Source organism: Furfurilactobacillus rossiae DSM 15814 (assembly GCF_000428925.1).
GTDB classification, from domain to species: Bacteria; Bacillota; Bacilli; order Lactobacillales; family Lactobacillaceae; genus Furfurilactobacillus; species Furfurilactobacillus rossiae.
This window is the reverse complement of record NZ_AUAW01000006.1, coordinates 1-183,105: the sequence shown is the minus strand read 5'-3', so window position 1 is coordinate 183,105 and position 183,105 is coordinate 1. Positions and strand designations below refer to the sequence as shown.

Genomic DNA, 183,105 nt, shown 5'->3' with positions numbered 1-183,105 from the left:
AAACGTAGGTGGTTGGTAATTAAAATTGTCAATGATGGCGTTAGAATCGAATGGCGACCACAAGCCCGCCTTTTATGATCTGCGTCTTGTTGCGCTAATTCGGGATCATAGGGATTGACCCGATCTAATTCATAGCTAATAGTTGATTTGGCAACGCCTAAGGCGTCAGCCATATCTTGGTAAGTATGATGGCCTTCACTGACCAGTTGAGCTAGCGCACCACGTTGAAAACGTGATAAAGTAGCAGTACCCAAAGTAATCACTCCTTATAGCTGGTTGGAATTAACTACTACCATTGTAAGAGATTGCTTTGGGCCTTTTTTTATTTTTGTTCGGATTAATTATAGAATTTGCCATATCAATAACTTCTTGGTGAATATTCAACTTGGTAAACAAATTATCGAAAAAAGCTTTTGCTTTCTTTATCTCGGCAATTGGGTTTTCAGCCGTTTCCGTCCACATTTCGACCGTGTAGCTTCCTGAATAATTTAATCGCTTTAGTGTTTTGAGACAGCCTTCAAAGTCAACATCGCCTTCCCCAAAGGGCACATTCTTGAATTGTCCTTTAAATGTCGGAGTGACTCTTTTGGTGTCTTTCAGATGGACAGCAACAACATCATCCATATTATTTTCCAAGTCTTCTGCAACGTTATTTTCAGGCCATGCAGAAATATTTCCGAGGTCTGGATATCCTTGAAGCCAAGGGCTTGGAATTTGCTTTTTGATATGTGCAATTTTACTAAGCGAGTTTAAAAACGGATCATCCATTGTTTCAATCGATAACATTACAAGTTTCTTAGCCGCCATTTCTACACATTTCGTTAAGTCTTCAATGAACCATTCACGACTTTGAACCGTTTTTTGCTCATAATAAACATCGTATCCTGCCATCTGAATATTACGAATTCCAAGATCGACAGCCAAGTCAATCGCTTTCGACATCATTGATAACGATTTTTCTCTGACCGCTGGATCTGCTGACCCGAGTGGAAAACGTCGATGGCCAGATAGCATCATCGTATTAATTCGACTATTTGTGCGCCACATTGCCTGACGAAATTGTTGCCGTTGTTGACGTGACCAATCAAGACGTGACAGCCGTTCATCGCTTTCATCAATCGAAAACTCTAAAAAATTAAAGCCCAACTGGTGCACAAGATTGAATTTTTCTTCCCAACTTAAATTTTGTGGTAGTGCCTTTTCATATATTCCAAGTGCATTAGTCGTCAATTGTATTCATCTTCCTTTGCATAAGGTCCAACTGTTCCCACTGATTATCCATTGCCCGTCCAAATGTCTGATAGGTCTCGTACTTAGTGGCATACAAATCAACTTGCCGTGGGTCCGGTTCAATGCGTTTGATAACATGTGTCATTTGGTTAACCGCTTCACCAAAATCGTTAAAAATATTGGCCCCGACGCCAATTGCCATTGCGCCACCAAGACCACCTAATTCACTCACATCCGTTAATTCAATTGGCAAGTTTAGAACATTCGCAAACATTTGTACCCAACTGGGCGAGTTAACAGCTCCACCTGACATTCGAATAGCTTTAGGTCGATGTCCCAAAACTGCCAATAACTGTTCAAAATGTTGTCGGTGTGCGAAGCAAATACCTTCATATACAGATTTTATTAGCTCTGATTTTGTCGTGCCACTACGTAAACCAATGAAACTTCCCTCAGCATCTGGACTAAGATTGCTACCATACAAAAATGGGTAAAACAAAACCTTAGTGAATGTTGCATCAGTGGATTCCAGAAAACTCTCCAACGTATCATAAATCGATTTTCCACTGGCTTGTGCATCACGTATTTCCGCAGTCATTAACATCTTTATTATGATGTTCAAGTTCCCAGCAGAGGTCGGGCTAGAAGCTTCGATCAAGTATTGATTAGTCGGTAACAATGAGTTCATAAGTCCTGAACTATCGGGAGCCAAAGTTCGACTTGGAAAAATATTCATATTCCATGTACCGGCAATAATACTAAATAGACTATCGTCTAAAACTCCGGTTGCGATTGCACAAGCATCGATGTCAAACATCCCTGCATACACCGATAATCCTTCTGGCAATCCACTTTGTCTTGCGACATCTTTAGAAATTTGTCCACAACAATCGGTTGCGTTTACCAAACTGGGTAATGCTTCATATATTTCAGAAATCCCAAAGAAATGAGTTAATCTGCTGTCATACTCGCCAGTTTTTAAATTGATTAAGTTATTACCCGATGCGTCACCACGCTCTTGAACGACCTTGCCAGTTAACAAATACCTGATAAAATCTTTGTTCGACAACACCGCTCCTATTTGATCGTAGTCGGCTCTTCGATTGTCTTTAAGCCACTTTAAAATGACAGGTGCTTGACTTGGCATTACATGTTGGTGACTAATTTCAAAAATCTGATTAACATTACTTTCATATTTTTCTGCTAAGGATTCTGCTCGACTATCTGCCGATAAGATCCCATTCATAAATGGTCGATTGTCTTTATTTAATACATAAAGTCCTTTTCCGTGGCCGACAGTTGTTATGCCCACAATCTCACTAATTGGAACTTTCATTCTGTTAATTAAGGTCTTGATTGCGTGCATTAGGTTTTTAAACAATTCGTCCAACTGAATTTCATGAAAGCCTGGGCTGGGTTCAATATCTTTGGTCGGAAACGAGAAAACATCAACTTGCGCCCCATGTTCATCAATAAGCACAACCTTTGTGTTAGTACCACCATTATCGATGGTTAAAAAATAATGCATGTAAATTCACCATCCGTTATTCAGCATTTCTGACTGCATAAACCGCAACCTCATTTGCCTCCCGGTTTGCCGAAAGCAGATATTGTTGTCCATTTTTCTCATACACAGTTACATTACTTGGACCCACCTGCTTGTCAATCACCGTAGCACTGAGCTGGTCATCACTAATTAACTCTAGGTTTTGTGCTCCATCACGCCAACCAAATATGAAATAGTTCTTTGATCCGAGCTGACCACCCCAGATTGCGTGTCCAAAAGGCGTATCAGGCTCACTTCGTTCAATTGTCTGAAAACTAGCATTTGACATTCTTAAATATGGACCATGAAATCCCTCAATTGTTAAATACTCATTTTCCCCATCATTATTTATATCGGTGCTGTAAATGTCTGATGTCTCAATGCTAGAAAGCTGAGTTAGTTTCCATTTAGTGCTGTCAGTTGATGGTGGAACCAATTTAAAAATACCCTCGACACCTGTAACCAGAGAATATCCGTCCATCCGCTTATAACCGTGATTTTTCGTAATTCGGACAGAAAGAGGTGTTTTATCAACAATTCGGTCATTTACATCATCATAAGTACCAACCCAGATTTTTCCCGGATCACTCCAATCATCGGTATTCCGTTTTGAATTAGCTATACTGCACCCGACATACCAGAATCCCTCGTTGTCTTTTTTTGGAATAATATCAAAACGGTGGACATAAGGAAAACTGCCAATGACTTTCTGATCCCAATCAGTTCCATTAAATGTTTCTTTAACAATTCGACATGCTGCGGAATTGAATCCTGGATAAAAACGCTGTGTTGCTAAAAAGTTTAGTGTTCCAGGAATATTTACCATTGTCATAGTTCCGCCTACATCAGGCCATACAGTGGTTCTAGAAAAATGGTTATCTAGATCATATGCGTAACAAGGCCGATTCTCCTCAGAAGCAACGATAACAAAGTCTCGATTTTCAGCAGTCATTCGCATAATTGCATAACAATGATCTAGTTCATCACTGAATATTTTTTCAAATTCCATCTACTTGTACCTTCAATCATTTTCTCAGTTGTTTTCAGGTTAACCGCTTAACTTGTGGACGTCAAGACATCTTCGTCTAAATTTTATTTTATACTGCCCATCAAATAGAAATCTCCTAATGGAGAAACACACATTAGGAGATTCAAAATCACTTGTTAACTTGATTAATAGCCGTACCATCACGAAGGAATGAAATCAAGTTTTGTGAAGCTTCTTTGGCAATTGCCGTACGTGCCTCTAATGTACCTGTACCTGCATGAGGACTTAAAATCACATTATCCAACGCACGCAAAGATTCAGGAATATTCGGTTCTGTTTCAAAAACATCTAAGCCAGCTCCAGCAATCTGACCGTCCTGTAATGCTTTAATTAAGTCATTCTGTTTTACTAGAATACCACGAGCCGCGTTAACCAAGTACGCAGTATTCTTCATCTTGTCAAATACATTTTCATTAAAGATACCAACAGTGGATGGTAATGCAGGAGCATGCAACGTAATAACATCTGATGTAGAGACAAGAGTATCAAAATCGACAAACTTTACAGCTAATTTTTCTTCTAAATCTTTATCGAGGCGACGAGCATCATTGTAAATCACGTTCATTCCAAGAACTTGACAAAATTTGGCAACTTCAGATCCAATGCGGCCCATGCCATACACTCCAAGTGTTTTTCCTTGCAAACTCATGCCCATATACTTTTGCTCAGAAACATCCATCCAATTTCCACTCCGAACAACTTTATCATAGAAATACAAACGGCGGACTGTTGCAAGTATTAAGGCGAAAGTCATTTCTGCAGTGGGTACACGGACACCCATTGGACAGTTAGAAACGACAATTCCTTTAGATTTTGCATATTCGATATCAATGTGGTCAAAGCCAACTCCGTTAGCCGTAATAATTTTTAGGTTACTGCCGGCATCAATTAATTCGCGATCCCCTTTTGTTCCCATCAAAAGCAAACCGTCAAAATTTTTAACGTTAGCTAAAATCCATTCTCGCGTTTCTTTTTCAGGTTCATAGGTCACGTCAAAAACTTCACGTAATTCTGTTAAACCTTGTTCTGGAATTATACCTGTAACTAAAATTTTTGCTTTAATCATTTTATTAAACCCCTTCGTTACGATTTTTAGTAAATCACTTCATAACTGGATCGTCCGCATCTAACATCGCTTTTACATTTTGCGACTTGAAATAGATACGATTGGCGTTGTTGTACATAACGTTTTCAAGCTCATCGGGCGTAAAAATATCGGTATGCTCCAGCCATGTGGCCAAGTTATGATATGAATTAAAAGTTGAGGACCATGGAGAATCCGTCCCCCAAATAATTCGTTTGGATCCTAAAATCTTCTTAGCTAGACTGACGTCTTTCTGGCATCGTGGAAATGGAAAATCAGTTTCGCCTTCAATATCTTGAATGGCTGAAATATCAGTATAGATATTGTCTAAGGGCTTCCATTGATTTAATGCATTAGCTAGTCGATCTAAATGATCTGCATTTGGAAATGAAAGATGACAAACAACAAAATCAAGTTTGGGATATCGCCGCGCCAAATTAAAGATTGCCTCCGGTTCATAACTAAACTGAGAATAGTCACCATAATCTGTTGTTACAACAAATCCTGGGTAATCGGCTAGATAGTGAAAAATTCTTCCAATGTTTGGATCTGAATCCAATCGAAATGGCTTATGGTATCCGTGTAAACCGCCACCCTGACTAATTTCAAATTTAATTGCTCTAAACCCTAAATCTTCGACATGACGCCGAACAATTTTCATTGCGGAATCTGTAAAAGGGTCCACAGAAAAGGCAGCCACGAAACGATTGGGATATTTTTTAACCGTTTGATATGAATAATAATTTTGATAACCATTCAAACTGCCTTGCAATAGAACAGCTTTTTCAATCTTGTTATCATCCATGACCTTTAAGGCTGATTCCGCCAAAAAATCGTCATCACCCCACCCATCAGGAATGAGCTTTATCAAAGTTCCGTCATCCCAAATTGTTTGACCATTACCTAATGGCGTCATCCGACCTTTGCCATTAAAGCCCGCTACTGATCGAACAAGGTGTAAATGTCCTTCAATTTTTTTCATGATTTTTCCTCCATTTCCAAATGATTTAAATTTAATAATTTATTTTTTGATTGCTGCCCGAATAACCAGCATTCTTATCTGACATACGCTTCAAATATTGCCAAATAGTAGGACGATAGCGCCGCAATGCGTAGAGTAGAATCAAATATACGAGAACGGCCAGGCCAATCCACAATGGATTTTGTGAAATAAAGGCGGCAAAAATTAAGGCATTAAGGGGGCGCGCCATTAAATTAAAGCTGGTGATCAAAACGATTCCTGCCGGAATAGCGACACCATAATGTGAAACTGCACCAGTATAAACACTACCCAGCCAGCTCGCCGCATATAATCCAAGACTAAACCAAACAATTCCATTGGCAATTACCTTTAGTATATTTCCCTTCGTGATTGCAACAATAGACTCCACCATAAACGGTAAAGAAATCAAATCAACAATTGGTAATGATTTATTCCCAGGGAGGATGAATGCAATGATGACCATGATGGGAATTAAGATCACTCCGGAAATAATTGTTGCAGGTTCGCCATAACCAACACCATCATCGACTCCTAGGAACCATCGTTTCTTATCCTGAATTAAATCTTCAAAGGTGCTTTCTGCATCCCCGTCATTTTCTCGATGTTTGTCAATTTCTTCTGCTAATGGTGTAAATGCCTTGGCAAAAACTCCTGTCACCAATGGAAAAATGGTCATAACGGCTGCAAGTTGAATAGCGAATGATAAAATCTGACCCCAAGCATGCAGGGTTCCTAAGGCCCTGATGTTTCCTAAGACGCCTATAATTATGCCTAGTAAGGCACCTAATGTTGTTGGTTCGCCAAACACGCCCAACTTTCGTTTAAAATAATCCGGTGTCATTTTAACCTTGTTAAATCCAAGTAAGTTCCACAAAGGATCTAGTATTATTGCCGGTACGGTTTGTTCGATGTTGTGAAGCGAAGAAACAGATGCATTCTTGACACCGTAATAATCTGACCATCGATCTGCTTGTATTTCCGCTAATGCTAATGCATAGAGTAACATGAAAAATGAAAGTCCTAGCGAGAGCCAAAAATTGTGTGTTACATAAAAGCAAAGTGTGCCCCAAATCATAAATCCAAAATTATTCCACAAATTTGAAGCCATAAAAATTTTAGTAATACCTAGTGCGAACAAAATTAACTCTGCAATTAAACCAAATACGAAAAAACTAAGCCCAACGCTAGATCCAAATGATGCAAGCGAGCCTGCCTGCCAGCCAATATCAACGACAGGCAACTTAATCCCAGTATTGTTGACCATTTGCTTAATGATCTTTGTAACTACGGGCGTAAACATTGTAATAATCCAACCAAAGCCAGTTAATCCAACCCCTGCATAAAAAGCACTCATCATCGCAGTTTTGGGTTTAACTCGCAGGAACAAAGCAACAACAAAAATCATTATCGGAACAAGAACGCTTGCACCAAATGTTTGAAAAACCTTATTTACAGTTTCCAACATGTTAATTTTCCCCTTCCACCTTACTTAGACGATAAGAACGACTTTACTTTTTCTAAATCTTCGGCAATAACTTCAGGCGTGCTGGCATACTCAAACCCCAAATATCTCGCCATTGGTAAAAGCTTAATTAGCGAACGCCAATCTAGGTCACCTTTTTCCAAACTATCAGTCACCTGTCGGCGCTGGTCAATCAACATTTCATTCTTTAAATGAACGTAATCAGTAACATTTGCTAAAGCCACAGCCGCCTCATTCGCAGTGGCCGACAACCAGCTCCAATTTGCAATATCGAAGCAATAGCTAATATGAGGAATAGCCGCCCCCTCTATAAGTCTAAAAAAACGTTGTGTCGCAACCAGATCACTTTCAGCCAGTGTTTGATTGTTTTCAATTTTTAAACTAAATGTTCCATCAAGTAACCGAACTAAACCAGCCGAGTTTAAATAACCGCATTTGCCTAAATTCAACTTAATGTTTGAGGCGCCCATTTGATGCATTTGTTTAACATAGTGTGGCAATTTCGAATTCAACTGGCCATTCTTGTACAAAACGTCATTCACACTATAAAAAACACCAATATTTTTTCTCTCGCTAACCTTTTTAATTCTTTCCAACTCTTCTGGGCGACCATTTAAAAATTCGCTACGAACTTCAATAACGTCAAAGCCCATTTTCTTTGACTCTTCAATAATGTCAGCTTGTGAAATACCCTTTTTCAACTTGTCTTTAAATGCAATTGTGTTAATAACATAACTACACATCATTACTGCTCCCTTCATAGCTAAAACGGCTACCACACAGATAGAAAGTTTAAAATAGCTTTCGAGTTAAGCGGTTAACAAAAAGAATAAAAAAATCCAATTAGTCTAATGCGATTTTCACACACAGTTTGTGATTATGATTAACTTTACCATCGACAATACCATGAGCTGCGTGTAAATCTGACGGATCAAAAATGGCGTAATGACGATCAGTTAACAATGCTTTACTGTGAAAGGCTGGGTGCTTAAAGTACTGAATTTCAACATCGGGATCGTAATCGCTTGCTGCTTCTGAGGTTCCTGCATCCGCCCATCTAACCCATTCCGCACCTTGAATCATATAATGAATGTCAATGTGTTTACGATGTGTTTCATAGTTCATCGTGGCATACTCACGTGTGTCATATTCTTGAAAACGCAATTCTACGCCATCGGCAATTTCTTTGTTACCGATTGGTTCAGCAAGTAATTCTTCCGTTGAATGTGCATCTAACCAATCTAAAGCTGTTTGAATGCGTTTTTGAATTTTTTCATCCCGACGATGTGCCTTACTAAGTCCAAATTCCATAATTAATTTTTCTCCTTTTATCTTATCTATTTTTTACTCATTCTTTTGAGCGTCTGATTCTCTAACGAACAACAATGCTACAACAGCAATTATTGGGAATACCGAAATAATTAAATACGAAGCCACATAACTACCACTGGATGCCAAAATCTGTCCAAGCAGAATTGGTGCAAGAAATGATCCCACCTGATTGAAGACGTTGATAAAACCAGAAACCGTACCTCGCTGATCTGCTGGTGCAACTTCAACTGAAAGGTTGTTCGTAATAGTACTAAACATAAACGCACCGACACCCATTGCGCCTGTCCAGAAATACAATAATGCAGTATTCCCATGTGGCGTTAACGCAAAGCCAATAATTGTTGGTGTGAAAATCGCCATAAATATCGCCGCCCATACGTGTCGAGACCACTTGGAGTGATCCGAGATCCATCCCGCCACAACCATTGAGATAACGGAGGTGATTCCAAAAATTGCCATTGCAGAACCGGCAGTAACCAAACTAAACTTCAAGTTTTTAACCATAAATAAGTTTGCCCAGTTGGTCACTCCCCATTTGGCGCCTGTCGCAAACAGTCCCGTAATTGCTAACATCCAAACACTGCGATTGTTAATTGCTTTGCGTAACCGCTGCATCGATGATTCAGTTTCAACTTTGCCATCACTTTCCTTCACACCAAACTGTTGTGGAAAAGGTGGTGTTCCTTTAAGCGCGAACCATGCAAAAATCAATGCCGCAAGTGGAAACAGTGCTGTGACCCCTAGGGCTGCCCGCCAACCATAATGAACCATTACTGATGGTGCATACAGGTTGATAACCGTCAGACCAAAAGACGTACAGGTGTTAAATATTCCAGTAGCAGTCGCACGTTTTTTACCGTCAAACCATTCTGTGATAATCCCTAAACAGGCGGATAAGTCAGGTCCACTCACCAGCCCAAGCACAAACCTTAGAACCAGACCGTCCCAATAGCCTTGCATGAAAACCATTGCACCCATAACAACTAAATTGCCTAGAACAGCTGCTAATAAAAGTTTTTTGTATCCAAACTTATCGGCTAGCATTCCTCCTGGCAACACAGTAATCGCATAACCAATATAAAATGCAGTTAAATAATTGCTACCCTGTTGCACTGTGAAATGAAGTGAATCAATTGCCGAGGGCATAATCGTTGCCCACGATAAACGCGTTATAAAACTGATTAAAAATGCAAACCATATTCCCGCAAGAACCACGAACTGTTTGCCAGTCCATCGACCATGCGAGGCTAAATTGTTTTCCATCTTTGTTGCCCCTATCTACCTAATTTCAAGACTAATTTTCGTACGTGAGTTGATTTTCCAATTGCACCATTTGTTCTATGCGGTTCGTGCATGCCGATCAAAATAAAATCATCCTGATGGAGCATAATTCGGTTGAAATGATCTGGTTGTTCTACATACTGAATATCTCGATCATCGTTATAATCTGTCATCGCTACAAAATTTGTATTAGGTGAAACATCTATTTCTTCTTCACCTGCACAGATGTAGTGCAGGTCCAATCGTTTTTGATGAATTTCAAAATTGAAATTTTCAATTGATTCCGTTTCATATTCCAAGCACTGAACATAAAACCTTTCGCCATCCTGGTGGCTTCTTCCTAGTGGAATAGTATCCAAATCAGTCTTTTTTAAAAAATTTACTGCCTCAAGCACTCGCGCATAATCACTCAATTCAAATCCGTCTATATTTACAAAAAGCATCTTAATATCACCCCCTTTCTACAGAAATAAGTTAATCGTTTAACTAAAAACATGAGATTTCATAGATAGGCTTCGTCTTTTTTAAAAGTCGACTTTATTATGATTTCTATGGTTAATCGCTTAACTAAAACAGTAAAAATAAATAGATTCGATAAGATCCCATCCTATGGGCTACCAATTCTATAAGAAAAATCGTTTTAGTTTGTCCTTGGTTAATCGCTTAACTTTCAAAGCAACATCATTGTAAACGATTACATTTTCGAATGCAACTATTTGCTGCTAAATTCACAAAGTTTATCACTCTTTCAAATCATTTAAAGAATCCTGAATGTATACTTACCGAACTTATTCACACTTATTTGCAAATTACTCACCTATTTTTTTACATTAAGCCTCACAAACTTTTGTAGTAAGTAAAAATAGCTTTTCAAACAATTTCATTTTTGATAGGCTAATCAGGTCGATCATTTTGCACTTCAACCCAACTATATAAGTTAAGCCTTATTAAGCCGGCTACATGATATAATCAGTGTTGAGAAGGATATATTCTTTGCACTACGACCACAATGGAGGGTCATTTTGAATAAATTCACGATAAAAGATATTGCCAAGTTAGCTAATGTCTCCACAGCAACTGTTTCTTATTTTTTAAACGGTAACTACGCGAAGATGTCTATCAATACAAGAAGAAAACTGGCAGATATCATTTCAAAAACAAATTATTTGCCAAGTACAACAGCTCGTAATTTAGCCAAAAACGAAAATAAAACAATTGGCGTTTCTGTAGCAGATATTACAAACCCCTTCACTTCGCCTGTGATTTCGGGAATTTCCGAGAGGTGCGAACAGTATGGGTACAAAATGGTCTTTACCAACTCCAATAATGACGAACGGCGAGAAATTGAAAATATTAATCGCTTGCGCCAAGAAGAAGTAGCTGGCTTGATCATTGATCCAGTTAATCCAGATGGCGACATTTATAACCAGCTATCAAACCTTTACACGGTCATTGTGGATCGTCAATCCAAACGTAATTTGATTGACACGATTGTGACTGATAATACGAAATCAGTGTCCGAAATGACCGCAAAAATGGTTCAGAAAGACTATGATGATCTTTACTTTATATCATGGCCTTTAGATGAAGTAAGTACCAGAATCCACCGTTACACTGGGTTTCAACAAGCGACTCATTATGCAGGTGATGATCACTTATTGATAGTTCCCTATAACTATGACTTAACAACAGATACTAGTTTTAAAGATGAAGTATCACAAATACTTGGTCAAACTAATAAAAAGATCGGTTTTTTCACCATGAATTCGCGTGTTTTGCAGGAACTATTAAAGGTCACTCAATCTTTGGCCTATAACTATGCAAGCGACTTTGGTGTAGCCACTTATGAAGAATTTGAATGGATGCAATTGATGCGTCCAGGGATTAGCTGCATTAGGCAAGATTCGTTTGCCATCGGTTACTCAGCAATGGAAATGCTGAAAAATAAAATTGAATCTAAGTTAACAAGCGAACCAAAAGCAAAAATTAAGGTTATTCCAACTAAAGAAATCATTCGTGAAAGTTTCTGAAACACAATTAAGGCTACCAATTACGTCATAGCTAGGACCGTAATTGGTAGCCTTAATTGTGTTTTTATTGTTTTTTATCAAGAATACGTTTTCTCATATCCACGCGCATGATGCAAGGAAAAATTAACAATGCACTGAACATGCTTTGTGTAACAATTGAAATATACATTGACACGTCAAATATATTCAAAACTCCTGCCGACTAAAAAGCCCCGCCAAAGTGAAACTTTTATTTTAGTACTTATTCAAATATTCAATAGCCTATTTGCTACCCTTGAAAATCGGTATCTTCGTTTCGACAACTTTTGAAACATCCATTGGTTCAATGCCATTCCGTAAAATAGTGTGCCACTGATCCCCAGGCGTACGCACTACATCATCTAAATAAAGTTCCATGTGCCAGCTTTCCGAGGCAACTGAACGATAACCGGCGTCTTGAATGAATTTTTGCAATTTGATGTTTGCTGGCCCAATGCGGGTCAGTACCCCATTATTGCCAATTTGGGCTTCAAGTCCTTCAGAGAAATGAAGCATTCGGATATCCCATAAATATTGTTGATCAACGTTAGTAATGTCAAATTCAGCCGTTTGTAAAATTTCCTTGGTGATAAATGCTGGTTGACGAATCATCAGTTGATAACGCCACTCTGCATCACGACCAGGTGTGACTCTTTCCCACATTGCCTGTAATGGATATCGTTTAAAGGGTGTATACCCTTCTATCTCCAAATTATTATCAGGTGCGTTTGCCAAATAATCAGCTACTTTGTACAGAGCGTCTGCCTTCGCTGTGAAATCACGGTTATTCGGATCGGCTTTACCAACACCTGATAAAACAATATATGAACGGGTTGGCAAATCAATAATTGAACCTTTGTCGATATCATGGGTATATTCTTCCGGATCATCTGCTTGCCAATTAATTTCTTTATTTATCATTATTATCACTCCCAACAACAGCGTAGCATATTACCAGCTTCAATGAAAACGCTTTCTTGACTTCGAGAAATATTTGTTAAACTTATACAAAGCCCCATAATTGTTAGCAATCTTGTCTAACAGTTATGGGGTAATATATTTTTTAAATTCTGCTACATTTCACTTGGCGCCTGAACACCCAGCAAACGTAACGCTTCGGTTAACACTACACTAACACTTTTCACTAAGGCTAACCGATTGTCTAATTCAGCATCCTTAACTAGGATCTTAGTATTGCCATAATACTTATTAAAGGCCTGTGCCAAATGCAGCGTGTACTTAGCAACTACTGATGGTTCATGCTTATCATTAGCTTCCTTGACGATATTTGGAAATTCATCGAGTAATTTAATGGTATTCCACGCCTTTTCATCAGTCAAAGCATAATTTTCTTGTTGAAGTTCAACGCCAGCCTTAGCTAATAGACTTTGAGCCCGCGCATTTGTGTACTGAACGTAAGGACCTGTATCACCTTCAAACTTCAAGACATCTTCCAGATTAAAGTCAATGTTCAAAATACGTTCGTTTTTCAAATCATTAAAGACAACGGCACCAACACCAACCTGACGAGCGACCTCATCCTTATTTTTCAAATCCGGATTTTTGCTCTCAATCTGCTTCTTTGCTAAAGCGATTGAATCATTTAAAACTTCCTCAAGTAAAATAATGCGCCCGGAACGCGTCGACAATTTCTTACCGTTCACTGTGATAAGACCAAATGGAATGTGCTCCATATGCTCGGCCGACTTAAATCCCATCTTTAACAACACTGCTTTAACCTGTTTGAAATAATACGTTTGTTCACTACCAACAACATAGAGATTTTGAGCAAAGTTAAATTCACGTTCACGATAAATTGCGGTCGCCAGATCACGAGTAATATAAAGAGTCGCGCCATCACTTTTTAAAATCAAAGCTGGATTAAGCTTGTATTCATCCAAGTTAACAATTTCGGCACCACGAGATTCCACCAATAAGTTTTTTTCTTTTAAAATGTCGATGACTTCCTGCATTTTATCGTTATAAAAGGCTTCACCATTATAAAGATCGAATTTCACACCGAGTAAATCATAGACTTTTTGGAATTCTTTGAGGGAAACTTCACTAAACCATTTCCATAAGCGATTAGCTTCTTCGTCTCCATCTTCTAATTTTTTAAACCATTCACGGGCCTCATCGTCTAACTCGGGATGTTCAACATCCTCTTGATGAAACTTAACGTAATAAGCAACCAAATTCGTTATAGGATCCTTTCGAACGTCATCCTCATTACCCCATTTTTTATATGCAGTAATGAGCTTTCCAAATTGCGTGCCCCAGTCTCCGAGATGATTATCCTTAATTGGATGATAGCCACGTTTACTCAGCAAATTGGCTATTGAGTTACCAATCACAGTCGAGCGTAAGTGCCCCATTGACATCGGCTTCGCAATGTTCGGCGATGACATATCAATTGGCACATTTCCACCGTGTCCTTCATCAAAGTCTCCGTAATGAGAACCTTGCTGCAAGATTGTACCCAGTACTTCATTGGCATATTGACCCTTGTTCAAGAAAAAGTTAATGTACGGACCAGCTTGAACGACCTTTTCAAAATTACTCTGATCAATTTTGGATAAAACATCTGCAGCAATATCATTAGGCGCGCGATGCATCGATTTTGCCAATGTAAAGGTTGGAAAAGCTAAATCACCCATCATTGACGTTTTCGGCGTCTCAATTAATTTCTTTATTTGTTCTGTACTGAGCACATCCGTTAGCGGTGTCGACAATGCCTCCGCAATTTGTTGTTTATAATCCATATTCTTCTTCCTTTCAAAAAAAACTCGTCTTTCTCCATGTCTAATAGCCATGAAAAGAGACGAGTTTGCCCGCGGTACCACTCTAATTGATAAAATCCACTCATTTAAATATTTAAATGTCGTTCTAAAGAACACGCCTTCAGGTAGCATCAACACTGGGCTCTCATCATCCCCAATTTGCTGTCGTCAATATCGACCCTACTACTTTCTTATCATCAAACATTACACCTGCATGGTAACAAACAGTAACTCCGAAAAGCAACTCGTTATTCAATTCATGCCTTATTTTGTTTTAATTCATCGTCACGAATAGTCGACTTTAGATCTACCTTAGACAATGGAATTAATGTAGTTCTATAACGCAATTTATAATACAGGAACAAAACCAAAAATAGCGGAATACTCATATACGTTACACCAATTGATATCCAATCAAAATCTGCAAGGGATTTCAAGTTTTGTCCGATAATAACCAAAATACAAAGTACAAGTGCTAGCAGTGGTCCGAAAGGAAACAACTGAGCATGATACCGCAACTCCGATAACTTATGTCCCTGTTTGATAAAAGCGCGCCGAAAGCGATAGTGTGAAATAGCTATTCCTATCCACGCAATAAACCCTGTCAGACCACTGGCTGAAACCAAGAAAAGGTACAGTTTTGGACCAAAAAAACTCGTCAAAAACGTTAATGCCGAAATTAAAGTTGTTAGCAATAGCGAAAAAATTGGAATACCTCGCTTGTTAGCTAACCCAAACGACTTAGCCGCATATCCTTGAAGTGACATTGAATACAACATTCTGGTAGACGCATACATACCTGAATTAGCGCTTGAAATGACAGAAGTCAGAATCACAGCATTCATAATGCTTGCAGCTCCTGCCAATCCGGCACGTTGAAATACAACAGTAAATGGACTAATAGCAATATCCTTTGCGGATGAGCCAAGTAACGTCGGACTGGTATAAGGAATTATCAGTGAAATAACTAGGATTGAAAAAATGTAGAAAATTAAAATTCTCCAAAACACCTGATGAATTGCTTTCGGAATGCTTTTTTCTGGAGTGGCTGACTCTCCTGCCGTAATACCAATTAATTCAGTACCCTGAAATGAGAAACCTGCAACTACAAACACGCCTAAAATTCCGGGAATGCCATTCACAAATGGTCCACTTCGATAATTCCAATATCTTAAACCAGTTCCCTGTCTGCCCATAATGCCAATAATACTCATCAGCCCAATCACTAGAAAGATTAGTACAGTTACGACTTTAATAATGGCCAACCAATACTCAGTTTCCCAAAATGATGAAACGGATATCGCATTAATAGTGAAAATAAGAATTAACGCAATAATACTGAATATCCATCCGGGTACATTCGGTAACCAGAAATGCATGATAAGTGAAACTGTACTGATATCAACGGCAACTGTGATTGCCCAATTAAACCAGTAATTCCATCCCATGGCAAAGCCAAGCGCTGGATCGACAAAACGTGTTGCATAAGCAGCAAAAGATCCTGAAACAGGTAAATAAGTCGCCATTTCACCTAGACTTGTCATTAAAAAGTACACCATAATTCCGATCGCAGTGTAAGCAACTAATGCACCGCCTGGCCCAGCAGTTGAGATAGCCGAGCCGCTTGCGACAAATAATCCAGTGCCAATGCTGCCACCCAATGCAATCATCGATAAATGGCGGGTCTTTAACGAACGTTTCATCCTATTTTTGCTATCCTCAACAGGATCTTCCATACTCACCCTTCCTCACTCATCGATGTCATATTGTGCGATTTCCACTAATTGATTCAACTTGCAATTCATAATTTATCTTTTCACCAGTTTCTCAGATTTGTTGTCATTTATCCCATTAAGGCACGAATGCGATTAGCAAACCGAGTCGCATCTTGATTTCCTTTAGTCAATACCCACATATTGTCGTAGCCAGCTAGAGTACTGACCACTTCAGGAAAATCTGAACGATCAATTAAATCAGAAATAGAATCAGTCCAATACGGTACGGTCCTAATAACAACGATAAAATCGTTCACAATCACATCCGTCACTTCATCACGAACCTCTACTAGTAATTCATCACTAGGGTCTTTTTCTATCGATTGTTGTGCAAAATATCGCACTTTTGTTTCCGAATCCATAATTTTTCCAACTCGTAACGACTGCAAATCTCGTGACAATGTTGCCATTGCTACGTTTATTTCACGCTCGGCCAGCACACCGCGTAATTCAGTAATGCTACTTATTTTTTGTGATCGAATAATCTTTAAAATCTCTGTTTGACGATCTTCACGTTTCATGTCTCAACATCCTCAATTTTTAGTTCAAAAAAGTGATTTTTTTGTGCACGTACGCAATTTTGTGGTCTGCTATCAACTCACTGACAACTGCACTGGCCGTCTCACGAGTTGTTGCACTCACTTGGGCCAACTCAATTAAAGTCACGGGATAATCTACATGTATTTGCCCGTTCTCATCTTTTTGTCCAAGTCGATACCCGAAAATTTCTAACGCATGACGCACGCGATCACTGGCTGATGAGGTAACCATGTTCTGTAACTGGTCTTCATTTTGACTAATGATTTGACCCATTTCCTGAATGACAAGTTCCATCATCGCGTTATTCTGTCTGAGAATAATTTCAATTGTCGACATCGAGAACACTGCGATTGTTATTTTTGTCATTGCCCGGGCGGTGTATGAATATTCCCGGTCGTGGAATAAACCACGGTATGGAAAACCGTGATTCTTGTTAACATATTCGTAATAGTTAAATTCGCCGTTTTCATCAAATCGTTCAGTTCTGATAATTCCATCAATCAAAAAATAAAATTTGTCACGCTTATCGCCTTGATCATATAGGGCTTGGCCCTTCGAATATTTTTTAAACACAACATCCTGAGAAAAAATTTGCATTTCATTCTCTGTAAATTTAGAAAATTCTGGTTTTGTCTGCAGCAAGGCCATGTATTTTGGATAGTCAGAGTGTGGAACCATAGGCACCTCCCAAAATTCATAAATTGAAATAACGACTTAAGACATCAGTTCATCGTTAATTTTTACTAATTGTTTTAAACATTATTTGAATTACTGTTCATAAAAAGTACACGGCATGAATAATTCTATCACTCAGTCGATGTCACTTTTTTATTTAGTAATCATCGTTCCGCTACCATCATTTAAATAATTGGCAACGTTCTGCAATGATGTCACCACTGCGGTTCCGCCACTTTTTTCAACAAACTCAATAGCGGCCTGCACCTTTGGTAACATTGAACCCTTTGCAAATTGATTTTCGTCCATGTATCGTTTCAATTCAGCAACAGTTACATGTTCTAATTTTTTCTGATCCGGCTTATTGAAATTGACATAAATATTATCAACCGCTGTCAGAATAATAAGTTGATCTGCATGAACGAGTTCTGCCAACTTTTCCGAAGCAAAGTCTTTATCAATCACAGCTTCACGGCCTACCAACTGATTGCCTTCTTTAACGACAGGCACGCCACCGCCACCTACAGATATCGGCACAATATCATTCGCTACCATGGTATTGATTGTTCTATACTCCTGAACGCCGACAGGTCTTGGTGACGGAACCACTCGACGATACCCACGACCTGCATCTTCAACAAAAGTGAAATCTGAATTAGCGGCTTTGGCCTTTTTCATACCAGCTTCATCATAAAATGGTCCGACTGGTTTTGAGGGATTGATAAAAGCCTGATCATTTGCATCAACTAATACTTGGGTAACAACAGTTGCGACATCTCTATCGATGCCTTTTTCACGCAGGACACGTCCCAAAGCATTTTGAAGCCAGTAACCAATCGATCCCTGTGTCATTGCAACATCTGTATCTAGTGGCATTGCTGGATTCTTATCGGTCGATCCACCCGCCATTTGTAATAACAAGTTACCAACTTGCGGACCATTACCATGCGAAACAATTAACTGATTCCCTTGGATTATGAACTCTGCCAAATATTGAGCAGTTTCAAGCAATGCTTTCTGTTGCGCCGTTGCAGACGCATCGTCCGTCAGAATGGCATTGCCTCCCAGTGCAACAACAATTTTTTTACTCATTTTATTTACCTCTTTTTAAATCAATTTGCGTATTTACTATTGTGAAGAAACAACGACAACCGTTTTAATCCTTCCTGTAACGTTGCAGTATCAGTACAGTAGCCAAGCCGTGCATGACTAGGCGTATCAAAACGGTTACCAGGTACCAACAACACACCTTCATCTTTAAGCAGATCAATGCAAAACTGCTCTGTCTGTTCAGGTTGGATATCTAACTTCACAAAGGATGTTGATACCGCGCGTGGAAAAATCATGCTAACTTTAGGTTCTTGAGCCACCCACTCTTTCAAGATGGACAAGTTATGCAACACAATTTTGGAATTTCGAGCCAAAACACGTGCACGATTTTTCAGTACATAAGTTCCCAATAAATCATTGAAAACCCCAGCACAAATCATGGTGTAATCTCTATATTTGCGAAATATATCAGCGACCTCTTTGTTTGACGCGGTCCATCCCAAGCGGATTCCCGGGACAGAATATGTCTTGGATAACGAGTTGGTCGCAATGCCTTTGTCATACAAATCGGCAATTGAAACAAAACTGTCTGGATCGTCAAGCGGCAGGTAAACTTCATCGACCAAAACATAAGCACCAACCTCTTTGGCCAGTTCAACAATCTGTTGAAGTAAATTACGATCCAAAATGGTTCCTGTCGGATTATTGGCGTTATTCAAACAAATCATTTTTGTGTTTGGTTTAATTAACTGCTTCAACTCGTCAATGTCTGGATTCCAATTATTGTCTTCACGAATGTGCCAGTAATCTACTGTTGCCCCCAAAGACTTCGGAATATCGTACAGTTGTTGATAACTTGGATATTCCGCAATGACATGATCTCCGGACTCAATCAGGGAATACAAAGCTAGATGATTAGCGCCAGTAGCGCCATTTGTCTGTAAAATATTTTCGGCAGGTACATGTTGATATAATTTTGCTGCCTCTTTTTTAAATTCAGGTGATCCTTCAATCCATCCGTAATTCATTTTTTCTTTGTTTAACGATGCATAAAATGTCTGGCCATTCACACCGTCCAGACTCAGCAATTCAGCCATAGTCATGGATGAAATCGTGCTCTGTGAAATATCGTAAGTAGCAGATTTTTCCCACTTATTTAGCCATTCTTCAACACCGAAACCTGCAATCTTCATATCTGCCTCCACTTAAACGGCAATCAATCCTTTACTCAGCAATATAATTCCGACAATGGCCGCAATTGTGATTACTATTGAAGCAACCCATTCCATCTTCGATAGATAGTGGCCTGCCCCATTGTCCTTATTTGCTTTGGCGTAGAAGAAAATTCCTGGCACATAAACGATTAAGCATAGTAGTAAGTACTGCCAACCAGCCATCAAGATACCGAAAACCTGGAACGCAGTAGCAAATACACCAATCCACATCTGACCCATCGAACCTTTTTCACTGCGATGTTGCCACGAATACTTAACTTGATACATTCCGACGAAGATGTAGCAGATAACAATTGCTGCCGTACAAAGTGACAGCGCAAAAGTATAGGCATTTTTAGCAAACAACAGTGACAATAAGAACAACTGAATTAGTACACCTGTCATAATCAACGAGAACGTGGGTGCATTATGTTTGTTCTCACGTCCAAAGATTGGTGGCAACAATTTACTCTTCTTCATGAGCAACATGGTCTCTGCCGGTAGCATCGTCCAAGAAAGCCATGAACCTAAAATGGAAATAATAAGTCCAACACTAATGAACGCACCACCCCAAGTTCCCAACATATCTTTGAAGATATAAACCATAGCCGGTTGCTGAATTGTTGCTAATTTTTCTTGGCTCATATAGCCATATGGCAGCATTGATCCAAGAACATAAATAATTAATAGTGAAATCAAACCAATAATCGTTGCCTTACTGGCATCGGACTTTTTACGCGCTCGTGACGACATCATCGTGGCGCCTTCGACACCGACAAATACCCACATCAGAACTAAAATAGTACTTTTGACTTGGGTCCAAATACTGTCAGTACGACCGGCGTGGCTGGCCACATTCGTCCAGAAATCTGTGGTAAAAATGTGTCCTTTAAACAAAACTATTCCAACAACGATAAACGCAAATAATGGGATAATCTTGCAAATCGTCACGATCGCATTAATAGCAGCAGCACTCTCAACTCCGCGATTGACAACCCACGTTAAAATCCAGGAAACGATACTAGCAACGATGATTGACGGTATGTTTTGTCCGCCCTTAAACGCTGGGAAAAAGTAGCCTAGCGAACTCATTAGCACAGTGGCAAAAGCCACGTTTCCTAGCCAAGCGGATAGCCAATAACCCCAGCCGCTGACAAAGCCAGCAAAATGACCAAAGCCATCCTCGGCGTACGTAAATATTCCTTCCAAATCAGGGCGTTTGTTACCCAAGTTACTAAGTGATAGTGCAAGCATTAAAATACCAAAGCCAACGATTACCCATGCAATTAGAGCTGGACCAGCAGCTGCACCGCTTGACAAGTTTGATGTCAGAGCAAAGATTCCTGCCCCAATGGAAGAACTTACAACCAGCGCAACTAAGGCTGGCAGGCCAATCCCCTTTTTTTCAGGTTCCATCTTTTCGACCTCCGTTTAAAATAAAAACGAGCGTATAGAACTCAATCTATACACTCGTCATGCAGCATCAGTTACATCTTTGGAATGAACAAGTCACCAAGTGTAGCTGCCATCATTGCTTTAATGGAGTGCATACGATTTTCCGCTTCTTCGAATTGACGCGCGTACTTAGAACGGAATACTTCGTCAGTAACTTCCATTTCAGTAATGCCATATTTCTTCGCAACATCTTGTCCATATGACGTCTTGGTGTCGTGGAAGGCTGGCAGACAGTGCATAAAGATCAATTGATCATCAGGTGTTCCTGTCTTTTTCATCATGTCCATGTTGACTTGATAAGGTGTTAGCAACTTAACCCGTTCTTCCCAGTTAGTTTCGCCCATTGAAACCCAGACATCAGTGTAAATAACGTTCGATCCCTTAACACCTTCGTCGATATCGTCAGTAATCAGTAGTTTTGAGCCACTTTCATTGGCAAACTTTTGGGCAATGTCAACGACATCTTGAGTTGGATGTAACTCTTTAGGAGCCAGAATATGAATGTTAACGCCAAGCATTGCACCTGCAACTAATAGACTGTTAGCCATGTTATTTCTGCCATCTCCGACAAATGTCAGCGTCAGGCCTTTCAGATGGCCAAAGTTTTCCTTAACCGTCATAAAGTCAGCAATCATCTGAGTTGGGTGCCATTCATCCGTTAAGCCATTCCAAACTGGCACACCTGCATATTTAGCTAGTTCCTCAACATCTTTGTGAGCAAAGCCACGGAATTCAATCCCGTCAAACATACTGCCGAGCACCTTAGCGGTATCCTCAATTGATTCCTTCTTGCCCAATTGAATATCACCGGCGCCCATAAATTCTGGGTGAGCGCCTAAATCAATTGCAGCAGTGGTAAATGCGGACCGTGTCCGTGTCGAAGTTTTTTCAAAAAGCAAAGCAATATTCTTGCCTTCCAAATAGTGATGTGGAATATTCCGCTTCTTTAAGTGCTTCAAGTGGAGCGCAAAGTCAACCAGGTACTGAACCTCTGCTGGGGTAAAGTCCTTATCAGCTAAATAACTACGTCCTTGTAATTCGGACACATCAAATTGATCTTTTTCTGTCATTTTTAAAACCTTCCCTATCTCTATTTATGATCTACAGATCTTCACGAACTAATGGCATACTCATGCAACGTGGCCCTCCACGGCCTCTTGATAGTTCACTTGAGAGAATGTCAATAACTTTCAAACCGTGCTTACGCAACAATTCATTTGAAACGTAGTTACGGTTATACGTCACAACAACACCTGGTGCGATTGCCAGTGTGTTTGAACCATCGTTCCATTGTTCACGGCCCGCAATGATTGGATCACCATTACCAGTTGGAATTAAATCAAGTTCAGATAGCTTGAGCTCTTTTTTCAGTACGGCCTGTAAATCCTGATTGTGTTCAATGGTGAAACCATCTTCGTTATCTGATGGATGCAACGTCCAAGTGTCAATTTTTCCACCATCACCCAAGATTCCTGGATGAACGGTAAACTGATCTTTGTTAATCATGGTGAACACGGTATCCAAGTGCATCATTGCATGGTTATGTGGAATATGAATGGCAATAATCGTGTCAAAGCCGCTGTCCTCTGTAAATAAGTTGCGGGCAATGTCTTGGATGGCATCGGCCGATGTCCGTTGAGAAACACCGATGGCCATAACGTGATTGTTCAGGATCAGTTCATCCCCACCTTCAATCCGCGTATCGTGATTGCGATCACGCCATACATGAACGCCTTGGTTAGCAAAACGTGGATGATATTTAATAATCGTTTCCATAAACAGAGACTCACGTCTGCGTGCGGTAAAGGTCATATGGTTGATACTTAACCCATCACCGATTGAAGCCGCTGGATCACGAGTAAAGTACAAGTTTGGCATTGGATCCATATAGAATGGATATGTTGAATCCTCGGCTGCACTGACAAGATCGGTTGGTTTAAAATCAATCTCATTTTTTCTGATTCCAGCCATAATTTTGTCAACCATTTGCTGCGTGCTCATACTGAGCAAATATTCATAAAGTGCATCATGAGTTGAACCGGCAGCATATCCAGATTCAGCTAACATTTGTTCAAGAAACGGCTTCTTTACATCTCCAGCATCAATGGCTTCTGCCGACAGTTTTTCGAGGTATAAAACCTCAGCACCATTTTCTTCAAGAACATGAGCAAAGTTGTCGTGTTCCTTTTGAGCAATTGGTAAGTACGGAATGTCATCAAACAACAAACGTTCCATCATATCTGGCGTAAAATTCTCAATTTCCTCGCCAGGTCGTTTTAGCAACACAGCCTTCAGCTTGCCAATCTCAGAACGAACATGAATTGGTGATGTCATCTTTGTAGCCTCCTGTTTGTTTTTTATTACACATGAAGTGTATTGCTGAAAGCGGTTTCAAAGTTTTGCCTATTTATCATCAAAAATGCGAAGCAGTTCGCATTGTATATAAAATATGCAATGCGTGAAAGCGTATACATTTTGGACTGCGATTTATAAAGAAAAACTGAAAACTTATGAAAATAATCAAAATATTACAAAACTGTTACACCATTCTGAAAATTTATTAGTTTACACTTACTAGATTTGGGCCACCTCACATGCAGCCCCGCCATTTCAAAGTTAAGCGATAATAATTAATTACACTGGGTTTGCAAACAAGATTAATTATTTGATTGTCTAATTAGTTCGTCCCCACTGACTGCATATTCTTTCAAGTCAAATCATATTTTCATTGCAACCATCCATCCTTGACCGTTAATTATTTTCCCTGCCAGCTTTAAAAACGCTGCCCACTTCGCATTTACGCCGGAAAAACAAAAAGGCAAAGCATGGTACTCTAAGTACCTCATGCCTTACCTTTTGTTGACTTTGTTAATTGTTTTTCAAATCACAATTCCTAATTAAATTGTGTGCTCGATTTTGCTATGGACACAAAAGTTATAGTACAGGTTGTGTTCAAGTAGTGTTTAAGACGGCTTTCAAGACAAGCAATTGCATTTCTATATTGCACCTGCCATTCCGGCTTTAAACACTCCATGTACATCACAACATTTTTTGTAGTCTCAGTTACTTCTGTTCGAGAACTATCACGCCATGCCCATTGACGGCTAGTCACATCAGTATCGTCACGATAGATCACCTCACCAAGCAATGCTATTTCGGCATCATTTTCCCCAATTGCGGAGAAATGTTCAGTCCCGTTTGCTACCGTTAACTCAAGTTGACCATTAACTTTATCTAAGTCTAAGCAGCCAACTGGAAACCCATATTCTAAGGAGACTGAATTATATATGTCCACCAAAGGGTTAATCGAACGAACTGGGTTGCCATTTTTTGCCCTCTTTAATAGATTTTCAATTGCACTACGTGCACCTTTATCCGTTTTAAATTTTCTAAAAGCATCACGCCATACTTGAACAATCCCATTGTTGCTAATTGGTTCATCTGGAATCAGTGTAGGTGCAATCTCATTTGCATGTTGCAGCACGCTGTCTGGAACCTGCGTTCTATCCTGATTGTTAATGTTATGCACCGTGATGATTGCAATCTTAACCTCCGGGAACATTTTCCAAAATGCCGGGCTAACAGAAAACATGTGCATACTTCTCGCCTCGATTTATGCATGATTTCTCTTGAATGTACTCATCTGTCTTCATAACCAGGGAATCACTTAGTTCGTTAATTGCCATTTATCCCGAATTAGTAGCACAGTGTCAGGACAACAATACTTCCGCCACTAATAAGCCACCACCGAAGACCAGTACAAACACTACGACAGGCCAAACAAAGCGAATCCAATGCGAATATTTCATATCCAACATCTGCAATGTCGCCATAACCAAACCTGTCGGCGCTAGAAATAACATCGCATACTGTCCAAATTGATAGGCCGTTACCACCGTGTAACGTGGAATGTTTACCGTATCTGCAAGTGGTGCCAAAATTGGCATGGCCAACACAGCCAATCCAGATGAAGATGGCACGATAAAACCAAGAACAAAGAAGACAAACATCATGACAACGATAAATAACGGACCACTCATATGAGAAACAACTTGCGTAGAGGCATGCAGGATAGTATCGGAAATGTATCCATTATTGAGTACTAAGTTAATACCTCGGGCCAAACCAATAATTAAAGAAACTCCTACCAGACTTGAAGAACCACTAACGAATGCATCAACAACACCCTTTTCGCCCAGTCCATGTTTTCCAAAACACGTAATAAACATAATGATCACTGCAATTATCAGAAATGACGAAGCCATGTCGGGAAATGCCCACCCCTCTGCCATCACTCCCCAAATCATAATTGGAAAAGCCAATGCAAACAGTATCAAAATCAGTTTTTTCTTTGCATCAAAAGTTAAGTCTGTTGCATTTTCTGAGGAAACGGACCACATTTTATTAAATGAATCATGATCGTCATATGAATAGGAAAACTTAGGATTCTGCTGCACCTTTCGAGCATAGCGGTACAAATACCAAAGAACAAAACATCCCGCAATGATTAACCCGACAACACGACCAGCTAGACCTTGAGTAAAATTCGTGCCCGCCGCGTTTGAAGCAATAACGACTGAAAACGGATTAATTGTTGAAAATGTGGTGCCCACAGAACTTGCCAAAAATATTGCTCCAACACAAACAATCGAATCATATCCCATGGCAATAAAAACTGGTACCAAAATTGGATAAAATGCAACGGCCTCTTCTTCAATTCCACAAAGTGTACCGCCAAGAAGTAGCAAAACTGCCACTAAAAATACGAGAGCAAATTCATGACCTTTTGTTTTTTTCGTTAAAGTCATTAAACCCGCTTCAAAGGAACCACTTGCTTTAACAATTCCGATCAAACCACCCAAAACTAGAATGAAAATCATAATGTCAACGGCTTCAATAGTGCCATTAACCATACTGGTAAAAATACTGAGAACACTTGCCGGATGTTGTTTTAACCGTTTATATGTATTCGGAATCGAAACTGGTTTACTAATTGCACCTGACTTGAACTGCGCGATATCAATTTTCACATGTAATTTGTTCAACGTCTCCTGCGTTGCAGGCAAAGAACTTTTAATGCCGGTCGGTGACGTAACTTGTAAATGATTGCTACTATACTGCATTTTCGCGTAACTGCCAGCCGGTACAAACCACGTAAGCATCACTGCAACAATCGTAAGGAAAAATAAAATCGTGAATGCACCTGGCATTTTAATGTGAAACCTTTTCTTGATCGTACTGGTCATTATGAACTCCCCCAACAACTAAATTTTTGTCAATAAACGTAGCTAACACAAATTTGAATAACGTTTCTTTTTAGGCATGGAAAGCGCTTTCAAAAGCAGTTACGAAACATTGAATAAATTCAGTATGCCAAAGGAACTAACGAATTCAATACATTAGAGATAACTGATAGAAACATCTCACGGCAGTGTCAGTAAATTTTGCATTATGTTTGCGACAAATCTGCCATTTAGGCATTTGGAAAAAATATCCTCGCAGTGACGCCACTTTTTTAAAATCCACAAAAGACCACTCACTATATAGACTTGAGTGAGTGGCCCTTTGTGAATTGTTTGTACGATGTAAAATTTCATCGAATAACACTATTTTTGACTTTCCCAATCTGCAGGATACGTAATATAAATAAACCTAGCCGATTGTGGTGCAGAAAATTTAATTTTACTCTCCTTAGGAATCAAAATTAGCTGTCCAGGAGTAGCCGTGACTTTGCCTCGGCTTCCAATAACACTCAATGAACCTTCAATAACATAATCAACTTCATCATAATGTAACGTCCAGTCAAAGGTACTTTCCTTCATGGTCATCAGACCTGCACCAAGACGACCACTTTCATCCAGATCAAAAAAGTCCTTTGTGTAAACACGGTCTCGAGGATTCCCTGTATCCATTCGGTCGTCTTCACTCACTTCCCATGATGGAATGTCGACCATAATTAATCCGTCTGGGCTTGTGGTTTTCTGTTCGCCTATTTGTTGTGCAAGCACTTGGCGGACAACTTTTTCTATTTCCATTCGATCAATGTTCATCAACGTTCACCTTCTGTTTATTGTCCAACTCATTTTGAGATTTATGATCATTATTCCCAAGTACTCGATTAGCCATAAACATGGCAACTGCGATAGCGGTCACACCTGCAACTAACTTACTGACAATCATTGGGAAAATCATGCCTTTCGCAACACCAGCAGTAAATCCTAAATGATCACCAAATACAAATGCCGCTGACACTGAGAATGCAACATTAATAATTTTTCCTCGATCATCCATGTCCTTCATCATTTCAAACATCGGAATGTTATTAGCGAGCGTTGCAACAAGACCCGCTGCTGCAGTTTCATTCATTCCTAGTGCCTTGCCGAGACGAACCAATGGCTTATTAAATACCTTCGTAATGACATAAACTAAAGTAAAGGCACCAGACAATGTTAATGCGATACTACCGACCGTTTGAATCCCAGCACGAACTGAACCAATTCCAGGGATTAATGTGACGCCAACCATTGATTGAACGGCCCCAAGTGCCAGCCCAAAAGTCCCAATAATAACAATAATTTGGCCAAACACTGAAAATCCTTTAATCATTGCCTCTGGTTTGAACCACATGCCTAGTGCGATCAGTACTGCAAATAGAATAATTGGAACAAGGTTCTTCAAAATAATAATCAATGGCATTCCCATAATTAAACCACCAACAAAACAGCCGATAGGAATAGTAACCATTCCCGACAAGATTCCTGTCGCCAAAAAGCGGTGATCCTTTTTATCAATTATTCCCAAAGCAACAGGAATTGAAAATACAATCGTCGGTCCCATCATTGAACCCAGAATAACACCAGCAAACAGACCGGCCTGAGTATTTAATGCCATTTGTTGTGCTAGCTGAAAGCCACCCATATCAATAGCAATTAAACTCGTCGCAAACATTGAAGGGTCTGCCCCCAACATGCGATAAAAAGGAACTACCACTGGTGACAATAACTTAGCCAAAATTGGCGCTAGAATAATGATTCCAACCATTGACATCGCCAATGATCCCATTGCCATAATTCCTTCTTCAAATTTGGCACCGAGTCCAAAACGATTGCCCAGCATCTTATCAATTGCACCCAAGGCCATAAAAATGACCATGATATACATAATTATTTCATTGATACCCATACCACTTGCCCCTTCCAATGGCAGCACTAAGAATGTCTGCATCAATTAGACTAGATGAGAAACATTCATTGTTTTCTACTGACTACTATTTTCCAGGCAAAGTTGGCAATAACGCATCAACTTCACTGTGTGGCCGCGGAATTACGTGAACAGAGACTAATTCCCCGACTTGTTCACAAGCAGCTGCCCCAGCTTCCGTCGCCGCTTTTACTGCGCCAACATCGCCGCGAACCATCACAGTAACTAATCCGGCACCAATTTCTCTTTGACCAATTAGTTTAACGTTTGCCGCTTTTACCATAGCATCTGCAGCATCAATTGCACCTACAAGACCCTTTGTTTCAATCATTCCTAATGCATCTGAGTCAGCCATAATCATAATCTCCTTTGGAATTACTGATTAAAGTATTTAAACGTTCAGAATTACTTTTTAATTAGCGCAGGGATTCGCCGCAATGTCTTTTACCGCGCTAGCAAATGCCGTGCAGGCAGCTTCACAAGCAGACTGACTGCCTGTTAACAGTCCACCACCAAAGTTAGTTTCCGACGGTGGTCCATACAACACTCCCATCTTGACATCAGCAGACTTCATTGCCGCATCCAGTGCGTAAATAGATTCAAGTGGTGGTGCAATTAAATATGCAATCGCCCCGCCTTCGCTCGCACCAGCAACTTTTGAAAGATATGTTCCCGTTCTAGAAATCGTATGAGCAAAGTAGACGACACTATCTTCATCATTTGCGCTGACGAAATGGGCTTCGTTTTCAATAACGTTCACACAGATGTCAAGACCACTACGAACTTCATCTGGATTTGGTCCACCAAGTATGCCAATAACTTCACCAGCCAATTTAGTTGATGCATTGCCGGCGCCAGCGTACATGCTTTTACCGTAGACAACTTCAACATCAGCGGCTTTTGTAGCAGCATCCAGCGCCACATAGGTGACATCATCACAATCGACAGTAATTAATCCCAAACTTTTTATGTGTGCTGGTAACTTTAACGACTTTGCTAAGTGCTCATCAACGTTAGGAATTAACCGTGTACTCAGTACATTGGACTTCAATAAATCATCTTTCATTTTTAATTTTTGCCTCCTCTCTAAATAACACAAAACTTATTTTTCCGCGTTTTCGGCAGCCTTTAATTCAATACCTGATTTTTTCAAGCGCAACATTTTATCCAACATTTCAGCAATGTAAGCCCCCGCTTCAACGGCCGGCAACCCACCATCGTGAATGTTAGATACAACGGTTCGCTTTGATTCTGCCATCCCAATCGTTGGCTTGTAGGCAATATAAGCACTCATAGATTTCGCTGTAACAAGTCCAGGGCGTTCACCAACTAGCATACACACAACATCCGCATCCGTAATTTCACCAATGTGATCTTCTGCACCAACACGGGCATATTTAACAAAGATGACATCCTTTGTTTCAAAACTTAGACCGTAAACTTTGAGCCCCTGCTGAATCGCCGGGATAATATCTGGAATATTTGCTTCAATAGCTGCCGAGCTTAAGCCATCCCCAACAACCATCTGAATTTTCGGATGAGAAGTCACACTGTCCTTTATTTTTTTGATCATTTCGTCATCAAACTTACGTCCGCGATCAGGCCTAGTTAAGTATTCATCTTTTGATTCGCATGTTGTTTGCGTTTCAAGAAAACCCATTTTCTTAGGCAACTCAGGATCAACATCACTAAATACAGCATCCTGGGCAGCAGCGTGATCTGCTCTAAATCGTAAGATAGAAGCTGTTTTATATCTTGTTCCTGTACGCCACATCCCTAACCTAGCAGGTGTGAATGATTTAATTTTTAAATAGCCTGCCTTATCATGTGGGTTTGGCACTAAAAATTGTTTCTTAAGGTCAATCTCACTAATATCGGATAATACTTCATCTGAAACGTCGTTAGTATCCGTTGAATTACTAGATACAGTCTTGCCTTGTTCATCGGTTATTTCTGCTAAAATATCTTGAATCATGCTCTTTAATTCTGGTTCATTCATATTTAATCACCTTCTTCTTAATCTAAGAAAATTGATGCATCACCTGCGCGTTCAGTCAGATGACCGTTTTTACTAATTCCCATTTCTTCCATCCAGTCTTCGAATTCTTTAATTGGATGATAGCCAAAAATATCACGAATTGTTGCTGTTTCCTGGAACCCAGTGGATTGATAATTCAACATGACATCGTCGGCATGGGGAACGCCCATGATGTAATTACAACCGGCTGCACCAAGCAATACGGCCAGATTTTCGGCGTCGTTTTGATCAGCTTTCATATGGTTGGTGTAACAAACGTCACATCCCATTGAAATTCCCTGCAGTTTACCCATGAAATGATCTTCCAAACCAGCTCTAATGACTTGCTTTGAATTATACAAATATTCTGGTCCAATAAAGCCAACCACTGTATTTACGATAAAGGGATCATATTTTTTGGCGAATCCATAACAGCGTGCTTCCATAGTTAATTCATCGGCACCAAAGTTGGCCTCTGACGATAGTTCGGAACCTTCACCAGTTTCGAAGTACATCACATTCGGACCAGCAGCCTGCCCTTGATGTAGACCCAGATCATAGGCTTCACTGATCATATTGGCGTTAATCCCAAAAGCCGTATTGCCCTTTTCCGATCCAGCAATCGACTGAAAGATCAAACCAGCTGGTGCACCACGGCGAATAGCTTCCATTTGTGTCGTCACATGTGCCAATACAGAACACTGTGTCGGCACGTGCCACTGAGCACGAAATTCTTCAAACTTATTCAAAATTTTTGTCACACTATCAACTGAATCGTCATTCGGATTTAATCCAATAACAGCATCCCCAATTCCCATACTTAAACCTTCCATAACACCAGCCATAATGCCATCGATATTATCAGTTGGGTGATTGGTTTGCAGACGAGAAGAAAAGGTTCCTGGACGACCAATTGTCGTGTTTGCAGTTTTTTCAACATGGATTTTCTTTGCAGCAACGACTAGGTCCATGTTCGTCATTAATTTTGTGACCGCCGCAGCCATCTCGGAGGTTAGGCCACGTCGAATCCGTTTGATGTCGATATCAGTGGTATGGTCATCTAATAACCATTCCCGCAAATCTGAAACAGTCCAGTTTTTAATTTCTTCAAAGATTCGTTGGTTAACACCATCAATAATGATTCGTGTAACCTCATCGTCCTCATATGGAACAGCTGGGTTGTTATAAATATCATTTAGAGTTAACTGGGCCAATACAATTTTTGCGGCTACCCTTTCAGTAGCATCTTTTGCAGCTACGCCAGCTAATTCGTCCCCAGACTTTAATTCGTTGGCTTTCGCCATGACTTCTTTAACTGAACTAAAGCTGTACAATTGACCCGATAGTTTTGTTTTCAAAATCATTCCGTTCCCTCCTCGTAATTTCAAAGTCTCTGTTCATTTGTCACTGTGCTAGCCAAACACTAACGTTTTAACAATAACCGGAAGTACTTCGCCATTAGCGATTGGAGCTCCTAAATCAATATAGTCACCGTTTTCAACTTTTACACTGTCAATACATACAAACGGATATTTAGATGGCAAAAGTGCAAACAGGCTTTGTCCTAATGCTTTCGCCATATCTTCATGAACCATCACAATTAATGGTTCATGTTTCACAAGTAAAATTTGTGCGCCTTTAACAATTCCAGCAGCGTAACGTTGAATATCAGCGAATGATGGACTTCGCCTACCCACTAACGCTAATGCCACATTGCTAAGCTCATTTTGAACTTTGTACCAGTTGATTTTTTCACTAATACTTGTTGCTAGAGCATCCGCTGCTAAACTTTCGTCACTTTTGGCAATTTTCAATATCGGCAAATTTCTAATCGGCAAAATGTCCGCTGTATATGCAATCGTGCTCCCAGTTACGTCAGTTGTATGTGAACCGGCGCCGACCACAGTGGCTCTAATTGTTTCTACCGACGGATAAACTGTCTTTTCTTTGAAAATGGCAGAATGACGAACTGCTTGACCTAGTAACAATCCAATGTCGCCAAAACGAAATTCATCTCTCGGAAGCTCCTCGTTAAGACAATCTGCTACACCGCCTGAAAATGTAACCCCGTCAATCTTTTTTTCAGGATGAAGTGCATGATTGGTGATAAATAAATCGAAATAAGGACTGCGGTTACCTAAACCGATGCTATTTTCAAGAATCTGGGTTAGAACATCAACAACGGGTTGGAGCTGTTCCGCCGTGACACGCATACCGACTCGGATATCAATTTTTAATGACTTGATTAGTTGCTCTACCTTTGGCGAAATGTACGTAATTTGATGATTCTCTTTAGAAATACGAATTAATCGCCCACCAACATCAAAGCAGGCCGTATCAATCACTTCACCATCATCATTGAATAAACCAAGATTGCTTGTGCCACCGCCAACATCAATATTCACCACTGACCTTCGCTGACGTTTTGCTACGATGTTAGTTCCAGCGCCTTTACCAGCAATAATGCTTTCAAGATCTGGTCCGGCAGTTGCTACCACGAAGTCACCAGCATAGCCACTCAATGCTTCTGTAACAGAACTAGAATTTTCTTTTCTAGCCGTTTCTCCGGTAATAATAACAGCGCCCATTTGAATAGCTTGTTTATCAATATTGGCCTTTTTATATTGCTCAGTCACAAACTTCTTTATGGCCTCAGCATCTATTTTCGTCGGTGATGACAACGGGGTAAAAATAATGTCACTTTGAAAAATAATTTCTTTTTTTGAAATGTTAATTCTTGGTACAGAAAATGCCGACGCAAAGTTTTTTACCGTTAATCTCGACAAAATAAGCTGTGTCGTGGATGTCCCCAGATCAATTCCGACACTTAAAATCTGGTCATCCTCCATGTCGTTCACCTCTTTTCAAAAAATGGGACTCAAAATCAAATCAGCTTCAACACTAAAAACAATTGGTGTTAAGTTGACTTGATCTTGAGCCCCATTGCTCTCCCACAACTTCATTGTTGCGGCGTATGATCAAACGAAAATGTGACATCCGTTCCCACAGATGATGTTTCAATATTTAGTTTTCCTGACAACTTGTCTGATACGTAGCTTCGAATAATCATCAACCCTAAACTCCCGGACCGTGTCCGATGAGGGTCAAACCCAATCCCATTGTCTTTAACTTGAAGCGTTATCACGTTATTGCTAACTGTTCCCTGAATCAGAACATGATTTTGAGGCGTGCTAGCGGTGAACGCATGCGCAAAAGCATTTTGAAGTAACTCATTCACAATGATAGAAATTGTCACCACCTGATCACTGTTGACAGTAATTGTTTCGTCAACTTGCAAATCAATGGTGATTTGCTGGGTATTATCATCAAGCTGAATAAAGTGTGAGACCAACAATTGTAAGGCGGCTTTTAAGTTCGTTTCATCCTCAATTTGTTTAGACATCAACTCGTAAGTGGAAGCAATAGCCGTTATTCGACTAATGCTCTCAGTTAAAGCCTGTTTCGCCGTTTCATCATCAAGTCGACGCTGTTGAATTCTCAACAGCGAAATCACGGACTGAAGATTGTTTTTTACTCGATGGTTTATCTCACGAATGGCCACTGATTTTGAAATAATCTCAGCTTCTTTTGCTTTGACATCGGTTTTATCTTCAAGCAGAACAACCAATTGTCGAGATTCACGATTCCAAAATTTGCGAGATGAAAAAAAGTAATTCAAGTAATTAAATGTTGATTTAAGTGGCTGATCCCGCTCGTCGACCTGAGATAGCACTTTCAGATTCTCTTGAAATCGGGTACCATCTAAAGACAAATTTTCGAAGTCCAGACCAATAATTTTGCCAATGTAACCAACCTTCTGATATAGATTAATGGCTGTTTGGTTGGCAAGAACCAGAGTGCCCGAATGATCAAAAACCAATATTGCATCGGCCAGTTGATCCGTAATGGTCGTACTTTCTTGGCGGTTAAACATTTTCACCGTAGCAGAAATGTCATTAAATCGAGATTGACCATCCTTTGGGCTCTGAAAATCATTTAGAACATTTTCTGATTCATCAGATTCGATAATTGTCGCACCAAGCGTTCGATTTCCTCTAATAATTGGGTAGATTCGTTGATGAATTAACCGCTGCTCTTGAGTTTCGGCCAACAAATCCACTGATTTCAATTGTGTTTCCAATGTAGGCATAACACCTGGTTCGTTTGTGCGTAACGCTTGCTGCCCGACCACTTGCCGATGATACAAAGATTGTTTTGTTAATGGTGGTTTGTGGAAAACGACAACAGCTTGATCAGAAAATTCATTACGTACGTCAATGAATACATCAAAATCTTGATAACTTTCCGTTTGGCTAATCTTTTCTGCCGTTTCGACAAGTAGCTTTACGTCCAATGAATCAAGTGTGGTATAACGTTGACACAATTTTTCAATTTCATTCATCATGCATCCATCACAATTAGTTCAGCAATATCTTTCATGCATCCATCACAATTAGTTCAGCAATATCTTTCATGGAACGACGCTTGCTCATACTTAGATTTCTGAGCATTTTGTAAGCTGCATCCTCAGATAAATTATTCTCGGACATTAAGATGCCCTTCGCGCGGTCAATCAATTTGCGTTCCTTCAATTTAATCGTTAAATCGTCTACTTCATCAGACAATTCTTGAGTTCGTTTGCCATGAACAAGACCGACTCGAATCGTGGTTAACAATGAGCGTTCTGATAATGGCTTCACCAAATAACCTACTGCGCCTATCTGACTCGCTGTTTCAGTATCTTCGTCATCACTGTACGCAGATAAATACACAATAGATTGGCTCAAATGGTCGGCTAAAATTTTTTTGCCTGCTTTGAGACCATCCAACAATGGCATTCGAATATCCATAATGATTAAATCAGGCTTTTCTTTCTGGCAGATATCGATTGCTTCAAAACCATCGCTACCTTCACCGACAACCTGATAGCCAGCATTTTCTACAATATCGCGAATATCCATTCTCGTGATGGGTTCATCGTCCACGATTGCGATTCGTTCGTTCATGATCTTTACCCCTTATTGCTAATTTGTTCCGATACAATTACTTATATAAATAAATTATAAAGTGACCGTCTTAGTGACGTCAATCACATAAAACTGCGATTCAAGATATCGGTTACATCAGCAACAGTCGGTTTTCTCGGATTTGCAACTGTCGTTCCGTCTTTAAGTGCTGCAGCTGAGATTTCGGCTTTAGTCGATTCAAATAAATCTTTGCTAATCCCATACTCTGAAAAACTAGCAGGCATTTTCAATACCTTTCTTAAACAAATAATATTGTCAATTAGGCTCTGTACAGCAAGCTTCGGATTAGCCGCATTAATGTTGATAAGACGAGCCAAATTTGCATACTTAGTAGCTGCCCGATTTGGTTCCTCCCAGAATCCATCATTCATTTCCGCATTATAAGCAATAATATTAGGCATCAAAATTGTATTTAAACGTCCATGAGGAATGTGATAACGCGCCCCAGCGGCATGAGCAATCCCGTGATTTAATCCAAGATTGACCATGTTAAACGCCATCCCTGCAATGCAAGATGCATCATGCATCTTCTGGCGAGCTTCCACGTCGTTACCGTCTTCACTAACACGTGGTAGATATTCAAAAACCATTTGGAAGCCCTTTTCCGCCAACGCGTCAGAAAAGTCATTCGCATTGATTGAAACATAAGCTTCCAAGCAGTGCGTCAAAACATCCATCCCGGTATCTACTGTGATATTTTGGGGTGCCGACAAAACCAAGTTGGCATCCAGTACCGCAACCTTTGGCAAAATATCATCAGTGACTAGTGGGTACTTAACCCCTTTTTCTGCATTAGTAATAACCGCAAAATTGGTGACTTCTGAACCAGTACCACTCGTTGTAGGAATGGCAATCAGATCCAACTGCGGACTATCTTCGGCCACCTTCTGAGCAAAATATTTCATTGCCTTTGCGGCATCAATCGCTGAACCACCGCCAACAGCGACCAAGAGTGTTGCCTTAAATGACTGAAGTGCTTTAATGCCCTCAACCACTTTTGTAATTGGTGGGTCCGGCTGAATGTCAGAAAAAATGCTCAATTCATTCTTGACATTCAAATGCATGGTTATCTGATCAAGTGCACCGGATTTCACCATAAATGGATCAGTAACAAGAAAAATGCGCTGACTATCAATCTTCTCCAGTCCAGCTAATGCATCATCACCGGTCCAAATTTGTGTACCAAATTGAATTGTTTCCAATGATGTTACCTCCTTCATTATTCTTCCAAATTAATGCAAATAAAAAATGAAAAAAGAGGCTTTTGAGCACACTTAAAAAGTATGTTCTAAAGCCTCTTTGCTTAACTGTACGCCATTGTACAAGATATTTAGTTTTATTTACCCTTTAATGATAGCGCTTACAGAAGCTACGGTCAATATCATTGTTAATAAATACACAAAAATGCCGCAGTTTTCTGCGGCATCCCATAAACACCATTGTTTATGTTAAAAAGCACGTCATTGTGCCTGTTCGTCGAATTTATGGATACCCTACCTACTCCACGAGATAGCGTACCCGCCCAAGCATCCTACTAAAAAGACCTGGCTTATAGTACTAAACACTAATCACAGTGGCGGGACCGTGCCGGATTCTCACCGGACTTCCATTTAGTAAGCGCTTCTATTCAATTCACAAGCAGAGTATAACAAATTATTTTCCAATTTACCATTATGCAAACTGAACTGATAATCAGATAAACTCTCTTTTAACATTGAAAACTAGGCTATGTGGGCCTACATCTATAAAAATAATTTTTCGATTTAACACTAAATAATAAACCACGACTAAATCATTACTTAAGTGAAAATCTCGAACTCCCTTATTCTGATGTTTTAACTGATGATCATCAAATCTTAGTGGCATCCTTGTGCCTTCTGACAAAATCCGTACCGCCAGTTTAAAATTAGCTCGGTTTGTCTGAGAAAGAACGTACTTTTTAAAATGTTTTCTAAAGGTCGACTTGGTGATAATCTCCATAAAATTTAAATACCCAAATCCTTATATAATTCATCAATGTTTGAAAACTTTTTATCTCCAGTTGTTTGTCCTTTAACCGCCTCGTTGATCAATTTTTGAACAGAAGGAGATACTTCTTCATTATCCACTGCATGGGCAATCCTTTTTGTTAGTAAGGCAATTAAGTTTGGGTAAGAAATACCATACTGAGACTGTGAATACGCTTCTGCTTTTAAGCGATCCTCTTTTTCAACTTTAACTTGCATTCTCATAGTATCTACCTCTTTCATAGACTTTATACACTAATAATACACTTTTTAGTGTACCCACACATAATAAAAGCAATCAATCAGAATTAGATAATCCCCCTTTGAATTTTTGTTAATTGTTTGCCCCGCATATTTATAACATACGTATTTTGTTCTTCATCTGTTTTTTAAAACCAAATCACATTTGCCTAAAAGGAATGAGCCCTTCTTGCATCAAAATCTTCTCAGCAAAATAAATAGGTCCAGTATGTTGAATATATGGTAAATCAGTATCAATGCGTTCTCGAAATGGATCAACAAGTTTTTGTGCATCTGCTCTAGACAAATGTCCTTCTTCGCTTATGAAATCAATCATTTCGTTAAAGAAATCTCGATTAACCTCTTCTTTAATTGTTAAACTCATTTTCATTTTCCTCCTTCGTTAACTGTTTAATAGTTACTGTTTTTATTTGATTACAAATATGTTGCGAAATGAGTGCCAGTTGATCGTACCGACGTTCAAATTTTGAATTAGAAATTAAGTCTTTAAAACCCTCAATACTCATTGTTCTTTGATATTTCTTTAATGCATCGGTAATCTTACCATCTGCAACAGGTCCGTATTCAACTTCAATCGTTCGCTTCATGTTAGACATAGTCCTATTCTTTAAAATCTCCTGCGCCCATTCTTCATTACAGAGCGCAAACTCTTTTGAAATGGTCTCATCTAATAGACCCTCATCAAATCTAACGGTGACTAAAGCAGGCAAAGTACCTTTTCCTGTTATTCCCAATCTAAATTGTCGAGAAGCCGATAATCTTGCCCAACGAACTGCCTGATCCCTATTAGAGTTCAAATAGAAAGCAAGGCCAAAATCTTCTTTAGCTTTCTTATTCCAATTAGACACGACACCATTTTTCTGAGTACTCAGTGCGTTGTCCCATGTTGTGCCGTGATACCAGATCTGATGTCTCTTATAATAATTTTCCGAATGTGGGTCAACTGATAGCAATCATTCGTACCCGCAATATTCTGATGATAGAAATTACGCCCTTTGATATATTTAACGGGCTCATCTATCAGGCCCATCATATCATCTACATACGCAATTCACCCCCGATAAAAACGTTTAACCAGTCAATACTTTTGGTTTAAGCACAAACAAATTTTTGAAGCTTATTAATCTTCCCAAATACAAAAAAGCCGTTCAAATAAATGAACAGCTCCAAATAACTAAAACACGTTAAGCACTATGCATATGCAAGTTTTCTAAATGTCTTCATCGCATTTGGCGTCATTACCACATAATCCGCCGGCCGCAACAGCGACAACCGATACCCCGACACACTGCCAGTTTCAAATCCCAATGCTTCAGCCAAAATTGACCCAGCCGCGAAATCCCACGGATTCAATGTTGAAACATAACCAACATGTCGTCCATTCAACAATTGAACGAATTCAAGACCCGCACTACCAAGAATACGAACTCCTGACGCATGATAACCAATTGTCCCAAGATTAAAACGATTGGTGAATAACTGACGCCAGGACGCGCCGATTAATCCATCGGCTAACGGACAGTCAGCCACTGCGTCAAGCTTAACGTCATTACGATAAACACCTAGCAACGAGCCACCCCAGTATAAATCCTTATTCATCACATCCAAAATTCCACCAAAGACCGGTTCGCCATCATAATAAACGCCAATCATGGAAGCAAAACAATCATGTTTACGAACAAAATTTAGCGTTCCATCGATGGGATCAACAAAGAAAACGAGTCCATGTAAATTTTGCGGTCGTTCAGCCTTGTTTTCCTCACCCATTATCTGTGCGTCAGGATATGTTTGTCGGATATGACCATCCAATAATTTTTCAATACTGACATCTTCATTAGTGACCAAGTCATTACGAGATGATTTAGTGTCCACCTTTGAAATATGATTAACTCCGGGACGCAGTTTATCGCCGGCCTCAATCAACCAGCTCGTTACGTTACCAGCAATTTCTAACACTTCTGTCTTACTCATCATAAGCGTCGACTTCCTATTTCATTTCTAATACGTGTTCAACATTAAGCGTGCCAATGTCCTTAACTGCAGAACTTAAAATCACGGTTTTAGCACCAGCACTTCGTAGATACTTGGCACTCGCTTCAATTTGTGTCACGCTGTCCGCTAAATCCACCTTAGTCACAATACCAACAACTGGTTTATTAAACATTGTGGCAAACCCTGGAGCAAAGATCTGTCGTCGATCTAAAACACTTTGCAACATTAGAATCAGATCAACATCCGCAGCCGTCACAGACAAGGCACTGTAAAAACGATGATGTTCAACAAATTCTCCTGGTGTATCAATCGCATCTTTAAAAAATTCCACTGACTGTGTTTTATCGTACTTGATCAGTGCGCCAGTCAAACGTTGGTGTAGTGTCGTTTTACCACATCCGACCGCACCAACCAACAGTGGCCTTTTCATACTTTCACCCCATTAGTGAATTTTTTTAAAATGGCCAATTCGGATCATCGGCATCAAATAATTCTTCCTGAACGCCCATCTCAACATAAACATAGCGTGCAATCACAAAGAAGTAATTTGATAACGTGTCCAAAAACTGTGCCATTTCCATGTGCTTGTCATTTAAGGCAATTCTCACCAACCTAAAAGACTTTAGTGCCATGGTCCTTGCGACTTGTAACTCGCTGGCCTGAATGCTGCCACCGGGCACAACAAATTGATGAATCTCAGGCAACGTGACTGAATACTGCGTTGTTAAACCCTTTAACCAGTCATTTGCACCATCTGGAAATACACGGCGAACATTTGGATCGTCATCGTCAACGGAAAGATCTGTGCCAATACAGAATAGCAATCGTTGAATTGTCTTAAACTCAGCATCGAATGGACGCAATCCATTATTGACCGCACGCACACGGCATAGACCCAGCCAAGCGTTTAATTCATCTAAAGCTCCATAGGCTTCAACTTGTTCTGGATTATAATCTTTGAACACGCGATCTTGATTTTCTTCGTTGTTTCCACTCATTTTAGCAACCCCGTTTTATTGTAATTATAAAAGTTTCAGATTATCCGTTCACGTCATAAAATAACATGACGGTTGTCCACAAACAAGGTTTGAATCGTGAATCAGTTCACGTAATGATGAAAACCCTTACGATTGTGTAATCGTTGTGATCGTAAAATCAAGAATTTTTGACAACGTGTCCTCTGCTGCTTCGATGGCCGCTCGCACGTCATCCACTTGTCCTGCCAACAAAACAGAACCACTGAAGCGATCAATGAACACGACATCAACATTGCCTGCTTTACCTGAAACATCCGAAGCAATGGCTGCCGCCTCACCTGGTGTGATTGTTAACAAACCTAACGCTGTTGAAGTATCCTCAATTCCAAGTTTGTCAAAAATCTCCTTGTCGGGATGTAAAATAATATGTGCTAGTGTAACTTGTTTACCAGGAACTGACTCCTGAATAACCCGTTCTAGATTTTCTGCATGGTCAAATGTGTTCTCGCTCATGGCTTAACTCTCCAAATGTAATAGTCGTGCAACATCTCTAGCAATGACAACTTCCTCATCCGTTCGAACCACTAATACCTTAACGTTACTATCGGATGTTTGAATAAACTGAGCATTTTCGTCATTTTTTTGCTCATCCAACTGAATGCCTAAATATCCTAAATGTGCGACTACCATCCTTCGAATAGTAGAAGAATGTTCACCAACACCAGCCGTGAAGGTAATGGCATCAACACCGTTCATATCAGCAACATAAGAACCAATATACATAACAATCTGATGAACAAACATATCTAGTGCTAACTGTGCTCGTTTATTACCCTCAGCAGCGTCGTCCTCAATTTCACGTAAATCATTAGAAATTCCGGAAATCCCCAACACGCCAGACTTTTCATTTAACATATCTTTGATCTGTTCGGAATCCATATGTTCATGTTCTTCCAGAAAAGGAATGATTTGAGGATCAATATCCCCAGAGCGAGTCCCCATCATCAGCCCTGCCAATGGCGTGAAACCCATTGAGTTGTTAACCGTCTTACCATCAACAATGGCTGAAATACTTGCCCCATTGCCAATATGACAGCTAATCAAACGATGCAAACCTGGTACTAATTTTGCTGTTTCCTCAGCAATATATTGATGACTTGGTCCATGAAATCCAAATCGTTTGATTCCATACTTTTCATAATATTCATACGGAATCGGATATAAGGCGCTTGCTAACGGAATTGTGGCATTGAATGACGTATCAAACACCGCAACCTGTTTAGTATGTGGTAGTTTTTGCGCAAATGCTTTTATGCCCAGTAAATTAACTGGATTATGTAAAGGCGACAGCGAACTTAATTCATCAATTCGCTGTTCGACCTCATCATCCACAATCACAGATTTAAGATAATACGATCCACCATTTGAAACACGGTGACCCACACCCTCGATTTCATCTAAACTACTAATGATTTTGTTCTCTAGTAGCTGGTTCATCACGAGTTCAACAGCTGCTTGATGATCAACAATCGGTCGTTGTGCTGTTTTCTTCTGTTGCGTCTGTGTTCCTTCCGGCGTGTATCTGAGTGTTAGTTTTGCGTCAGGATCCCCAATTCGTTCGATTTGACCATCCGCCATCACTGTTTCACTTGGCATTTGATAAAGCTTAAACTTCAAGGACGAACTCCCTGAATTAATCGCTAACACTTTATGAGTCATATTTTTAGTTTCCTTCCTAAATCTGTCATTACAGAACTATTAATTACAAGATCTTAAACAAACCTGTTGCAATAACTGCACCAACAATTGGTCCAACCATTGGCACCCAAGCGTAGTTCCAGTTCGTGGTGCCTTTGTTTGGTACAGGGAAAAGCGTGTAAGCCAAACGTGGACCCCAGTCACGCGCTGGGTTAATGGCATAACCTGTGGTCTCGCCAAGGCTCATCCCAATTGAAACAATCAGAAAGCCAACAATAAATGGTTTCATACCAGTCGTGAAATTGCCTAAGTTCAGCAAAATATACATAAATGCAAACGTTGCAATAACTTCACTCAGAAAGTTAAAGACCGGGTTGTTAATTGCCGGAATTGTCGCAAAGTTGCCTACCGTGTTACCCTCTTCGGGCTTTGTAACCTTAAAGTGTGGGTAGTACTGAATGATAACAACAGCGGCACCAAGGAAAGCACCGATAAACTGACCAAGTAGATATGGCACAACTTGCGACCATGGGAACAATCCAAAGATTGCACTTCCTAGGGTAACTGCTGGATTCAAGTGACCAAGTGAGCCAAGGTGGCCCGCCACATAAACACCCATAGTGACGCCCATACCCCAACCTAAGTTGATTAACAGCCAAGTACTGTTATTTTTACCGTAGGTTTTATTAAGGTTGACACCGCAGCAGACACCTGCCCCGAGTACAATCAGGATAAACGTGCCTAATAATTCACCAAGAAAGCCGTCCATTTTCTCCACCCCATCATTATTCGATTACTTTTTGATAAATCTCGGCCAATTGCTCATCAGTTGGAACAATTGGGTTACCAGGAAATGTTCCATCTTTTCTAGCAGCCTTAACGATTGTTTCGCAGGCAGCCTTAGCGTCTTCTGGCTTGATTCCAAAAGCAGCTAATGTGCGAGGGCACTTCATCTGACGCATCATGGCTTGTAATTTGCGAATTAATTCGCGAACAGCCATTCTGTCTGAACTATCAGCACCGGCCAAACGTGCTTTACGAGCAGCTTCTGCGTACTTAGCTTCACACTTTTTATCCTGTGCATTAAACGCAACAACGTGTGGCAATACCATGGCACAGGCCAAGCCATGCGGAACATGGAACTGGGCACCAAGTTGGTGAGCAATTGAATGTGTAATCCCAAGTCCAGCCGTGTTGAATGCCAGACCTGCTGCAGTAGCGGCTTCATGTACGATGTGGCGTAATTCAATATTGGTTGGGTTGCGATAAGCTTCAACCAAGTGATTACCGATCACATCAATCGCCTTTTCTGCTAATGCTTCTGTAAACAAGTTAGCGTCGTTAGCAACCAGTGATTCCAACGAATGAGTCATAACATCCATGCCAGAGTATGCAGTAACTGAAGCTGGTGCACTGACAACAAGTTGTGGATACAAAATTGCAATATCAGGAATCAAATGATCATCCATAATGGGGAACTTTGCATGATTTTCTTCATCTGAAACAACAGCTGTATTGGTTACTTCTGACCCAGTCCCGCTAGTGGTTGGAATCGCAACGAAACAGCTCAACTGTTTACCACTAATCTTTTCGCCAAAATTACGAATTGCTTTAGCAGTATCAATGGCTGAACCACCACCAAGCGTTACGATAACGGATGGATCAAATTCCTGATAAACTTTGACTCCAGCAGTAATACTGGTCAATGGTGGATTTGGTTTAACATCGGCAAATACTTTGACCTCTGCACTACTTGGTAAGTGTGATTCGATCATTTTTAACGTGTCACTACCGTTCAGAAATGGATCACAAACGAACATAACCTTTTGTGATTCAAATGCCTGAAGGACATCCAAACTATCTGAACCGGCAATGATTTTTGTGGGAATCGTAAATTTTTCCATGTTTGACGCCCTTTCAACTAATCATTCCAACTGCGCAAAGAGAATGCCTGAGGCGAATTCAATCGACGACGACGGGTAAATGATTTTGCAGTTGTTGTACCTTCACCAGTTGGTGTGGCAATCGTTAAAGCGGATGCCCCAGTGAAGCCAACACCAGTACCGGCATAGGTCGGACCGTTAACAACGAAAATTGATGTGTTCATTCGATGAGCAGCTTTATTGATATGAATGAGGTCACGTGAATGAATTGATGCTGTGTGATGGAATCCCTGTTCAACTTCAACCGCAGTCTTCAAGACACTGTCAAAGTCTGGGCAGTTAACAATTGGCAAGATAGGCATCAGATTTTCAGTCATAACTAACGGATGATCTTTAGCTGCTTCAAGAATGATTTCCTTAGGACGACCTTCATAACGGATGCCTGCTTGAGCCAGAATGTAATTTGCATCCTTACCAACAAACTTTCTGTCGGGAGCACCATTATCTTGAATCGTCATGTCAGCTAATTTTTGAATGTCTTCAGGCTTAGTAACTAAGAAGGCCCCTTCATCCTGCATGTCTTTGATCAGTTCATCTTTAACAGACGACTCAACCACAACTTCTTTTTCAGCTGTACATAAAATATCGTTATCGAATGAAGCTGAATCAATGATATTATGTGCTGCCAACTTAATATCAGCAGTAGCATCAACCATTGCAGGTGGATTACCAGCACCGGCACCAATGGCCTTCTTACCACTCGTCATGGCTTGATGAACCACGGCCGGACCACCAGTAACGGCCAAACAAGCGATGTCAGGATGTGCCATCATCTTTTGTACGGCTTCAATACTTGGGTTTTCAATCCCAACAACCAAGTTTTGCCAACCAGTTGCATCGTAAACAAACTGGTTTAACTTTTCGATTGTCCAACGAGTAATGTTCTTAGCACCAGGATGGGCACCAAAGAATAACGTATTTCCACCCGCTAACATCATGATTGCGTTGGCAATCACCGTTTCAGATGGATTTGTGCTTGGACCAACAGCACCAATAACACCGTAAGGCGCATATTCGTACATAATTAGTCCGCCATCACCAGTTTCGGCTTCTGGTTGAAGAATTTCAGGACCGGGTGTGTTGTACAAAGCATTGTTCAACTTAGCGATTTTTGCTTCGACCGTACCCATGCCAGTTTCTTCACGAATGGCCTTGGCCATCTGTTCGATGTATGGTTTAAAACCCTTCTTGATTGCATCGATGACTTGAGTTCTCGTTTCAATACTTGCGTCAACAAACTGATCTTCTGCTGCCTTGGCAGCGGCAATCGCAGAATCAACATCTGGGAAAATTCCCAGCTTACCCTGACCACTTGTTAAGGGTGCTGATGTGGCCGTAGTTGATGCAGCCGCATTGCTTGAGGCAGTTGCAGGGGTTGTATCGCCAGAACTCTGCTGATTCAGTTCATCTTGAATAATTTTGCGAATTTGATCTTCTAGTTCTGCCATAAACTAATTAATCCCTTCTAGAAATTGTTTAACGCCAGCTTCACAAATTGCCTGATCCTCTTCGACAGCACCACCACTGCAACCAAGTGCACCGATAATTTGATCATTGACAATCAGTGGAATTCCACCAGCGAATGAAACGAGTTTGCCATCCAACATAGTTTCCATTTCATATAATGGTGCCCCAGGTTGAATTTGATCACTAACTTCTTTTGTCGGCTGTTTCATGGCCAATGCGGACCACGCCTTTTTAGGAGCCAGTGTGATGCTGACCAAATTAGCATTAGTCATGTGATACTGCATCAATGGGTTTCCAGCTGCATCCATGAAGCACATGGATACGCCAACACCAAGTTCATTAGCCTTGTTTTCACAGGCATCAAATACTTTTTGGAAATTGGCCCGTGTAAATGCGCCGGAACCATCTTTGTTCTTAAATGCTGCCTGAACGCTGGACAAAATGTTTTCAACTGCCATTTAGATGACCTCCTTTTAAATATTTTATTTTTAACTTACAAGATTGAAATTCTTTAATAAGCTAATTCAGTAGTTCGTTCGTTACGCCGACCAGCAACGCCGTTCCATGGGACCGGTCTTAGCTCGCTTTGCGATCTTCGACCTCGACTTTGAACCCGTAGCCCAGGTTTCAAAGCTCGTCCTGCATGACTAAGTGACCGAAAACCGTTCACTAAGTCATGCTTTCACTGAACTCTGTTTCTGGTCGACTTCACTAACCTACAAAGTAACTAAAATAGCTACTGAAAATAATGTTGCAGTCTCAATCAATAAATTATTGAAAATGCAATATGAGCTGGAGGGCGTCAAATATGAATGTAAGTCGTGAAAGTGTTGTTGGTTCGGCGATTTGTGCCAGAGTTACAACACGGACGGTCGCAAAGACTCCGATTTTCAGGAGGCTTGGCGGCGAGGTGAAAGACTCCGGATTTCAGGAGGCTTAAACCGGTCCCACGGCGGCGTTCATATTTGACAACCGTAAGCGTCATTTGGCTACTATTACCAGCAACAAACAATGTCTCTAGTTTCAATATTCAGTTAGTGTTTTGATACTGCTTGTTGGTAGCGACGAACGACTTCATCACAAATCTTCTTTTGACGATCCGCTTCATCTTCGTCGCGTGCCAGAATGTACAAAAAGTCTGACAAGCGGTTAGCATATTGGAGCACTTGTGGTCGGAAGGTGATGTCCTCACTGATTTTTGTCAGTAAACGCTCTGCACGCCGACATACCGTTCTAGCTAAATGTAAATGTGCACCCGCTAAACTTGATCCCGGTAAAATAAATTCATGTAATTCAGGTAATTTGGCAATGTACTTATCGATGACATCTTCCATTTTCTTGACGTCAGGTTCTTCAATTCGATCGCTCTTGCCATAAAACTTATCTGGATCCGATGAAGCAATTTCACCGTCTAGAATAAACATCCGGTTTTGAACCCACCGCAATAACTCACGGTTTTCCTCACGCAGACAGTACTTTTCTGCAACGCTGATTTGCGCATTGCACTCATCAAACGTGCCATATGTTTCAACCCGCGTATTGTATTTTTTAACACGTTCACCCGTGAAAAGAGATGTTGTCCCTTTATCACCGGTTTTTGTATAAATGGCCACCTCGTGTCACCTCACTTGTCGAATCGATCAATAATGCCCACAATTGCTGAATCAACGACATCCTTGTTACGGACCCCTTCACGCTGTGTTTTTCGAGCACCTGCACCGCGGACTAACAGAACTAACTCGCCAACACCGGCACCAACTGTATCTGCAGCAACCTCTTCCGTCCGAATAGGTTTACGATCACTGTCAATTGGTTGAACGATCATTAGCTTGCGACCAATTAACGAATCATCTTTCTGTGTGGCAACAACACTTCCAACTACTTTTGCCATATACATAATTGATCCGTCCTTTCTAATATCTCAATTTGTTGATCGCGAAGATATTCCTGTGCACTCGCAGTCATTTGCTGATCATTTCGTTTAATAAACACACTTTGTTTAGTCAAATTAACAACATCCCGTCGTGAAATCATGTGTGATTTACTGACATGTAATTGACGTTCATCCGCCAGAGAAAAATTAAGTGACCAGTCAACCAACAATGACCAAGGGATGAAATTCACATTGGTGAACGCGATTTGTAACCGTACTTCATCACCATCAGCTTGTGCAAGTTGAATGAATTTAACCAACGGGGCTGTCTGCGATAAAGATAGTAGCAGTGCCAAATCAGTTGGATAAATATCAGTGATAATGATTTTTCGGGCTCCTAAAGCGGTCTTTTCCGTCAGTTGATCTGTATCGTGAACAGAAACGCGGGTTGTTGTTTGTTCGCGTCGTTCAATTTTTTGTTGAACTAAACGAACAATTTCACTAATGTCACCCATCACTGGCCGCCCCCTTGTCACTCATTGCAATGCCAATGGGAGTTACAAAGTCGGGATTAGGCATCCCCATCACTGGCACACCAAGTTGTTTTGAAAATGTGCTAGCGAATGCGTCAAAGTTTGTCGCACCGCCAACAACCACGACTGGCTGGACTAAGTGATGATTAGTCACCCGATCGGTAATGTGTGCCATGTTCTCCACGACCGGTTTAACAACCATAAAGACATTGTTCTGTTGAGTCGGGTCTCTTTTTAATTGTTCGGCTGCATCATGATCCAACTGACGATTACCTGCTAAGACTAGGGTCATGTGATAACCACCAGTTGGCTCGTCACCCACGCGTAACAGGTGTCCATCTTGAAATAAACTAATGCCAGTCGTACCACCGCCAACATCCACAATAGTGCCATCGGTAATGCCTAACATCGTTGCCGCGGCCGTGGGTTCATCAACAACATCACTGCAATGCATCCCACTGTCCTCAATAACGTTTGCAACCGCCTTGCTATTAGCTGCGCTTACACCTGGAGGGATAGCACCAGCAGCGGATTTTAACGTTACGTTCAACTGTGATTGTGCACGTTCACGCATGTGAGTCACAATATCTACTGCCTCACGATAATTGACCACAATACCATCCCGAACAGCATGATCACGAATTGATTCACCATAAATGGGGACATTATTTTCATTTAATACAACGAACACAATCGTTGAGGTTCCAAGGTCAACACCGACCCTTAAATGTTGATCTGGTGTGACCTCAGTGTTGACATGAGGTTCCTGATCAACTAATTGGCTAAACTTTTTCAGTAACGCCGTTTGTTTTTCAAACATATCAGGATCCCCTTTTTACTTACTTTTTGGGTAAGATCCTCGCAACAGTGTCCTTAGTCAAACCTGCTGCATTGGCTTCATCGGTATCAATATGCATTTCCAGCACAAAGTCTTTGCGTGGACGTGCCATGACGTCATTGAAGACCAAACGACGGGATCCTGTTGTGATTTCAACAGACACTTCATCACCGTACTTAACACCATAACGTTTGCCATCTTCAAGACTCATGTGAATGTGACGTTTGGCAGCAATAGCACCGTATACAGGAATCCGCGCATCCTTTGTTTGTAAGATAACCTTTGGTGCACCGTCCAAATCACCGGATAGACGGACTGGTAAATCGACACCAATCTGGAAACCATCTGTTAATGACAGTTCAACTTGTGATTCTTTCCGGCACGGTCCTAAAACTCGCACATTGTCAATTTGACCATGAGGCCCGATGACTGTGACCTTCTGATTCGTTGCAAAGTCAGCTGGTTGTTTCAGGTTATGAAACTTGGTCATTTTTTGACCAGGGAACAACTGTGCAAAGTCTTCTTCAGAAAGATGAACATGGTGATTGGAAACACCAATCGGAATTCCTGGTTGGGTTTCTTCTTGAACAATTTGTTTAACTAATTCACGTAATTCACTATCAGTCATAAACTTACCCCGTTGTTAAAATTTATTACTTGTTGCTTGAAGGTAAAATGCTTTCAACATCTGTATGTGGACGAGGAATTACATAAGAAGCGTAAACTTCACCAACATTTTCTGCTGAAGCAGTACCTGCATCAACGGCTGCTTTAACGGCACCAACATCACCACGAACCATAACAGTAACTAATCCAGAACCAATTTTTTCGTAACCAGTAAGGTCAACGTTGGCTGCTTTAACCATTGAATCTGCTGCTTCAATAGCGGCAACTAAACCCTTTGTTTCGATCATTCCTAAAGCGTTGTTCATAATAATTTCCTCCTAATTTTTAAAGGCCTTTTAAATGCGCTTACATTTTTAAAATTACTTCTTGCGGCCAGCACTTCTTGGTCCCCGACGACTTGAAGACGTTGGTTTCTTAGCAGCCCCTGACTGACTAGTAGCTTGACTCGTTGCTGCAGAAGTAGCTGATGTAGCAGTAGCCGGCGTGGCTGACTTAGCACTGGCTGGCTTAGCCGCAACTGAGTCTGGTTCTGTTTCCGGCGCAATTTGATCAACATTCACCGAACGTTCAACAAGTGGCGTTAACCCTTCTGCAGGACGTGCAATCACTTGTTTTGCAACAAAGTGATCAACTTCATTTGCCATGCTTTCACCAGCGGCAACCGCTGCGTTAACAGCACCAACATCTCCGGTGACAAAGACCGTCATCTGGCCGGCACCCCGAGCCCGTTCTACCTTTTCAATGTGAACGTTAGCAGTCTTAACCATGACATCAGCCACTTTAATGACTGTTGAATAACCGCCAACTTCGACCATTCCTAAAGCATCACTCATAGGATTTTCCCTCCCTTCTCGAATTTTTTAAACGGTACCTGTTTTACTAACCTTGCAGCATTGGCGCCAAGTCTTCGCAGATCTTCTTGATCCGTTAATGGCACCTCAGCCAGTGGTTTATCTTCATCCAAACTGTTGAAGTGTAAATAAGCCATCCGATTATCAAAACTGATACCCACGCGCAATTGGGATGCTAATGCAGCCTCATGTGCCAATCCGATTATGGTTGGTGAAGAGACTTCCGTCGTAAAAGTATACGGAATTTCCTCTTCTTCAATCCCATAAAGCAATGGCAAAATCGCCTCATTTTTTTCACCGGCAATTAAAATTGTAGGTTCAGCAGCCATTACGACATCCCCTTCTTCAGCTCGTTTGCATAAGACAAGATCAATCCAGTTGCGACCGCATTACGTGGTCCTTCAATCGCCCGAACATTTCCTCGTCCAGCAACCAAGTTGTAGTGGGATAAAGCATCCGTAACCAACTGAGGAATTTCAAAGTCTAACGCTGAGCCACCAACAATGACAACAAACGGAATGTCACGAATGTTCCCAGTTGGGCTAACTTTAGCCAGTGCGCGTAACGCGTTCGTTACGAAGACTCGTTTCTTAGCTGATTGTCGAATCGCTTTAATTCGTTCAATGGAAAGGTCCCCTGGAACCGGTAAATACCCATCCGGCTTGACAACAACCGTTCGAGCAAACAAAGTTCCCGGCAACGCTTTCTTAAAGAATTGAACACTGCCATCCTCATGGCGGATGTAGAACAAACTTTCAACCTTCGCTAACGGATAACGTTTGATATCCTCAGCCAAGTACGGATCATCTAACCCTAACTCTGAATTAATAATCATCGTTGTCATATCACCAGCACCAGCTAAGTGAATCGCAACAATATGACCATTTTTGTCAATGATTGAGGCATCTGATGAGCCAGCACCTAAGTCAAGAATGGCCAGTGGTGCCTGAGTCCCTGGTGTAGTCAACGCACCACGGATAGCAGCCTCTGCTTCTGCACCACCAACTTCAACATCCACACCCAACTCGTCTTTGATAGCATCCGCAATCGCCTGCATCTGCAAGTGATCTGTTCGAACCATCGAGGCAATTCCGACCGCTTGTTCCATGGAGAATTCGCCTGCCAGACCACCTTTAACGTTATTGGGTACTGATGTGTTCACGGCAAGCAAATCTTGAATAAAGATATCCTGCATCTGCTTATCTGTTAGATCCGCCATCGTCTGACGAACTCGTTCCAGCATGCCGCCGATATTAGTTCCTGATTCACCGGTTACGTTATCAATGTTCTTGAAGTCGGACACCGTCTTCATAATCTTTTCAGCACCATCAGAAATGCCAACTTCTTCTTCATGACCATCACCGGTGATTTTAATCGATCCAGCCGGAATGACACGCGCTTTAACATCACCCGTTGGCGTTTTGATAACCACCGCTGAACGGTTACCAATCAAGGCCCTGGCTACCGGTACAACATTTTTGGTTTGTTCCGGTGTCAGATTAAAGACAGTCGCAATTCCGTATGGGTTAGACAACTGTTTGATGACACTGCCCTTATCGGCTACCTCTACGGCAGCTAACATGCGTTGCGGCACCTTGTCCAACAATGAAACTTCGTCAACAATTGGAATTTTAAAATTCAAACGATTATCAACAAGCACACCATCGTCACCTTGTAAGATGGCACCAGTAACTTTAAACCCAGCGTCATGATACAAATTCAGTAATTTTGCGGCATCACCAAAATCAACTTCTTTTGGAATTAAGACAATATACGTTTGCGCCTTGTCAGTCTCGTTGGCTAAATCGGTTAGCAAGATAGTTTGACCGATTCCCAACCCAAGACCACCAGGCGTTCGTGGATTATGTCCAATCATCGTTGATTCTGTGATGATAGTTTCCGTAATGGTTTCCATCGCAACGTCACCAATAACGGGTGTGGCTTCGTTAATTCTAATTAAATCAATATCGCTAATTTCAAGGCCACTTTTATGCAGCACGCCGTTAATAGCGGTACGAATCCCAATCAGATTTCGTTTGGTGCCTTTAATCCCGGTTGTTGCCGTGATATCGGAGTTGATAAAATCAACGGTGCCATCACTAGCAACGTTAGCTAACGCAACTTCGGTGGAAGAGTTACCTATATCAACGCCAATAACCTTTTGCACCATAAATTGCCTCCACTAATTGTCGCCCTTCAACTTCTTACGAATCTTGTAATTCTTAGCAGCCTCACGAACCCAATCGGCAGTGATTTTGGCGTTGTACTTATTTTCAAGTTCGTCGGCCATGTCTAATAACTCCTGTTCAGTTGAACGGTATGGACGTAATGAACCGTACATTTCCAACAGACGTTTGTCAGGAATGGCAGTTAATTCAGCGGCCCGATCGAAATTACTCTTAATAGCCGCACGACCTGCACTTTTGGCGATTTCGCCTTGTGCCTTTAAGGTTGCCGGTGTGATTCGTAGATCGTCAGGCGTGATTTTATCATTAATAACATTATCCAATGTAATGTCACTGACACTCTTACCTGTTGGTGATTTAATCATGTCTGGATGCTTACGGAAAAGTGGATAATCGTCACGACCCAATTCCTTACCAGTTGAAGTGGATGCGGTACTTTGAGTGCTAGTCTGATTTTCAGCTGGTTTACTCTTTGTATCGGAATCCTTCATGTCTGCCATTACTTTGGCAACAAGATCTTCCATTTCACTCATGATGAAATTCCTTTCTAATCAAAATTTACCTGAATTTCGTCAGGACCCTTACCTTGCACTACGTACTTTGTTTCTTTAATGTGCATTAAAGCGGACTTAGCTTGGTATTGAACTCGCGCCATCTGGTCATTGACCGTTGGCACAGGAGTCGGTGATTCACCCTTCGCGTACTTAGCCGCGTTAATACCAATTGCACGGTAAGTGTCAAGCGTAATAACAGGTGCTTGAGGGAATAATTCCAAATTCGTTAATGGATCTTCATCACGTTGATGGATAACAGTTGTTCCCTTTGACTGAATGGCAATCGCAATTCCAGAACCACATAATTTGTCACCTTCTGCAGCAGCAAATGAAACATCGGCAGTCCGATAAACTTTGATAACACGTGCACGGAGACCTTCTTCTTCAATTCCGGCGGTAACCTGACGCAAAATATCTTTGTGTGAAACGCCGGTAATATTTTCGGTCATATGTTCAGCAAAACCTGGTAAAACAGCAACAACAACTTCGTCCACTGCGGTACCCTGTTTAGCAGGACCTTCGTGTTTGAACCAATCGAGTTGCAAAGGTGCATCCTTTGCTTCTGGTTGATTTTTATTCGTCACAGTAGCAGTTGCAGTGTTCGAACTTGCCCCGCTATTGTTGGAAAAATCAACTTTCTTATTTGCAGCACTTGTTTCAGAAATTACTTCTTTAACAATTTTTCTTAGCAGATCAACATCTATGTCAGCCATTTTGACTTCCTCCTTTCTGTTAGCCGATTATTAAACGTTCGAAGGATCGATTGCCATTGGGATATTCTTAATCTTGTCCCAAGTTTCACCGGAAACCCGGTAACCAGTGCCTGGTCCTTCATAATCGTTCTTATCGTTAACAGCAGAGATAACATTCCAGTCTTTGTCAAAGATGGCTGATGTTTGTAAGAAGTCACCTGCAATACGTTGTTGTAACAGACTCAACACGGCTTGGGCAACGTCCCGGAAACCACCGTTATAAAGTCCTTTAACAATATCGATCCCAGTAATGCCACGGTTCATCATGTCTTGGGCAGCTTTCATGTCTTCAACCATGTTACGTTCAGGCATGTCGGCTGAAGTGTTGGCATAGGTTGCGGCTTCAACTTCTTCATCCGTAATCTTTGGCAGTCCGAGTGCTTCAAAGACAGTTTGTAATGCGCGGGCAGCTTTATTACGAACTTTAATGACGTCCTCTTCCTTTACAGGAACGATCCCACCATTAACTTTCAGATCCCGTTGCATAACGTAGTAGTCATCGTAGTCCATGGCATCCGTGTTAGAACCGGCAAACATGTTGTCTGAGTTAGGTACTGACGAATAACCTGATGAGATGTAATCTGTGCCGGCTAAGAATTGACCCAGCAAACGTTCAGTCCGACGCATGTCAGAGTGTGAAAATGCTTGGTCATTAGCTGAAGCACATTCGAGGTCAAGCATCATGCAGATCAAATTTTCACCCAATACTGAACGAATACCTGATGGTACTGACCCTGGGATACCGATACAACTAACACCACCGTTTTGTAGACCCTGAACACCACTTGCTTTAGTGATATAGATACAACGTGCTTCCAAATAAAGCATTGATTTTCCTTCGGCATAGCCCATCATAACTTCTGAGCCAGAACCCGAAGTGAACCGCATCTTTAAACCACGTGACGCATAACATGATGCCAAGAAACCCTTTGACCATGGTGTATCATCACCATCAGTAAAGACTTGCTCAGTCCCATAAACGGAAATGGTTTCAGCGTATGCAGTAAACCCACGCATTCCCAAACTTAATTCCAAAGCTTCTTCAACAGAACATTGTGTCAGTACACCGGGACGTCCCGTCTGAGCACCAATCATAATTGAAATCGCGTTTAGCGGTGCATAACGCGCAACAGCTGTCGTAGTTTCTTGTTCTGGGAATCCACGTAAAGCTGCATCAGCTGCATCAGCTGCAATTTGTACAGGATCATCACGCAAGTTGGTTACGTGACACTGCGTTGCGGGTGTCCGACGTGGGCGCATCTTCTGTGTAGCCATCATCATTTCAACAAAGTTCATTTTGCTGATGACATCCACTGCTTTTGCTGGAGTCATCCCAGTTGTCAGAGGAATGATTTTCTCACGAGGAACGTTAGGATCACAAAGCATATTTGCCAACTTGTTAGAATCCATACTCATAACATGTTCAGCATTGCTCTTGTCAATCCCGTGGTCAGCAATATACATATCGATCAGATCAAAGTCTTCACGTTTTTTGCTGTCCAGTTCAGTTACAACACCATTTTCAATTTTAATGCTTGGCTTTGGATCGTTAGGTCCTTCAAGGGCAACGAATCCTTCTTCAGGCCATTCCTTAACAAATCCGTCCAAGTGAATTGGACGCTTTTCCAAAGCTTCAAACCTTTTTTGACGCTTCATTGGTGTATCTCCTCTCACCTAAATGTATGAAGGAAAGTCATTCTTTGGTTTCCCAGCAAGTGTTCCCAGCAGATCCAAGCCCACTTCACGGGCTGCAATAACTGCTTGACGGACTGCTCCAGAATCACCAGAGATATGCAGAATCCCTTCGTTTGAAAAACTTGTTCCATACGCAGGTGACGCGAATGAAAGCACATCGACATTAGCTGCCTTCAAAGCAGTATCACCCATCACGACACCAATTCCGGCTGGAGCACCGGCAATCAAGCCGTACGCCTTACCAATTGGTGCATTAAATGCGAAGTGAGCTGCTTCACTAGCCCGAGCGGTGTATTGTAATTCCAAGTGTCCTGCTGGGCTGTTGTAAACATCTCCGAAGTGAGTTGGAACAGCAGCCAAAGCCACTTCAATCGCACGACGAACATCAGAAACATCGTCACCACCGACAATAATCAAAGACCCGTGTCCAGCACCGCCCTTTGTATCACGAGGCATTTGAATGCTTACTACTTGCGTATTGGTTGCCTTAACGGCTTCATCCATAGACATGATCTGTGGACCACCACCGGTACGTGCCGAAAGAATTCCGAGTGAACGGAATTGCTTTTGTAAATGAAGGTTTTCGGACAAACCACTATCAACGTTTGCAATTACCATCCCAATCGTGTCACCGACTGGGGCAGTACCTACAAATTCAGTCAATCCTGATTGTGTTGGTTTCGTGTCAACAGTTGTGCCAGCATTGGCCTTGTTGAGCAACTTTCCCATTACCTGATTGACTAATTCATCAGTATCAGCCATAACTTATTCACCCACCTATTTATTTGATTGTGGCAACAAAGTTTCAACATCTTGATGAGGCCGTGGAATAACATAATTCGAAACAACTTCACCGATGTCTTCTGCCGCTGCAACACCTGCATCAACAGCCGCTTTAACCGCGCCAACATCACCACGAACCATCACCGTGATCAATCCTTTACCGATTTTTTCCTGTCCAACGAGTTTTACGTTGGCAGCTTTAACCATGGCGTCAGCCGCTTCAATCGACGCGATTAAACCACGCGTTTCGATTAAACCAAGTGCTTCTCTGTCCATAAATGTTTCCTCCTTCATGCGAATCACGCATGTAATATGGTTACTTGGTACACATTTACAGTAACGAAGATTTGTTATACTTTAATGCCATGTCTAAAAAATCACACATGGTGAAGCATTAAATTCCTTGATATAATCAGTGTGGCAACAAGAACAGCACAGTAGCAGCAATGAAATCCCTTACACAAAAACTGATTATCATTGTTCAACTATTTACAAAGCTGTAACTGCCCATGCACCAAATTTATGGAATTTGCACGTTTCACTTATTTGACAAGAGATAAAAAGTAGGGCGGATATATATGAATAACTTTCTTGCACAAGTATTAACTGCTGATCGAACGCATCAGCTTAATAAGTTACTGGCCAATTTTTCACAGGCAACCGGCAGCATCGCCACCGTAACGGATTTACAAGGGAATGCTTTAACAAATCTGCATGGTTTTTCGCTTTTTTCTACCTTTAAGGGTGATGAAGCAACCTGTAATGATGTGCCACAAAATAAAGCCGTTCATATTGACGAACACTTCTCAGTCAGTCGTCTCTCGATCATGTATGACAAACAAGCTATCGGTTTTGTTTGTTGTGGCTATCCGGCTGCCCAACAAAACGCCCGGCCCAACTTTGGCCCCGCCGGCAACGCAGAAGGTGAACGTTCTCAGGCCTCGGTTACATTATTACGGTTGATTGTGCAACGTGAGATTGATCGATATATGATCAACGCAGACGTTGTTCAGAGTGCCGAAGTTAAACCTAAAGTCCCTGTTATTAACGTCGTCAAGCCTCAAAAACAAGAAGCGTTAGCTGATTCATTAAACAGAATTAACAACATTAAAACGAAAAATAAAGAAATAAATGACGCATTAATTTACATCGAACAGCATTTAAATCAAAACATTTCATTAGAAGAAGTTGCACAACGCGTCTATCTGTCGAGTTTTTACTTTTCAAAGTTGTTCAAAAAATCAACACATATGAATTTTTCTGACTATTTGGCCGCCAAAAAGATCAAACGTGCCATGGTTTTGTTGCAAGATACGACTACGCCGGTCAAGCAAATATCGCAACGGCTTGGCTTTTCTCAAACTAGTTATTTCAGTAAGACATTCAAAAAGTACACAAATACAACCCCATCCGAGTTCAGAAAATCCGTTCAATAATTTACTAATCCTTTGTGGATAAGTGAAGCTGACCTGAAACATAGTTCCGTGATAGCAATACTTGGTGGGTGTTTTTAGCCCACTTAGTATTGCAGGACGAGCTTTGAAACCTGGTTTATGGGTTCAAAGTCGAGGTCGAAGACTGCAAAGCAGGCTAAGACCGGTCCCATGGAACGGCGTTTCAGGTCAGCGTACCGGATCATGTTGCTGAATTGGACTAATTATTGAACATGCTCAGTGCTTACGCTTAGACTGATACGGCAGAATAGCGCAGTATTTATCAAGAAATAAAAAGGACCTTTCACTGTTGAAAGATCCTTTTTTGATTTAAAATAATATTTTTTTGACAGTTAAAGTGTGAACTATTTGGCATTATACAATAGCAATATATTGTCTAGTTTTGCGTAATCTTGCCCACGGAAAAATGTAGCAATTCTGTCATTTTATGTTCGACTTGTTCAAACGCAGCCTGTAATGCAGAACTTTGACCATGGAAGATGACTGTTCCACTAAAACGATCCAAAAAGCCAATTTCCACACCGCCAGATTTAATCGCCATATCCCCTGCAATGATCGCCGCTTCAGCAGGTGTGACAGTTAGGATGCCAATACTATCGTGTGTGTTATCAATCCCTAATTTGACGTAAACATCATCTGTTGGGCTGGCAATAATGTGGGTCAAAGTGATCTGTTTTCCGGGTACATATTCCTGAATGATTCGTTTAACTGCTTTTTGTTCTGCCATTTTTCACACTTCAATCATTTGAATTAGTTTATGCATTGCTTCATCAATCAAGCTCAATGTTTGATGATCCATCAGATTACCTTGATCATCAAACTTGGTATTGGCATGCCCCAGTAGTATTTCCGGTGGATTTACCAAACGAGGGCTTAGCATTGCTGATTGTAGAATTTCACGAACATTTTGTTGAGCGCGAACCGTCCCCAACGTTCCCGTTGAAGCTCCCATTAGCAGAGTTGGTTTATCACTCAATGGATAAGGCGCAAACGAGCACCAATCGAGTGCGTTTTTAATACCAGCAGTCGTCGCATTATTATACTCAGGCGTAGCAATAACAACTGCGTCAGCACTCGCAACCGTTTTCAAAAAATCAGTCACCGCAACACTCTGATTATTATCGCCATTAGCCAAGATCAAAGGTAACGCCATAATGTCCGGCTCCGACCACTCAATGGTCGTGCTATAACGAGACGCAATATAACGGGTCAGCAACTTATTATATGAATCAGTTGCTGTACCACCGTTAATACAAACGACACTCTTCATCCTAGATTCACCTCTACAATTAGAATAACAGTGATAATGAGTAACATGTTGTTAACTACTTTCAATTATTTGACGACTTTGTTAACTATTTTTGTGTTTGCTGAGTATCCTGAATAATTTGGTTTACCGCACGTGCCAGAACAGCATTTCTAGTCGTCGGCATCCAAACGTTTGCTGTATCTTTACGGATAACAGATGCCGTTTTTTGACCTAATGCATAATATTTTGCGTTTTTAAATGATTGTGGTGAAGTGGCGATTAGCGTTTTTAATCGACTATAGGCAGACGGACTTGTCACTAATACTGATTCAAAATGATCTGTTGCGATAATCATTTCTGCTCTTTTCTGATCCTCAGTCGACCATCGGTTAACATAAACAATCAGTGTACTTTCATTTACATTTAATTGACGTTTGAAATTCGTTAGATTGCCTATTAACCACACTAATGAATCGGTTGAATGATAAGTTCTACACAATGCGGTCAAACCTTGCTGATTTTCCTCCTTAGCATACCGAATGTTAACTGGATTATTTTCTGATAGATGCTGACGCAGATTAACGGCCATTTTGCGGCTCAAGACACAAATATCCATTGGATTAATCAGCTTTTGCAACCTCTCTTTATAGACGTTGAGCGCATACCAACTGCTAATAACGATTACTTTTGCGTCACGAATCTTGTTAAGATCATCAGAAGATAAATGACGTGCCTCCAAATGTCGTAATGGCAGATACTCTGGTTTAGTAACTGCCTCCAACTCACTGACAAATCCTGATTCAATTTTTGATTTTGGATACAAAATTAATGTCGCCATAATTACTCCTACAAATTGCGTTGAACGTTTACTACCTTGCCCTGTTTCAAATCATATTCTGTATAAGATCCGGCCCTGAAATCTGGTGTCCAATAATCATCGACAGGAATCAGAATTTGATTGATTAATCTAGCGACTCCCTGGTGAGACACAACCATAATCGAGTCACTGTTCTGCGCCTGATTCAGTAAAGATGTTATTGCGTTTGTCACTCGCAATCTAAAGACTGCAAACGACTCCGCATCCGGTGGTGTCACATTAAGCGGATCATCCAACCATCGTTGCCAGAACACTGGATCCCTCGCTTGAATTTCATCAGCATTAAGGCCTTCCCATTGCCCGCACCCTTTTTCGTTAAAGCGTTGATCTACAGACAATGCCAGTCGGCTAAGTTCGGAAATCACGGTTGCTGTTTGACGGGAACGTTTGAGACCACTAGACACAATTTTGGTCAGCGGTACAGTCATTATTTTTTGGGCCAATTGTTCAGCCTGTTTTTTGCCCACTGCATCCAAAGCAACATCCAACGATCCATAAAACTTGTGCTCAGCATTCAGCAACGTTTCACCGTGTCTTGCCAGCAATAATTTCATAGGTGACTCACCAACCCGGTATAATTTAAAATCATTTCACTTAAAAGAAAAACCAATTGTGCCACACATGTAAATGCACCAATCGTGTCACCCGTTAGGCCGCCAAATAAATGAACAAAGTGCTGACGATACGGCCAAGCCAACACTAGAACAATAACTGCACTGATAAACCCACTGATACCGGCCAGAAATACACTCAGGATCAAATAAATGACTTCGCCGATCACAATCTGCCAAGTTTTGACCCCTTGCCACATCTCAGCCAGACCACCCTGTTCACCTGCGTAATGCATGTGCCAGGTTAAAATTGTCAGACCAGCCTTTGCAGTAGTGGTGAGTAGAACAATCAGGCCGGCTAGTTGCCAGTGATTTAACGTCTTGCCTAGGACTGCAATACTATTTAGCATTACGGCATAATATGTAATTAATGCCAAAACACCCATTGTGCCTAGACGACTGTCTTTCATGATGGCACGCATTTTGTCTGGTGTTCTTGATGAAAATATTGCATCGGCTGTGTCCGCAAATGCATCTAGGTGAAAGCCACCGGTAAGCAATGCATCGGCTAAAATTGCTAAAATCCAAGCGAATGATGAAGGCAGAATAAATGTCAATCCAAAGTAAATGGCACCTTCAAGTAAACCTAGCAGTAGACCAAAAACCGTCAAATATTGCACACTATGATTAAATTTTGCCATTGGATTAGGAATCGCAACTGGCACTGTAATGCGTGTAAAAAATTGGGTAAACAGAATTATCGCACCAAACATCATTGACCTCTCTTATTTAACTGAAACTGGAATGCCACTGACAACAAAAACAACATGAGCGGCGAATGCGGCAATAAGCTGATTAATTTCACCGTATAAATCACGCAGAATCCGCCCTTCTTTAGTTGCCGGCACTAATCCTAAACCAACTTCATTAGTCACAATAAAAACTTGTCCGGCTGCCTGCTCAATGGCTACCAAAATTCGTTTCCATTCTGCCGTAATTTGTTTATCTAGATTCTCAACCTCGTTCGTAGACAGCACATTGATTACTTTATCCCAGTCTTCTTCGTGTAACTCGGCTGCCCGTTCCCCAACCTTTTTAAAGAATAAATTGGTTGTGAGCATCGTTGCATCATCCAACAGGTACCCATCAAGATGTGAGTCGCCAAACAACTGGTCGACATGTTCATACTGCTCACGAGTTGTCCACTGGCTTGAACGCCGTTCCTGATGATGCTTAATCCGACGAGCCATTTCAACATCATCTTGAAACATCACGCCAGTTGCAATATAGCAAATATGCTGATTTGGATCGAGTTGTTGCTCTGCATAAACGGACTTACCACTTTTCGAACCACCCGTGACCATTGTTAGCTGTGCCATCTCTACTGCCTACTTCCTTAGAATTGCGATCTTTTTTATCGACTTAAATGCATGATCACTACTAATTAATTGATCAAAAACACTCTGCTGATCAACTGTCACACCAATTAGTGCTACTGTTGACGGCCCCGCTGTTCGATGCATTTCATCCGATTCGAAATCAACAAGCGGTGCTGTCAAGGCACACTGGTTTGTACGTGCCATTTCTGATAATTCATACAGAATTCCTTTTGAACCCACGGGTAATATATCCTGCACCATTGGCAATTGACGCAAATGCCTAATAACGCCATAGCCAAACACGTCATCATTGTGCGTTTTTAGCGTTTCACCCGAATACGGTCTGCCTAATTGATAAACAATCAAGTCTGTCGAACTTGCTAAACCAATTAAAGATGACGACGGCGCCATGGCAATAACCGTGACCCCAATCGAAGTCGTTACGGTAACCATATTTTCTTCAGTGCTACCGTTAATAGGTAAATTGGGATAACCCGCTTTAATCAGCTCTGCCTTAATCCCAGCAATCATATTATGACCGGTTGGTTGCATTTCGTTTCCTACCGTATCAATAACTGCCAGTGGTGACGCACCGATACAAAGTGTTTCAAGCAATGGTACCCGTAAAGAATAAGCAGCCATAGTTGCCGTTGCTAGGCTCACCATGTCTGCTTTTTTCTCGCCAATGGCGGCACTGCTATCACACGCAATAACCAGCGTTTGGGTCTCACTTATTGGTAACAGCGTAAGATCGCGAAATTGTCGCATCACTGTCATCTCCACTACTACGCCTTGAGCGTCTTTGTCAAAGCGTCATCAAATGCAGCAATGGTTGTGTCGATATCTTCATCAGTATGTTTGACAGACAAGAAGTTTGTCTCATATTGGGAAGGTGCCGTGTAAATACCATTTTGAAGCAACTGCTTAAAGAACTTCGCAAAGAACTTCACGTCGCTCTTTTGAACATCATCAAAATTATTGACTGGTCCTTCGTTAAAGAAGTAGCTCCACATTGTCCCAACATGATGAACGACCAATGGCACCTTGTGTGCATCAGCACTCCTCTTGAACCCTTCTAACATATGTGTCACTTTGGCGTCCATTGCCGTGTACATTTCTTCATTAAGTTGCGACAGTGTTGCAATTCCTGCTGTCATTGCCAGCGGATTACCTGACAATGTACCGGCATGATAAACTTTACCAGCTGGTGTGATATCAGACATGATGTCCTTACGGCCGCCAAACACACCAACTGGTAGCCCACCACCGACAACCTTACCTAACGTCGTCAGGTCTGGTGTAATTCCTGTCAACCCTTGTACACCATGTAGACCAGCTCGGAATCCTGTCATAACCTCATCAAAAATCAACAATGAACCATGTGCTTTAGTGATGTCGCGCAAGGCTGTTAGAAACTCTTTGGTACCTGGAATAACACCCATGTTACCAGCTACTGGTTCAACAATGACACAGGCGATTTCATCACCCTGCTCAGCAAACAATTTTTTAATTGCGGCTGTGTCATTATAAGCAACAGTTAATGTGTCATAGGCCAATGGATCTGGTACACCAGGCGATGTGTTAATACCAAACGTGGCCATGCCAGAACCTGCATCAACTAACAGTGAGTCACTGTGCCCATGATAGTTCCCAATAAACTTCACAATCTTATCGCGCCCAGTCCAGCCACGTGCTAAACGAATGGCACTCATTGTCGCTTCAGTCCCAGACGAAACCATCCGCATCATTTCCATGGATGGAACCAGCTTTTGGACCATTTCAGCCAACGTCGTTTCCAGCGGGGTTGGTGCGCCATAACTAGTGCCTTTTTCAACTGCTTTTTGTAAAGCCGACACAACGTTATCTTCTGCATGGCCTAAAATAAGTGGTCCCCAGGATAGAACATAATCGATGTATTTATTACCATCGATATCATAAATATGGTCGCCTTTTGCGTGATCGATAAATAATGGGTCCCCACCAACGTTTTTAAACGCACGAACCGGACTGTTTACACCACCGGGCATGATTTTTGAGGCTTCAACAAACGCGGCCTTTGATTTTGTATAATCTTTCATACTGTCACTCCTACCATTCAATTTATTTAACTAAAAAACATCTGACAGTGCCGTTGTAACTGTGATCAACATTCAATCTAATCATTAACCGTTACGCCGACCAGCAACGCCATTCCATGGGGACCGTTTCAGCCCGCTTAAAACCGCGGTCTTCAAACTCGACTTTGAACCCAAAGTACAGGTTTCAAAGCTCGTCCCACAGTACTAAATGGCTAAGCCCCTGCCATTAAGTACTGTCGACACGGAACTCTGTTGCCGGTCGACTCCACTTACCTATAAAGTGATTGGAAACGGTCGGTACTTGTCAGTAGAGCATTAATAGTTTTTGCTAGCGTAATATTAGTTAGCCTGTGCTTTGCATGTAACTACTATGTGAGCTGAAGGGCGGCATTCAATTTTGACAACCGCAAGCACTATAGTTTTGCAGCAACATCCTTAGCAAAGTAAGTAATGATTAAGTCGGCACCGGCACGTTTCATGCCAACCAAAATTTCATTCACGATTTTATCTTCATCGATCCAGCCATTTGCTGCTGCGGCCTTAACCATGGCGTATTCACCGGAAACATTGTAAGCAACCAGTGGCAAGATGGTGTGATCACGAACCTCACGCATAACATCCAAAAATGCCATTGACGGCTTTACCATGACGAAATCTGCGCCTTCTTTTTCGTCACTTTCAACTTCACGTAAGGCATCTAAGCGGTTAGCTGGGTCCATTTGATAAGTCTTACGATCACCAAAGGCAGGCGCGCTATCAGCGGCCTCACGGAATGGACCGTAAAATGATGAAGCGTATTTAACAGCGTATGACATGATTGGCGTATTCTTGTAGCCGGCGTTATCTAAGCCTTCACGAATTGCCGCAACATAACCATCCATGGCGTTTGATGGTGCAATAATGTCAGCACCGGCCTCGACCTGGCTGACCGCCGTTTTAGTAATGTACTCAAGTGACTCGTCATTCAATACGACACCATCTTTGACAATGCCACAATGTCCAGTAGACGTATATTCACACAAACAAGTATCTGCGATGACAATTAAATCTGGATAACTTTTCTTAATGAGTCGGGTTGCCTCTTGGACAATGCCATCATGTTCCCAAGCACCGGTACCAACTTCATCCTTATGGTCTGGCAAACCAAATAAAATGATGGCTTTAATGCCCAAGTCCACAATAGATTTGATTTCTGTCATGATTGTGTCCAAGCCAAAGTGATAAACGCCTGGCATTGATGAAATTTCAGTTTTCCCTTTTAATCCAGCTTCAATAAATACTGGCATGATGAGGTCATCTTTTTGAATGTGGGACTCACGAACCAAATCCCGCATTGCTGCGCTACTTCTTAAACGACGGTGCCGATCAAATTTTTGCATATTAATTTTCTTCTCCCTGTCCAAATGTATTTTCTAATGCGCCTTCACTAATCAGCTTCTTAGCTGATGTGTAACCTAAACGATCCGTTAAGTCCCCGTCACGTTTATCTTCAAATACATGAACGCCATCAACGGATGTGATCATGCCCTTGAAGTGAAATTGATCCCCTGACTGAGTAGCAAAACCACCAATTGGATTAGTGCAATCCCCACCGACTGTGCGCAGAAAATCACGCTCAATCGTGACGCAATCGTTCGTTTCCTGATCATTAATAGCTGCAATGATTTCTTGAGTGTCAGTATCCTCACGACGACACTCAATCGCCATTGCACCCTGACCAACAGCAGGTAACATCACGTCGGCCAAACTCAACCGATACAAATCACCCAAATCCAACTTGAGTCGATTTAAACCAGCCTCAGCAATCACAATCGCGTCAATATCGTCATCGTGAACTCGATTAACTCGCGTTTCGACGTTTCCACGCAAGGTTACGGGTTTTAAATCCGGACGTAGATGGAGTAACTGCCCCATTCGCCGACTACTACCAGTGCCGACTCGGGCCCCCTGCGGCAAATCATCTAATGACTTCATGGGTGTGCTTGTAATCAAACAATCATATGGCGACTCACGCGGAGGGATGCAACCAATCATTAATTGTTCAGGCAAACGTGGCATAACGTCTTTCAAACTGTGCACAGCAAAATCTATATCACCGTTTAACAGTTCATATTCCAGCTCTTTGACAAACACGCCCTTGCCACCAATTTTTTCCAAACTGCTGGTTCGATCAACGTCGCCTTGCGTCGTGACTTCCTTAATACTGAAGTTAATTTCTGGCCAACGGTCCGATAACGCATCCTTCACTATATTTGATTGAATCATGGCTAAACGACTTTTTCGACTACCAATAATGACATTACTTTTCATGAGTCATCTGCTCCCGTTGTTGATATGCCCGGTCGAAACCAAAGATACGACAGAAGAAATCGAGGTGTTCTGCGGCGTCCGGTTCACTGGATGAATCTTTTATTTGAACAATTGGTCCTTTAATCATTTGATTCACAATGCTTTTCATGTGCTTGCTGATAACCTTACGTTCATGTGAATCTAATTGCGGTAATTTGCGCATCAAACTATTATAAGTATTGCTCTCAATTTCTAATGAGGATTCGCGTAGTTCACGAATAATTGGAACTACCGGCAATGATCGTTGCCAATCGTCAAACTCTGCAACCGCTGCTGGAACTTCTGCAGCCATTTGATCAATCATGTGGTGCTTAGCCAACTGATTATCATCCAGAATATCGGACAAATCATCGATATTGTCGTAACAACTCAATTTGGCGACAGCCTCTGTATCAACATTCTGAGGCACGCCAAGATCAATTACGATACCATCGCTAACTACATCCGAAGTGGTTAACATTTTTCCGCTAATAATCGGCATCGTTGCGCCAACAGCGGTTACAATCGCATCTGCACGATTAACTTCGTCGGTCATTTGTGACCAATCTGAGGCTCGCACGACGCCACCAATTTCATCAGCCAATGCATCCGCAGTCTCTTTGGTTCGATTCATTAAAATAATCTGTCCGAATCCCATTGTACTGGCGTTACGGGCTACTTGAGCGCCAATCATGCCAGTTCCAATAATCAGTAATCGCTGACCACTCAACTGTCCAAAATGCTGTTTGATCTGATGCAATCCTGCCTGGCTAGTCGATTTAGATAACTCGCTTACACGATATTTAGTATGCATACGCTTGGCAAAAGTCGTGGCCTCTTTAAATAGTTCGTTAAAGATTAACCCAGTCGTCTGTGCCTTTTGAGCAATCGCAAAAGCCTGTTTCATTTGGCCTAAAATTTGTGGCTCGCCAACAATCATGGAATCTAGACCAGTCGTAACCCGCATCAAATGCGTGACTGTATCAGTTTCGCTACCTGTATCCACTAATTCATCAATACGGGCCATATCAACATGGAACCAGTTGGCCAAAAAGCGACGCAAATAATAACGACCAGTATGTAATTGATCCACAACTGCATAAAGTTCGGTTCGATTGCATGTTGATAAAATAACATTTTCCAAAATGCTTTTTTCTTGATTCAACATAACATCCGCATCAGCCAACTCATCCTTGTTAAATACAAATTGACTTCGCTCTTCAATCGGCAAATCGTGGTAATTCAAGCTAGCGTGCATTAAATACATTTCATTCTGCCTCCTTTCCAATCCAATCCTGCAATTGCTTTTTTAAACGTTTAGCCTTCGAAGGTGATTGTCCAAACGTAGAAATACCAATCAAGACCTTTTTGGTTCTTACTTGTGCAACGTTGAAGAAATCAGAAGTGCGATGATTGCTAACATCATTCACCCACTGAGTTTGACCAGCTGATCGCCAAATCTGGTGGTTCAAATTTTCATCATCGGTCGCAGCAAAGATGATGGTCTCGCCCCTCAAATCGGCTGCTTCATAATTTCGTTGATACCAGGTGATTTTAGTTGTATCAATCTGATCAACCAACTTTGGCGCAATCACGGTCACAATAGCGCCGGCTGTTAACAGCCCATTTATTTTACGAGCAGCAATTTTGCCACCGCCAACGACTAAAACGTGACGATCAGTCAAGTTCAGCAAAATCGGATATCCCGCATCCATCACGTCACATCTCCTTCGGTTCATTAGTTTTCACAAATATTTGAGGTTGCCGTTCCGCCGAACTGAAACGCCGTTCATGGGGTCGCTTCAGCCTGCTTAAAATCGCAGTCTTTCACTCGATTATGATCCGCAGCCCACGTCTCATAACTCGTCCCACATTACTAAATGGGCAAAACCTCCCCACTAAGTAATGTTGACATAGGCTCTGCTTCTGTTCAGCTTCACTACTTTAGTAACGTAATCCGACATTGTTGAAAGCTGGATGCTATGCCAGCTGGAGGGCGTCGACATTGAAGCCGAGCAGTGAAAGTGGTGTTGATCAGGCGGGTTTGAGCCTGATTTACAGCACGGACGGTCGTCAAGACGTGGTTTCCGGCTTGGCGGCGAGATGAAAGACTGTGGTTTTCAGGCTTGAACCGGTCCCACGGCGAGCGCTTCAATGTTGACAACCGTAAGCGACGGTCACCCAACTTTAATCAGTGGCATCGAGAATCTTGTCGATGGCGGTCATATCAATGTTTTTTTCAAAGAGATCGGCCAGTTTTTCGTACTGATCGTCCTTGTATTTGGCAAATGACAAGTTGCTCTTGATTAATGGCCTCATACCATTTGCAATTCGTAGTTCGTCCAGCACATGACGTGTCCAAACTGTGTTGTCAAAAATACCATGCAAATACGTGCCCCAAACGTTGCCATCACGACTGATTGCACCATCTGGGTGGGATAACTCGCCATCACTACTCTTGGTAATGGTTAGTAATGGTCGTGCGTCCCTGCCGCGTTTCGTTTGACCCATGTGGATTTCATAACCATGAAGATCATATTGGCCTGCCCTGGCAGACGATTGCACAGTTGTCTTAACATCGTGAAAAGTAGTCACGGTATCCAGCAACCCTAGACCATCCTGTTCTTCAATCTCCGATTCAATATGTTCTGGATCCAGAAGCTTCCTACCAAGGATTTGGTAGCCCCCACATATGCCAACAATTTCTGTTCCTTGGTTATGTGCTCGTTGAATGGCTTCCGGAAAATCATCTTCACGTAATAGCTTTAAATCTTCATTCGTATTCTTACTACCGGGAATAATCAGTAAATCGGGCACACCCAGTTCGGTTACCCGGTTGACGTAGCGAACGGAGACATCTGGTTGTAATGACAAACTGTGAAAATCAGTAAAGTTAGATATCTTACCGAGACTCAATACAGCAATATCAATATCTTTGCTAGCATCAAATACTTTTGACTTGTTGACTAAATCAACACTGTCTTCTTCGTCTAGATCTGCATCACTCATTGGGAGAACACCAATAACAGGTACGCCGGTCAACTTTTCAATCATTTTATTACCAGATTCCAACAACGTTTTGTCTCCTCGGAATTTGTTAATAATGATGCCTTTGATCCGTTGTTGATCTTCTTTAGGTAATAGCTTAATGGTGCCGTAAATCGAAGCAAACACGCCGCCTTTATCAATATCGGCCACTAAAATAACCGGTGCATCGGCAATTCTGGCCATTCCCATATTGACAATGTCATTTTCATTCAAATTGATTTCAGCTGGACTACCAGCACCTTCCATCACCACAACATCGTTTTCGTTAGCCAGTTCGTCGTAAACCTGACTCAGCCGATTCTTGAGTTGTGGTTTGAACGCTTGGTAAGTTACCGCGTCCAAATCGCCATAAACCTTGCCCATGATAATAACTTGAGAATCTTTATCAGTAGAGGGTTTAAGCAAAATTGGATTCATTCGAACATCAGGTTCACGTTTGGCAGCCTCAGCTTGAAAAACCTGTGCCCGGCCCATTTCGTACCCACGTTTGGTAATGAACGAATTAAGCGCCATATTCTGAGATTTAAACGGGACGACCTTTAACCCACGTTTTTCTAGAACTCGACACAAGGCCGCCGCTACCCAGCTTTTGCCTGCATCGGAAGCTGTTCCCTGAAACATAATCGCTTTAGCAGTCATTGTTCCTGTTCCTTCCATCTTTACTTCATAAAACTATTGTATGGCGGACAACGTGTGAATTAATTGCTCATCTTCGAACATGGCATCAGCGTGCTCATACAGTGGCAAACCCAGCCGCTGGTGAAGTTTCATCAGCCATGGCTGTTCTAGTGAGCATTCAGACAATAATTTATCATCCGCAAAGGCAGTCTTTTTGTCGCCCTGCTTCACGATATTGCCATGCTGCAGTAGGTAAAAATAGTCACCAATTTCATACATGAAATCCATGTCATGACTAGAAATTAATATCTTTTGTCCGTTAGCTGCTAACCCCTTGATTAAGGTAATCATTCGCTGTTTACCATCGGGGTCCAATCCAGCTGTTGGTTCGTCGAGTAGCAACCATTCTGACTTCAGCACCAAAATGCCAGCAATCGCCACCCGCTTCTTTTGACCACCAGATAGATACTGAATGGGTCGATCCTTTAAATGCTCAATATCTAGTTGCTTTAGCACTTTACGAACCCGTGCGACAACTTCATCTTGTGGTAGTTTCAAATTATGTAAGGCAAAGGCGATATCGTCTTTGACAATGGAATAGAACAACTGTTGTTCTGAATCCTGAAATACGATACACACTTTTTGTCGTAAGTGCGTCAAACTCTTTTTGTCATACTTAAGCGGTTGTCCGTCTAAAAGAATTCGTCCACTTGTGGGTTTTAAGATGCCCACTAAGTTTAAAAACATTGTCGATTTTCCTGATCCATTTTGGCCGATCAGTCCAATTACATTCTGTCCAGGTTTGCCTAATGTTAATGAAACGTCCTTTAAAACCTGATGATCATCGTACGCAAAATCAACGTCTTGTAATTCAATCATATTTTGTTCTCCTGTACGGCAAACTCACCTTGAAAAATTTTTGCATCCAGTGCGTACGTCATTTTTTGATAATTGATAATGACTTGTTCAAACAGCATTTTTCCTAAAATAGCCGCCGAATGAACCGATAAACCGAGACTGGCATAACCAAACCGTAATTCCTGTGCGCGATAAATTTGTTCAAATGAATCGACAAAGATAAAGATAAACCGGTACATGAGCAACGTTTCTTCAATTAGTAAAGAAGGAAAATGAAGATGTTTGAATAACAAGATGATTTGTTGAAATGGCGTTGTTAACGCAAACCAATACGTACACACAATCGCTGTAATAATCCGGAATGACAACTCTAATGTCATTGGCATCATCGATTTGGCAAGCCCAAAATAGTTGCCAAATAAATGAATTGCACCATACACATTCTTCGGAGACGGTGACATCGTAAACGCAATCCCAATAATGCTGAGTGCAACAAATGGAATCACCGCATAGAACCATTTCAAATATTGATGAAGGGTTACATGAACAACGTGCAATGTATAAATAACCGCGATGGGTAAAAAAACAATTTTTAATAACAGAATCGGCTGAAACGCAATAATCATGCCGACTAACCATAGCAGGCCTTTAACACTAGGTGACCAAGAGGCAATTTCGTTGTTATAAGCGTACTTATCGATTGTGAGCATTTAGTTTTGCCTCACTTTTCCTTTGTTTCCTGCGATGCATCATCGTTATCTTTTTTCTCACGAGCTACCCGTTTGCCATGAGCATTACCAATCACATATGCAATAATGCCTGTACCAAGACTCCCTTGAACGGTAAACAAGAGACTCTCGATTTCTGCTGACGGTGGCGTCCAAAGTGGGTGCGCCCATGGTTTGTAACTCGGATCAAATTTCTTTATTTGTTCTGTCCCCTGATCATCACTACCGGCAAATGAACCACCCTTGGCAACGATGAATGGCGTAATGGTCAAAACAATAACCAGAATCAGCAAAATGACATTTTGTTTGGTTCGTGACTTATTTTTCTTGTCGCTCATGATAAGGCACTCTCCTTCCACAGATCATTATTCAAGATCAGGTTGTAAATAATGACTGTCAATAAACCTTCAGCAATTGCCAATGGAATTTGTGTAACTGCGTAAATGCTCAAAAACTTAAGCACGGCACCGCCAACACCGCCATTTGGATCAGGGTAAACAATCCCTAATTGAAATGAGGTTGTGACGTAAGTCGACCAGTCGGCAAACATGGCACATAAAAACAAGGAAACAGAACGGTTAACATTCAGTTTCCGGCATAATTTCCAAACCAAGAAACCAATGATTGGTCCCACGATAGTCATGGAAAATTCGTTGGCACCAAGTGTTGTTAAGCCACCATGCGCTAATAACAACGCCTGAAATAAGAGCACAATCACACCGAGCACGGCAAGAACACCAGGGCCAAACATAACCGTTCCTAAACCGACACCGGTTGGATGTGAACAAGAACCCGTTACTGAAGGCAACTTAAGTGAGGAAAGCACGAACACAAAGGCCCCACACAATGCCAACATAACCTTGGCGTTTTGTTGACTTGAAGTAACGATTTTACGCATCCGATACAATCCATAAAAGAAGAACGGTGCGCTAACCGCAAACCAGAAAATACACCACTTTGGCGGTAACATACCTTCCATAATGTGCATGGCATGGGCATCAATCGGACTACCAAATGTAAAGTACAAGGTAAATAGCATTGCAACGGCAGCAATCTTGTAACGATCGCCCTTCGTCAAATGCTTTAAATAATTCCTCATGATAACTGAACCCCCTTTTTAATTAATAATGTTGCAAAGTATGGCAATTCCTCTGTTCCGGACATCTCGTCCAGTCGTTGCTGCTGTTGTTTCCCCATTGAAATATCGCTGACAACGATGGCATGATCTAATAAATTCTGTTGCTCCAAGTAGGCATAAATTTCACTGAATTTAACCTTGATTTTCATAATGATCAGGTTGTCATTTGCATCAATTTCATGAGCAATTTTTGTGATGCTATCGGTCGCTGACAGAATGCATAATGATTCATCATCAATCATCAACGGATAACCAAGTGTGGCAGCCAACTGTGAATAAGATGCAATTCCAGCTAATAGTTGAATTGGGGCTTTACCACGAATTGACTCAACAATGTAACTAACCGTGCTGTAGATTGCTGGATCCCCGAGTGTTAACATTCCAACATTCTTGCCATTGGCGATATCTACAAGCATTTCTTGCGCAATATCACCGAGTGCTTGTGCACGTTTGGCCTTATCATTAGTCATCGGAAAGTGGCGTTCTTTCATGTCGATGCCCATCGGCAAATACGGCTGCGCAATTGTTTCTGCCAGACTCGCTTGGCCTTTGTGGGCGGTCGGCGTATACAAGACGTCCAATCGTTTTAACGACTTGACGACCTTGACGGTTAATAAATCGCTATCACCGGGGCCAACGCCAATTCCCCAAAACATCCCCTGTGTTATTTTTTTATTCATGTTGCGCCTCCACTGCTTGTTTTGCGTGTTCAGTGAACAACGTTAAAATTGCCGGTACATTGGCCAAACTGCTGAACTCAGGTTCCACTTTGAAACCGGCCGCAGTTAGTCGCGACGTCCATGACTTTGGCGAGTCCGATGTCATGTCATGGTGAACATGATTACCAGAAACCATCATGAACGGTCGAACAACAACACTTTGAACATCTCGCCGCTTAAGTTCGGCAATCATTGTGTCGATGCCTGGATAACTTTCAACCGCGCCCATATAGACATTTGTTCCCATCAACATATGATCTAGGCAAGCATATGTCGTGAAGGCATGATCGCCAGTACCATGGCCCATGAAGACGACCGCTTTTCCGTCATCATCCGTACCAACCGTCTTTAACCAGCCAACGATTGTTTGAAAATCATCAAAGCTCGTTAGCAGTGGCTTACCAACACTGACGTGTTCGAACTTGCGATTAAACGGTGCCAGTTGATCACATAAACGGTGGTATTCAATTCCTGGAATAATATGCAGAGACTGTACGATCAAATCGTTAAATCCACCATCTAAAATGTGCTGTAAAGCGGCTGGTACGTCATCCAACATCACCCCTTCGTTTGCCTTTACACGCCGTCGAACAATTACTGAAGTATAGGCGTGAAACAGGGTCGCCTCAGGAAAGGCTGATGCAAATGCAGTATCAGCCGAGTCATCTGTTTCATGACGCGACTCAGGGTATGTAGTGCCGAAACTAACCAATAAAACTGCTGTTTTAGTCATTTTTAATCACTTTCTTTACGTGAGGTACCATTTGAGCCAGGTTGCCAACATTCGTGACGGATTGAAATCCGTTATCACTTAAAAAGGTCGCTAACTTGTCGCCCAATGTAAATACAGGCACTGTTTGGATCTGTTTTAATTGATCAGGCTCGAGTCCGTGTACCAGTGCAAGACACGCTCTTTTACTAGTTACTACAACGGCGTCAAATGTATCTGGAGATGAAATTGACTGCTGCTTAAATATATCCGTGTACGTCATTAACTGACGATCAACGTTTGAGTCATCAAACGACATCGTTGACAAGTCATTTTGCTCCCCAACAACCCAGTCCGTGGCGTTCAAGTTTGCTAAATCAATCACATGATCGACGAGCACACCACGTTGTTGTAACCGCTCCTTGATGAGATTATTAGTGGCCAATAATTGCCAACCGCTCAGTGCTCGTTGATCCAAGCCAACCTGCATCATCTGTTGTTGCAAATACTCAAAAGCGCGTAAATTTGTAATGACCAGCCGACCAGACTGATTAAAATCTGGAAGATCAACGTCGTGTGACTGCTGATCACCTAGATTGAAGAAATCGATGCTGGCACCCGCATCCGCTAACAAGTCATGCGTCCGTGTGTGCGTTGAAAATGGCATCAGAATGTGTTTTCGTTCTAAAGCGCGATGACTGCTTAACTGTTGCGACAGGTTAACCACCCCGCCAATTACAATTAATGCGGGGGAGCTAATGTGTTGACGTTTAACAATCGCTTCAATATCCGACAATGTTCCAATCCCAGTGTTTTGCCGCCACTGAGTTGCCCATTGAATAATGGCTACTGGTGTAGTGGCTGTCTTTCCACGTTTAAGCAGTTCGGTCACAATGGTATGTAGCTCGGCCACACCCATAAGGAAAACTAAGGTTCCTTCCATCTGCGCGATGCTGTCCCAATTTAAGGGCTGCGACCCTGTCTGATGCGCAGTCAGAATATGAAAACTTGAGGCATAATCCCGATGTGTAATTGGAATTCCCGCAGCGGCCAATCCAGTAATTGCACTCGTTAATCCTGGGACAACCTCGAATTCAACGTTATGCTCGCGCAAATACTGACCTTCTTCACCACCACGCCCAAACACAAATGGATCACCCGCCTTCAAGCGAACGACCTTTTTGCCGGCCTCTGCTTGAACACGCATTAAATCATTAATTTCATCTTGGCTGATGTGCTTTTGATAGGGTTTCTTACCCACATAAAGAAAATCAGCATTGGCTGGTGCATAAGATAACAAATCGGGATTAACCAAATGATCGTAAATGACCACGTCAGCATGTTCGAGACGACGTTTTCCTAGTAGTGTCAGTAGTTCGATATTTCCAGGACCGGCACCCAGCAACGTTACAAAACCACTCATTTAGTTCACCTTCTCGATAAATTCATTTAATCCCGCCAATGTCTTAGCAACGTTTGGATAGTGCAGTTGTGGCCGGTCAATGACCAGACAGGGTATATCAAGATCTTGCGCTGCAAATATCTTTTCATTAATCCCGCCTCGCTCACCGCTATCCTTCGTGACAACAAAGGCAGCTTGGGCCTTACTAAATAGTTCAACATTAAGTTTGCGAGAGAACGGACCCTCAATTGCGTCAATTTGATTGGGCTTATATCCACCCTCTGATAATTTTGTTAACACTGTGGCCGTCGGTAGAACACGCACATGAACACAGTCCAAACCGAGAACACTTCCATATTCAACTGCCGTTTTACTCCCAGTTGACAGATACACCTTACCCTCGTGCTGTAACAAATAGTCTGTCACTTCCGATTGCGTCTGAAAGTGAATCACATTTGGTTCATTTAATACTTCGTTTTGCCGTTCAAAGCGAACATAAGTCGTACCCACAGTTTGGCAGGCGGTCATCGCTGTTTTGGACACAATCTGTGCAAACGGATGTGAAGCGTCAATCACCAATTTGATGTGGCGCATCTGCAAAAAATCGATTAATGTCGTTTCAGTAAACTTCGTCTGGAGGACATGTTCAGCATGTGCTGTGGCAAGCGTATGACCATAATCTGTCGTAACTGAGAGCACAAATGCCTGATGGTCACTAGTTAACGCATCTGCAATCTCCAAGCTTTCCGAAGTTCCACCAATCAATAAAATCATAGTGTGTAACCTCTTGGCGTCACCATCCGACCATCGTCAACGAACGTATTCTTGTTGCCCACAATAACGATGGTAGTCATGTTAATGTCTTCTTCGTCCAAGTCCTTAATCGTGGTAATCTTTTCGATTTCTTTCGGACGAGCAACATCCTTGCCATAACCAACAATCGTGTCTGGAGACTTGTACTTTAAAATGATGTCTAGGGCTTCTCGAAGGTTATTTGGCCGACCCTTACTACGTGGATTGTAGAGACAGATAACAAAATCTGCTTTGGCTGCTGCGTCTACCCGTTTTGTAATGACTTCCCAAGGGGTCATTAGGTTACTCAGACTAATGTGACAAAAATCGTTCATTAATGGTGCACCCAATTGTGCCGCTGCTGCGATACTTGCAGTGACACCTGGAACAACATGAACTTCTAGTTGCTGCTTTTTGTGCGCCAACATTTCCATAACCAGTCCCGCCATGCCATAGATGCCAGCATCCCCACTGGAAATCAACGCCACATCCTGATTGTCGCTAGCTAACTCGATGGCCTTTTCACAACGCTCCATTTCACCGCGCATACCAGTCGAAACAATCTGTTTACCATCCAACATGTCTTTAACCAACCGCATATAAGTGGCATAGCCGACGATGATGGGACATTTCTCGATGACATCAATCGCTTCCTGCGTCATCTTGCTCTTGTCCCCTGGTCCTAAACCGACGATATATAACATATGTAACCCTCAACTTTCCTTTATTGTTAAACGACTAAGCGCAAACGTTATTTCATCGGCACTAAACCGATCACCGATAACACGGTTGCCACTCGCTAATTCAGAAGACGATTCAGCTACATTGCCGACACCAACCGTTTTTTTAACAAACGCTGATTGTGGATAGTGAATTGCCGTTTTTGATAATTCGCGAGCAGAGTAAAACTGAGGCTGTTTGCCCACAATTTTTCCCAAATAATGAACCGCTGTTTCATGTGCTTTAACATCAATCGATGCAATCCGATCAACGGACTGCCATGCCAACTGACGCTCTTCACAAAACTGACTAAATGCCGCTTGCATCATGCCAACGGTGACATCCTTACGACAACCAACACCGAGCACGTTTATTTTTGGAATCAACTGAATGCAATCGGCTTGTTTATCAAAATGTGTTCGATCAGAAATGACCACTAACGGCACTTTTTCGTTACGGTCAGCCACTTGCTTTAAACGTCTAAATCCTTTTAAAGACACTGACGGAATAACTAAATTCGGTTCAATGTACAGTTCAACCGGTTCATGAGCAGCTAGGCGACCATTAATTCGTTTGGTCGTTGTTTTAAACTCGGCATACCAGCCGTGATAAATTCTGGCTAACACATCCAGTGCCTGAACGCCTTCTGTATCAGTTGCAGTTGTGATAACAGGATCACTGCCTAACTGATCTGCTACTTTGGCTGTCCATTGATTGGCCCCGCCCATATGACCGGATAATAGACTGATGACATGGTGTGCCTGCTCGTCAACGACCAGCACCGCTGGGTCAGTCAATTTGTCTTGGAGCACCTTGCTTACACTACGGACAACAATGCCAGTCGCCATAACACAGACGAGACAGTCAAAGTGATCAAATACATCTGTAAACGTGGTCCCAAATTGTCCTCGACCAAAACACTTCTCGTTAGTCTCATCAGGCAGTAAATATTTTTCTGGTACAAAGACGGTGACATCACCAGCAGCAAGTTTCCCAATTCGACGTGCTAGTTTTGTACCAGTCTCCGTCAGTGCAAAAACTGCAAACCTAGTGCTTGTCATCAGTGGTCTGCTTCTTTCGATACATGTGACTGAAGTTAGCATCGTAAAGGTGTGAATAGTTGTATTGATCCCCTAAAAATTCACCAACCATAATGAGTGCCGTACGACGAATGCCTGCTTGATGAACCTTTTCGGCGATATCGGCCAACGTTCCTGTTACATGCCTTTCGTCTGGCCAAGTTGCCTTATAAATTACGGTAGCTGGCGTTGTTTCAGAATAGCCACCTTCTCGCAATTCTTTGACAACCTTCTGAATACCCTGAACGGACAAGAAGATAACCATTGACGTTTGATGTTGGGCCAGTGATTTTAATGACTCTTTGTCAGGTACTGGTGTCCGACCAGCCATCCGCGTGATAATGACGCTTTGGGCAACTTCTGGAACGGTATATTCCACACCCAAAGAAGAGGCAGCACCAAGGAATGAACTGACGCCAGGAATGCATTCATACTCAATGTTCAGCTTTTTTAATTCTTCAATCTGTTCACGAATCGAACCATAAATTGAAAAATCACCGGTTTGCAAACGAACCACGGATTTGTTGTCATTTACAGCTGCTGCCATGGCATCGATAATGTCCTGCAACGTCATCGACGCACTGTCGAATTTTTCAGCAGAATCTTTACAGTAATCTAGGAGATCCAAATTAACTAACGAACCGGCATAAATAACCACATCAGCCGCTGCTAAACGTCTGTATCCCTTTAACGTAATAAGGTCTTTATCACCAGGTCCTGCACCTACAAAACTTACAATTGCCATAATTAATTAACTTCCTTTCGTGTTGCGCTCAAAATAAATGTTGGATTGTTCATTTTAAAGAAATGACCCTTCCCTAGACCATGCCAATTACCAACCGTAATGTTCGTAAAATCAATATTGCCCATATCTAAGGATTCACAGGTCTTAACAGCTTCTAATGCGTTTTCAAGCAAAATGAAGTTCATGACGACCTGACCACCTGGTTTTAAATGATCCTGCGCAAACTGAATGATTGTTGAAAGCTCAGAACCACTGCCACCAATAAAAATGGCATCATATTGCTGGTCGGGAATATCGGACGGGGCCTCACCCGTGATCAAATCAATATTGTGTAACCCAAAGTGATCAATATTTTGCTGCATGATATCAATAGCTGCCGGTGTATGCTCAATTGACGTGACATGAGTTAACGGCTGCGTTTTAGCAACCTGAATGCTGATACTGCCGGTACCCGCACCCACGTCCAAGAATTGTTGCCCATCTTTAAGCCCTAATCGGTCAATGCTAATGGCTCGCACTTCTTGTTTAGTCATTGGCACTTTAGTTCGAATAAATTCGCTATCCTTCACGTTTAATCACCACCACATTTAATTGATAGTCCTGATCTGGAACCGATGACTCTGTATATCGTCCTATCTTTTCGTCCGGATAACTCAGTCGTTCACCAACGAAAATAGTGCGATGCTCTCCTCGCTGTTTACATTCCTGAGCAATCTCAAACGGTCCAATCCGTTTGTCCGTAACCATGCCCACCGTGTCATGCTCAAGGATAAAATCAAAGTCTGGTACTCGACCATGACTACTGGTCAAGTAGACATCATTCATCGATAGCTTCAACTGATGAAAAAAATATTGAATCGAACTGATTCCCGGAATAATCGTCACGTCATCAGGTCCGAACCTTTTTACAACCCAGTTACCAATGCCATATAGTAATGGATCACCAGAAGCCAGCAACACAACACGACTTTGTTCATGTTCACGGATAAACTCTTCCAATTGCGCCAGTGGTGGTAACTTAACCGCTTTACTTTCAGGCACGTTCATTGTTTGCAACTGGCGATCAGCGCCAACCACATAATCAGCGCGTTTTAACTCCTTGGTTGCTCCGGCCAGGATCAAACGGTCATCACCGGGCCCGATTCCCAGCACAACAATCATCGCCACACCTTCTCAATCTCATCTAGGGGTTCTGTTGAGGCTAAGTAACCGGTCATCTTAGAGAAAATCACGGCATCAACAACTGTTTTTTGCTCACCGCGATTAAGTAATTTTTCACAACGGCCTTTAATTTTATCGACCAACACTTGATAAACCTGCTGATACCCCGCTTTATTGACGAGTTCAATCATCGAAATGGTTGTTAAACAGTCGTACACCTGTTTGAGTAAATCGGTTGGTGCACCAAGTAGTGCCAGATTGGCAACCATGATTTCAGCACGGGCGTCTGCATCCTTGCTGTGTGTGGAGAAGATTCCCCCAGCAACTTTGATCATCTTGCCAAGATCGCCAACAATCAAAACGTGTTTAAACCCTAATCGTTGCGTTTCCTTTAATACATACCCAACAAAGTTACTCATTTGCACTTGTTGTTTATTGCTGATCTTTAGGGTTTGCGTCAAAAAGTCTTCCCCATAGTCACCTGGTGTGAGAATGATGCGCTCATCCCCACGCTGCCGATGAATGTTCATTTCAATCGAAATAGAATGCTTCCAGCTTTCCTCTGACATCGGGGTCACTATGCCACTGGTTCCCAAAATTGATATGCCACCGACAATCCCTAATTTGGGGTTGTAGGTCAACTTGGCCACCCGTTCCCCTTCTGGCGCGAAAATGACAATATCTGCGCCATGGTCCTCACCTAATGTTTCCCGAACACTCTTTTTGATCATCTTGCGCGGCGTTGGATTAATTGCTGGCATTCCAGGATCATTAGCCAAGCCTTTTTCAGTAACTCGTCCAATCCCCTTGCCGCCATCTAAAGTAATCTGATTATCATCACGTAATGTAACCTTGGCGTAGATCAGCATGCCATCTGTTGCATCTTGGTCATCACCACCATCCTTTGTAATTGCAACGGTGGCCGTTTTTTTATCAAATTCACAGCTTTCAACTTCAAATGTTGCTTTTTGACCGTTAGCAGCCAGCACTGTAATGACTGTTTGTGCTTCCTGTTGCAAGATGCTTTTTGTCGCTGCCACGGCCGCGGCTGTAGCAGTTGTTCCAGTGGTGAATCCTTTTCGTAATCGTTTACCGTTGTAATAAACGTAGTCGTCTTCACTCATTTTTTTACCTCACCTGTTCTTTATTTCAGTTACAGCTGATATAAAATCGCATTGGTCAATGCTGCCGCCAAGTTACTGCCACCTTTACGACCTTCTGCGACAATGGCTGGCAACGTGCTTTCCTCCAATGCCGCTTTACTTTCGGCCGCCTCAACAAAACCAACTGGCACTCCAATGACCGCCTCTGGATCAAGTCTTCTTTCACGAACCATTTCCAAAATTTTGTAAAGTGCCGTGGGCGCATTACCAATAACAAACAGCTTTTCGGTTTGTACCTTGGCGGCCAGCTCAATTGCGGCCATCGACCGGGTAATCTTTTGATCGGATGCTAGTTTAAAGGTTTCATCATCAGCAATATAGCAATGATAATGAACGCCCAACTGATCCAATTTACGTTTGTTGATACCTGCCAGCGCCATTGTTGTATCGGTAAAAATGGTGCCCTGATGTGTCAAGACGTGCTGAATTTTAGCGATAACATCATGTGTGAATTTCAAAGTATGTAAATAATCAAAATCAGCGGTGGTATGAATTGCGCGTTTGATAATGGCCTCTTCCACCTCATTATTGAAATGGTAATTTGGATCAATCTTGTCAATTTCATCCTGAATCATGACAAAACTTTTATCCGTTATTTTATTTGGAATTGTGATGTACTTTTCCTGTTTCATTAGTTTTCTCCTTACCAAAGTGTTTGAATCAATACTCGGCAACCAGCCATTATGCCTAATGCAAGCACGGACGATAGATAGAGCAAGTATATTGTCCGGTTAATGTCCGCCACCTCAACTGGCCGAGAATTACGACTACCGATATAAGGCTTTTGAACGACCTGACCGAAATATAAATGGGGACCACCTAAGCGAATATTTAACGCACCGGCCACAACAGCCTCTGAAAACCCGCTATTAGGACTCAAGTGATTTTCACGATCCCGCTCGCCAATGCCCATTGCTTCTCTTAAATGAAAACGTAAGAGACCTGTTGCGATAATAAGTAATAGCCACGTTAATCGCGCTGGAGCCCAGTTAAAAATATCGTCGAGCTTCGCAGAAAACCAACCAATGTCGGCATACTTTTCATTTTTATAGCCAACCATTGAATCTAAGGTGTTCACTGCCTTATAAGTCAGCCCCAAAACCGGTCCACCGATAAAAAGAAATAGTAACGGCGCAACGACACCATCACTCGTGTTTTCGGCAATCGTTTCAACCGTTGCCTTAATCACACCCGCTTTATCCAGTTGATCCGTGTCACGACCGACAATCATGGCAACCTGTCCACGCGCTTTGACTAATTGTTGTTGCCGTAAACTCTTCGCAATTTTGCGACCTTCATGTGCCAGTCCCTTAACGGACAAACATGTGTAAGTTAAGTACGTACCAATAATGAATTGCAGCCATGGAACAAACGATGTGGCCCACATGATCAGGCCACTGACCAGTGCGGTAGAACCAACGACAATCACCCAAAGCAATACGCCTAACCAACGCCTTTTCAGATGGTCAAACTTTGGTCGATTAAATCTGCTTTCCAGAAACGCGATAAGATGTCCCATGATTTTAACAGGATGTGGCCAGGTTGGTGGATCGCCAATCAGTAAATCTAATACATAGGCAATGAGAATCATCTCAATCAGCATGAATAGCTGCCTCCCATTGCGTTACTAACCGGTTAAACAGGGTTTTGTTTTGATAAAAGTGAATATGCAAATAACTGGCAAATGTATTGCGAACTTGAAAGCCTCCTGTCCATTCCGAAACGACTTGTTGGTCTCTAACTTTTGTCATTTTTAAAACCGGCTTAAGTTGATCTTCATCATTAACCGTGAATACTGAATGATGGAATTCGTGACCAACGACGGTCCCATTTACCGCGGCTAACTGATTAGTCTTTAAGGACTCAGCGTAGCAATAGCCAAACCGTTTCAGCCGTGACGTCATCTCGCTGTTGCCATCTAAAACGCCAACCATGTCATAGTTTTTCTCGCCAACCATTAAGTGCTGCCCCAAATACATGAGGCCACCACACTCGGCATAGATGGGCTTGCCTGCCAAAGAAAATTGCCGCACGTCTTTTAACATTGATTGATTTTTGGACAGTTGCTCAGCAAACTCTTCAGGGTAACCTCCGCCAAAATAAAGAACATCTACATCCGGTAAATGAGCATCCTTGATTGGGCTAAATGGCACCAACCTAATGCCGCTTTGTTTGAGCAACGAGAGATTGTCCGCATAGTAAAAATTAAAGGCATCGTCTTTGGCAATCCCAACGGTTAACGAACTGGTCTTTGGTGTAACGGGTGATTCAATAACTCGCTGATCATCTCGAGCCAAGTGCTCAATGAGCGATATGTCCACATGTGCTTTCATCTCCTCCGCTACTTTATTAATCTTTTGATCGACTTGCATAACTTCATCATCAGGCACTAGTCCTAACTGACGCGACGGTAATGAAACAGCGGCATTGTGCGGTAAATAACCTAAAACAGGAATCTTTACATATCGGTCGATGGCTGCCTTTACTAGCTCATAATGACTTACCCCCATCACGTTATTCACAATGACACCACAGATATTCACCTTTGGATCAAAATCTAGATATCCCTTAACTAAAGCTGCAGCAGATGTTGAAATGCCGTGCGCATCGATAACCAAAACAACAGGCAAGTTCATCTTTTTAGCAATGCTGGAGGTTGAAAAGGCGTCTTTATCTGATCCTAAGCCGTCATATAATCCCATTACCCCCTCAACAATTCCAAAATCAACGTCCTGAGTATTTTCTGTAAATAAATAATTCAGCGTGGGATCATCCGGCGTTAGAAAGCTATCAATATTCCGTGACGGTCGACCAGTAATACGCGTATGAAATTTTGTATCTACATAATCTGGTCCAATTTTATAGGCCTGAACCTGATGAGTTTCACTCAAAACTTTCAACAAACCAAGCGTGATAGTTGTTTTTCCTGAACCGCTAGTTGTACCTGCAATTAAGAGCTTTTTCATATTTTGACTCCTTCTCCTAGAACGCTTTGTAATGCTTCTAGCAAGACCTCATTATCATCATGTCCTTTAACAGCAACTCGGTAATAATGCTCGTCAAGTCCGGGATAGTTGGCGCAACTTCGGATTACGATGTGCTTGTGCAGTAAGTGTGTCCTCAACTGTTTATCCTCAGACCAGAAGAACAAAAAGTTGGCAGCGCTCGGAAAAACGTTTATTTCTGGAAATTTTGCTAAACCATTGAATAAATATTTACGTTCCTTTATCAACCACTTTTTGGTTTTAATCTGAAATTCAGTCTGCGCGTACATTTGTTCACCTAATGTCTGTGCATAAGTATTAACTGACCACGTCAACGCTACTTGATGTAGTCGATCTAAAAGATATTCATTTTTGGTGATTCCAAATCCTAAACGTAACCCTGGCATTGCATAAAACTTAGTTGCAGAGCGAATCACAAACACAAATTGATCGTTCCTTAAGGAACTAATCACACTTAAACGTTCATCAAAGGTAAATGACATAAAAGCTTCGTCAACAATCAACCAAATATGATTTTTAGTGCAAAAATTAATCAATGGTTTCAATTCGTCCGGCGACAAACGTTGCCCTGTGGGATTATTAGGATTTCCCAAACAAATTGCCTGGCACTGATCCAAGTGACGACTCACCCAATCAATCAACATAGGAATAGACAGCCTAAAACCATTATTTTGTTCTGTTATGTATGAATAAACCGTTGCCCCAATACTTTGAAACGCTTTTGCATACTCATTGAATGCTGGCTCAATCACCACGACATGATGCACTGCCGTTGCTAAAGCCACATCTCTCAAGATTTCCATTGCCCCGTTGCCAACGACAACGTTATGACTGCGAACAACAAAGTGATCCGCAATCGCAGCCCTTAATTTTGGATAGTCCGGATTGGGATAGATTGTTGTCTTAGGCGTTGCCTGAGCTAGCAAAAGCTTAAATGCTGTTGGCATCCCTAAAGGATTAATGTTGGCGCTAAAATCAATTAAACTTTCCGGCTCGATTTTTAATTGACGGGCAATTTTGTCTATATTGCCACCGTGTTCATCAATGCTCATTATGCTGTCGCTCCTGTAATAAGAATGCTTGCTTTTGACGATTAGGAATCGCCATGTACACCACTTCGGTGAGTGCTAAATTAGCAATTGTCGCCACAGTGAGTGGAATAAAAAGTGCAAATACTGTTTTCCCAATTAATGGGTATAGCCAAGGAAATTCCTCTGGAACATCAATAACGTACGCAACAAGATCAGCAATCAATATGACAATCAACTGAGTACTGCCCCAACGGCGACGAATCGCACCGAATACAAACATGCAAAACGCCATGTTCAATCCAATTACAAGGTGCACTGGGATGGTGAGTGGAAAACCGGATAATGCTGCTGATACCATGTGTCCAAAAAATCCTAAGAAGGCGCCAAACCATGGGCCAAGCAAAATTGTACCGAGAAATGCTGGAGCAGAATCCAGTGCAATTGATCCCATAATTTTTAAATTTGCCCCAACTACGCAAAGTGCCAACAACAACGCAGCTAACATCGACTTTCTCAACATTGTCGATCTGTCCATAGTGTTTCCTGTCTCCCCTTCGTTTTTAAGTAAGCGCTTTCTACATTTTTATAAAAAAAGGTCATACAATTTCGTGATTTCATTCACTAATAAGTGTGACCTTCAATAACGTGAATAACTAAATCTACCCAACAGCAAAAGTATAGAAAATAGCGTCATGCCTGACAACGATAAGAATTAGTGGTGATTGTGGATATTTTGTTATCAAACTTGAGACTGTGATTTTATTGCAGACTTTATTTTGAAATCACTATTTACTGTTCAATCGTTGTACATTGTGCTTAGATACTTGTTTTTGTCTTTCAAATTCGAAGAAAGTGAAGTGAGTAACAATGAAAATCTACACAAAAACGGGTGACCATGGTCAGACACGTATTATTGGGAAACAAATCGTTAATAAAGATGATGCTCGAGTAAATGCATACGGCACTGTTGACGAGCTAAACTCTTGGGTGGGCTATATTATTTCAACCCTGTCATCAAAAACAACCGTCCTGACTGAAGAGTTGACTGAAATTCAACAACTTCTTTTTGATGCAGGTACTGATTTAGCAACACCTAAAGATGACGAACGCCACCATTTTATTTTTGAACATGAAGGTAAAGCAACTGCCTTTCTTGAGCAGAAAATCGACTCTTATACTGAAAAAGTTCCAGCAGTAAAAAAATTTATTTTGCCCGGAGGTTCTCAAACTGCAGCACAGCTTCATGTCGCTCGCACAGTTACACGACGTGCTGAACGTTTAATTGTGTCACTCCAGTCACAAAATCCGATTAATCAGGATGTGTTAGTCTTCATTAATCGCCTGTCAGATTATTTCTTTGCTGCCGCACGATATGCTAATATGCTGGATGGTCAAACAGATGTTTTATACCGGAACAGCAAACCTGTCTTTAAATAAAAGCTATGACGACACTTTACTTAATTAGACATGGAGAAACTGACGCTAATAAACAATTGATTTTACAAGGCAACGTTGAAACTAACTTAACTGAATTAAACGATTACGGCAGAAAATTAACGACGTCGGCCGCAGCCAGGTTTTCAACATTAAGTTTTGCTCAGTGTCTCGTTAGCCCTTTGAAACGTGCTCAGGAGACTGCCCATCTTTTGCTTGACCATAGCGATTGCCCCATTAAAGTCGATAATCGTTTAGCCGAAATTAATTATGGTATTTGGAATGGTCAGTCAATTCCTGAGTTAATGAAGAAATACCCACAATATTGGCGGAGGACGACCAGTGACGTTTGCGGTCACTATGAACAAGTTTCAAATGGAGAACCTATCGATAATGTAGATCAACGTGTGGCAGCGTTTCTCAACTCACTGCACGATATTTATGGTAATCAGTGCATTGCAATCGTGACGCACGGTTATATTATTCAAACCATTTTGAGAGTGCTCCAATACCCACACATTCAAACCATTAAAAATCTTCAAACGATAGAGATTCAACTTAATTCACAGTTTTTACTCAGCTCAAAAAACACAGTTACCACATTAGAAATTTGATGTGGTAACTGTGTTTTATCTTGGAATGCAACATCTCATTTATCGGCCAGCCATAGCCACAAGCTCTTTTGCAAATACTTGCAGATTTTCGACATCTTCTTCGTACGGTTCTAAATCAATCTTGATACTCTTGGTTCCTTGAGTGGCACCTGATTTAACAAATGCCTTTTCAAACTCATCAACAGCTTTATTGAAATCATCACCATAGAAAACATCGCCTGAGCCTGCCACTCCGAACACTTTGCCCTTCAAATCAGCCTCTTGAAGCTCGTCAAAGAAATCCATCCCTTCCTCTGGCAACGCACCCTCATCATATGTATAAGCACAGACAACGCAAATATCAACATCTTTAAAAGCTGCCACGTCCGTTTGAGAAATTTCTGTTTCAACAACATCGACTTTGAGCCTGCGCAAAGCATCCACAACGATATTTGCAACCTCTTCATTGTTGCCAGTAATTGTCGCATACACCACTAAGGCTTTCATTTTGAATCCTCCAACTACTTATTTTTGTTCATCGTACTACATGGCTCTCCTTTAGTTTCAACTCTTATATTGATGAGACGTTAAAGTCACAGTTATTCATAATAAAATCATAGCCACAATATTTAAAAACTATTTTTTTAGAAACGATTGGTCGTATCAAAAAAGAAGTGAGTTCCAAAAAGTTGAATAAAATTCAATCCATGGAGTTCACTCCTCTTCAAAGCCAATCATTAATCTTTATATTTCTAAATTAACTTATTTTGCGGGCACCAATTTCCATCTGCACATCTAATGCAACTAATATTCCCGATAAGGTACCAACGTCTGGAATTTGCTGAATGTTCTCGATCTTTGCAATTTGACTTTGACTGAGATTAACTTTCTGTCCCAGTTCTGCCTGGGTCCATCCCTTTGCCAAACGTTCGTGGAGAATTTTAAACGCTGCACAGACATTGATTGGCAAATCCAAGGCTTCTGCCACATTTTCACCATTTGCCGCTGCAACAATCATTTTAGCGTCATCGTCAATCGTGTCCTTATGATCTAGATGTTTGGCAATCAACGCTGCCTCTCTAATATCCATGTGCTCATAGTAGAGATCATCGAGTTTTTTTGAAACACGACTGTACGCTGTAGAACTAGGCAGTGATTTTTCAAATTCTTGCCGAAGTTCTTTTATTTCGTCTCGAACTTGGTCTACTTTCATTTTCGTTTACCAACCCTTCCCTAAATACTTAGTAACATTTTTTTGACAAACCTCAGGCTGGAAAATCATCGTTTGTTCAAACCAAATGGCACCAAGATGCAAATAAAACATTTGTACACCGTTTGTCTTGGTTCTCAAACTAACATAACCACTATTATCAGGAATTTTAATCGCTTCTCGCATCACAAGTGCTAGCAATATTGCGCCATAACGTTGTCTCCGATATAACTTTGCGACTTCAATCAAGGAAACCTTTGTAAATCCTTGTAAATGTGAAAATGAAATTAGCCCGACTAACTGTTTATCTACATATATTCCCATCACCTGATGGCTTTTCAACTCAAATTTCCAATCAAACCCAGACTCAAATCCAATCCCATTCAGGTTTCTCAATCTCTTGCTATCATGTATGAGCTTATATTCTTTCATTGACTATTATACCATATATTCTATTATAGAATATTCTTCCGATTTGATATCTGTTCATGTTTAGCGTTACTCATTACATACGCAAAAGAATTCACTTTTGATCGGACATATAAAAATCTTTGCCACCGACATATAAAAAAACATCACTCACAAAAGCAACAGCTTTCATGAATGATGTCATTTACCGAACTCAAAATCAGTAACTTATTTATATTCTGCCTTAATCTCATCCAATGTTGGAATCGAAGGCTGTGCACCAAGACGTTGAACAGTAATCGACGAAGCATGGTTAGCAAACGTAATGGCTTCACGCATGTTACTGAAGTCTGGCTTCAATTGTGAACTTAAAGCGCCAAGGAATGTGTCCCCGGCAGCTGTTGTGTCAACGGCCTTCACTTTGAATGCATCAACAAAACCACTACCGTTCTGGTTCGCATAAAAGGCGCCACGAGCACCAACGGTAATGATCAGTTCCTTACAACCCATTTGGGCAAACTTAGCCGCATTCAACAGCATTGAAGCGGCATCAGTCACTTCGATGCCGGTGATGGTTGCTGATTCTGTTTCGTTTGGTGCAATCAAATCAGTGACCTTTAATAGATCAGCTGGGATCGTTGGGATTGCTGGTGCTGGGTTTAAGATGGTCGTTACGCCAACGGATTGCGCGTACTCGAATGCATACGTCGTCGTTTCAATTGGTGTCTCAAATTGAGAAATCAAGAAATCGGCATCCTTGATCACATCTTTGGCAGCATCAACATCAGCCTTGCTTAAGGACTGGTTAGAACCAGCGTAAACAAGAATCGAATTTTGACCACTCTCTTGCAATAAGATGAACGCTTGACCAGAACCGCGTTGTTCATCCGTTGTTACGTGTTCAACACTAATGTTGTCTGACTTCAAAGCGTCGCGCAATACTTCAGCGGCATCGTCAGCACCAACTTTACCGATGAACGATGTTTGTGCGCCAGCACGAGCAGCAGCAACAGCCTGGTTAGCCCCTTTACCACCAGGAGCTGAACTCTTATCCGTCATTTCCATAGTTTCGCCGCCAAGTGGCAGACGTGGAATCCGTAAGATGGAATCCATGTTTAGACTTCCTAATACAACGACTTTGTTCGCCATAATTGTCCCCTTTTATATTCAATAATAAACCGTATAAATTGTTCTACGACTAATTTACCATAAAACACCTAAACAAGAGTAGTGTCTACGATGCTTTTAGTGTTCCGCAACAGTTTCTGGATGTGCAACTTCATAACGATGTTCAAAGAAGAAGTATGTCGTTACGATGACGAAACAGATCACTGGCACGATGAATGAAAATTGCATTGTCGTCAAATCAGAAACGGCACCTTGCAACAACGGCATAACTGCACCACCGATGATGGCCATAACCAGAATGGCACCAGACGTTTCGGTGTACTTCTTTTCGGTAACTGTGTCCAATGTGTGAGCATAAATCGTTGGCCATTCAGGACCAAAGAAGAAGCTGGCTAAAATGGCAGTGTAAACGGCCGTCATGTTTGGAATCAAGAATGTTGCCAATAATGACAACGTTCCTAGGAATGAATAAATGGTCAAAACTTTCGTAATTGAGAAACGGTTCATCAACCAGTTGGCAACCACCTTACCAAAGAACCACATTGCGTAACTGAAAATCATGAACGTTGAGGCAGCTGAATCACTAATTGAATGGTTTAGATTTAAGGCCAAACGAATGGTGAATGACCAAACGGTTGTCTGCATACCAACGTAGAAAAATTGAGCCATAACCCCGCGTTGATAACGTTTGTTATGAGAAAGATACTTTAATGTTTCACGTAATGTTACCTTTTCAGCCTTTGTATCAGCAGCTGTTGCTTCTTCAGCGCCTTCTGCAGTGGCCTTAGCGGCTGGCATTTTTGTAAAGGCAATAATCACAAAGATAATCAGCAGCACACCGAGAATGTACTTGTAAGGTTGCAACGTTAACTGCAACATTTTTTCGCCATAAGCCTGACGAGCAGCCGGCGCCATGTGAGACATCTTTTCAGATAAGTTCCCACCGTTACCAAAGATCAGGTACTTTCCTAGCACGATACCCAACATATCACCAAGCGGCACTAAAGTTTGTGAAAAGTTTAACCGCGCGTTGGCCGTCTTTTTCGGCCCCAGCATGGACGAGTATGTGTCACATGCTGTTTCCAGAAAACTCAAGCCAATGGCAATCGCAAAAATAGCAACTAGGAACATGCTGTATGTTGCCATTCGTGATGCCGGGAAGAATAGGCCACATCCGACAATGTAAGCAAACAACCCAATCATAATGGCAAACTTGTATGAACTTTTTTTAATAACCAGCGATGCCGGAATGGCAATTAAGAAATAGCCACCGTAAAACGCACTTTGAACAAAGGCTGTTGCCAAGTCGTTCAGTTGGAAAACGGTTTTAAATTGTGTGATCAAGATGTCGTTTAAACTAGCTGCGGCACCCCACAATGGGAAAATCATTGATACTAATAAGAAAGTAAACATTGGTGTACGAGATAAATACCCGTCTGATAATTGCTTAACCGAAGTTTGTTGCATGTTCGTCTCTTCCATTTCTATGCTCCTATAAAATGATGGCTGACCGTTAGAATGTCACGCCACTCTCCAAAATGATGTTTGAGTACGCCGTCATTTCCCCTGTGCGAACAAAGGCGTGTGTCTTGCTGAGATCTTTTTTCAATTCGCTGTGCGGTACAAACGTAATTGGTGTGTCAGGTAACAATTGCTTAATGGCTGTCAATTGTTCTGGATTAACTGTTTTAATTTCTTCTGCCAAATAAATGTGTTGTACTTCTAATTCAGCTAAAACATTCTTTAGAACGTCGATAAAACTTGGCAATTGTTTGGTAACTGCAAGGTCAATTTTCTCTGTTCCTGCGGGTACCGGCATGCCCGCATCCCCGATTGATAACCAATCCATGTGACCCATATTGGAAATCACACGCGATAGATCTGAGTTAATTACTGTTGTCTTCTTCATTTTGTTGCTCCCTTCGGTTTGAATAACGTTTGTATTGGTAAAACGTTTTACTTAAATAATTTTAAGTGAGCCTTGAAAGCTCACCGTTTTTAGTAAAACGTTTTATTGAAAATCAATGTGAAAAATATATCATAGTTTGGAAAGGCTTTCAAGGGTTTTCTTGAATTAATTTTACTAGTCTGTGTTCACTTCCTGCATCACAATTGTTACCGCTCAAACGTTAACTTGATTGTGTAGCACGTTGCGTCGACCCAAAACGACGTTTCAGTGGGACCGGTCTCAGCCTGCTACGCAGTCTTCAACCTCGCCTTCGAGCCTTAAAGCCCAAAGTCTCGAAGCTCGTCCTGCATGACTAAGTGACCAAAAACCGCTCACTAAGTCATGCTGCCACGAAACTTTGTTTTGCGTCAACTCCACTTTTCTACAAACCAACGCAAATATTATTATTTGGAACTAGATTATGCTAAATTTATGGTGGTAATGGTTGATACCTCAAGCATACACGAGAAAGGTCAAATTAATGAGAACAGTTAAGATTCAAACCATCGACTCACAAACTTTTTGCCCTTGCCATTCGATATTCATCCGAAAAATGATACCTTTGACGTTCTACAAGGACGTGACGGTGCCGTTATTTACTTACCGGAAGGACACAATCCCTTCACTGATAAAGAATACGTGACCGCACATAGCGGTAGTGAACTTGATGAAGGATTCAATATCAGTCCAGACGAATTTGTCTGATTTTTCATTCCACTACTTCGTTTTCAACTGAGTACTAGTAACTTTGATTTAGGTCAAAAAAGGACACTAAGTTCCGTTTTAAAATGAACATTTAAGTACAAAAATTGACCCACTAGAAATCGATCATATTTCTAGTGAGTCAATTTTAATATACGTTTTATTTTGTTCTACCAAAAACCAATTACTTTAGTCCAAAGTAAACCACCGCCAAGCCAAATGACGTTGAACATAACCCCAAAAATGGCACTCAGTTTCCACCAATCTTTAGATGTTACATAGCCAGTGGTTGAAAGCATAGCCGCTGGACCAGCGAAAGGGAAGAGACATTTTGCAACAATTTAGGAATTGATCCAAAAAATATTTTGACACATACGTCATCGTAATACTGCGGTCAAAGCAAAAGTGCCCTTTACAATGATCTGTCAAAAAAACTCATGGCATGATTTCACGCCATGAGTTTTTTTGCATTAGTAAAGATTAAAAGCAAAATGGTTAATTAGAACCCTATTCCAAAAATTAGACAGTAATGCTTGTTTTATTTAAGCCTAATTATTAAGCTGCATCACACCATATCGGTCATACTTATTCGTTTAAAATGAGTTTAGATCACGTTTACTGCGAGAAAAAAATTACTTAACCTTACTCAACGCATCCTTAACCGCGGTCTTAACAGCCCGGCTGGATGATGAAGCACCGGAAACAGCATCAACGTCAGCCGTGTTTTGTGCGACGATTTCGCGTGGAATCTCCTCCACGGCTTTACGACCAACGTCTTCACTTTCACTTTCCTGAAGCACTTCGACATTTTTAATGTGTTGATCCGCATAAGTTACCCGAACCACGATTTGACCACCAATACCGTTGTTAGCACTGCCCAAATACTGGTTCTCACCAACCGTGTAGTTGGTAGCATTATCCACCAAATCGTTGCCACCAAGGTCAATCTCAGAATCTTCATGAATGGAAGCAGGCGTGTCCGCATCTGTAGGCGTCTGGTCAGAATCACTAACCTTCTCCTGCTTTGATGCAGCTGCATTTTCACCCGCAATCTTGCCGAAAATTAAACACTCGGCCAAATTTCCGCCACCGTTATACTGGTTCGCATTGATACCACCAAACTCACCAGCTGAATAAAGGTGCGGGATCGGCTCGCCTTCAGCGTTTAAAACCTCAGCCTTGGCATTTCGTTTGGCACCACCCTGGGTATTGAGCATTGCAGTGGCCAGTTCAACGGCATAATATGGTCCGTCATGTAATGCACGCATGCTATCAGCGGCACGACCCAATTGATCATCACGACCTGCAACGGCAAAGCGATTAAAGGAAGCCACCGTTTGCGACAACACTTTAGGATCAGCCTGAATCTTCTCCGCAAGCTCTTCAATTGAGTTTGCTTTAATAACCAACTTAAAGAAGTCAGGATATGGCAACTCGCCCTGCTCTTTGATGGCATTGTATTGCGCTTGATCGAAAATTAAATGTGGATGTGCATACACGGTCGGGTTATGCCATTGACCGTGCTCATAAGCATGACCATGACGGCCATTCTCATCCTCGCGCACATACCGGCTACCATCATCGGCAGCAATGAAAATACTGCCATGCGATAACTCTGGCCAAGCACCAAGAATGAACTTTCCACGTTCTTCGCTTGGATTTTCAAACGTAAAACCGGTATCGAAGCCATACCCCTCATAACTGTGCATGTGCCAGAAACTAGCCCCAACCGCTTGCGCCATCCGAATACCGTCACCCTTGTTGTATAAGGTTCCAATAACTTTTAGCTTTGGAACACCGATAAAGTTTTGAATATCATCATTATTGTTTTCAAATCCGCCCATCGCCATCACAACACCGTTACGCGCAGCAATATTCACCTCGTGACCATTGCGTTTGACTGCAACACCAGTAATCGTCTTTGTGTCAGCATCTTGAATCAAACGCAGTGCTGGACTTTCAAGCCAAACATCAATCTTGTCGGATCGGTCAGTCACGTGTTTACGCAAATTCTTCCACAGCGTGGCATCAAAGAAACCGTCATGAACTGTCGTTAAATCAATTGCATCAGCGCCATCAAACTCTGGGTATTCGGGTGACAATCCATGAGCAAAATCTTGCCAACCCGGATCACGATGCGTCTTGTTGTAACTAACTGGTTCCTCAACATCGAGATACTCGTGCATGTATTCTGGAATCTGATTAATACCGTCAACATACGTGGACAGCATTTCATCGTCGATGTTAATGCCGTTAAACAGTTGCTTAAAGTAGGCCTTTGTTTTAGCTCGATCATGACCAGTTAGAACAACTTGACCAGCGTACCGTGTGTTACCGCCTTCGTGGCCCAGCGGCGCGGCATCTATTAATAGAACCTTGGCACCGTTATCTGCCGCAAACCTACTAGCTGTGGCACCAGCCGCTCCGAATCCAATCACAACTACATCATAGGTGCGTGCCCAATTTGTCTTTACCATTGTGTTGCCTCCATTTTTTATTCGGATAAAAAGATCATTCAATAGTTTGTTTAATAGTGAGCATAAAATCGTAACAATCCTGTTTGATTCAAACTACCCAACCTCATTGTTACTGTTTTTTTGTCGATTGTGAAATATCTTTTTAAGTGAGATGATATGCCTAAAATGGCATAATGTTTGGAGGCTTATCGATGACAACCATGAATCAGAACCAGCAGTTATTACATATTCTCAGTTCGTTGCAGACAACAGGCAGCATTTCTGATACTGCGAATGCCATGTACCTCACCCAACCAAACGTCAGCAAGCAACTCAAGCGATTTGAAAATGAACTTGGCGTTCGGTTGGTGGATCGGCGTACCCATCCCCTGTCGTTAACAGCAGCAGGCAATTATTATCTCAATCAAATGGGCGTCCTGATGAACGAAGTCGATCGTGTCGTGACCAACTTGCAAGCCTTCAAAACAGAGGCGCATGCTACTTTACGTTTAGGGGTCACCCAATCATTAGGCTCAATCCTGTTGCCAAATCTTTTACCGGCCTTTCATCGCCTCCATCCTGAAGTCACATTAGAGTTACACGAATTAGCTCCTGAACAAGGCGAGCAGGCGTTAACTAGCAATCAACTTGACATCTATTTTGGTGTGGCACCGACACCACAACCTGAAATCACGCACATTCCGCTCTACTCAGAAGGATGTACCTTAGTAATGTCGAAAAACGCAGTCGAAAACATTGGTACCAAGGATGTAAGTGCACATTTAGAGGACATATTATTTAACTTTGCTCGCCAGGAACTCATCATTGAACGCGGTGATTCCGGCTTTCAGCGAATTATTTCAGGATATCTTGCCGCTCATAATATTCATCCATGGCGAACATTTACCACTGCTAATTTAATCACAGCTGAACGATTAGCTGCTAAGGGCATGGGCGCCGCTATCGTACCAAATTCACTTGTTGAATCCGCCAAATTAACGACAGACGTCGCCGCTATCCCTTTGCCCATCAACGAATTAAATCTCAGTGTCGTCGCGCAAATTAATAAGCAAGCAACCGCAAATACCGTGATTACTGATTTTCTACAAATGAAGTTTGACTATTAATCACATTGTTCTGCCGTGTCGCACCCAGCATTAAAAATAGCTAAAAACTGGCTTTAAGAAAAATGAAAACCTTCCCCTTTACATAAGTTTAGGTTAGACGGACCAACAAGCAATCCTTGCTGTCCAAAACCTAGGTCATAATGTAAAGGAGTTGAAAAAAAAGTGGCGTTAATGCTACTTTATTGGATGAATACAAAGCCAAAATTTATTCCCAGTGACCGTTTCTTAAAGTTTTTGCACGATCTTCCGGATAAAGATCGTGCGAAATTGATCGGAACAATTTCGTTAATAGAGTCACATGAGCTGCATATCGCTATTCGACAACTGTGGGTCAAAAAGATTGAGGACAATTTGTTCGAGATTAGGTCAATTCAATCTAGCAACATACAACGTGCCATTTATTTTCACATTAAATGAAATAATTATTTTATTACCCTTGGTTTTACAAAGAAAAGTAATAAAACACCGCGAAGACAAATTGATAGTGCCAAACGTATACGTGAAAAATATTTAAGGAGAAACACTAATGATCAAGAATAAGCCAGAGACCATGGATGACGTCATTCAACAAGAACTAAAACAACCAAAATTTCAAAAAACTTATGATCAGACTGTCAGCGCAGGCAATGCAGCAATTGCTTTATACGAGTTTCGCCATGAACTTGGTTATACTCAGGCTAAACTGGCTCAAAGGGCCGGATTAGCCAAATCAACGATTGTTCGTATTGAGACCGGCATTATGAATCCACGATTGGAAACCTTACAACAAATCGCTGACAGCGTTGGCGCGCATGTGGAATTAAAATTTGTCCGTTAATAAACATGGTATCAAAAAAGGATTGAAATGATCGCAGTGTGACTCTGCCGATCATTTCAATCCTTTTATTATCTTATCTATATTTTCCGTACCGAATCACGTTTGACTAACGAAACATCAACCACTTTCAACTGTGGTGCGTGCTCCGGATCCCGGAGACGATTCATAATCATCTGGCTCGCCCATGTCCCCATGTCATAAACAGGCTGGTGAATGGTCGTCAAACGCGGCGCCATATAGTCATCCAAATCAATGTCATCATAGCCGACAACGGACAAATCCTGTGGCACATTCTTACCAACGGTCTCAATACCGCGCATCAATCCTAGGGCCATTTCATCATTGGCACAAAATACGGCGGTAGCCCCTGAATCAATCACTTGGTTGGCAACAGCCCAGCCGCCTGCCTTAGACAGCTCAGTTGAAAATATCAAACTGTCATCAACCGAAATACCATGACGAACTAAGGCGCTTCGATAACCAGCCATCCGCAACCGCACATTTTGTGAGGGTCGGTCCGGCAACACCACCGCAATCTTATGATGACCAGACTCGATTAAGTGAGTAGCAGCTAATTCCCCGCCTCGTTCATCATCGACGATAATGCGATCACCTTCATTAATAGGATCATTTTGATCAAACAACAAATAGGGCACACGGTTACTCTTAAGCAGTCCATTCAGCTCCTCATTACCGACGGCGGAGCTAGCGATAATCATCGCGTCCACACCACGTTCAACTAGTGTCCGTAGATAATAATGTTCCAATTTTTCGTTGCGGTCCGCGCTTAAAATCATTGGCACGCATTCGTGCTCATACATTGCATCCTGAATGCCTCGCAAGAACATGGCGAAGAAGGGATTGACTAAATTGGGCACGATAATTCCAACCGTTTTCATTGAATGACTGATTAGATTACGAGCATTAAAGTTAGGAACGTATCCTAACTGATCCCTAATTTTCATCACTTTTTCTTGTGTTGCGGCTGGAAAACGTTCGCCCTTCCCATTGAGAATTTGGGAAACCGTCGTAATCGACAGTCCAACAGCCTTTGCGACGTCTTTAATCGTTACCCGCTTTGCCATTTTTACTTTTCAACCTCCATAAATTCGGTTAAATCATAAGTTTTTTTGTTACGAATATCATAGCATATTCACTCTCTATAAAGTGTGCTGATCCGCGTGAGAATGCATTTTGTTCACCTTCATACCGACAATAAATCAACTGACTTTTGTGTTTGTTCGGCGAATTTACAACTTAACATAAATATTGTTATTCAAAAAAATAACTATTTATACTCATGCTAGAAACATTAATTGCAATATAAATGGAGATGAAAATCATGATTAAAATCTACACTATCCCGTCAAACTTACCCTCTCGTCAGGCTGTCCGTTGGTTAACCCAACATGATGTTGCTTTCACTGAGCAACGTGTCCATGTAGACCAACCAGAATTGACGATTGACGAATTGAAGCAATTTTTAATGGCCTCCGAAAATGGTGTTGATGATTTGCTTTCCTTTCAGTCACTCGCTTACGCTGCGTTTATCAAAAATCATGATCCTGAAGCAATGTCTTTACAAGCATTGTTAACAGCCATGATTGAAAATATCCGTCTTTTACATTTTCCAATCATTTATGACGACCACCTTCACATCCTGCAAACTGGTTTTTCACAAGATGACATCAGAGTATTTTTGCCTAGAAGTGTTCGGGTTCAAGAGCTAACTACTATGCTCCTACGCGAATCCAAAAGCGATGAACTTTCTGATATTGAATGAAGATTAAAAACACCTTCTGACAATCGTGCGGGGCCAACCAACGGCTGGGCATACACAATTGTCAGGAGGTGTTTTGATGCTATTTCAAATAAACACACTTTTTCCACACTAGAACATTTACGCTATGCTTGGAATAAATGTTTTTCACTACTCTACATCATCACTTTGTTCTACCAGCATCATGATACTGGCACTGATTTGTTGAATCATGGTGGTCGTTAACGCCGGATTAAGCAATCGTAGTGTTTGCATCCCCACTTCCATTAACCACTGCGTGTCAGCACTCATTCCGAGCAGAGCATGAAAGGCTAGTTCTAAGTTAGTCGCTGTTCCGTTCAATTGTTTGCTGGCCAAATCGTCCGGTTCGGCCGCATAGTAATTGGCGCGTACCTGCTCGTGAAGCAACTCATAGTCCTTGAGCAGTGAAGACTCTTTGTCCATTAACGATGCTAACTGCTGATGTAATGCTTGGCTGTTCTCGGAAAATTGCTTTAAATTATCTTCATTTTCGCGTTGTTCTAACAGGTTATAGTTTTCCGTAAGGGCAAACGTTTGTAACTGACAAGCGAACACGTTATTGAGAAATGATAATAAATCAAATTGACGACCACTAATCAGCCCCGTCAAATGCTGATCCATTAAGTTCTTTACGTTTGCAAGTGGAGCGTCAACAGTCACCTTGCGTTGGTGAAACCGTTTCTTATCCGCCTGACTTAACGGTGTCACATACTGCATTATTTTTACCCCTTTCGTGAGGATCCATTGGCGTTGCTAGCATCATTATTATCCGGATCATCCGATTGCGGTTGGTTCATGTCAACTTTGCGTTCTTTTGGCCCATGCTTTGGCGCAAGCTTGGCCTGAATTTCAGTTGCGACTGTTTCAATGTTTACATCAGGATTAATGTTAGCCAGGATTTCCATGATGTTAAAGAATTCCCACTTTAAATCAACCTGGAACATAATGTAATCATAGCCAAACAGATCTTGAGACCGCCATTCACTACGTGGCTTATTAAGTAGCTCTTGAGGGAACCCTTGCTCCGCCTGTTTTGCTAACTGAACCCGTTCCTGTTCAAACGGACCGAACTGATCAGCATGTGCTTTCGTGTTAGCTGATAAACGATCCCCAGTTAACTTATGCCATGTTTGTAGCTGCGACCACCACTCCTGGTTAATGGTGTCCACTAAACGGTTAAAATCTAACTGAACGGCGACATAGTCTGACAGTAAATCGTTCAAGTCAACATCACTGCCCTCAAAATTTCCTGTCATATTAGGAACTTGTTTTAAACTGTCGAATACACTCAGTGGATCATGTACAGGAATCTGGTAGTCATGAAAGACCTGTTGTTCTTGCTTCGTGATCGGTGTCGTAAAACTCATTGCGAAAGCCTCTCTTTGTGTTGTTTTGTTGTCTTTATCATAACGCTACGGAATCCGCTTTCATAGAAAAACTAGTTTATCTCGTCGTCCTTATCTGACACAAAGTGACGTGTTTTCGGTACAATTAAATGCCCATGTCCCCTTAAAAACTGGCGTGCTTCTTTTGCAATCGTTTCACGGTCTAAATTAAGCACGGCATCGTAGCCATCCACTAGAAAATCCTCTAACCCTGCTACCATTAAAACTTCAACCGTGTGAGCATAAAATTCTGTTTCGTCATGTAAAACTTGTTCAGGCCGCATTCCTAATACTTGTGCCAACTTATTGGTAAAATTCGGTCGACACCGATCAAAACCACTATTTTCAACCATCAATTCCAATTGCTCCTTCTGCAATTGAATAATCGTCGCCGCATCTCTTAATCGTTGCAGCATAAAATAATGTGACAACGGTAAAATGAGCTTCATGTTATTTTTAAAAATCAGCAAGGTTTCATGGGTCAAGCGACGAACCTGAACTAATTTGTAAAATCCTAACCATCCAGTCTCTCGCATCGTCGATCCCGCGGTTGGTACAAAACCATATTTACCGTTTACGTAAGGTGTGTAATGTTGCTGCCCCAAAAAGTGATGGGCAATCGCCATTTGTTGGCGAGTCCGACTGTTTTTAGCCATCAATTCTCGCATCAGCGTGCCACACGGTCGGCGCACCAATAATGGTCCCAGACGATAATCCAGAATCAACGTTAGTCGTTTTTGCTTCACGGTCACAGGTAAAACCAGCAAGGTCGTTGTTAAACTGATTTCGAAGTCCGCAATAGTTTCTTGTGTGGTCCATAAATGATTAATAAATGTTGATACTCGTAAATCGATTGTTTGATCGCGCAAACTGGCGGTTGAAAATTGTGGCTGGCTCATTCTTGATCCCCTTAAAAATAATGTATCGGTAGAATAACGATTAATTTTCATTAATGCAATTCATTAGACGGCAATAAACTCACAAAAGTACCGTTTCAGCAAAAAAATAAACACGACATATTAATGACGTTATCATCATGAATATGTCGCGTTTAACGTTTGTAAACGGATTATATATTATCAACGACCTTTAAAAATAGAAGTCGCCGCACCCTCGATATTTATTTAATTATTTTCAGGTACCGTATTCCTTAATTTTACCGTTAATCGGCTCAGTACCAAATGTAGACTAGCTGTAATGAGCATTGCAAATACCGTTGCACCGACTGTGTTTGTTACCGAACCGACTTGTCGTAACAAGAAATAACTCAATATTCCTAAGCCCCAGTTTACGTAGGCTAACCAGTTCACCCTTGGTGCGTTAGCAAACATATTATCAGTATAGTGTGCGCCGTGGATAAGATAATAATCGACTAAAATAATGGCAATCTCCGGTCCTAAGATCATGCCCACATAATCCAAAAACATCGTGAACACACCCAAAAAGCTGTTAGACCACAAAGGAATCAATGTCATCAGCGTCGCCAACACCGTTACTAGCCATAAAGCTGGTGTAAGTCGAAGTCGTTTAAAAATGTTAGTCAATGCCGTTCCGGCAGCCATTAGATTAACTGCGTTTGCAGTAGTACTCGTCAATACAATCACAATCATTGCCAAAATACCTAAACCAAGCCGTGAAGCCACTGTACTCGGGTCCGATGCATTGGGATCAAATCTATGAAGTGTTACCGCTGCACCAATGGTAGCAATGATGCCGACGAGAGCAAACCAGAACAGTCCCACTGTGCCGCCAATAAACGGCGCTACTGTGGCAGCCGTCTTATTCTTAGCAAACTTGGTGAAATCAGCACCAGCAGTCACCCAAGCGAGGTTAAACGCCGCTAACGTATCAATTGCGTTACCGGTTGGCAAATGGAACTTAACTGGCACTTGCCACTGAGTCAACTGATTCAACGATACGGTTTGAAAAACCGCCCATGTTTCCCACAATACCAGTAAAATTACCAACACAATTCCAACACGCTCAATAATCCGCACAGACCGTTGACCGAGCGAAATACTAATCAGATGCAAGATTGACATCATCAAAATACCAAAGATAATACCTTTTAACCCGCCACGTTGACCAAAAACTGGCCAGCCCAGTAAATCATGAAGCAAATAACTAATAGAACCGGCTGCAATAAATGTGTTTACCGCAGCCCAGCCCATAAACTGAACCACATTGACTAATGACGGTCCAACGCTACCCCAACGACCAAACGAAACATTCATCAAAGCCATTGTAGAGCGTCGCGTTTGAAACCCCATATACCCGACTAGAGCCAGTAGCAGGTAAGCGACCGGACCGGTGATCATTAATACTTTCATCGCCCCACCCAGTCCTAGTGCAGCTAATACACCACCAACATACCAGGTGCCGTTGTTGGCATTGGCTCCAATCCATGTCGCCGTCTGATCCCAAAAACTCATACTGTGTGATGCTTCTGATGCTGTTTGCTTCATGTCTCTTCCTCCGTTTGCTGTTAAGAAAAAGCGCTACCAACACATTAGTGTCAGTAACGCTTATAATTAACAATATTTGCGGAAAATGACTGAGGGGCCACGATGCCCTTAACTTGTTGTTCGAAAAAAAGATTCGTCAAAAACATCATGGTCCTGCCTCCAAAAAAGGTCCGCTCACTGTCGGACAGTTATTTTCTAAAGTAGTTTAGCAATAATCGCATGCAGATTCAAGCGCGTGACCCAAAACTCACCATGCCTTCTTCAATACAAGGACGGCACCGCTGGCCCAAGACACTCACCTGTATCAAGCTTAAGTTCAAATGTCACTTGAGTACACGGTAACTTGCTCTAACCCCAAACTTTAATCGATAACCTCGTGGATGAGTGTCAATGGCTGCGCCTCATCACCAATTGAAATATTTGCTTCAATCAATTGCTGAACATCGCTAACATCCTCTCGGTTACTGTGAATTGTCAAAATCGTGTCACCTTGATGAACTTCGTCACCAACCTTTTTGGACAACGTCAAACCGACAGCATAATCTAATTGATCATCCTTCTTCTGCCGTCCACCACCAAGCATCATCGCAGCAATGCCCATTTCATCTGCCTTCATTTTGGTGATAACGCCATCACGAGCCGCCAATATCGGCATTTGATAGGTTGCCTGAGGCATCATTGTTGGGTTTTCAATCACGCGACCGTCACCACCCTGAGCGATGATCATTTCTTTGAACTTAGTCAAAGCGGAGCCATCATCAATATGCTGCTGTAGCATTTTTCTGGCAGCATCTAGATCGGTTGCTTTATTTGCCATGACAACCATTTGACTGCCAATTGTTAATACCAAATCAAGCAAATCAGCTGGGCCATTGCCCTTTAATAATGCAATTGACTCTTCAATTTCCAAGGCGTTACCAATGGCATTTCCTAATGGCTGATTCATGTCGGAAATAACCGCCATTGCATTCATACCAACACTTTTACCAATGCCGACTAGTTCTTTGGCTAACGCAACTGAATCTGCCTCTGTTTTCATAAAAGCACCGCTACCCGTTTTAACATCCAAAACTAAGGCATCTGTTCCACTAGCAATTTTTTTACTCATAATTGAGCCAGCAATCAGCGGAATGGAATCAACCGTATCGGTTACATCCCGTAATGCGTAAATCTTCTTGTCTGCTGGGGCAATGTTTCCAGTTGCACCGACAATGGCACAGCCAACATCGCGCAACTGCTGCTTAAATGACGCTTCACTAATTTCAACCTTTAAACCAGGAATGGCCTCCAACTTATCCAACGTGCCACCTGTATGACCAAGACCGCGCCCAGAAATCATTGGAACCGGAATACCAACCGAGGCTACCAAAGGCGCTAATGGAATACTGGTCTTGTCACCAACACCACCGGTCGAATGTTTGTCCACCTTGACGCCAGGAATTTCACTCAAATCCAACTGATCGCCCGAATGCAACATCGTCATTGTCATGGTGGCCGTTTCTTGCTTTGTCATTCCTTTTAGATAAATCGCCATTAATAGCGCACTAACCTGATAGTCCGGAATGTCACCTTTTGTATATCCGTTAATAAAAAATTCAATTTGTTCGGTGGTTAGTTCCCCACCATTACGTTTCGTATCAATTACGTCGACCATTCTCATGGTTACTGACCTCCATCACTTAGTGAACTGGGTCATAATTTAATAGCTGAGTTGCGCTTCCTTGATCAATAATCAACGTGTTCGCATAACCTGCTGTAACAGCGCCGTGTACAGCAGGTACCTTGGCGGGATTAGCGGCAACTAACACGCTGTGTGGAATATTGGCAAGCGCATCCAGTGGAATGCCAATCGTTCGCTGATCAATATTTGTATCAACCAACTGACCTTGGGCATTAATAAAGCGGGAAAATACATCGCCAACCGCATGGTCTTGTAAATAAGCTTGTTCGGCTTGAGTGAAGTATCCCAGCTTAAACAGCAACGCTGAATCGCGAACTGTACCAACGGTAAAAACAGCAATATCAGCCTTTTTGCCCAGTTCAATAATGTGTTTAATGTGTGTATCCTGTTCAACTAATTCCTTTGTTTGTTGGTGATCGAAAATCACTGGCAGTGGCAAGTACTGCGGTAAAGTATGAAAAGCGTTGGCAAATGTATTAACGCTTTCAAACGCAAAGTTATTACTCTGCGTATTCGCCACACTACCTTTCATCTGGACAACGGTTATGCCGCTAACATCCTTAGGATCCAAATGATTTGCAACTTGATGAATGGTTTTCCCCCACCCAAGTCCGATAATGTCATCTGTCGTTACAATTGATTCAATATATTCTGCAGCCGCTTTCCCAACACGTGACAATAAATCAGGAGTACCCGCCCCTTGTGTTGGCACAACTAGCAAATGTGTCAGCTGATACTTTTCTTGGAGCTGCGCCGTCAACGTAGCTACTGGTGTCATCGGCGCCGCAATTTCAATTTTAACCAAGCCAGTCTTTCTTGCGTACTGCAATAAGCGTGAAACCGTTGCACGTGAAATGTTCATTTCGGTTGCAATTTCGCCTTGACTCCAATTATTTTGGTAGTACAAGGTCGCTGCTTTGAGGCTATCTGCCGTTTTTTGATCATCTGTTTCCACGAACATTTCCTCTTTTCGTCCCACGGTTTCGGAATCTCTGTCACGATTGCAATTAACGTCACGTTGCCCCTAGAAACGGGTGCAATACCGGCAATAAACGAAGGGCGAATGATTTGGCAAATCGCCGAACCATTCGCCCTTTATTGATTAACCAATGTCTTCCTAAACATCTCAAACTCAATGTTGTATTACTTACCAGCAATCGCTGTTGCTAACGAAATGTTAATCATGTCGTTGAACGTTTTTTCGCGTTCCTCCGCCGTGGTTTTTTCTTCGCCAAAGATTAAGTCACTGACCGTCAACACTGACAGTGCACGGAAGTGAAGTTTGGCACCCAATAAGTATAACCCTGCTGATTCCATTTCGGTGCCAATAACACCATAATCAGCCAACTTCTTCATGTCTAGTTCATCATTATAGAAACGGTCCGCGGCAAAAATGTCACCTACTTTGGGCGTAATGCCCATCTTCTGAGCTTCATGAAAAGCCGTGTCCAACAGTTCAAAGTTAGCTAGTGGTGCATAATGAATGCCTGGTCCAAATGTATTCGCGGTTACGGCAGAGTCCGTTGTTGAACCCGATGCTAACAGCACGTCCCGTAAGTGAACATCCGGCGCCATACCGCCACACGAGCCGACCCGAATGATTGTTTTCACACCAAAGAATTTAACTAATTCATTAATGTAAATGGACATGGATGGAATCCCCATCCCTGACCCTTGAACGGAAACACGGTGGCCTTTATATTCACCAGTGTAACCAAAAGCATTCCGAACCGAATTTACCTGTTTTACGTTGGTCAAAAAGTTTTCAGCGATATACTTTGCCCGCAGTGGATCTCCTGGCAGCAAAACTGTATCAGCGTAGTCGCCCATGTTGGCGCCAATATGTGTACTCATTATGCATCCTCCTCATTCGAAAGGTTTACTTTACCGTTTCGCCATTGCTGACTTCACTCAAGAAACTCGTGCCTTCACTATTCCCTTGCACACCAAAGTTTTCCAATACTGTCGCGCCCATATCAGCAAAAGTCGGGCGAATGCCCAATGACTGATTAGCGTGCTTCATAGATGGTGAGTACGCCAGCAAAGGAACGAATTCACGTGTATGATCCGTACCGCGGTAGCCAGGATCGTTACCGTGATCAGCTGTAATCATGAGCAAATCGTCATCCTTTAAGTTTGCCAATACCTTGGTCAACCGTTGGTCAAAGTCCATTAAAGCCTGACCAAATCCCTTTGGATTACGGCGGTGACCATACATTGCGTCAAAATCGACTAGGTTCGTAAAGCAGAAGCCATGGAAATCACTAGCCATAACTTCATCCACATGATCCATTCCGTCCATGTTACTTTCATTGTGGTAGCCTTTGGTAATGCCATGGCCGGAGAAAATGTCATTAATTTTACCCACACCAATCACATCAAGTCCAGCCGCCTTTAAGCGATCCATGTCCGTTTCGCCAATTGGTTCTAGACTGAAGTCATGACGGTTAGCCGTTCGAGTAAAGTGATCCTTGTCAGGGCCAACGTAAGGACGCGCAATAATCCGGCCAATTGTCCATTCTGGTCCGTTAACTAGTGAACGCGCATATTCACAAATTTTGTACAGTTCTTTAACAGAAATAACATCTTCATGGGCCGCAATTTGAAGCACTGAATCTCCAGACGTATAAACAATCAATTCGCCGGTCTTCATCTGTTGTTCACCGTAATCATGAATAACGTCAGTTCCCGAATAAGGCTTGTTAACAATTACATGGCGGCCAGAGAAATCTTCCAGCTTTTTAATAATTTCTTCTGGAAATCCATTTGGAAAAGTCGATAAAGGCTTTCTAACAGGCAGCCCCATCATTTCCCAATGACCGTCCATGCTATCCTTACCAGCAGAAACTTCACGCATCTTACCGAATGCGCCAATGGCCTGATCAGCAACTGGTACACCCTGAATCGGCTTGCCGGGACGAATGTTGCTGAGGCCTAACTTACCTAAATTGGGCAGTGCCAAATCTCCCGCATAAAATTCGCCGACATGCCCAAGTGTATCAGCACCCACATCATCGAAGTCTGCGGCGTCTGGAGCCTCCCCAATACCGACTGAATCCATTACAATTGCAAAAATTCGTTTGTATGCCATGATTTTTGAAAGTCCTTTCCTGTCTCGCTTACGCTCATATTAATGCGCAGTTATCTAAAATCACTTAACCTTTTCGTTCGGCAAGCGCTTACATTTTATCGAAAATGTGTCTTGTTAAACTGTTGCCGGTTGTGCTTTTGCTTCTTCGAGGATTGCAACTGATGCAGAGACACCTAAACGATTGGCACCTGCGTCGATCATGGCTAACGTGTCTTTCAAGCTGTGCATGCCACCAGCTGCCTTAATCTTAAAGTCAGGACCAACTGCCTCACGCATTAAACGAACGTCTTCGGCCTTAGCGCCAGAGGTGGAAAATCCAGTCGACGTTTTAACAAAATCAGCGCCACCCTTAACGGTCAACTCGGAAGCCCGTCGTTTTTCTTCATCCGTTAATAAAGCGTTTTCAATAATTACCTTAAGTAATTTACCCTTGTCATGAGTTGCCTCTGCAACCGCCTTAATATCTGTCAAAACGGCTTCATCGTTATTAGATTTTAATTCGCCAATATTGATCACCATGTCAATTTCGTCGGCACCGTTATCAATAGCCTCGTTGGTTTCAAAAACTTTTGTTGCGGTCGTTGAAGCTCCCAGTGGGAAACCAATTACAGTACAAGTGGCAATGTCGGTTCCCTCAAGCCCCTTATGAACACGGGCAACCCAGTAAGGATTGATACATACAGAAGCCGTGTTGTATTCGCGAGCCTCCGCAATAGTTTTATCAATCATTGCCGAAGTTGCTTCTGGTTTAAGCATTGTGTGGTCCATGTATTTTGCGAGTTGTGCAACAGTTAATGTCATTTTATGAAACCCCTTTCATTTGTCTGACATCAGTATATCAGAAGTCGTGAACATTTGTCCACAATATTTTAGAAAATAATTTCACGGTGACAATTAAGCGCTTTATATCCGTTTAGTAAATTTACAATCTTTCATGCCTTTAATGCCTATCATTATGGCAACCACAGATTGATTGAACGGATTTAGAGGCCAGTTTTAAATGCATTGGTCTAGCCCAAACCGTGAAGCGATTTCACGTGTTCTGTTTGCACTCGCTCAGTCCGAATTTACAGCATGGTTTATTGTTCAACAGCACGTTATTCTCCTTTACGTCAACGGCCTTCGACGCAAAAAAATAATCGTTTTGACTGTGTCTGTGTACAAGGCAACAATCAAAACCAAACGAGGAAATTACATGCCCATTCATAATGAAGATGAACAATTAACACAGCAAGCCTTCACCTTTATCACACACGAAAGTAACAGCCGTGTTCTGTATGGTGTTCTGAAACGCCTTAACGTACACCCTGGAGATTCAAATTTTGACGATGCTGTTTCTGAAGGTCGCCTCATCTACGTGGCGGTATTTAAAGACTATGTGAATGCCTTCGGAGATCAAGACGCCGACGCCTTACGTCGCTATGCTTATCAACGGCTCTACTGGCGCCTGCTAGACTGGTTACGTGCTAGCACTCGTCGATTAAGCCATCAAAGTGAACTTAGTGATACTGTAGTCAACCAGCTCCAAAACACGGAGGCAACAGCGATCAACATGGAAAACCATGATTTTATTAATCGACTGATCACAACTTGCACACCATCAGAAAAAAGGCTACTAAGCCATTTGCTTGATGAAGAAATGACCATTAGTCAAGCTGCGAAGTCACTTCATGTTTCCAGACCGACTCTGTACAAACACCGTGAACGTTTGGCGGCCAAGCTTCAGGCTCACTTTCCTGAATTCTTTTAACGCTACACCTTAATGGACACAAAACGGTCATCACTACCTTTCCCAGAGATAGTGATGACCGTTTCGTCGTGTTATTTTCTCAAATCGTGCGTTGTAGTCCAAGTTAATGACAGTTATAAGTCGGTGGCTACTTAGTCAAAATCTTAAAGCCAAGTGCCTGGCTGTCGGCCTTGAAACGTTTGACTGTGTCTAATGAATACTCAGCCAGTGGTTTGCCCAATAACGTCAGCTTTTTCAATGAATCCGGCGTGCAAGTAATGATATCTGTATGCGTTTGAGCCGCCTGCATAATGTTGTAAACTTCTCGCTGACTGGCCCACAACAGCTTCAAGTTAGGCTTAAAGTGAACAATATCAGCATATTTAGACATTAATGGGCGTGGATCCACACCGGTATCAGCAATCCGGCCTGCAAAGACCGAAACAATCCCGCCTGTTGTTTCATCAAGAGCATCGCGTACGTTACGAACTTGTTCTTCCGTAAAAATGGCGGTTGCGTTAACCTTAATGCCATCATGAGACAATTTGTGAATCAACGGAATACTCGATTCACCTAAAGAATTCATGACAGGAATTTTCACATACACATGCGTTCCGAAATGACTGATAATATGTGCTTCTTCTTCCATATCGCCAAAATCATCACTGAATACCTCAAATGAAATCGGTAAATCAGGAATGCTTGCAACAGCTTGATGTGCAAACTCAATATAGTCCGTAACCCCGGCAGCCTTCATCAAAGAAGGATTGGTTGTAAACCCAGTCACTAAACCTGATTTGTAGGCATCGACCATTTGGTCAATATCTGCACCGTCAGCATAAAGTTCTACACCTAATTGATTAATTCTTGTTTCGTCCATTGGTATCACCTTTTCAATCTAAGTATATAGGCCTTTAGTACATGTTTATATCAATTGGTCTATGCTTCACACCATACCTGTTCACAATTAGCTCGACAACCAATATATTATGAGAAAATAATTAAATTCCGTTTTTTCTCTCATCAATTGTCAGAATTGGTTATTGACTAATTGCTTATACATCAAGATATTTGAAAGATTGGTCTAGGATAGCACAGACGTTTGCACAATTCTCATGAAACAAATCATAACGATTTTCGGTCATTTTCGTTTTTCGCATCAAGTTGCAATTTCAGGATAGTCAAACAAGACGGATGGACGTAAATTAGCTTTTTTACACAAACCGCCACTTTTAGTCGAAATAAGTGCTATAAAGGATGTAATCGGTTTAGAAAAAGGTGGTTTGAGAATCTATGGAAGAAAAGCAAGTATTAACGTTGTTAACGGATTTTATCAAAATTGATTCACGCAATGGCCATGAAGAAGCCATATCAGACAGGATTATCGCTGAACTCGGGCAGCACGGCATTACAGCCAAAAAGATTCCTTATCAAGATGGCAGAACAAATCTTTTTGCTGAACTGGATTCGGGTAAACCCGGCAAAACGTTGATGTTGACGGGTCATCAGGATACGGTAGCGGCTGACGAACATGATGATTGGCGCTTTCCACCGTTAGCAGCCCATGTTGAGAATGATCAACTTTTTGGTCGCGGGGCGGCGGATATGAAGAGCGGTCTTGCTGCCATGGTGACCACTCTGATCGACCTACATGACGCGGGGTTACCCAAAGCCGGTAAACTACAATTTCTGGCTACAGTGGGCGAAGAGTACGGTGCCCCTGGTTCACGGATGTTAACACAGGCAGGCTATGTCGACCACGTTGACGCCATGATTGTTGGAGAACCTACTAGTGATCAAATTATTTTTGCTCATAACGGTTCCATTGATTATTCTGTCGATTCAATTGGTAAATCCGTTCATTCTTCCATGCCTGAGAAAGGCATCAATGCCATTACCAACCTAGTCAAGTTTATAAATGAAGAAAACCATGCATTTGATGACGCACCAACCAGTGACGTTCTGGGTCCGGTTGTCCATTCTGTCACTGTCATCAACGGTGGTGATCAAGTTAATTCAATTCCTGGTCAAGCACACCTAGAGGGCAACATTCGACCAATTCCGGAATTTGACAATACAAAAATCATTGACCGACTGCAACAAATTATCGACAAACTCAATCAGGAACCCGGCGTGCAGTTAAAACTGACTGTCGATTTCAGTTTCTTCCCTGTTATCTCAGATCGTGAATCTTCCCTGGTTAAGATTGCCAGTGATGCCTTAGCGAAAGCGACAAAACAGCCAGCAAAATTATCCGTGATTCACGGCGCCACCGACGCCTCTGAATACACTAAGGCGGATAACAAATTCCCCGTTATTGTCCTCGGACCTGGTCGGTGGGACATTGCACATCGAGTTAACGAATATGTCGATTTGAGTGATTATTTGCATTTGATTGATGTATACAAGCAAATTGCCACTGAATATCTAAGCTAACGTTGCATATCACAATATCTTATTGAATAGGAGTTTCTCACTATGACCATCAAGCTCATTGCCGTTGACATGGACGGCACCTTTCTAAATGACGAAAATGACTACAATCGTGCTCGATTTGCACAACAATTCCGCCAATTGAGTGCAAAGGGCATTCATTTTGCCGCAGCCAGCGGTTCACAGTTTCAACGACTTGTTGATCAATTTCTACCCTTCAAAGATCAAATGGATTTCATCTCAGATAATGGTGCAATTGTGCACGCTCGCGATGCATTATTATTTGCTAGCGAGATTCCCCATCAGTTAGTCAATCAAACCTTGGCTGTGCTGAAACAGCATTACCCTCAGCCAATGGCACTGACGACATTATCTGGCGTTAACCGCGCTTACGTGGATAGTGAAACGCCAGAGCCAATTTTCCAATTGATCAAACGATACTATAATTCACTAATCCGTTTGGACCACCTGTTTGATGTCGATCCCGCAACTCTTGATGACCAACTGGTTAAAATCGCTGTCAGCTTCGATCAAACGATTAACACTGAGGCAGTGATTCCAGAAATGATCAATCAACTTCAACCTGGTTTATCTGCGATGAATTCTGGTTTTAATACTGAAGATATCGGTGTTTCTGGAGTATCAAAAGAAACTGGCCTACAGCATTTACAAGAACGTTACGGTATTCAAAATGATGAGATCATGACGTTTGGTGACAATGAGAATGATCTCGATATGTTAACGATGACGCCGCACGGATATGCCATGGCTAACGCTCATGCTGATGTGCTGGCAAAGGCGCCTCATAGGACGGACTCTAACAATGATGAAGGGGTTCTTAATGTCATCGATCGATTACTCTCCGGTTCATTGGACGTTTAGCTTCATTTCAGTAAGGAACTTGATAATGCCATAATGCCGTTAAATGCCGTTACGTTGTTGCGAAACGCCGTTCCCTGAGGACCGGTCTCAACCCGCTTAAAACGCGGTTTTCAACCTTGATTATGAGCCGAAAACCACGTCTCATAAGTCATCCCGCAACACTAAATGGGTAAAATCGCCCCATTAAGTGTTGCCGACACGGAACTCTGTTTCGCCACAACTTCACTCCATCGACCTTTTAGCTTCAAGATTGCCAAAACTACTATTAGAACAAATAAAACGACGTTGAATTTCCGTTTTTGTGGGAAATTCAACGTCGTTTTTCATTAACAAAGTCTAAGAGAACTATTTTTCTGCTTCATTGATAGCATCATTTAAACCGGATAATTCAATGTCAGCTTTCATAAAGTCAGCATTATCTGTCGGCAAATGTAACATCAAGTTTGGTAGTACTTGCGCGGTCACCTCGCCTGTCATGACGGTAAAATCAAGCAGGTGACCGGCAAATTGATGGTCGTCACTGATAAAATGCAAGTGAAATCCACCGACAGTCGCACCTGCGTACAATGCCGGGGCAAAGTAACCGACAACAGTTCCTTGAACATTTTCCCGCGTAAATTCCGGCTGAGCGGCAGTCGCCGTCGTCAGTGGTGGATACGGTTTCGTTTGTTTAGGTGCCACCCGTACGTGTACTCGGTTAAAGATACCAGTCATCACAATGCCCGCAAAGGCATTTTTCAAGCCTGCAGTCGTTTGTAACCATGTCGTAAATGCTGGCATTGTCATGGCTGCCAATGGTGTCTTAGGCAATTGATTATCAAACGTATGGACTGAAGCGAATGGCATCGTCGCATCACCATTGACCGTGTTGACTGAACCATCAGCTCCAGCTTGAAAGGCCTGTCCATCAACAATGATCACTTCACCATCCAGACCGGCTAGTGTACCAATGCCAGTATCACCATGGTTCAGCAGTTCTTTCGTTGTGATCGTGCCGTCGAACAGCCCGGGAACTAACAGTGCCAAGGTTCCGTGCTGATATAATGTTTCCGTATCTTTCATTAACCTAAACTCCCTCTGTGCTATCGATGTTTGCTAGAACTGATCTGGCAACAGTGTCTTGCCCAGCTCTTGATTATGTGAGTAATCAACGGGCACATCAACAATTACCGGTCCCTTTGTCGCAAAGGCTTGATCCAGCACTTTGTTCAAATCTGCTGGGTTGTTAACCCGTAATCCTGTTGCACCAAAGGCCTCAGCGTATTTAACATAGTCAACGTGACCAAAATCAACAGCCGCATCTACACCATATTTCATTTCTTCCTGGAACTTCACCATATCATAGTGACCGTCATTCCAGATAATGTGCACAATATTGAGTCCTAAGCGAACTGCAGTTTCTAACTCCTGACCGGAAAATAAGAAACCGGCGTCGCCTGAAACAGAAACAGCTTGATGATTTGGCCGTACCAGTGCCGCAGCGATTGCCCATGGTAATGCAACGCCTAATGTTTGCATCCCATTGCTGAATAGCAAATGACGTGGTTCATAGCTGCGAAAATGACGCGCCATCCAAATGTAATGGCTACCCACATCAACACTTACAGTCATATCATCGGTAATGTGATCCTGCAGAGCGGCCACTAGCGCTAATGGCTCCACAGTTGTGTCTACTTCACCTGCTTCAAAATTTTGATCTCGCGTCGTTAACTCTTCATGAAATTCAGCTAATGTCTGCTTGGCAGCAGTGCTGGGCTGATATCCTTTAATCGCTGGTTGTAGGATGGCCAGTGTTTGGGCAATGTCGCCTACTAGCTGTGTTTCTGGTTGAAAGTGTTGATCCAACTGGGCCGCTGTCGCATCGATCGTCACGATGCGGGCCTGCTTCTCAGCATTCCAATTACGCGGTTCGTATTCAACCGCATCATAACCAATGGCAATCACTAAATCAGCCTGTTTTAGCAAACGATCTCCTGGCTGATTCCGGAATAACCCGACACGACCAAAGTAGTGGTCAGCTTCCAAATCGCGAGAAATAATTCCGGCGCCTTGGAACGTTTCAACCACAGGAATGTTGGCAACTGTCACGAGGTGGCGAATCGCACCGGTGACTTCTGGTGAAGAAGCTCGCATGCCGGCAAGAATAACGGGCAATTTCGCACTACGAATCTCCTGAGCCAATAAACTAATATCTGCGGGACTTGCTGGTCCCAAAACGGGCGCTTGCAATGGTTCCAACGCTGGGCTGGTAACTTCGGCGTCATCCACATCCTGTGGCAAAGAAACAAAGCTCGCGCCCTGTTTGCCAGCAGTCGCGGATTCAAACGCATTTGCCAACACTTCTGAAATGTTTTCTGGATCTTGAATTTCCGCAGATAATTTCGTGATTGGCTTAAATAATGCCGCATTTGCCATGCTTTGGTGGGTCAACCGTAGTAAGTCCTTACGTGGAACTTGTCCCCCAATGGCAACTACGGGATCACCTTCGGCTGTCGCAGTGACCAAACCAGTTGCTAAGTTACTTGCACCTGGTCCTGAAGTAACTGCAACTACCCCTGGTTCGCCTGTAAGTCGGCCAATCCCCGCCGCAATAAAGGCCGCGTTTTGTTCATGTCGTGCGACAACCAGCTTAGGCGATTGCGGATCAGTAGGATGAGCCAAACGCTCAAATAAACGATCAATCTTAGCACCAGGAATACCAAAAACATACTTCACATTATGGTTAATCAAGCTCTCAACAACGGCATCAGCGCCGTAACGAGTTTCTTCAGTCATGAATAATCTCCTTAATTAATTCGTGACGTAGCGACCGTTTTCGGCCAGCAAATACGTTCACTTGTGAAAAAATCATAGTCCCAGCGTACCACACTTTTCACAAATGATTAAATATTTTGTGACAAAAAGGCAGTTCCATTATTGAAGCTGCCTTTTGTCTGACACTATTGCATTTAGGATGAGTTTCCAAATGATAAATGTCAGCCTATTTCACAAGTAAAAATTTTGTTTGTGAATTCAGTGACCGTATCTGACACATTTAAAATTCACAAACTCAAAAATTCAGTTTAGTCACTTTAGGCGTCGTCTGTGCAATGACACGACCGCCACGGATTGAATACAGCACTTCTGAATGTTCATTAAGTACATTGTAGAAATCACTGTTGTTATAAACAATACAGTTACCAGGCTTGCCGACTTCAATACCATAATGGTCAGTAATATGCAGTGCCTTAGCAGCATGGCTGGTAACAAATTGATATGACCCATTAATCTCGTCATATCCCATTAAGTGGCCAACATGGAGGCCCATCGAAACGGGATCTAACATATTACCATTTCCCATTGGATACCATGGATCACGAACATCGTCTTCGCCGAATGCGACATTAATCCCATCTTCGTTAAGTTCTTTGACCCGCGTCATCCCCCGACGTTTAGGATAAGTATCAAACCGTCCGCCTAGATTGGTGTTTACTAACGGGTTCGCAATCATATTAATGTCTGCCATCCGTAACAAACGGAATAATTTATAGGCATACGCGTTGTTGTAAGACCCTAGCGCAGTCGTGTGGCTAGCCGTCACCCGGTCAGACAGGCCTGTTTCGTATGCAATCGTTGCCAAAGTCTCCAAATGACGAGATGCAGGATCATCGATTTCATCACAGTGGACGTCAATCAGGCGGTCATACTTTTGAGCTAAGTCGCCAATAAAATGTAACGATTCGATACCATATTCACGAGTAAACTCGAAGTGAGGAATGCCGCCAATGACGTCTGCCCCCAACTTAACGGCCTCTTCCATTAACTGCTTGCCATGAGGAAACGACAAAATACCTTCTTGTGGAAAGGCAACCAGTTGCAGTTCTACCTCATCAGCCATCTCTTTTTTAACTTCCAAGAGTGCTTTTAAGGCGGTGAAGGACGGATCGGTTACATCGACGTGTGAACGCACAACCTGAATCCCATTGGCAATCTGCTTGCGCAAGGTTTCCTTCGCCCGCTCTTTAACGTCTTCAATCGTTAACGTTTTCTTTCGCTCCGACCAAATGCGAATACCATCAAATAATGTACCAGATTGATTCCATTCAGGATCTCCAGCCGTTTGGGTCGCATCCAAATGAACATGTGGGTCAATCAATGGTGGTAATAATAATTTGCCGGTTGCGTCAATCACCTGCTCATTATCCTTAGGCGTTAAATGCTGATCAATCGCTTTAAAGACACCGTCTTCAATTCGAACATCTTGTAAATCGCTCTGATTGTTGATGTGAACCTGCTGAATAAGCATTAGTTGTAACCTCCATGTGTCAGTAATATGTAAACGTCTTCAATCTCGGTTTAGCGTAATGCTAATAAGTTTTGAATGCAAGCAAAACTATGATACAAACGGATTTGAAGCACTTTTCGAAAACAATTTGAAACCTTTTTTCAAAAATTTATCTTGATATTTGTAAATGATTTTCATATAATCAACATGTGCAACAGACAATTTATTTTAAAAGAGGAGCTTTCTAATGAAATTAGGGTTAATCGGTTTAGGCAAAATGGGTCTGAACTTAGCAGAAAACATGATGGATCATGAAAACGAAGTTGTTGGTTTTGACTTAAACAAGGACTTTGTTAACCAAGCAGTAACCGCTGGTGCTGAAGGTGCCGACTCACTTGCTGACATGGTCGCTAAATTACCATCACCAAAAATCGTATGGGTTATGGTTCCAGCCGGCAAGCCAACTGAATCAACGATTGACCAATTGTTAGACTTACTTGACGAAGGTGACTTCATCATCGACGGTGGTAACTCCTTCTGGAAAGACTCTGTTGCAGATGCTCAAAAGGCTGAAGAAAAAGGGATCAAGTTCTTCGACTGTGGTACTTCTGGTGGTCAATCTGGTGCCCGCCACGACGGTAACTTCATGATTGGTGGAAACGATGCCGCTGCCTTTAAGACACTTGAACCTTTGTATGAAGGTATCGCCCAAAAAGATGGTTACCTTTACACGGGTAAAGCTGGTTCAGGCCACTACCTCAAGATGGTTCATAACGGGATTGAATACGGTATGATGGAAGCTATCGGTGAAGGTTTCGATGTGCTTGAACACAGTGCATTTGACTACGATAACGAATCCGTTGCCCGTCTTTGGAACAGCGGTTCAGTTGTTCGTTCATGGCTGATGGAATTGGCTCAAGACGCTTTTGCTAACGATGCCAAGTTAGATAACATCAAGGGTACTATGCACTCATCTGGTGAAGGTAAGTGGACTCTTGAAGAAGCTATGAACCAACAAGTGGCAACCCCTGTTATTGCTATGTCACTATTGATGCGTTACCGCTCAATGGAAAACGATACCTTTACTGGTAAAGTGGTTTCTTCATTGCGTAACGGCTTCGGTGGTCACGCGGTTGATAAAGCTTAATTTAATAAATTTTTTCTATCGGATGATGCCCTCTTGGGTGTCATCCTTTTTCTTTGCTTATATCAAACTGATTTAACTTCCTCGAGTATGTCAAATCAGCATACAGCATACTGCCGTTGCGCTGAGCAGAAATGCCATTCCATGAGGACCGGTCTCAGCCTCCCAAAACCTGGAGTCTTCTACCTTGATTATGAGCCGAAAAGTTCATCGTCTCATAAGTCATCCCGCAACACTAAGCGGCAAAATTCCTGCCGCCAAGTGTTGCCGACACGGAACTCTATTTCTATTCAGCTCCACTTCTATGACAAACAGTTTGTAAATCAACATTTTTCAAGTATTATAAGCCTGCTCTCGTAATGATAATCACTATGTTAGCTGAAGGGCGTCAATAGTGATACCGAGTCGTGAAAGTGGTGTTAATTCCGAATTTACACCACGGACGGTCACACAGACGCGGCTTTTGCGAGGCTGTGTGGCGAGGTGAAAGACTCCGGTTTTTAGGTCCGGTCCCACGACGAGCGTGTCACTATTGACAACCGTAAGCGCCATTCACAGCTCTACATTAATGCCTTAGCCGAAATAAAAAAGCTGTACCTCATTGTGGGGGTACAGCAAAACAAAATTGAATTTAATTATCGAACCACCAACACAGACACTGGTGAATATTTGGCCACATAAGCTGCCTGGCTACCAAAGTACTTAGCAACCCCTTGACGCGACAATGAGCCGACAATTACAAGGTCTGGATCAACTTGTGGGATTACCTGCTTGACAATTGTTTCACCAGGATCACCTTCAGCAATCAACGTTTTAACGGACTTAACCCCTGAATTTTCGGCAACCCGACGATATTTGTCTAATCGTTCTTGAATCGTCTTTCGTTGTTGATCCAACATTTCCTTGCTTAACGCAGTAAAAACATTAACATCCTGCTCTTCAAGGATGCTAACAATAACCAGCTCGGATTTATCTTCCTTCGCCTGTTTGACCGCGTACTGATAGGCTAGTTGTGCATCCGGAGAATCATCAACACCAACAAGCACACGCTTGTAGTCGTAGACCTTCCCCTTTATGATGTCATCCTCACTTGGTACTTTCTTATTTTCACTTTTTGCCATGTTAAACAACTCCTTCACAGATAATTGTAACCGCTAACACTGCAATAAAGCTAGTCTAAACGACTAATGATTTTCAATCGGCTTAATATAATCTTGAGCTGTTGCCAAAGTATTCGCCGCTGCCTGTTTCATTGATACGGTCGCTTTGTTCTTTAATCCAGTCAACCGCTTGTGTTTTACATCAACTCGGTATTGCAAAGGCTGCCCATCTTTCGCAAAGATAAGTTGGCTCTTAAAGGCCTCGCCGCTGCGGTGATAGTTGGACGCAGTATGCTTCTTGTAGTCCGCCTCAGTCTTATAAACAGCAGTTGCCGTCGACTTTGGCACTAGAGTTAACACGTTGCCCTTTTGTGTTACTTCCCCATCTGTCACTTGTTCTTGAATACCGTTCATACTTAACGAAGTAGTGACACGCTGCCTAAATTGATGGTCTTTTGTAAAGACGACCAACAGCGTATTATTCAACATCTGCTTTTTACCTAGTGTACTTTGACGTTTGTAAGACCCCTGATAACCAAGATCTTGCCAAAAATTAGACTGTGTTTTAGTACTCTGCTTTTTTGTGGCCATCTTTGCGACTGATTGATGATGCGCTTCTGCCTTCGCGGGTTGACTGACGACACTGATAGTCATCAAACTGACTATCACTGCTAATGCGACGACCTTCATTTTACTAATGTAACGTTTTCCCCCACTTGGTGCAGATTGGTGCTGTGTACTCATACGTTATTCGTCCCTCATTTCAAAGTTTTGATGGCAATTAGGCACTATGCGCTGACCAGTTGTCATCCCCTTAACTGATTATCGAGTACTATTATCGCAAACATTTGTGCAAATTTCAGAAAAATTTAAAGAATTTAACCTCTGAATGGCTTGTACGATGTTCCTGACAATATAGAGAATTCAATGCAGTCAACGCATCTACCGCTTTCGAAACAAGAAATTACAAATTCATAACAATTTGTTCCTATTTGTGCAAAAAAACCGTTCAATTCAATTATTGAGCGGTCTTTTCTTGCATATATTTAACGGCATCAGCCAATTTTGTAAATTGTTTAGTTTGACCAGCATTTAATTTATGAGCCCGCTGGTACACCCGTTTGGTTGGCGTAAAGTGCGTATGTGTTTTTACTTTGCGACTCGCACTCGCATACGCATTTTCTAATTTTTGATACGTCGCTTGGTTGCTCGTTGCATCAATGTTGAGTCGTTTTTGGTCACTAGCCTGCAAATGATCGATGTAAACGCCCGCCTGCGGTTTAACAACCTTCATCGTCTGATTAATCGCAGTAACATTGTCCTGCTTGTTGGTCGCCAGTTGCTTAGCATACGTGCGTTCAAATTCACTAAGTGGTAGCTGATAGATAGCTAACGCAATATTGTTAGGCTTAGCCTTCTTCTTATCGCTACTGTCAAACTGATAATGAGCCACTGTTACCACCACTGCAGAACGACCAAAACTCATTGAAGTAATGGTCGCCTGCTTGTGCGAGAACGAAGCCACCCCGTGTGCCGTGACCGTCTTGCCCTTATATGTCAACGGCTGGGCCGCATCAACCAACTCATAATTCGTTGTTGTCATATTTTTATACAACACAGTGCCACCCACTGCTGCAATTGCGATCACAACAGCAACGACAATGGCGCTAATCAACCATATGAGGCCCCGATTATGAACCGGAGCGTTTGTCTCTGTTTGCTTCATTACCCAAGGTCCCCTTTATTGCGCTATTTTATTCTAGAAAGCCCGCATAATGTGAAGAACTCCCTCAATGAAGAAGTAGATGCCAATCAGTGTCGCTAAGGTTAGTGCAGCCACCACTGGTTTTAGTAACAATAAAATACCAACGATAAGACCAAGCACATCTAAGCCGATGCTGACCCAGAAATACCGTTTGTCAAACGAACGCAGTAACCCCGACGTAATTAAACCAGTCAATGAATCGACGATGAACCATATTGCAAAGAAAATTGGTAATAAGCGCATCCCGATGCCTAGATGAAAGATTAAAAATGCACCAATTACAATGTCTAAAATCCCCATAAGCAACAACCACACAGGAGAGCGTCCCAGAAGCCGACGGACGTCATCGTGGAACCATACCTCATAAATGCCTCTAAGTAATGCAACGGCCCCAAAAATGGCCACCAATGCCATTAAACTCGATGCAGGATCCACAAAAGCAATTCCCGCTGCAATGATAAATAATACGCCAAGAATGAAACTATACCAGTCAAAGGACCGACGGGTGGAATTCCAATTCATGTCATCATCCCTATCTTTACAAAATTTTGATTCACGTTCATTACGCTATCTGTGTTCAGTCTAACACTCGTATCATGACCGACCAACAGTTGCGCCCCATTCATCAACAAAAATTAGTTAATGTCCTATCAGCGTCATTTTCCGAGGAAGTATAAACGAAAAAAGCATCCCATCCCCGGACAGGGAAATAGAATGCTTTCAGAATAAGGATTGCTCTCACGACTTTAAACGACGATACCAGTCCGCATTGTTCTCACCCAAAGCCGTAATGAAATCACTGCCATCTGTCCTTAAAATTTAAATTAACGGTGGTCAGTTTTACGAGCCCACAAATCACCCAAGATTTGGATGATAAACACGATGGCTAAGATAATAATCATCGCCATGATGGTGATGTCATTTTCAAAACGGTCATACCCGATACTAATCGCTGTATTCCCAAGACCACCACCACCAATGGCACCAGCCATTGCAGTAAGTCCGATCAAACTGATAACCGTGACAACCGATGTCCGAATTAAATCAGGGAGCGCTTCACGTAGATAAACACGAAAAATAATTTGCATCGGTGACGCACCGACTGCTTCCGCCGCTTCAATAATGCCGCGATCAACATCGACTAAGGCATTTTGAACCTGACGTGCATAAAATGGCGCTGTACCGATGGTCAAAGGAACTAAGGCTGCGGTAGTGCCAATTGAGGTGCCCACAAGTAGCCGCGTGAATGGCGCGATTACGGCCAACAGGATGATAAAAGGAATGGACCGGAAGATATTTACCAGTTTATCCAAAATCCAGTATGTTGTCCGATTCGCCAGAATGCCACCTGGTGCTGTAACTACTAACGCAATTCCGATAATAATTCCAAGAATGCCGGCAATTATTCCGGAGACCAGCGTCATGTAAATTGTTTCCCACGTTGATTGGATGAAGACATCCTTGTTAGCCACAACGTTTGGCATAATGGATGTCCAAAAATCTGTTGCTAAAATAGTTGTCATGCTTATGCCTCCCCTTCGGCGTTTGTGTCTGCCTCAGCAGCCTTGCGTGCGAGTTCTGCCTGATATTCTGCGACATTGATTTGCCGGACAGTCACGCCCTGTTCCTTTACGTAGGCCAATGCCTTATCTACTGCGTCGCCTTCACCGCTTAATACCAAGCCCAAATTACCAACTGGCGTATTTTGTAGAATCTCGACGTTCCCGAACAAAATATTTGGCGTAACTTTAAATTGCTCATACAGTTGTGCAATCAAGGGATCATCAGTCGATGCACCCGCATAGGACAGTACAACCAGCCTCTCATTTGCTTGTAAGTGCTGGATACTTGGCTGGGCAACAACGTTTGCCAAGGCGGCATCAATCTGAGAAGACGTTTCGATGAATTCTTTCGTCAATTGCTGAGTTGGCTTGGAGAATATCGTCAGCAAGTCACCCCGTTCAACGATTTCTCCACTCTGCATAACGGCCACCTTGTTACAGATAGATTTAACTGCCTGCATTTCGTGAGTGATCAACACGACCGTCAATCCTAACTTTTCATTCAAGTTTTTTAATAAGTCAAGGATCGACGATGTCGTTTTAGGGTCTAGTGCTGACGTCGCTTCGTCGGAGATTAAAATCTCCGGATCATTTGCCAATGCCCGGGCGATTGCCACCCGCTGCTTTTGCCCACCAGATAACTGCGCCGGATAATCATTTTTCTTTTCAGATAGGCCAACTAAGTCCAAGAGTTCATCCACCTTAGCCTGCTTGTCATGCCGACTCAATTTAGAACCCAACAATAGTGGAAACATGACGTTGTCACCGATGGTCCGCTCATTCATCAGGTTGAAGTGCTGGAAGATCATGCCAATCTTTGTTCGTGCTTGGCGCAGTGCCTTTCCCTTTAAGGCACCCATATTCTGACCACTAACGGTCACCTTGCCAGATGTTTGTCGTTGCAACTGATTAATCACCCGAACCAGCGTACTTTTACCCGCGCCTGAATAGCCAACGATACCGTAAATGTCACCCTTGGCAACTTCCAAGTCAACATTCTTGACGGCTCGCACAGTGCGGTCAGCCTCTTTAAAAGTTACATCAATGCCCTTCAAATCAATAATCGGTGCGTTTGCTGCCATAATGGTTGTTCCTTTCCTAATTCGAATTCAATACGGTTAACTAAAAATGTTCTATGTATGCAAACGTGAACTGCGAAACCAGTGCATGTTTGTCTAAATAATACAAAGGAAATTATTTGATGTCCAAATTCCATGCTGGCTTTTCAGTGCCTTTGAAGTCCTTGTTGATGATATCAGCAATCTTCTTGGTTTGGTAAGCCTTAACAATTTCTTTGACAGCTTTCTTGTTCTTGTCAGCCTTACGGGACACGATAATGTTGATGTAGGGTTTAACATTCTTGTCGATTTTTTCTGCATAAACGGCGTGTTTGATGTTCAACTTAGCGTCAACAGCGTAAGTATTGTTGACAACTGCGGCCGTGGCAGAGTCGAGCGAACGTGGTGTTTGGTCAGCAGCCACCGCCGTAATCTTCAGATGCTTTGGATTTGAGGTAACATCCTTAGGCGTTGGTAACTTAGCATTGTCTAATTTAATCAAACCGGCGTTCTTTAATAAGTTTAAGGCACGTCCTTCATTAGTTGCATCGTTAGGAATTACAATCTGATCACCCTTCTTAAACTCAGAAACCTTCTTAAGCTTTTTTGAGAATAATCCAAGTGGTGCAACAGCTGTTTTACCAACCGGTGTCAAATCTGCTTTGTGCGCCTTGTTCCACTGGTCAAGAAAGTAATAATGCTGAAAGGCGTTTAGGTCAATCTGCTTATCATTCAACGCTTGGTTTGGTTGAGTGTAATCAGTGAAGGTCACGATTTTTAAGTTAATGCCCTTCTTCTTAACATCCTGAGCAATTGGCTTCCAGATCTTTTCATCGTCGGTGCCGACAATACCAACTTTAACTGTTGTCGTCTTAGCGGAACTAGACTTGCCACAACCCGCTAGTACCAAACCTAATGCAAGGACTGATGCAGTGCCTAATAAAATACGACGAATTCTTTTATTCATGTTAATTTACCCCTTTTTTCATCCAATTAGATGTCATTAATATCGACTCATTTTTAATTTGCCGACTTCACATAACCGCTAACTGACAAGACTGAACTTCAACAACGAAAAAAGCCCGCCTCTAATAAAAATTAGAAGCGAGCTTATCGCGTTACCATTCTAGTTCGAACTGAATTTACATTCAGTTCCTCATCAACCGACACCTAGAAAGGGTCTAGAATTCCTAAGTAGCGGTGTGCGCGGTAATGGGCGCCAAGTCATTATCACCTTACTGACAGTAGCTGCCGGTTCGACGATACCAATCGCAGGCCATTTTCATCCCAATTTAACTACCTGCTCTCAGCAAACGCAGGTTTTCTGTACAGTCTTGTTAGAACTACTTTCCTGTTCAAATTGTTTTTCGGTCATGTGAAATTGTTATTAGATTACCGCACAAAAAATCGCTTGTCAACGATTATTGTAAGAAAATAATGAGATTTGCCACGCCGTTCTCATAATTATTTTTATATAACCCAATGAGAGCACGTCAAATCCCTTTAACGGTTTAAAATACTTTCAATTCGTTCAAGTTCATCTGTCGTGAAGGTCAGGTTGTTAACCGCCTTGATGTTGCCCAACAAATGGTCAACATGTGAGGCACCAATGACAACACTTGTCACCACGTCATCATGTAATAACCAAGCCAAGGCCATTTGAGCCAAGGTTTGTCCACGATCAGACGCCAAACTATTCAGATCATTTAACTTGCTAACTACTTTATCAGTACCTTGTTTCAAAGACAGCTTATTGCTCCAGTGAATTGGCATATCTTCGGGGATACCCTGTAGATAACGATCAGTTAGCAGACCTTCTGCCAGTGGTCCGTATGCCACTAATCCTAATTTATTTTCCTTCAGTACGTTTAGCAAACCATCGTCTTCCACAGCACGATTAATCATGTTGTAGCTACTTTGGTTAACAACAAATGGCGTATGGTGTTCCTTAAACAGCTTAGTGATCGCTGCTGTTTGATCCGCAGTGAAGTTTGACACACCAACATATAAGGCCTTTCCCTGCTTAACCATCAGGTCCAACGTTTCAACTTGTTCTTCGAGTGAGGTATGTGGGTCGAAGCGGTGCATATAAAAGACATCGACATAATCCAGGTGCATCCGGGTTAGTGATAACTCCAGTGCATTCATCAATGTTTTACGCGATGAAAACTCGCCGTAGGGCCCAGGCCACATGTGAAAGCCAGCCTTTGTCGTTATAACCAATTCATTACGATATGGCTTCAGGTCCTGCTCGTAAACCTTACCGAATGTCTCTTCGGCACTCCCGTTGCTAGGGCCATAATTTGACGCATTATCGAAACTGAAAATGCCGTTGTCAAACGCCTTCAGCATTACCTCACGGCTATTTGCGTAAGGTTGTTCGTCTCCTAGATTCCGCCACAGGCCAAAACTGACCGCTGGCAACATAAAGCCAGTGTCAGCAACCCTGCGAACGGGCATGTTTGCGTACCGTTCTTCGTTTGCTTGATACATATCAATTAGCTCCTCTCACTCTATGCTTACAGGCCTTATTTTAACGTAAAATACTGTCAAAAACGAACTTGTCTTGCTTGCGGCGCGGGGTTGGCGCCGGTCTTTGTTAGTGGTATATAAGTTAAAGTAAGAATTTGTTTATAAAAATTAAAAGCAATTCCTGTTTAGAACGTATGTGATTGTCCCTATTTTGTGGGCACAAAAAAATCGTGCATTCTGTTCGAATACCACGATTTTTTGATTTATCTTTTAAAAAACATCAATTGGTCTATCTTAATTTAACGTCCGGATTTTGTTTGCTAATAAACAATTCATCGACCGGCTGATTGTTGTGAATCCGTAAAATAGCCTCGCCAATTAAATCAGCTACCGAAATGACCGCCAACTTATCAAACTGCTTTTCGGCAGGGACTGCAATTGAATCCGTTACAATCACCTTAGTTAACTTTGATTGTTCCAACGATTCGGCCGCACGACCAGAAAAGACCGCGTGAGTCGCAACCGCATATACATCCTTGGCCCCACTGGCTTTAAGAATATCTGCCGAGACCGTCATCCGGTCCGCTGTATCAATCATGTCATCAATAATAACGGCAGTTTTACCCTTTACATCACCAATCACTGAGTCTGGCTCCGGATCAAATTCATCTTCTGACCGGTTATCAATGATTGCAATCGGTGCCTTTAATAACTCAGCAAAGTTACGGGCCCGTGAAACACCAGCATGATCAGGGGCAACCACAACAATGTTATCCAGTAAGTCGTTGGTGTAGAAGTATTTCGCCAATAACGGTGCACCCAACAAATGATCAACAGGTATGTTGAAGAACCCCTGAACTTGATCGGCATGCAAATCTAACGTCAAAACACGGTCGACACCGTCAATTTGAAGAAAGTTAGCCACTAGCTTGGCTGTAATTGGTTCACGGGGACGCGCTTTCCGGTCTGCCCGTGCATACCCATAGTAAGGCAGCACCACATTGATTTCACCGGCACTAGCACGCCGCAATGCGTCAACCATAATCATCACTTGCATGAACGAACTGTTCACGGGATCACTAATGGATTGGATGACATAAACTTCATCCCCACGAACGCTTTCATCAATGGTAATCGCAATTTCACCATCAGCAAACGTACTGATGGTAGTTGGACTCAGCGGAATATTAATAGACGCTGCGATTTTTTCTGCCAACGGCCGATTGGTGTTCAGTGAAAACAACTTAATGTTGCCGTTAGACTTTTCTTCACTCATGACTGCCTCCACAAATTCATTTCAATAGTCCTATTATCGCAAGTAAGCCTGCGAATGACAAGGAAAACCCGGTTAAAACCGGTTAACTTGCGAACATTTATCACACCGCCAACACTGCCGCAATCTTTTACTTGATCGGCGCTTGCTCACGGCTAGCTAAAGTGTGGTTAAACCACCAAGCAATCCCAACCAGCAAGATGCCTGTAATCATAAATAACCACTTGATTGCCACCACATCCGCTAACGGACCAAAGAACAACATTGCAATCGGATAAATTCCCGTCGAAACAATCTGAAAAATGGAAAAGACGCGGCCCATCATGTTTGACGGCACGGTTTCTTGAATCAAGATATTACTCGTCGCCTGAATAATCGGCATTGCAATGCCACTGACAAACATGAAGAACAAGTACACCGCAAATGGCTCGGGAATGCCCATCGCAAAGAACGCTACCCCGCTAACGGCCAGCGCCACCGCGATAACAGGCACTTTATGATTAATTTGTTGATGGCTACTGATCCAAATGCCGCCAATGGTAGCACCTGCCGTCCACAACAATTCGTTGAGTGTCAATAACATCACCCGGCTGCCAAACGTTTGTTTAACGAATAATGTTGATAACTGTGAACTGGGTGCCACCATGATAAACGCTAACGCAATGAGGATCATAAACCAGCGCATAAAACTGTGGTTGAAGGTAAATTTCAGCCCACCGCCAATTTGGCTCAACGTCGACGTAACCGCACCTGCCGTTGCCTTCTGCTGGTCAAGAACAACCGGATCGACCTTGATTAAGGCTAGTAACAATAGCCCAACTCCGGCCGTCACCACATCCACGACAAAAATGAAAATGATTCCGAGTTTCCCTAAAATTAAACCAGAGACAATCGGCGTGATAAGCAATAATATCGCATTGATCAGCTGGTTCAGTCCATTCATACGCGTTAACTGTTTGCGCGGCGTCAATTGCGGTAATAATGCATTGCCGACGGGCATTTCCACCCCTGTTCCCATCGAGCGAACAGCGGCGATTAGTAATAAGAGCCATAAATCACGCCAGCCAAAATAAAACATCAGTGCAATGCCTAACGTCACAACGGTGACCATCCCCGTTGCCCACATAAGCAGGTTCCGGCGGTTAGACCGGTCAGCCCACACACCAGCCCATAGTGACACTAAAATTTGGGGCAAACTTTGTGCCAGCGTTGCCAACATCATCCATGTTCCAGACGACGTTTTAAGCGCAATGTACCATAAGATCGCAAAAAAGACTGAAGAAGAACCGAACAAGAAAAAATTCTGAGCGGCTAAAAACAGCCCTGTATTCCGCTGCCAGTGTTTTTCAATCGCAGCATTTACAAGACCATTCGACACATTTGAAGCAACATTTGATGAAGCCATCATTCTCCCCCGCTTACCTTAACTTTAGGCTAACCCTTTCCTGGCGCAAAATCTTGGGGCGTCAACTTGCCCATTCCAATCAATGGATCGATATTGCCGCTCAGGATTAAGGCCGTCGTCAACCTTGGCTCACCTAGTGTACCGCTTTCTTCGTCAAGCGTGGTTGCAGACGACTTTTCCACATTACTGAACGCTTCTTTTGCTTTCGTTGAGGGCTGTCCTAATTCAGATATAGCTGGATCCGAGACACTTTCGTTTGCAATCGGTGCCTCTGAGTCGATTGTTGCTGCCGCACTAGAATCAGTAACAGTATCATCACGGGTTGGACTTGGTGCCGTCTGTTCTTCAACAGTGTCGTCACCCTCATGTTTGAACACCTGCCGCAACCGAGCCTGCAGAGTCGTTTGCCGGTTGGCGGATTTATTGGCAGCGGCTTCAGCAAAGGACTGTGCGTCACCAACCAGAATCAGCCATTGTTGTGCTCGGGTTACCGCTGTATAAAGCAGGTTACGTTGTAGCATCCGACGAAACTGGGGTACCAAGGGCAAAATTACTAGTTTGAATTGCGACCCCTGCGCTTTATGAATGGAGACACAGTAAGCCAACGTCACCCTGTCAAACTGGGCACGTCCATACGTAACCTCTGTTTGATCAAAGGCAATGGTTAACTTGTCAACCTTGTCTTCGTTGGTCTTATCGGTGGCTAAATCAATCCCGACAATCTCACCCATGTCGCCATTAAACACATTATTTTCCGGGCTGTTGACTAGGTGCAACACCTTGTCACCGATCCGAAAATGCTCATTGTGAGCCTCGACTTCTTTCGTCCGCGCACTCGTTTTCGGATTCAAGGTATCCTGAAGGGCCGTGTTTAACGCATTGATTCCGGCAGCCCCCCGGTACATAGGTGCGAGTACCTGAATATCCGTTTTAGCAAAGCCACGTGACTTCGCACGGGCGACGACCTGGTTAACTAACGGCACAACTTGGTAAGGCCGAGCTGCAAAAAAACTGCGGTCCGTTTGATTCACCGTAAAATCGGCTGGCAATTCACCGTGCTTGATAGCATGTGCCAAAGGAATAATCGAAGAACTGTCGTCTTGGCGATAGATCGTTGTCAATTCGGTAGACGGCAGACAGTCTGACTTCAACAGGTCAGCAAACACCTGCCCCGGGCCAACGGAAGGCAATTGATCCTGATCCCCAACCAAAATCACCTGCATGTGATTAGGCACGGCCTGAACCAATGTCCTAAAGAGAAACGCATCCACCATCGACATTTCGTCCACGATGAGCAGTCCGCCTTCTAGATCTTTGTCTGAAGACTGAGTGGCTTCATCTTCACGCCCGGTTAAGCCAAGCAAGCGATGAATCGTGCTAGCAGGTAAATCTGTCACTTCACTCATCCGTTTAGCAGCCCGGCCAGTTGGCGCCGCTAATAAAATCGGAAAAGTGCCATCCTCATACTCATTGACGTCCAGTGACAACTCATGGATCCGTGCAAACAAGGCGACAATTCCGTTAATAATCGTCGTCTTACCCGTTCCGGGACCACCCGTGAGTAAATAGACCGGTGAAGAAATTGCGGCCACTAACGCGTCTTTTTGAGCATCGTCGTACGTGATTCCCAATTGCTTTTCGACGAGTCGCACCTCATGATCCAAATCAACATCTTTAGGTAACAACCGCTCCTGCTGTTGTTGCAAACGCATCAGGTGTTCAGCACTATCCCATTCAGTATCATACAGTGACTTCAGGTAGACCTGTTGTCCATTGCCGACGATGAGCTGATCTTTCGCCATGGCAATTAATTGATTGGCCAACATATCTGGCGAAATTTGCACGTTTCGCGCCGATTCTAACAACGCCGTTGCATCGTGAATCAGTGGTTTTAGCTCGGCAAACGTATTCCCGGAAGCAAAACAAATGTCGCTGATTGTTTCCAACAGTGCTGCGCGTAACCGACCTGGTGCATCCGCATCAAAGCCCAATTGTTCAGCGATTTGATCCGCTCGTTTGAAACTCACCCCGTTGATATCTTCTACCAACTGATAGGGATTTTCTTGAATAATATGAAGCGTGTCCTGCTTGTATTTTTCATAAATCGTGCTGGCCAACTGACTGCCAAACCCGAAACCATTGAGACCGATGATAATCTGTTCCGTACCGTGATTTTCGGTCAGAACTTCAATCAGATGATCAGCAACAGACTTTTTTAAACCAATGGGATTTAGAACATCTGGATTTTTGACGACCTTGTCGATTACGCCAGTGCCAAGAGTTTCAACGATTCGTTCCGCTGTTTTTTTACCCAGACCGGGAAATTGATCGCCAGATAAATATTTGACCAGACCTGTTTTAGAAGTCGGCGTCTCATTTTCATAATTGCTGGCATTAAACTGTTTACCATATTTCGGATGATCCACAACCTTGCCGATAAAACGGTAGGTGCCCTCTTCCGCCACGTCACCAAATGAACCGGTGACGACAATTTCGTCCTCAATCCAGTCTAAGTCTGTCTGATCCACGTGAACCAACAGAACCTTATAAAAAGAATCAGAACTACTAAAAAAAATGGCGGCGACCTTACCCACGACATAATTGGGTTGAAAACTGGTGTTGTCGTCAAATAGCGACATTGACTCGGCCATGTTGGTTACCTCCATTCGTTAATTTCAATTATTTTGCTTGTGGATCGCCATCTTGATGACGTTTGTTGACCACCGTTGCGATATCGTTAACACGCTGTTGACTCCGTTTGACAAAATCAGGATCCAAACGTTTAGCAGCATTCATAAATGGCGTGGCATCCTTCTCCAGCACCATCGCCGTCAAGCCGCGACTAAAATATACATGACCATTTTGATCATCTGCTGCTAACGACTGATCATAAAAGTCTGCCGCCTGGTTAAAGTTCCCCATGGCCATCAAAATATCGCCCAGTAAAGCATTAACACTTGCATCCTTTGGCTTTGCATCGTGAACCGTTAATGCAAACGCAAAGGCTTTTTGATACTGATTTTGTTGCATCGCAGTTTGGGCCATCATCTGATAAGCTTCCAAGCGCAGCTTTTCGTCTTTTACTTTGCTAAACGCAGCCACGGCCTTATCGTAGGAAGCCGCCTGATAGTACACGTTACCTAAACCATAGTTCAGTAATGATTGTGCAACATCATCTTTGACAAACAATCCCTGCGCCTTCATCAACAACTCCTCGGCCTGCTCATAATCCTGCATTTCTGTCAGCACCGTGGCCAATTGGTAGTACAAATGAAAATCGTTGGGGTTCGCGTCAATTTGTTTCACCAAACGTGCAACCGCCTGCTTGGCCTCTGCCTGAGCAGCGTTTGCTGTCTGGTCATCATGTTTTTCACTCATGTTGTTGTGTGCCCGTCTCCTCGTTAAATCGTGTTGGTGGCATCTGGCGATTCCTCTAGGTACGCCGTCAGATTGCGAACCAGCAACTTAAAGTGTTGTCCACCGTCCACCGTTTCAAGAATTGTGGTACTAGTATTCGATAAACCGCCCTTAGCACGCATTTGCGCCAACGGAATGTGCAGTAGTCCGTTAATGCCGGCATTCAAAGCCGCTCCGTGTGAAACAAACAACAGGTTGTCATTGTCATCAGGGTGACAAGCGGCCGCCCGCCGAATGACAGGATCCATCCGCGCAATGACATCTTCAAATGTTTCACCGCCAATGGCAGTTGGATCGTAGTTTTCCGCATGAAAACGAAAACCATCGTACTCCTCAGGAAATTGCCGTTTGACATCATCGAAATACATGCCTTCCATTTTACCCAGTTCAAACTCACGCAAACCGGAATCCAGTGTCAGCGGCACACCCTGATGAAGACCTGCCATTAAGTGGATGGCGGTCATGCGCGCACGTTTAATTGGACTAGCATACACGTGTTTAAACGGAACGTCATGCAAATAATCAGCCAACTGATCGATTTCATCATAACTGCTCCGCAGCAATGGTGAATCGCCATTAGCACCTTGATAACGCCCCTCTAAATTCCATTGTGTTTTACCATGTCGAATAAAGTACAGTTTAGTCACAGTAACCCCGCCCTAAAGTAAATAATGTGCCTATATTATGTCACAAAAAAGGCCGTCAAACCAGCTCAACTGGTTTGACGCCCCCTTTATGTTTGCAAAACCAACTTAAGACTAAAACAACCTGGACTGATGTTTACAAACAAGCTTTAAATGTATTGTAATTCACGTGCTTCGTTGTATGCTGCGTCAATGATACCGCTACCTAAGCACTCGTCGCCATCATAGAAAACAACTGCCTGACCGGGCGTAATCGCACGAACAGGTTGATCAAACGTCACGGTGGCAACCGTTCGCTCATCATTCAAGTGAACGGTCACACCAGTGTCCTTTTGACGGTAACGGAACTTGGCGGTTACGTGGAAATCATTGTCATCACTTGGGTTAACCCAGTTCAGATCTGACGCAGATAACTTGGTTGCTAACAAGTGCGGATTATTGAATCCTTGGCCCACATACAAAATGTTCTTTGAGAGATCCTTGCCGATCACAAACCAAGGCTCATCACCTTGCTTTTGACCGCCAATACCGAGCCCTTTACGCTGACCAATCGTGTAATTCATCAAGCCATAATGAGTGCCCATCTGCTTGCCATCAAGGGTCATCATCTTCCCCTCTTGTGCAGGCAAATACTGGTTCAAGAAACCCTTCCAGTTCTTCTCACCAATGAAGCAGATACCAACAGAATCCTTCTTCTCGGCAGTTGCCAAACCGGCCTCTTCCGCGATTTCACGAACCTGTGGCTTCTCCATTTCACCCAGTGGGAATAGCACTCGATCCAACTGGTCAGAAGAAAGCTGACTCAAGAAGTACGTTTGATCCTTATTGCCATCTAAGCCACGCAATAAGTGACTGTGACCATCCTCATCGTGAGTCACACGGGCATAGTGCCCCGTTGCAATATAGTCAGCACCCAACTCTAACGCGTAATCTAAGAAGGCCTTGAACTTGATCTCCTTGTTACAAACAACGTCTGGGTTAGGAGTGCGGCCCTTTTTGTACTCATCCAAGAAGTACGTGAACACACGGTCCCAGTATTCCTTTTCAAAGTTAACAGAGTAGTAAGGAATGCCAATCTTGCTGGCCACCTTAGCCACGTCCTTGTAATCTTCTGTCGCCGTACATACGCCATTGTCATCGGTGTCGTCCCAATTTTTCATGAACACACCGACCACGTCGTAGCCCTGTCGCTTTAGCAACAACGCTGTCACTGACGAATCTACCCCACCACTCATGCCGACGACAACACGGGTATGTGAATGATCAACTGCTTGATCAGTCATGGTATCACCATCATTTCAATTAGATTCTGAGAATCAACGATTTGAAGGTCGTTATTATCAGTGCTTAACAGTATAACAGGACGTACTTACAAAATTCAAGTGACACCTGTTGGTAGTAGACGGTGTCACATTTGTGTGTTGTAACACGTTACAAACAGTAAAAATGCCGCTTGCGGTTGTCAATTTTGAAACGCCGCTGTGTGGACCGGTCTCAGCCCGCTTTGCGGTCTTTGACCTCGACTTGAAACCTCAAAACCCATGAGTTTTCAAGCTCGTCCGTAACCTAAATTCGGATAGCCCACCGAATTAACGTTACTCTCACAGCTCTGTTTCAAAATTGACGCCCTTTCGCTACTTTTAGTTGCGATTGACAATATTTCATCAGATGTATCCGTCTAACTTGGCTTCGCTTATTTTGCATAACATGTCTAAACTTCAATATCTAAAAAAGAAGCTAAGTCATTACACTGACTTTTGCTCATCTAACGCGAATAAGGCATTCATGGGAAAATACCCATAAATGCCTTATTCGCGTTACCTGAGAAGACCAAAACATGTTATGTTATGTCCCACTCTCGTTTATTTTGTTTGAACTGCAATCACATGGCGCTCGATCAAGTTATCAATTTGATAACCATACTGTTCGACCAATTCATCATGATTAGCGTTGGTATAGATGTTCACGTTACCTGTACCACTGGGATTGACGGTGCCCATTTTAAAACCGTTCAATTGTTTGTTGATCAACACGCGTAGCTTGATTGATTTAGCTAACCCAGCAGCCGGATCCAGTGGTCGTTCCAAACTGAAGCCGCCAGCATTGGTCTCCATAAAGCCAAGATCACGCAACGTGTATTTCTTCAATTGATCACTGAGGGTAAAAATGCGGTCATCCCCGGGAACCTGAACCGTTTGTTCAAATGCCATTAAAGCCCCTTCCTTCCTGCCATTTGTGGTTGTAACCGAGCAGTCATCGCTGCCATCGCCTCAATAAAGGCATCCAGATCCGCGGTTGTCGTGTAACGGCCAAAGCTCAATCGGATCGATTGCATGACGCGCGGATTATCCTTGCCAAACATTGCGACTAGAACATGACTAGGGTCTAAAGAACCTGCTGTACATGCTGAACCAGCGGAGACCGCAACACCGGCCAAATCAAGATTGGTTAGTGTGACATCGTTGGGAATTCCCTTAATCCACAGATTAATCACATGCTGCAGATTGTCCGACTTCAAACTGCCATTAAGTTCGAAATCAACCTGAGCCTTTGTTAAGCCATCAATAACATACTGTTTAAACCCAGCATACTTTTCTTGACGATGTGCTTTTTCCGCAGGTGTCAAAGCTTTCACAGCTGTCGCAAAACCAGCGATGGCCGGAATGTTCTCTGTGCCGGCACGTCGTTTGTCTTCTTGGTCGCCACCCTTTATGAAGCTTGGAAATGATACGCCATCGCGACGATATAGAAAGCCCATCTGCTTGGGGCCGTTGATTTTATGTGCCGAAGTTGACAGCATATCGATATGATCACGTTTAACATCGATGTCTAATAATCCAAAAGCTTGAACCGCATCTGTATGGAACCACGCCTGATGATCCTTCAATAACTCGCCAATTTCATGAATCGGCATCGTTGACCCAACTTCGTTATTTCCTGTCATGATGGAAACTAAAATTGTATCATCTGTTAACGCGGCCTTTAAATCGGCCATGTTAATCTCGCCTTGTTCGTTGACTGGCAGATACACAATGTCATAACCGTTATCGCCAAGCCATGCCGCTGTTTTCATAATGGATTCGTGCTCAATCGCAGTCGTAATAATTCGCCGACCAAGATTCTTGCGGGCAATGGCCGTTTGCATCCACGCCGTATTATTACTTTCTGTACCACCAGCAGTAAACACAATCTCATCGTCATTCGCATTAATACTTTGTGCAATCACATGGCGCGCATCATCCAGCACCGACCGGGCTTTCCGACCAAATGCATGGACAGAACTGGCATTACCAAAGTCGTTTTTCATCTGGTCCATCATGGTTGCGACCACCTCGTCACTCATTGGCGTGGTGGCAGCGTTGTCTAAATAAATATGCTTCACAATCCTGCCTCCTGTTTTATTGCTGGAGTGATACCGAGCTTCGGCATCACTCTTTTTAAACGTGCACCTGACTTCTGAATCCTGTGCATAAGCTACAAGTCAAAGCATTCGGAAAACCACCGAATCATTCGCCTTGTTTCTTATTGCTCGGATTCAACCCGAAGTAAGGCATCACTCTTTCTAAACGTGCACCTGTCGCCCAGAAGCCTGCGCATAACCCGAAAGCCGTCCCATTCGGAAACCCACCAAATGCGCCGTCTTCCACGTTATTGCTCAGCTTCTCCCAGGGCTTCGGCATCACTCTTCTTAAACGTGCACCTGTCGCTCAAGGTCCTGTGCACAACCCAAAGCTGTCATCCCACAAGCAAAATGCGCTTGCACGCTGCCACCTTTACGTTGTTGCTCGGACCTTCCCGAGCTTCGGCATCACTCTTCTTAAACGTGCACCTGTCACCCAGAAGCCTGCGCATAACCCGAAAGCCATCTCATTCGGAAAACCACCGAATGCTTCGTCTTCCACGTTATTGCTCAGCTTCTCCCAGGGCTTCGGCATCACTCTTTACTTTGCTTCCCGCTCAAAAAAGTTTAATAACATGTTAGCAGAACGTTTGCCGGCCTCGATGATAAATTCATCGAAAGAAACACCAGCGTCACCGTTACCTGTGTCACTCATAGCGCGAATGACCAAGTATGGCACATCGAATTGATGCGCCACTTGTCCAACGGCAGCGCCTTCCATTTCACAACTTACCGCTTCAGGGAAATGTGTTTTGATCTCTTTGATGGTTTCATCACTCGCAACAAACGAATCGCCCGTGACGATTAAGCCACGCTTAACGGCTAAACCAGTAGCATCAGCCGCCTTAATGATTTCATTGGCCCATTTCTCTGAGGCTGTAAACCGAGCTGGCTGTTGTGGCAGTTGCCCATATACATAATCAAACGCCGTTGCATCAACATCCCAGTAAGCTGTTTCATCAGCGATAACGACGTCACCCACCGTTAATCCAGTACCGATACCACCAGCAGAACCACTGTTAATGACCACGTCGACGTCAAAGTTCGTAATGAGCAACGCCGTCGTTAGACCAGCTTCAACCTTACCAATACCTGAGCGGACCAACACGACATTGCTACCATTAATTTGACCGCTGAAAAAATCAACTTTGCCAACCGTGGTCGTTGTTTCATCGCTCAACTGTGCCTTTAATTCCTTGATTTCTTCATCCATGGCACACAAAATTCCAAATTTCATTCATTTTCTCCTTGTTGTTGACGTTGGGACCACACGACCATCACCTTTTCGCCCAACTTCTGAATCCGCAGTCAAGCATCAATCCGCCTTTTAACCCACAAATCTTAAAATGAGATAAACAAGCACGATTAATACAACCAAAACAATGATGGCAATGTTCAAACGATGCGCCAACCGTTTTTGTTTTTGCTCAGGGGTTAGTGGCCCCGTGGCCTGCATTCGACTTGTTGGCTCACCACCAGGCTGAGAGGTTCCACCGCCAAATGATGGATCAACCTCTGGTTCCGACGCTGATGTTCGCCGTTGACGATGCAAACGACTCCGAGTTGGTTCATCTTCGCCTTCACTGTCCGGCTGACTATCATAATCAGTCTGCTGAGCACTTTGTTGACGGTACTGCTCACGCGTCAAATGATCCTTATTCTGATCGTCGTTCATATCTTCATCCCTCGCAAAAATTTCAGCTACTTGTGTTTTGATTACGCTAATCTTTAGGCTTAACCAATCCAGCTTCCAGCAATTGCCAGTAGTACACTGCGGTAATCGTCTTCTGATCTTTTAGTTTGCCATCGTCCAACAACTGCTTGGTCTCTGCCAACGTGTACTCATGTAACACAATGTTTTCATCTGCGTCCTGGGGCAACTTTGTTGTGACGGGTTTTAATCCCGTCACTAAATACAGCGTCATGTACTCGTCCGTGAAACCAGCCGAAGTATAAAAACCGCAAACTTCATGAATTTCACTTGCAGCGTAACGAGTTTCCTCGTTTAGCTCTCTGATTGCAGCAGCCTTAGCATTATCACGGTCACGATCATCCAACTTACCAGCCGGAATTTCTAATGTCGTTTCAGCAACCGGTGCCCGCCATTGTTCTTCAAAAATGGCCTTACCATCCTCGGTGATGGCCAACATGGCGACCGCATCAGCATGGTGAACAACGTCGCGATGAGCCGTCTGTCCGTTTGGCAACATAACCGTTTGATTTTCAACATCGATAATTGCGCCATGGTACTTAGGTGCTACCGCTGTAACTTTCTCTTCGAAATTCATCCTTGGTCTGCCTCCGTCTCTGTTACACGTTTAACTTTCGCTGCCTGAGGTCCGCGAATACCCTCGACAACCACAAATTCAACATGGTCGCCAGGTGTTAATGTTTTATAACCTGACTCCTCAATTGCAGAAAAATGCACAAACACATCAGGGTTGCCCTTCACAGCGATAAAACCAAACCCTTTTTCCTGGTCAAACGTCTTCACGACGCCATGTTCACGACCATCAGTAAATTTTGCCATTATGTTCTTCTTTCCACTTAGACTTGATAATAAGTATATGAAAAATTCAGCATTTTTTCCACCTTCAGCGATATCAGATCACAAACTTAACGTTCAAGCGAAAAACTTTGCAATTTTTTAATACATTTTCTCAAAAAGTGACTTAGAACCCTTTGAAACCCTACTAAAACAGCATTATTAGTTAATTAATACTTGTGAAAAGGTTTTACTTATGTTATACACTGCCCTGTATAAACGCCGACTTAGACCCTTTTTTATTGCAAGTACTTGTCTTACTAAATCATTTATTCGGAAAACCAAGTGACAAAACAAGTTGCGTTTTTACCACACACTTGTATAATTTTCTTGTTTCCATAGATTCACAAGCACATCAACCACAATTATAGGAGGTGGCTAACTTGTTGGGAGTTTTATTAAAAGAACAGCGGCTTGGCAAGCACATGACGTTAAGGCAGTTGGCTGCAACGTTAAACGAACGCTATGGACTTAATTTATCAGCAGGCATGCTGTCTCGTTACGAGAATGGCACTAATGTTTCGACTGGTAACTTATTTTTCATTGCGGACTTTTTTGAAATTGACCTCACCGCATTCGCGAAGTCATTCGTTGAAAACCGCCGCGCTGAAATAGCTGATTAAGTGTTCTTTATAAAAAAATCGATTTCCTTGGAGATGACAACATCTTCAGAGAAATCGATTTTTTTGTTAACCAGACTACCGTTGTGTAGCCAGCAATACGTCAAAACCACGTAACTGCCGAATCAGCTCAACATTTAACCGTTGAACGCTACTTGGTACGTCAAATGCGTGGGTCAACGCATAACGACTTAACAAGCCTTGCAAGTGCCGTAATTCGGTGCCATAATCGCCAGAATTTAAACGCCCTCGTTGTTGTTGCAATAAGTGCGTCAATTCAGGACGATCTGCTACAGTCGGATCATCAAGTGCTGCTTGCATCTTACCCAAAATGACCTGGATGGACTGAATACTTGTCGTCATGGTTTTAACCCCCTTCGTCACTGTGCTATCGAGCTTTTCCCTCAATAACAACCTCAATCACTCTTTTACCGAAGCTATTGTAACACCTTAGTTCAATTTTGCATGGTCAAACGACTTACACAATGTAAGTTATTAATTAGCATAACTGTTTGAATTCGACTCGAGAAATTTTGCCACCAAAAAAGGTTCATTTTAACTTTTAAACTAAAAAGATTTCATTCCAAACAAAATCAGGAATGAAATCTTTTTTATATCAAGAATCATATTTAGAGATAACCAGTCTAATTAACCAATCCTAATCATGCAAAGATCGGTGACGAACAGTTTACTTCTCTAATCCTTCAGCAACTGATTCAGGATATTCAGCACGAACAATCTTTGCACAACGGTCACATAAAGCTGGGTAAGCATCGTCAGAACCAACGTCCTGCTTGATCATCCGGCATCGTTGACAAACATCACCGGCGGCATGGCTTACCACGACCGCAACGTCCTCATATTTGTCAGCTGTTTCCGGTGCTTCTGACAATGGGTGAACCTGAAGTTGAGACACAATAAGCAATTGTGCCACGTTGCTGTGTAAGTGCTCCAGCATCTCAGCATTGTGATCGCTCACATACAAGTCCAGAGCAGCTTCCATTGGACGACCAATCAGCTTAGCGTCACGCGCCTCCTCTAGTGACTTTAGGACGTCGGAACGTAGTGTCATAAAGTCCGCCCAGCGACCGATCAGAGCCTCATTTTGCCATTCAGGTTCGACATTCGGCATTTCTGCTAATTGCGCAAATTCTGGTTTTTCATGCAAGAATGGCCAGATTTCTTCAGCCGTGTGTGGTAATAGTGGTGTCATCAAGGTCGTCATCCGAACCAGCACTTGATAAAGCACTGTTTGCATGCTCCGACGCGTCTTTGAATCGGCTGCATCGATATACAAAATATCCTTGGCAAAGTCAAGGTAGAAGGCTGACAAATCATTGGTTACAAACGATAAGAGCAGTTTGTATAAATCAATGAAGTCGTACTTCTCATAATCTGCGCGCACCTGTTCTACCAGATCGTTCAACCGGCTGAGCAAGTAACGGTCCGCCCCAGCCAAATCAGCGTACGGTACCGTGTTCTTGGCCGGATCAAAGTCAGTTACGTTCGACAACATAAACCTCATTGTGTTCCGTAACTTCCGGTAACTTTCGGAAATTTGCGTAAAGCTTTCCATCGAGACCCGCACATCAGCAGATGAGTCAACGGATGCGACCCACAAACGGAGAATTTCAGCACCCATCTTTTTGATGATTTCGTCAGGTGCAATCGTATTTCCGATCGACTTGCTCATCTTCTTACCGTTCTTATCCAGCGTAAATCCTTGGCTCATAACAGCCTTGTACGGCGCCTTACCAGAAACAGCGACAGACGTGATCAAACTAGAATTGAACCAACCACGATACTGGTCTGATCCCTCAAGGTACAGATCAGCTGGATACGTCAACTCAGGTCGTGCTGCCAGCACAGCTTGGTGACTGGATCCAGAATCAAACCAAACATCCATGATGTCAGTTTCCTTCGTAAACTGGCCATTTGGCGAATGTTCAGATGTAAAGCCATCAGGCAACAATTCTTTAGCATCATGTTCAAACCAGTAATTGGAACCATGTTTGGCAAAAAGATCAGCAACATGGTCAATTGTTTCTGGTGTCATGATTGGCGTGCCATCTTCCGCGTAGAAAATCGGCAGTGGAACACCCCAAGCCCGCTGACGTGAGATAACCCAGTCACCACGATCTTTGATCATGTTATACAGACGACGTTTGCCCCAATCTGGGTAAAATTTCACGTCATCTAAAGCATCCAAAATGTCTTGTCTGAAAGCAGAAACACTCGCAAACCATTGTGGTGTTGCCCGGAAGATAATTGGTTTCTTTGTCCGCCAATCGAATGGGTAACTATGCGTATATGGCATGTACTTAAGTAACAGGTTCTTTTCCTTCAGTTTGTCCAAACTGATTTGATTAGCGTCCTCGTAGAAGACACCTTCAAAACCAGGTGCATCGGCAGTCATCTTCCCTTGACCATCAACTGGTGAAAAGACAGGCAAGCCGTACTTAGTGCCGACATTGAAGTCATCTTCCCCAAATCCAGGTGCCGTGTGGACCAATCCAGTCCCAGCATCCAGCGTGACAAAGTTACCGTTCATGACCAGTAAATCACGATCGTAATAAGGGTGATGAGCAGTCATCTTCTCAAGTTGAGCACCCTTTAAGGTTTGCAACGTCTTAACGTCTTCCCAACCAAGCGTCTCAGAAACTGAACTGAGCAATTGTTCGGCAACAACAAACTTGCGAGTTTCGCCCTTGGGCTGCACAACAGCATAATCAAACCCGGCATCAACCGTAATCCCCTCGGAAGCTGGAATAGTCCATGGCGTGGTTGTCCATACAACGAAGTAAGTGTTGTCATCTAATAAACCGTGCCCATCCTTCACTTGTTCAGCAAAGAATGCCGATGGCGATTCAACGTCTTTATAATCAACTTCGGCCTCAGCTAAAGCAGATTCTGAGGACCATGACCAGTACACTGGTTTCTGGACACGGAAGATGTAGCCCTTCTTCACGAACTCAGCGAAGACACGGACTTGGGCGGCTTCATATTCAGGCTGTAAGGTAATGTATGGGTGATCCCAATCACCAGCCACACCTAAACGTTTGAAACCATTTCGTTGTTTGTCAATTTCTTTAAGCACAAATTTGCGACAAAGCTCACGAAATTCGGCAGTTGACATTGACTTACGGTCGACACCTTGGTTAGTCAGTGCCTGTTCTGTTGGCAAACCATGTGTATCCCAACCGGGAACGTATGGTGCGCGGTAACCACTCATCGACTTGTAGCGAACAATAAAGTCTTTGCTGATTTTATTCATCGCATGGCCGATATGAATGTCACCATTGGCATATGGCGGGCCATCGTGGAGTACAAACGTTGGTTTCCCTTCATTTAATTTTTGACGTTGCTCATACACTTTATTTTCAGCCCAAACGGCCTGACGCTGAGCTTCCGTAACGGGTAAATTGCCCCGCATTGGAAAACCTGTTTTATTCAGGTTCAAGGTCTCTTTAATGCGCATTTAATCGTCCTCCTTAATTTAAAATCATGGTTAATATTGTGCACCACCAGGATGACATCAAATAAAAAACTCGTCCTGTATATAATCAGGACGAGTTTATCGTGGTACCACCTAAGTTTGAGTTTAGCTATAGCCATTGAAAAGTCAATCATCAAAAAAACACAATGATGGCGTTAACAATTAGCCAAACTCCTTGTTTCCGGATAGCGGACGGCGCCGGTTGTTCTTACTACCAATGACGGCGTTCAGAACAGCATTACCTAAAATGATAACTTAAACGACGGTGCCGGCTAAACTCTCACCATAATGTCAGCTCGCTGTTCGGACGCCGATTAAGCATTGTTTTTAGTGTTCAAATGAATACTTATTTAATTGAGTCATCTGATGCAGACGTAGATTCGGCGTCACGAGTTACTGATTGCGCCTCACTTGCGTTACTGCCAGTGCCACTGTTTTCAGGGAAGATCACAACCGTTTGTGGTTGATCAGCAGTTACCGGCGAATTATCGCTGGTTGGTGCTGGTGATGTTTGACCAACAGTTGCTGGCGATGATGCCAAGTGTGACGGACGCGTCTTCGAAATAGCATCCTGTAATTCAGGATAACTTTCTAATCCAGTTGGCTGCAATAATTCATTCCAGTTGTCCGAATGAACAAGATCCAATTGTGATTGCAACATAGCGGCCAAACGTGATTGGAACGTCTTCGTTTCTTCACGTAAAGCGTTGCTTTCGTTGTTCAAACGAGCAGCGTTGTTAGCTGCATCAGACGTAATTTGACCAGCCTTAGCTTGAGCTTCAGCCACAACGGCCTGAGCCTGTTGTTGAGCCTCACGAGAAACACTGTTGGCTTGAGTGTTAGCTTCCTGTTTAACTTTGTCGGCAGCCTCTTGCGCAACCAAAATTGATTGATTCAATGAGTTCTTCATTTCATCGTACTGACTCAAATTATGGTTGGCTTTATCAAGTTGATCCTGCAAGTCTTTATTTTGGTTCAAAACTTGTTGATAACTGGCGATAACTTCATCTAAGAAATCATCGACCTCCTGAGCGGCGTAACCATTACGCCCCTTACGTGTAAACTCTTTATTGTGAATATCCATTGGACTTAATGCCATAGTGACTTCCTCCATCCGAAACGAAATCCGTAATTAACTTACGTTTTCATACACTCCTAAGCATAAATTAACTACGCACGACTGACAAGTCGATTTTTATTTTATCTTTACGAGTTTTACCATTTACGGCATCTAACCGTACCCGACCAAAGTGACGAACTGAAATCATGTCGCCAGCCCCAAGCGCTGCATCGGGATGTTGGTTTGTCATCCAATTTAACCGCACATCACCATTTTCAATAATGCTTTTAACACGGTTACGTGACAAATTGAAGCCCTCAGCGACGACTGCATCGAGTCGCAACGAAGCAACCAGACCAGACGCCTGCTCCCAATCAATCTTGGGTAAAACCACATCGGTCAATGCCCGCTCGCTGAGGTGAACCTTGATCTTACCGATGTGGTCAACTTGAAGCTTAAAAAACGAAGCCATATTTTCAGCAACAAATACCTGCCAGATACCATTATCAGAAACAATATCGCCGAAAATCGTTGAATCAATACCCAAATTGGCAAGTGTGCCTAAAATTTGTGAATGATGCAACTCTGCGAACTTAGTTGGATAAACGATTTCAAATAATTGTAACTCAAAATCGGTCGTCTGTGGCACATAATAATCAGGATAAACGAGCGCCCGCTGTTGCTCTGCCAATGAGTACCCACCATTAAAGTGAACCCGAACGCCATCCTGACCATTAACCAACGTCTGCAAAATATAAATTTGACGTGGATTTAGAAAACCAGTTAAATACGGTCGATACTGACTAACCGCAGTCGCAATCCACGTCTCTGCCTCTGTAATGAACGGCGCTTCTTCAGGTCGGAAATGTTGATTAATATTCTCCTGAACATCCATAGTCTACTCCTAAAGGCTCGTAACCGTCGACAATACCCCAAACAATCCGTATTGTACTAAACCCAGCACGATAATTGCGACGACCGGTGCAAAACTTAAACCAAAGATTGGGGGAATGAAATCAAAAAGTCGTAGATAAGGTTCACAGATTCTTGCTAAAAACTGCCCAAATGATGTCGCATAGGCTCCGGGAAACCACGATAACAACACATAAACAATAATCGCAAATGTGTATAACTCAAAACCCCAGTTAAGGATGGTAAATAAAAAACTAATCACTTACGTTTCTCCATTCGCGGCGATTCCATTGTGACTTACTTAAAAGCCGAAGCATCCTGATCAAATCGAGAACTCAGATCACCAGAAACTTCGAAATTATTGGGCGTGCATAGAAAAATAGTATCGCCAACCCGCTTTATTTCTCCACTAATGGCAAACACTGTTCCCGTCAAAAAATCAACGATTCGCTTGCTGGACTGATCATCTAACTTATCAAAGTTAATGATTACCGCCTGATTTTCTAATAATTGTTGCGCAATTCCCTTCACGTCAGAATAAATCCGGGGTTCAAACAACGCAATATGATTGGTTGACGCACTTCGACCACTCATATCCACAACCTTAGCTGGTCGACGACCATTGACAGAAGACGGTGAACTCACTGTCTTATCGGCCGTTTGCTGTTGTGTCGGTTGATTATCAAGTTCATCAGTACCAAAGAAATTACTAAAGCTAAATGCCATGTTCATCCCCTCTAACAATAAAGTCACTCAATGCATGAGTGACCTGAAGTTACCATTAAATTAACGATTTTTACAGCAGACCGCAAGTGTTTTGACTTGAACTTTACCTAAATAGCAAGGTTTAGTCTTTATTACGATTCCGACGACGGCGTAAGAATGGTGGTAAATCTAACCCATCATCTTCGCTTTGATCCTCGCTGCTGCTACTTTCTGAACTCGCAGCAGAAGTATTGAAAACGTCAAAATCTGGTTTTTCAACACCGGCAAACTCACTGCTGTCAGCCTGTTGACTAACCGGACGGTTGTTTGTCGTTGGTTGCTGACGGATATCCCAGTTACCAAACGGATCGTTGTTAACGGGTGCCGCTTCACTCGGCGCTGCTGAACCAGCAGAACCAGCCGGCGTACTATCGAATGGCGTACGACCAGCCTTGTTTTCTTGACGTGTACCCGCCTTTTTATGATCAATACCAGTTGCGATAACAGTGACTCGCACTTCATCGCCCAAGTTTTCATCAATTGACGTCCCAAAAATAATGTTAACGTCAGTGGTTGCAGCCTGTGCCACGATGTCTGAAGCTGTTTGCGCTTCAAACAAGGATAAGTCAGGACCACCGGTGATGTTAAGCAAGACTTGTTGAGCACCATCAATAGCAACTTCCAGAAGTGGTGATGAAATGGCCGCTTTAGTAGCATCGGCAGTCCGGTTTTCACCAGAAGCTGAGCCAATGCCCATCAGTGCTGTCCCTTGATCCTGCATCACTGTCTTAACATCGGCAAAGTCCAAGTTAACGTAACCAGGTGATGTGATCAGGTCTGAAATACCTTGAACACCTTGACGAAGCACGTTATCAGCCTCTTTAAAGGCATCCATCATCGGCGTCTTCTTATCAACCATTTCCAACAATCTGTTGTTGGCGATGATGATCAGCGTATCAACGTTTTCCTTTAAATTGGCAATTCCTTCGGCAGCAAAACGGCCACGACGAGGTCCTTCAAAGGTAAATGGCCGGGTCACAACACCAACCGTTAAAGCGCCCTGTTCTTTAGCAATCCGGGCAACGACAGGCGCAGCACCATTCCCAGTGCCACCGCCCATACCAGCGGTGACAAAGATCATGTCAGCGCCAGCAAGTGCTTCTGCTAAGGCATCTTCACTTTCTTCGGCAGCCTTTTGGCCAACCTCTGGATTAGAACCGGCACCCAACCCACGAGTGAGTTTTGGTCCTAATTGAATTTTCGTTGCGGCATTACTTGCGTTCAATGCCTGTAAGTCAGTGTTGGCCACGATAAAGTCAACACCGGCCACTTCTTCATCGATCATTCGGTTGACGGCATTACTACCCCCGCCACCAACACCGATGACCTTAATTTTTGCGCCAATTGGTTGGCTCTGGTCCACTGCGTTTTCCATTTATGGTTCCTCCAAATACTTAATCAAAGAAGTTGCGGATAAAATCGCCAACACGGTTCGTGCGAGATTTCTTTTCCTTTGGCACCTTAGGTTTTGCTGACGGTTGTTGACTTGCTTCATTAGCAACCTGCTGACGTTGTGTGCGTCCATCGGCTACTGGTGCCTGACTTGTCTGGGCCACAAATTCGCCCATCAACGCATCTTTCACCAGACGGCGAGTTTCTGACTGACGACCACTATACGTAATCAAGGATAAAGCAGTCGCATTTTGTGGATGCCGCAATCCCATTTGTTCAGGGACGTAAATCCGTACGTTAACACCCAAAATGTCTTCAGCCAGTTCAACGATCCCAGGCAAGGCAGCAACGCCACCCGTCAAGACCACACCACCTGGTAATTCTAACGCGGAAACCTCATCTAATGAAGCCCGAATTGTTTCAAAAATTTGTTGTAACCGAGCTTCGATAATTTCCGCTAAATACTCTTCACTAACCTGAACAGGCTTATTTTGACCAACAACCGTCACCGGAAACTGGTTTTTATCACTAGCATCCTCTGTGTTGGCAAAACCATAATCCCGTTTAATCTTTTCAGCATCTGCCAGTGAGGTGTTTAACACGACTGAAATATCCTTGGTGATATAGTTACCACCTTCTTGATCAACTGTCGTGTATTTTAACTTGTGATCATGAATAACCGCAGCAGTGGTTTGACCACCACCTAGATCAATAATCACTGTACCGAAGTCTTGTTCGCCATCGTTCAACACAGTTTGGCCCAAAGCAACGGGCGTAACTGTGACATCTGCAACATGTAAACCAGCTTGCTCAACAGCCTTTTTGGCATTGTGAACAATCGTCTTGGGACCAGTATACATAGTGCCGTGCATTTCCAAACGAACACCCATCATCCCACGAGGATCCTGAATGTCATCGAATCCATCGACCACAAACTCATCTGCTGTAATTGAAATTATCTCACGTTCAGGTGGTAAACTTTGTAAAAGCGCCGCATTCGTCACGTTCTGAACATCGCGATCTGTAATTTCACGAGTTTGGTTGCCTTCTGAAACAGCCACCATACCACTTGCCGGTTCGATTTTGAGTTGATTAGCCGGAATGCCTAAAATCACAGAGTCAATGTGAACGTTAGCCTTTTGTTCAGCTTGCTCAATCGCTGCGTGAATCGCACCTGCAGCCTGGTCAATATCAACAATCACGCCACGGCTGAGACCACGTGACGGTTGCGTGCCAGCGCCAATTACATTCATTTCACCATTATTGCTTTCTGCAACAATGACTTTAATCGCGGTGGTTCCAATGTCTAGCCCAACGAAAATTTCCGCATTATCCATCCTACCGGAACCTCCCATTTACTTTTTTTGTTTCATGAAATTTAGTCCATTTTAAGTTTCATATTTTTGCAGTTACATGGCGAATCACAGCGTTTTCGCTCCGACACCAATTAATTAAAAGTTTACCATACTTAGACGCTCTTTCGCACCCGGATTTAAAAAAACGCCGCATAAGAACGGCGTTTTAAACAATTTTTTCTATTCTGGCCAAATCCTGACTAAATTGTCGTCAATTTAGTGCGAACTTTGTTGATTGACAGCACTGCTAGCTGCATTGCCAGTCGTTGTTGCCACACTGCCGGCAGCAGTGTTTTGTGAGCTCAAGTTGTTACTGTCACTGCTTGAAACAGCGTTATCATCAAATCCAAATGGATAAGAATAAGCACCAACTTCGAGATTAATGATTCCCTTACCGTTCATCTGAGCAACAATCTCCGGATAGTATTTCATTTTTGAACCAAACGTCGCGGCCGTCGCATAAACCTCATTGCCATCATTCATGAACATATGAAGGCGTTCGGGATTACTCTTCGTCGGCGACAGATCAATTTGTGAAATACCACGTTTAATGTCACTACTTAATCCAGCATACTGTTTGATCACAGTTGCAAACGTATCGTCGTGACTAAAGCCACTGTACACAGGATAACCAGCTACTGGCCGGGATAAGGCAGTCGATAAGATCCTTCCATTTTCAATGACAACGTAATACTTTCCTTTACGTAGCAAATAGCCTGCTTGGCGATACTCTTCGACGTTCAACTTAACGCTGCGGAAACCATCACGAGAAATGGTTAAGTGATGAATCATATCGTTGTTCGCCTTAGCTGTGTTAAAAATCTTCTGTTGATGTCCCCAAACAGTCCACAATGGCTGGCCCACCTGTAAACCGCTCGCACGGACGATTTGTGTACCTGTCAAATTGCGGGTTGCTGGCGCACTAATTTTGCTAAGTGAAAACAACGGTGAACCAATAATCGCCAGAATCACAATCACGGTCATAAACCCACCAGTCATCACATTACGCCGGTGACGATTCTGCGCATCCGGACGTGGCGGTTTAGGCAACGACTTTTTAATCGGTTTCAGTACTTTTTTAGAGCCTTTACCACCCTTTTGAGGATCTCCCTTCACGACACTAATTGTTCGTTTTCTCTTGCGCCAGTGAAACCACCGGTGGCGGGGCGGTCGTTTGTTCAATTCAACACGGTTAGCGATGTCCGCCACCTCCTTTACTGTTCAGTCCGCAATTTTAGGTAAATGGACAATTACCTGATTACTTTTGGTGTGTCAATTTGATGACTGCTGCCAATAATTGATCAGCAGCATCAGGAACTCCCATCTTTTTAGCGGCAACCGCCATCTGCTGGCGTTTATCATCGTCTTTCATCAACTGATCCACGACACTCATTAAGTGATCGACCGTCAAACTATCCTCGGTAATCATTTCAGCCGCGCCAACATTGACCAAGCTACGGGCGTTCTTGGTTTGATGATCATTAGTAACGTAAGGACTCGGAATTAAAATCGAGGGAATCCCTAACGCCGTGATTTCGGCCAGACTGGTGGCTCCAGCCCGCCCAACGATGGCGGCCACACGTGGCAACACCTCTGGCATGTTGCTGATGTAGGGCTTCACAACAACATTGGCTGCTGGTGTGATGTCATCTTTCTTCATCTGAGCAACAACATCGTCGTAACGCTTTTGACCCGTCACAAAGACAACTTGATAGTGTCGATCATTAAATTTAGGAATTGCTTGTTCGCTCACTGCATTGATCTTTAATGCGCCCTGGCTACCGCCAAAAATAAGCAATGTCGGCACAGTATTCTGCAGGCCATAACTATCCCATTGGAAGTCACTGTGCATTTGAGCAACTTGCTGTGCCCGCGGATTACCCGTAAAAATCACTTTTTTACCAGGAAATTGACTTCGAGCATCTTCAAACGCAATGGCAATTTGATCAACGAAATGTGACAAGAACTTGTTTGTCACACCGACCACTGAATTTTGCTCATGAATTAGCGTTGGAATATGCATACGACTAGCCGCATACAAAACTGCAGAGCTCACGTAGCCACCGGTGCCGACCACAACGTCCGGTTGAAAATCCTTGATGATTTTTCTTGCGTCACGAACACCACGCAAAAACAAATTTACTGTTTCAATGTTGGTCGTCAGTCCGTGCCAATTCAGTTTGCGAGAAAAACCTTGTAGTTTAATTGTTTCAAACGGAATCCCGCGGGCAGGAACAATTTTGCTTTCCAATCCGCGGTGCGTGCCAACGTAACAAACCTTCGCCGTTGGATCCTTGGCGACTAAGTCATCAATAAGTGCCAATGCCGGATAAATGTGACCACCGGTACCACCGCCAGATACCATTAACCTCATGCCTGTTGCTCCTTTTCTCCACTAAGTTGTTCGACTGCCTTGATGAATTTATCACCTCGTACTTCAAAACTAGGAAATTGATCCCAGGAAGCATTGGCTGGTGACAGTAACACAACATCCCCCGGTTGACTCAACTTATAAGCTTCAGGAACTGCTGCAACCGCATCCTCTGCAAAGTGAATTTCCGTAATGCCAGCTTTTTTAGCTGCATCAGCTAGCAGGTCCTTTGTTTGACCAAACAACACAACGGCTTTAACGTGTGCTTTCAGATCATCGACTAACCGATCAAACGTAAAGCCACGGTCCAAACCACCAGCCATCAACACAACGGGCTGTTTAAAACCGCGTAAGGCCATTTGAGTCGCTTCAATGTCAGTTGCTTTAGAATCGTTGTAGAATTTACGGTCATTGTACGTTAATACATATTGCAGACGGTGCCGCACACCATTGAAGTGACTTAGTGTGGTGGCAATCGCTGCGTTACTTTGACCAGCCACTTTGGCAGCGGCTAAGGCAGCTAAAGCATTTTCAACATTTTGAATTCCGGGTACGTTAATTTGGTCAACTGGTAAGATAGCTTCATCCCGCCACATTAATTGACCATCTGCAACGTAAGCATCCGCACCAGTTGCGCCCTTTCGGGAAACCTTAATGATCTGTGCCTTGGATTGCTTTGCCAGTTCATGTTGTTCAGGCAAATCCCAATTCATCACCAAAAAGTCATCGGCCGTTTGGTTCATCGTGATCCGCATTTTTGCAGCTACATAGGCTTCACGGCTACCATGCCAATCAATGTGTGCTGTGTACATGTTAGTGATCACAGCAATATGTGGGTGCAACGTTTTAATGCCCGTTAACATGAAACTGGATAATTCAGTCACCATCACATCATCCTTGGTCAAGGTCTGGACAACTTGGCTGGCCGGCACACCAATATTGCCGGCAAATTTGGCCTTTCCCACAGGACGATCCTGATTCAACATTTCGGTAATCATTGTGGTAACGGTCGTTTTGCCGTTAGTTCCAGTCACGCCAATAAGTTCTGCATCATTAACTTGGGCAGCTAATTCTACCTCTGTGATGATTGGAATGTTGCGCGATTGAGCAGCTTGAATCAGTGGATTTGAATAAGGAATTCCTGGATTTTTAACAATCAGACTAAAGTCTTCGTCCAGCAATGAAACCGGATTACTCCCCGTGACTACTTTGATGCCATCACTAACCAATTCCTTAGCATCCGGGTTTTCATCAAACGGTTTAGCATCATTAGCTGTGACAAACGCACCTAGTTTTTTAAGTAACCGGGCCGCGTTCACCCCGCTCTTAGCTAATCCTAAAACCAATACCTTCTGATTCTCATACGTTGTTACTTGCTTCACACTGATCGCCCTTTTCTCTTCTATATTAGTTTAACCATACCACGATGCCGATCATGACGGGATACTCCTTAACATGATCGGCGTAAAAACTTATATGTACTGCGGAGGTTCCCGCATTTAAATAGCAAAACGATATTTACCACATTGCCCAGACACCAGTTGCGGCAAACACGGCGCCAATTGCCCAGAAAGTAAGATCGATCCGCCATTCACCCCATCCGTCCAATTCAAACTGGTGATGAATTGGCGTCATCTTAAACAACCGTTTGCCATGAGTAATGTGGAAATAGCTCACCTGAATCATGACTGTTGCTGTTTCGATGACGAACACGCCACCGACCCATAACAAGGATAATTCGTGGTGAAGTAGCAATGACACTGCGGCCAACGCGCCACCAAGTGCCAACGACCCCATGTCACCCATGAAAATCTTGGCAGGTTTATGATTCCAAATTAGGAAAGCGGCCAACGCACCAACCACCGTCAAACAGAAAACCATTACGCCATATTGACGCTGATGTTGGGCGATAATGCCATAAGCTAAGAAAGCAATAATTGACAGTCCCGTTGCCAAACCATCCAAGCCATCCGTTAAGTTGACAGCGTTTGAAAAGCCAATCAGCCAAATGATGGCAAACAAGACATAGCCGACCCCTAAAGGCACATCACCAATAAATGGGACGCGAAGACTCATTGAGAATCCTTCATAAGAGAACACAATGATGAAAACAATGGCCCCAACGATCTGACCAAGCATTTTTTGCCAAGCCTTTAATCCGTCATTTTGACGATTAAACACCTTAATAGAATCATCCCACATCCCTAGTAATCCGTAGAATACTAGCGTAAATAGAAGAATTCCTGCACTACCATTCAACACGTGTTTCCAGATACCAACAATTAATGTTGCCACAACACTGGCAGTAATAAACATCAAACCGCCCATTGTCGGCGTGCCGTTTTTCTTTTCATGCCAACTCAAGCCTTTTTCCCAAATCGTTTGGCCCTCGCCGTGTGCTCTGAAATAACGAATCAAAAACGGTAGAAAAATTGCGGTCACTGCAAACGCAATGATTAACGACCAAAGCCAAATACGAACTTGCATAACTCTACTTACCCCTTTAATTGTGCGGTTGTTAGGACAATCCGCTTTTAAATACACTGCCGAAATTAAGGCCTTTACGTTGTTGCTCGGACCTTCCCGAGCTTCGGCATCACTCTTCTTAAACGTGCACCTGTCGCTCAAGGCCCTGTGCACAACCCAAAGCTGTCACCCCACAAGCAAAATGCGCTTGCACGCTGCCACCTTTACGTTGTTGCTCGGACCTTCCCGAGCTTCGGCATCACTCTTTCTAAACGTGCACCTGTCGCTCAAGGCCCTGTGCACAACCCAAAGCTGTCACCCCACAAGCAAAATGCGCTTGCACGCTGCCACCTTTACGTTGTTGCTCGGACCTTCCCGAGCTTCGGCATCACTCTTTTATTTTACACGAAAACAATTGCGGTGTTACTTAAATTTCACAGTCACACCGGTTCCTTCCTGGATGGTGCGACCAGCCGGCAAACTTTGACTTGTCACATACCCACTACCAGAAGTTTGCACAGACAATCCCGTTAGCTTGGCAAACTCAAGGACATCGCCCATTGACCAGCCTTTCATATCTGCCATCGTCAAATTGTCACCAGCGCGGAGAAAAATCCGCTGATTGGTCAGCGTCTTTTTGCCCTCAGAAGGCGACTGTGCAGTGACCTTGCTACCATCACCAATTACTACCGGTGTCAGTGAAAGATCACTAACTTGCTGTTTAGCATCATCAACACTCGTGCCCACTAACTTCGGCACCTTAGTACTAGTTGCTTTGCCGGGTAATGCCGTGTCCTTATCCATTGCCAAAGCTTCTGTCATGACGGGACTAAAGACATCATTTTCCCATTGTGTAATCAGCTTGTCCGGCACTTTCTTAGGCTGATTAACGGTTACGTACATCAAGTAACGTGGATTCTTCGCAGGAACCATTCCCATCACAGAGTTCAAAGTTGAATCCATTCCGTCCATGTATTGGCCATTGTCACCAACCACTTGAGCCGTCCCAGTCTTGGCCGCTACTTTGTAACCAGCAATCTTGAAGTCTTTCCCCATTCCGTAGGATTTGTACACGTAGTCTGTCATGTGTTGACGCACCTTTTTGGCCGTCTCGGCACTAATTGGATTGCCAACAACCTGCCGTTTGCCACGATAAACGACCTTTCCGGTATTGGGATCAACAATTTTGTTTATATAGTACGGCTTCAACATCTTCCCATTATTGGCAACTGCGGTATACGCCTGCATGAGTTGCATTGGTGTCACGGTAATCCCCTGACCAAACGCTGTGTTTGCCTGCTCGATTGGTTGCGTGAATTGCATGGCACCGTGAGCTTCGTTTGGCAAACCACTGTTCGTTGATTTTAAGAAGCCAAAATTCTGAATGTACTTTTTCCAAGTGCTGGCTCCCATTTGTTGTTCCAAATGTGCCATCGCCACGTTACTGGAAAGATCGAATCCCTTGGAATAAGTGATTGTGCCCCAACCGGCTGGGTTCCAGTCAGGGACCACGGCGTTACCAATCTTATATCGGCCAGATTGATAGGTGTCACTGCCCTTAAAGTTACCAGAGTCAATTGACGCTGCTAAGGACATACTTTTCATGGTCGAACCGGGTTCATAAGGATCTGAAACCAGCAAGTCATTCCACTGGTCGCCCAGGCCTTGCATCGTCGACGCGTTAAACGTTGGCCGCTGAGTAGCCGCCAAAATTTTTCCAGTCTTGGTGTCAATCATCATGGCAACCATGTTTTTAGGCTGCAACTTGCTGTACAAAATTTGCATTTGATTTTCTAACAGATTCTGCAGATCAGGATTCAGTGTCGTATAAACATTGTCACCATTCTTCACACTGCGCTTATTCCGCTGTGAATTGGGCAAGGTATAACCTAACGAATCGTGCTTAATCTGCTTAACACCATTTTCACCAGACAATTGCCGGTTCAACTGCTGTTCAATCCCCATTTTACCAATCAATGAACTGGCCCCGTTGGCCAAAGTGGTCGGCTGTGCGTAACCAATCATATGACTGGCAAAAATTCCATTAGGATATAACCGTGCACTTTGTGTCGTGAAGGCAATCCCATTTAGATTAGCTTTCTGAATCGCTTGCTTAGTTGCCACAGACAAATCCTTACCGGCCGATCCAAACTCTACCTGGAAGGTGTTTTTATTGCTGGGGTTTAGAATTTTTAAAATCTCGCTCGAGCTCATGTTGAGCGTTTTGCTAAGTACCTTAGCCACTTTATCTTTGTCTGTTACATAAAGCGGTTTGCCCGTAGTTGAGACCTGATGTTTGTTTAGCACGGCATACACCGTGTACGTATTGGTGTCCATTGCAATTGGATTGCCGTCAGCGTCATAAATGGTCCCCCGCTTAGCGTGGATCGTTTGCTGTTCGGTGTAGAGTGCCTGCGCTTGTTTGGACAAACTCACATGCTGCACATGTTTGCCAACTGCAATATAAACAAAACGAACGCCCAGCAGGATAAACACCGCAAGAATTGCAACAAGCAATACGTTACCGAAGTGACGTCTGTTTGAACGGGTGTTATCTGGACTGGACATTCGTTTGGAATCTTTATTCATTATTTACTGACATTCCTTATGTTTTGGCTGGTTAAGGTCAATCCATTTTTCTGTGCCACTGCGTCCAACCGAGAACGGCTCGACAGCTCGCTAATTTCTTGAGTCGCGGAAGCATTGGCGTTATTGACCTTTGTCAATTGTGTTTGTGTCGTTTGCAAATTACGCTGTGCATTCGTAATCTCGATTTGAGAATGAATGATGTTCACGGCGAAACATACAACAACAATACCACAAATTATACTCAATAGAATCTCGAATCCTGAAATTGGGAGCCGTTTCTGATGAACGGCTGGTTGTTCGACCGATTGGGGCTGACGGAGCGGTTTGGCAACACTAGGCTGCTCATATGGTTGTGATTGTGCTAAATTCTGTGCCATGTTAATCAACTTCCTTAACTATGTAAGTCTGGACGACAGACGATTTTTTAATGTAATGACAAACGACTAATTGACCTACCGACTACCTCAACAGTGGCTGTTTTAAATCGGTATTTGTTTCATTGCGCTCGATCACACGCAGCTTAGCGCTGTGTGCCCGACGGTTAGCGGCTAACTCAGCCTCGCTGGCCTCAATCGGTTTACGTGTAATCAAGTGGTAATCCGGTTGCATGTCTGCTGGAATCACTGGCAATCCCGCTGGCAATTCTGGCACTGTCGTTTGCTCCTTAAACATCGTTTTGACTAACCGATCTTCTAGGGACTGAAACGTAATGCAACTGATACGACCACCGGGATTTAAAAGCGCTAAGGACTGCTCTAACGACGTTTCCAATGCGCCCAATTCATCGTTAACCGCAATCCGAATGGCCTGGAATGTCTTCTTTGCTGGATGACCGCCATGACGGCGAGCGGCAGCCGGAATCGCGGATTTAACTAAGTCAGCTAGCTGAATGGTTGTTTCAATCGGAGCCACCGCACGTTGTTGCTCAATTTTTCGTGCAATTTGTTTGGCAAACTTCTCTTCGCCATAACGATATAAAATCCGAACTAACTGCGCGTAATCCCACTCGTTAACGACTTGCATAGCGGATAAATCCTGTTCCTGATTCATCCGCATATCCAGAGGTGCATCCAGCCTGTAACTAAAACCACGCTGCGCGTCATCAAACTGTGGTGAACTCACGCCGAGATCATATAACACGCCATCTACATGCTGGACACCACGTTCAGCGAGTTCCTGAGTAATATTTCGAAAGTTAGCCTGAATCAAGGTCACCTGGTTATTAGCAATTGCAGTTGCCAAATGTTGGCGATTGTAAGCTAAGGCCGTTTCATCTTGATCAAAAGCATATAAATGACCGGTCGTTAATTCAGAAAGGATCTTGGCGGAATGACCACCGCCACCCAATGTGCAATCTACATAAATACCGTCGGGTTTCACGGCCAAACCTGCGACTGCTTCATTCAATAAAACAGTTACGTGATTAAATTCTGCCATGTCACCCCTCCTTTGCACATTCTTTGTTAAGCCCATTGTGTTTAGTGCTCTATTATCTAAAAGCTAAAAGTCAAAGTCGCCCATCGATTCCGAAATGTCATCAATGTTAGCTTCGGTTGACTCATTGTATTGTTGCCATGTGTCAGCGTCCCAAATTTCAAACCGGTCAGAAACCCCAACGATGACACAGGCTTTAGTCAGTTTTGCATGGTTCCGTAATGGTGTCGGAATATTGATACGGCCCTGTTTATCGAATTCACACTCTGTCGCGCCAGAAAACAAGAAACGAGAGAATGCACGTGCGTCACGTTTAGTTAACGATAATGTCTGGGTCTTTTCGACCAACGCGGACCATTCTGCTTCTGGATAGCCAAACAAACAACCATCCATCCCGCGAGTAACCATAAATTTTTCGCCCAGTTGATTGCGAAACTTAGCTGGGATGATGAGACGACCTTTATCATCAACATTGTGTTGAAATTCTCCGATAAACACGCTCGATCACCATCCCTTCCATTTTTTACGTCAACTGACACTGTGAAAGCTGAATGAAAACGGTTTAACAATAGTTAAATCAATCATCCTTCTCGCTATAAAAAAGTCTACCACAATCCCCCACTATTCACCACGCACTTAGAAAAAATGTAGTAATTTTGTCACAGAACGTGGCTGTAAAAAAAACGGGTCGTGAAAGACTGCTGAAATAGCAGTCTTTCACGACCCGTTTAACTCACCTTTCCTAAAGTGGGGATTGGTGGGGAAAAATATTCAAATACACACGTTTTAGTGGTGAATAATGGCACCGATAATCGCTAAAATATAAATCACCAGCCACACTAAGTCACTCACGCGCCAGTAAATCAATAAGAATGTACGATAGCGAACGAGTTGACGGCCACGAAAAGTTCGCCACACCACACCCACACCAATAACCAGCCACAGTGTCACGGCCCAAATAAATAACGGCCGCACACTCACCGCAGATAACACGATGGCACTCATTACAATTAACACTGGCAACAACACATCAAGTGGATGAATCCATGTCGGCCAATTATTTTTAGAAATCATTCGTAACACTGACAGAATGATGTACAGTAATATCAATGTTAGAATTTGAATTAATAGTTGATTTGTCCATCCCACTGCGGTCACCTCATTTCTTTTCAACAGTGTTAGTATACTGGTTTGAAATTTGACACGCAATTCGTGGATTCAGCGTGCTTCGCTTAATTACCAGTAACACGCTAATTTACCCCGGAGGCTCCTATGATTGAATACTATGCAAACGATAAAAACGGCAATTTGATTCCAGTCAACTCACCCCAACAAGACTGCTGGATCAACGTTGAGCGCCCGACTCATGACGAAATCAGTCAACTTGCTCACCGCTATGATTTTCCAGAAACCTATATTAGTGCTATTTTAGATGATCGGGAGAATTCTCGAGTCGACGGAATTGATCCGCAACGCCCCGAACGACCGCTGCATCTGTTACTTCAATTCCCGAAATATGAAGTGAGCCCGCTAGGCTACCTCAGTTTTACAACCTTTCCGTTTTCATTTATCCTCACTGACTCTGCCGTTATCACAGTATCTAAACAGCCAGCTACCTTCATTAACGATTTCATCATGAATCCGGATAACGCAACGATTAGAATTGCTGATCGACAAGATTTTATCCTCCGTTTCGGCTGGTACATCGCCCATTCGTTTGTTCACGCCCTGTCGCTCAGTGAACGGGAAACAACTAGTCTTGAACGTGAGTTGACCACGGCCACCCGTAATGAACAAATTTATAAAATTATGGGATTGCAAAAGTCGCTCGTTTTATTCGATAGTGCGTTAAAAGACAACCGACCCATTTTAGATCAGATCTCGTCTGCACAAGATTATTTTAATGGCCCTCATTTTCACGAATTGCTGGCGCAAATTATGATTGAAACTGATCAGGCCCAGTCGATGACCATTATTCAAAATAACATTTTGGAACAGTACAGCAACATGGTTTCCTCCGTTGTTTCAAATAACTTAAACGAAGTCATGAAACTATTGACCTCTGTTACACTGATCATGACCATTCCAACCATCGTCGGCGGCATTTACGGAATGAACGTCGACCTTCCATTCGCCCACATCGCGCATGCATTCTCACTGGTAATGGGCTTTACAATCATTGTCTGTGCGATTACTGCTTGGATTCTCAAACATCACGACTGGTTTTAGCTTTTCACATCAACATCTTTGTTGCCCCTTGTACTTTTGTACGGAACACGGTAACATTAAGGATAAATTTTTCAGACAGTACAGACAATTAAGGAGACAGGTAAAGTTATGCAAGGTAAAAAGAAACGCAGTGGCTTCGAAAAACTCACAATGGTCGTCGTTTGGGTCATGATCATCCTTACACTTGGTGGGGTTGTATTGGCAGCCTTGCAGCCACTTAACTTGTTCTAACCCTAAACATGCTAACAACTTAAAACAGTCCGTTTGAAATGTGCAATGTACATTTCAAACGGACTGTTTTGTTTTACCACTAAATCAATTAGTAATGATGTCGTTTTAGATTATCAATTATGAGAACTCAAAAGTCGGTCCTTAACAAGATTTAAATCCTAGCAAGCGCCACTACTACTCTTAAGCGTCATTTTCCGAGAAAACTTGGCGTGGTCGCGAACCATCGGCCGGACCCACAATGCCGCGAGCCTCCATGTCATCAATCATTCGAGCAGCCCGGTTATAGCCAATTCGGAAGCGACGTTGTAACAACGAGGTGGATGCCTTTTGTTGATCTTGAACAAAAGCAACGGCGTCGTTATAAAGTTCATCAACTTCGTCCGCCCGGTCCTCATCGCTGTCTTCCTTCAGTTCCTCGTCGCTAACCTCCATGCTACCGTCGTACTCAGCCGTCTGTTGTTGTTTGATAAAATCAACAACTGCCGCGACATCCTTATCAGAGATAAATTCACCCTGTACACGCGTCGGTTTGTTTTGATCAATCGGTTCAAACAACATATCTCCACGACCAAGCAACTTTTCAGCACCGTTGGCGTCCAGAATCGTGCGTGAATCAATACCACTAGAAACCGCAAACGCAATTCGTGACGGCACATTTGCTTTAATCAATCCAGTAATGACATCAACAGACGGCCGTTGCGTTGCCAGAATCATGTGAATGCCGGCTGCCCGGCCCATCTGGGCAATCCGAATAATGGCATCTTCAACCTCGGATGAAACGGTCATCATTAAGTCAGCCAGTTCATCAACAATGGCAACCACATACGGCAAACGCGTCTGTGCCACATTATCCTCGGGGTTAGCATTGTTTTGTTCAACTAGTTTGTTATAACCATCAATATTACGAACACCAAAGTTCGCAAACAGCTCATAACGACGTGTCATTTCATCAACCACTTTATGCAGTGCCTTGGCCGCCCGCTTGGGTTCGGAAACAACCGGCGTCAGTAAGTGAGGAATATCATTGTAAACAGACAACTCCACCCGCTTTGGATCAATCAGCATAAACTTCACTTCATTTGGCTTCGCCTGCATGAGCAGACTGGTAATGATCCCGTTGATTGCCACCGACTTCCCTGAACCAGTGGATCCAGCAATCAACAAATGCGGCATTTTCGTCAAATCACACATCACGATATTCCCCGTCACATCACGACCCAACGGCACGCTCAGCACCTTGCCAGGATGAGCCGGCTCATGCTCAGCAACATCACGAAATGAAACGGTCGAAATCTGTTTGTTAGGAACCTCAATCCCAATCAACGATTTACCGGGAATGGGTGCTTCGATTCGGATATCCTTAGCCGCCAACGCTAACGCTAGGTCATCGGCCAAGTTAACGATTTTCGAAACCTTGACCCCAATAGCCGGGTGCAATTCATACTTCGTTACTGACGGCCCTAAGCTGACATTCTTAACTTCTGCATCAACACCAAAACTGGCCAGTGTTTTTTGCAATGTTTGCGAATTTTTCTCAATCGCGTTGAGTTCGTCTGTCTGATCAGTTTGCGGAATCTTGGTGAGCAGATCTGGTGTTGGCAATTTATAGTCGCTCAAATCCTCACTCTGGTCGCCAAGGTCCAGCTCCTCCTGTTTGGGTGCTGGCGCACTCTCTTCATTTTGATCAGCAGCAACAGTAATCACCGGTGCGGCAGGCGTTTTCGGGGCTACACTATCAGCTGTTTCTACCGGTCGCTGGGTAGCGCGGTGAGCCCGTTTAGGTGCCGTCGAAGTAGCTTGACTCTCCGGCTGCGATTGTTCCGGCTCTGTCGACTGCGCGTCGATCGGTTGATCCGGGGTCGCGTTTTTCTCAACCGCCGCATAAATAAAGTCGTGCAATCGTGAGCTACCTTGTTTTGTCCACATCACGAGGTGTTGACAAGTGACCACAATGCCATGACCAATCACGGCAAAGGGAATATTCAGTAGAAACATTGCGCCGACAAATAACAAAATCGTCGAAAAAATTGCCGTCCCCAGGTTAGCAACTAAATGTTCACTGCCTGCATAAACGTACGCAGCAATCATGCCACCACCGACTTTGCCATTTAAGGTACCGCCCGCCAAATTATCACCGAGCATCCCCCACGTCAATGAAACAAAGTGAGCGTGGTAGTTTAAGCTAGTGAATAATCGCAAATGGTCATACACAAGGACGCCCAGATAAACGAGTAATCCACCAATAACCCGTTTGGCAGGTAACTTGGGCCATTTGCCAGTAATCCCGACGAACACCCCAATGGCAATGAGAATAATTGCGAGCACCTGATTGGTATTGCCGACGAAGATCGAGAGAATATTAGCTAGAAATACTCCTGCGACACCTAACCTTAACAAGGCAAACAGCGCAAGCAAAGCTACGGCAAAGCCAATAATATTCTTTGTATATTTAAAATCCTGTTTTTTCTTAGTTGTTCGCGGCCGTTTGGTCGTTTTTCTGCGCGTCGTTTTTTTTGCTGGCACGCTGTCAGACTCCTTTCAACACGGTACCTGTGAAGGCTACTTTAGTTTATCGTTTTTATACCAGTGTGTTTGTTCCAATTGGTTGAAGCCCTGCTGACGAACGACTTCGTAGATGACAATCGCAGCTGAATTAGATAAGTTCAACGCACGGATATGTGAGTCATCCTGAGGAATTCGAATCGCCTCATCAGGGTGTTGCCGCATAAAGGGCTCTGGCAATCCTGTCGTTTCCTTGCCAAACAGGAACCAATAATCATGATCTGACTTCGTATAGTCAGGATCAACATACGTTTGTTTAGCAAACTTCGAGACAAGAAACAGTTCGTCCCCCTCTGGAATGGCAGCCATGAAGGCTTGCAAATTTTCATGGTACGTAATAGCCACTTTATCCCAATAATCTAATCCTGCGCGCTTCAAATGTGCGTCATCGGTGGAAAAGCCCAATGGTTCAATTAGATGCAAAGCAGTATCCGTCCCAGCACAAGTGCGGGCAATATTACCTGTATTAGCAGGCATCAATGGCTCAAATAAAGCAATGTGATTCGTCATTATCTTTCTCCTTATTAACCTTTATGACCTTTTTGGCACATCTATATCCATCATTGTAACTTACTTTGGCTGCTCAACTTCGATAATTACAGCACTCTTAAATAGTCCTCAATTACTGACGATAGCCTGTCTAACACTAAAGTCATTACAATCAGGCGAGCACCTCAATATTAGCAATTGTAAGATGCAGCCAGCACCCATCATCATAACAACTATTTTTACTGATACTAAAGTGATATTTTTTGCAGCAGAGACTAAAAAAACGTAGTCATCTCGGTAATGGCATACGGCGAGACGCTACGTTAATGAAGTCCGAATCTGAAAGCCACTAACGAATCTGTTCGATATTGACCTCCAAATGATTCCATAAGCATATTAGCACTAGTTTGTTAACTTCGCAAGCGGTCTGGACCTGCAGTCAACGCCTGTCTGACAGTCCTCAGCCGCCCTTGCTCCAACATCTACGACATTTGAACGGTTAACACACTAACGTCAACGGTCACAGCGTCCACTGGATTGGCCAATAACGCTGCACGATGAGCGTCGTCACTCCCCCAACTTAACGGTGTCATTGCCATCATATCGGCAATGCGGGCCTTGCCGATGGGAAAGTCATAACTCACTGTCATTTGCTGCATAGTTGGATAGTGGTCGGCAAACAGCTCCACCACCCGATCATTTGTGTACTGATACTGCGGGGCAGACTCGTCATATAAGGCATGCCGCAACTCCACTAAGTAGTTCGCATTAGGCACCACTTTAACTAGTTTGCCGCCCGGTCGACAAACGCGTTCAAATTCACGGTAAGCCGATGGGGAAAAGAATTCCATCACCGTATCAAACGCATTATCTGTAAATGGTAGTTGTGCCAAGTCGGCAACACAAAAGAAGGCTTTAGAAACCAGCTGTGTCGCAAGGTTAATCCCTGCTTTAGACAGGTCAAACCCAATGAGGACATCATCAGGATTGCTGCGTTCCTGATCCAATTGCGCCAGCGGTGTTCCTTCTCCGGTGCCAACATCAAGAATCCGTTGACCCTGTGATGGCAATTGTTGATTGACGGCTTTTACAATCGGCGCAAACAGGCCTGCTGTCAGCATCCGCCGTCGGGCAGCCAACATCGGTTCATCATACTCAGTCACCACATTGTGTTTGAGAAATGTGGCACTGCCCTTTTTATTTAAATCTAATGTATGGCCATTCGGGCAACTAAGTGTATGACCACCGATTTTTTCATAAGGCGTCTCACAAACCGGACAACGAAACATTGCCAAATGTTCTTGTAGGTAAGCAGCGCCACGATCAATTTTTTTCATGATGCTCATTATACCATGATGCCGCCTACCCCACTAGTTGCAATAAGCTTCGTCAACGGCCACATAATCTGTCACAACAGCGATCTAAACTGTTTACTCATCGACATCCTGTTTGCGGTTTGCATTGGCCGAATTTTCATCGGCTAAAACGCTACTATGACGGTCTTCCTCATCAAACCACTGCGCATGTTCCCGCCAGTATTGGTACAAGTGGCTCACAATTACCTTTAACACCGCGTAACCGGGAACACCGAAGATAACGCCCATGACACCAAAAATCTTTCCTGCTGCCAGCAATACAATAATGATCGTCACTGGATGAATTTTAAGTGATGAGCCCAACACCAACGGTGAAATCAGTCGCCCTTCAATTGTTTGTTCAACTGCAAACACAATAAGCACCTGAATTAGCATCCACGGTGACACAAACGCACCTACGACTACCGCAGGAACCATTGCTAAAAACGAGCCCAAATAAGGAATCAAGTTTAAAATTCCGGCAACAATCCCTAATGTTAATGCGAATTTCAAACCGATGAGTAAATAGCCTAGATAAAACATTAAGGCGACAAAGAAGGCAACAGTAAGCTGACCACGGATGTAATTGGAGACTTGATCATTAATTTCTTTTAGAACGGTCAAAAACGATTTTTGTAAACGTTGCGGCAGTAAGCGAGACACATATTCCGGGAATTGGTGGCCATCACGTAACATGTACCATAATAAAAACGGAAATGTTACAAGGGCAACAATAACCGTTGTCACACTGCCAACAATACTACCCAAGCCGCCAACAGTGTTACTGGCGGTATTCTTCAACAGACCGCTCAGTCCCTTTTGTAACTGGGTATCATACTGATTTAAAATATCGCGCAACCACTTCATATCCGAATTCTGCCAAAATGCCGTTGTCGAATTAATAAGACTATCCCAATAATGCGGCCAGTCTTTGATTAACCCGGTAAGTTGATCCTGAATGAGTGGCACAACCAAAACCACGCCCAGAACAACCAATGCAAGAATCACGGCAAACAGGCCAATAATTGTCCAAGTTCGATGGATGTGAAACTTGCTCTTTTCCAAACGGTCCACTAGCGGGTTCATCAGATAGTAAAAGACTCCTGCCAGAACCACTGGACCCCCAATAATACTGAAGAATTGTTGCAACGGTGAAAAGACCCAGTTTACCTTATTCAAGAGCCACAAAATCAACAATACTAACACTACAATCACTAAACGCAATGCCAGTTGACGTAAGCGACTAACAGGTCGTTGTCGCCGAGTAACGGTTTGTTTTTGCATAGCGGCCTCCTTACGTTTTCGCCCAGTTGCTTATTCCGGACGATGCTTCACTTTGCGTTAGTATAGCATAGTCGCCGAGCATTCTTCGCCCTTGGCGCCTGTCAAAAAGCAGACTGATGCAACCGTTTGCAAGGTACTGTTAAGGAATCGTTTTCATTATGATATACTCAAGTGGTGAAACGCAGATTAAACGCAGAACTCTGTGGCATTGCATACATTGAGGAGGAAGCACGCATGTTAGAAAAATTCTTAGTAGGAACTTATACCAAAAAGACCAGTCAAGGTGTTTATGAAATGGCGCTCGACACCACGTCTAATGAACTAACGTCACCAACACTGGTTGCTAAGGCAAGTAGCCCAACTTATCTGGCCCTTTCCAAAGCAAACAAGCTTTACACTGTTGACGGTGACAAAGCGGCTGGAATGGGAGGAACCTCAGCCTTTGACCGCTCCACTACCCCAGCAACTTTGCTAAACCACGCCTTTTCAAAGGGTACTAGCTCAGCCTACGTGGCAGTTGATGAAGCACGTCAACTCGTCTATGAGGGTAACTATCACATGGGGACGCTGAAAAGCTTCGTCATTCAGTCTGATGGTTCATTGAAATTAGCTGATGTTGTTACTCATCAGGGTGAGGTTGGTCCACTACCTGAACAGGCCGATGGTCCCCATGTTCATTACACGAATTTAACGCCAGACAATCGGTTAATTGTTTGTGACCTCGGCATGGATCAAGTAACTGTCTATGATGTCGCTGACGACGGTAAATTTAGCCTCGTCTCAACATACCAAGCAGAGCCAGGATTTGGCCCCCGCCATGTGGTCTTTAACCCACAAAAATCTATTTGCTACCTTGCCGGTGAGTTGAGCAGCAACATCTCTGTACTGAAGTACGACGAAGCTACGGGTACGCTTACGCATGTTGAAACGTTAAAGACCATTCCGGCAGATTGGACTGCTCATAATGGTGCTGCTGCAATTCGCATTTCAAACGATGGTCAGTTTGTTTACGTCAGCAACCGTGGTTTCAATAGCTTAGCCGTGTTTGCTGTGAGCGAAGATGGTACACTATCATTACGTCAACAAATCAGTACAGAAGGCGACTTCCCACGGGACTTTGACCTAGACCCTTCTCAACAGTTTGTTGTCGCTGTTAATCAAAATACAGATAACGCAACCTTATACAGCCGCAACGCCACCACAGGTCAATTAAAATTGATTCAAAAGGATGTTGCCGTTCCTGAACCGGTTTGCGTTCTGTTTGAAAACTAGCTAATTGTTTTAGTTAGCCACAAACATCAAAGGAGCCAATTGTGAATACACCATTATTTAAAGAAGTTGCTATCGAAAATTATACTGATCTTCCCACTGCCATCGCGGCCGGGGCCAACCGCATCGAGCTAAATGACAATTTGGCCGTCGGCGGCACAACGGTCAGTCGTGGTGTTATGAGTGAAAGCAGTCGTTACGCTGCTGAACACCACATTCCCCTCACCGTCATGATTCGGCCACGGGGTGGCAATTTTGTCTACAACGATACCGAAATTAAAATCATGGAAGCTGACCTATTTTCTGCCCAAGAACTTGGTGTGGACGGCGTTGCTTTTGGTGCTCTAACCCCAGACAACAAGTTAGACACCGATGCACTAGAACAGCTCATGGCAGCGGCTGGTGGCATGAGTGTTACTTTCCACATGGCCTTTGATGCAATTTCGCCTGATGATCAACCGGCCGCTATCGACTGGTTAGCTGATCATGATGTTGATCGAATTCTCACGCATGGTGGACCATTAACGACGCCGATCGACCAAACATTGACACATTTAAAAACACTGGTTGAAACGGCATCTGGTCGGCTGATTATCATGCCAGGCGGCGGAATTACGGTAGACAATGCTGACCATATTGCGGAAGTGCTCAGTGTTAAGGAAGTTCACGGTACGCATTTACTGAAATATTGATATTTTCACGGTTTAAAAAAGCGCTTGGCAAAAATTGCCGAGCGTTTTTATTATGGTTATTTTGAAAGTGAGTTGCTTACTTTGAATCAAAAATGCGCGTTACACCAAGTTAATTAGTTTCAAGATCCGTGTTCAGTTGCTGCATGACATTATCAACATTAATTTCATAACGTGTGAGCAATTGTTGTATATCCCCTGCCAATGGCGCAGTTAATTGCCGTTGAACGCCAGCAAACGGATCATAAAAGCCTAGCCGTTCACAAGCCAACGCTTGACGATTCAAGCCTTGATGCAAATCTCCCCCATACAGCTGATCACCGACTAACGGATATCCTGCACCGGCAAAGTGAACCCGAATTTGATGCGTCCGACCAGTGTGGAGTTTAACCTTCACTACTGAAAAATCGCCAGCTGTTGCCAGGACCCAAAATTCGGTCCGGGCAGCCTGTCCAGTCTCCCCCGTTTGCCGTTTGATAAACGATGTCGGGTCGCGTTGAATTGGCTGGTCAAAATTACCATGTTCTGGCAGACCAGTGCCACTGACCACGGCCAAGTAAGTCTTTTGTAATGAGTGTGCTTTCAACTGCTGATCTAAAACGGAATGTGCCATGTGATGCTTTCCGAACAGCACCAACCCGCTCGTATCCTTGTCCAGCCGGGTAACAATATGAGGCACCTGTAACGGAATACCATGAGTAATGAAATAACCCTTCGCCCGGTTAACCAGCGTATTATTATCATAGTGATGAGCCGGTACGGATGCCACTCCAGCAGGTTTATTAACAACTAAAAAATTATCGTCCTCATAGACAATTGATAACGGTAGATCTGAAATGGTTACCGCTGCATTCGCTGGCTCCGGCGGCAAGATGATCGTAACGACATCGTTAGGACGAACATCATCCACGCTCCATGCCGGTCGGTGATTGATTGACATCGCACCACCGTGAAACTTGATCTGGATTAAAACGGCATGGGAAACGCCGTGTGCACTCAAAAAGGTTCGTAGCTTTACCGTTTCGTGCGTTTGATTACGCCACTCGAAGCGTAACGGATACGCCATTACAACACGTCCCCGATAAAGGACTCACGAACACGCTGCCAGAATGCCGTATGCCGATACTCTGCGAAATAAATCCGTTGCTGTGATACCTTAAACGTAATTTCTTTAACCAATCGTTCTGGTGTTAAAAATTGATCACAACTGATGGCAAAATTGTCAGCATCCTCTGACCGTAACGTCACCCATTCATCCTTACCGATGATAAACGAGGCACCTAACGTCCGGAACACCCGGTTGTTGATGGATGCAATTTCTGCCATTTGAATGGCCTCGATACCAGGATGAATGACCGCACCACCCAATGATTTATTGTATCCTGTTGAACCAGTTGGTGTTGAAAAACACAAGCCATCCCCACGAAAACGTTCTAATAATTGATCTTTAATATACACGTCACAAACTAAGGTCTTGGCAGCTTTTTTGACAGTTGCTTCATTGAGCGCCAAAAACTGATGCGGCGCTGTTTCACCTTTGTAAGTGATGTTGATATCTAAAAGCGGATAGCTGACACTTTCACCATTATCATGCGCCAGACTGTTCACGAGCTGGTCCGTTTCATAATCACGCCAGTCCGTATAAAAGCCAAGGTGCCCTGTATGCAAGCCGACAAAACGAATTTTTGCCAATTCTGCCCGATAGTGATGAAAAGCTGACAGCAAAGTGCCATCCCCACCAACCGAGACCACCACGTCTGGGTGCTGGTCATCAATCGGTAAGTGCGCCTTATTCAAAGCTGTCGTCAATCGTTCAATGACAGCCCGCGTTTCATCATTTGGATAATAACTATAAATCGCAACTTTCATACTTTGTTCTCTACTCTCTCAATTACATATGATCGTCTCGCCATGCACAGCAAACACCGATCACACAATTATTTGGTTTCATTCGGCGTCGAAGAAACGTCGTCATTATTCTGCTGACTTGCACCATCAGACGGATTGTTCGTATTCTCGTGTGGTTGTGCTTCCGAAATATCTTCTCGAATTGCAGACATTTCTTGATCCAATCTGAATGCCGCCTCACCAGCTCGTTCCAAACGACCTTGCAATTCCTGAGGAAATTCACCCTGATATTTGTAATTTAGGGAATGCTCAATTGTTGCCCAGAAATTCATGGCCAATGTTCGCACCTGGATTTCTGCTAGGATTCGTTTTTCACCTGTCAGCATCTGAACCGGATAAGAAACCACGATATGATACGAACGGTAGCCACTAGGTTTGACGTTTGAAATGTAATCACGCTCTTCCAAGATGGTCAAATCCGTTCGTTTGCGCAATAAGTCGACGACCTGATAAATGTCGCCAACAAACTGACACATAATCCGTAGTCCAGCGATATCCTGCATGTCCTCTTCCAGACGATCTTCGGCGACATGACGACGAACCATTTTTTCCTTAATACTGTCAACAGGTTTCACCCGTCCGGTAACAAACTCAACGGGTGACTGTAACCCGGCATCTTTATATTGTTTACGGATGCCTCTCAATTTTATTTTTAATTCCTCGACCGCTTGCTCATAAGGAAGCAAAAAGTGGGACCAATCCTCAATCATCGAATGACCTCCTTGATGATTCATCGTTTGTTGAACAACCTCGCGGCGGCCAACTAACTGCCAACAGTTTACCATACTTTGGGTCACCAGCGATGAACCGCCAGCGAACCCTCGCGACACACGATTCGAAACGTTTAACTTTACATTTCCGGTAAAATCGGGCATGATAGTCCCAGTTAAGAAACGCACAGTGGCGCAGTTGTGCTAATGCGCAACCGATTGCCTTATTAAGTAAAACGTTTCATTATTATCGTATTTATATTCTATGACTTTTTATTTAATTTTTTAAGATTGTTGATATGGAGGATATCCCGTGTTAGAAATTTATCTGTTTGTAAATCCACTCGGAACAAATTGTTATGACTGTGAGAAGCAGATTAACCAGATCTCTGCCCAAACTAAGCGCAAACTTCAAATTCAGTTTGTCCCAATGCTTAATTTACAGACGATAAGTGATACATTTCACCGACTGGCAACGGATCACCCAGAATTGGACCGTAACACGTTAGCTGAACAGATGTATCAGATTATCCTAGATTACAAAGCCGCTTCCTTTCAGGGCAAACGTCTTGGTCGCCAGTACTTTCTTCGTTTGCAGGAGCACATTCTGGTCAACCACGAAGCTTACACAGAAGAGCTTGGCATCACCGTTGCTCATGAATTAGCATTAGACACAGCAATGTTTATTGATGATCGTCGAAGCAAGCTCGCTGAAGACGCATTCGGCGCCGACCAACGTTTGGTCTCTGAAATGGGCATTGAACACCCAAGTCAAACAGTTATCTTCGATGTTGAAGACTTTGATTGCGGCTTGCTGATGGAACATTTCGATTACGACACGTTATTAGAAATCAGTGAACATACAGTTAATAATAAGTTAACAACGTTGCCGCAAGCCATTAAACAAAATCACGACAAAGTTAATTTACGCATTCTTTAAGTCAAACGGAACATTAAATGAAGAGCCTTCAATCAGTCCAATACCGATTGAAGGCTCTTTTTAATCAACTGAAGCATAGATAAAACAGGTTATTTTTGCGAATCGTCAATTAACTTTTCAAATTCATTCAAACGTTGTTCAAAAACATCAAATGCTCGGCGCAAGTAATCTGGCTTCGTCATATCAACTCCTGCCATCTTCATTACGTCCAATGGATATTGTGAACTACCGGCCTTTAAGAAGTCCAAATAATGATCCAGGGCTCCTTGTTGATGACTGGTAATACCATGTGACAATGTCGAGGCAGCAGCGAACCCAGTTGCATATTGGAAGACATAGTAATTGTAATAGAAATGTGGAATTCGTGACCACTCCAAAGCAATCTCCGGGTCTGGGGTTAAATCTTTCCCATAGTACGTTTGATTCAGCTTGCCATAAAAGTCTGACATCCGACTAGCAGTCAACGGATGACCCGCGGCATCTTCTTGGTGGATCCAGTGTTCGAATTCTGCGAATTGTGTTTGCCGATAAACAGTTCCTTTAAAACCATCCAGGTAGTGATTCAAAACGTAGGCCCGAACTTTAGGGTCGTCATTATTATCAAGCAAATATTGAGTCAACGTATTTTCATTAGTTGTCGATGCAATTTCCGCTACGAAAATAGAGTAGTCGCCATACTGATAGGGTTGATTATGACGCGTGTAATAACTGTGAATGCTATGGCCCATTTCGTGAACTAAGGTAAATAATTCCTCTAAATTATCCTGCCAGTTCAACAAAATATATGGATTAGTATCGTAAACACCAGATGAAAACGCCCCACTCCGTTTGCCTTTCGTTTCGACCACATCGACCCACCGGTTATCGAAGGCCTCTTGAACATGGCTAACGTAATCTGGGCCCATCACAGATAAGGCGCGTAATGCCTCTTGTTGAGCTTCAGGATAGGTGTAACTCAGCGGTGAATCCCCAGTAATTGGAGTATACAGGTCATAAGAATGCAAATGATCAACACCTAAAATACGTTTGCGCAAACTAACATAACGATGTAATAGGTCAAGATGGTTATTAACCTCTTCAACAAGCGTGTCGTAAACACTTTCAGGAATATTATTTTCCGCTAATGCCGCAGCACGAGCGTTTGGATAATGATGCACGCGCGCCGTATAATTATGTGCCTTAACGTTGCTAGACAGCGTCGAAGCAAACGTATTCTGGAACTGCTTGTACACCTTATATAGTTGTTTAAAGGCCGCACCACGAACAGAACGATCTGTTGATTGCAACAGGACGCCATATACCCCCTGAGTCAAACGAACATCGTTGCCTGCCTCATCTTTCACGATTGGGAACTCTAAATCCGCGTTATCTAAAACACCGAACGTTTTTGCCGAAGCTTGGAAAATATCTCCAGCTCCCGCCAATAATGCTTCTTGATCTGCCGGTAATGTATGATCACGTGCGCGATCTAAGTCCTCAAAGAAATGTTTGAACGGCTTTAACTCAGTCGTATCCAGCCATTCATTGAGCGTCTTTTCTGGAATGGCCAAGACTTCTGGCTGAAACCAAGCTAATGCGCTAGCAACCTTAGCCACCAAGTCATTAGCTTGGGCAGCCAATCCTTGTGCTGCTTGATCACTAGTATCTTGTTCTTGTTTCAATGACGCATACACATCGACATTTTCCAATTCATGGTAAACATCAAGTAAGTAAGCCACGCCAGCTACAAGTTGCTCTGGTGATTCAGCTAAATGTCCTTGATATGACGTTACTTGTTGTAGTTTTGACTCAATTTGATGATAAGCGTCTGTCCACGCCGCGTCAGTTGCAAAAATTTGAGTTAAGTCCCACTTTAGCGTCTCTGGAACTTCATCTCTAGTAGGTAACTGTTTTACGTCTGCCATAACGACCTCCAACATTTAAAATAAGAAAGCTAATTGTATTTTAATCACTTTTTAACTTTACCACACTTTTCTATTAGTTGGATAGTCGGACAACTGTTTTACATGCTCACTACTAAAAAATGCTTTACATAACTGAATGCTCATCCGCTGTCGCATCCGTTCATCAGCCAGCTGTAAGTTTGGCAACCACTGGATTCTGGGCAAACCAATCCTCGTCCAAGCAAACTGACATTGACGTGATGACGCATTTTGATGGCACCACCACCATAAGTAAAGCGGAATTCGCCAGTCTAACGGTGAATTTATTGAAATCGGCATCTCATAAACATCCCCCAGTACCCATTGCGGTAATATTGTTAGACTAGTCCCCGCCTGATAGCACAATGCTTGCCAGCGCATAAAATTAGGCTGTCGGTGATGTAAGCCTAACGCAATGGCTTGTTGTCGATGACTCAAATTCGCTCTGCTAACTGAGTGCATCTGAAACTGCGTTTGCTGTTGTGACCAGTCCATCCAAGAAGTCCAAGTATCAAATGACTGTTGGGAATAAGTGATCGGCAATAATGCCGCTTTACCTAAATGATGCAAAACGATCAGTTGACGGCGTTGTGTATGCCAAAACAATAAATATGCGCCAGTTTTTCCTCCCCAGCGAATAAACTTGGCAACTTTGCTCAGTGACAACCGCGGTTTAGGCCAATACGGTTGACCAAGAAGCCATATTTGATGAAAGTCGTGTTCACGATACCCTACCACTCGTTCAGAAAATCGCTGTAAATCAATTGGACTACATTGAAACTCAACGGCCGTTTGATTGTTGACGAGCAGATCTGGCCGTTGGTGAATCACCTTCAATGATTGTTCCAGCATAACTTCATGATCCTGTTTTTGTAGCCACTCAGATAACTGCCGTTTGCCCAACAAATGTTCAGAGGTCTCACCCTCTGAAAAGGTCTGACAATCTGCCAAACGTTCATGTGCAAAATAGGGCTGCCGCACTCGCCCACGTCGCAAATGGACGGGCGCATGGCAAGCAGGACACTGATATTGCTTTTGCTCGGCCACACTAGCCGCCACCAGTTCACCACCCTCGCAACTCAAAGCCATCAACATTGATCTCACCTCCACCTATTACATACGAAAAGGCGGTGTGATTTGTTCGTAAAGATCAAATTGAGGATTCATTTTGTCCGCGTACTCACGAGACACTGCTAAAGTTTAATGTTTTCAACGTTTCCTCTTGCTCACCCCATAGATTAAATTTTAACTGTCACGATACCTTCAGTCATTTTTGATAGATAAGCACATTAATTGTTTACTGACGCTTTATTTGAAATAATATGTGTATCGGTAAATGTCACTAATGCAATAGGAGGTCTCGATATGAGTACAGAAGATAAAATTGATAGTACAAAACACAAGGTCGCTGGTAAAGCTAAAGAACTTGAAGGAAAGGCAACCAACGACAAAGGCCGTGAAGCAGAAGGCAAAGCTGAAGGATTGATGGGTAAAGCCAAAGAAAAGCTAACCGATGCCGTGGATAACGTTAAAGACAAGATGGATAAGAAATAATCTTTGGAAGAAGGCTTTTATGCCTTCTTTTTTTGTGCTTGTACATCCCTTTAAAAACCTTGACCACTCTGCAAACCGTTTATTTCATTACATGAACGGTACTGATATTTCAACTTGATTCTGCAACAGGTACTCATTTTGAAAAGTTCGAAGTTTTTTTGCTATCTTCCTTTCAAATTAATCGTCTTATCATTTAAAAGTTATTAGCTTCCTTTATACTAAGATTACGGCGTTGAAATCTTAGGCGTCTCCTGTCCATTTACGAACAATTTAAACAAATTTATTTAACCCAGCGATTATTTTTTAGTACATACGAACTTATAACACTGAAAACCAGGCATTGATTGATAACAAATAAATTTTTGTCCAACGCTGATGACATTAAAAGCTGACATCATTCAAAGGAGACTTTTACATGAAAAAGTCAAACATTGCTGCTACAGTCGCAATTTCAGGCATGCTCGCTGGAGCAACATTTATTACAGCAAGTATTTCCTCCCCTCAAATCGTTGTTCAAGCGAAGGCCGTACAAAAACAGCTTATTCCCGGAACATACACGGTTGGAAAGGACATCAATGCTGGCCGTTACACAGTGACAGCAACGGGTGGTTCGGGAAACTTTAGTACTGAACCCAAGCACTCTCTCACTGGTGAATCTGTGAACGAAATTTTGCAACGGGACGACCCTGACATGGGAGTTTCACAAGTAACTGCAGACTTTGCCAAAGGTGATAAAGTAGAAATTTCCGGAATGGCAGGTGCCAACTTTGCTCCCGTAACTAATCGTGACAAGTCAAACACTTCGTCTCTCAGCACTGGTTATTGGGTTGTGGGCAAAGATATTAAGGCTGGTAACTACACCGTAACCCCTGCTGATGGTCAATCCGGTAACTTTATGGTAGATCCCAAAAGTTTAACTGGCAGTGATGTCAACGAAGTCTTGGGTGGGGATACCGATATGCATCAAGTTCCAAAAGTTAATGTGTCACTTCATAAGGGTGATAAAATAACTATTTCCGGAATGAACTCTGTAAACTTTGTTAATAGATAAATTTAAGGAGCGTTAAATATGCAGAAGTTAAAAATTAATATGTGGGCCGGCATTTTGGATATTATTAATTGTGTCTTATTTGCGATGTCATGGTTTGTTATTTTCGGTGCAGCATTTTCTGACGCAGCTGCAGGTACACACGCTACAAGTGGTGCGGGGGCATTCTTTTATATATTAGCCTGGGCCGGCGTTGTTTTAAATATTGTCGCCTTGGTTCAATCACGCCGACACAATATTTCGATTGTTGGTTCAGTCCTAGGAATTATTGGGAGCGCATTGTTTGGCTTTACTGCTATCCTAGCCTTCCCTGCAATTGTTGTCTTGATTATTGCTGCAGTATTTGTAATGATGCAACATCCTGCTAAAAACGGCAACAATGCATCTGTAAATTAGCCATTATTGGTTGAACGTGACATCTCGTAGGGAGACTTGTCCGTGAGTTCGAATCTCACCACGTTCATTTCTGCAATTAACATATCCGGGGAGATAACATGAAAAGGTTCGTTATATTAGGCGTAACAATTTTGAGTACCTTATTTCTAACAGCCTGTGGTGGTCACAATGTCAAAAGCTCTAGCGATAGTTCAAGTTCGCATGTCAGCAAAGTATCAAGGCAGACTAAAAAGGACCGTCAACAATCAAGAGACAAGTCCAAATTTGAATCTGTTTCGGAGAGCAAAGATAGTTCTAATAAAACGGCTGCTAGTTCACAATCAGCAAACGAATCCCAAAGTAAAGCTGAGTCCAGTTCCATGGCGTCGGCACAACTATCTAGTCAAGTTTCTGGCAGCTCGGCTACAGCATCACAATCTGCTGCTAGTTCATCGAACATTTCCAAACAAAGCCCAACATCGAACGGTGGTTTACAACAGGCTGTGGGTCAATCAACCCCTGGTATTTCGATGGATGAAAACACGCTGACTAGTTTTCTTAACAAATATGGTGAATCACCTGCTGCCTACAAAATTGATCACGGTATGAGCGTTCAGCAAGCTTTGAATAGCACTCCTGACAATATGCTTTCTTCTGGCGAAATACAGGACAAAGTCGCGATACAACAAGGATACTTGAATCCTGATGGCACTCCAACCGGAAAACAAGTCCCTGTTCAGAATGACACTAACTCAGACTACGGACAGTAGTCAAAAAAGTAAATTTAGATTTATGGTTAAAAACGGTTCAACTCTGCTAATATAATTTTATCCAGTATTAGGGGAAACTATAACTGAGTTGGTGGAGGAAAATACGGCCATGACAAAAGATGAGATTATTGAAACTTTGCAACTAACAGCACATCCAGAGGGCGGATGGTTTAAGGAAACTTCACATAGTAAAGATACTTTTTTAGAAAACAGAGGCAATGAAAACCGATTCTTCTATACTAGTATCTACTTTTTGTTAGATGGCTCATCCCCTTCACATTTTCATCGTTTGACTCATGATGAACTATGGTTCTTCCACACGGGAAAACATTTGTTTATTCATTGTATTTTCCCGGATGGCCACTATGAAAGAATCGATTTAGGAAATGATTTAAACGAAAATCAAAAACCTCAATACTGCGTTCCAGCCGGAACCATATTCGGCTCTGAAACTGCAGTAGATGATTCCTTTTCTTTGGTCAGTTGTGTTGTTTCACCAGGCTTTGACTACAAAGACTTTGAACTTTTTACTAAACAAGAATTACTTGCTAAGTATCCAAAATATCAAGGAGTCATTAACCGTCTGGCATATGAGACAATAGTTAACTAGCAAAGGCAGAATAAAAAGTATAATGGTTCTTTAACAGTCCGCCCACAAATCAATAGCTCAGTTAGATAGAGTGTTCAACTTATATTGAAAGTTTGTTGGTTCAAGTTCAACGAGTCCTATCGTGATAATTGTGGCAACTAATTATCAGAAATTACTGTTGATAGTTTGCATAGAATACGTAGTAGGTAACTGACGAGTAAATCAATATGAAGTGAAGAACATGGGGACCGTAATATCTCTACTAAGTCCAATGCAAAAGGTTCTAATTTGCGGAAGGACAAAATGCTATTTTCAAAGAAAGATGAGTTGTAAAGAGCGGTCAGCTATTTAACTGATCGCTCTTTTCCGTGACCGACGTGGATGCTATTTTAACCTAAAATACCAAGCTTTATCCCTCTAAAATCGGGATAAAGCTTGGTATTTGAAGACTCTCCTAAATCGAAAGTGCTGTTAAGTCAGCTTTTTTGCGCCCTCTTTGTTTCGAAAACCTAGCCGAAATAATGTCGTGCTAATTCAAGCGCTGAAGTTTCCATAATCTTTTCACCATGCTCTGACAAAACATCACTAGTAATCGTAGTTTTGTTTGCGTATTCCAAAGCCACCGCCACATCATCCTTGATGGTTTCTGGTGTAGTTTGATCTGTGAAGAAAACCAAATCAAGGTAATATTGATCACGGTATTTATAAAGATTCGATACAGCGCCATCTAAATGAAGAACCTTAGCAATTGAGACAAGATCTTCAAAATCGTTCAGACGGAGCACAACCTCCCGCGTAGGAACGTTAGGATCAGAAGTATAATTCTTTAAAGCCTCAGGATCATTATCATCCGTGGCTTCACTACTGATTGTTGTTTTACGATCATCATCGTCTTCTGAATCCTTACCCTGCAACTGTTGTTTTAAAAAGTCGGAGATCTGGTCAGTTGATGCATTGTCACCAAAATCGACTGCGCCGCTAAAACCAGCACTAGCTGCATCAAAATCATCAGTCCCATCACTTTCATCGCCTACATTTTTGCTGATAAACAGCTCTAAACCGTGGCGGTTTGGCAAAACTTGAAATGTGACTGCGTCATTATCTTGGAATTGATGGTCTACGTCAACTTCCTCTAAAATGCTGTAAAAGAACCGTTCTATCTGCTGATGATTACCAAGTAGATCAAGTACTGTAATGCCACGTGCAGATAAATCATCATTGCCAATAACGACTCGAATTGTATTCTCGTTAATGCGTTCCATTTCCATGCGAAACGCCCCTTTCGCAAAAGGAATTCCATCCTAAATGTTTATTCATATTTTAGTCCTCTAATCGTCAAAGTAAAGTTTAATCAACTATTTTTAACGGTTTCGATTCGGTCAATCACTTTAGTGCATAAAGATAACAAAAAGACCCAACCTATGCCATTATCCCATAGATTCGGCCACTTGCAAATTAATCTCAAAGTGTAGTTTTATAAATTTGCTAATCGTTGTGCTTCAGCCAATTCCAATGCACGCACGTCACGTGGCAAGAAGCGACGAATTTCATCTTCGTTGTATCCCACTTGAAGTCGCTTATCATCCATAATAATAGGACGACGTAACAAAGCCGGGTTTTCGTGAACAAGATCAATTAACTTATTCATTGGCAGATCATCAAGATCAACATGAAGATCTTGGAAAACCTTCGAACGTTTGGAGATGATTTCTTCAGTTCCATCTTCTGTCATTCGCAAAACAGTTTTAATTTCATCGGCTGACAGCGGTTCGGCAAAAATATTCCGCTCTTTGAAAGGAATATTGTTTTCAACGAGCCATGCACGAGCCTTTCGGCAAGAAGTGCAACTCGGTGAAGTGTAGAGCGTAACCATGTTACTCATAAATTGTCGTCCCCCTTTAAGCATGTTGCGAGCGTTATGAGATCTCTTATCTCATGCTTATATTGTACAGCACGTTTACAAAAAAATAAAGAGGATTTTATAAAGAAAGGGGAACATCTATTCGTGAAATTAAAAGACAAATTTTTAATTTATGTGTTTTATCTATTAACTAATATGCATAAAACAGCATAAGTAAATAAATATATTACCGCATTTATTATTTCTATCGAATTGTATCAATAAGTTTTACCATATAGTAATCGGTTCAAAACAGCGTCATATAAGGATTATGCTTCTTTTTTGTAAGTAAAATAGTTGTGTTATGTTAAATAATAATTTGATTAATGTCTGACGCCAAATTAATTTGTATTTTTTTGCCGGCAACTAGCTGTGCCTCTGCTTTTAATGATTCCAAATTGCCTGTTTGCGGTAAATGAGTCAATAATAACTGTTTGACCTGCGCCGCTTTGGCTAAGGCGCCCGCTTGGGTGGACGTCATGTGCCACATCTTGCCAGTATGATTTGCATAAAAGTTGGTGTCAATCATTAACAAATCCGCCCCCTTTGAGAAGCGATTTAACGTATCAGTCACTGCACTATCCGCCGTGAATACGAGCGTGTGACCAGATTTTGTTTCAGTAATGCGAACTGCAAACGTTGGAACTGGATGAACAGTTCGCGAAAAGGTAATCATAAATGGCCCAAGGACTAAAGACGATTGTGGATCATACGCATGGCCTTCTGTCGCGCCTGCCCACGTTAATGCGGCAAAATTCAATGGATCTTCTGTATTACCATAGATTGGCAGTACAGCATGTTTACGTGCGCCCTGCTGAAGTTGCCATTCATATTGAAGCACGCCCACATCTGCTGTGTGATCGTGATGATAGTGTGTCAACAATAGTCCATCAAGTTGTAATGGGTTCAGCACTTTCTGCAATGCAAGCAAAGTGCCACTTCCAGCATCAATCATTAAATTGTAATCGTCACTCTGCAATAAATAGCCGCTTGTACCTACTCCGTTTGCAGGGTAACCGCCATAATAACCCAATATTGTTAGTTTCATCGTTTTTCCCTCCTCTCTAAAGGTAACTCATTCATGAAATTAATTCGAATAATGAATGCCCATATTTTGCACATCATTTAAAGGTGCGCTTATAATTAGGGTAAATAAAGCATGGAGGTATAATTATGACATCGGCGATTTCCTTAGCATTTGGCACTAAAAACATTTTACAGAACTTGCAGGAACAAAATCCTCAAAACAAGTTGATCTCACTATCTGAAACAAGTGGAGTCGCGCGTCTCATGCTGCTTGATGTAAGTGACTTGCCCACAGTATTTGCAAACCCCATTACGTTTAAAGTACTAAACGAGTTACCTCAACCCGCATATAAAGACTTTTTTGCTTTCATCAATTTGCAATTGGACCCAGACCACGCGAAAATTTTACGCGCAAGCGTTGATCACTTTTTAGATCAGGAACGTCCCTTAGGCTTGCGAGCGTTTGCCTTGCTGGAAAAGGAAAAAGCTAGCAGTGAATACACTATATTAATGTCTTGGGATCACGTTAATGACTACCACGCATGGATTTCTAGTAGTTCATTTGCACCTTTTGAATCGTTTTACAAGCAGTCGCAATATAGTTATCGTGAAACTGCATACAATCGCGTTAGCCTAACACGCTAAATACTGCATTTTTTAAAACATACACATATTAATAAGAGAACATTCCAGCAAAAATCATAATTTTGCTAGAACGTTCTCTTTCTCTTTTATAAACAGAGGTCACACTTCAATTCCACAAAAAAACTACGCATAACATGCGTAGTTACAATTGATATAAGATTGCGGGGGCTGGATTTGAACCAACGACCTTCGGGTTATGGGCCCGACGAGCTACCAGACTGCTCCACCCCGCGATAATAATAAAAAGTAATGACCCCTACGGGATTCGAACCCATGTTACCGCCGTGAAAGGGCGGTGTCTTAAACCACTTGACCAAGGGGTCATAAAAAATGACCTACATTCTAAAAACAAAAAACGGAGAAGGAGAGATTCGAACTCTCGCGCCGCTTGCGCGACCTATACCCTTAGCAGGGGCACCTCTTCAGCCACTTGAGTACTTCCCCAAAACCAAGTGGGCACAAGTGGACTCGAACCACCGACCTCACGCTTATCAGGCGTGCGCTCTAACCAGCTGAGCTATGCGCCCATGGAGCGGGTGACGAGAATCGAACTCGCGACAGCAGCTTGGAAGGCTGCGGTTTTACCACTAAACTACACCCGCATAACATGGTATGAATGGCGCGGGACAGAATCGAACTGCCGACACATGGAGCTTCAATCCATTGCTCTACCGACTGAGCTACCGAGCCATAAACGGTCCCAACGAGACTCGAACTCGTGATCTCCTGCGTGACAGGCAGGCGTCCTAACCAACTGGACCATGGGACCAAAATTGCGGGGGCTGGATTTGAACCAACGACCTTCGGGTTATGGGCCCGACGAGCTACCAGACTGCTCCACCCCGCGATAATAGTATATAAACAAAAAGGAGGATAAGAGATTCGAACTCTTGCGTGGACTTGCGCCCACCTGACGGTTTTCAAGACCGTTCCCTTCAGCCAGACTTGGGTAATCCTCCATAAGCTGAATATAAGCAATGGACCACCATATTAGTGGACCTTGTAGGACTCGAACCTACGACCGGACGGTTATGAGCCGTCTGCTCTAACCAACTGAGCTAAAGGTCCAAGTTCACTCATATGCTTAATCGCGGCGGGGGGGATCGAACCCTCGACCTCCCGGGTATGAACCGGACGCTCTAGCCAGCTGAGCTACACCGCGATCATAAATAACTAGAGAGCTATTTATAAATCGGGAAAACAGGATTCGAACCTGCGACCCCCTGGTCCCAAACCAGGTGCTCTACCAAGCTGAGCTATTTCCCGAAAATGTAATTGTTTGCAGAATAAAAACTGCAATGCACCCAGTAGGAGTCGAACCTACAACCTTCTGATTCGTAGTCAGACACTCTATCCAGTTGCGCTATGGGTGCAAATAAGTGCCGAGGACCGGGATCGAACCGGTACGGTCATCACTGACCGCAGGATTTTAAGTCCTGTGCGTCTGCCAATTCCGCCACCCCGGCATTATTGTGAATTGGCAAAAGCGGAAGACGGGATTCGAACCCGCGACCCCCACCATGGCAAGGTGATGTTCTACCACTGAACTACTTCCGCATATAAATGGTGCAATGCCGACTAGAGGATTCGAACCTCCGACCCCCTGTTTACAAGACAGATGCTCTGCCAACTGAGCTAAGTCGGCGTTAACCGAAATTTTTTCACTACCCTCTAAGGGCAATGAGCCGTGACAGTCTCGAACTGTCGACCCTCTGATTAAAAGTCAGATGCTCTACCAACTGAGCTAACGGCTCATTAAATGGAAGATACAGGGCTCGAACCTGTGACCCTCTGCTTGTAAGGCAGACGCTCTCCCAACTGAGCTAATCTTCCAATATGCATGGCGACGACCTACCCTCGCAGGGAGCGATCCCCCAACTACTCTTGGCGCGACGAAGCTTAACTTCCGTGTTCGGCATGGGAACGGGTGTATCCTTCGTGCCATCATCACCACACTCTGAGCGTTATCCACTCAAAACTGAATCATGATCTTCTTTTCTTTAACCGGACCACCACTTCGTGGTTAAGTCCTCGACCGATTAGTACTAGTCCGCTCCATGTGTCGCCACACTTCCACTTCTAGCCTATCTACCTCATCATCTCTGAGGGGTCTTACTTCCATATAGGAATGGGAAATCTCATCTCGAGGCGAGTT

185 protein-coding genes, 18 tRNA genes, 2 rRNA genes, 1 pseudogene, 1 riboswitch and 1 other annotated feature are annotated in these 183,105 nt (G+C 42.8%); of the genes and pseudogenes, 24 read left to right on the top strand and 182 right to left on the bottom strand.

Translation table 11 applies throughout. The features are described 5' to 3' along the window. The 11 genes from G400_RS14595 to G400_RS14585 all read right to left on the bottom strand — a co-directional run. Positions 1-254: helix-turn-helix domain-containing protein (locus tag G400_RS14595; protein ID WP_035143608.1), on the bottom strand; the 254-nt coding region annotated here is incomplete at its 3' end. Between the two features lie 28 nt (positions 255-282). Continuing rightward, positions 283-1,230, bottom strand: a complete 948-nt coding sequence (locus G400_RS14590; protein ID WP_051254419.1) for an L-ribulose-5-phosphate 3-epimerase — start codon at positions 1,228-1,230, stop codon at positions 283-285. Then, positions 1,220-2,758, bottom strand: a complete 1,539-nt coding sequence (locus G400_RS0105825) for an FGGY-family carbohydrate kinase (RefSeq protein ID WP_017262973.1) — start codon at positions 2,756-2,758, stop codon at positions 1,220-1,222. The genes G400_RS14590 and G400_RS0105825 overlap by 11 nt, the downstream gene beginning before the upstream one ends. A 16-nt stretch (positions 2,759-2,774) precedes the next feature. Continuing rightward, positions 2,775-3,785, bottom strand: coding sequence for a hypothetical protein (locus G400_RS0105820; RefSeq protein ID WP_017262972.1), 1,011 nt, complete (start codon positions 3,783-3,785; stop codon positions 2,775-2,777). A gap of 148 nt (positions 3,786-3,933) precedes the next feature. Next, on the bottom strand, positions 3,934-4,890 hold the full coding sequence (locus G400_RS0105815) for an NAD(P)-dependent oxidoreductase (protein ID WP_017262971.1): 957 nt from the start codon (positions 4,888-4,890) through the stop codon (positions 3,934-3,936). A gap of 34 nt (positions 4,891-4,924) precedes the next feature. Further along, the gene (locus G400_RS0105810) at positions 4,925-5,890 is read right to left on the bottom strand and encodes an amidohydrolase family protein (protein WP_017262970.1); all 966 of its coding nucleotides are present in this window, start codon (positions 5,888-5,890) and stop codon (positions 4,925-4,927) included. 31 nt (positions 5,891-5,921) lie between these two features. Next, on the bottom strand, positions 5,922-7,376 hold the full coding sequence (locus G400_RS0105805) for a PTS galactitol transporter subunit IIC (protein ID WP_017262969.1): 1,455 nt from the start codon (positions 7,374-7,376) through the stop codon (positions 5,922-5,924). A 20-nt stretch (positions 7,377-7,396) separates the two neighbouring features. Continuing rightward, the gene (locus tag G400_RS0105800) at positions 7,397-8,140 is read right to left on the bottom strand and encodes a sugar phosphate isomerase/epimerase family protein (RefSeq protein WP_017262968.1); all 744 of its coding nucleotides are present in this window, start codon (positions 8,138-8,140) and stop codon (positions 7,397-7,399) included. A 97-nt stretch (positions 8,141-8,237) separates the two neighbouring features. After that, positions 8,238-8,705, bottom strand: coding sequence for a YhcH/YjgK/YiaL family protein (locus G400_RS0105795; protein ID WP_017262967.1), 468 nt, complete (start codon positions 8,703-8,705; stop codon positions 8,238-8,240). 33 nt (positions 8,706-8,738) lie between these two features. Continuing rightward, positions 8,739-9,989 carry an MFS transporter gene (locus tag G400_RS0105790; protein ID WP_017262966.1) on the bottom strand — a complete coding sequence of 417 codons (1,251 nt, stop codon included), beginning with the start codon at positions 9,987-9,989 and terminating at the stop codon, positions 8,739-8,741. Between the two features lie 11 nt (positions 9,990-10,000). Beyond that, complete coding sequence (locus G400_RS14585; protein WP_017262965.1) at positions 10,001-10,450, bottom strand: YhcH/YjgK/YiaL family protein; 450 nt, start codon at positions 10,448-10,450, stop codon at positions 10,001-10,003. Between the two features lie 579 nt (positions 10,451-11,029). Between G400_RS14585 and G400_RS0105780 the strand changes: the two genes are divergently transcribed. Beyond that, positions 11,030-12,037, top strand: coding sequence for a LacI family DNA-binding transcriptional regulator (locus G400_RS0105780; RefSeq protein WP_017262964.1), 1,008 nt, complete (start codon positions 11,030-11,032; stop codon positions 12,035-12,037). A 261-nt stretch (positions 12,038-12,298) separates the two neighbouring features. Here the strand turns inward: G400_RS0105780 and G400_RS0105775 are convergent, their stop codons facing one another. From G400_RS0105775 to G400_RS0105520, 49 genes are all read right to left on the bottom strand, one after another. Next, entirely contained in the window at positions 12,299-12,976 is a 678-nt protein-coding gene (locus G400_RS0105775; protein WP_017262963.1) for a hypothetical protein, read from the bottom strand. Between the two features lie 152 nt (positions 12,977-13,128). Further along, positions 13,129-14,817 carry an arginine--tRNA ligase gene (gene argS, locus G400_RS0105770; RefSeq protein ID WP_017262962.1) on the bottom strand — a complete coding sequence of 563 codons (1,689 nt, stop codon included), beginning with the start codon at positions 14,815-14,817 and terminating at the stop codon, positions 13,129-13,131. A gap of 275 nt (positions 14,818-15,092) precedes the next feature. Beyond that, positions 15,093-16,571, bottom strand: coding sequence for an amino acid permease (locus G400_RS14580; protein WP_017262961.1), 1,479 nt, complete (start codon positions 16,569-16,571; stop codon positions 15,093-15,095). A gap of 107 nt (positions 16,572-16,678) precedes the next feature. Next, the gene (locus G400_RS0105760; RefSeq protein WP_017262960.1) at positions 16,679-17,131 is read right to left on the bottom strand and encodes an arginine repressor; all 453 of its coding nucleotides are present in this window, start codon (positions 17,129-17,131) and stop codon (positions 16,679-16,681) included. Between the two features lie 19 nt (positions 17,132-17,150). Further along, complete coding sequence (locus tag G400_RS0105755; RefSeq protein ID WP_017262959.1) at positions 17,151-17,828, bottom strand: Crp/Fnr family transcriptional regulator; 678 nt, start codon at positions 17,826-17,828, stop codon at positions 17,151-17,153. 150 nt (positions 17,829-17,978) lie between these two features. Further along, on the bottom strand, positions 17,979-18,917 hold the full coding sequence (gene arcC, locus G400_RS0105750) for a carbamate kinase (RefSeq protein ID WP_017262958.1): 939 nt from the start codon (positions 18,915-18,917) through the stop codon (positions 17,979-17,981). Between the two features lie 20 nt (positions 18,918-18,937). Further along, positions 18,938-20,068, bottom strand: coding sequence for an aminotransferase (locus G400_RS0105745; protein WP_017262957.1), 1,131 nt, complete (start codon positions 20,066-20,068; stop codon positions 18,938-18,940). Between the two features lie 12 nt (positions 20,069-20,080). After that, positions 20,081-21,505: an arginine-ornithine antiporter gene (arcD, locus tag G400_RS0105740; RefSeq protein ID WP_017262956.1), complete on the bottom strand. Its 1,425-nt coding sequence runs from the start codon at positions 21,503-21,505 to the stop codon at positions 20,081-20,083. A gap of 71 nt (positions 21,506-21,576) precedes the next feature. Next, entirely contained in the window at positions 21,577-22,614 is a 1,038-nt protein-coding gene (argF, locus tag G400_RS0105735; RefSeq protein WP_017262955.1) for an ornithine carbamoyltransferase, read from the bottom strand. 31 nt (positions 22,615-22,645) lie between these two features. Then, positions 22,646-23,878 (bottom strand): arginine deiminase, encoded by a 1,233-nt coding sequence (gene arcA, locus G400_RS0105730; RefSeq protein WP_017262954.1) that lies wholly within the window; start codon positions 23,876-23,878, stop codon positions 22,646-22,648. A 559-nt stretch (positions 23,879-24,437) separates the two neighbouring features. After that, a complete protein-coding gene (locus G400_RS0105720; protein ID WP_225351479.1) occupies positions 24,438-25,136 on the bottom strand; it encodes a B3/B4 domain-containing protein in 699 nt (232 codons plus the stop codon). Between the two features lie 118 nt (positions 25,137-25,254). Beyond that, positions 25,255-26,790, bottom strand: a complete 1,536-nt coding sequence (locus G400_RS0105715; protein ID WP_017262951.1) for a YfcC family protein — start codon at positions 26,788-26,790, stop codon at positions 25,255-25,257. Between the two features lie 360 nt (positions 26,791-27,150). Continuing rightward, positions 27,151-27,594, bottom strand: coding sequence for a cupin domain-containing protein (locus G400_RS0105710; protein WP_017262950.1), 444 nt, complete (start codon positions 27,592-27,594; stop codon positions 27,151-27,153). Beyond that, on the bottom strand, positions 27,584-28,726 hold the full coding sequence (eutH, locus tag G400_RS0105705; RefSeq protein WP_017262949.1) for an ethanolamine utilization protein EutH: 1,143 nt from the start codon (positions 28,724-28,726) through the stop codon (positions 27,584-27,586). The genes G400_RS0105710 and eutH overlap by 11 nt, the downstream gene beginning before the upstream one ends. A gap of 85 nt (positions 28,727-28,811) precedes the next feature. Next, a complete protein-coding gene (locus G400_RS0105700; protein ID WP_017262948.1) occupies positions 28,812-29,099 on the bottom strand; it encodes a BMC domain-containing protein in 288 nt (95 codons plus the stop codon). A 57-nt stretch (positions 29,100-29,156) separates the two neighbouring features. After that, positions 29,157-29,810 carry an ethanolamine utilization microcompartment protein EutL gene (gene eutL / locus G400_RS0105695; protein WP_017262947.1) on the bottom strand — a complete coding sequence of 218 codons (654 nt, stop codon included), beginning with the start codon at positions 29,808-29,810 and terminating at the stop codon, positions 29,157-29,159. A 36-nt stretch (positions 29,811-29,846) separates the two neighbouring features. After that, entirely contained in the window at positions 29,847-30,743 is an 897-nt protein-coding gene (gene eutC / locus G400_RS0105690) for an ethanolamine ammonia-lyase subunit EutC (RefSeq protein WP_017262946.1), read from the bottom strand. Positions 30,744-30,760: 17 nt separating this feature from the next. Beyond that, positions 30,761-32,125 (bottom strand): ethanolamine ammonia-lyase subunit EutB, encoded by a 1,365-nt coding sequence (locus G400_RS0105685; RefSeq protein ID WP_017262945.1) that lies wholly within the window; start codon positions 32,123-32,125, stop codon positions 30,761-30,763. A 48-nt stretch (positions 32,126-32,173) separates the two neighbouring features. Then, positions 32,174-33,610, bottom strand: a complete 1,437-nt coding sequence (eutA, locus tag G400_RS0105680; RefSeq protein WP_017262944.1) for an ethanolamine ammonia-lyase reactivating factor EutA — start codon at positions 33,608-33,610, stop codon at positions 32,174-32,176. 110 nt (positions 33,611-33,720) lie between these two features. Then, complete coding sequence (locus tag G400_RS0105670) at positions 33,721-35,166, bottom strand: sensor histidine kinase (protein ID WP_035143607.1); 1,446 nt, start codon at positions 35,164-35,166, stop codon at positions 33,721-33,723. Positions 35,167-35,197: 31 nt separating this feature from the next. Further along, on the bottom strand, positions 35,198-35,767 hold the full coding sequence (locus tag G400_RS0105665; protein WP_017262941.1) for an ANTAR domain-containing response regulator: 570 nt from the start codon (positions 35,765-35,767) through the stop codon (positions 35,198-35,200). 83 nt (positions 35,768-35,850) lie between these two features. Beyond that, positions 35,851-36,990 carry a 1-propanol dehydrogenase PduQ gene (locus G400_RS0105660; RefSeq protein ID WP_017262940.1) on the bottom strand — a complete coding sequence of 380 codons (1,140 nt, stop codon included), beginning with the start codon at positions 36,988-36,990 and terminating at the stop codon, positions 35,851-35,853. Between the two features lie 281 nt (positions 36,991-37,271). After that, positions 37,272-37,421, bottom strand: a riboswitch (adenosylcobalamin (AdoCbl) riboswitch). Positions 37,422-37,480: 59 nt separating this feature from the next. Continuing rightward, the gene (locus tag G400_RS16635; RefSeq protein ID WP_081495898.1) at positions 37,481-37,768 is read right to left on the bottom strand and encodes a type II toxin-antitoxin system RelE/ParE family toxin; all 288 of its coding nucleotides are present in this window, start codon (positions 37,766-37,768) and stop codon (positions 37,481-37,483) included. A gap of 5 nt (positions 37,769-37,773) precedes the next feature. Further along, positions 37,774-38,019: a hypothetical protein gene (locus G400_RS0105650; RefSeq protein ID WP_017262938.1), complete on the bottom strand. Its 246-nt coding sequence runs from the start codon at positions 38,017-38,019 to the stop codon at positions 37,774-37,776. 175 nt (positions 38,020-38,194) lie between these two features. Further along, a complete protein-coding gene (locus G400_RS0105645; protein ID WP_017262937.1) occupies positions 38,195-38,419 on the bottom strand; it encodes a hypothetical protein in 225 nt (74 codons plus the stop codon). Beyond that, positions 38,403-38,903 carry a DUF3990 domain-containing protein gene (locus tag G400_RS0105640; protein WP_056949766.1) on the bottom strand — a complete coding sequence of 167 codons (501 nt, stop codon included), beginning with the start codon at positions 38,901-38,903 and terminating at the stop codon, positions 38,403-38,405. Before G400_RS0105640 ends, G400_RS0105645 begins: the two co-directional genes overlap by 17 nt. A 343-nt stretch (positions 38,904-39,246) precedes the next feature. Further along, positions 39,247-40,029: an inositol monophosphatase family protein gene (locus tag G400_RS0105635; protein ID WP_017262935.1), complete on the bottom strand. Its 783-nt coding sequence runs from the start codon at positions 40,027-40,029 to the stop codon at positions 39,247-39,249. Between the two features lie 13 nt (positions 40,030-40,042). Beyond that, positions 40,043-40,477 (bottom strand): EutP/PduV family microcompartment system protein, encoded by a 435-nt coding sequence (locus G400_RS0105630; protein WP_017262934.1) that lies wholly within the window; start codon positions 40,475-40,477, stop codon positions 40,043-40,045. Positions 40,478-40,502: 25 nt separating this feature from the next. Then, positions 40,503-41,045: an ATP:cob(I)alamin adenosyltransferase gene (locus G400_RS0105625; protein ID WP_017262933.1), complete on the bottom strand. Its 543-nt coding sequence runs from the start codon at positions 41,043-41,045 to the stop codon at positions 40,503-40,505. Between the two features lie 126 nt (positions 41,046-41,171). Further along, positions 41,172-41,537, bottom strand: coding sequence for a BMC domain-containing protein (locus G400_RS0105620; RefSeq protein ID WP_017262932.1), 366 nt, complete (start codon positions 41,535-41,537; stop codon positions 41,172-41,174). Between the two features lie 3 nt (positions 41,538-41,540). After that, a complete protein-coding gene (locus G400_RS0105615) occupies positions 41,541-42,743 on the bottom strand; it encodes an acetate/propionate family kinase (RefSeq protein WP_017262931.1) in 1,203 nt (400 codons plus the stop codon). 43 nt (positions 42,744-42,786) lie between these two features. Then, positions 42,787-43,491: an MIP/aquaporin family protein gene (locus G400_RS0105610; protein ID WP_017262930.1), complete on the bottom strand. Its 705-nt coding sequence runs from the start codon at positions 43,489-43,491 to the stop codon at positions 42,787-42,789. Between the two features lie 16 nt (positions 43,492-43,507). Then, positions 43,508-44,626 (bottom strand): 1-propanol dehydrogenase PduQ, encoded by a 1,119-nt coding sequence (locus G400_RS0105605; RefSeq protein ID WP_017262929.1) that lies wholly within the window; start codon positions 44,624-44,626, stop codon positions 43,508-43,510. A gap of 17 nt (positions 44,627-44,643) precedes the next feature. Continuing rightward, positions 44,644-46,113 carry an aldehyde dehydrogenase family protein gene (locus G400_RS0105600; protein ID WP_017262928.1) on the bottom strand — a complete coding sequence of 490 codons (1,470 nt, stop codon included), beginning with the start codon at positions 46,111-46,113 and terminating at the stop codon, positions 44,644-44,646. A 3-nt stretch (positions 46,114-46,116) separates the two neighbouring features. Next, positions 46,117-46,590 (bottom strand): GlcG/HbpS family heme-binding protein, encoded by a 474-nt coding sequence (locus tag G400_RS0105595; protein ID WP_017262927.1) that lies wholly within the window; start codon positions 46,588-46,590, stop codon positions 46,117-46,119. Between the two features lie 576 nt (positions 46,591-47,166). Next, positions 47,167-47,745 carry a cob(I)yrinic acid a,c-diamide adenosyltransferase gene (locus tag G400_RS0105585; RefSeq protein WP_017262925.1) on the bottom strand — a complete coding sequence of 193 codons (579 nt, stop codon included), beginning with the start codon at positions 47,743-47,745 and terminating at the stop codon, positions 47,167-47,169. Between the two features lie 11 nt (positions 47,746-47,756). Continuing rightward, positions 47,757-48,029: a EutN/CcmL family microcompartment protein gene (locus G400_RS0105580; RefSeq protein ID WP_017262924.1), complete on the bottom strand. Its 273-nt coding sequence runs from the start codon at positions 48,027-48,029 to the stop codon at positions 47,757-47,759. Next, entirely contained in the window at positions 48,011-48,520 is a 510-nt protein-coding gene (gene pduM / locus G400_RS0105575) for a PduM family microcompartment protein (RefSeq protein WP_017262923.1), read from the bottom strand. Before pduM ends, G400_RS0105580 begins: the two co-directional genes overlap by 19 nt. After that, positions 48,513-49,358, bottom strand: a complete 846-nt coding sequence (gene eutJ, locus G400_RS0105570; protein WP_017262922.1) for an ethanolamine utilization protein EutJ — start codon at positions 49,356-49,358, stop codon at positions 48,513-48,515. Before eutJ ends, pduM begins: the two co-directional genes overlap by 8 nt. Positions 49,359-49,377: 19 nt before the next feature. Beyond that, entirely contained in the window at positions 49,378-50,004 is a 627-nt protein-coding gene (gene pduL / locus G400_RS0105565; protein ID WP_017262921.1) for a phosphate propanoyltransferase, read from the bottom strand. A gap of 25 nt (positions 50,005-50,029) precedes the next feature. Beyond that, positions 50,030-50,311, bottom strand: a complete 282-nt coding sequence (locus G400_RS0105560) for a BMC domain-containing protein (protein WP_272946606.1) — start codon at positions 50,309-50,311, stop codon at positions 50,030-50,032. Between the two features lie 51 nt (positions 50,312-50,362). Beyond that, complete coding sequence (locus tag G400_RS15685) at positions 50,363-50,836, bottom strand: BMC domain-containing protein (protein ID WP_017262919.1); 474 nt, start codon at positions 50,834-50,836, stop codon at positions 50,363-50,365. Next, on the bottom strand, positions 50,833-51,183 hold the full coding sequence (locus G400_RS0105550; protein WP_017262918.1) for a glycerol dehydratase reactivase beta/small subunit family protein: 351 nt from the start codon (positions 51,181-51,183) through the stop codon (positions 50,833-50,835). The genes G400_RS15685 and G400_RS0105550 overlap by 4 nt, the downstream gene beginning before the upstream one ends. Beyond that, complete coding sequence (locus G400_RS0105545) at positions 51,183-53,024, bottom strand: diol dehydratase reactivase subunit alpha (RefSeq protein ID WP_017262917.1); 1,842 nt, start codon at positions 53,022-53,024, stop codon at positions 51,183-51,185. The genes G400_RS0105550 and G400_RS0105545 overlap by 1 nt, the downstream gene beginning before the upstream one ends. 12 nt (positions 53,025-53,036) lie before the next feature. Continuing rightward, positions 53,037-53,573 (bottom strand): diol dehydratase small subunit, encoded by a 537-nt coding sequence (locus tag G400_RS0105540; protein ID WP_017262916.1) that lies wholly within the window; start codon positions 53,571-53,573, stop codon positions 53,037-53,039. Positions 53,574-53,587: 14 nt separating this feature from the next. Further along, positions 53,588-54,307 (bottom strand): propanediol/glycerol family dehydratase medium subunit, encoded by a 720-nt coding sequence (locus G400_RS0105535; protein WP_017262915.1) that lies wholly within the window; start codon positions 54,305-54,307, stop codon positions 53,588-53,590. Positions 54,308-54,337: 30 nt separating this feature from the next. After that, positions 54,338-56,002: a propanediol/glycerol family dehydratase large subunit gene (locus tag G400_RS0105530; protein ID WP_017262914.1), complete on the bottom strand. Its 1,665-nt coding sequence runs from the start codon at positions 56,000-56,002 to the stop codon at positions 54,338-54,340. An 18-nt stretch (positions 56,003-56,020) separates the two neighbouring features. Beyond that, positions 56,021-56,803: a propanediol utilization microcompartment protein PduB gene (pduB, locus tag G400_RS0105525; RefSeq protein ID WP_017262913.1), complete on the bottom strand. Its 783-nt coding sequence runs from the start codon at positions 56,801-56,803 to the stop codon at positions 56,021-56,023. Positions 56,804-56,818: 15 nt separating this feature from the next. Further along, positions 56,819-57,100 carry a BMC domain-containing protein gene (locus G400_RS0105520; protein ID WP_017262912.1) on the bottom strand — a complete coding sequence of 94 codons (282 nt, stop codon included), beginning with the start codon at positions 57,098-57,100 and terminating at the stop codon, positions 56,819-56,821. A gap of 302 nt (positions 57,101-57,402) precedes the next feature. On the opposite strand from G400_RS0105520, the gene G400_RS15680 reads away from it, so the two are divergent. After that, a complete protein-coding gene (locus G400_RS15680) occupies positions 57,403-58,260 on the top strand; it encodes a helix-turn-helix domain-containing protein (protein WP_017262911.1) in 858 nt (285 codons plus the stop codon). 394 nt (positions 58,261-58,654) lie between these two features. Here G400_RS15680 and G400_RS0105510 read toward each other — a convergent pair whose 3' ends face one another. From G400_RS0105510 to G400_RS0105350, 32 genes are all read right to left on the bottom strand, one after another. Then, complete coding sequence (locus G400_RS0105510; protein ID WP_017262910.1) at positions 58,655-59,005, bottom strand: BMC domain-containing protein; 351 nt, start codon at positions 59,003-59,005, stop codon at positions 58,655-58,657. Between the two features lie 3 nt (positions 59,006-59,008). Beyond that, positions 59,009-59,548 (bottom strand): NADPH-dependent FMN reductase, encoded by a 540-nt coding sequence (locus G400_RS14565; protein ID WP_017262909.1) that lies wholly within the window; start codon positions 59,546-59,548, stop codon positions 59,009-59,011. 85 nt (positions 59,549-59,633) lie between these two features. Continuing rightward, entirely contained in the window at positions 59,634-60,365 is a 732-nt protein-coding gene (locus G400_RS0105500; protein WP_017262908.1) for a uroporphyrinogen-III synthase, read from the bottom strand. Between the two features lie 8 nt (positions 60,366-60,373). Beyond that, the gene (locus G400_RS0105495; RefSeq protein ID WP_017262907.1) at positions 60,374-60,958 is read right to left on the bottom strand and encodes a histidine phosphatase family protein; all 585 of its coding nucleotides are present in this window, start codon (positions 60,956-60,958) and stop codon (positions 60,374-60,376) included. Continuing rightward, a complete protein-coding gene (locus G400_RS0105490; protein ID WP_017262906.1) occupies positions 60,955-61,728 on the bottom strand; it encodes an adenosylcobinamide-GDP ribazoletransferase in 774 nt (257 codons plus the stop codon). The genes G400_RS0105495 and G400_RS0105490 overlap by 4 nt, the downstream gene beginning before the upstream one ends. Before the next feature lie 12 nt (positions 61,729-61,740). After that, complete coding sequence (locus tag G400_RS0105485) at positions 61,741-62,334, bottom strand: bifunctional adenosylcobinamide kinase/adenosylcobinamide-phosphate guanylyltransferase (RefSeq protein WP_017262905.1); 594 nt, start codon at positions 62,332-62,334, stop codon at positions 61,741-61,743. A gap of 9 nt (positions 62,335-62,343) precedes the next feature. Continuing rightward, entirely contained in the window at positions 62,344-63,102 is a 759-nt protein-coding gene (locus G400_RS0105480) for a hypothetical protein (RefSeq protein WP_017262904.1), read from the bottom strand. Between the two features lie 17 nt (positions 63,103-63,119). Next, positions 63,120-64,412 carry a glutamate-1-semialdehyde 2,1-aminomutase gene (hemL, locus tag G400_RS0105475; RefSeq protein ID WP_017262903.1) on the bottom strand — a complete coding sequence of 431 codons (1,293 nt, stop codon included), beginning with the start codon at positions 64,410-64,412 and terminating at the stop codon, positions 63,120-63,122. A gap of 413 nt (positions 64,413-64,825) precedes the next feature. Then, positions 64,826-65,791 (bottom strand): porphobilinogen synthase, encoded by a 966-nt coding sequence (gene hemB, locus G400_RS0105470; RefSeq protein WP_017262902.1) that lies wholly within the window; start codon positions 65,789-65,791, stop codon positions 64,826-64,828. A gap of 1 nt (position 65,792) precedes the next feature. Continuing rightward, the gene (gene hemC, locus G400_RS0105465) at positions 65,793-66,722 is read right to left on the bottom strand and encodes a hydroxymethylbilane synthase (RefSeq protein WP_017262901.1); all 930 of its coding nucleotides are present in this window, start codon (positions 66,720-66,722) and stop codon (positions 65,793-65,795) included. Then, complete coding sequence (hemA, locus tag G400_RS0105460) at positions 66,712-68,007, bottom strand: glutamyl-tRNA reductase (protein ID WP_017262900.1); 1,296 nt, start codon at positions 68,005-68,007, stop codon at positions 66,712-66,714. Before hemA ends, hemC begins: the two co-directional genes overlap by 11 nt. A 1-nt stretch (position 68,008) precedes the next feature. Next, a complete protein-coding gene (locus G400_RS0105455; RefSeq protein WP_017262899.1) occupies positions 68,009-68,455 on the bottom strand; it encodes a precorrin-2 dehydrogenase/sirohydrochlorin ferrochelatase family protein in 447 nt (148 codons plus the stop codon). 472 nt (positions 68,456-68,927) lie between these two features. Then, complete coding sequence (locus tag G400_RS0105445; protein ID WP_017262897.1) at positions 68,928-70,427, bottom strand: cobyric acid synthase; 1,500 nt, start codon at positions 70,425-70,427, stop codon at positions 68,928-68,930. Between the two features lie 33 nt (positions 70,428-70,460). Continuing rightward, on the bottom strand, positions 70,461-71,285 hold the full coding sequence (locus tag G400_RS0105440; RefSeq protein ID WP_017262896.1) for an energy-coupling factor ABC transporter ATP-binding protein: 825 nt from the start codon (positions 71,283-71,285) through the stop codon (positions 70,461-70,463). After that, a complete protein-coding gene (locus G400_RS0105435) occupies positions 71,282-71,974 on the bottom strand; it encodes a CbiQ family ECF transporter T component (protein ID WP_017262895.1) in 693 nt (230 codons plus the stop codon). Before G400_RS0105435 ends, G400_RS0105440 begins: the two co-directional genes overlap by 4 nt. 11 nt (positions 71,975-71,985) lie before the next feature. Further along, positions 71,986-72,330, bottom strand: a complete 345-nt coding sequence (locus G400_RS0105430; RefSeq protein WP_017262894.1) for an energy-coupling factor ABC transporter substrate-binding protein — start codon at positions 72,328-72,330, stop codon at positions 71,986-71,988. Then, the gene (locus tag G400_RS0105425) at positions 72,327-73,031 is read right to left on the bottom strand and encodes an energy-coupling factor ABC transporter permease (RefSeq protein ID WP_152323508.1); all 705 of its coding nucleotides are present in this window, start codon (positions 73,029-73,031) and stop codon (positions 72,327-72,329) included. The genes G400_RS0105430 and G400_RS0105425 overlap by 4 nt, the downstream gene beginning before the upstream one ends. Positions 73,032-73,087: 56 nt before the next feature. Then, entirely contained in the window at positions 73,088-73,810 is a 723-nt protein-coding gene (gene cobI / locus G400_RS0105420) for a precorrin-2 C(20)-methyltransferase (RefSeq protein WP_017262892.1), read from the bottom strand. Next, positions 73,803-74,582: a sirohydrochlorin cobaltochelatase gene (locus G400_RS0105415; RefSeq protein WP_017262891.1), complete on the bottom strand. Its 780-nt coding sequence runs from the start codon at positions 74,580-74,582 to the stop codon at positions 73,803-73,805. Before G400_RS0105415 ends, cobI begins: the two co-directional genes overlap by 8 nt. Beyond that, complete coding sequence (gene cobA / locus G400_RS0105410; protein WP_017262890.1) at positions 74,575-75,981, bottom strand: uroporphyrinogen-III C-methyltransferase; 1,407 nt, start codon at positions 75,979-75,981, stop codon at positions 74,575-74,577. The genes G400_RS0105415 and cobA overlap by 8 nt, the downstream gene beginning before the upstream one ends. After that, a complete protein-coding gene (gene cobK / locus G400_RS0105405) occupies positions 75,982-76,734 on the bottom strand; it encodes a precorrin-6A reductase (protein WP_017262889.1) in 753 nt (250 codons plus the stop codon). Next, the gene (cobJ, locus tag G400_RS0105400) at positions 76,731-77,456 is read right to left on the bottom strand and encodes a precorrin-3B C(17)-methyltransferase (RefSeq protein WP_017262888.1); all 726 of its coding nucleotides are present in this window, start codon (positions 77,454-77,456) and stop codon (positions 76,731-76,733) included. Before cobJ ends, cobK begins: the two co-directional genes overlap by 4 nt. A gap of 9 nt (positions 77,457-77,465) precedes the next feature. Next, positions 77,466-78,533, bottom strand: coding sequence for a cobalt-precorrin 5A hydrolase (locus G400_RS0105395; RefSeq protein ID WP_017262887.1), 1,068 nt, complete (start codon positions 78,531-78,533; stop codon positions 77,466-77,468). After that, on the bottom strand, positions 78,520-79,296 hold the full coding sequence (locus tag G400_RS0105390) for a cobalt-precorrin-4 methyltransferase (protein ID WP_017262886.1): 777 nt from the start codon (positions 79,294-79,296) through the stop codon (positions 78,520-78,522). The genes G400_RS0105395 and G400_RS0105390 overlap by 14 nt, the downstream gene beginning before the upstream one ends. Before the next feature lie 2 nt (positions 79,297-79,298). Further along, complete coding sequence (locus G400_RS0105385; RefSeq protein ID WP_017262885.1) at positions 79,299-79,865, bottom strand: decarboxylating cobalt-precorrin-6B (C(15))-methyltransferase; 567 nt, start codon at positions 79,863-79,865, stop codon at positions 79,299-79,301. Continuing rightward, complete coding sequence (locus tag G400_RS0105380; RefSeq protein WP_017262884.1) at positions 79,855-80,457, bottom strand: cobalt-precorrin-7 (C(5))-methyltransferase; 603 nt, start codon at positions 80,455-80,457, stop codon at positions 79,855-79,857. The genes G400_RS0105385 and G400_RS0105380 overlap by 11 nt, the downstream gene beginning before the upstream one ends. Further along, the gene (gene cbiD, locus G400_RS0105375) at positions 80,454-81,581 is read right to left on the bottom strand and encodes a cobalt-precorrin-5B (C(1))-methyltransferase CbiD (protein WP_017262883.1); all 1,128 of its coding nucleotides are present in this window, start codon (positions 81,579-81,581) and stop codon (positions 80,454-80,456) included. The genes G400_RS0105380 and cbiD overlap by 4 nt, the downstream gene beginning before the upstream one ends. 29 nt (positions 81,582-81,610) lie before the next feature. Then, the gene (locus G400_RS0105370) at positions 81,611-82,252 is read right to left on the bottom strand and encodes a cobalt-precorrin-8 methylmutase (RefSeq protein ID WP_017262882.1); all 642 of its coding nucleotides are present in this window, start codon (positions 82,250-82,252) and stop codon (positions 81,611-81,613) included. A gap of 11 nt (positions 82,253-82,263) precedes the next feature. Then, a complete protein-coding gene (gene cbiB / locus G400_RS0105365) occupies positions 82,264-83,223 on the bottom strand; it encodes an adenosylcobinamide-phosphate synthase CbiB (RefSeq protein WP_017262881.1) in 960 nt (319 codons plus the stop codon). Then, positions 83,213-84,586, bottom strand: a complete 1,374-nt coding sequence (locus G400_RS0105360; RefSeq protein WP_017262880.1) for a cobyrinate a,c-diamide synthase — start codon at positions 84,584-84,586, stop codon at positions 83,213-83,215. Before G400_RS0105360 ends, cbiB begins: the two co-directional genes overlap by 11 nt. Further along, entirely contained in the window at positions 84,583-85,677 is a 1,095-nt protein-coding gene (gene cobD / locus G400_RS0105355) for a threonine-phosphate decarboxylase CobD (protein WP_017262879.1), read from the bottom strand. Before cobD ends, G400_RS0105360 begins: the two co-directional genes overlap by 4 nt. Continuing rightward, positions 85,667-86,191 (bottom strand): ECF transporter S component, encoded by a 525-nt coding sequence (locus G400_RS0105350; protein ID WP_026017235.1) that lies wholly within the window; start codon positions 86,189-86,191, stop codon positions 85,667-85,669. Before G400_RS0105350 ends, cobD begins: the two co-directional genes overlap by 11 nt. Positions 86,192-86,523: 332 nt before the next feature. On the opposite strand from G400_RS0105350, the gene G400_RS0105345 reads away from it, so the two are divergent. After that, positions 86,524-87,093: a cob(I)yrinic acid a,c-diamide adenosyltransferase gene (locus tag G400_RS0105345; RefSeq protein ID WP_017262877.1), complete on the top strand. Its 570-nt coding sequence runs from the start codon at positions 86,524-86,526 to the stop codon at positions 87,091-87,093. Positions 87,094-87,098: 5 nt separating this feature from the next. Next, on the top strand, positions 87,099-87,704 hold the full coding sequence (locus G400_RS14560; RefSeq protein ID WP_017262876.1) for a histidine phosphatase family protein: 606 nt from the start codon (positions 87,099-87,101) through the stop codon (positions 87,702-87,704). Positions 87,705-87,743: 39 nt separating this feature from the next. Here the strand turns inward: G400_RS14560 and G400_RS0105335 are convergent, their stop codons facing one another. The 7 genes from G400_RS0105335 to G400_RS0105300 form a co-directional block, all read right to left on the bottom strand. Next, positions 87,744-88,190 (bottom strand): flavodoxin, encoded by a 447-nt coding sequence (locus G400_RS0105335; protein ID WP_017262875.1) that lies wholly within the window; start codon positions 88,188-88,190, stop codon positions 87,744-87,746. A 250-nt stretch (positions 88,191-88,440) separates the two neighbouring features. Continuing rightward, a complete protein-coding gene (locus G400_RS0105330; protein WP_017262874.1) occupies positions 88,441-88,896 on the bottom strand; it encodes a helix-turn-helix domain-containing protein in 456 nt (151 codons plus the stop codon). A 6-nt stretch (positions 88,897-88,902) separates the two neighbouring features. Continuing rightward, entirely contained in the window at positions 88,903-89,325 is a 423-nt protein-coding gene (locus G400_RS0105325) for a GNAT family N-acetyltransferase (RefSeq protein WP_017262873.1), read from the bottom strand. Positions 89,326-89,529: 204 nt separating this feature from the next. Continuing rightward, entirely contained in the window at positions 89,530-90,450 is a 921-nt protein-coding gene (gene rbsK / locus G400_RS0105315; protein WP_026017234.1) for a ribokinase, read from the bottom strand. A 96-nt stretch (positions 90,451-90,546) separates the two neighbouring features. Then, positions 90,547-91,896, bottom strand: a complete 1,350-nt coding sequence (fucP, locus tag G400_RS0105310) for an L-fucose:H+ symporter permease (protein ID WP_026017233.1) — start codon at positions 91,894-91,896, stop codon at positions 90,547-90,549. 46 nt (positions 91,897-91,942) lie between these two features. After that, a complete protein-coding gene (gene rbsD, locus G400_RS0105305; RefSeq protein WP_017262869.1) occupies positions 91,943-92,338 on the bottom strand; it encodes a D-ribose pyranase in 396 nt (131 codons plus the stop codon). Positions 92,339-93,711: 1,373 nt separating this feature from the next. Next, the gene (locus tag G400_RS0105300) at positions 93,712-95,556 is read right to left on the bottom strand and encodes an FAD-binding protein (protein WP_017262868.1); all 1,845 of its coding nucleotides are present in this window, start codon (positions 95,554-95,556) and stop codon (positions 93,712-93,714) included. A 191-nt stretch (positions 95,557-95,747) separates the two neighbouring features. Here G400_RS0105300 and G400_RS0105295 point away from each other — a divergent pair, with 191 nt between their 5' ends. From G400_RS0105295 to G400_RS0105285, 3 genes and pseudogenes are all read left to right on the top strand, one after another. Further along, a complete protein-coding gene (locus G400_RS0105295; protein ID WP_017262867.1) occupies positions 95,748-96,662 on the top strand; it encodes a LysR family transcriptional regulator in 915 nt (304 codons plus the stop codon). 186 nt (positions 96,663-96,848) lie between these two features. Then, positions 96,849-97,202, top strand: a pseudogene (locus G400_RS16630) (type II toxin-antitoxin system RelE/ParE family toxin). After that, on the top strand, positions 97,189-97,479 hold the full coding sequence (locus G400_RS0105285; RefSeq protein WP_017262865.1) for a helix-turn-helix transcriptional regulator: 291 nt from the start codon (positions 97,189-97,191) through the stop codon (positions 97,477-97,479). The pseudogene G400_RS16630 and the gene G400_RS0105285 overlap by 14 nt, the downstream one beginning before the upstream one ends. 77 nt (positions 97,480-97,556) lie before the next feature. On the opposite strand, the gene rbsR is transcribed toward G400_RS0105285, so the two are convergent. After that, entirely contained in the window at positions 97,557-98,564 is a 1,008-nt protein-coding gene (rbsR, locus tag G400_RS0105280) for a ribose utilization transcriptional repressor RbsR (RefSeq protein WP_017262864.1), read from the bottom strand. Positions 98,565-98,821: 257 nt separating this feature from the next. Between rbsR and G400_RS14550 the strand changes: the two genes are divergently transcribed. Continuing rightward, positions 98,822-99,262: an ArsC/Spx/MgsR family protein gene (locus tag G400_RS14550; RefSeq protein WP_017262863.1), complete on the top strand. Its 441-nt coding sequence runs from the start codon at positions 98,822-98,824 to the stop codon at positions 99,260-99,262. 147 nt (positions 99,263-99,409) lie between these two features. On the opposite strand, the gene G400_RS0105270 is transcribed toward G400_RS14550, so the two are convergent. The 9 genes from G400_RS0105270 to deoC all read right to left on the bottom strand — a co-directional run bounded on the left by G400_RS0105270 (position 99,410) and on the right by deoC (position 108,703). Further along, positions 99,410-99,997 carry a hypothetical protein gene (locus tag G400_RS0105270; protein WP_017262862.1) on the bottom strand — a complete coding sequence of 196 codons (588 nt, stop codon included), beginning with the start codon at positions 99,995-99,997 and terminating at the stop codon, positions 99,410-99,412. 5 nt (positions 99,998-100,002) lie between these two features. Further along, entirely contained in the window at positions 100,003-100,647 is a 645-nt protein-coding gene (locus tag G400_RS0105265; RefSeq protein WP_017262861.1) for a hypothetical protein, read from the bottom strand. 71 nt (positions 100,648-100,718) lie between these two features. Then, positions 100,719-101,564 (bottom strand): competence protein ComK, encoded by an 846-nt coding sequence (locus G400_RS0105260; protein WP_017262860.1) that lies wholly within the window; start codon positions 101,562-101,564, stop codon positions 100,719-100,721. Between the two features lie 225 nt (positions 101,565-101,789). Next, positions 101,790-103,130 (bottom strand): cytosine permease, encoded by a 1,341-nt coding sequence (locus G400_RS14545; protein WP_017262859.1) that lies wholly within the window; start codon positions 103,128-103,130, stop codon positions 101,790-101,792. Positions 103,131-103,491: 361 nt separating this feature from the next. Next, positions 103,492-104,790, bottom strand: coding sequence for a pyrimidine-nucleoside phosphorylase (locus G400_RS0105245; RefSeq protein WP_017262857.1), 1,299 nt, complete (start codon positions 104,788-104,790; stop codon positions 103,492-103,494). Between the two features lie 19 nt (positions 104,791-104,809). Next, positions 104,810-105,772, bottom strand: coding sequence for a sugar-binding transcriptional regulator (locus G400_RS0105240; protein WP_042655456.1), 963 nt, complete (start codon positions 105,770-105,772; stop codon positions 104,810-104,812). A 182-nt stretch (positions 105,773-105,954) separates the two neighbouring features. After that, complete coding sequence (deoD, locus tag G400_RS0105235; protein ID WP_017262855.1) at positions 105,955-106,665, bottom strand: purine-nucleoside phosphorylase; 711 nt, start codon at positions 106,663-106,665, stop codon at positions 105,955-105,957. A gap of 25 nt (positions 106,666-106,690) precedes the next feature. Continuing rightward, complete coding sequence (locus G400_RS0105230) at positions 106,691-107,902, bottom strand: phosphopentomutase (RefSeq protein WP_017262854.1); 1,212 nt, start codon at positions 107,900-107,902, stop codon at positions 106,691-106,693. 114 nt (positions 107,903-108,016) lie between these two features. Continuing rightward, complete coding sequence (gene deoC / locus G400_RS0105225; protein WP_017262853.1) at positions 108,017-108,703, bottom strand: deoxyribose-phosphate aldolase; 687 nt, start codon at positions 108,701-108,703, stop codon at positions 108,017-108,019. Between the two features lie 199 nt (positions 108,704-108,902). Between deoC and G400_RS0105220 the strand changes: the two genes are divergently transcribed. Next, positions 108,903-109,652: a sigma-70 family RNA polymerase sigma factor gene (locus G400_RS0105220; protein ID WP_017262852.1), complete on the top strand. Its 750-nt coding sequence runs from the start codon at positions 108,903-108,905 to the stop codon at positions 109,650-109,652. Positions 109,653-109,779: 127 nt separating this feature from the next. Here the strand turns inward: G400_RS0105220 and G400_RS0105215 are convergent, their stop codons facing one another. Continuing rightward, positions 109,780-110,511, bottom strand: coding sequence for a transaldolase (locus G400_RS0105215; protein ID WP_017262851.1), 732 nt, complete (start codon positions 110,509-110,511; stop codon positions 109,780-109,782). Between the two features lie 413 nt (positions 110,512-110,924). Between G400_RS0105215 and G400_RS0105210 the strand changes: the two genes are divergently transcribed. Together G400_RS0105210 and G400_RS0105205 are read left to right on the top strand one after the other, a co-directional pair. Next, positions 110,925-112,067: an ArgE/DapE family deacylase gene (locus G400_RS0105210; RefSeq protein WP_017262850.1), complete on the top strand. Its 1,143-nt coding sequence runs from the start codon at positions 110,925-110,927 to the stop codon at positions 112,065-112,067. Between the two features lie 42 nt (positions 112,068-112,109). Next, the gene (locus G400_RS0105205; RefSeq protein ID WP_017262849.1) at positions 112,110-112,946 is read left to right on the top strand and encodes a Cof-type HAD-IIB family hydrolase; all 837 of its coding nucleotides are present in this window, start codon (positions 112,110-112,112) and stop codon (positions 112,944-112,946) included. A gap of 345 nt (positions 112,947-113,291) precedes the next feature. On the opposite strand, the gene budA is transcribed toward G400_RS0105205, so the two are convergent. The 3 genes from budA to codA form a co-directional block, all read right to left on the bottom strand. Beyond that, a complete protein-coding gene (gene budA, locus G400_RS0105200) occupies positions 113,292-114,008 on the bottom strand; it encodes an acetolactate decarboxylase (RefSeq protein ID WP_017262848.1) in 717 nt (238 codons plus the stop codon). A 33-nt stretch (positions 114,009-114,041) separates the two neighbouring features. Next, a complete protein-coding gene (gene alsS, locus G400_RS0105195) occupies positions 114,042-115,721 on the bottom strand; it encodes an acetolactate synthase AlsS (RefSeq protein ID WP_017262847.1) in 1,680 nt (559 codons plus the stop codon). A gap of 274 nt (positions 115,722-115,995) precedes the next feature. Beyond that, positions 115,996-117,231 carry a cytosine deaminase gene (codA, locus tag G400_RS0105190; protein ID WP_017262846.1) on the bottom strand — a complete coding sequence of 412 codons (1,236 nt, stop codon included), beginning with the start codon at positions 117,229-117,231 and terminating at the stop codon, positions 115,996-115,998. Between the two features lie 226 nt (positions 117,232-117,457). On the opposite strand from codA, the gene gnd reads away from it, so the two are divergent. Then, a complete protein-coding gene (gene gnd / locus G400_RS0105185) occupies positions 117,458-118,357 on the top strand; it encodes a phosphogluconate dehydrogenase (NAD(+)-dependent, decarboxylating) (RefSeq protein ID WP_017262845.1) in 900 nt (299 codons plus the stop codon). Positions 118,358-118,989: 632 nt separating this feature from the next. Here the strand turns inward: gnd and G400_RS0105180 are convergent. From G400_RS0105180 to G400_RS0105075, 20 genes are all read right to left on the bottom strand, one after another. Then, entirely contained in the window at positions 118,990-119,475 is a 486-nt protein-coding gene (locus tag G400_RS0105180) for a universal stress protein (protein WP_017262844.1), read from the bottom strand. A gap of 63 nt (positions 119,476-119,538) precedes the next feature. After that, the gene (locus tag G400_RS0105175) at positions 119,539-120,198 is read right to left on the bottom strand and encodes a hypothetical protein (RefSeq protein WP_017262843.1); all 660 of its coding nucleotides are present in this window, start codon (positions 120,196-120,198) and stop codon (positions 119,539-119,541) included. A 274-nt stretch (positions 120,199-120,472) separates the two neighbouring features. After that, complete coding sequence (locus tag G400_RS0105170) at positions 120,473-121,180, bottom strand: hypothetical protein (RefSeq protein WP_017262842.1); 708 nt, start codon at positions 121,178-121,180, stop codon at positions 120,473-120,475. A 33-nt stretch (positions 121,181-121,213) separates the two neighbouring features. Continuing rightward, on the bottom strand, positions 121,214-121,741 hold the full coding sequence (locus tag G400_RS0105165; protein WP_017262841.1) for an HdeD family acid-resistance protein: 528 nt from the start codon (positions 121,739-121,741) through the stop codon (positions 121,214-121,216). Between the two features lie 302 nt (positions 121,742-122,043). Beyond that, positions 122,044-122,742 carry a methionine ABC transporter permease gene (locus G400_RS0105160; RefSeq protein ID WP_017262840.1) on the bottom strand — a complete coding sequence of 233 codons (699 nt, stop codon included), beginning with the start codon at positions 122,740-122,742 and terminating at the stop codon, positions 122,044-122,046. A 2-nt stretch (positions 122,743-122,744) separates the two neighbouring features. Continuing rightward, the gene (locus G400_RS0105155; protein ID WP_017262839.1) at positions 122,745-123,863 is read right to left on the bottom strand and encodes a methionine ABC transporter ATP-binding protein; all 1,119 of its coding nucleotides are present in this window, start codon (positions 123,861-123,863) and stop codon (positions 122,745-122,747) included. 112 nt (positions 123,864-123,975) lie between these two features. Then, positions 123,976-124,794 (bottom strand): MetQ/NlpA family ABC transporter substrate-binding protein, encoded by an 819-nt coding sequence (locus tag G400_RS0105150; protein ID WP_026017229.1) that lies wholly within the window; start codon positions 124,792-124,794, stop codon positions 123,976-123,978. A 142-nt stretch (positions 124,795-124,936) separates the two neighbouring features. Then, positions 124,937-125,207: a binding site (T-box leader), on the bottom strand. Between the two features lie 135 nt (positions 125,208-125,342). Further along, the gene (locus G400_RS0105145) at positions 125,343-126,332 is read right to left on the bottom strand and encodes an aldo/keto reductase (RefSeq protein WP_017262837.1); all 990 of its coding nucleotides are present in this window, start codon (positions 126,330-126,332) and stop codon (positions 125,343-125,345) included. Positions 126,333-126,600: 268 nt separating this feature from the next. Beyond that, positions 126,601-127,587 carry a ribose-phosphate diphosphokinase gene (locus tag G400_RS14540; protein WP_017262836.1) on the bottom strand — a complete coding sequence of 329 codons (987 nt, stop codon included), beginning with the start codon at positions 127,585-127,587 and terminating at the stop codon, positions 126,601-126,603. A gap of 127 nt (positions 127,588-127,714) precedes the next feature. Then, complete coding sequence (locus G400_RS0105135) at positions 127,715-128,989, bottom strand: MFS transporter (RefSeq protein ID WP_017262835.1); 1,275 nt, start codon at positions 128,987-128,989, stop codon at positions 127,715-127,717. Between the two features lie 29 nt (positions 128,990-129,018). Then, a complete protein-coding gene (recD2, locus tag G400_RS0105130) occupies positions 129,019-131,640 on the bottom strand; it encodes an SF1B family DNA helicase RecD2 (protein WP_017262834.1) in 2,622 nt (873 codons plus the stop codon). Positions 131,641-131,668: 28 nt separating this feature from the next. After that, a complete protein-coding gene (locus G400_RS0105125; protein WP_017262833.1) occupies positions 131,669-132,367 on the bottom strand; it encodes a tetratricopeptide repeat protein in 699 nt (232 codons plus the stop codon). Between the two features lie 23 nt (positions 132,368-132,390). After that, positions 132,391-133,053, bottom strand: a complete 663-nt coding sequence (locus tag G400_RS0105120; RefSeq protein ID WP_017262832.1) for a histidine phosphatase family protein — start codon at positions 133,051-133,053, stop codon at positions 132,391-132,393. A 146-nt stretch (positions 133,054-133,199) separates the two neighbouring features. Beyond that, complete coding sequence (mnmA, locus tag G400_RS0105115) at positions 133,200-134,333, bottom strand: tRNA 2-thiouridine(34) synthase MnmA (RefSeq protein ID WP_017262831.1); 1,134 nt, start codon at positions 134,331-134,333, stop codon at positions 133,200-133,202. A gap of 579 nt (positions 134,334-134,912) precedes the next feature. Continuing rightward, positions 134,913-135,260: a DUF1831 domain-containing protein gene (locus tag G400_RS0105110; protein WP_017262830.1), complete on the bottom strand. Its 348-nt coding sequence runs from the start codon at positions 135,258-135,260 to the stop codon at positions 134,913-134,915. After that, a complete protein-coding gene (locus tag G400_RS0105105; RefSeq protein WP_017262829.1) occupies positions 135,260-136,432 on the bottom strand; it encodes a cysteine desulfurase family protein in 1,173 nt (390 codons plus the stop codon). Before G400_RS0105105 ends, G400_RS0105110 begins: the two co-directional genes overlap by 1 nt. 559 nt (positions 136,433-136,991) lie before the next feature. Beyond that, positions 136,992-137,687, bottom strand: a complete 696-nt coding sequence (locus G400_RS0105090; RefSeq protein WP_017262826.1) for a 5'-methylthioadenosine/adenosylhomocysteine nucleosidase — start codon at positions 137,685-137,687, stop codon at positions 136,992-136,994. 90 nt (positions 137,688-137,777) lie between these two features. Further along, positions 137,778-138,125: a hypothetical protein gene (locus G400_RS14535; RefSeq protein ID WP_017262825.1), complete on the bottom strand. Its 348-nt coding sequence runs from the start codon at positions 138,123-138,125 to the stop codon at positions 137,778-137,780. Between the two features lie 46 nt (positions 138,126-138,171). Then, positions 138,172-138,738, bottom strand: a complete 567-nt coding sequence (locus G400_RS0105080; protein WP_017262824.1) for an NUDIX hydrolase — start codon at positions 138,736-138,738, stop codon at positions 138,172-138,174. Further along, positions 138,735-138,980, bottom strand: a complete 246-nt coding sequence (locus tag G400_RS0105075; RefSeq protein ID WP_017262823.1) for a cold-shock protein — start codon at positions 138,978-138,980, stop codon at positions 138,735-138,737. Before G400_RS0105075 ends, G400_RS0105080 begins: the two co-directional genes overlap by 4 nt. A 398-nt stretch (positions 138,981-139,378) precedes the next feature. Here G400_RS0105075 and G400_RS0105070 point away from each other — a divergent pair, with 398 nt between their 5' ends. Continuing rightward, positions 139,379-139,618: a helix-turn-helix domain-containing protein gene (locus tag G400_RS0105070; protein ID WP_017262822.1), complete on the top strand. Its 240-nt coding sequence runs from the start codon at positions 139,379-139,381 to the stop codon at positions 139,616-139,618. Positions 139,619-139,693: 75 nt separating this feature from the next. Here the strand turns inward: G400_RS0105070 and G400_RS0105065 are convergent, their stop codons facing one another. From G400_RS0105065 to G400_RS0104985, 17 genes are all read right to left on the bottom strand, one after another. Beyond that, complete coding sequence (locus G400_RS0105065) at positions 139,694-139,978, bottom strand: bacteriocin immunity protein (protein WP_017262821.1); 285 nt, start codon at positions 139,976-139,978, stop codon at positions 139,694-139,696. 325 nt (positions 139,979-140,303) lie between these two features. Then, entirely contained in the window at positions 140,304-143,093 is a 2,790-nt protein-coding gene (gene ileS, locus G400_RS0105060; protein WP_017262820.1) for an isoleucine--tRNA ligase, read from the bottom strand. 364 nt (positions 143,094-143,457) lie between these two features. Further along, a complete protein-coding gene (locus tag G400_RS14530) occupies positions 143,458-144,210 on the bottom strand; it encodes a DivIVA domain-containing protein (protein ID WP_017262819.1) in 753 nt (250 codons plus the stop codon). 67 nt (positions 144,211-144,277) lie between these two features. Further along, positions 144,278-145,066, bottom strand: a complete 789-nt coding sequence (locus G400_RS0105050) for a YlmH family RNA-binding protein (protein ID WP_017262818.1) — start codon at positions 145,064-145,066, stop codon at positions 144,278-144,280. Between the two features lie 9 nt (positions 145,067-145,075). Beyond that, a complete protein-coding gene (locus tag G400_RS0105045) occupies positions 145,076-145,345 on the bottom strand; it encodes a YggT family protein (protein WP_017262817.1) in 270 nt (89 codons plus the stop codon). 35 nt (positions 145,346-145,380) lie between these two features. Next, a complete protein-coding gene (locus G400_RS0105040; protein ID WP_017262816.1) occupies positions 145,381-145,809 on the bottom strand; it encodes a cell division protein SepF in 429 nt (142 codons plus the stop codon). Positions 145,810-145,930: 121 nt separating this feature from the next. Then, on the bottom strand, positions 145,931-147,223 hold the full coding sequence (gene ftsZ / locus G400_RS0105035; protein ID WP_017262815.1) for a cell division protein FtsZ: 1,293 nt from the start codon (positions 147,221-147,223) through the stop codon (positions 145,931-145,933). 19 nt (positions 147,224-147,242) lie between these two features. Beyond that, positions 147,243-148,577 carry a cell division protein FtsA gene (gene ftsA / locus G400_RS0105030; protein ID WP_017262814.1) on the bottom strand — a complete coding sequence of 445 codons (1,335 nt, stop codon included), beginning with the start codon at positions 148,575-148,577 and terminating at the stop codon, positions 147,243-147,245. A 234-nt stretch (positions 148,578-148,811) separates the two neighbouring features. After that, positions 148,812-149,711, bottom strand: a complete 900-nt coding sequence (locus G400_RS14525; RefSeq protein ID WP_155817621.1) for a cell division protein FtsQ/DivIB — start codon at positions 149,709-149,711, stop codon at positions 148,812-148,814. Positions 149,712-149,853: 142 nt separating this feature from the next. Then, on the bottom strand, positions 149,854-150,969 hold the full coding sequence (murG, locus tag G400_RS0105020) for an undecaprenyldiphospho-muramoylpentapeptide beta-N-acetylglucosaminyltransferase (protein ID WP_017262812.1): 1,116 nt from the start codon (positions 150,967-150,969) through the stop codon (positions 149,854-149,856). Continuing rightward, positions 150,966-152,348 (bottom strand): UDP-N-acetylmuramoyl-L-alanine--D-glutamate ligase, encoded by a 1,383-nt coding sequence (murD, locus tag G400_RS0105015; protein WP_017262811.1) that lies wholly within the window; start codon positions 152,346-152,348, stop codon positions 150,966-150,968. Before murD ends, murG begins: the two co-directional genes overlap by 4 nt. Positions 152,349-152,484: 136 nt before the next feature. After that, positions 152,485-153,453, bottom strand: coding sequence for a phospho-N-acetylmuramoyl-pentapeptide-transferase (mraY, locus tag G400_RS0105010; RefSeq protein ID WP_017262810.1), 969 nt, complete (start codon positions 153,451-153,453; stop codon positions 152,485-152,487). Positions 153,454-153,855: 402 nt separating this feature from the next. Next, positions 153,856-156,021 carry a penicillin-binding transpeptidase domain-containing protein gene (locus G400_RS0105005; protein WP_017262809.1) on the bottom strand — a complete coding sequence of 722 codons (2,166 nt, stop codon included), beginning with the start codon at positions 156,019-156,021 and terminating at the stop codon, positions 153,856-153,858. Beyond that, positions 156,021-156,398, bottom strand: coding sequence for a cell division protein FtsL (gene ftsL / locus G400_RS0105000; protein WP_017262808.1), 378 nt, complete (start codon positions 156,396-156,398; stop codon positions 156,021-156,023). The genes G400_RS0105005 and ftsL overlap by 1 nt, the downstream gene beginning before the upstream one ends. 82 nt (positions 156,399-156,480) lie before the next feature. Further along, positions 156,481-157,458, bottom strand: a complete 978-nt coding sequence (rsmH, locus tag G400_RS14520; RefSeq protein ID WP_017262807.1) for a 16S rRNA (cytosine(1402)-N(4))-methyltransferase RsmH — start codon at positions 157,456-157,458, stop codon at positions 156,481-156,483. Positions 157,459-157,521: 63 nt separating this feature from the next. Then, entirely contained in the window at positions 157,522-157,953 is a 432-nt protein-coding gene (mraZ, locus tag G400_RS0104990; RefSeq protein ID WP_017262806.1) for a division/cell wall cluster transcriptional repressor MraZ, read from the bottom strand. 288 nt (positions 157,954-158,241) lie between these two features. Continuing rightward, positions 158,242-158,604, bottom strand: coding sequence for a DUF3397 family protein (locus G400_RS0104985; protein WP_017262805.1), 363 nt, complete (start codon positions 158,602-158,604; stop codon positions 158,242-158,244). 123 nt (positions 158,605-158,727) lie between these two features. On the opposite strand from G400_RS0104985, the gene G400_RS0104980 reads away from it, so the two are divergent. Both G400_RS0104980 and G400_RS0104975 read left to right on the top strand, forming a co-directional pair. Next, positions 158,728-159,684, top strand: coding sequence for a magnesium transporter CorA family protein (locus G400_RS0104980; protein WP_017262804.1), 957 nt, complete (start codon positions 158,728-158,730; stop codon positions 159,682-159,684). Between the two features lie 108 nt (positions 159,685-159,792). Beyond that, a complete protein-coding gene (locus G400_RS0104975) occupies positions 159,793-159,915 on the top strand; it encodes a DUF4044 domain-containing protein (RefSeq protein WP_017262803.1) in 123 nt (40 codons plus the stop codon). 180 nt (positions 159,916-160,095) lie between these two features. On the opposite strand, the gene G400_RS0104970 is transcribed toward G400_RS0104975, so the two are convergent. From G400_RS0104970 to G400_RS14515, 4 genes are all read right to left on the bottom strand, one after another. Next, positions 160,096-162,438, bottom strand: a complete 2,343-nt coding sequence (locus G400_RS0104970; protein ID WP_017262802.1) for a DNA translocase FtsK — start codon at positions 162,436-162,438, stop codon at positions 160,096-160,098. 36 nt (positions 162,439-162,474) lie between these two features. Further along, on the bottom strand, positions 162,475-162,987 hold the full coding sequence (locus G400_RS0104965; RefSeq protein WP_017262801.1) for a tRNA (cytidine(34)-2'-O)-methyltransferase: 513 nt from the start codon (positions 162,985-162,987) through the stop codon (positions 162,475-162,477). Between the two features lie 461 nt (positions 162,988-163,448). Beyond that, entirely contained in the window at positions 163,449-164,303 is an 855-nt protein-coding gene (locus G400_RS0104960; RefSeq protein WP_026017225.1) for a methyltransferase domain-containing protein, read from the bottom strand. 93 nt (positions 164,304-164,396) lie between these two features. After that, positions 164,397-165,605: an AI-2E family transporter gene (locus G400_RS14515; RefSeq protein WP_017262799.1), complete on the bottom strand. Its 1,209-nt coding sequence runs from the start codon at positions 165,603-165,605 to the stop codon at positions 164,397-164,399. Positions 165,606-165,839: 234 nt separating this feature from the next. Between G400_RS14515 and G400_RS0104950 the strand changes: the two genes are divergently transcribed. Both G400_RS0104950 and G400_RS0104945 read left to right on the top strand, forming a co-directional pair. Then, positions 165,840-166,877 carry a lactonase family protein gene (locus G400_RS0104950; RefSeq protein ID WP_017262798.1) on the top strand — a complete coding sequence of 346 codons (1,038 nt, stop codon included), beginning with the start codon at positions 165,840-165,842 and terminating at the stop codon, positions 166,875-166,877. Positions 166,878-166,918: 41 nt separating this feature from the next. Next, the gene (locus G400_RS0104945) at positions 166,919-167,566 is read left to right on the top strand and encodes a copper homeostasis protein CutC (protein WP_017262797.1); all 648 of its coding nucleotides are present in this window, start codon (positions 166,919-166,921) and stop codon (positions 167,564-167,566) included. 109 nt (positions 167,567-167,675) lie between these two features. Here the strand turns inward: G400_RS0104945 and G400_RS0104940 are convergent, their stop codons facing one another. From G400_RS0104940 to G400_RS14510, 3 genes are all read right to left on the bottom strand, one after another. Further along, complete coding sequence (locus G400_RS0104940) at positions 167,676-168,629, bottom strand: RluA family pseudouridine synthase (RefSeq protein WP_017262796.1); 954 nt, start codon at positions 168,627-168,629, stop codon at positions 167,676-167,678. Then, positions 168,629-169,432 (bottom strand): NAD kinase, encoded by an 804-nt coding sequence (locus G400_RS0104935; RefSeq protein WP_017262795.1) that lies wholly within the window; start codon positions 169,430-169,432, stop codon positions 168,629-168,631. Before G400_RS0104935 ends, G400_RS0104940 begins: the two co-directional genes overlap by 1 nt. Before the next feature lie 68 nt (positions 169,433-169,500). Further along, positions 169,501-170,181, bottom strand: coding sequence for a GTP pyrophosphokinase (locus tag G400_RS14510; RefSeq protein WP_017262794.1), 681 nt, complete (start codon positions 170,179-170,181; stop codon positions 169,501-169,503). Positions 170,182-170,494: 313 nt separating this feature from the next. Between G400_RS14510 and G400_RS0104925 the strand changes: the two genes are divergently transcribed. Then, positions 170,495-171,121, top strand: coding sequence for a DsbA family protein (locus G400_RS0104925; protein WP_017262793.1), 627 nt, complete (start codon positions 170,495-170,497; stop codon positions 171,119-171,121). A gap of 89 nt (positions 171,122-171,210) precedes the next feature. Here G400_RS0104925 and pepF read toward each other — a convergent pair whose 3' ends face one another. Further along, positions 171,211-173,025 carry an oligoendopeptidase F gene (gene pepF, locus G400_RS0104920; RefSeq protein WP_017262792.1) on the bottom strand — a complete coding sequence of 605 codons (1,815 nt, stop codon included), beginning with the start codon at positions 173,023-173,025 and terminating at the stop codon, positions 171,211-171,213. A gap of 57 nt (positions 173,026-173,082) precedes the next feature. Next, positions 173,083-174,138 carry a competence protein CoiA gene (locus tag G400_RS15675; RefSeq protein WP_017262791.1) on the bottom strand — a complete coding sequence of 352 codons (1,056 nt, stop codon included), beginning with the start codon at positions 174,136-174,138 and terminating at the stop codon, positions 173,083-173,085. A 270-nt stretch (positions 174,139-174,408) separates the two neighbouring features. Between G400_RS15675 and G400_RS0104910 the strand changes: the two genes are divergently transcribed. The 5 genes from G400_RS0104910 (at position 174,409) to G400_RS0104890 (ending at position 177,400) form a co-directional block, all read left to right on the top strand. After that, the gene (locus G400_RS0104910; protein ID WP_017262790.1) at positions 174,409-174,597 is read left to right on the top strand and encodes a CsbD family protein; all 189 of its coding nucleotides are present in this window, start codon (positions 174,409-174,411) and stop codon (positions 174,595-174,597) included. 415 nt (positions 174,598-175,012) lie between these two features. Then, positions 175,013-175,648 (top strand): hypothetical protein, encoded by a 636-nt coding sequence (locus tag G400_RS0104905; protein WP_017262789.1) that lies wholly within the window; start codon positions 175,013-175,015, stop codon positions 175,646-175,648. An 18-nt stretch (positions 175,649-175,666) separates the two neighbouring features. After that, a complete protein-coding gene (locus G400_RS0104900) occupies positions 175,667-176,041 on the top strand; it encodes a hypothetical protein (RefSeq protein WP_017262788.1) in 375 nt (124 codons plus the stop codon). A 98-nt stretch (positions 176,042-176,139) separates the two neighbouring features. Beyond that, positions 176,140-176,790: a hypothetical protein gene (locus G400_RS14500; RefSeq protein WP_017262787.1), complete on the top strand. Its 651-nt coding sequence runs from the start codon at positions 176,140-176,142 to the stop codon at positions 176,788-176,790. A 109-nt stretch (positions 176,791-176,899) separates the two neighbouring features. Beyond that, positions 176,900-177,400 (top strand): cupin domain-containing protein, encoded by a 501-nt coding sequence (locus G400_RS0104890; RefSeq protein WP_017262786.1) that lies wholly within the window; start codon positions 176,900-176,902, stop codon positions 177,398-177,400. A 488-nt stretch (positions 177,401-177,888) separates the two neighbouring features. Here G400_RS0104890 and G400_RS0104885 read toward each other — a convergent pair whose 3' ends face one another. The 3 genes from G400_RS0104885 to G400_RS0104875 all read right to left on the bottom strand — a co-directional run bounded on the left by G400_RS0104885 (position 177,889) and on the right by G400_RS0104875 (position 180,327). Further along, positions 177,889-178,647, bottom strand: a complete 759-nt coding sequence (locus G400_RS0104885; protein ID WP_017262785.1) for an adaptor protein MecA — start codon at positions 178,645-178,647, stop codon at positions 177,889-177,891. Between the two features lie 206 nt (positions 178,648-178,853). Then, positions 178,854-179,252 carry a transcriptional regulator SpxA gene (gene spxA / locus G400_RS0104880; RefSeq protein WP_026017224.1) on the bottom strand — a complete coding sequence of 133 codons (399 nt, stop codon included), beginning with the start codon at positions 179,250-179,252 and terminating at the stop codon, positions 178,854-178,856. A 334-nt stretch (positions 179,253-179,586) separates the two neighbouring features. Further along, a complete protein-coding gene (locus G400_RS0104875) occupies positions 179,587-180,327 on the bottom strand; it encodes an MBL fold metallo-hydrolase (RefSeq protein WP_017262783.1) in 741 nt (246 codons plus the stop codon). A 125-nt stretch (positions 180,328-180,452) separates the two neighbouring features. On the opposite strand from G400_RS0104875, the gene G400_RS0104870 reads away from it, so the two are divergent. Next, entirely contained in the window at positions 180,453-180,950 is a 498-nt protein-coding gene (locus G400_RS0104870) for a hypothetical protein (RefSeq protein WP_017262782.1), read from the top strand. Between the two features lie 159 nt (positions 180,951-181,109). Here the strand turns inward: G400_RS0104870 and G400_RS0104865 are convergent. The 20 genes from G400_RS0104865 to G400_RS0104770 form a co-directional block, all read right to left on the bottom strand. Then, positions 181,110-181,183: transfer RNA gene (locus G400_RS0104865), tRNA-Met, on the bottom strand. A gap of 17 nt (positions 181,184-181,200) precedes the next feature. Then, positions 181,201-181,273, bottom strand: a tRNA-Glu gene (locus G400_RS0104860). A 33-nt stretch (positions 181,274-181,306) separates the two neighbouring features. Continuing rightward, a tRNA-Ser gene (locus G400_RS0104855) sits at positions 181,307-181,394 on the bottom strand. Positions 181,395-181,403: 9 nt separating this feature from the next. Beyond that, a tRNA-Ile gene (locus G400_RS0104850) sits at positions 181,404-181,477 on the bottom strand. 1 nt (position 181,478) lies between these two features. Then, positions 181,479-181,552 (bottom strand) — tRNA-Gly (locus G400_RS0104845). 15 nt (positions 181,553-181,567) lie between these two features. Next, a tRNA-Phe gene (locus G400_RS0104840) sits at positions 181,568-181,640 on the bottom strand. Between the two features lie 5 nt (positions 181,641-181,645). After that, positions 181,646-181,719, bottom strand: a tRNA-Asp gene (locus tag G400_RS0104835). A gap of 4 nt (positions 181,720-181,723) precedes the next feature. Further along, positions 181,724-181,797, bottom strand: a tRNA-Met gene (locus G400_RS0104830). A 20-nt stretch (positions 181,798-181,817) separates the two neighbouring features. Beyond that, positions 181,818-181,909 (bottom strand) — tRNA-Ser (locus tag G400_RS0104825). Between the two features lie 35 nt (positions 181,910-181,944). Beyond that, positions 181,945-182,018: transfer RNA gene (locus G400_RS0104820), tRNA-Ile, on the bottom strand. A 20-nt stretch (positions 182,019-182,038) separates the two neighbouring features. After that, positions 182,039-182,112 (bottom strand) — tRNA-Met (locus G400_RS0104815). A 30-nt stretch (positions 182,113-182,142) separates the two neighbouring features. Then, positions 182,143-182,216, bottom strand: a tRNA-Pro gene (locus G400_RS0104810). Between the two features lie 33 nt (positions 182,217-182,249). Next, positions 182,250-182,323: transfer RNA gene (locus tag G400_RS0104805), tRNA-Arg, on the bottom strand. 7 nt (positions 182,324-182,330) lie between these two features. Beyond that, positions 182,331-182,416, bottom strand: a tRNA-Leu gene (locus tag G400_RS0104800). A 19-nt stretch (positions 182,417-182,435) separates the two neighbouring features. Next, positions 182,436-182,507: transfer RNA gene (locus G400_RS0104795), tRNA-Gly, on the bottom strand. Positions 182,508-182,522: 15 nt separating this feature from the next. Next, a tRNA-Thr gene (locus G400_RS0104790) sits at positions 182,523-182,595 on the bottom strand. 36 nt (positions 182,596-182,631) lie between these two features. Next, a tRNA-Lys gene (locus tag G400_RS0104785) sits at positions 182,632-182,704 on the bottom strand. A gap of 6 nt (positions 182,705-182,710) precedes the next feature. Further along, positions 182,711-182,783, bottom strand: a tRNA-Val gene (locus G400_RS0104780). A gap of 5 nt (positions 182,784-182,788) precedes the next feature. Continuing rightward, positions 182,789-182,905, bottom strand: a 5S ribosomal RNA gene (gene rrf / locus G400_RS0104775). Between the two features lie 64 nt (positions 182,906-182,969). Then, positions 182,970-183,105: ribosomal RNA gene (locus G400_RS0104770) — 23S ribosomal RNA — on the bottom strand; the annotation flags it as partial.

Excerpts from the sequence above, each read along its gene's own strand:
- codA (WP_017262846.1), bottom strand. The coding sequence starts at position 117,231 with ATGCTTATTCAGCAGGTTCACATCAACAATCAGAGCGATTTACAAGAT.
- G400_RS0105775 (WP_017262963.1), bottom strand. The coding sequence starts at position 12,976 with ATGATAAATAAAGAAATTAATTGGCAAGCAGATGATCCGGAAGAATAT.
- pduL (WP_017262921.1), bottom strand. The coding sequence starts at position 50,004 with ATGACTGATAGTGAATTACGTGAATTAGTTAAACAAATTGTTCAAGAA.
- argF (WP_017262955.1), bottom strand. The coding sequence starts at position 22,614 with ATGACAGAAAAAGATCAATTTGATGTGTCCGAATTACAAGGACGTAGT.
- G400_RS0105050 (WP_017262818.1), bottom strand. The coding sequence starts at position 145,066 with ATGGATGTTCAGGAGAATATTAATCAACATTTCCGACCTGAAGAAGCG.
- G400_RS0105595 (WP_017262927.1), bottom strand. The coding sequence starts at position 46,590 with ATGGCAGTTGAAAACATTTTGTCCAGCGTTCAGGCAGCATTTAAGAAC.
- G400_RS0105825 (WP_017262973.1), bottom strand. The coding sequence starts at position 2,758 with ATGCATTATTTTTTAACCATCGATAATGGTGGTACTAACACAAAGGTT.
- G400_RS0105205 (WP_017262849.1), top strand. The coding sequence starts at position 112,110 with ATGACCATCAAGCTCATTGCCGTTGACATGGACGGCACCTTTCTAAAT.
- G400_RS0105110 (WP_017262830.1), bottom strand. The coding sequence starts at position 135,260 with ATGGCATTTGAACAAACGGTTCAGGTTCCCGGGGATGACCGCATTTTT.
- G400_RS0105160 (WP_017262840.1), bottom strand. The coding sequence starts at position 122,742 with ATGACAACTATTTTAGCAACAGATTTTTGGACATCCATTATGCCAAAC.
- G400_RS0104935 (WP_017262795.1), bottom strand. The coding sequence starts at position 169,432 with ATGAAAGTTGCGATTTATAGTTATTATCCAAATGATGAAACGCGGGCT.
- murG (WP_017262812.1), bottom strand. The coding sequence starts at position 150,969 with ATGAGGTTAATGGTATCTGGCGGTGGTACCGGTGGTCACATTTATCCG.
- G400_RS14540 (WP_017262836.1), bottom strand. The coding sequence starts at position 127,587 with ATGAGTGAAGAAAAGTCTAACGGCAACATTAAGTTGTTTTCACTGAAC.
- rbsK (WP_026017234.1), bottom strand. The coding sequence starts at position 90,450 with ATGGCGAACAAAGTCGTTGTATTAGGAAGTCTAAACATGGATTCCATC.
- recD2 (WP_017262834.1), bottom strand. The coding sequence starts at position 131,640 with ATGGCCGAGTCAATGTCGCTATTTGACGACAACACCAGTTTTCAACCC.
- arcC (WP_017262958.1), bottom strand. The coding sequence starts at position 18,917 with ATGAGTAAAAAAATTGTTGTTGCACTGGGAGGCAATGCCATTCTGACG.
- G400_RS15680 (WP_017262911.1), top strand. The coding sequence starts at position 57,403 with ATGAATAACTTTCTTGCACAAGTATTAACTGCTGATCGAACGCATCAG.
- G400_RS0105545 (WP_017262917.1), bottom strand. The coding sequence starts at position 53,024 with ATGGTGCAAAAGGTTATTGGCGTTGATATAGGTAACTCTTCCACCGAA.
- G400_RS14550 (WP_017262863.1), top strand. The coding sequence starts at position 98,822 with ATGATTAAAATCTACACTATCCCGTCAAACTTACCCTCTCGTCAGGCT.
- G400_RS0105620 (WP_017262932.1), bottom strand. The coding sequence starts at position 41,537 with ATGAGCGAGAACACATTTGACCATGCAGAAAATCTAGAACGGGTTATT.
- G400_RS0105430 (WP_017262894.1), bottom strand. The coding sequence starts at position 72,330 with ATGAGCGACAAGAAAAATAAGTCACGAACCAAACAAAATGTCATTTTG.
- G400_RS14500 (WP_017262787.1), top strand. The coding sequence starts at position 176,140 with ATGAAAAGGTTCGTTATATTAGGCGTAACAATTTTGAGTACCTTATTT.
- G400_RS0105335 (WP_017262875.1), bottom strand. The coding sequence starts at position 88,190 with ATGAAAGCCTTAGTGGTGTATGCGACAATTACTGGCAACAATGAAGAG.
- G400_RS0105215 (WP_017262851.1), bottom strand. The coding sequence starts at position 110,511 with ATGGACGAAACAAGAATTAATCAATTAGGTGTAGAACTTTATGCTGAC.
- cbiB (WP_017262881.1), bottom strand. The coding sequence starts at position 83,223 with ATGCTGATTGAGATGATTCTCATTGCCTATGTATTAGATTTACTGATT.
- G400_RS0105175 (WP_017262843.1), bottom strand. The coding sequence starts at position 120,198 with ATGAGTACACAGCACCAATCTGCACCAAGTGGGGGAAAACGTTACATT.
- hemC (WP_017262901.1), bottom strand. The coding sequence starts at position 66,722 with ATGAAAAGTAATGTCATTATTGGTAGTCGAAAAAGTCGTTTAGCCATG.
- rbsR (WP_017262864.1), bottom strand. The coding sequence starts at position 98,564 with ATGGCAAAGCGGGTAACGATTAAAGACGTCGCAAAGGCTGTTGGACTG.
- G400_RS0105135 (WP_017262835.1), bottom strand. The coding sequence starts at position 128,989 with ATGGCTTCATCAAATGTTGCTTCAAATGTGTCGAATGGTCTTGTAAAT.
- G400_RS0105615 (WP_017262931.1), bottom strand. The coding sequence starts at position 42,743 with ATGACTCATAAAGTGTTAGCGATTAATTCAGGGAGTTCGTCCTTGAAG.
- G400_RS0105425 (WP_152323508.1), bottom strand. The coding sequence starts at position 73,031 with ATGCTATTTACCTTGTACTTTACATTTGGTAGTCCGATTGATGCCCAT.
- G400_RS0105520 (WP_017262912.1), bottom strand. The coding sequence starts at position 57,100 with ATGGACAGAGAAGCACTTGGTTTAATCGAAACGCGTGGTTTAATCGCG.
- G400_RS14545 (WP_017262859.1), bottom strand. The coding sequence starts at position 103,130 with ATGAAGCAAACAGCATCAGAAGCATCACACAGTATGAGTTTTTGGGAT.
- G400_RS0104975 (WP_017262803.1), top strand. The coding sequence starts at position 159,793 with ATGCAAGGTAAAAAGAAACGCAGTGGCTTCGAAAAACTCACAATGGTC.
- G400_RS0105370 (WP_017262882.1), bottom strand. The coding sequence starts at position 82,252 with ATGAAACAGGAAAAGTACATCACAATTCCAAATAAAATAACGGATAAA.
- G400_RS0104875 (WP_017262783.1), bottom strand. The coding sequence starts at position 180,327 with ATGAAACTAACAATATTGGGTTATTATGGCGGTTACCCTGCAAACGGA.
- G400_RS14580 (WP_017262961.1), bottom strand. The coding sequence starts at position 16,571 with ATGGAAGATCCTGTTGAGGATAGCAAAAATAGGATGAAACGTTCGTTA.
- G400_RS0105820 (WP_017262972.1), bottom strand. The coding sequence starts at position 3,785 with ATGGAATTTGAAAAAATATTCAGTGATGAACTAGATCATTGTTATGCA.
- G400_RS14510 (WP_017262794.1), bottom strand. The coding sequence starts at position 170,181 with ATGATTGAGGATTGGTCCCACTTTTTGCTTCCTTATGAGCAAGCGGTC.
- G400_RS14560 (WP_017262876.1), top strand. The coding sequence starts at position 87,099 with ATGACGACACTTTACTTAATTAGACATGGAGAAACTGACGCTAATAAA.
- G400_RS14585 (WP_017262965.1), bottom strand. The coding sequence starts at position 10,450 with ATGCTTTTTGTAAATATAGACGGATTTGAATTGAGTGATTATGCGCGA.
- G400_RS0105580 (WP_017262924.1), bottom strand. The coding sequence starts at position 48,029 with ATGTATATGGCAAAAGTAGTTGGAAGTGTTGTTGCCACACAGAAAGAT.
- G400_RS0105790 (WP_017262966.1), bottom strand. The coding sequence starts at position 9,989 with ATGGAAAACAATTTAGCCTCGCATGGTCGATGGACTGGCAAACAGTTC.
- G400_RS16635 (WP_081495898.1), bottom strand. The coding sequence starts at position 37,768 with ATGGAGATTATCACCAAGTCGACCTTTAGAAAACATTTTAAAAAGTAC.
- deoD (WP_017262855.1), bottom strand. The coding sequence starts at position 106,665 with ATGAGTACACATATTGGCGCCAACATGGGCGACTACGCTGATACAGTT.
- G400_RS0105270 (WP_017262862.1), bottom strand. The coding sequence starts at position 99,997 with ATGCAGTATGTGACACCGTTAAGTCAGGCGGATAAGAAACGGTTTCAC.
- G400_RS0105685 (WP_017262945.1), bottom strand. The coding sequence starts at position 32,125 with ATGATTTTGAAAACAAAACTATCGGGTCAATTGTACAGCTTTAGTTCA.
- G400_RS0105540 (WP_017262916.1), bottom strand. The coding sequence starts at position 53,573 with ATGAGTGAAATGGAAGATCTTGTTGCCAAAGTAATGGCAGACATGAAG.
- G400_RS0104885 (WP_017262785.1), bottom strand. The coding sequence starts at position 178,647 with ATGGAAATGGAACGCATTAACGAGAATACAATTCGAGTCGTTATTGGC.
- G400_RS0105755 (WP_017262959.1), bottom strand. The coding sequence starts at position 17,828 with ATGGTTCCACACTCTGACTATCCAAAATACATGGCCTTGCTGCAGACA.
- G400_RS0104870 (WP_017262782.1), top strand. The coding sequence starts at position 180,453 with ATGACATCGGCGATTTCCTTAGCATTTGGCACTAAAAACATTTTACAG.
- G400_RS0105485 (WP_017262905.1), bottom strand. The coding sequence starts at position 62,334 with ATGGCACAGCTAACAATGGTCACGGGTGGTTCGAAAAGTGGTAAGTCC.
- G400_RS0105670 (WP_035143607.1), bottom strand. The coding sequence starts at position 35,166 with ATGATGAATGAAATTGAAAAATTGTGTCAACGTTATACCACACTTGAT.
- G400_RS0104980 (WP_017262804.1), top strand. The coding sequence starts at position 158,728 with ATGATTGAATACTATGCAAACGATAAAAACGGCAATTTGATTCCAGTC.
- cobD (WP_017262879.1), bottom strand. The coding sequence starts at position 85,677 with ATGAGCATTGATGAACACGGTGGCAATATAGACAAAATTGCCCGTCAA.
- G400_RS0105550 (WP_017262918.1), bottom strand. The coding sequence starts at position 51,183 with ATGGCTGCTGAACCTACAATTTTAATTGCCGGTGAAAAAAATGAGGCG.
- G400_RS0105230 (WP_017262854.1), bottom strand. The coding sequence starts at position 107,902 with ATGGCATACAAACGAATTTTTGCAATTGTAATGGATTCAGTCGGTATT.
- G400_RS0105500 (WP_017262908.1), bottom strand. The coding sequence starts at position 60,365 with ATGGCGACATTAATTTTGTATCCAAAATCAAAAATTGAATCAGGATTT.
- G400_RS0105605 (WP_017262929.1), bottom strand. The coding sequence starts at position 44,626 with ATGGAAAAATTTACGATTCCCACAAAAATCATTGCCGGTTCAGATAGT.
- G400_RS0105600 (WP_017262928.1), bottom strand. The coding sequence starts at position 46,113 with ATGGCAGAACTAGAAGATCAAATTCGCAAAATTATTCAAGATGAACTG.
- G400_RS14530 (WP_017262819.1), bottom strand. The coding sequence starts at position 144,210 with ATGGCATTAAGTCCAATGGATATTCACAATAAAGAGTTTACACGTAAG.
- G400_RS0105260 (WP_017262860.1), bottom strand. The coding sequence starts at position 101,564 with ATGAGCCAGCCACAATTTTCAACCGCCAGTTTGCGCGATCAAACAATC.
- G400_RS0105245 (WP_017262857.1), bottom strand. The coding sequence starts at position 104,790 with ATGAGAATGGTCGACGTAATTGATACGAAACGTAATGGTGGGGAACTA.
- G400_RS0105330 (WP_017262874.1), bottom strand. The coding sequence starts at position 88,896 with ATGAAAGTAGACCAAGTTCGAGACGAAATAAAAGAACTTCGGCAAGAA.
- G400_RS0104900 (WP_017262788.1), top strand. The coding sequence starts at position 175,667 with ATGCAGAAGTTAAAAATTAATATGTGGGCCGGCATTTTGGATATTATT.
- G400_RS0105530 (WP_017262914.1), bottom strand. The coding sequence starts at position 56,002 with ATGAAGCGTCAAAAAAGGTTTGAAGCTTTGGAAAAGCGTCCAATTCAC.
- pduB (WP_017262913.1), bottom strand. The coding sequence starts at position 56,803 with ATGGCTGATACTGATGAATTAGTCAATCAGGTAATGGGAAAGTTGCTC.
- G400_RS14535 (WP_017262825.1), bottom strand. The coding sequence starts at position 138,125 with ATGAACGACGATCAGAATAAGGATCATTTGACGCGTGAGCAGTACCGT.
- G400_RS0105715 (WP_017262951.1), bottom strand. The coding sequence starts at position 26,790 with ATGACCAGTACGATCAAGAAAAGGTTTCACATTAAAATGCCAGGTGCA.
- G400_RS0105440 (WP_017262896.1), bottom strand. The coding sequence starts at position 71,285 with ATGATTGAATTACAAGACGTTGATTTTGCGTACGATGATCATCAGGTT.
- G400_RS15685 (WP_017262919.1), bottom strand. The coding sequence starts at position 50,836 with ATGAGTGATGCTTTAGGAATGGTCGAAGTTGGCGGTTATTCAACAGTC.
- G400_RS0105360 (WP_017262880.1), bottom strand. The coding sequence starts at position 84,586 with ATGAAAAAGCTCTTAATTGCAGGTACAACTAGCGGTTCAGGAAAAACA.
- G400_RS0105005 (WP_017262809.1), bottom strand. The coding sequence starts at position 156,021 with ATGAATAAAGATTCCAAACGAATGTCCAGTCCAGATAACACCCGTTCA.
- G400_RS0105710 (WP_017262950.1), bottom strand. The coding sequence starts at position 27,594 with ATGAACATTGATCGAATGGAAATAGAAAAAGTTGTCCGCCAAGTGCTT.
- argS (WP_017262962.1), bottom strand. The coding sequence starts at position 14,817 with ATGGATTATAAACAACAAATTGCGGAGGCATTGTCGACACCGCTAACG.
- hemB (WP_017262902.1), bottom strand. The coding sequence starts at position 65,791 with ATGCAAAAATTTGATCGGCACCGTCGTTTAAGAAGTAGCGCAGCAATG.
- ftsZ (WP_017262815.1), bottom strand. The coding sequence starts at position 147,223 with ATGGAAAACGCAGTGGACCAGAGCCAACCAATTGGCGCAAAAATTAAG.
- spxA (WP_026017224.1), bottom strand. The coding sequence starts at position 179,252 with ATGGTTACGCTCTACACTTCACCGAGTTGCACTTCTTGCCGAAAGGCT.
- G400_RS0105650 (WP_017262938.1), bottom strand. The coding sequence starts at position 38,019 with ATGAGAATGCAAGTTAAAGTTGAAAAAGAGGATCGCTTAAAAGCAGAA.
- G400_RS0105125 (WP_017262833.1), bottom strand. The coding sequence starts at position 132,367 with ATGAGTGAAAAACATGATGACCAGACAGCAAACGCTGCTCAGGCAGAG.
- G400_RS0105170 (WP_017262842.1), bottom strand. The coding sequence starts at position 121,180 with ATGAAGCAAACAGAGACAAACGCTCCGGTTCATAATCGGGGCCTCATA.
- ileS (WP_017262820.1), bottom strand. The coding sequence starts at position 143,093 with ATGCGCATTAAAGAGACCTTGAACCTGAATAAAACAGGTTTTCCAATG.
- budA (WP_017262848.1), bottom strand. The coding sequence starts at position 114,008 with ATGAAAGATACGGAAACATTATATCAGCACGGAACCTTGGCACTGTTA.
- G400_RS0105345 (WP_017262877.1), top strand. The coding sequence starts at position 86,524 with ATGAAAATCTACACAAAAACGGGTGACCATGGTCAGACACGTATTATT.
- G400_RS0105435 (WP_017262895.1), bottom strand. The coding sequence starts at position 71,974 with ATGCTCACAATCGATAAGTACGCTTATAACAACGAAATTGCCTCTTGG.
- G400_RS14515 (WP_017262799.1), bottom strand. The coding sequence starts at position 165,605 with ATGCAAAAACAAACCGTTACTCGGCGACAACGACCTGTTAGTCGCTTA.
- G400_RS0105445 (WP_017262897.1), bottom strand. The coding sequence starts at position 70,427 with ATGACTGCTAAAGCGATTATGTTTCAGGGAACAGCTTCCGATGCAGGC.
- eutH (WP_017262949.1), bottom strand. The coding sequence starts at position 28,726 with ATGGGTATCAATGAAATAATTATGTATATCATGGTCATTTTTATGGCC.
- G400_RS0105665 (WP_017262941.1), bottom strand. The coding sequence starts at position 35,767 with ATGAACGAACGAATCGCAATCGTGGACGATGAACCCATCACGAGAATG.
- ftsL (WP_017262808.1), bottom strand. The coding sequence starts at position 156,398 with ATGGCACAGAATTTAGCACAATCACAACCATATGAGCAGCCTAGTGTT.
- cobJ (WP_017262888.1), bottom strand. The coding sequence starts at position 77,456 with ATGTTATATATCGTCGGTTTAGGACCAGGGGACAAGAGCAAGATGACG.
- G400_RS0105625 (WP_017262933.1), bottom strand. The coding sequence starts at position 41,045 with ATGAGTGGAAACAACGAAGAAAATCAAGATCGCGTGTTCAAAGATTAT.
- G400_RS0105220 (WP_017262852.1), top strand. The coding sequence starts at position 108,903 with ATGCATTGGTCTAGCCCAAACCGTGAAGCGATTTCACGTGTTCTGTTT.
- arcA (WP_017262954.1), bottom strand. The coding sequence starts at position 23,878 with ATGACATCACCAATTCATGTTCGTTCTGAGATTGGCAAGCTGAAGGCT.
- G400_RS0105325 (WP_017262873.1), bottom strand. The coding sequence starts at position 89,325 with ATGAAAGAATATAAGCTCATACATGATAGCAAGAGATTGAGAAACCTG.
- G400_RS0105295 (WP_017262867.1), top strand. The coding sequence starts at position 95,748 with ATGACAACCATGAATCAGAACCAGCAGTTATTACATATTCTCAGTTCG.
- G400_RS0105480 (WP_017262904.1), bottom strand. The coding sequence starts at position 63,102 with ATGCGACAATTTCGCGATCTTACGCTGTTACCAATAAGTGAGACCCAA.
- G400_RS0105510 (WP_017262910.1), bottom strand. The coding sequence starts at position 59,005 with ATGGCAGAACAAAAAGCAGTTAAACGAATCATTCAGGAATATGTACCC.
- G400_RS0105645 (WP_017262937.1), bottom strand. The coding sequence starts at position 38,419 with ATGAGTTTAACAATTAAAGAAGAGGTTAATCGAGATTTCTTTAACGAA.
- G400_RS0105155 (WP_017262839.1), bottom strand. The coding sequence starts at position 123,863 with ATGGCAGCAAACGCACCGATTATTGATTTGAAGGGCATTGATGTAACT.
- eutA (WP_017262944.1), bottom strand. The coding sequence starts at position 33,610 with ATGGAGGATGACCAGATTTTAAGTGTCGGAATTGATCTGGGGACATCC.
- G400_RS0105285 (WP_017262865.1), top strand. The coding sequence starts at position 97,189 with ATGATCAAGAATAAGCCAGAGACCATGGATGACGTCATTCAACAAGAA.
- cbiD (WP_017262883.1), bottom strand. The coding sequence starts at position 81,581 with ATGAGTGAAGACGACTACGTTTATTACAACGGTAAACGATTACGAAAA.
- G400_RS0105265 (WP_017262861.1), bottom strand. The coding sequence starts at position 100,647 with ATGAGTTTTACGACACCGATCACGAAGCAAGAACAACAGGTCTTTCAT.
- G400_RS0105455 (WP_017262899.1), bottom strand. The coding sequence starts at position 68,455 with ATGGATGCGGGATATCCGATTTTGCTGAACTTGACTGATCGTCACGTT.
- G400_RS0105630 (WP_017262934.1), bottom strand. The coding sequence starts at position 40,477 with ATGAAAAGGCCACTGTTGGTTGGTGCGGTCGGATGTGGTAAAACGACA.
- G400_RS0105180 (WP_017262844.1), bottom strand. The coding sequence starts at position 119,475 with ATGGCAAAAAGTGAAAATAAGAAAGTACCAAGTGAGGATGACATCATA.
- G400_RS0105815 (WP_017262971.1), bottom strand. The coding sequence starts at position 4,890 with ATGATTAAAGCAAAAATTTTAGTTACAGGTATAATTCCAGAACAAGGT.
- fucP (WP_026017233.1), bottom strand. The coding sequence starts at position 91,896 with ATGCAACAAACTTCGGTTAAGCAATTATCAGACGGGTATTTATCTCGT.
- cobI (WP_017262892.1), bottom strand. The coding sequence starts at position 73,810 with ATGAATAAAAAAATAACACAGGGGATGTTTTGGGGAATTGGCGTTGGC.
- pepF (WP_017262792.1), bottom strand. The coding sequence starts at position 173,025 with ATGGCAGACGTAAAACAGTTACCTACTAGAGATGAAGTTCCAGAGACG.
- G400_RS0105065 (WP_017262821.1), bottom strand. The coding sequence starts at position 139,978 with ATGACGACAAGTATTCAGTCCATCCAGGTCATTTTGGGTAAGATGCAA.
- G400_RS0104890 (WP_017262786.1), top strand. The coding sequence starts at position 176,900 with ATGACAAAAGATGAGATTATTGAAACTTTGCAACTAACAGCACATCCA.
- G400_RS0105635 (WP_017262935.1), bottom strand. The coding sequence starts at position 40,029 with ATGATGAGTAAGACAGAAGTGTTAGAAATTGCTGGTAACGTAACGAGC.
- G400_RS0105805 (WP_017262969.1), bottom strand. The coding sequence starts at position 7,376 with ATGTTGGAAACTGTAAATAAGGTTTTTCAAACATTTGGTGCAAGCGTT.
- mraY (WP_017262810.1), bottom strand. The coding sequence starts at position 153,453 with ATGCAAGTTCGTATTTGGCTTTGGTCGTTAATCATTGCGTTTGCAGTG.
- G400_RS0105700 (WP_017262948.1), bottom strand. The coding sequence starts at position 29,099 with ATGGCTGACTCAGATGCATTAGGAATGATTGAAACAAAGGGTCTTGTA.
- G400_RS0105145 (WP_017262837.1), bottom strand. The coding sequence starts at position 126,332 with ATGTATCAAGCAAACGAAGAACGGTACGCAAACATGCCCGTTCGCAGG.
- G400_RS0105395 (WP_017262887.1), bottom strand. The coding sequence starts at position 78,533 with ATGACAAGCACTAGGTTTGCAGTTTTTGCACTGACGGAGACTGGTACA.
- G400_RS0104940 (WP_017262796.1), bottom strand. The coding sequence starts at position 168,629 with ATGGCGTATCCGTTACGCTTCGAGTGGCGTAATCAAACGCACGAAACG.
- G400_RS0105240 (WP_042655456.1), bottom strand. The coding sequence starts at position 105,772 with ATGTTCGTGGAAACAGATGATCAAAAAACGGCAGATAGCCTCAAAGCA.
- eutC (WP_017262946.1), bottom strand. The coding sequence starts at position 30,743 with ATGAATGAACCAGAATTAAAGAGCATGATTCAAGATATTTTAGCAGAA.
- eutJ (WP_017262922.1), bottom strand. The coding sequence starts at position 49,358 with ATGTTTGAAAAACAAACGGCGTTACTGAAAAAGTTTAGCCAATTAGTT.
- G400_RS0104960 (WP_026017225.1), bottom strand. The coding sequence starts at position 164,303 with ATGAAAAAAATTGATCGTGGCGCTGCTTACCTACAAGAACATTTGGCA.
- G400_RS0105080 (WP_017262824.1), bottom strand. The coding sequence starts at position 138,738 with ATGAATTTCGAAGAGAAAGTTACAGCGGTAGCACCTAAGTACCATGGC.
- hemA (WP_017262900.1), bottom strand. The coding sequence starts at position 68,007 with ATGTATTTAATGCACGCTAGCTTGAATTACCACGATTTGCCGATTGAA.
- deoC (WP_017262853.1), bottom strand. The coding sequence starts at position 108,703 with ATGACATTAACTGTTGCACAACTCGCAAAATACATGGACCACACAATG.
- G400_RS0105090 (WP_017262826.1), bottom strand. The coding sequence starts at position 137,687 with ATGAAATTTGGAATTTTGTGTGCCATGGATGAAGAAATCAAGGAATTA.
- eutL (WP_017262947.1), bottom strand. The coding sequence starts at position 29,810 with ATGAAAGATGATTTATTGAAGTCCAATGTACTGAGTACACGGTTAATT.
- pduM (WP_017262923.1), bottom strand. The coding sequence starts at position 48,520 with ATGGGTGACATTAGTGAAATTGTTCGTTTAGTTCAACAAAAAATTGAA.
- arcD (WP_017262956.1), bottom strand. The coding sequence starts at position 21,505 with ATGGAACCTGAAAAAAAGGGGATTGGCCTGCCAGCCTTAGTTGCGCTG.
- G400_RS0105350 (WP_026017235.1), bottom strand. The coding sequence starts at position 86,191 with ATGGACAGATCGACAATGTTGAGAAAGTCGATGTTAGCTGCGTTGTTG.
- G400_RS15675 (WP_017262791.1), bottom strand. The coding sequence starts at position 174,138 with ATGTTGATGGCTTTGAGTTGCGAGGGTGGTGAACTGGTGGCGGCTAGT.
- G400_RS0105390 (WP_017262886.1), bottom strand. The coding sequence starts at position 79,296 with ATGGCAATTGTAAGTTTTGTAGGTGCAGGACCTGGTGATAAAGACCTT.
- G400_RS0104950 (WP_017262798.1), top strand. The coding sequence starts at position 165,840 with ATGTTAGAAAAATTCTTAGTAGGAACTTATACCAAAAAGACCAGTCAA.
- G400_RS0104905 (WP_017262789.1), top strand. The coding sequence starts at position 175,013 with ATGAAAAAGTCAAACATTGCTGCTACAGTCGCAATTTCAGGCATGCTC.
- ftsA (WP_017262814.1), bottom strand. The coding sequence starts at position 148,577 with ATGGATAATGCGGAAATTTTCGTTGGGCTAGACATTGGAACCACCGCG.
- G400_RS0104965 (WP_017262801.1), bottom strand. The coding sequence starts at position 162,987 with ATGACGAATCACATTGCTTTATTTGAGCCATTGATGCCTGCTAATACA.
- gnd (WP_017262845.1), top strand. The coding sequence starts at position 117,458 with ATGAAATTAGGGTTAATCGGTTTAGGCAAAATGGGTCTGAACTTAGCA.
- G400_RS0105720 (WP_225351479.1), bottom strand. The coding sequence starts at position 25,136 with ATGTTTTCTGTTAGCCCGGCATTTTGGAAAATGTTCCCGGAGGTTAAG.
- G400_RS0105610 (WP_017262930.1), bottom strand. The coding sequence starts at position 43,491 with ATGGACGGCTTTCTTGGTGAATTATTAGGCACGTTTATCCTGATTGTA.
- cobA (WP_017262890.1), bottom strand. The coding sequence starts at position 75,981 with ATGAGTGGTTTTGTAACGTTGCTGGGTGCCGGTCCTGGAAATATCGAA.
- G400_RS0105415 (WP_017262891.1), bottom strand. The coding sequence starts at position 74,582 with ATGACTAAAACAGCAGTTTTATTGGTTAGTTTCGGCACTACATACCCT.
- G400_RS0105380 (WP_017262884.1), bottom strand. The coding sequence starts at position 80,457 with ATGATTGTTGTGCTGGGAATCGGGCCCGGTGATGACCGTTTGATCCTG.
- G400_RS14565 (WP_017262909.1), bottom strand. The coding sequence starts at position 59,548 with ATGAAGAGTGTCGTTTGTATTAACGGTGGTACAGCAACTGATTCATAT.
- cobK (WP_017262889.1), bottom strand. The coding sequence starts at position 76,734 with ATGATTTTATTGATTGGTGGAACTTCGGAAAGCTTGGAGATTGCAGAT.
- G400_RS0105075 (WP_017262823.1), bottom strand. The coding sequence starts at position 138,980 with ATGGCAAAATTTACTGATGGTCGTGAACATGGCGTCGTGAAGACGTTT.
- mnmA (WP_017262831.1), bottom strand. The coding sequence starts at position 134,333 with ATGACTGATCAAGCAGTTGATCATTCACATACCCGTGTTGTCGTCGGC.
- rsmH (WP_017262807.1), bottom strand. The coding sequence starts at position 157,458 with ATGGCAGAATTTAATCACGTAACTGTTTTATTGAATGAAGCAGTCGCA.
- alsS (WP_017262847.1), bottom strand. The coding sequence starts at position 115,721 with ATGACTGAAGAAACTCGTTACGGCGCTGATGCCGTTGTTGAGAGCTTG.
- G400_RS0105300 (WP_017262868.1), bottom strand. The coding sequence starts at position 95,556 with ATGGTAAAGACAAATTGGGCACGCACCTATGATGTAGTTGTGATTGGA.
- G400_RS0105535 (WP_017262915.1), bottom strand. The coding sequence starts at position 54,307 with ATGGCTGACATAGATGTTGATCTGCTAAGAAAAATTGTTAAAGAAGTA.
- hemL (WP_017262903.1), bottom strand. The coding sequence starts at position 64,412 with ATGAAAGATTATACAAAATCAAAGGCCGCGTTTGTTGAAGCCTCAAAA.
- rbsD (WP_017262869.1), bottom strand. The coding sequence starts at position 92,338 with ATGAAGAAGACAACAGTAATTAACTCAGATCTATCGCGTGTGATTTCC.
- G400_RS0105210 (WP_017262850.1), top strand. The coding sequence starts at position 110,925 with ATGGAAGAAAAGCAAGTATTAACGTTGTTAACGGATTTTATCAAAATT.
- G400_RS0105490 (WP_017262906.1), bottom strand. The coding sequence starts at position 61,728 with ATGTTTGGTGCGATAATTCTGTTTACCCAATTTTTTACACGCATTACA.
- G400_RS0105795 (WP_017262967.1), bottom strand. The coding sequence starts at position 8,705 with ATGGAATTTGGACTTAGTAAGGCACATCGTCGGGATGAAAAAATTCAA.
- G400_RS0105745 (WP_017262957.1), bottom strand. The coding sequence starts at position 20,068 with ATGAAGATTGCAGGTTTCGGTGTTGAAGAATGGCTAAATAAGTGGGAA.
- G400_RS0105810 (WP_017262970.1), bottom strand. The coding sequence starts at position 5,890 with ATGAAAAAAATTGAAGGACATTTACACCTTGTTCGATCAGTAGCGGGC.
- G400_RS0105800 (WP_017262968.1), bottom strand. The coding sequence starts at position 8,140 with ATGATGTGTAGTTATGTTATTAACACAATTGCATTTAAAGACAAGTTG.
- G400_RS0104910 (WP_017262790.1), top strand. The coding sequence starts at position 174,409 with ATGAGTACAGAAGATAAAATTGATAGTACAAAACACAAGGTCGCTGGT.
- G400_RS0105495 (WP_017262907.1), bottom strand. The coding sequence starts at position 60,958 with ATGAAATTATTGCTGGCAAGACACGGTGAAACGTTGCTGAATGCTGAG.
- G400_RS0105165 (WP_017262841.1), bottom strand. The coding sequence starts at position 121,741 with ATGAATTGGAATTCCACCCGTCGGTCCTTTGACTGGTATAGTTTCATT.
- G400_RS0105040 (WP_017262816.1), bottom strand. The coding sequence starts at position 145,809 with ATGGCATTTAGCTTTAGTAATTTCTTTGGTACTGATGAACTTGATAAT.
- G400_RS0105760 (WP_017262960.1), bottom strand. The coding sequence starts at position 17,131 with ATGAAACGTGAAGATCGTCAAACAGAGATTTTAAAGATTATTCGATCA.